At 61.0% G+C, this 230,109-nt stretch carries 204 protein-coding genes, 1 tRNA gene, 1 pseudogene and 1 riboswitch (1 of these 207 cut by a window edge); of the genes and pseudogenes, 112 read left to right on the top strand and 94 right to left on the bottom strand.

The window, feature by feature from the left end:
- Positions 1–76 precede the first annotated feature (76 nt).
- From JWU58_RS03365 to JWU58_RS03355, 3 genes are read right to left on the bottom strand one after another with little or no spacing between them, the layout of a single operon-like run.
- The gene (locus JWU58_RS03365; protein ID WP_073476573.1) at positions 77–844 is read right to left on the bottom strand and encodes a TerB family tellurite resistance protein; all 768 of its coding nucleotides are present in this window, start codon (positions 842–844) and stop codon (positions 77–79) included.
- Position 845: 1 nt separating this feature from the next.
- Entirely contained in the window at positions 846–1,517 is a 672-nt protein-coding gene (gene murU / locus JWU58_RS03360; protein WP_206421482.1) for an N-acetylmuramate alpha-1-phosphate uridylyltransferase MurU, read from the bottom strand.
- Entirely contained in the window at positions 1,514–2,533 is a 1,020-nt protein-coding gene (locus JWU58_RS03355) for an aminoglycoside phosphotransferase family protein (protein ID WP_016772900.1), read from the bottom strand. Before JWU58_RS03355 ends, murU begins: the two co-directional genes overlap by 4 nt.
- 130 nt (positions 2,534–2,663) lie before the next feature.
- Between JWU58_RS03355 and JWU58_RS03350 the strand changes: the two genes are divergently transcribed.
- The 11 genes from JWU58_RS03350 to JWU58_RS03300 all read left to right on the top strand — a co-directional run bounded on the left by JWU58_RS03350 (position 2,664) and on the right by JWU58_RS03300 (position 16,763).
- Positions 2,664–5,465 (top strand): LPS-assembly protein LptD, encoded by a 2,802-nt coding sequence (locus tag JWU58_RS03350; RefSeq protein ID WP_123443842.1) that lies wholly within the window; start codon positions 2,664–2,666, stop codon positions 5,463–5,465.
- Entirely contained in the window at positions 5,440–6,762 is a 1,323-nt protein-coding gene (gene surA, locus JWU58_RS03345) for a peptidylprolyl isomerase SurA (protein WP_177180908.1), read from the top strand. Before JWU58_RS03350 ends, surA begins: the two co-directional genes overlap by 26 nt.
- The gene (pdxA, locus tag JWU58_RS03340) at positions 6,759–7,748 is read left to right on the top strand and encodes a 4-hydroxythreonine-4-phosphate dehydrogenase PdxA (RefSeq protein WP_123443841.1); all 990 of its coding nucleotides are present in this window, start codon (positions 6,759–6,761) and stop codon (positions 7,746–7,748) included. The genes surA and pdxA overlap by 4 nt, the downstream gene beginning before the upstream one ends.
- Positions 7,745–8,563: a 16S rRNA (adenine(1518)-N(6)/adenine(1519)-N(6))-dimethyltransferase RsmA gene (gene rsmA / locus JWU58_RS03335; protein WP_041476699.1), complete on the top strand. Its 819-nt coding sequence runs from the start codon at positions 7,745–7,747 to the stop codon at positions 8,561–8,563. The genes pdxA and rsmA overlap by 4 nt, the downstream gene beginning before the upstream one ends.
- 113 nt (positions 8,564–8,676) lie before the next feature.
- A complete protein-coding gene (gene apaG / locus JWU58_RS03330; RefSeq protein WP_122612442.1) occupies positions 8,677–9,057 on the top strand; it encodes a Co2+/Mg2+ efflux protein ApaG in 381 nt (126 codons plus the stop codon).
- Complete coding sequence (locus tag JWU58_RS03325) at positions 9,057–9,938, top strand: symmetrical bis(5'-nucleosyl)-tetraphosphatase (RefSeq protein ID WP_123443840.1); 882 nt, start codon at positions 9,057–9,059, stop codon at positions 9,936–9,938. Before apaG ends, JWU58_RS03325 begins: the two co-directional genes overlap by 1 nt.
- Positions 9,939–9,971: 33 nt before the next feature.
- On the top strand, positions 9,972–10,301 hold the full coding sequence (gene glpE / locus JWU58_RS03320) for a thiosulfate sulfurtransferase GlpE (RefSeq protein WP_016772893.1): 330 nt from the start codon (positions 9,972–9,974) through the stop codon (positions 10,299–10,301).
- 296 nt (positions 10,302–10,597) lie between these two features.
- Positions 10,598–12,520, top strand: a complete 1,923-nt coding sequence (locus JWU58_RS03315; protein WP_016772892.1) for a PrkA family serine protein kinase — start codon at positions 10,598–10,600, stop codon at positions 12,518–12,520.
- 119 nt (positions 12,521–12,639) lie between these two features.
- On the top strand, positions 12,640–13,911 hold the full coding sequence (locus tag JWU58_RS03310) for a YeaH/YhbH family protein (RefSeq protein ID WP_039757709.1): 1,272 nt from the start codon (positions 12,640–12,642) through the stop codon (positions 13,909–13,911).
- Entirely contained in the window at positions 13,908–15,470 is a 1,563-nt protein-coding gene (locus tag JWU58_RS03305; RefSeq protein WP_024014545.1) for a SpoVR family protein, read from the top strand. The genes JWU58_RS03310 and JWU58_RS03305 overlap by 4 nt, the downstream gene beginning before the upstream one ends.
- 63 nt (positions 15,471–15,533) lie before the next feature.
- Positions 15,534–16,763 (top strand): multifunctional CCA addition/repair protein, encoded by a 1,230-nt coding sequence (locus tag JWU58_RS03300; RefSeq protein WP_024014546.1) that lies wholly within the window; start codon positions 15,534–15,536, stop codon positions 16,761–16,763.
- An 85-nt stretch (positions 16,764–16,848) separates the two neighbouring features.
- Here the strand turns inward: JWU58_RS03300 and folK are convergent, their stop codons facing one another.
- Positions 16,849–17,367, bottom strand: coding sequence for a 2-amino-4-hydroxy-6-hydroxymethyldihydropteridine diphosphokinase (gene folK, locus JWU58_RS03295; protein ID WP_125916532.1), 519 nt, complete (start codon positions 17,365–17,367; stop codon positions 16,849–16,851).
- Positions 17,358–17,714: a dihydroneopterin aldolase gene (gene folB / locus JWU58_RS03290; RefSeq protein WP_016772885.1), complete on the bottom strand. Its 357-nt coding sequence runs from the start codon at positions 17,712–17,714 to the stop codon at positions 17,358–17,360. The genes folK and folB overlap by 10 nt, the downstream gene beginning before the upstream one ends.
- Before the next feature lie 74 nt (positions 17,715–17,788).
- Here folB and plsY point away from each other — a divergent pair, with 74 nt between their 5' ends.
- Complete coding sequence (gene plsY, locus JWU58_RS03285; protein ID WP_123443837.1) at positions 17,789–18,358, top strand: glycerol-3-phosphate 1-O-acyltransferase PlsY; 570 nt, start codon at positions 17,789–17,791, stop codon at positions 18,356–18,358.
- A 23-nt stretch (positions 18,359–18,381) separates the two neighbouring features.
- On the opposite strand, the gene tsaD is transcribed toward plsY, so the two are convergent.
- Positions 18,382–19,407, bottom strand: coding sequence for a tRNA (adenosine(37)-N6)-threonylcarbamoyltransferase complex transferase subunit TsaD (gene tsaD / locus JWU58_RS03280; protein WP_016772883.1), 1,026 nt, complete (start codon positions 19,405–19,407; stop codon positions 18,382–18,384).
- 199 nt (positions 19,408–19,606) lie between these two features.
- On the opposite strand from tsaD, the gene rpsU reads away from it, so the two are divergent.
- From rpsU to JWU58_RS03205, 15 genes are all read left to right on the top strand, one after another.
- Complete coding sequence (gene rpsU / locus JWU58_RS03275) at positions 19,607–19,822, top strand: 30S ribosomal protein S21 (protein ID WP_002551877.1); 216 nt, start codon at positions 19,607–19,609, stop codon at positions 19,820–19,822.
- Positions 19,823–20,308: 486 nt separating this feature from the next.
- A complete protein-coding gene (gene dnaG, locus JWU58_RS03270) occupies positions 20,309–22,273 on the top strand; it encodes a DNA primase (protein ID WP_076564352.1) in 1,965 nt (654 codons plus the stop codon).
- A gap of 67 nt (positions 22,274–22,340) precedes the next feature.
- A complete protein-coding gene (gene rpoD, locus JWU58_RS03265) occupies positions 22,341–24,188 on the top strand; it encodes an RNA polymerase sigma factor RpoD (RefSeq protein WP_024014550.1) in 1,848 nt (615 codons plus the stop codon).
- Between the two features lie 126 nt (positions 24,189–24,314).
- Positions 24,315–28,061, top strand: a complete 3,747-nt coding sequence (locus JWU58_RS03260; RefSeq protein WP_206421481.1) for a bifunctional diguanylate cyclase/phosphodiesterase — start codon at positions 24,315–24,317, stop codon at positions 28,059–28,061.
- A gap of 15 nt (positions 28,062–28,076) precedes the next feature.
- Positions 28,077–28,153: transfer RNA gene (locus JWU58_RS03255), tRNA-Ile, on the top strand.
- Positions 28,154–28,332: 179 nt separating this feature from the next.
- Entirely contained in the window at positions 28,333–28,794 is a 462-nt protein-coding gene (locus JWU58_RS03250) for an Lrp/AsnC family transcriptional regulator (RefSeq protein WP_016772879.1), read from the top strand.
- Between the two features lie 213 nt (positions 28,795–29,007).
- A complete protein-coding gene (locus tag JWU58_RS03245) occupies positions 29,008–30,690 on the top strand; it encodes a flavin monoamine oxidase family protein (protein ID WP_206421480.1) in 1,683 nt (560 codons plus the stop codon).
- Between the two features lie 12 nt (positions 30,691–30,702).
- A complete protein-coding gene (locus JWU58_RS03240) occupies positions 30,703–31,497 on the top strand; it encodes a carbon-nitrogen hydrolase family protein (protein WP_123443834.1) in 795 nt (264 codons plus the stop codon).
- A 38-nt stretch (positions 31,498–31,535) separates the two neighbouring features.
- The gene (gene pqqF, locus JWU58_RS03235) at positions 31,536–33,947 is read left to right on the top strand and encodes a pyrroloquinoline quinone biosynthesis protein PqqF (protein ID WP_206421479.1); all 2,412 of its coding nucleotides are present in this window, start codon (positions 31,536–31,538) and stop codon (positions 33,945–33,947) included.
- A gap of 156 nt (positions 33,948–34,103) precedes the next feature.
- Complete coding sequence (gene pqqA, locus JWU58_RS03230; protein ID WP_003444522.1) at positions 34,104–34,178, top strand: pyrroloquinoline quinone precursor peptide PqqA; 75 nt, start codon at positions 34,104–34,106, stop codon at positions 34,176–34,178.
- 81 nt (positions 34,179–34,259) lie between these two features.
- Positions 34,260–35,171, top strand: a complete 912-nt coding sequence (pqqB, locus tag JWU58_RS03225; protein WP_122612431.1) for a pyrroloquinoline quinone biosynthesis protein PqqB — start codon at positions 34,260–34,262, stop codon at positions 35,169–35,171.
- 139 nt (positions 35,172–35,310) lie between these two features.
- Positions 35,311–36,063, top strand: coding sequence for a pyrroloquinoline-quinone synthase PqqC (gene pqqC, locus JWU58_RS03220; protein ID WP_024014556.1), 753 nt, complete (start codon positions 35,311–35,313; stop codon positions 36,061–36,063).
- A complete protein-coding gene (gene pqqD / locus JWU58_RS03215; protein WP_136493063.1) occupies positions 36,060–36,335 on the top strand; it encodes a pyrroloquinoline quinone biosynthesis peptide chaperone PqqD in 276 nt (91 codons plus the stop codon). Before pqqC ends, pqqD begins: the two co-directional genes overlap by 4 nt.
- Positions 36,307–37,467: a pyrroloquinoline quinone biosynthesis protein PqqE gene (gene pqqE, locus JWU58_RS03210; protein ID WP_241196146.1), complete on the top strand. Its 1,161-nt coding sequence runs from the start codon at positions 36,307–36,309 to the stop codon at positions 37,465–37,467. The genes pqqD and pqqE overlap by 29 nt, the downstream gene beginning before the upstream one ends.
- Positions 37,433–39,232, top strand: coding sequence for a S9 family peptidase (locus tag JWU58_RS03205; RefSeq protein ID WP_206421478.1), 1,800 nt, complete (start codon positions 37,433–37,435; stop codon positions 39,230–39,232). The genes pqqE and JWU58_RS03205 overlap by 35 nt, the downstream gene beginning before the upstream one ends.
- Positions 39,233–39,345: 113 nt before the next feature.
- On the opposite strand, the gene JWU58_RS03200 is transcribed toward JWU58_RS03205, so the two are convergent.
- From JWU58_RS03200 to JWU58_RS03185, 4 genes are all read right to left on the bottom strand, one after another.
- Positions 39,346–39,504 (bottom strand): YqaE/Pmp3 family membrane protein, encoded by a 159-nt coding sequence (locus JWU58_RS03200; RefSeq protein ID WP_003228885.1) that lies wholly within the window; start codon positions 39,502–39,504, stop codon positions 39,346–39,348.
- Between the two features lie 95 nt (positions 39,505–39,599).
- Positions 39,600–39,920, bottom strand: coding sequence for a helix-turn-helix domain-containing protein (locus JWU58_RS03195; RefSeq protein WP_039757682.1), 321 nt, complete (start codon positions 39,918–39,920; stop codon positions 39,600–39,602).
- Positions 39,913–40,269, bottom strand: coding sequence for a type II toxin-antitoxin system RelE/ParE family toxin (locus JWU58_RS03190; RefSeq protein WP_123443830.1), 357 nt, complete (start codon positions 40,267–40,269; stop codon positions 39,913–39,915). Before JWU58_RS03190 ends, JWU58_RS03195 begins: the two co-directional genes overlap by 8 nt.
- A 250-nt stretch (positions 40,270–40,519) precedes the next feature.
- A complete protein-coding gene (locus tag JWU58_RS03185; RefSeq protein ID WP_206421477.1) occupies positions 40,520–41,746 on the bottom strand; it encodes an aspartate aminotransferase family protein in 1,227 nt (408 codons plus the stop codon).
- Positions 41,747–41,915: 169 nt separating this feature from the next.
- Between JWU58_RS03185 and JWU58_RS03180 the strand changes: the two genes are divergently transcribed.
- The gene (locus JWU58_RS03180) at positions 41,916–42,830 is read left to right on the top strand and encodes a LysR family transcriptional regulator (RefSeq protein ID WP_206421476.1); all 915 of its coding nucleotides are present in this window, start codon (positions 41,916–41,918) and stop codon (positions 42,828–42,830) included.
- A 228-nt stretch (positions 42,831–43,058) separates the two neighbouring features.
- On the opposite strand, the gene JWU58_RS03175 is transcribed toward JWU58_RS03180, so the two are convergent.
- From JWU58_RS03175 to bioB, 10 genes are all read right to left on the bottom strand, one after another.
- Positions 43,059–44,837 carry an acyl-CoA dehydrogenase C-terminal domain-containing protein gene (locus JWU58_RS03175; RefSeq protein WP_123443827.1) on the bottom strand — a complete coding sequence of 593 codons (1,779 nt, stop codon included), beginning with the start codon at positions 44,835–44,837 and terminating at the stop codon, positions 43,059–43,061.
- Positions 44,838–44,992: 155 nt separating this feature from the next.
- Entirely contained in the window at positions 44,993–46,789 is a 1,797-nt protein-coding gene (locus tag JWU58_RS03170; protein ID WP_123443826.1) for an acyl-CoA dehydrogenase C-terminal domain-containing protein, read from the bottom strand.
- 90 nt (positions 46,790–46,879) lie between these two features.
- On the bottom strand, positions 46,880–48,169 hold the full coding sequence (locus JWU58_RS03165; protein ID WP_039757672.1) for a GGDEF domain-containing protein: 1,290 nt from the start codon (positions 48,167–48,169) through the stop codon (positions 46,880–46,882).
- Between the two features lie 191 nt (positions 48,170–48,360).
- Positions 48,361–50,166, bottom strand: a complete 1,806-nt coding sequence (locus tag JWU58_RS03160) for a phenylacyl-CoA dehydrogenase (RefSeq protein WP_024014564.1) — start codon at positions 50,164–50,166, stop codon at positions 48,361–48,363.
- A 274-nt stretch (positions 50,167–50,440) separates the two neighbouring features.
- Complete coding sequence (locus JWU58_RS03155) at positions 50,441–50,737, bottom strand: hypothetical protein (RefSeq protein ID WP_016772865.1); 297 nt, start codon at positions 50,735–50,737, stop codon at positions 50,441–50,443.
- A gap of 108 nt (positions 50,738–50,845) precedes the next feature.
- Entirely contained in the window at positions 50,846–51,526 is a 681-nt protein-coding gene (gene bioD, locus JWU58_RS03150) for a dethiobiotin synthase (RefSeq protein ID WP_016772864.1), read from the bottom strand.
- Positions 51,523–52,332 (bottom strand): malonyl-ACP O-methyltransferase BioC, encoded by an 810-nt coding sequence (bioC, locus tag JWU58_RS03145; RefSeq protein ID WP_206421475.1) that lies wholly within the window; start codon positions 52,330–52,332, stop codon positions 51,523–51,525. The genes bioD and bioC overlap by 4 nt, the downstream gene beginning before the upstream one ends.
- Positions 52,325–53,056 (bottom strand): alpha/beta fold hydrolase, encoded by a 732-nt coding sequence (locus tag JWU58_RS03140; RefSeq protein WP_206421474.1) that lies wholly within the window; start codon positions 53,054–53,056, stop codon positions 52,325–52,327. The genes bioC and JWU58_RS03140 overlap by 8 nt, the downstream gene beginning before the upstream one ends.
- A complete protein-coding gene (gene bioF / locus JWU58_RS03135; protein ID WP_206421473.1) occupies positions 53,049–54,227 on the bottom strand; it encodes an 8-amino-7-oxononanoate synthase in 1,179 nt (392 codons plus the stop codon). Before bioF ends, JWU58_RS03140 begins: the two co-directional genes overlap by 8 nt.
- A gap of 160 nt (positions 54,228–54,387) precedes the next feature.
- A complete protein-coding gene (gene bioB, locus JWU58_RS03130) occupies positions 54,388–55,443 on the bottom strand; it encodes a biotin synthase BioB (RefSeq protein WP_016772860.1) in 1,056 nt (351 codons plus the stop codon).
- 91 nt (positions 55,444–55,534) lie between these two features.
- On the opposite strand from bioB, the gene JWU58_RS03125 reads away from it, so the two are divergent.
- The 5 genes from JWU58_RS03125 (at position 55,535) to rarD (ending at position 61,423) form a co-directional block, all read left to right on the top strand.
- Positions 55,535–56,269: a ComF family protein gene (locus JWU58_RS03125; protein WP_206421472.1), complete on the top strand. Its 735-nt coding sequence runs from the start codon at positions 55,535–55,537 to the stop codon at positions 56,267–56,269.
- Positions 56,270–56,455: 186 nt separating this feature from the next.
- Positions 56,456–57,220 (top strand): TOBE domain-containing protein, encoded by a 765-nt coding sequence (locus JWU58_RS03120; protein WP_016772858.1) that lies wholly within the window; start codon positions 56,456–56,458, stop codon positions 57,218–57,220.
- 70 nt (positions 57,221–57,290) lie between these two features.
- On the top strand, positions 57,291–59,192 hold the full coding sequence (locus JWU58_RS03115) for a PhoX family protein (protein ID WP_122612419.1): 1,902 nt from the start codon (positions 57,291–57,293) through the stop codon (positions 59,190–59,192).
- Between the two features lie 164 nt (positions 59,193–59,356).
- Complete coding sequence (locus tag JWU58_RS03110; protein ID WP_039757662.1) at positions 59,357–60,331, top strand: serine/threonine protein kinase; 975 nt, start codon at positions 59,357–59,359, stop codon at positions 60,329–60,331.
- 204 nt (positions 60,332–60,535) lie between these two features.
- Positions 60,536–61,423 (top strand): EamA family transporter RarD, encoded by an 888-nt coding sequence (gene rarD / locus JWU58_RS03105; RefSeq protein WP_041476730.1) that lies wholly within the window; start codon positions 60,536–60,538, stop codon positions 61,421–61,423.
- A gap of 222 nt (positions 61,424–61,645) precedes the next feature.
- Here the strand turns inward: rarD and JWU58_RS03100 are convergent, their stop codons facing one another.
- On the bottom strand, positions 61,646–62,164 hold the full coding sequence (locus JWU58_RS03100; RefSeq protein ID WP_206421471.1) for a glycine cleavage system transcriptional repressor: 519 nt from the start codon (positions 62,162–62,164) through the stop codon (positions 61,646–61,648).
- A 623-nt stretch (positions 62,165–62,787) separates the two neighbouring features.
- On the opposite strand from JWU58_RS03100, the gene JWU58_RS03095 reads away from it, so the two are divergent.
- On the top strand, positions 62,788–64,965 hold the full coding sequence (locus tag JWU58_RS03095; protein WP_125916566.1) for a malate synthase G: 2,178 nt from the start codon (positions 62,788–62,790) through the stop codon (positions 64,963–64,965).
- Positions 64,966–65,169: 204 nt separating this feature from the next.
- On the opposite strand, the gene JWU58_RS03090 is transcribed toward JWU58_RS03095, so the two are convergent.
- Positions 65,170–65,616 carry a response regulator gene (locus JWU58_RS03090; protein WP_016772851.1) on the bottom strand — a complete coding sequence of 149 codons (447 nt, stop codon included), beginning with the start codon at positions 65,614–65,616 and terminating at the stop codon, positions 65,170–65,172.
- 255 nt (positions 65,617–65,871) lie between these two features.
- Between JWU58_RS03090 and JWU58_RS03085 the strand changes: the two genes are divergently transcribed.
- The 8 genes from JWU58_RS03085 (at position 65,872) to JWU58_RS03050 (ending at position 75,163) form a co-directional block, all read left to right on the top strand.
- Positions 65,872–67,806, top strand: a complete 1,935-nt coding sequence (locus JWU58_RS03085) for a putative nucleotidyltransferase substrate binding domain-containing protein (RefSeq protein ID WP_336342533.1) — start codon at positions 65,872–65,874, stop codon at positions 67,804–67,806.
- Positions 67,803–68,510: a 3'-5' exonuclease gene (locus JWU58_RS03080; protein ID WP_197891300.1), complete on the top strand. Its 708-nt coding sequence runs from the start codon at positions 67,803–67,805 to the stop codon at positions 68,508–68,510. Before JWU58_RS03085 ends, JWU58_RS03080 begins: the two co-directional genes overlap by 4 nt.
- Positions 68,511–68,856: 346 nt before the next feature.
- Entirely contained in the window at positions 68,857–69,333 is a 477-nt protein-coding gene (locus JWU58_RS03075) for an RNA polymerase sigma factor (RefSeq protein ID WP_189691481.1), read from the top strand.
- Entirely contained in the window at positions 69,330–70,304 is a 975-nt protein-coding gene (locus tag JWU58_RS03070; protein WP_016772847.1) for a FecR domain-containing protein, read from the top strand. Before JWU58_RS03075 ends, JWU58_RS03070 begins: the two co-directional genes overlap by 4 nt.
- 258 nt (positions 70,305–70,562) lie before the next feature.
- Complete coding sequence (locus tag JWU58_RS03065; protein WP_016772846.1) at positions 70,563–72,989, top strand: TonB-dependent siderophore receptor; 2,427 nt, start codon at positions 70,563–70,565, stop codon at positions 72,987–72,989.
- Positions 72,990–73,063: 74 nt separating this feature from the next.
- Positions 73,064–74,194: a PepSY-associated TM helix domain-containing protein gene (locus JWU58_RS03060; RefSeq protein WP_206421470.1), complete on the top strand. Its 1,131-nt coding sequence runs from the start codon at positions 73,064–73,066 to the stop codon at positions 74,192–74,194.
- Positions 74,191–74,370, top strand: coding sequence for a hypothetical protein (locus tag JWU58_RS03055; protein ID WP_016772844.1), 180 nt, complete (start codon positions 74,191–74,193; stop codon positions 74,368–74,370). Before JWU58_RS03060 ends, JWU58_RS03055 begins: the two co-directional genes overlap by 4 nt.
- 163 nt (positions 74,371–74,533) lie before the next feature.
- Positions 74,534–75,163: a glutathione S-transferase gene (locus JWU58_RS03050; protein ID WP_016772843.1), complete on the top strand. Its 630-nt coding sequence runs from the start codon at positions 74,534–74,536 to the stop codon at positions 75,161–75,163.
- A gap of 199 nt (positions 75,164–75,362) precedes the next feature.
- Here the strand turns inward: JWU58_RS03050 and creD are convergent, their stop codons facing one another.
- The 4 genes from creD to rloA2 form a co-directional block, all read right to left on the bottom strand.
- Entirely contained in the window at positions 75,363–76,730 is a 1,368-nt protein-coding gene (gene creD, locus JWU58_RS03045; protein WP_206421469.1) for a cell envelope integrity protein CreD, read from the bottom strand.
- Between the two features lie 131 nt (positions 76,731–76,861).
- Positions 76,862–78,280, bottom strand: a complete 1,419-nt coding sequence (gene creC / locus JWU58_RS03040; RefSeq protein WP_206421468.1) for a two-component system sensor histidine kinase CreC — start codon at positions 78,278–78,280, stop codon at positions 76,862–76,864.
- Positions 78,280–78,960 carry a two-component system response regulator CreB gene (creB, locus tag JWU58_RS03035; RefSeq protein WP_024014583.1) on the bottom strand — a complete coding sequence of 227 codons (681 nt, stop codon included), beginning with the start codon at positions 78,958–78,960 and terminating at the stop codon, positions 78,280–78,282. Before creB ends, creC begins: the two co-directional genes overlap by 1 nt.
- Positions 78,961–79,029: 69 nt before the next feature.
- Complete coding sequence (rloA2, locus tag JWU58_RS03030; protein ID WP_016772839.1) at positions 79,030–79,536, bottom strand: retropepsin-like aspartic peptidase RloA2; 507 nt, start codon at positions 79,534–79,536, stop codon at positions 79,030–79,032.
- A gap of 258 nt (positions 79,537–79,794) precedes the next feature.
- Between rloA2 and JWU58_RS03025 the strand changes: the two genes are divergently transcribed.
- Positions 79,795–80,682, top strand: coding sequence for an acyltransferase (locus JWU58_RS03025; RefSeq protein ID WP_123443809.1), 888 nt, complete (start codon positions 79,795–79,797; stop codon positions 80,680–80,682).
- Position 80,683: 1 nt separating this feature from the next.
- Here JWU58_RS03025 and JWU58_RS03020 read toward each other — a convergent pair whose 3' ends face one another.
- Positions 80,684–81,241, bottom strand: a complete 558-nt coding sequence (locus JWU58_RS03020) for a DUF2780 domain-containing protein (protein WP_123443808.1) — start codon at positions 81,239–81,241, stop codon at positions 80,684–80,686.
- Positions 81,242–81,616: 375 nt separating this feature from the next.
- Between JWU58_RS03020 and JWU58_RS03015 the strand changes: the two genes are divergently transcribed.
- A complete protein-coding gene (locus tag JWU58_RS03015) occupies positions 81,617–81,958 on the top strand; it encodes a hypothetical protein (RefSeq protein WP_123443807.1) in 342 nt (113 codons plus the stop codon).
- A gap of 302 nt (positions 81,959–82,260) precedes the next feature.
- Positions 82,261–82,473, top strand: coding sequence for a cold-shock protein (locus JWU58_RS03010; protein ID WP_206421467.1), 213 nt, complete (start codon positions 82,261–82,263; stop codon positions 82,471–82,473).
- 58 nt (positions 82,474–82,531) lie between these two features.
- On the opposite strand, the gene fdhA is transcribed toward JWU58_RS03010, so the two are convergent.
- The 8 genes from fdhA to JWU58_RS02970 all read right to left on the bottom strand — a co-directional run bounded on the left by fdhA (position 82,532) and on the right by JWU58_RS02970 (position 92,551).
- A complete protein-coding gene (gene fdhA / locus JWU58_RS03005; protein WP_016772834.1) occupies positions 82,532–83,731 on the bottom strand; it encodes a formaldehyde dehydrogenase, glutathione-independent in 1,200 nt (399 codons plus the stop codon).
- A gap of 125 nt (positions 83,732–83,856) precedes the next feature.
- On the bottom strand, positions 83,857–84,714 hold the full coding sequence (gene purU / locus JWU58_RS03000) for a formyltetrahydrofolate deformylase (protein ID WP_016772833.1): 858 nt from the start codon (positions 84,712–84,714) through the stop codon (positions 83,857–83,859).
- A 189-nt stretch (positions 84,715–84,903) separates the two neighbouring features.
- Complete coding sequence (locus JWU58_RS02995) at positions 84,904–85,536, bottom strand: sarcosine oxidase subunit gamma (protein ID WP_122692407.1); 633 nt, start codon at positions 85,534–85,536, stop codon at positions 84,904–84,906.
- 133 nt (positions 85,537–85,669) lie between these two features.
- Positions 85,670–88,687 carry a sarcosine oxidase subunit alpha gene (locus JWU58_RS02990; RefSeq protein ID WP_123443805.1) on the bottom strand — a complete coding sequence of 1,006 codons (3,018 nt, stop codon included), beginning with the start codon at positions 88,685–88,687 and terminating at the stop codon, positions 85,670–85,672.
- Positions 88,684–89,013 (bottom strand): sarcosine oxidase subunit delta, encoded by a 330-nt coding sequence (locus JWU58_RS02985; protein ID WP_016772830.1) that lies wholly within the window; start codon positions 89,011–89,013, stop codon positions 88,684–88,686. Before JWU58_RS02985 ends, JWU58_RS02990 begins: the two co-directional genes overlap by 4 nt.
- Positions 89,014–89,027: 14 nt before the next feature.
- Positions 89,028–90,278 (bottom strand): sarcosine oxidase subunit beta, encoded by a 1,251-nt coding sequence (locus JWU58_RS02980; protein ID WP_016772829.1) that lies wholly within the window; start codon positions 90,276–90,278, stop codon positions 89,028–89,030.
- Positions 90,279–90,299: 21 nt separating this feature from the next.
- Positions 90,300–91,553: a serine hydroxymethyltransferase gene (glyA, locus tag JWU58_RS02975; protein WP_123443804.1), complete on the bottom strand. Its 1,254-nt coding sequence runs from the start codon at positions 91,551–91,553 to the stop codon at positions 90,300–90,302.
- A gap of 287 nt (positions 91,554–91,840) precedes the next feature.
- Positions 91,841–92,551, bottom strand: coding sequence for a TraX family protein (locus tag JWU58_RS02970; protein ID WP_123443803.1), 711 nt, complete (start codon positions 92,549–92,551; stop codon positions 91,841–91,843).
- A gap of 126 nt (positions 92,552–92,677) precedes the next feature.
- On the opposite strand from JWU58_RS02970, the gene JWU58_RS02965 reads away from it, so the two are divergent.
- Positions 92,678–93,718, top strand: a complete 1,041-nt coding sequence (locus JWU58_RS02965; RefSeq protein ID WP_206421466.1) for a threonine aldolase family protein — start codon at positions 92,678–92,680, stop codon at positions 93,716–93,718.
- A 790-nt stretch (positions 93,719–94,508) separates the two neighbouring features.
- Entirely contained in the window at positions 94,509–95,042 is a 534-nt protein-coding gene (locus JWU58_RS02960; RefSeq protein ID WP_206421465.1) for an REP-associated tyrosine transposase, read from the top strand.
- Positions 95,043–95,105: 63 nt separating this feature from the next.
- On the opposite strand, the gene gbcB is transcribed toward JWU58_RS02960, so the two are convergent.
- On the bottom strand, positions 95,106–96,206 hold the full coding sequence (gene gbcB, locus JWU58_RS02955; protein ID WP_016772824.1) for a glycine-betaine demethylase subunit GbcB: 1,101 nt from the start codon (positions 96,204–96,206) through the stop codon (positions 95,106–95,108).
- A 296-nt stretch (positions 96,207–96,502) separates the two neighbouring features.
- Between gbcB and gbcA the strand changes: the two genes are divergently transcribed.
- On the top strand, positions 96,503–97,798 hold the full coding sequence (gene gbcA, locus JWU58_RS02950; RefSeq protein ID WP_016772823.1) for a glycine-betaine demethylase subunit GbcA: 1,296 nt from the start codon (positions 96,503–96,505) through the stop codon (positions 97,796–97,798).
- Positions 97,799–98,673: 875 nt separating this feature from the next.
- Here the strand turns inward: gbcA and etfB are convergent.
- The 6 genes from etfB to JWU58_RS02920 form a co-directional block, all read right to left on the bottom strand.
- Positions 98,674–99,444: an electron transfer flavoprotein subunit beta gene (gene etfB, locus JWU58_RS02945; protein WP_016772821.1), complete on the bottom strand. Its 771-nt coding sequence runs from the start codon at positions 99,442–99,444 to the stop codon at positions 98,674–98,676.
- Between the two features lie 9 nt (positions 99,445–99,453).
- Positions 99,454–100,674 carry an electron transfer flavoprotein subunit alpha gene (etfA, locus tag JWU58_RS02940; RefSeq protein WP_123443801.1) on the bottom strand — a complete coding sequence of 407 codons (1,221 nt, stop codon included), beginning with the start codon at positions 100,672–100,674 and terminating at the stop codon, positions 99,454–99,456.
- Positions 100,674–102,623 carry a dimethylglycine demethylation protein DgcB gene (dgcB, locus tag JWU58_RS02935; RefSeq protein ID WP_123443800.1) on the bottom strand — a complete coding sequence of 650 codons (1,950 nt, stop codon included), beginning with the start codon at positions 102,621–102,623 and terminating at the stop codon, positions 100,674–100,676. The genes etfA and dgcB overlap by 1 nt, the downstream gene beginning before the upstream one ends.
- A gap of 113 nt (positions 102,624–102,736) precedes the next feature.
- Positions 102,737–104,797, bottom strand: coding sequence for a dimethylglycine demethylation protein DgcA (dgcA, locus tag JWU58_RS02930; protein ID WP_123443799.1), 2,061 nt, complete (start codon positions 104,795–104,797; stop codon positions 102,737–102,739).
- A 15-nt stretch (positions 104,798–104,812) separates the two neighbouring features.
- Positions 104,813–105,343, bottom strand: a complete 531-nt coding sequence (locus JWU58_RS02925; protein ID WP_039757633.1) for a 4-vinyl reductase — start codon at positions 105,341–105,343, stop codon at positions 104,813–104,815.
- A gap of 78 nt (positions 105,344–105,421) precedes the next feature.
- The gene (locus JWU58_RS02920; RefSeq protein ID WP_016772817.1) at positions 105,422–106,399 is read right to left on the bottom strand and encodes a dipeptidase; all 978 of its coding nucleotides are present in this window, start codon (positions 106,397–106,399) and stop codon (positions 105,422–105,424) included.
- A gap of 231 nt (positions 106,400–106,630) precedes the next feature.
- Here JWU58_RS02920 and JWU58_RS02915 point away from each other — a divergent pair, with 231 nt between their 5' ends.
- Together JWU58_RS02915 and JWU58_RS02910 are read left to right on the top strand one after the other, a co-directional pair.
- Positions 106,631–107,032 carry a lysozyme inhibitor LprI family protein gene (locus JWU58_RS02915; protein WP_073476459.1) on the top strand — a complete coding sequence of 134 codons (402 nt, stop codon included), beginning with the start codon at positions 106,631–106,633 and terminating at the stop codon, positions 107,030–107,032.
- A 47-nt stretch (positions 107,033–107,079) separates the two neighbouring features.
- Positions 107,080–107,496 (top strand): DUF3010 family protein, encoded by a 417-nt coding sequence (locus tag JWU58_RS02910; RefSeq protein WP_016772815.1) that lies wholly within the window; start codon positions 107,080–107,082, stop codon positions 107,494–107,496.
- A 43-nt stretch (positions 107,497–107,539) separates the two neighbouring features.
- Here the strand turns inward: JWU58_RS02910 and JWU58_RS02905 are convergent.
- Positions 107,540–108,537: pseudogene (locus JWU58_RS02905) on the bottom strand (GlxA family transcriptional regulator); the annotation flags it as partial.
- 191 nt (positions 108,538–108,728) lie between these two features.
- On the opposite strand from JWU58_RS02905, the gene JWU58_RS02900 reads away from it, so the two are divergent.
- From JWU58_RS02900 to JWU58_RS02875, 6 genes are all read left to right on the top strand, one after another.
- Positions 108,729–109,673, top strand: coding sequence for a choline ABC transporter substrate-binding protein (locus JWU58_RS02900; RefSeq protein ID WP_206421463.1), 945 nt, complete (start codon positions 108,729–108,731; stop codon positions 109,671–109,673).
- Positions 109,674–109,779: 106 nt separating this feature from the next.
- Positions 109,780–110,667 (top strand): 3-dehydrocarnitine:acetyl-CoA trimethylamine transferase CdhC, encoded by an 888-nt coding sequence (cdhC, locus tag JWU58_RS02895; RefSeq protein WP_136493085.1) that lies wholly within the window; start codon positions 109,780–109,782, stop codon positions 110,665–110,667.
- A 212-nt stretch (positions 110,668–110,879) separates the two neighbouring features.
- Positions 110,880–111,845 (top strand): L-carnitine dehydrogenase, encoded by a 966-nt coding sequence (locus tag JWU58_RS02890; RefSeq protein ID WP_206421462.1) that lies wholly within the window; start codon positions 110,880–110,882, stop codon positions 111,843–111,845.
- 135 nt (positions 111,846–111,980) lie between these two features.
- Positions 111,981–112,457 carry a thioesterase family protein gene (locus tag JWU58_RS02885; protein ID WP_016772810.1) on the top strand — a complete coding sequence of 159 codons (477 nt, stop codon included), beginning with the start codon at positions 111,981–111,983 and terminating at the stop codon, positions 112,455–112,457.
- Between the two features lie 24 nt (positions 112,458–112,481).
- Positions 112,482–113,645, top strand: a complete 1,164-nt coding sequence (locus JWU58_RS02880) for a gamma-butyrobetaine dioxygenase (RefSeq protein WP_206421461.1) — start codon at positions 112,482–112,484, stop codon at positions 113,643–113,645.
- Positions 113,646–114,014: 369 nt separating this feature from the next.
- A complete protein-coding gene (locus tag JWU58_RS02875; protein WP_016772808.1) occupies positions 114,015–114,278 on the top strand; it encodes a hypothetical protein in 264 nt (87 codons plus the stop codon).
- A 151-nt stretch (positions 114,279–114,429) separates the two neighbouring features.
- On the opposite strand, the gene gbdR is transcribed toward JWU58_RS02875, so the two are convergent.
- Positions 114,430–115,533 carry a choline metabolism transcriptional regulator GbdR gene (gene gbdR / locus JWU58_RS02870; protein WP_007949927.1) on the bottom strand — a complete coding sequence of 368 codons (1,104 nt, stop codon included), beginning with the start codon at positions 115,531–115,533 and terminating at the stop codon, positions 114,430–114,432.
- A 593-nt stretch (positions 115,534–116,126) separates the two neighbouring features.
- Entirely contained in the window at positions 116,127–117,503 is a 1,377-nt protein-coding gene (locus JWU58_RS02865; protein WP_024014604.1) for an L-serine ammonia-lyase, read from the bottom strand.
- 435 nt (positions 117,504–117,938) lie between these two features.
- Here JWU58_RS02865 and JWU58_RS02860 point away from each other — a divergent pair, with 435 nt between their 5' ends.
- From JWU58_RS02860 to choV, 3 genes are all read left to right on the top strand, one after another.
- A complete protein-coding gene (locus JWU58_RS02860) occupies positions 117,939–118,886 on the top strand; it encodes a choline ABC transporter substrate-binding protein (protein WP_016772806.1) in 948 nt (315 codons plus the stop codon).
- A 77-nt stretch (positions 118,887–118,963) separates the two neighbouring features.
- Positions 118,964–119,809, top strand: coding sequence for a choline ABC transporter permease subunit (gene choW, locus JWU58_RS02855; RefSeq protein ID WP_016772805.1), 846 nt, complete (start codon positions 118,964–118,966; stop codon positions 119,807–119,809).
- On the top strand, positions 119,806–120,984 hold the full coding sequence (gene choV / locus JWU58_RS02850) for a choline ABC transporter ATP-binding protein (protein ID WP_016772804.1): 1,179 nt from the start codon (positions 119,806–119,808) through the stop codon (positions 120,982–120,984). The genes choW and choV overlap by 4 nt, the downstream gene beginning before the upstream one ends.
- A 189-nt stretch (positions 120,985–121,173) precedes the next feature.
- Here choV and JWU58_RS02845 read toward each other — a convergent pair whose 3' ends face one another.
- Positions 121,174–123,114: a BCCT family transporter gene (locus JWU58_RS02845; protein ID WP_241196168.1), complete on the bottom strand. Its 1,941-nt coding sequence runs from the start codon at positions 123,112–123,114 to the stop codon at positions 121,174–121,176.
- A gap of 486 nt (positions 123,115–123,600) precedes the next feature.
- On the opposite strand from JWU58_RS02845, the gene betI reads away from it, so the two are divergent.
- The 9 genes from betI (at position 123,601) to yccS (ending at position 137,612) form a co-directional block, all read left to right on the top strand.
- Positions 123,601–124,194 carry a transcriptional regulator BetI gene (gene betI / locus JWU58_RS02840; RefSeq protein WP_008085771.1) on the top strand — a complete coding sequence of 198 codons (594 nt, stop codon included), beginning with the start codon at positions 123,601–123,603 and terminating at the stop codon, positions 124,192–124,194.
- An 88-nt stretch (positions 124,195–124,282) separates the two neighbouring features.
- On the top strand, positions 124,283–125,755 hold the full coding sequence (gene betB, locus JWU58_RS02835) for a betaine-aldehyde dehydrogenase (protein WP_024014608.1): 1,473 nt from the start codon (positions 124,283–124,285) through the stop codon (positions 125,753–125,755).
- 148 nt (positions 125,756–125,903) lie between these two features.
- The gene (betA, locus tag JWU58_RS02830; RefSeq protein ID WP_071173865.1) at positions 125,904–127,607 is read left to right on the top strand and encodes a choline dehydrogenase; all 1,704 of its coding nucleotides are present in this window, start codon (positions 125,904–125,906) and stop codon (positions 127,605–127,607) included.
- A 264-nt stretch (positions 127,608–127,871) separates the two neighbouring features.
- The gene (locus tag JWU58_RS02825; protein WP_206421459.1) at positions 127,872–129,314 is read left to right on the top strand and encodes a TldD/PmbA family protein; all 1,443 of its coding nucleotides are present in this window, start codon (positions 127,872–127,874) and stop codon (positions 129,312–129,314) included.
- Entirely contained in the window at positions 129,314–130,651 is a 1,338-nt protein-coding gene (locus tag JWU58_RS02820) for a TldD/PmbA family protein (protein WP_024014611.1), read from the top strand. Before JWU58_RS02825 ends, JWU58_RS02820 begins: the two co-directional genes overlap by 1 nt.
- Positions 130,652–130,790: 139 nt before the next feature.
- Entirely contained in the window at positions 130,791–132,218 is a 1,428-nt protein-coding gene (mdtD, locus tag JWU58_RS02815) for a multidrug transporter subunit MdtD (RefSeq protein ID WP_123443790.1), read from the top strand.
- Positions 132,219–132,511: 293 nt separating this feature from the next.
- On the top strand, positions 132,512–133,897 hold the full coding sequence (gene dbpA, locus JWU58_RS02810; protein ID WP_024014613.1) for an ATP-dependent RNA helicase DbpA: 1,386 nt from the start codon (positions 132,512–132,514) through the stop codon (positions 133,895–133,897).
- A gap of 131 nt (positions 133,898–134,028) precedes the next feature.
- Positions 134,029–135,207: a BaiN/RdsA family NAD(P)/FAD-dependent oxidoreductase gene (locus JWU58_RS02805; protein WP_206421458.1), complete on the top strand. Its 1,179-nt coding sequence runs from the start codon at positions 134,029–134,031 to the stop codon at positions 135,205–135,207.
- 230 nt (positions 135,208–135,437) lie between these two features.
- Positions 135,438–137,612: a YccS family putative transporter gene (gene yccS, locus JWU58_RS02800; protein ID WP_151553060.1), complete on the top strand. Its 2,175-nt coding sequence runs from the start codon at positions 135,438–135,440 to the stop codon at positions 137,610–137,612.
- A 107-nt stretch (positions 137,613–137,719) separates the two neighbouring features.
- On the opposite strand, the gene JWU58_RS02795 is transcribed toward yccS, so the two are convergent.
- Positions 137,720–138,457 (bottom strand): substrate-binding periplasmic protein, encoded by a 738-nt coding sequence (locus JWU58_RS02795; protein ID WP_122699705.1) that lies wholly within the window; start codon positions 138,455–138,457, stop codon positions 137,720–137,722.
- A gap of 255 nt (positions 138,458–138,712) precedes the next feature.
- Here JWU58_RS02795 and JWU58_RS02790 point away from each other — a divergent pair, with 255 nt between their 5' ends.
- Entirely contained in the window at positions 138,713–139,165 is a 453-nt protein-coding gene (locus tag JWU58_RS02790) for a GNAT family N-acetyltransferase (protein ID WP_056786498.1), read from the top strand.
- 96 nt (positions 139,166–139,261) lie between these two features.
- Here the strand turns inward: JWU58_RS02790 and JWU58_RS02785 are convergent, their stop codons facing one another.
- Genes JWU58_RS02785 through JWU58_RS02775 form a run of 3 tightly spaced genes read right to left on the bottom strand, consistent with a single transcriptional unit; the run spans position 139,262 to position 142,239 of the window.
- Positions 139,262–139,558 (bottom strand): winged helix-turn-helix domain-containing protein, encoded by a 297-nt coding sequence (locus JWU58_RS02785; RefSeq protein WP_016772794.1) that lies wholly within the window; start codon positions 139,556–139,558, stop codon positions 139,262–139,264.
- Positions 139,559–139,576: 18 nt separating this feature from the next.
- Positions 139,577–140,071 (bottom strand): YgjP-like metallopeptidase domain-containing protein, encoded by a 495-nt coding sequence (locus tag JWU58_RS02780; protein WP_038861199.1) that lies wholly within the window; start codon positions 140,069–140,071, stop codon positions 139,577–139,579.
- Between the two features lie 44 nt (positions 140,072–140,115).
- A complete protein-coding gene (locus tag JWU58_RS02775) occupies positions 140,116–142,239 on the bottom strand; it encodes a putative bifunctional diguanylate cyclase/phosphodiesterase (protein ID WP_024014617.1) in 2,124 nt (707 codons plus the stop codon).
- 312 nt (positions 142,240–142,551) lie between these two features.
- Here JWU58_RS02775 and JWU58_RS02770 point away from each other — a divergent pair, with 312 nt between their 5' ends.
- Positions 142,552–143,220, top strand: coding sequence for a polysaccharide lyase family 7 protein (locus JWU58_RS02770; RefSeq protein ID WP_016772792.1), 669 nt, complete (start codon positions 142,552–142,554; stop codon positions 143,218–143,220).
- Positions 143,221–143,411: 191 nt separating this feature from the next.
- Here JWU58_RS02770 and JWU58_RS02765 read toward each other — a convergent pair whose 3' ends face one another.
- The 8 genes from JWU58_RS02765 to tkt all read right to left on the bottom strand — a co-directional run bounded on the left by JWU58_RS02765 (position 143,412) and on the right by tkt (position 151,467).
- Positions 143,412–144,698 (bottom strand): type II toxin-antitoxin system HipA family toxin, encoded by a 1,287-nt coding sequence (locus tag JWU58_RS02765; protein WP_206421457.1) that lies wholly within the window; start codon positions 144,696–144,698, stop codon positions 143,412–143,414.
- Positions 144,691–144,954 (bottom strand): helix-turn-helix transcriptional regulator, encoded by a 264-nt coding sequence (locus JWU58_RS02760; protein WP_016772790.1) that lies wholly within the window; start codon positions 144,952–144,954, stop codon positions 144,691–144,693. The genes JWU58_RS02765 and JWU58_RS02760 overlap by 8 nt, the downstream gene beginning before the upstream one ends.
- A 146-nt stretch (positions 144,955–145,100) precedes the next feature.
- On the bottom strand, positions 145,101–146,165 hold the full coding sequence (gene fba, locus JWU58_RS02755; protein ID WP_008081027.1) for a class II fructose-bisphosphate aldolase: 1,065 nt from the start codon (positions 146,163–146,165) through the stop codon (positions 145,101–145,103).
- A gap of 263 nt (positions 146,166–146,428) precedes the next feature.
- Positions 146,429–146,761 carry an MliC family protein gene (locus JWU58_RS02750; protein WP_123443784.1) on the bottom strand — a complete coding sequence of 111 codons (333 nt, stop codon included), beginning with the start codon at positions 146,759–146,761 and terminating at the stop codon, positions 146,429–146,431.
- Between the two features lie 57 nt (positions 146,762–146,818).
- Positions 146,819–147,040, bottom strand: coding sequence for a hypothetical protein (locus JWU58_RS02745; RefSeq protein ID WP_016772786.1), 222 nt, complete (start codon positions 147,038–147,040; stop codon positions 146,819–146,821).
- A 34-nt stretch (positions 147,041–147,074) separates the two neighbouring features.
- Complete coding sequence (locus tag JWU58_RS02740) at positions 147,075–148,238, bottom strand: phosphoglycerate kinase (protein WP_016772785.1); 1,164 nt, start codon at positions 148,236–148,238, stop codon at positions 147,075–147,077.
- 12 nt (positions 148,239–148,250) lie between these two features.
- Positions 148,251–149,303: an erythrose-4-phosphate dehydrogenase gene (gene epd / locus JWU58_RS02735; RefSeq protein WP_071173875.1), complete on the bottom strand. Its 1,053-nt coding sequence runs from the start codon at positions 149,301–149,303 to the stop codon at positions 148,251–148,253.
- Positions 149,304–149,469: 166 nt separating this feature from the next.
- Complete coding sequence (gene tkt, locus JWU58_RS02730; RefSeq protein ID WP_056786473.1) at positions 149,470–151,467, bottom strand: transketolase; 1,998 nt, start codon at positions 151,465–151,467, stop codon at positions 149,470–149,472.
- Positions 151,468–151,726: 259 nt separating this feature from the next.
- Between tkt and JWU58_RS02725 the strand changes: the two genes are divergently transcribed.
- The 4 genes from JWU58_RS02725 to JWU58_RS02710 all read left to right on the top strand — a co-directional run bounded on the left by JWU58_RS02725 (position 151,727) and on the right by JWU58_RS02710 (position 156,322).
- Positions 151,727–152,722, top strand: a complete 996-nt coding sequence (locus JWU58_RS02725; RefSeq protein ID WP_123443783.1) for an ArsR/SmtB family transcription factor — start codon at positions 151,727–151,729, stop codon at positions 152,720–152,722.
- 18 nt (positions 152,723–152,740) lie between these two features.
- Positions 152,741–153,931 (top strand): methionine adenosyltransferase, encoded by a 1,191-nt coding sequence (metK, locus tag JWU58_RS02720; RefSeq protein WP_024014624.1) that lies wholly within the window; start codon positions 152,741–152,743, stop codon positions 153,929–153,931.
- A 221-nt stretch (positions 153,932–154,152) separates the two neighbouring features.
- The gene (gene ligB / locus JWU58_RS02715) at positions 154,153–155,829 is read left to right on the top strand and encodes an NAD-dependent DNA ligase LigB (protein ID WP_123443782.1); all 1,677 of its coding nucleotides are present in this window, start codon (positions 154,153–154,155) and stop codon (positions 155,827–155,829) included.
- Positions 155,830–155,926: 97 nt separating this feature from the next.
- Positions 155,927–156,322, top strand: coding sequence for a DUF1090 domain-containing protein (locus tag JWU58_RS02710; protein WP_016772779.1), 396 nt, complete (start codon positions 155,927–155,929; stop codon positions 156,320–156,322).
- 165 nt (positions 156,323–156,487) lie between these two features.
- Here the strand turns inward: JWU58_RS02710 and JWU58_RS02705 are convergent, their stop codons facing one another.
- Positions 156,488–156,937, bottom strand: a complete 450-nt coding sequence (locus tag JWU58_RS02705) for a c-type cytochrome (RefSeq protein WP_206421456.1) — start codon at positions 156,935–156,937, stop codon at positions 156,488–156,490.
- Between the two features lie 128 nt (positions 156,938–157,065).
- Here JWU58_RS02705 and mltA point away from each other — a divergent pair, with 128 nt between their 5' ends.
- Positions 157,066–158,238: a murein transglycosylase A gene (mltA, locus tag JWU58_RS02700; protein WP_206421455.1), complete on the top strand. Its 1,173-nt coding sequence runs from the start codon at positions 157,066–157,068 to the stop codon at positions 158,236–158,238.
- A 90-nt stretch (positions 158,239–158,328) separates the two neighbouring features.
- On the opposite strand, the gene JWU58_RS02695 is transcribed toward mltA, so the two are convergent.
- On the bottom strand, positions 158,329–158,712 hold the full coding sequence (locus JWU58_RS02695; protein ID WP_039757593.1) for an MAPEG family protein: 384 nt from the start codon (positions 158,710–158,712) through the stop codon (positions 158,329–158,331).
- A 346-nt stretch (positions 158,713–159,058) separates the two neighbouring features.
- Between JWU58_RS02695 and JWU58_RS02690 the strand changes: the two genes are divergently transcribed.
- Both JWU58_RS02690 and JWU58_RS02685 read left to right on the top strand, forming a co-directional pair.
- Positions 159,059–160,228, top strand: a complete 1,170-nt coding sequence (locus JWU58_RS02690; protein WP_206421454.1) for an MFS transporter — start codon at positions 159,059–159,061, stop codon at positions 160,226–160,228.
- 224 nt (positions 160,229–160,452) lie between these two features.
- Entirely contained in the window at positions 160,453–161,718 is a 1,266-nt protein-coding gene (locus JWU58_RS02685; protein WP_024014630.1) for a cation:proton antiporter, read from the top strand.
- Here JWU58_RS02685 and JWU58_RS02680 read toward each other — a convergent pair whose 3' ends face one another.
- Entirely contained in the window at positions 161,719–162,606 is an 888-nt protein-coding gene (locus tag JWU58_RS02680) for a formate/nitrite transporter family protein (protein WP_016772773.1), read from the bottom strand.
- Between the two features lie 174 nt (positions 162,607–162,780).
- Positions 162,781–163,185, bottom strand: coding sequence for an acyl-CoA thioesterase (locus tag JWU58_RS02675; protein WP_016772772.1), 405 nt, complete (start codon positions 163,183–163,185; stop codon positions 162,781–162,783).
- A gap of 190 nt (positions 163,186–163,375) precedes the next feature.
- Positions 163,376–163,474, top strand: a riboswitch (S-adenosyl-L-homocysteine riboswitch).
- A gap of 23 nt (positions 163,475–163,497) precedes the next feature.
- Here JWU58_RS02675 and ahcY point away from each other — a divergent pair.
- From ahcY to JWU58_RS02655, 4 genes are all read left to right on the top strand, one after another.
- Positions 163,498–164,907 (top strand): adenosylhomocysteinase, encoded by a 1,410-nt coding sequence (gene ahcY, locus JWU58_RS02670; RefSeq protein WP_016772771.1) that lies wholly within the window; start codon positions 163,498–163,500, stop codon positions 164,905–164,907.
- A 186-nt stretch (positions 164,908–165,093) separates the two neighbouring features.
- On the top strand, positions 165,094–165,939 hold the full coding sequence (metF, locus tag JWU58_RS02665) for a methylenetetrahydrofolate reductase [NAD(P)H] (protein WP_206421453.1): 846 nt from the start codon (positions 165,094–165,096) through the stop codon (positions 165,937–165,939).
- A gap of 171 nt (positions 165,940–166,110) precedes the next feature.
- Positions 166,111–166,923, top strand: a complete 813-nt coding sequence (locus JWU58_RS02660; RefSeq protein WP_206421452.1) for a substrate-binding periplasmic protein — start codon at positions 166,111–166,113, stop codon at positions 166,921–166,923.
- Positions 166,924–167,144: 221 nt separating this feature from the next.
- The gene (locus JWU58_RS02655) at positions 167,145–169,007 is read left to right on the top strand and encodes an RNA helicase RhlE2 (RefSeq protein ID WP_016772767.1); all 1,863 of its coding nucleotides are present in this window, start codon (positions 167,145–167,147) and stop codon (positions 169,005–169,007) included.
- 250 nt (positions 169,008–169,257) lie between these two features.
- Here JWU58_RS02655 and JWU58_RS02650 read toward each other — a convergent pair whose 3' ends face one another.
- Complete coding sequence (locus JWU58_RS02650; RefSeq protein ID WP_024014635.1) at positions 169,258–169,836, bottom strand: YceI family protein; 579 nt, start codon at positions 169,834–169,836, stop codon at positions 169,258–169,260.
- A 31-nt stretch (positions 169,837–169,867) separates the two neighbouring features.
- Positions 169,868–170,419 (bottom strand): cytochrome b, encoded by a 552-nt coding sequence (locus JWU58_RS02645; RefSeq protein ID WP_073471054.1) that lies wholly within the window; start codon positions 170,417–170,419, stop codon positions 169,868–169,870.
- A 299-nt stretch (positions 170,420–170,718) separates the two neighbouring features.
- Between JWU58_RS02645 and JWU58_RS02640 the strand changes: the two genes are divergently transcribed.
- A complete protein-coding gene (locus JWU58_RS02640; RefSeq protein WP_206421451.1) occupies positions 170,719–171,216 on the top strand; it encodes a hypothetical protein in 498 nt (165 codons plus the stop codon).
- Between the two features lie 362 nt (positions 171,217–171,578).
- On the opposite strand, the gene JWU58_RS02635 is transcribed toward JWU58_RS02640, so the two are convergent.
- Complete coding sequence (locus JWU58_RS02635) at positions 171,579–173,348, bottom strand: flavin monoamine oxidase family protein (RefSeq protein WP_206421450.1); 1,770 nt, start codon at positions 173,346–173,348, stop codon at positions 171,579–171,581.
- 223 nt (positions 173,349–173,571) lie between these two features.
- Here JWU58_RS02635 and JWU58_RS02630 point away from each other — a divergent pair, with 223 nt between their 5' ends.
- Both JWU58_RS02630 and JWU58_RS02625 read left to right on the top strand, forming a co-directional pair.
- Positions 173,572–174,978: an adenosylmethionine--8-amino-7-oxononanoate transaminase gene (locus JWU58_RS02630; RefSeq protein ID WP_206421449.1), complete on the top strand. Its 1,407-nt coding sequence runs from the start codon at positions 173,572–173,574 to the stop codon at positions 174,976–174,978.
- A gap of 133 nt (positions 174,979–175,111) precedes the next feature.
- Positions 175,112–175,831 (top strand): 16S rRNA (uracil(1498)-N(3))-methyltransferase, encoded by a 720-nt coding sequence (locus JWU58_RS02625; protein WP_041476795.1) that lies wholly within the window; start codon positions 175,112–175,114, stop codon positions 175,829–175,831.
- Between the two features lie 136 nt (positions 175,832–175,967).
- On the opposite strand, the gene trhA is transcribed toward JWU58_RS02625, so the two are convergent.
- The gene (trhA, locus tag JWU58_RS02620) at positions 175,968–176,585 is read right to left on the bottom strand and encodes a PAQR family membrane homeostasis protein TrhA (RefSeq protein WP_024014640.1); all 618 of its coding nucleotides are present in this window, start codon (positions 176,583–176,585) and stop codon (positions 175,968–175,970) included.
- A gap of 142 nt (positions 176,586–176,727) precedes the next feature.
- Between trhA and JWU58_RS02615 the strand changes: the two genes are divergently transcribed.
- Complete coding sequence (locus JWU58_RS02615; RefSeq protein ID WP_024014641.1) at positions 176,728–177,648, top strand: LysR family transcriptional regulator; 921 nt, start codon at positions 176,728–176,730, stop codon at positions 177,646–177,648.
- Between the two features lie 117 nt (positions 177,649–177,765).
- On the opposite strand, the gene madM is transcribed toward JWU58_RS02615, so the two are convergent.
- From madM to pilG, 16 genes are all read right to left on the bottom strand, one after another.
- Positions 177,766–178,530 carry a malonate transporter subunit MadM gene (madM, locus tag JWU58_RS02610; RefSeq protein ID WP_024014642.1) on the bottom strand — a complete coding sequence of 255 codons (765 nt, stop codon included), beginning with the start codon at positions 178,528–178,530 and terminating at the stop codon, positions 177,766–177,768.
- Between the two features lie 5 nt (positions 178,531–178,535).
- On the bottom strand, positions 178,536–178,928 hold the full coding sequence (gene madL / locus JWU58_RS02605; RefSeq protein ID WP_016772756.1) for a malonate transporter subunit MadL: 393 nt from the start codon (positions 178,926–178,928) through the stop codon (positions 178,536–178,538).
- A 67-nt stretch (positions 178,929–178,995) separates the two neighbouring features.
- Complete coding sequence (mdcH, locus tag JWU58_RS02600) at positions 178,996–179,916, bottom strand: malonate decarboxylase subunit epsilon (RefSeq protein WP_071172236.1); 921 nt, start codon at positions 179,914–179,916, stop codon at positions 178,996–178,998.
- Positions 179,913–180,533 carry a malonate decarboxylase holo-ACP synthase gene (locus JWU58_RS02595; protein ID WP_123443772.1) on the bottom strand — a complete coding sequence of 207 codons (621 nt, stop codon included), beginning with the start codon at positions 180,531–180,533 and terminating at the stop codon, positions 179,913–179,915. The genes mdcH and JWU58_RS02595 overlap by 4 nt, the downstream gene beginning before the upstream one ends.
- A complete protein-coding gene (gene mdcE, locus JWU58_RS02590; protein ID WP_206421448.1) occupies positions 180,527–181,312 on the bottom strand; it encodes a biotin-independent malonate decarboxylase subunit gamma in 786 nt (261 codons plus the stop codon). Before mdcE ends, JWU58_RS02595 begins: the two co-directional genes overlap by 7 nt.
- Positions 181,309–182,160 carry a biotin-independent malonate decarboxylase subunit beta gene (locus JWU58_RS02585; RefSeq protein ID WP_206421447.1) on the bottom strand — a complete coding sequence of 284 codons (852 nt, stop codon included), beginning with the start codon at positions 182,158–182,160 and terminating at the stop codon, positions 181,309–181,311. Before JWU58_RS02585 ends, mdcE begins: the two co-directional genes overlap by 4 nt.
- Positions 182,153–182,452, bottom strand: a complete 300-nt coding sequence (locus JWU58_RS02580; RefSeq protein WP_125925447.1) for a malonate decarboxylase subunit delta — start codon at positions 182,450–182,452, stop codon at positions 182,153–182,155. Before JWU58_RS02580 ends, JWU58_RS02585 begins: the two co-directional genes overlap by 8 nt.
- A complete protein-coding gene (locus JWU58_RS02575) occupies positions 182,452–183,309 on the bottom strand; it encodes a triphosphoribosyl-dephospho-CoA synthase (RefSeq protein ID WP_206421446.1) in 858 nt (285 codons plus the stop codon). The genes JWU58_RS02580 and JWU58_RS02575 overlap by 1 nt, the downstream gene beginning before the upstream one ends.
- Complete coding sequence (gene mdcA / locus JWU58_RS02570) at positions 183,309–184,979, bottom strand: malonate decarboxylase subunit alpha (RefSeq protein ID WP_206421445.1); 1,671 nt, start codon at positions 184,977–184,979, stop codon at positions 183,309–183,311. The genes JWU58_RS02575 and mdcA overlap by 1 nt, the downstream gene beginning before the upstream one ends.
- Before the next feature lie 201 nt (positions 184,980–185,180).
- On the bottom strand, positions 185,181–185,546 hold the full coding sequence (locus JWU58_RS02565; RefSeq protein WP_206421444.1) for a DUF6124 family protein: 366 nt from the start codon (positions 185,544–185,546) through the stop codon (positions 185,181–185,183).
- A gap of 512 nt (positions 185,547–186,058) precedes the next feature.
- Entirely contained in the window at positions 186,059–186,529 is a 471-nt protein-coding gene (locus JWU58_RS02560) for a chemotaxis protein CheW (RefSeq protein ID WP_206421443.1), read from the bottom strand.
- Positions 186,522–192,437: an Hpt domain-containing protein gene (locus JWU58_RS02555; protein ID WP_206421442.1), complete on the bottom strand. Its 5,916-nt coding sequence runs from the start codon at positions 192,435–192,437 to the stop codon at positions 186,522–186,524. The genes JWU58_RS02560 and JWU58_RS02555 overlap by 8 nt, the downstream gene beginning before the upstream one ends.
- Before the next feature lie 11 nt (positions 192,438–192,448).
- A complete protein-coding gene (locus tag JWU58_RS02550) occupies positions 192,449–194,497 on the bottom strand; it encodes a methyl-accepting chemotaxis protein (RefSeq protein ID WP_016772746.1) in 2,049 nt (682 codons plus the stop codon).
- Between the two features lie 272 nt (positions 194,498–194,769).
- Positions 194,770–195,309 carry a chemotaxis protein CheW gene (locus tag JWU58_RS02545; RefSeq protein WP_016772745.1) on the bottom strand — a complete coding sequence of 180 codons (540 nt, stop codon included), beginning with the start codon at positions 195,307–195,309 and terminating at the stop codon, positions 194,770–194,772.
- Between the two features lie 10 nt (positions 195,310–195,319).
- Entirely contained in the window at positions 195,320–195,685 is a 366-nt protein-coding gene (gene pilH / locus JWU58_RS02540; protein WP_016772744.1) for a twitching motility response regulator PilH, read from the bottom strand.
- A gap of 60 nt (positions 195,686–195,745) precedes the next feature.
- Complete coding sequence (gene pilG / locus JWU58_RS02535) at positions 195,746–196,150, bottom strand: twitching motility response regulator PilG (RefSeq protein ID WP_016772743.1); 405 nt, start codon at positions 196,148–196,150, stop codon at positions 195,746–195,748.
- Positions 196,151–196,375: 225 nt separating this feature from the next.
- Between pilG and gshB the strand changes: the two genes are divergently transcribed.
- From gshB to JWU58_RS02500, 7 genes are all read left to right on the top strand, one after another.
- On the top strand, positions 196,376–197,347 hold the full coding sequence (gshB, locus tag JWU58_RS02530) for a glutathione synthase (protein ID WP_206421441.1): 972 nt from the start codon (positions 196,376–196,378) through the stop codon (positions 197,345–197,347).
- 148 nt (positions 197,348–197,495) lie between these two features.
- Positions 197,496–198,395 carry an energy transducer TonB gene (locus tag JWU58_RS02525; protein WP_024014654.1) on the top strand — a complete coding sequence of 300 codons (900 nt, stop codon included), beginning with the start codon at positions 197,496–197,498 and terminating at the stop codon, positions 198,393–198,395.
- 411 nt (positions 198,396–198,806) lie between these two features.
- Positions 198,807–199,379: a YqgE/AlgH family protein gene (locus tag JWU58_RS02520; protein WP_016772739.1), complete on the top strand. Its 573-nt coding sequence runs from the start codon at positions 198,807–198,809 to the stop codon at positions 199,377–199,379.
- On the top strand, positions 199,379–199,816 hold the full coding sequence (gene ruvX / locus JWU58_RS02515) for a Holliday junction resolvase RuvX (protein ID WP_016772738.1): 438 nt from the start codon (positions 199,379–199,381) through the stop codon (positions 199,814–199,816). The genes JWU58_RS02520 and ruvX overlap by 1 nt, the downstream gene beginning before the upstream one ends.
- Before the next feature lie 81 nt (positions 199,817–199,897).
- Complete coding sequence (gene pyrR / locus JWU58_RS02510; RefSeq protein WP_024014655.1) at positions 199,898–200,404, top strand: bifunctional pyr operon transcriptional regulator/uracil phosphoribosyltransferase PyrR; 507 nt, start codon at positions 199,898–199,900, stop codon at positions 200,402–200,404.
- Positions 200,405–200,431: 27 nt separating this feature from the next.
- The gene (locus JWU58_RS02505) at positions 200,432–201,436 is read left to right on the top strand and encodes an aspartate carbamoyltransferase catalytic subunit (protein WP_123441731.1); all 1,005 of its coding nucleotides are present in this window, start codon (positions 200,432–200,434) and stop codon (positions 201,434–201,436) included.
- Positions 201,433–202,704, top strand: a complete 1,272-nt coding sequence (locus JWU58_RS02500; RefSeq protein WP_042606567.1) for a dihydroorotase — start codon at positions 201,433–201,435, stop codon at positions 202,702–202,704. The genes JWU58_RS02505 and JWU58_RS02500 overlap by 4 nt, the downstream gene beginning before the upstream one ends.
- 152 nt (positions 202,705–202,856) lie before the next feature.
- Here JWU58_RS02500 and JWU58_RS02495 read toward each other — a convergent pair whose 3' ends face one another.
- Positions 202,857–203,291: an NINE protein gene (locus JWU58_RS02495; RefSeq protein ID WP_016772734.1), complete on the bottom strand. Its 435-nt coding sequence runs from the start codon at positions 203,289–203,291 to the stop codon at positions 202,857–202,859.
- Between the two features lie 248 nt (positions 203,292–203,539).
- Between JWU58_RS02495 and JWU58_RS02490 the strand changes: the two genes are divergently transcribed.
- Positions 203,540–204,157: a C40 family peptidase gene (locus tag JWU58_RS02490; protein ID WP_024014657.1), complete on the top strand. Its 618-nt coding sequence runs from the start codon at positions 203,540–203,542 to the stop codon at positions 204,155–204,157.
- Between the two features lie 125 nt (positions 204,158–204,282).
- On the opposite strand, the gene JWU58_RS02485 is transcribed toward JWU58_RS02490, so the two are convergent.
- Positions 204,283–205,317, bottom strand: coding sequence for a type IV pilus twitching motility protein PilT (locus JWU58_RS02485; protein ID WP_016772732.1), 1,035 nt, complete (start codon positions 205,315–205,317; stop codon positions 204,283–204,285).
- Between the two features lie 56 nt (positions 205,318–205,373).
- On the opposite strand from JWU58_RS02485, the gene JWU58_RS02480 reads away from it, so the two are divergent.
- From JWU58_RS02480 to JWU58_RS02435, 10 genes are all read left to right on the top strand, one after another.
- Positions 205,374–206,060, top strand: a complete 687-nt coding sequence (locus JWU58_RS02480) for a YggS family pyridoxal phosphate-dependent enzyme (protein WP_123441733.1) — start codon at positions 205,374–205,376, stop codon at positions 206,058–206,060.
- A 23-nt stretch (positions 206,061–206,083) separates the two neighbouring features.
- Positions 206,084–206,902 carry a pyrroline-5-carboxylate reductase gene (gene proC / locus JWU58_RS02475; protein ID WP_123441734.1) on the top strand — a complete coding sequence of 273 codons (819 nt, stop codon included), beginning with the start codon at positions 206,084–206,086 and terminating at the stop codon, positions 206,900–206,902.
- An 11-nt stretch (positions 206,903–206,913) separates the two neighbouring features.
- Positions 206,914–207,504: a YggT family protein gene (locus JWU58_RS02470; protein WP_016772729.1), complete on the top strand. Its 591-nt coding sequence runs from the start codon at positions 206,914–206,916 to the stop codon at positions 207,502–207,504.
- 205 nt (positions 207,505–207,709) lie between these two features.
- Positions 207,710–208,849, top strand: a complete 1,140-nt coding sequence (gene metX, locus JWU58_RS02465; protein ID WP_130888301.1) for a homoserine O-succinyltransferase MetX — start codon at positions 207,710–207,712, stop codon at positions 208,847–208,849.
- A 7-nt stretch (positions 208,850–208,856) separates the two neighbouring features.
- Positions 208,857–209,477 (top strand): methionine biosynthesis protein MetW, encoded by a 621-nt coding sequence (gene metW, locus JWU58_RS02460; RefSeq protein ID WP_039757544.1) that lies wholly within the window; start codon positions 208,857–208,859, stop codon positions 209,475–209,477.
- Between the two features lie 26 nt (positions 209,478–209,503).
- Positions 209,504–209,938: a DUF4426 domain-containing protein gene (locus JWU58_RS02455; RefSeq protein ID WP_024014660.1), complete on the top strand. Its 435-nt coding sequence runs from the start codon at positions 209,504–209,506 to the stop codon at positions 209,936–209,938.
- The gene (gene rdgB, locus JWU58_RS02450; RefSeq protein WP_130899350.1) at positions 209,935–210,531 is read left to right on the top strand and encodes an RdgB/HAM1 family non-canonical purine NTP pyrophosphatase; all 597 of its coding nucleotides are present in this window, start codon (positions 209,935–209,937) and stop codon (positions 210,529–210,531) included. The genes JWU58_RS02455 and rdgB overlap by 4 nt, the downstream gene beginning before the upstream one ends.
- On the top strand, positions 210,528–211,733 hold the full coding sequence (hemW, locus tag JWU58_RS02445; protein WP_130899349.1) for a radical SAM family heme chaperone HemW: 1,206 nt from the start codon (positions 210,528–210,530) through the stop codon (positions 211,731–211,733). The genes rdgB and hemW overlap by 4 nt, the downstream gene beginning before the upstream one ends.
- Positions 211,734–211,755: 22 nt before the next feature.
- A complete protein-coding gene (locus JWU58_RS02440) occupies positions 211,756–212,079 on the top strand; it encodes a DUF3392 domain-containing protein (protein WP_008083808.1) in 324 nt (107 codons plus the stop codon).
- Positions 212,080–212,218: 139 nt separating this feature from the next.
- Complete coding sequence (locus JWU58_RS02435; protein ID WP_123441738.1) at positions 212,219–212,767, top strand: RNA 2'-phosphotransferase; 549 nt, start codon at positions 212,219–212,221, stop codon at positions 212,765–212,767.
- Positions 212,768–212,896: 129 nt separating this feature from the next.
- On the opposite strand, the gene trmB is transcribed toward JWU58_RS02435, so the two are convergent.
- The 4 genes from trmB to JWU58_RS02415 all read right to left on the bottom strand — a co-directional run bounded on the left by trmB (position 212,897) and on the right by JWU58_RS02415 (position 215,140).
- A complete protein-coding gene (gene trmB / locus JWU58_RS02430) occupies positions 212,897–213,622 on the bottom strand; it encodes a tRNA (guanosine(46)-N7)-methyltransferase TrmB (protein WP_093097446.1) in 726 nt (241 codons plus the stop codon).
- 9 nt (positions 213,623–213,631) lie between these two features.
- On the bottom strand, positions 213,632–214,426 hold the full coding sequence (locus JWU58_RS02425; protein ID WP_007964131.1) for a thiazole synthase: 795 nt from the start codon (positions 214,424–214,426) through the stop codon (positions 213,632–213,634).
- Positions 214,427–214,487: 61 nt separating this feature from the next.
- The gene (gene thiS / locus JWU58_RS02420) at positions 214,488–214,688 is read right to left on the bottom strand and encodes a sulfur carrier protein ThiS (protein WP_038861193.1); all 201 of its coding nucleotides are present in this window, start codon (positions 214,686–214,688) and stop codon (positions 214,488–214,490) included.
- Positions 214,689–214,759: 71 nt separating this feature from the next.
- On the bottom strand, positions 214,760–215,140 hold the full coding sequence (locus tag JWU58_RS02415; RefSeq protein WP_123441739.1) for a DUF423 domain-containing protein: 381 nt from the start codon (positions 215,138–215,140) through the stop codon (positions 214,760–214,762).
- Between the two features lie 74 nt (positions 215,141–215,214).
- On the opposite strand from JWU58_RS02415, the gene mtgA reads away from it, so the two are divergent.
- Positions 215,215–215,937, top strand: coding sequence for a monofunctional biosynthetic peptidoglycan transglycosylase (gene mtgA / locus JWU58_RS02410; protein WP_095181330.1), 723 nt, complete (start codon positions 215,215–215,217; stop codon positions 215,935–215,937).
- 181 nt (positions 215,938–216,118) lie between these two features.
- Here mtgA and rpoH read toward each other — a convergent pair whose 3' ends face one another.
- The 4 genes from rpoH to ftsY all read right to left on the bottom strand — a co-directional run bounded on the left by rpoH (position 216,119) and on the right by ftsY (position 220,257).
- A complete protein-coding gene (gene rpoH, locus JWU58_RS02405; RefSeq protein WP_016772717.1) occupies positions 216,119–216,973 on the bottom strand; it encodes an RNA polymerase sigma factor RpoH in 855 nt (284 codons plus the stop codon).
- Positions 216,974–217,088: 115 nt separating this feature from the next.
- Complete coding sequence (gene ftsX / locus JWU58_RS02400; RefSeq protein WP_016772716.1) at positions 217,089–218,114, bottom strand: permease-like cell division protein FtsX; 1,026 nt, start codon at positions 218,112–218,114, stop codon at positions 217,089–217,091.
- Positions 218,111–218,782, bottom strand: a complete 672-nt coding sequence (gene ftsE / locus JWU58_RS02395; RefSeq protein WP_016772715.1) for a cell division ATP-binding protein FtsE — start codon at positions 218,780–218,782, stop codon at positions 218,111–218,113. The genes ftsX and ftsE overlap by 4 nt, the downstream gene beginning before the upstream one ends.
- A complete protein-coding gene (ftsY, locus tag JWU58_RS02390; RefSeq protein ID WP_123441740.1) occupies positions 218,779–220,257 on the bottom strand; it encodes a signal recognition particle-docking protein FtsY in 1,479 nt (492 codons plus the stop codon). The genes ftsE and ftsY overlap by 4 nt, the downstream gene beginning before the upstream one ends.
- Between ftsY and JWU58_RS02385 the strand changes: the two genes are divergently transcribed.
- From JWU58_RS02385 to JWU58_RS02365, 5 genes are all read left to right on the top strand, one after another.
- The gene (locus JWU58_RS02385; protein ID WP_016772713.1) at positions 220,256–220,450 is read left to right on the top strand and encodes a hypothetical protein; all 195 of its coding nucleotides are present in this window, start codon (positions 220,256–220,258) and stop codon (positions 220,448–220,450) included. The two genes, ftsY and JWU58_RS02385, sit on opposite strands and share 2 nt — an antisense overlap.
- Positions 220,451–220,601: 151 nt before the next feature.
- Positions 220,602–221,957 (top strand): M16 family metallopeptidase, encoded by a 1,356-nt coding sequence (locus tag JWU58_RS02380; protein WP_206421440.1) that lies wholly within the window; start codon positions 220,602–220,604, stop codon positions 221,955–221,957.
- Complete coding sequence (locus tag JWU58_RS02375) at positions 221,950–223,440, top strand: M16 family metallopeptidase (protein WP_206421439.1); 1,491 nt, start codon at positions 221,950–221,952, stop codon at positions 223,438–223,440. Before JWU58_RS02380 ends, JWU58_RS02375 begins: the two co-directional genes overlap by 8 nt.
- The gene (rsmD, locus tag JWU58_RS02370) at positions 223,440–224,054 is read left to right on the top strand and encodes a 16S rRNA (guanine(966)-N(2))-methyltransferase RsmD (protein ID WP_039757533.1); all 615 of its coding nucleotides are present in this window, start codon (positions 223,440–223,442) and stop codon (positions 224,052–224,054) included. The genes JWU58_RS02375 and rsmD overlap by 1 nt, the downstream gene beginning before the upstream one ends.
- Positions 224,055–224,119: 65 nt before the next feature.
- The gene (locus JWU58_RS02365) at positions 224,120–225,115 is read left to right on the top strand and encodes a hydrolase (RefSeq protein ID WP_206421438.1); all 996 of its coding nucleotides are present in this window, start codon (positions 224,120–224,122) and stop codon (positions 225,113–225,115) included.
- A gap of 57 nt (positions 225,116–225,172) precedes the next feature.
- Here the strand turns inward: JWU58_RS02365 and JWU58_RS02360 are convergent, their stop codons facing one another.
- Together JWU58_RS02360 and JWU58_RS02355 are read right to left on the bottom strand one after the other, a co-directional pair.
- Complete coding sequence (locus JWU58_RS02360; protein WP_073471025.1) at positions 225,173–226,027, bottom strand: sulfurtransferase; 855 nt, start codon at positions 226,025–226,027, stop codon at positions 225,173–225,175.
- Positions 226,028–226,058: 31 nt separating this feature from the next.
- Complete coding sequence (locus JWU58_RS02355) at positions 226,059–226,730, bottom strand: TetR/AcrR family transcriptional regulator (RefSeq protein ID WP_016772708.1); 672 nt, start codon at positions 226,728–226,730, stop codon at positions 226,059–226,061.
- A gap of 147 nt (positions 226,731–226,877) precedes the next feature.
- Here JWU58_RS02355 and JWU58_RS02350 point away from each other — a divergent pair, with 147 nt between their 5' ends.
- The 3 genes from JWU58_RS02350 to JWU58_RS02340 all read left to right on the top strand — a co-directional run.
- On the top strand, positions 226,878–228,308 hold the full coding sequence (locus tag JWU58_RS02350) for a coniferyl aldehyde dehydrogenase (protein WP_206421437.1): 1,431 nt from the start codon (positions 226,878–226,880) through the stop codon (positions 228,306–228,308).
- Between the two features lie 29 nt (positions 228,309–228,337).
- Positions 228,338–228,883, top strand: coding sequence for a twin-arginine translocation pathway signal protein (locus JWU58_RS02345; RefSeq protein WP_206421436.1), 546 nt, complete (start codon positions 228,338–228,340; stop codon positions 228,881–228,883).
- 131 nt (positions 228,884–229,014) lie between these two features.
- Positions 229,015–230,109, top strand: the 5' portion of a protein-coding gene (locus JWU58_RS02340; RefSeq protein ID WP_206421435.1) for a GMC family oxidoreductase. The gene runs 501 nt beyond the window's last position; 1,095 of the gene's 1,596 nt are visible here — the first part of the coding sequence; the start codon lies at positions 229,015–229,017; its stop codon lies off the right edge, out of view.

The following is a 230,109-nucleotide window of genomic DNA, read 5'->3' as shown; positions in this document are numbered from 1 at the left end:
ATCTGAAGGACCCGGGTCGAATGTGGGAGCGAGCTTGCTCGCGAAGGGGCCATTGCAGGCGTCACATCTTCAATGCCTAGCGAAAATCCCGCCGCTCCCGAATCAACGTATAGGCGTTATGCAATTCCCGCGTCCGCTCGGTCGCCTCACGCACCTGTGCCGGGGTCGCGCCGCTGCCGGCGATTTTGTCCGGGTGATGGCGACTGAGCAATCGCCGGTAAGCGCGCTTGATCTGTGCCGGCTCGCTGCTCGCCGACACACCAAGCAGCTTCATCGCCTCCTGATAGCTCACTGCGGCACTGACGATCGGCCGCTTGCCCGGCTCGTAATCGCTGGCCAATGCCTGCACCTGCTGCGCCGTCCAGCCGAGCCATTTGCCCCACTGCGCCAGCAACTCGCGTTCGCTGACCCCGGCGCGACCATCAGCCCAGACCATTCGCCAGCAGGCACGCAGCACGCCCTCAGCCGCATGCGGTTGCGCACTCAATCGACGCAGATAGCCGCGCAGATTGTCGCTGCCGGACTTGCCGCGATTGAATGCAGCAATGGCCCGCCGTGTCGCCGGCTCGCTCATTTCCAGCGCGCGCATTTCGTTGCGCGCCTGCTGGATATGCCCGTCAGTGACGCGCCCGTCGCTCTTGGCCAGACGCCCGAGCAAAACGAACAGCAATTCATCGTTGCGCAGCATCGGCCGGCCGCCGAGCTTTTCGCGTAAATGTCCCCAGCTCTGCAAGTGCAAGCGCCGATCCAGCGCCTGCCCCAACAACGCCCCAAGCATGGCCCCCGGAATGCTGGCAATCGCGTACCCCACTCCGGCTCCAATCAGAGTCCCTGGCCACAGCATCTCAGCGACTCGCTTCTATCAAAGCTTCGGCTTCGGCCAGACGCTCGTAGGTACCAACATCTACCCAATGCCCCTTCAGGCGCTCGCCCGTCACTTCACCTTTGGCCATGGCGTTGCGTAGCAGCGGTGCAAGCTTGAAAGCGCCATCGCTGCAACCGTCGAACAACTGCGGATGCAGCACGGCGATACCGCTGTAAGTCAGCGTCTGCGCATCAGGCTCGCCGTCCCGCACTTTGCCGTCGATGAGAGTGAAGTCGCCTTTCGGGTGATGCGGCGGATTGTCCGCCAGCACCAGATGCGCCAGGCCATTGATCGGCTGGTGCAGCACGCTGAAGTCGTAATCGGTCCAGATGTCGCCGTTGACCACCAGAAACGCATCGTCACCCAGTAACGACAGCGCACGGAAAATCCCGCCACCGGTTTCCAGCGGCTCGCCTTCCGGCGAGTACTGGATGCTCAGGCCGAAACGCGAACCGTCGCCCAGATGATCCTCGATCTGCTGACCGAGCCAGGCGTGGTTGATGACGATTTCGGTGAAACCTGCGGCCGCGAGGGCGCGCAGGTGATACTCGATCAGCGGCACGCCAGCGGCACGCACCAGCGGTTTCGGCGTGGTCAGGGTCAGCGGGCGCATGCGCTCGCCTTTGCCCGCCGCCAGAATCATTGCCTTCATGCCGTCGCTCCAGCACGCAAGCTGCTGAACAGCGCTTGCAGTTCCGCCAGTTCAGGACGGCGGGCGATCACTGCTTCTATATAAGAGAAGAAGCGCGGCACATCGGCCAGATAGCGTGGCTTGCCATCGCGATGGCAGATACGCGCGAAGATGCCGATGACTTTCAGGTGACGCTGCACGCCCATCAGGTCGCTGGCGCGCAGGAAGTCTTCGAAATCCGCCTGCACCGGAATGTCCAGTGCCGAGGCCTGCTGCCAGTAACTTTCCAGCCAGCCGCGTACACGTTCTTCCGGCCAGCTGAGGAAAGCATCCTTGAACAGGCAGGTCACGTCGTAGGTCACCGGGCCGTAAACCGCGTCCTGAAAGTCCAGCACGCCGGGGTTGGGCTCGCTGAGCATCAGGTTGCGCGGCATGTAGTCGCGGTGCACCAGCACTTTCGGCTGCGCCAGCGCGCTGTCGATCAGCAACTCGCTGATGTGCTGCCATTGTTGCTGCTGGGCCGCATCGAACTCGACGCCCAGCTCGCGCTTGACGTACCACTCGGGGAACAATTCAAGCTCGCGACGCAACAAGGCGACGTCGTAACTGGGCAACGGCGCAACCATCGGCAACTGTTGAAAAGCCAACAGCGCTTGCAGGGCATCGTGGAATAACGCGTCGGCATTTTCGCCATCGATCACGTCGAGATAGGTCTTGTTGCCCAGGTCATTGAGCAAAAGAAAACCGCGTTCTAGGTCTTCGGCGTAAATTTTCGGCACATTAATTCCGGATTTCGCCAGCAAAAAAGCGATATCCACGAACGGTTTGCAGTTTTCCTGGGGCGGCGGCGCGTCCATCACGACGAAGCTGCGGCCATCGCCCTCCCAGCGGAAGTAGCGGCGAAAACTCGCGTCGCTGCTGGCCGCGGTCAACGTGGCCGGGGGCACGGTGCCCCAGCCCTGCTCGGCAAACAGCTTTGCCAACTGCTCATCGAGCCAAACTTTCAGGTGTTGCAAGCGTACATCTTGGTCAGGCATTGCAAGGGTCTCCGACGGCGCTAGCCGTCAAGCGGGTCATGCTTTATTATCCAGCATCTTTTTCAGACCATCGAGAGGCGTGCGGCCCACACCGCGGGCAGATGGCACGCAGGAAGCCCGGACTAATAAGATGGCATTGAAATCCCCCGCGTTTCGTAAAAAATTTCCGTTGTTGGTAACCGGCAGTCTGCTGGCTATGCAACCTCTGGCCAGTCAATTCGTTGTTGCCGCCGAGCAGTATGACTGCTCCGTCTCGGCTACGGGTGGCTGGGACTGTGCGCCCAAGTCGCCCGCCGCGGCATTGCCGCCGCGCCCGGTACATGACGGCAGTGCCGTCAGCGCTGCCGGCGAGCCTGCGGCTGACAAGGGTTCCGACGCCGACACTGGCGCGAAAACCGCACTGGTCACCGAGTCCAAGGGCCGCGGCCTGAAATCCCGTAGCGAAGACTACAGTCACCTCGACTGGGTTCCGCGCGAGAAGCTCACCGCTGCGCAATTGGCCGAGACCGGTCCTTACTGCTCTGGTTCCTATATCGAACCGATTCGTCCTGGCATGAATGACAAGACGAATAAAAGTGACGCGCCGACCTTCATCGGTGCCAAAGCGTCGCGTTATGAGCAGGACACACAAGTCGCCAGCCTCGCCGGTGACGTGGTCATGCGTCAGGGCAGCATGCAGGTCGAAGCCGACGAGGCCAACCTGTATCAGGCCGAGAGCCGTGGCGAACTGGCCGGCAACGTGCGTATCCGCGACAACGGCGCGCTGATCGTCGGCGACCACGCCGATGTGCAGCTCGACACCGGCGAAGCCAAGGTCGACAACGCCGAATACGTGATGCACAAATCGCGCATCCGCGGTAACGCGCTGTATGCCAAGCGTGCTGAAAACGCGATCATCCGCTTGAAGGACGGTACGTACACCACGTGCGAACCGAACAGCAACGCCTGGCAGCTCAAGGGCAACAACATCACCTTGAACCCGGCGACCGGTTTCGGTACCGCAACCAACGTGACGTTGCGCGTCAAAGACATCCCGATTCTGTACACCCCGTACATCTACTTCCCGATCGACGACCGTCGCCAGTCCGGCTTCCTGCCGCCGACCATCGGTTCGGGCAGCGACACCGGCTTCATGCTGGTTACCCCGTACTACTTCAACCTGGCGCCTAACTACGACGCCACGTTGTACCCGCGTTACATGAGCAAGCGCGGCATGCTGGTGGAGGGTGAGTTCCGTTACCTGACCAAGTCGAGCGAAGGGCAGTTCGGTGCCTCGTATCTCAACGACGAGAACGACGATCGCAAGCGCCAGTCCGACTACAACGAGACTCGCTACATGTACAACTGGCAGCACAAGGGCGGTCTCGATTCCCGCGTGCTGACCCAGGTTGACTACACCAAGATCAGCGATCCGTATTACTTCCAGGACCTGCAAACCGACCAGATCGGCGTCAAGAGCGACGACTTCGTCAACCAGCAGGGCTCGGTCACTTATCGTGGCGACAGCTACACCGCACGCCTCAACGCTCAGCAGTATCAACTGGCGACCGTTTCGAACATCACACCGTATGGCCGTCTGCCGCAGATCACCTTCAATGGTCAGCTGCCGTATCACCCGGAAGGTCTGAATTTCGATTACGAGACCGAGTTGGTTCGCTTTGATCGCGACCTGCGTAGCGGCACGTTTGTACAGGAAGACGGCATCACTACCGAGTCGCGCCTGGACAACAACATCACTGGCCTGGCTCGCGCCAATGGCGATCGTTTGAATCTGAAACCGGGCGTCAGCCTGCCGATGAACTGGACGTATGGCTTCCTCAAGCCATCGCTGAAGTACCAGTACACGCAATATCAGCTGGATCTGGATAACACCGGTAAATCGCAGATCGATGCGATGACCGCAGAACAGAGAAAGCTCAACGGCGAGTTCGACAGCAACCAGAACCGTGGCGTACCGATCGCCAGCATCGATGGTGGCCTGTACTTCGACCGCAACACCTCGTATTTCGGCAAGAACTATCGTCAGACCTTGGAACCACGCCTGTTCTACCTCTATGTACCTGAGGTTGATCAGGAAGACATTCCGGTTTTCGACACCAGCGAATACACCTTCAACTACGCCTCGCTGTTCCGCGACAACCGCTTCTCCGGCGCCGACCGTGTCGGCGACGAGAATAAACTGTCGCTGGGCGTAACCAGTCGCTGGATCGAAGACAACGGCTTCGAGCGTCAGCGCATCAGCGTCGGCCAGGCTCTGTACTTCAAGGATCGCAAGGTTCAACTGCCGGGTATCGCTTTCAACGATCGTGACGACGCGAAATCCGACGTTTCGCCATACGCGCTGGAATACGAATACCGCTGGAACCGTGACTGGCGCACCACTGCCGACTACAACTGGGATCCGGACAGCCGCAGCCCACGCTCGGGCAGTGCGATGTTCCACTATCAGCCGGAAGACAATCCGAACAAAGTCATCAACGTTGGTTATCGCTACCGTAATGACCAGGTCCGTTTTGACCAGAACACCGGTAAATGGTCTGTGGGCGGCGGTGACTATGGCACCCCGGGCCAACCTGGCTACGTGAAGGACTACTACAAGATCCAGCAGCATGACTTCTCGGTCATCTGGCCGATCGTTCCGCAGTGGAACGCCATCAGCCGCTGGCAGTACGACTACAACCGCAACCGCACGCTGGAAGCTTTCGGTGGTTTCGAATACGACAACTGCTGCTGGAAACTGCGCCTGATCAACCGTTACTGGGTTTCCTATGACGAGTTCAGCCAGGAAGCTCCGCAAAACGAAAAAGGCGACCATGGCGTCTTCCTCCAAATTGTTCTGAAGGGACTCGGCGGCCTGACTGGCGCCAAGGTAGAGAGCTTCCTCGACAAAGGCATTCAAGGTTATCGTGAACGTGAAGACCAAGCTTTCTGATTGTCTGCGCCCGGTGCTGCTGGGCGCGCTGTTCCTGGGTACGGCGGCCAACGCCGCCGTACAGTCCATCGACAAAGTGGTGGCGATCGTCGACAACGACGTGGTCATGCAGAGCCAACTGGACCAGCGCGTTCACGAAGTTCAGCAGACCATCGCCAAGCGCGGTGGCGGCCTGCCGCCTCCGGGCGTGCTCGATCAGCAGGTGCTCGAGCGTCTGATCGTCGAAAACCTGCAACTGCAGATCGGCGAACGCTCGGGCATCCGCATCACTGACGAAGAGTTGAACCAGGCTGTCGGCACCATTGCTCAGCGCAACAACATGACTGTTGATCAGTTCCGTGCTGCGCTGGCTCGCGATGGCCTGAACTATGACGACGCCCGTGATCAGATCAAGCGCGAGATGATCATCAGCCGGGTGCGTCAGCGTCGCGTGGCAGAACGCATTCAGGTGTCCGAGCAGGAAGTGAAGAACTTCCTCGCCTCCGATCTCGGCAAGATGCAACTGTCCGAAGAACTGCACCTGGCCAACATCCTGATTCCAACCCCTGAAAGCGCTAACTCTGAAGCGATTCAGAGCGCTTATCGTCAGGCCATGGATGTATACCAGCAGCTCAAGCAAGGCGCTGACTTCGGTCAGATGGCCGTGGCCAGATCCGGCAGCGACAACGCGCTGGAAGGCGGCGAGATGGGCTGGCGTAAAGCCGCGCAACTGCCACCGCCGTTCGATCGTGAATTGAGCAGCATGGCCGTTGGCGACATTACTCAGCCTGCGCGTACACCGGGCGGCTTCATCATTCTGAAGCTGCTGGGCAAACGTGGCGGCGAAGCGCAGATGCGCGACGAAGTGCATGTGCGTCACATCCTGGTCAAGCCGAGCCCGATCCGCGACGAAGCCAAGACCAAGGCACTGGTGCAATCGTTGTATGACCGCATCACCGCCGGCGAAGACTTTGCCGAACTGGCGAAAAACTATTCGGAAGATCCGGGTTCCGCCCTTAACGGCGGCGACCTGAACTGGATCGACCCGAACGTGCTGGTACCGGAATTCCGCGAAGTGATGGCTTCGACCCCACAAGGTCAGCTGTCCAAGCCATTCCAGACCCAATACGGCTGGCACGTGCTGGAAGTCCTTGGCCGTCGCGCCACTGACGGCACCGAACAGGCCCGTGAGCAGCAAGCCATGACCGTACTGCGGAACCGCAAATACGACGAAGAGCTGCAGACCTGGCTGCGTCAGATCCGTGACGAAGCATACGTAGAGATCAAACTTCCTGGTGCAGACCAGGCAGCGCAGTGAAACCCAAGCGTTTCGCGCTGACACCCGGCGAACCAGCCGGCATCGGTCCCGACCTGTGCCTGCTGCTCGCTTCGCAAGCCCAGCCACATCCCCTGATTGCCATCACCAGCCGCGACCTGCTCCTTGAGCGGGCCGCGCAACTGGGGCTGGCCATCAACCTGCTGGATGTCGCGCCGGGGCAGTGGCCAGATGTTCCAGCACCGGCCAACAGCCTGTACGTCTGGGACACGCGGCTCAGCGCACCGGTAATCGCCGGGCAACTGGACAAGGCCAACGCGGCATTCGTCCTCGAAACCCTGACCCGCGCCGGCAACGGCTGCCTGAACGGCGACTTCGCCGGGATGATCACCGCGCCGGTGCACAAAGGTGTGATCAACGAGTCGGGCATCGCGTTCTCTGGACACACTGAGTTTCTCGCCGACCTGACGCACACCGCGCAAGTAGTGATGATGCTTGCCACTCGCGGTTTGCGCGTGGCGCTGGTCACCACACATCTGCCTCTGCGCGAGATTGCCGACGCGATCACCCCGGAGCGGCTGGAGCGCGTGACGCGAATCCTGCACGCCGACCTGCAAGACAAATTCGGCATCGCCCGGCCCCGCATCCTGGTCTGCGGCCTCAACCCGCACGCCGGTGAAGGCGGCCACCTGGGCCATGAAGAAATCGACATCATCGAACCGACATTAGAGCGCCTGCGCGGCGAGGGCATGGACCTTCGTGGCCCGCTGCCTGCCGACACTCTGTTTACCCCCAAATATCTGGAGCACTGCGACGCAGTGCTGGCGATGTACCACGACCAGGGCTTGCCCGTGCTCAAGTACAAAGGCTTCGGCGCTGCCGTCAACGTGACGCTGGGCCTGCCGATCATCCGCACCTCGGTCGACCATGGCACCGCCCTGGATCTGGCCGGCAGCGGCAGGATCGACACCGGCAGCCTGCAAGTCGCCCTGGAAACCGCCTACCAGATGGCCGAGACCCGTTTATGAACGAGCAATACCAACACAAGGCGCGCAAACGCTTTGGTCAGAACTTCCTCCACGATGCCGGCGTTATCGACCGCATTCTGCGCTCCATTCACGCCAAGCCTGACGACCGCCTGCTGGAAATCGGCCCCGGTCAGGGTGCGCTGACCCAAGGTTTGCTGGGCTCCGGCGCGCAACTCGACGTAGTGGAGCTGGACAAGGATCTGATCCCGATCCTCAATCAGCAGTTTGCCGGCATGAGCAATTTCAACCTGCATCAGGGCGATGCGCTGAAGTTCGACTTCAATACGCTGAACGCCGCACCGAACAGCCTGCGGGTGGTTGGCAACCTGCCGTACAACATCTCCACGCCGCTGATTTTTCACCTGCTGAACAACGCCGGCATCATTCGTGACATGCATTTCATGCTGCAGAAAGAAGTGGTCGAGCGTCTGGCCGCAGGCCCGGGTGGCGGTGACTGGGGTCGTTTGTCGATCATGGTTCAGTACCATTGCCGCGTGGAACATTTGTTCAACGTCGGCCCGGGCGCATTCAATCCGCCGCCGAAAGTCGATTCGGCGATCGTTCGTCTCGTGCCCCACGCGGTACTGCCGCACCCGGCCAAAGATCACAAGCTGCTGGAGCGCGTTGTGCGCGAAGCCTTCAACCAGCGCCGCAAAACCTTGCGCAATACCCTCAAGCAATTGCTCAGCAACGCCGAGATCGAAGCCGCTGGCGTTGATGGCAGCCTGCGTCCCGAGCAACTGGATCTGGCCGCATTCGTGCGCCTGGCCGACCAGCTCGCGATACAGGTCCCGGCAGCTCCCGCCGCCGACTGACCCGCGATGAACGCTATCGGGCAGCACACCACTCTGGTTTACTGCCCGATACTTGCCTAGACTGATTCCCCATCAGCTACGCCCCGCGTTCCGCTTCGTTAAGGCCCTCTTGCATGTCCGATTCCCGTTATCAGGTCGATGTCAGCGTCGTCACCCATTATCTGGCAGACCAATCGCAACCCGAACACGACCGTTTCGCCTTCGCCTACACCATCACCGTGCAGAACAACGGCGAGCTTGCGGCCAAGCTTCTGTCCCGGCACTGGGTGATTACCGATGGTGACGGCCATGTCGAACACGTGCGCGGTGAAGGCGTCGTCGGCCAGCAACCGTTGATCGATGCAGGCAAGAGCCACACGTATACCAGCGGCACGGTGATGACCACCAAGGTCGGCACCATGCAAGGCTCCTATCAGATGCTCGCCGACGACGGCAAACGTTTCGATGCGACCATCAAACCGTTTCGCCTCGCCGTACCCGGAGCCCTGCACTGATGACGACTTACGCCGTCGGTGACCTGCAAGGCTGCCTCGAACCGCTCAAGTGCCTGCTCAAGCAAGTTGCCTTCGACCCGGTGCTGGATCGGCTATGGCTGGTCGGCGATCTGGTCAACCGTGGTCCGCAGTCGCTGGAAACCCTGCGCTTTCTCCATGGCATGCGTGAATCGCTGGTCTGCGTGCTCGGCAATCACGACCTGCACCTGCTGGCCGCCGCGAAAAAGATCGAGCGCTTGAAGAAAAGCGACACCTTGCGCGAAATCATCGAGGCCCCCGACGGCCCGCAATTGATGGAATGGCTGCGCCAGCAGAAGCTGATGCATTACGACGAAACACGCGATGTTGCAATGGTCCATGCTGGCATCCCGCCGCAATGGTCGCTGCGCCGTGCGTTGAAGTGCGCCGCCGAAGTCGAGACCGCCCTGCGTGACGACAACGTGTTCCCCGCCTACCTTGACGGCATGTACGGCAACGAACCGGCGAGATGGGACAACGACCTCAAAGGCATTGATCGCCTGCGGGTGATCACTAATTATTTCACACGCATGCGCTTTTGCACCGCCGAGGGCAAGCTCGACCTCAAAAGCAAGGAAGGCCTCGACAGCGCCCCACCCGGCTACAGGCCGTGGTTTCAGCACAAGGAGCGCAAGACCAAAGGCCTGCGCATCATCTTCGGTCACTGGGCCGCGCTTGAGGGCAATATCCACGAGCCGGGCATTTCCGCGCTGGACACCGGATGCGTATGGGGCGGCAGCCTGACGCTGATGAACGTCGACAGCGGCGAACGCCTGTCATGCAAATGCGACGAGCACGGCGGGCTTGCACACACGGTTGCGCCACTTATCCCCGAATCTTCGCCAGTCGACGCGCCGCGTTAGACTGCACTTTCAGTTGAGCTACAGGAACCCGCCATGAGCGAATTCAAACGAATCCCCCCGGAACAGGCGCAGGCCCTGCGTGAACAAGGCGCCGTTGTGGTCGACGTGCGCGACCCGGCGACCTTTGCCGCGCTGCATATCAGCGGTTCGAAGCATCTCGACAACCATTCGCTGCACGCTTTCATTCAAGGCGCCGATCTTGATGCACCGACCGTCGTGGTCTGCTATCACGGCAACTCCAGTCAGGGCGCAGCCGCCTATCTGGTCAGCCAAGGTTTCTCCGATGTTTACAGCATGGACGGCGGCTTTGAGCTGTGGCGTACGACTTATCCGTCGGAAACCGCGCAAGGCACCGCCGAATAATTTTTTTGCGCAGCGCAGGCCCCGGCTGCCGTGGTCCTGCGCGCGGCAGACGAACGGTCTGCCACAACTAATTACGTATCTCGCCTTTACCTCTCGAATTCCCAACTATCCTTAAGCGCAGGCCATCCAAATCAGGGGAGAGCCGGTACACCGGCGCGCGGATCATCGGGAGTAGCTTTCGCGGTTTGTCGACCGTGGGAGAATTCTGGGGGGTAAACAGCAGCTGCCACAGCGACTGCTGCCAGCATCGACTGAGTGATCCGGCGTCGGCTCCACGTATCGAGCGAGGTGACGTCATGAGTATCTTTAGCCACTTCCAACAACGCTTCGAATCCACACGCCAGGAAGAACTCTCTCTGCAGGAGTACCTGGAGCTGTGCAAAAACGATCGCAGCGCTTACGTTTCCGCCGCCGAGCGTCTATTGATGGCGATCGGCGAACCGGAACTGCTCGACACTTCGACCAATTCGAGGCTGTCGCGCATCTTCTCCAACAAGGTGATCCGCCGCTATCCGGCCTTTGAAGACTTCCACGGGATGGAAGAATGCATCGACCAGATCGTCTCGTATTTCCGCCACGCCGCCCAAGGCCTGGAAGAGAAGAAACAGATTCTTTATCTGCTCGGCCCCGTCGGTGGCGGTAAATCGTCCTTGGCCGAGAAGCTGAAACAGCTGATGGAGAAGGTACCTTTCTACGCCATCAAAGGCTCGCCGGTCTTCGAATCACCTCTGGGTCTGTTCAACGCCACTGAAGATGGCGCGATCCTTGAGGAAGATTTCGGCATTCCACGACGCTACCTGAACACCATCATGTCGCCTTGGGCGACCAAACGCCTGGCCGAATTCGGCGGCGACATCAGTCAGTTCCGCGTGGTCAAGCTGTACCCGTCGATCCTCAATCAGATTGCGGTGGCCAAGACCGAACCCGGTGACGAGAACAACCAGGACATCTCGGCGCTGGTCGGCAAGGTCGATATCCGCAAACTCGAAGAATTCCCGCAGAACGACGCTGACGCCTACAGCTACTCCGGTGCGCTGTGCCGAGCCAACCAGGGCTTGATGGAATTCGTCGAAATGTTCAAGGCGCCGATCAAGGTGCTGCACCCATTGCTGACCGCTACTCAGGAGGGCAACTACAACAGTACCGAAGGCCTCGGCGCGATTCCCTTCACCGGCATCCTGCTGGCTCACTCCAACGAGTCGGAGTGGCACACCTTCCGCAACAACAAGAACAACGAGGCGTTCATCGACCGGATCTACATCGTCAAAGTGCCGTACTGCCTGCGCGTCAGCGATGAAGTGAAGATCTACGACAAACTCCTGTTCAACAGTTCCTTGTCCAAGGCGCACTGCGCACCGGACACCTTGAAAATGCTTGCGCAATTCACCGTGCTGTCGCGCCTCAAGGAGCCGGAAAACTCCAACATCTATTCGAAGATGCGCGTCTACGATGGTGAAAACCTCAAGGATACCGATCCGAAGGCCAAGTCGATTCAGGAGTATCGCGATTCGGCCGGTGTCGACGAAGGCATGAACGGCCTGTCGACCCGCTTCGCCTTCAAGATTCTCTCCAAGGTGTTCAACTTTGATCCGCATGAAATCGCCGCCAATCCGGTGCACCTGCTCTATGTGCTGGAGCAGCAGATCGAACAGGAACAGTTCCAGGCAGAAACCCGCGAACGCTACCTGCGCTATCTGAAGGAATACCTGGCGCCGCGCTACATCGAGTTCATCGGCAAGGAAATCCAGACCGCTTATCTGGAGTCCTACAGCGAATACGGCCAGAACATCTTCGACCGCTACGTGCTGTATGCGGATTTCTGGATTCAGGATCAGGAGTATCGCGACCCGGAAACCGGCGAGATTCTCAACCGCGTGGCGCTGAACGAAGAACTGGAGAAAATCGAGAAACCGGCCGGCATCAGCAATCCGAAGGATTTCCGCAACGAAATCGTCAACTTCGTCCTGCGCGCCCGGGCCAACAACAACGGCAAGAACCCGACCTGGCTAAGCTACGAAAAACTGCGGGTGGTCATCGAGAAGAAAATGTTCTCCAACACCGAAGACCTGCTGCCCGTCATCAGCTTCAACGCCAAGGCCAGCAAGGAGGATCAGCAGAAACACAACGACTTCGTTACGCGAATGGTTGAACGTGGCTACACCGATAAACAGGTACGCCTGCTGTCCGAATGGTACCTGCGGGTCCGCAAGTCGCAGTGAGGCAGCTGCAAGCTATAAGCCACAAGCTGCAAGAACAAAGCGCGTGAACCTGAAAACACGGGCATTCGCTTTTACTTGCAGCTTGCAGCTCAAAACTTGAAGCTCCCCGGAGGGGCCTTATGAGCTATGTGATCGACCGACGCCTCAATGGCAAGAACAAGAGCACGGTAAACCGCCAGCGTTTTCTGCGGCGTTACCGTGACCACATCAAGAAGGCTGTCGAAGAGGCAGTCAGTCGCCGCTCCATTACCGATATGGAGCACGGTGAACAGATCAGCATTCCCGGCCGCGATATCGACGAGCCGGTGCTTCATCATGGACGCGGCGGCAAGCAGACCGTGGTGCATCCCGGTAACAAAGAGTTCACGGCCGGTGAACATATCGCTCGTCCACCGGGAGGCGGCGGTGGACGCGGTCCGGGCAAGGCGGGGAATTCCGGCGAAGGCATGGACGAGTTCGTCTTCCAGATCACGCAGGAAGAGTTCCTCGAATTCATGTTCGAAGACCTTGAATTGCCGAATCTGGTCAAACGCAACCTGACCGGCACCGACACGTTCAAAACCGTACGCGCCGGGATCAGCAACGAAGGTAACCCTTCACGCATCAATATCATCCGCACCCTGCGCTCAGCACATGCACGTCGTATTGCCCTGTCCGGCAGCAGCCGCGCAAAGCTTCGTGAAGCCAAGGAAGAGCTGGCACGGCTCAAGCGCGAAGAACCGGACAACTTCGGCGATATCCAGGAACTCGAGGCTGAAATCGAGAAACTCAGCGCGCGCATTCACCGCGTGCCGTTCCTAGACACCTTCGACTTGAAATACAACCTGCTGGTCAAGCAACCCAACCCCAGCTCCAAAGCAGTGATGTTCTGCCTGATGGACGTTTCCGGTTCGATGACGCAGGCGACCAAGGACATCGCCAAGCGCTTTTTCATCCTGCTGTACCTGTTTCTCAAGCGTAACTACGACAAGATCGACGTGGTGTTCATCCGTCACCACACCAGCGCCCGGGAAGTGGACGAGGAGGAGTTTTTCTATTCTCGTGAGACCGGCGGCACCATTGTTTCCAGCGCCCTGAAGCTGATGCAGGAAATCATGGCCGAGCGCTATCCGAGCAACGAGTGGAACATCTACGCCGCTCAGGCCTCCGACGGCGACAACTGGAACGACGATTCGCCGATCTGCCGCGACATCCTGATCAACCAGATCATGCCGTTTGTGCAGTACTACACTTATGTGGAGATCACCCCGCGCGAACATCAGGCCCTGTGGTACGAATACGAACGCATCGCCGAAGCCTTCTCTGACACGTTTGCCCAGCAGCAACTGGTCTCGGCCGGAGATATCTATCCGGTCTTCCGTGAACTCTTCCAGCGCAGGTTAGTGACATGACCGCCAAAGAGCAGAAACGCCAACCGATTTCCACCGGCTCAGAATGGACATTCGAGCTGATCCAGACCTACGACCGTGAAATCGCCCGGATCGCGGCCCGCTATGCACTGGACACCTATCCCAACCAGATCGAAGTGATCACCGCCGAGCAGATGATGGACGCCTATGCCTCGGTGGGCATGCCGCTGGGCTATCACCACTGGTCCTACGGCAAACACTTCCTCAGCACAGAGAAATCCTACAGTCGCGGGCAGATGGGCCTGGCTTACGAGATCGTAATCAACTCCGATCCGTGCATCGCCTATCTGATGGAAGAAAACACCATCTGCATGCAGGCGCTGGTGGTGGCCCATGCCTGCTATGGCCACAACAGCTTCTTCAAGGGCAACTACCTGTTCCGCACCTGGACCGATGCCAGTTCGATCATCGATTACCTGGTGTTCGCCAAGCAGTACATCATGCAGTGCGAGGAACGCCACGGCATCGACGCCGTGGAAGACCTGCTCGATTCCTGCCATGCCTTGATGAATTACGGCGTCGACCGCTACAAGCGTCCGTATCCGATCTCCGCCGAAGAAGAGCGCCGGCGGCAAAAGGACCGTGAAGAGCACATGCAGAAGCAGATCAATGATCTGTGGCGCACCATTCCCAAAGGCGCGGACAAATACAGCGACAAGGACAACGCCCGCTTCCCGGCCGAACCGCAGGAAAACATCCTCTATTTCATCGAGAAACACGCGCCACTGCTGGAACCCTGGCAACGCGAAATCGTGCGCATCGTGCGCAAGATCGCCCAGTATTTCTATCCGCAGCGCCAGACTCAGGTCATGAACGAAGGCTGGGCAACATTCTGGCACTACACGTTGATGAATGATCTGTATGACGAAGGCCTGGTCACCGACGGCTTCATGATGGAATTCCTCACCTCGCACACCAGCGTGGTATTCCAACCGGGTTTCGACAGTCCGTACTACAGCGGCATCAACCCGTATGCGTTGGGTTTCGCCATGTACCGCGACATTCGGCGCATGTGCGAAGAGCCTACCGAAGAGGATCGCCGCTGGTTCCCGGACATCGCCGGTTCCGACTGGCTGTCGACCATCAAGTTCGCCATGAGCAGTTTCAAGGACGAGAGCTTCATCCTGCAGTACCTGTCGCCCAAGGTGATCCGCGATCTGAAGCTGTTCAGCATTCTCGATGACGACCAGAAAGACGACCTGCTGGTGCCGGCCATCCATGATGAGGGCGGCTACCGGATCATCCGGGAAACCCTGGCCGCGCAGTACAACCTCGGCAATCGTGAGCCGAACGTGCAGATCTACAGCATTGATCGGCGCGGCGATCGCTCGCTGACCCTGCGCCATCAGCAGCACGACCGCAAACCCTTGGGCGACTCCACCGAGGAAGTGCTCAAGCACCTGCACCGGCTCTGGGGCTTCGACATTCATCTGGAAACCCTGCAAGGCGACCAGATCATGAAAACCCATCACGTGCCGCCCCGCAGTGAACACAGCGAGGGCGATTACGGCCGGCTCGATCTGGCCGTGATTCATCTTTGATCCGGTTCTGGCCTCCGAAAGTCTGACGCAAGGGTTATCCTGTCGGACTGACGGAGGTTTTTTATGCAGGTTTACAAGGTTGGCGGCGCGGTACGTGATCGCCTGTTGGGGTTGCCGGTCACTGATGTCGACCGGGTCGTGGTCGGTGCGACCACTGAAGAAATGCTCGCCCAGGGATTCCGCCCGGTCGGCGCAGATTTCCCGGTGTTTCTGCACCCGAAAACCGGTGAGGAATATGCCCTCGCCCGCACCGAGCGCAAAAGCGGTCGCGGTTACGGCGGTTTCACTTTCTACGCAAGTCCCGAAGTCACGCTTGAAGAAGACCTGATTCGCCGCGACCTGACGATCAATGCCATGGCCGAGGACGATCAGCTCAACCTGACCGATCCGTACCATGGTCAGCGCGATCTCGAAGCACGAATCCTTCGCCATGTTTCCCCAGCGTTCGCCGAAGATCCCTTGCGAGTACTGCGCGTTGCCCGCTTTGCTGCACGCTACGCAGGATTGGGCTTCACGGTCGCCGACGAGACCATGGGTTTGATGCGCCAGCTCAGTGAGTCCGGCGAATTGCAGGCGCTGACCGCTGAGCGCAGCTGGAAAGAGATTTCCCGCGCACTGATGGAAGACCATCCACAGGTGTTCATCCAGGTCTTGCGCGACTGTGGCGCACTCAAGGAGCTAATGCCGGAAGTCGACGCCTTGTTCGGCGTGCCGCAGCCAGAGACCCATCACCCGGAAATCGACACAGGCCTGCACACCCTGAGCGTGTTGGAGCAATCAGCGCTGCTCAAGCAACCACTGACGGTGCGCTGGGCCTGCCTGCTGCACGACTTGGGCAAAGGCCTGACGCCGGAAGAAGAATGGCCCAGGCATATCGCCCATGAGCACAACGGACTGAAGCTGATCAAAGCGGTCAACGAGCGCTTTAAAGTCCCCAAAGACTGTCAGGAACTGGCGCTGCTGGTCGGGCAATACCACACCCATGGGCACCGGGCGCTGGAGCTGAAAGCCTCGACGCTGCTGGAGTTGCTGCAGAGTTTCGATATCTATCGCCGGCCGCAGCGATTCGAAGAGTTTATCGCCGCGTGCGAGATGGATGCCCGTGGCCGCAAGGGCCTGGAGCAGCGAAGTTATCCACAGGCGGACTATTTGCGCGGAGCGGCGAAAGCTGCACGAGAAGTGGCCGTGCAGCCGTTGCTGGAGCTGGGATTCAAGGGGCCTGAACTGGGCGAAGCGCTGAAGCGGGAACGACTGAAGGCGTTGAAAGCCTACAAAGAGGCGGCGACAGCCTGATAAAAAACTTCGCGAGCAGGCTCGCTCCCACAGGAGACCTCGATCCCATGTCGGAGCGAGCCTGCTCGCGAAAGCGAATTTGATATCACCGCAAATCCGAAGGCGTGAGCTGCTCCCCCCGCCATTCGAACGCAACCGGCGCCAACACCTGATCAATTTGCGCCTCAGCCCACAATGTCGCAAAGCTTTGGCCCACCCCCGGATGTACCCGATCCGGCGCAATCAACGACAGCGGCCACAGCACAAAGGCATTTTTCAGGATTTCCGCACGCGGCAGGATCAATCCATCGAAATTACCCACCAGATTGCCATACAGCAGTACGTCGATATCCAGCGGCAAGCCCTTGCGATCCGGTGCATAGCGACCGTTATCCGCCTCAATGAATTTCAAGCGGCGATCAAGCTCCATCAACGGCAGATCGGTGTAGGCCGAGACCACGAAATTGAAGAACGGCCCGCTCTTGATGCCCACCGGCTGGCTCTCGAACACCGCCGAACATCGGATATCCACCAGGAACGTGGCCAGCGCATCGAGACCTGCGCGCAAATGGGTTTCGCGCTCGATATTGCTACCGAGCCCGAGGTACACCTGAGTCAGCGACATCCGCGCTCGATCTCCACACCCACACCGCCCTTGGCGGCCGGAACGGCGCCCGGCTTGGTCAGTTTCAGTCGCACCCAGGTGATCTTGAATTCGGCCATCAGCACTTCAACCAGACGCTCGGCAAAGGTTTCGACCAACTGGAACTGCGCCTGCTCGGCGAAGGCCTGAATGCGCGTGGAAACACTGGCGTAATCGAGCGCCAGGGTCAGGTCGTCACCGGCGGCGGCCGGGCGATTGTCCCAGGCGAAGCTCAGATCAAGACGCAGGCACTGACGGATGCCGCGCTCCCAGTCGTAGGCACCGATCACGGTGTCGACTTCCAGGCCCTCGATAAACACTCTGTCCAAGCACTTCTCTCCGCTGCACGACAAGGGCGCAATGCGCCGTTAGAATCAGGGCGTCCTCGCCCGGAATAGTTAGCATGTTTTGGTTACTGGCGATTCTCGCCTACCTGCTCGGCTCGCTGTCCTTCGCCATTTTGCTCAGCCGCCTGACCGGAAATCCGGATCCGCGAATGAGTGGCTCGGGTAATGCCGGCGCCACCAACATGCTGCGCTTGGCCGGTCGCAAACTGGCGATCCTGACCCTGCTCGGTGATCTGTGCAAAGGCCTGCTGCCGGTGCTGATCGCCTCGAGCGCGGGCCTCTCACTGCAGGATCAGGCGTGGATTGGCGTGTGCGCCGTGATCGGTCACCTGTTCCCTTTATACTTTCGCTTCCGCGGCGGCAAAGGCGTTGCCACTGCCGCCGGCATGCTGCTCGGCCTGTATCCACCCGCCGCGCTCCTGGCGGTGTGCGCCTGGATGCTGACGTTCTACCTGACCCGCACCAGCTCGCTGGCGGCGCTGATTGCCACGCCACTGACCCTGCCGTTGCTGGCCTGGCAAGAGCCGGAAGCCTTGCTGCCAATGAGCGCGCTGACCTTGCTGATTGTCTGGCGCCATCGCGGCAATCTACGCGACCTGTTTGCCGGGCGCGAACGGCATTTCTGACTGCCGTTAATGAGCGTCGCTCATTACAGCGCCGACAACTGCTCCATTGGCCAGCGTGCCTGCACGGTGATTGCCAGACTTTCCTGCTGACCGGCCTTCAGGCGCTGGCAACCGGCAAACGCGATCATCGCGCCATTGTCGGTGCAGAACTCCGGGCGCGCATAGAACACATCGCCCTTCATATCGCCGAGCATCTTTTCCAGCGAAACCCGCAACGCCTTGTTGGCGCTGACGCCGCCGGCAATCACCAGCCGCTTCATGCCTGCCTGTTTCAGGGCGCGCTTGCACTTAATGGTCAAAGTCTCCACCACGGCCTGCTGGAACGCCAGCGCGATGTCGCAACGGGCTTGCTCGCCGTCGTCCCCGGCGCTGACGCATTGCTGCCAGGTGTTGAGGGCGAAGGTTTTCAAACCGCTGAAGCTGAAGTCCAGACCCGGGCGATCACACATCGGACGCGGAAAAGTGAAACGTCCTGCGACGCCCTTCTCGGCCAGCTTGGCGATTTCCGGCCCGCCGGGGTAATTGAGGCCCATCATTTTTGCGGTTTTGTCGAAGGCTTCACCGGCCGCATCGTCGAGCGTCTCGCCGAGCAGGCTGTACTGGCCAATGCCATCGACCTGAACCAGCTGTGTATGACCACCGGACACCAACAAAGCGACGAACGGGAATTGCGGCGGTTTCGGCTCCAGCATCGGAGCCAGCAAGTGGCCCTCCATATGGTGCACGCCAAGCGCCGGAATGCCCCAGGCAAACGCCAGCGCCTGCGCGCAGGACGCACCGACCAGCAGCGCGCCGACCAAGCCAGGACCTGCGGTGTAGGCGATTGCGTCGATCTCGGTCGGCACACAGTCGGCCTCGGCCAACACCTGACGGATCAAGGGCAGCATGCGTTTGACGTGGTCACGCGAGGCCAGCTCCGGCACCACACCGCCATAGACGCGGTGCAGGTCGATCTGACTGAACAGCGCGTCGGCCAGCAGACCGCGTTCACTGTCATACAATGCGACGCCGGTTTCGTCGCAGGAGGTTTCTAATCCCAGTACTAGCATGGGTTTGCGCCTTGTTTAGGCTGAATTCGAAGGCGCGCATAATAGTCGCCACGTGATGCTCCGACCAGCGGTTTTCGATCAGAGGCTTTGCATTCCGAGCGATGAGGGGTTAACATCCGCAACCCTTAAAAACCGACGTCTTCAAGTGCTCTTTTGCCGCGAGGATGTTGACCCCGGTAATGAATGAAGGTAGCTCTGGATGCCAGCCGTCAAAGTAAAAGAGAACGAACCCTTCGACGTAGCTCTGCGTCGTTTCAAGCGCTCCTGCGAAAAAGCCGGTGTACTGGCTGAAGTTCGTAGCCGCGAATTTTACGAGAAGCCAACTTCTGAGCGTAAGCGCAAAGCAGCAGCCGCTGTTAAGCGTCACGCCAAGAAAGTTCAGCGCGAACAGCGCCGCGCCGTTCGTCTGTACTAATCCACAGACGTTCGTAGCAAGCTTCTTGCCTAAGCCCGGCCCTCAGCCGGGCTAATGGCATTTGCGTAAAACGCTTGATGCTTCACCGTCGACGCCGCCGATGCGACCGAGACAAATCTGCTTCACCGCGTCAGGCCTGGCTCTTTTGCCAGCGGTGCACGTCTTTTCTGACGAGCCTTTCAAGGCTACTGACGAGCACACCCACTGATTCCTCTTACGACGATCAGCCCAAGGCACCTGCATGCGTGCCCGCTTTATTGAGCTATCCGAGGCCGACAACCGGCCGTCAGCGGATTCAGCGCAACACTTTCACATAGTCGAAGACTGATAGGTACTAACGTCAGTGGATTTTCGGCAGATACACTTCCCGACAGCGATCACGCAGACGACATCGGTCGAGCCGCACTTTTTGTGCGTTTCCAGCAATGGCCCGCGTCCGACAGCCTGTCGCAACGGATTTATTGCAGCGCAGACGACGAGAACGCCATGGCCGGGCTGATTCCCCAGAGCTTCATTGACGACCTGCTGAACCGCACCGACATTGTCGACGTGGTCAGCTCGCGCGTGCAATTGAAGAAGGCCGGCAAGAACTACACCGCCTGCTGCCCGTTTCACAAAGAGAAAACCCCGTCGTTCAGCGTCAGCCCCGACAAGCAGTTCTATTACTGTTTCGGCTGCGGCGCTGGCGGCAACGCCCTCGGCTTTCTCATGGATCACGACAACCTGGACTTCCCCCAGGCCGTCGAAGATCTGGCCAAAGCCGCCGGCATGGAAATCCCCCGCGAAGAAAGCGGCCGCGAGCGTAAGCCGCGTCAGCCGACCGATTCGCCGCTGTATCCACTGCTCACCGCCGCCGCTGATTTTTACCGGCAGGCACTCAAGAGTCATCCGTCGCGCAAGGCTGCGGTGGATTACCTCAAGGGCCGCGGCCTGACCGGCGAGATCGCTCGGGATTTCGGCCTCGGCTTTGCGCCGCCAGGCTGGGACAACCTGCTCAAGCATCTGAGCAGTGACACGCTGCAACAGAAGGCCATGATCGAAGCCGGCCTGCTGATCGAGAACGCCGAAACCGGCAAGCGCTATGATCGCTTCCGCGATCGCGTGATGTTTCCGATCCGCGACACCCGTGGACGGATCATCGCCTTCGGCGGCCGCGTACTGGGCGACGACAAGCCCAAGTACCTGAACTCACCGGAAACCCCGGTATTCCATAAAGGCCAGGAACTTTACGGCCTCTATGAAGCGCGCAAGAACAATCGCAACCTCGATGAAATCATCGTTGTCGAGGGTTACATGGACGTCATCGCCCTCGCCCAGCAAGGCTTGCGCAATGCCGTCGCCACGCTGGGTACTGCGACCAGCGAAGAACACCTCAAGCGCCTGTTTCGCGTCGTGCCGAACGTATTGTTCTGCTTCGACGGCGACCAGGCCGGCCGCAACGCCGCGTGGCGCGCACTGGAAGCGACCCTGCCGTGTCTGCAAGACGGTCGTCGCGCGCGGTTCCTGTTTTTGCCCGAAGGCGAAGACCCGGACACCCTGGTTCGCGCCGAAGGCACCGACGCATTCAAGGCGCGCATCAATCAGCACGCGCAGCCGCTGGCCGATTATTTTTTCCAGCAACTGACCGAAGAAGCCGACCCGCGCTCTCTTGAGGGCAAGGCGCACATGGCCACCCTCGCTGCACCATTGATCGACAAGGTGCCAGGAGCGAACCTGCGCATCCTCATGCGTCAGCGCCTGACCGAGATTACCGGCCTGAGCAGCGAGACCGTCAGCCAATTGGTTCAGAGTGCGCCGCAGGAAGCACCGCCTGCCTACGATCCGGGCTTCGATTACGACGCCATGCCGGACTACAGCGACTACCATCAGCCGCAGGCACAGGACATGTACGCGCCGCAGCAGGAATGGACGCCGAAGAAACCCGGCGCCGGCGGCAAGAAGTGGGACAAGAAACCGTGGGACAAGAACGGCAAGCGCGGTGGCGATCGCGAACAGCAGCGCCCGCGCACGCCGATTGGCGTCGAATCGCCAACCCTGACGGCATTGAGAACATTGCTCCATCATCCGCAACTGGCCAAGCGCGTCGAGGACGCCGGGCACATTGCCGATGAAAATCAGACCAACGCCCAGTTGCTTGTGGCGCTGCTCGAAGCCGTACAGAAGAATCCCAAGCTAAACTCATTTCAGTTGATCGCGCGATGGCACGGTACTGAACAGGGTCGCTTGCTCAAGGCGCTGGCAGAAAAGGAATGGCTGATTGACGGAGATAACCTTGAACAACAGTTTTTCGACACCATTACTAGCTTGTCCGCCCGCCAACGCGAGCGAAATCTCGAACAGTTACTCAGGAAAGCGCGGCAAAGCGAACTGAGCGTCGAAGAGAAAAATCAACTGCGCGACCTTTTAAGTCGCAATGTTTCCGCATCAAACCCGACCTCAACTGGCGCGTGAGGTCATAGCTCAGGTATAATCCTCGGCTTGTTTTTTGCCCGCCAAGACCTTCAGTGGATAGGGTGTTATGTCCGGAAAAGCGCAACAGCAGTCTCGTATTATTGAGTTGATCAAACTGGGTCGTGAGCAGAAGTATCTGACTTACGCCGAGGTCAACGACCACCTGCCTGAGGATATTTCAGATCCGGAGCAGGTGGAAGACATCATCCGCATGATTAACGACATGGGGATCCCCGTACACGAGAGTGCTCCGGATGCGGACGCCCTTATGTTGGCCGACGCCGATACCGACGAGGCCGCTGCGGAAGAAGCAGCCGCTGCGTTGGCGGCGGTGGAGACCGATATCGGTCGCACCACTGACCCGGTGCGCATGTACATGCGTGAAATGGGTACGGTCGAGCTTCTGACCCGTGAAGGCGAAATCGAAATCGCCAAGCGGATCGAAGAAGGCATTCGTGAAGTGATGAGCGCAATTGCGCACTTCCCTGGCACGGTTGACCACATTCTCTCCGAGTACACCCGCGTCACCACCGAAGGTGGTCGCCTGTCCGACGTCCTGAGCGGTTATATCGACCCGGACGACGGCATCGCGCCGCCTGCGGCAGAAGTGCCGCCGCCGGTCGATCCGAAAGCCGTCAAGGCCGACGACGATACCGATGACGATGATGCCGAATCTTCCGACGACGAAGAAGAAGCCGAAAGCGGTCCGGATCCGGTCATCGCTGCACAGCGCTTCGGCGCCGTCGCCGACCAGATGGAAATCACCCGCAAGGCCCTGAAAAAGCACGGTCGTCACAACAAGGCAGCGGTTGCCGAGTTGCTGGCTCTGGCCGAGCTGTTCATGCCGATCAAACTGGTGCCGAAGCAATTCGAAGCCCTGGTCGAGCGTGTACGCAGTGCTTTGGATCGTCTGCGTCAGCAAGAGCGCGCGATCATGCAGCTGTGCGTACGTGATGCACGTATGCCACGCGCCGATTTCCTGCGTCAGTTCCCGGGTAACGAAGTCGACGAAAGCTGGTCCGACGCCCTGGCTAAAGGCAAGAGCAAGTACGCCGAAGCCATCGGTCGCGTGCAGCCGGACATCATCCGTTGCCAGCAGAAGCTGATCGCACTGGAAACCGAGACCGGCCTGACCATCGCGGAAATCAAGGACATCAACCGTCGCATGTCGATCGGTGAGGCCAAGGCCCGCCGCGCGAAGAAAGAGATGGTTGAAGCCAACCTGCGTCTGGTGATCTCGATCGCCAAGAAGTACACCAACCGCGGCCTGCAATTCCTCGATCTGATCCAGGAAGGCAACATCGGTCTGATGAAGGCGGTGGACAAGTTCGAATACCGTCGTGGTTACAAGTTCTCGACTTATGCCACCTGGTGGATCCGTCAGGCGATCACTCGCTCGATCGCCGACCAGGCGCGCACCATCCGTATTCCGGTGCACATGATCGAGACGATCAACAAGCTCAACCGTATTTCCCGGCAGATGTTGCAGGAAATGGGTCGCGAACCGACTCCGGAAGAGCTGGGCGAACGCATGGAAATGCCTGAGGACAAGATCCGCAAGGTACTGAAGATCGCCAAAGAGCCGATCTCCATGGAAACCCCGATCGGTGATGACGAAGACTCCCATCTGGGCGACTTCATCGAAGACTCGACCATGCAGTCGCCCATCGATGTCGCCACGGTGGAAAGTCTGAAGGAAGCGACGCGCGAAGTGCTGTCCGGCCTCACTGCCCGTGAAGCCAAGGTACTGCGCATGCGTTTCGGTATCGACATGAACACCGACCATACGCTCGAAGAAGTTGGCAAACAGTTTGACGTAACGCGTGAGCGGATCCGTCAGATCGAAGCCAAGGCGCTGCGCAAGCTGCGCCACCCGACGCGAAGCGAGCATCTGCGCTCCTTCCTCGACGAGTGATACCAGAACCCCCGGCCCAGGCCGGGGGTTTTGTTTTATGGCAGATTAAATTCCCCGCTCCGCCCTCCCCGCCGCGTACCCCGTCTACACTCGAAACAATCATCCCCAAGCCGTGACGAGAGCGTTATGCCCAGACTGGCGCCCGTGCTTTTTCTGCTGTCATTGATGATCTGCACCGCCACGGCTGACGCGCTGACTCTCACCGATGAAGAACGCAGCTGGCTGGCGGCTCACCCTGACTTGCGCCTGGGTGTCGACGCGTCGTGGCCGCCTTTCGAATTTCGTGACGATCAGAACCGCTATCAGGGTCTGGCCGCTGACTATATCGACGTGATTCGCCAGCGCTTGGCGATCAAGCTGACGCCCATCGAACCAGCAAGCTGGACGGTGGTGCTGGAGCAGGTGAAAAAAGGCAAGATCGATTTGCTGCCAGGGATCATGTCCACGCCGGAGCGCCAGAATTACCTGGCATTTACCCGGCCGTACCTCGACTTCCCGATCGTCATCCTTGCCCATGTCGGCGGCGCCCAGCCGCGCAAACTCGACGACCTCTACGGTCTGAAAATCGCCGTGGTGGAAAACTACGCCCCCCACGAACTGCTGCGCACTCACCACCCCGATCTGAATCTGGTCGCCATGCCCAATGTCAGCTCGGCGCTGCAAGCTTTGGCGACCGATGAAGTGGACGCGGTGGTCGGCGATCTCGCTTCCAGCGTGTGGAGCCTGCGCCAGCTCAAGCTCGACGGCCTCTACGTCAGCGGCGAAACCCCATATCGCTATCAATTGGCGATGGCCGTGCCCCGCGACAACAAGGTGCTGGTCGGGATACTTGATAAAGTCCTCGCCGACATGACGCCGGCGGAAATCAGCAGCATCCAGGAACATTGGGTCGGTAATGTGCTCGACCACCGCACGTTCTGGTCGGACCTGCTGATGTACGGTCTGCCCGGTCTGTTGCTGCTGATGACGATCCTCGCCGTGGTGATTCGCATCAACCGCCGACTGAGTTCGGAAATCAGCCGGCGCATCGACCTCGAACAGGAATTGCGCAGTAGCGAATATCACTACCGTGGCCTGGTAGAGAGCTTGTCGGCCATCGCCTGGGAAGCGCGGATGAGCGACTTCACCTACAGCTATGTTTCGCCCCATGCTGAAGACCTGCTCGGGTATCCACAGTCTCACTGGCTGATTCCGGGTTTCTGGCACAACATCATTCATCCGGCCGACTTGACCCGCACGCAGAACTATTGCAGGGAAGCGCTACGCCAGGGCCGCGATCACATCGTCGATTATCGCGTGATCACCGCCGACGGCCGCTGCCTGTGGGTGCGCGACATTGTCAGCCTGATCGAGCATGGCCACGAACCGGTGATGCGCGGGTTGATGATCGATATCAGCGAAATCAAACGCACCGAAGAGGCGCTGCGCCTGTCCGAGCAGAAGTTCGCATCGGTGTTCGAGCAGTGCCCGGACATTCTGGTGATTGCACGCCTGTCCGACGGCTGCCTGCTGGAGGTCAACGAGGCCTTCGAGGAGCAGATCGGCCTCAGGGCCGAGGACGTGATCGGCCAGACCGCCACCAACCTCAATATCTGGGGCATTCCCGGCGTCGGGCCGGGCCTCTTGCAGCGTTTGCAGGCCGGCAGCATCCGTAATCTGGAAATGCCCTTTCGCCGCAACAACGGCCAATTGTTCACCGGGCTGATTTCCGCCGAACCCTTCGACCTCGATACCACGCCGGCGCTGGTAGTCGTGGTGCGCGACATCAGCCAGCTCAAGGAAACCCAACAGCAACTGCAAACCTCTGAAGAGAAGTTCGCCAAGGCTTTCCATGCGTCGCCCGACGGCCTGCTGCTGTCGCGCCAGAGCGACGGCCTGCTGCTGGAGGTCAACGAAGGTTTCAGCCGCATCACCGGTTTCAACAGCGCCATGTCAGTGGATCGTTCGACGCTGGATCTGGGTATCTGGGTCAACCTCAACGAACGCAAACAGATGCTCGACCTGCTGCAACGCGACGGTTTCGTCCGCGACTTCACATGCCACATCCGTCGCAGCGACGGGCAGATTCGCCTGTGCGAAGTGTCCAGTCGACCGCTGCCGATTGGCGACGAGGATTGCATGCTGACCATCGCCCGCGACATCACCGAACGCCATCTCATGCAGGAGAAACTGCAGCAGGCCGCGACCGTTTTCGAGAGCACCGCCGAGGGCGTATTGATCACCGATACTCAACAACACATCAGCGCCGTCAATCGTGCTTTCACCGAAATCACCGGTTACAGCGAAAGTGAAGCACTGGGCCACACGCCACGCTTGCTGGCGTCAGGGCTGCATGACAGCGCTTTCTACGCTGCGATGTGGCATCAATTGACCGACGAGGGACACTGGCAAGGCGAGATTTCCAACCGGCGCAAGAACGGCGAGCTGTACCCGAGCTGGCTGACCATCAGCGCGGTGCGCAATCGCGACAAGTTCATCACTCACTTCGTCGCGGTGTTCGCCGACATCTCCAGCCTCAAGCATGCCCAGGCCAAGCTCGATTACCAGGCTCACCACGATCCGCTCACCGGCCTGCCCAACCGCACCCTGTTCGAAAGCCGTCTGCAAATGGCCCTGACCAGCCAGCAGGAAAATGGCGGCCAGGGCGCGGTGCTGTTTCTCGATCTCGACCGCTTCAAACACATCAACGACAGCCTCGGCCACCCGGTCGGCGACCTGTTGCTCAAGGGCATCGCCGTGCGCTTGAAAGAACAACTGCGCGATATCGACACGGTCGCGCGATTGGGCGGTGATGAATTCATCATCCTGTTGCCAGGCTTGCAGCAAGCCAGCGACGCCGACAACATCGCGACGAAACTGCTCAACTGCTTCGGTGCGCCGTTCCAGGCCGGCGAACACGAGTTCTTTATCAGCGCCAGCATCGGCACCAGCCTCTATCCCCGCGACGGTTGCGACGTGGCCACGCTGGTGAAAAACGCCGACGCGGCGATGTACCGCTCCAAAGCCAAGGGGCGTAACCGCGTCGAAAGCTACACCCGCGACCTCACCGCCCAGGCCAGCGAGCGCATAGCGCTGGAGCACGAACTGCGCCGTGCCATCGAGCGTGATGAGCTGTTTCTTTATTACCAACCGAAAATCAGCCTGGTCGATCACAGTCTGGTCGGTGCAGAGGCGCTGATTCGCTGGCGTCACCCGACCTTCGGCGACGTGCCGCCCGAGCATTTCATTCCGCTCGCGGAAGAAAACGGCATGATCCTGCAGATCGGTGACTGGGTGCTGGAGACCGCTTGCCGGCAGATGTTCGAGTGGAACGAGATCTACCAACCGCTCGGTCCGCTTTCGGTAAACCTCGCCGGTGCGCAATTGCGTCAGCCCAACCTCTTGGTGCGCATCGAACAACTGCTCAAGGACAACCGCCTCAGGCCGGATTTACTGCAACTGGAAATTACCGAGAATTTCATCATGAGTCAGGCCGAAGAGGCGCTGGCAGTGCTACACCAACTCAAACACCTCGGTGTGCAACTGGCGATCGACGACTTCGGCACCGGCTACTCCTCGCTCAGCTACCTCAAACGCCTGCCGCTGGACATCCTCAAGATTGATCAATCCTTCGTCCGCGGACTGCCTGACGACCCCCACGACGCAGCGATCGTACGCGCCATCATCGCGCTCGGTCGCAGCATGCAATTCACCGTGATTGCCGAAGGCGTGGAAACACAGGCGCAACAACAATTCCTCGCCGCAGAAGGTTGTGAACAGATCCAGGGCTACATCGTCAGCCTGCCGCTGCCCCCGGAGGAATTCGCCGCGACGTTTCTGCATGTAACCGTATCGGATTTTTCGGATAGCACAGCCGCGAAACCGTCGCTATAATCCGCGGCCTACTGAGGGCCTATAGCTCAGTTGGTTAGAGCAGAGGACTCATAATCCTTTGGTCCACGGTTCAAGTCCGTGTGGGCCCACCAAATTGAAAAGCCGCGCTTGATGCGCGGCTTTTTTGTGGGCGAGTGGTTGGGTTTCGTCTTGCCGGGCGCAACGTTCTGGAACTGCGCAGGAAAATCCGTTTGAGAGAACGCAGAAAGCCCCAACGCGATTGTCCCTGTACCATCCTTAACCTGATTGTCCCATGCCACCGGAGTCCCCCTTGCCAGACACCCGCCAACCCATCCTCGACGAAATCGACCGCCAACTGATCGCCGCGCTGCAAATCAACGCCCGCGAAAGCGTGGCCATGCTCGCCCGTCAGCTAGGCATTGCTCGCACGACGGTGACGTCGCGTCTGGCCCGCCTGGAAAAAGCCAAGGTGATCACCGGTTACGGTGTGCGCCTCGGTCAGCGTGTGGTCGATGGTGGTTTGCAAGCCTACGTCGGAATCAAGGTGCAGCCGCGTTCCGGCAAGGACGTGCTGCGACGTTTGAGTGCGATGGCGCAGGTGCAGCAGCTGTGTGCGGTGAGTGGCGAGTTTGATTATGTGGCATGGTTGCGCACCGATTCGCCGGAGCAGTTGGATCAGTTGCTGGATCAGATTGGCAGCGTCGATGGGGTGGAGAAAACCACGACTTCGATCATTCTGAGCAGCAAGATTGATCGCGGGCAGCCGGTCTGAGCATGGGCCGGGCATTCTGGCTGAGCCGCTTCGCAAGCAGGCTCGCTCCCACTTTTTTGGTCGGTATGCAGCCCACAATCGTCAGTCTGCACAACAATCAGGCAAAACGACGACACATTGCGTCTTATTAACGCGCTCCACGCTCCCTAGAATGGCTGGCATCTTTTCCTATACTGACGCGAATCCTGCGTCGGGTCGCCAATAAGGTCAGCCATGAACAAGAACAATCGCCATCCTGCAGACGGAAAAAAACCAGTCACCATTTTCGGTCCGGACTTCCCGTTCGCGTTTGACGATTGGATCGAGCATCCCGCCGGTCTGGGGAGCATTCCCGAGCAGCACCATGGCGCTGAGGTGGCGATTGTCGGCGCGGGTATTGCCGGTCTGGTGGCTGCGTATGAACTGATGAAACTCGGTTTGAAGCCGGTGGTGTACGAGGCGTCGAAACTCGGCGGTCGTCTGCGCTCGCAAGCCTTCAACGGCACCGACGCCATCGTCGCCGAGCTTGGCGGCATGCGCTTTCCAGTGTCCTCCACCGCGTTCTATCACTACGTCGACAAGCTCGGCCTGGAAACCAAGCCCTTCCCCAACCCGCTGACCGGCGCGTCTGGCAGTACCGTGATCGATCTGGAAGGCGAAACCTACTACGCCGAAAGCCTGAAGGATCTTCCTGCATTGTTTCAGGAAGTGGCTGACGCCTGGGCGGATGCGCTGGAAGCAGGTTCGCAATTCTCCGACATCCAGCAAGCCATCCGTGATCGCGATGTGCCGCGCCTGAAAGAGTTGTGGAACAAGCTGGTGCCGCTGTGGGACGACCGGACTTTTTACGACTTCGTCGCCACCTCGAAAGCCTTCGCCAAATTGTCGTTCCAGCACCGTGAAGTATTCGGCCAGGTCGGTTTCGGCACCGGCGGCTGGGATTCAGACTTTCCCAATTCGATGCTGGAAATCTTCCGCGTGGTAATGACCAATTGCGACGATCACCAGCACCTGGTGGTCGGTGGCGTCGAGCAGGTGCCGCAGGGCATCTGGCGCCATGTGCCGGAGCGCTGCGTGCACTGGCCGGCCGGCACCAGCCTGAAATCCCTGCACCGTGGCGCGCCGCGTTCCGGTGTGAAGAAAATTGCTCACGCACCGCAAGGCCGTTTCGCCGTAACCGACAACAACGGTGACACCCGCGAATACGCCGCCGTCCTGACAACCTGCCAGAGCTGGCTGCTGACCACTCAGATCGAATGCGACGAAACCCTGTTCTCGCAGAAGATGTGGATGGCCCTAGACCGCACACGCTACATGCAGTCGTCGAAAACCTTCGTGATGGTCGACCGGCCGTTCTGGAAGGACAAGGATCCGCAAACCGGCCGCGATGTAATGAGCATGACCCTCACCGATCGCCTGACCCGTGGCACCTATCTGTTCGACAACGGCGACGACAAACCGGGGGTGATCTGCCTGTCGTACTCGTGGATGAGCGACGCGTTGAAAATGCTCCCGCATCCGGTGGAAAAACGCGTTGAACTCGCCTTGAACGCGCTGAAGAAGATCTACCCGAAAGTCGACATCGCCGCGCGGATCATCGGCGACCCGATCACCGTGTCGTGGGAAGCCGACCCGTACTTTCTCGGTGCCTTCAAGGGCGCCCTGCCCGGCCATTACCGCTACAACCAGCGCATGTATGCGCACTTCATGCAGGACGACATGCCGGCCGAGCAGCGCGGGATCTTCATCGCTGGCGACGATGTGTCATGGACACCCGCGTGGGTTGAAGGCGCGGTGCAGACCTCGCTCAACGCGGTGTGGGGCATCATGAAACATTTCGGAGGTTCGACACATAAAGAGAACCCTGGCCCGGGTGATGTGTTCAAAGACATCGGCCCTATCGCCCTGCCCGAGTAAGAGGATTCCCCGATGCGCGTAGCCGTTTACCAATGTCCACCGCTGCCACTGGACCCCGCCGCCAACCTGCAGCGCCTGCATCAGGTAGCGATGGAGGCCAAGGGCGCCGACCTGCTGGTGCTGCCGGAGATGTTCATGACCGGCTACAACATCGGCGCCGAAGCGGTGAGCACGCTGGCCGAGGTCTACAACGGTGAATGGGCGCAGCAGATCGGCCGGATTGCCAAGGCTGCGGGTCTGGCGATCGTTTACGGTTATCCGGAGCGCACCGCCGACGGGCAGATCTACAACGCCGTGCAACTGATCGACGGCCACGGCGAGCGCCTGTGCAACTATCGAAAGTCGCATCTGTTTGGCGATCTCGACCGGTCGATGTTCAGCCCCGGTGACTCCGACTTGCCGGTGGTTGAATTGAACGGCTGGAAGCTCGGCTTCCTGATCTGCTACGACCTGGAGTTTCCGGAAAACGCGCGGCGCCTGGCCTTGACCGGCGCCGAGCTGATTGTGGTGCCGACGGCCAACATGATTCCGTTCGATTTCGTTGCCGATGTCACCGTGCGTGCCCGCGCCTTCGAAAATCAGTGCTACGTGGCTTACGCCAATTACTGCGGCCATGAAGGCGATATTCAGTACTGTGGGCAAAGCAGCATTGCCGCGCCGGACGGCAGCCGCATCGCCCTGGCAGGTCTGGACGAAGCGTTGATCGTCGGTGAACTGGACCGCCAATTGATGAACGACTCACGCCAGGCCAATCGCTATCTCAGCGATCGCCGCCCGGAGCTTTACGGCGCGCTCAACCGCCGCTAATCCGCTAGCATGGGCACTTCACTGTTCTGGAAGTGCCCATGCCTGCGCCGACTCATCCCCGCCCCCACTCTGAAACCCTGGCCAACGGCCTGCGCGTGACCCTGCGCCACGTGCCCGGTCTCAAGCGCAGCGCTGCGGCGTTGCGCGTGGCGGCCGGCAGTCATGACGTGCCGCTGGCATGGCCGGGGCTGGCGCATTTTCTCGAGCACTTGCTGTTTCTCGGCACCGAGCGTTTTCCCACAGACGAAGGGCTGATGGCCTACGTGCAACGTCACGGCGGGCAGGTGAATGCCAGCACCCGCGAGCGCACCACGGACTTTTTCTTCGAGTTGCCTGTGTCGTCCTTCAGCGCGGGGCTCGAGCGTTTGTCAGACATGCTCGCCCGGCCACGTATGAATCTGGACGATCAACTGCGTGAACGAGAAGTGCTGCAGGCCGAATTCGTCGCCTGGTCGCAGGATCCGACAGCGCAGCAGCAGTTTGCCTTGTATGAAGGTTTGCCAACGGAGCATCCGTTGCGTGGGTTTCATGCGGGCAATCGGGACAGCTTGCAGGTCGAATCGCCTGGGTTTCAGTCGGCGCTGCAAGACTTCCATCAGCGCTTTTATCGAACCGGGCAAATGAGCCTGAGTCTGGTCGGGCCACAAAGTATCGATGAGCTTCGGGAGCTGGCGCAGCAATTCGCAGCGGTGTTGCCGGTTGGGGATAAAGTTGCCCAGGCCGCACCGCCACCGTTGGCAGTGAAAAGTTATCAACAGGTCGGCGCTCACACGAACCTGTTATTTGCTTTCGACGCGTTGCCCGAGTCATCCGCCGAGGCGATGGCTTTTCTCTGTCATTGGTTGAATAGCGCAAAACCTGGTGGATTGCTCGCATACCTGCATCAACAGAATCTGGCTGACAGCCTGAAAGCCACGCCGCTTTACCAGTTCGCCGGCCAAGCGCTGCTGCATCTTCAATTCCATGCCGACGGCGACCGCCTGGATACCATTCGCGAACGGCTGCTGGATTGGCTGAGCTTCTTCGCCCGTCAGGACTGGACGCCGTTGCGCGAGGAATACGCCGCCCTGCTTCAGCGCCAGCAGCAAGTCAGCGGCGCGTTGCAAGTGGCACGGCTCGATCTCGAGCAGCAAGCATTCGGCCTGTCGGAATCCAGCGCTGCCGCACTTGAGCACATCCTTCGCGAAATCGGCGTTGTGGATAACTTCGGCGATCATTGGCATCTGCCCGCCGCCAATCCTTTCTTGCGTGCCAGTGAACCGCTGGCCAACGCCGGGCTGATTCGCGGCCAGACCAGCGCCCACCGTGGCCTGCGCACCTTCGCCCAGGATCGCTCGCGCAGTCGTCGCGAGCGATCGCCGATGCAGTTCAGCCTGGCCCTGCCGGACAACAGCGATGAGGGCGCGATTTACCTGCGCTGGCAGGTCGAGACGGCGGCCGGCGCAGATCTGCTCTCCAGATTGCAGCGCAGTCTGCGCCAGACACGGCAGGATGCGTCCGAAGCCGGAGTGGACTTGTCTTTCAGCGCCGCAGGTAACCAATGCCTGCTGAAAATGACCGGATTACAGGAACCGATGCCCAGCGTCCTCGAGCATGCGCTGAAATGTCTGACGAGGATCGAGGTCGATTCGCCGCGCGACGCGGTGCAGATACCGTCGATGCCGATCCGCCAACTACTGGAAGCATTGCCGGAAAAATGCCTGTCCACGATCGAAACCAGCGATGACGCCAATCAGCTGTGGACAACTTCGCGCTGGGACGGCCTCGCTCTAGGCCTCAACCAACAAACCCAATCAGCCTTGGGCCTGGCGCTGAGCCGCATTCCCGGCACACCGGACAATCAGCTACCGGTCATGCCAACCACACAAGGCCAGTACCACTGGAGCCAGATCAACACGGCCTCCAGCGAACACGTCTTGCTGCTGGTCTGCCCGACTGCCAGCCGCGACATCGCTGATGAAGCTGCATGGCGCCTTCTGGCTCAGGTGTGCCAGACGCCTTTTTACCAGCGCCTGCGCGTCGAATTGCAATTGGGGTACGCCGTGTTCAGCGCGCTGCGTCAATTGCACGGCAGGACCGCGATTGTCTTTGGCGTGCAATCGCCGACGACTTCGGCCGCCAAGTTGCTCGAACACATTCAAGAGTTCCTCAAAAACATCCCCGCGTTGATCGAAACAGTCGATGACGCAAGCCTCAAGCAGCAGCGCCAAAGCCTCGCCGATCAGTTCGACGATGCCACGCTGTCCACCAAGGATGCCGCCGAGCTGCTGTGGCAGGGCAAACTCGCTGGCCATTCGTCGGATTACCGTGAGCAGTTGGTCGCGGCGATCCAGCAGCTGAATCGACAGGCTTTGCTCGATGCTGCGCAACGCCTGATCAATGCCGAGGGCGGCTACCACTGCCTGGCCAATGAACCAATGCCGGGCACACCGTGGCAAGCGACAAACTGATCATTACCGAGGCTGCAAGGAGCTTTCTCAAAGATTCACGGGTCACGGCGTTGAAATTTTGAGTAACATAGCCGCCTAACTAATTGGAACATCACCGCGCTGCCGTGGACTATAACTATGGATAGCGCTATCCCAACCCTCAGAAGGAGACATCTCATGGCCTGGACCAAACCTGCTTACACCGACCTGCGTATCGGCTTCGAAGTCACCATGTACTTCGCCAGCCGCTGAGTTCTGCTTACGCAGATTCGCAGTGCAACGCCTCGGCTCGCCGAGGCGTTTTATTTTCCGCGTTGAAATGATGGAGCGTTCATGTTCGTCCAGATTCTGGGTTCGGCCGCCGGTGGCGGTTTTCCGCAGTGGAACTGCAACTGCGTCAACTGCGCAGGCTTTCGCGACGGCAGCCTGAACGCCAAGGCCCGTACCCAATCGTCCATCGCCATTTCCGATGACGGCGTTAACTGGGTGCTGTGCAATGCCTCGCCGGACATCCGCGCGCAACTGCAAAGCTTCGCCCCGATGCAACCAGGCCGCGCCCTGCGCGACACCGGCATCAGCGCGATCATCCTGATGGACAGCCAGATCGACCACACCACCGGCCTGCTCAGCCTGCGCGAAGGCTGCCCGCATCAGGTCTGGTGCACGGACATGGTTCACGAAGACCTGAGCACTGGTTTTCCCCTGTTCAAGATGCTCACTCACTGGAACGGCGGGCTGGACTGGAACCGTATCGAGCTCGACCAGAGCTTCACCGTAGCGGCCTGCCCGAACCTGCGTTTCACCCCGCTGCCATTGCGCAGCGCCGCGCCGCCGTATTCGCCGCACCGTTTCGATCCGCATCCGGGCGACAACATCGGTTTGATCGTTGAAGACCTCAACACCGGTGGCAAGCTGTTCTACGCGCCAGGGCTGGGCAAGATCGATGCGCCGCTGCTGGAAATCATGGCGGGCAGTGATTGTCTGCTGGTCGACGGCACGCTGTGGGATGACGATGAAATGCAGCGCCGTGGCGTCGGCACCCGCACCGGTCGCGAGATGGGCCACCTGGCACAGAACGGCCCCGGCGGTATGCTCGAAGTGCTGGAGCAGTTGCCCGAGCAGCGCAAGGTACTTATCCACATCAACAACACCAACCCGATCCTCGACGAGGATTCGCCGGAGCGCGCCGAGCTGGTGCGGCGTAATGTTGAAGTGGCGTTTGATGGCATGAGTATCGTGCTTTAAGCAATCGAGACCGCTGCGCGGTCTATCGCGAGCAGGCTCGCTCCCACATTGGAATGCGATCAACTGTGGGAGCGAGCCTGCTCGCGAAGAGGCCAGCACAGACACCAGAGATTTCCAGGGTTGTTCCCGGAGAAAAGACATGACCGACACCCCGCTGTCCCCCACCGAATTCGAAGCGGCCCTGCGCGCCAAAGGCGCCTATTACCACATCTACCACCCGTACCACGTGGCGATGTACGAAGGCCGCGCGACCCGCGAGCAGATTCAGGGCTGGGTCGCCAACCGCTTCTACTATCAGGTGAACATTCCCCTGAAAGACGCGGCGATCCTTGCCAATTGCCCGGATCGGGAAATCCGCCGCGAGTGGATTCAGCGCCTGCTCGATCACGACGGCGCACCCGGTGAAGATGGCGGCATCGAAGCCTGGCTGCGTCTGGGCCAGGCTGTCGGCCTCGATCCGGACCAATTGCGCTCTCAGGAGCTGGTGCTGCCCGGCGTGCGTTTCGCCGTCGATGCCTACGTCAACTTCGCCCGTCGCGCCAGTTGGCAGGAAGCCGCCAGCAGCTCGCTGACCGAATTGTTCGCGCCGCAGATCCACCAGTCGCGCCTCGACAGCTGGCCGCAGCATTACCCGTGGATCGACCCGGCCGGTTACGAATACTTCCGCACCCGTCTCGGTCAGGCGCGGCGTGACGTCGAGCATGGGCTGGCGATCACCCTTGAGCACTACAAGACCCGCGAAGGCCAGGAGCGCATGCTGGAAATTCTCCAGTTCAAACTGGACATTCTTTGGAGCATGCTCGATGCCATGAGCATGGCCTATGAACTGAACCGTCCGCCGTATCACAGCGTGACCGAACAACGGGTCTGGCATAAAGGAATCATCTTATGAGTTTCGACCGCAGCAAAGTGCCGAGCTGGCGCCCGGGCTATCGCTTCCAGTACGAACCGGCGCAAAAGGGCCATGTGTTGCTGTACCCGGAAGGCATGATCAAGCTCAACGAAACGGCCGCGCTGATTGGCGGCCTGATTGATGGCGAACGCGATGTCGCGGCAATCATTGCCGAACTCGACAAGCAGTTCCCCGGCGTGCCCGAGCTCGGTGACGACGTCGAGCAATTCATGGAGGTTGCCCGTGAGCAACACTGGCTCACCCTTGACTGATCTGCCGGCCAAACCGCAAGTCGGCCTGCCGCTGTGGCTGCTCGCCGAGCTGACCTACCGCTGCCCGCTGCAATGCCCGTACTGCTCCAATCCGCTGGATTTCGCCGAGCAGGGCAAAGAGCTGACCACCGAGCAATGGATCAAGGTGTTCCGCGAAGCGCGGGAGATGGGCGCGGCGCAATTGGGCTTTTCCGGCGGCGAACCGCTGGTGCGTCAGGACTTGGCCGAACTTATCCGTGAAGCGCGGCAGTTGGGTTTCTACACCAACCTGATCACCTCCGGCATTGGCCTGACCGAGCAGAAAATCAGCGACTTCAAAAAGGCCGGGCTTGATCACATCCAGATCAGTTTTCAGGCCAGCGACGAGCAAGTGAACAACCTGCTCGCGGGCTCGAAAAAGGCTTTTGCACAGAAGCTGGAAATGGCTCGCGCAGTCAAGGCCCACGGCTATCCGATGGTGCTGAACTTCGTAACCCATCGGCACAACATTGACAAGATCGACCGCATTATCGAACTGTGCATTGCGCTGGAGGCTGACTTCGTCGAACTCGCCACTTGCCAGTTCTACGGCTGGGCGCAGCTCAACCGTGTCGGTCTGTTGCCGACCAGGGAACAACTGGTGCGCGCCGAACGCATCACCAATGAATACCGGGCCAGGCTGGAAGCCGAAGGGCATCCGTGCAAGCTTATCTTTGTCACCCCGGACTACTACGAAGAACGCCCGAAAGCCTGCATGAACGGCTGGGGCAGCATCTTCCTGACCGTCACCCCGGACGGCACCGCCCTGCCCTGCCATGGTGCCCGCCAGATGCCGGTGCAGTTTCCCAACGTGCGCGATCACAGCATGCAACACATCTGGTACGACTCGTTCGGTTTCAACCGTTTTCGCGGTTACGACTGGATGCCCGAGCCGTGCCGCTCTTGCGACGAGAAAGAAAAAGATTTCGGCGGCTGCCGCTGCCAGGCGTTCATGCTCACCGGCGACGCCAGTAATGCCGACCCGGTGTGCAGCAAGTCCGAACATCATGGCGTGATTCTGCAGGCCCGCGAAGAAGCCGAGACCGCCACTCAAACCATCGAACAACTGGCCTTTCGCAATGAACGAAACTCACGCCTCATCGCCAAGGGCTGAGCCTTTCAGCGCCGCCCAGGCCGTCGCTGCCGGAACCGACTTCGCCGAACTGCAGCTCGGCGCCCATGGCGTGTTCTGGAATGAATATCGCCCCGAGGACGCCGCGTGCCGAATCTGGCATTGCCGCGATGGCGTAGCTAAACGTCTGACGCCGGAAGGCTTCAGCGTGCGTAGCCGCGTGTACGAATATGGCGGTGGTGCGTTTTGTCTGACGCCTGACGGGGTGGTTTTCGTCAATGAAGCGGATCAGCAGATGTATCGGCAGGCGCTGGATGGCGAGCCGGTCGCGCTGACGTCGACTGACTGCCGCTACGGCGATCTGCAATTCGCCGCTGGCCGGGTGTTGGCGGTCGAAGAGCAGCAGGATCGACATCGCCTGGTGGCGATTGATCTGGCGACCGGCACGCGCAAGGTGCTGGCCGAAGGTGCGGATTTCTATGCATCGCCAACGCTGAGCTCCGACGGCCGGCGGCTGGCATGGATCGAGTGGAGCCGACCGCATCAGCCGTGGACCTCGACGCGCTTGATGGTCGCGGAAGGTGATTTTTCTGCGCCTCGTTGTGTTGCCGGCGAGCAGATTGAGGAGTCGATCCAGCAGCCGCGTTTCCACGCCGACGGCCGGCTCTACTGCCTGACAGATCGTGGCGGCTACTGGCAGCCGTGGGTCGAAACGACCGATGGCTTGCACGCGCTACCGAGTGCAGAGGCCGATCACGCGCCTGCGCCCTGGCAACTGGGCGGCTGCACTTGGCTGCCTGTCGGTGATCAGTTTTTAGCCAGTTGGAGCGAGGATGGTTTCGGTCGCCTGGCCCTTGGAAGTGAAGATTTCAGCGGTGACTACAGCCGCTTCCGCCACTTGGCGATGGATCAACAGTTCATCTATTGCATTGCCGCAACGCCGGTGAGCCCGTCAGCAGTGATTGCCATTGATCGTGTCTCGCATGCCGTGAAAATCCTCGCTGGCGGCGTGGCTCCATTGCCCGCCGAACGCATCAGCCGTCCGCAGACCTTGCGTTATCCGAGCGGCTCCGGCGAGGCGCACGGTTTCTTTTACCCGGCCATGAGCGGTGAAGCGAAACCGCCGCTGGTGGTGTTCATCCACGGCGGCCCGACGTCGGCGTGCTATCCGATCCTCGATCCGCGCATCCAGTACTGGACGCAGCGCGGCTTTGCCGTCGCCGACCTCAACTATCGCGGCAGCAGTGGCTATGGTCGCGAATATCGGCAAGCGCTGCATCTGCGCTGGGGCGAGGTGGATGTCGAGGATGCCTGCGCGGTGGTGAGTTATCTCGCTGACCAAGGTCTGATCGATGGTGACCGCGCGTTCATTCGCGGTGGCAGTGCAGGTGGTTACACCACATTGTGCGCACTGGCGTTCAGGCAGGTTTTCCGCGCAGGCGCCAGCCTCTATGGCGTCAGCGATCCGGTGGCTTTGGCACGGGCCACGCACAAGTTCGAGGGCGATTATCTGGACTGGCTGATCGGCGATCCCGAGCGAGATGCCGAACGCTATGCCGCCCGCACGCCATTGCTGCACGCAGACAATATTCGCGTGCCGGTGATTTTCTTCCAGGGTGAACTGGACGCGGTGGTCGTGCCTCAACAGACCCGCGACATGGTCGCGGCGCTGGAGCACAACGGCATCCCGGTCGAAGCGCATTACTACCCTGACGAACGCCACGGCTTTCGTCGCGCGGCTAACCAGGCGCATGCACTCGAGCAGGAGTGGACGTTTTATCGGCGGGTGATGGGGCTGGTTGACTGAAAACCGTGTCGCCCCGTTAGCGAGCAGGCTCGCTCCCACAAAGGACTTGTGGCCACAGATCCAATGTGGGAGCGAGCCTGCTCGCGAAAGCTATCCAATAGACGCTACCGGACTCAACGCTTGGCGATGATATACACCGCGTGCACGATCCCCGGAATGTAGCCGCACAACGTCAGCAGAATGTTCAACCAGAACGCCCCGCCAAACCCGACCTGCAGAAACACGCCCAGTGGCGGCAACAGAATAGCGATGATGATACGAATGAAATCCATGGGGCAGCTCCTGAATGGGGGTTGGCTCACTTGAGCCATACAAGCTAATCGACCTGCGCCGTTCGTCAGGGTTCAGTGCAATAGCTGCGTCAGGCTCAAGCGAGAATTTTCAACCCGTGTTTTTGTACGATGCTCAGTAGTTTGAGCGCCATACCGCTGGGATGTTTGTCACCCGATTCCCATTGTTTGACCGTGGATGCACTGGTGTTGAGATAGCGTGCAAACACCGGCTGGCTGACCTTGTTACGCTCGCGTAGCGCCTTGATCTCCTCAGCCGGGATCGCCAAGGGAACCGATGCCAGACAGGAGTCATCGAATTCTCGCATCGTTGCTTTGTTGATTGCTCCGACAGCAAGCAACGCCCCGGCTGATTCGTGTATCGATTCAAAGACTTCACTTTTGAATTTCTTACTCATGACATATCTCCACAAACTCCTTCATCGCCAACAAGTCGCTGATCTGCGCTTCGGTCAGTTGCGCATAAACCTTTGCCAATTTACGTAAATCCTTCAATTCTGTTGGCGTGATATTGCTTTGATCCTGCTTGGCGAAAAGCACTTGGTAGATCCAGTAATGTCCACCTTTTGCCAAAACAATCGAACGGTGGCGGTTCGCCTTCAAGCGCTTCTTCCACACGCCTCCGCCAAGATCGTCCGCCTGTCCCTGAAGCATCTGGTGAAACGCCTCCTGCAACTCTTCATCTGTGATCCACGCCCTGCTGGCCTGAAGGGCGAAGCGCCTGGTCTTGAACAGCCTCAATGGCATAGGTATCCCTTCCAAAAACATACCACCTAGTGGTACAGATCGCAAAACGGCTTTTTCGGTGATACCGATCAGCCCGTAGCCGCATCCCTTGCTGGTATTCTCTAAAAGACCATCCGCGGTACGATTCCTCAAGCTCTAAATCCCGTCTGTAAAACCCGGCCACAAAAAAATGCCCCACGCCAAAAGAATCAGGCGTGGGGCGTGCGTTATACCGCGAGACGGTTCGGGTAATCGGTTGGGGCACCTCAGCTCAGACGGCAATGCCCTTGCGGCATTGCAATTGGGCGGTGCGCACTCGCGAGAAGGCGCGGCCCAGGCGCAGGAGCATTTCGTCGATGTTCGCTTTGCTGACAGTGAGGGCGGGGGTGAAGCGCAGGCAGTCAGGCTGCGCGGCGTTCAATATCAGGCCTTCGTGCAGTGCGGCATGGACGACGGCGTCGGCGCATTCGTTGGACAGCGTCAGCCCATGGAACAGGCCTTGGCCGCGCAACTCGCCGTGGCCGTAGCGGTGGGCCAGTCGCGCCAGGCCTTCGCGCAGGTGCTGGCCGTTGTCGTTGACCTGCTGAAGGAAGCTGCGGTCATGGATGCTGTCGAGCACTACCAGACCGGCCGCCGTGATCAAGGCGTTGCCGTGATGGGTGCCGCTCAGCTCGCCAGTGGCGAAGCAGCAGGCCTTGCCTCGCGCCAGCAAGGCCGCCAGCGGCAAGCCGCCGCCGAGGCCTTTGCCGAGCACAACGATATCGGCGCGAATCCCGTAGGACTGTTCGGCAAGCAAGCTGCCGCAGCGGCCCATACCGGTCTGCACTTCGTCGAGAATCAGCAGAATGCCAAGGTCACGACACAGTCGCTCGACCCCTTTGAGGTAATGCTCGGTCGCGGGAATAACCCCGGCATCGCTCTGGATCGGCTCCAGCATGATTGCCACGGTCTGCGCATCAACCGCCGCATGCAGCGCCGGCAGGTCGTTGAATGGCACTCGATCAATCGTCGCCAGACTGCGGCCATGACAACCCTGCTCAGCCATGATGATCCGCGAGGCGCCGCTGCGATGCAGTTGCCCCCATTTGCCCGCCAGTTTGATCGCCGCCTCACAAGCCTCGCTGCCACTGTTGAGCAGGTACGCCTGATCGCTGGACGTGCTGGCGCACAGACGTTCGGCGAGGCTGAGCATGCCGCGACTATGCAGATTGCAGCCGGGATTGATCAGCGCCTGGGCCTGATTGGCGATGGCTTTGACCAGCGCCGTGGGGCTGTGGCCAAGGCTGTTGGCGCCGCAGGCCTGGGAAAAGTCGAGGTAGGCGCGATCGTTGCTGTCCCACAGCCAGGAACCCTGGCCGCGAACGAACACTTGATGCGGCCGCTCGACACTGGGCATCAGGCGTTGGGCATTGAGATGGTCGGTCATAGCGGATGGCCCCGCCTCGAAGCAGAGGTCATCCAGACTCGGCGTCTGGCGCCGCAAACTGAACAGATTCATGCAGAAAAACCTCGCTTGAGGTTTTTTGAACTGCCTATGTAATCACGAACGAAGCAAATGGAATTCGTCACGCTTTCTGGCCCTGCAAGCCTTGTGAATGCGGTTAGACTAGGCGCGCAAACGGGTTCAGGCCATTTCGATTTCCCAGCCATTTCGATAAGCGCGACTTATGGATTTCAAACAACTGCGTTATTTCGTCGCGGTCTACGAAGAAGGCCATGTCGGCCGTGCGGCTGAGCGCCTCTCGATCTCGCAACCAGCGCTGTCGCAACAGATCCGTCAGCTGGAGCAGAATCTCGACGTCACCGTGTTCGAACGCAGCAGTAAACGCCTGCTGCCGACCCTCGCTGCGCACACGCTGTACAACCACGCGTTGCCGCTGCTCGATGGCTTGCAGCGGGCGCGCGAGGCGTTGGGTAATTTCAAGGGGCAGGCGTTGCGCACCCTGGCGATCGGTGTGCTGCAAACGGTGCACACCAGCCTTGTGCCGCAAATGCTCGAGCGTGTGCGCAAGGCGCAGCCGCATCTGGTGGTGCAGATCTATGAACTTACGGGGCTGGAAATCGAACGGCGTCTGCTCAATGGTTCGCTGGACATCGGCATCAGCTATCTGCCGCCGCGCCAACCCGGTCTGCACGGGGTATTGCTGTATGAAGACGAACTGACGCTGGTGATCCCGGCAGACCATCCCTTGCGCGAGTTCAAGAAAGTCTCGATGCGCCAGGCTGCTGAACTGCCAATGCTGCTGCTCGGCGAAGAGTTCCAGATTCGGCAGATCTGGCAGGCACAACTGACCAGCCTCGGTCGACGCCCGCAGGTGCAGGCCGAGCTGAACAATATGTTGGGAATTCTCGACAGCCTGCCGCATACCAAGCTGGCGACGGTACTGCCGGGACGTTCGCAAAAGGAATACGACGATGAAGATCTGCTGTGGAAACCGCTGAGCGAGCCACGGGTGCCGTTGCAAGTTGGCCTGGTGTGCCGTGATGTGCAACGCCAGCAGGCCTCGTTGGTATTGCTGCGGACATTGCTTGAAGAGGTGATCGATCGCGAAATGAAGCCGGCTCTCGATCCGCTTGCCTGAAACTTTTCTTCAGGCAAAAGAAAACCCCGCCGAAGCGGGGCTTTGCAGACTGTTTCCCTGACATCCATTTCACTCCGCCACCCTGGCAGAATCCTACGTGTCCGTGTTGTTTACTTTGCGCTTCCTGCGCGACGTCCATGAAATGTAGAGTAGCCGTGGATCCAATATACGGATATGGGAGAACAGCAGCACGTCACGTAAGCAAATGCTTACATGACGTCTACAGGATCAGAACTGTGCCGCATCCAGCAGGAACAGCGACTCGCTACCGGCCTTGACCGACGCGCTCAACGAGTGGATACGCGGCAGCAAACGGGCGAAATAGAAGCGTGCGGTGCCCAGCTTGCTCGCATAGAAATCATCTTGCGCTTCCTTGCCCAGCGCGGCTTTGGCCATCAACGCCCACATGTAGGCGTAAGCGGTGTATCCGAACGCTTGCAAATATTCGACCGAGGCCGCGCCGATTTCGTTCGGATTGTTTTTCGCCCGATCCAGCAGCCACGCGGTCAGCTCGTCGAGGGTGTCGACGGCATCGTTCAACGGCTTGGTGAACTCGCCCAGATCGGCGCTGGCGGTTGCGGTGAAATGGCGAATCTCGTCAGCGAACAGCTGGTAGAACGCGCCGCCACTGCCAACGATCTTGCGCCCGACCAGGTCCAGCGCCTGAATGCCGTTGGTGCCTTCGTAGATCTGGGTGATGCGCACGTCACGCACCAGTTGCTCCTGGCCCCACTCGCGGATGTAGCCGTGGCCGCCGAAAATCTGCTGGCCGTGGACGGTGGTTTCAAGACCCAGGTCGGTCAGGAAAGCTTTCGCTACCGGCGTCAGCAGCGCCACCAGATCTTCTGCGCGCTTGCGGGTGGTCGCATCTTCGCTGAACTTGGCGGTGTCCAGTTGCATCGCCACGTACGTGGAGAACGCACGGCCGCCTTCGTTCGAGGCTTTCATGGTCAGCAGCATGCGTCGCACGTCCGGGTGGACGATGATCGGGTCAGCGACTTTGTCCTTGTTCTGCGCGCCGGTCGGCGAACGGCTCTGCAGACGATCGCGCGCATATTCAACAGCGTTCTGATAAGAGCGCTCGCCTGTAGCCAGGCCTTGAATACCAACGCCCAGGCGCTCGTAGTTCATCATGGTGAACATCGCGGCCAGGCCTTTGTTCGGCTCGCCGACCAGATAGCCGACGGCTTCGTCGAAGTTCATCACGCAGGTCGCCGAGGCCTGGATGCCCATCTTGTGCTCGATGGACCCGCAGTTGGCCGGGTTACGCGCACCTAGGCTGCCGTCGGCATTGACCATGAACTTCGGCACCAGGAACAGCGAAATGCCTTTCGGACCGGCCGGGGCATCAGGCAGCTTGGCCAGTACCAGATGAATGATGTTCTCGGTGAGGTCGTGCTCGCCGCCAGTGATGAAGATCTTGGTGCCGCTGACCTTGTAGGAACCGTCGGCCTGAGGTTCGGCTTTGGTGCGAATGATCCCCAGGTCGGTGCCGGCGTGCGGCTCGGTCAGGCACATGGAACCGGCCCAGATGCCGGCGTACATGTTCGGCAGGTACGCAGCTTTCAGTTCTTCACTGGCGTGGGCATTGATCGACAGGCAGGCGCCGGCGGTCAGCATCGGATACAGACCGAACGCCAGGCTGGCGGAGTTGACCATTTCCTCGACCTGCGCCGACACGGCTTTGGGCATGCCCATGCCGCCGTAGGCCGGATCACCGCCGACGCCGACCCAGCCGCCTTCGGCATAAGTCTGATAGGCCTGTGGGAAACCGGCCGGGGTGGTGACGGCACCGTCCGCCCAACGGCAACCTTCCTCGTCAGCGGCACGGCTCAGCGGCGCGATGCTTTTGCTGGTGACCTTGCCGGCCTCTTCGAGAATCGCTTCAACGGTTTCGGCGTCGACGGTCTCGGCCAGCGCTGGCAGCTCGGCCCAGAGTTTGGCGACTTCGAACACTTCATTGAGGACGAAGCGCATATCGCGCAGCGGCGCTTTGTAGTCAGCCATGGCAAACCTCGCAAGATCTAAACAGGTGGTTCGTGGAATGATGTTTTCTGAGCCCGAGTGTACCTCAACAACTTTTGCGACACATAGGGTCAACCGGTGACTGATTTGTTATTTTTAGTCACCAGAAAAAAATCGCCGCGATCTTTCGATCTGCCCTACAAAGCAAACGCCTCCGCCGGCAAATTCATCAAACAATCACTGCCCGCCTCGATCGCTGCCTGATGCGCAGCCGTACGCGGCAACAAACGCTTGAAGTAGAACTCGCACGTCGCCAGTTTGCCCTTGAGGAAATCAGCCTCGCCCTCGCCCGCCTCCAGCTGTGCCTGCGCAACCAACGCCATGCGCAGCCACAGGTAGCCCAGGATGATGTAGCCGCTGTACATCAGGTAATCCACCGATGCGGCGCCGACTTCGTCCGGGTTCTTCATGGCCGCCATGCCGACCTTCATGGTCAGGTCGCCCCACTGTTGGTTGAGCCCGTTGAGTTGCGCGACGAAGCGGCCCAATTGCGCATGGTCGGCGTTCGCTGCGCAGAACTTGTGGACGATTTTGGTAAAACCGCGCAATAGCTTGCCCTGACTGCCCAGCACCTTGCGCCCGAGCAGGTCCAGCGCTTGAATGCCGTTGGTGCCCTCATAGATCGGCGCAATCCGGCAATCGCGCACCAGTTGCTCCATGCCCCACTCGCGAATGAAACCGTGGCCGCCAAACACCTGCATACCGTGGTTGGTCACTTCCAGCCCGGTGTCGGTCATGAACGCCTTGCAGATCGGCGTGAGGAACGCCAACAGGTCTTCGGCCTCCTGACGCGCGTCGGCGTCGCTGCTCAGGTGCGCGACATCGAGCATCTGCGCGGTGAAATAGGTCAGCGCGCGGTTGCCTTCGTTGAAGGCTTTCATGGTCAGCAACATGCGCCGCACATCGGGGTGGACGATGATCGGGTCAGCAGGTTTTTCCGGGGCCTTGGCGCCGGTCAGCGCGCGCATCTGCAGGCGGTCATTGGCGTACTTGATCGCACCCTGAAAACTCGCCTCGCCCAGACACAGCCCCTGCATGCCGGTGCCGAGCCGCGCGTGATTCATCATGGTGAACATGCAGTTGAGGCCTTTGTTCGGCTCGCCGATCAGGTAACCGGTGGCGGCATCGAAGTTCAGCACGCAGGTGGCTGAAGCCTTGATGCCCATCTTGTGCTCGATCGAGCCACAGGAAACGCCATTGCGCTCTCCCGCTTCGCCTGCTGCATCGGGCAGGAACTTGGGCACGATAAACAGGGAAATGCCCTTGGTTCCGGCCGGTGCGTCCGGCAGCTTGGCCAGGACCAGATGGATGATGTTGTCGCTCAGGTCATGCTCGCCGGCGGAAATGAAAATCTTGCTGCCGGTGATCGCGTAGCTGCCGTCGGCCCGGGGCACCGCGCGAGTCTTGATGATGCCCAGATCGGTGCCGCAGTGGGCTTCGGTCAGGCACATGGTGCCGGTCCACTGGCCAGCGGTGAGTTTGCTCAGGTAGGTGTCTTTCTGCTCGGCGGTACCGTGGGCGTGGATCGCCGACATCGCGCCGTGGGTCAGGCCGGGGTACATGCCCCAGGACGTGTTGCTGGAGCCGACCATCTCGCTGATCACCAGTCCCAGCGAACTCGGCAACCCTTGGCCACCGTAAGCCGGATCAGCCGCCAAACCGTGCCAGCCGCCCTCGACATATTGTGCGAAGGCCTGCTTGAAGCCTGTAGGCGTTGTCACCACGCCGTTGTCGAAATGGCAGCCCTCTTCATCGCCGCTGCGATTGAGCGGGGCCAGCACGTTCTCGCAAAACTTCGCGCCTTCTTCGAGGATCGCGCTGATCATGTCCGGGCTGGCGTCATGCGCGCCGAGACTGGCGTAACTGGAGTGGAAGTCGAAGACGTGATCGATCAGAAAGCGCATGTCGCGCAGGGGAGCTTTGTAGTCGGGCATGGTGGCTTCTCCGTCAGCAGATTCCTCCAACCTACTGCTGGCCACCACGCGCGGCAATCATCGTGCAGGCGCTGAATGCGCCGTCATCACTCAACCCGCAGCAGCGTCCATGCGCACCGCGCCACGGCGGTTCTGCCCGAATGCCATGACGCAGTTACGCCCGGCGCCCTTGGCGCTGTACAACGCCTGGTCGGCGGACTTGAGCACTTCTTCAGGAGTGCGCTGCTCGACACGTTCGGCGACGCCGATACTTACCGTCACCGACACCGCCGAAGCCCCGGAACCGCTGCGGCGCTGGCGACCTTGCTGATCATCCTGCGGGCGGTTTTCCTGGTTGCGTAACTGAATGCTGTAAGACGCAATCGATTCACGGATCACTTCCAGGTGCGGCATGCACTCCTCAAGAGTCTTGCCTGCGAACACCAAGGCAAATTCCTCACCGCCGTAGCGATACGCCCTACCGCCACCGCTGATTTTCGACAGTTTGCTGGCGACCAGGCGCAGCACCTGATCACCGACATCGTGGCCGTGGGTGTCGTTGAATTTCTTGAAGTGATCGACGTCGCTCATCGCCAGGACATAGTTGCGCCCCAGTCGCTGCATGCGTTCGTTGAGCGCACGTCGTCCCGGCAGGCCGGTGAGCTCGTCGCGGAAGGCCATTTGATAGGCCTCATGCGCAACGGCGGCGGCGATCATCAGCATCACCTGGCTGCACATGATGTTCAGGGTGAACGGCAGAATGAAGGTCTTCGGCAGCATCCAGAACACACCGAGCAAGCCAACCAGTTGCGCCGCGTGCAACGGGCGCGGGTTGCGCCAGTATTGCCAGGCCAGAAGCAGGAAGGCCGAGATGAACACCGGATAGGACAACTGGATGAGACTCATCCATGCCCCGTGCAGCGCCGGCCAGCGGATCTCCGACAACCACAGCAGCAGCGCCTGTGGGTAACTTTGCTCCAGTCCCAGCGCCACGCTGCCAAATGCCAGCAGCACGGCAAAGCGCGCGACCATGTCCTGAAACAGATGGGTACGTTCCTGCCATGCGGCGAATAATCCGAACAACAACGGCAGCAGCAGGCAGACCAGATGAAACACCACCGCAGCGTCTTCGCGGACCTTGCCGTTGTCGCGGTAGAAATCTGTCTGGGTGTCCAGCAGAAAGTAGGCGATGTACACCGTGAGCATCAGAAACAGTTCGCGCTGACGTCGATACACCGCGCAATACGCGCCACCGAGGAGCAGAACCAATGTCGGCAGGACGTTGAACAGCGACGTGAAGAATACGCTGAGGTCTTTGACGTACGCAGCCGCCAGCCCCGCAAGCAATAACAGCAGTGATGGCAGGAAATGGCTGAAACGTACAGCGGAAGAACGCGGCAAGGGTAAGCTCCGACCCGTCATAGCAAAGAGATGGCATTGTGCCTGCAAAGTGCGGCCAAGCCCATACAATGTGATCCAGATCACACACGGTCTCTGTAACGGCCGGAAGCTCGACTATCTGAGCGATCCGCAAACAAAAAAACCGCTGCCCCCTAACGGGAGCAGCGGTTTTCGTCAGACTGCGTTAAGGCTTAGTAGCCCAGCGCGAAGTCTTCTTCTTTCATGTCCATCAGGTTGCCAGCACCCGACAGCATAGTGGCCACGTGGGTACGGGTACGCGGCAGGATGCGCTGGAAGTAGAAGCGCGCGGTTTGCAGCTTGGCGGTGTAGAACGCCTCGTCGCTGGTGCCGGCAGCCAGTTTTTCCGCAGCCAGACGCGCCATGTCCGCCCAGAAGTAGGCCAGGCAGGCATAACCGGAGTACATCAGGTAGTCCACGGAGGCCGCGCCGACTTCTTCGCGGTCTTTCATGGCGGCCATACCGACCTTCATGGTCAGCTCGCCCCATTCCTTGTTCAGTGCAGCCAGCGGCGCGACGAATTCCTGAACGGCTTCGTTGCCTTCGTTGGTCTGGCAGAACTTGTGGACGATCTTGGTGAAGCCTTTCAGAGCTTCGCCTTGAGTCATCAGCACTTTACGGCCGAGCAGGTCGAGGGCCTGGATGCCGGTGGTGCCTTCGTACAGCATCGAAATGCGGCTGTCGCGAACGTTCTGCTCCATGCCCCACTCGGCGATGAAGCCGTGGCCGCCGTAGATCTGCACGCCGTGGTTGGCGGCTTCGAAACCGACTTCGGTCATGAACGCTTTGGCGATCGGGGTCATGAACGCCAGCAGCGCGTCGGCCTTCTTCTTCTCTTCTTCATCGACGCCGTATTTGACGATGTCGACTTGCTTGGCGGTGAAGTAGACCATCGCGCGGTTGCCTTCGGCGAACGCCTTCATGGTCAACAGCATGCGGCGCACGTCCGGGTGGACGATGATCGGGTCAGCGGCTTTGTCCGGCGCTTTCGGGCCAGTCAGCGAGCGCATTTGCAGGCGATCACGAGCGTATTTCAGACCGCCCTGGAAGCCGATTTCGGCGTGAGCCAGTCCTTGCAGTGCGGTACCGAGGCGAGCGGTGTTCATAAAGGTGAACATGCAGTTCAGACCCTTGTTCGCCGGGCCGATCAGGTAACCAGTGGCGCCGTCGAAGTTCATCACGCAGGTAGCGTTGCCGTGGATGCCCATCTTGTGTTCCAACGAACCGCAGCTCACTGCGTTGCGCGCGCCAATGGTGCCATCGGCGTTTGGCAGGAACTTTGGAACGATGAACAGCGAGATGCCTTTGGTGCCAGCCGGAGCATCCGGCAGACGCGCCAGTACGATGTGGACGATGTTATCGGCCATGTCGTGTTCGCCGGCCGAGATGAAGATCTTGGTGCCGGAAACTTTGTAGGAACCGTCGGCCTGAGGCTCGGCCTTGGTACGCAGCATGCCCAGGTCGGTGCCGCAGTGCGGTTCGGTCAGGCACATGGTGCCGGTCCACTCGCCGGAGACCAGTTTGGTCAGATAGGCTTCCTGCTGCTCAGGGGTGCCGTGCTCGGAGATGGTGTTCATCGCACCGTGCGACAGGCCTGGGTACATGCCCCACGACCAGTTGGCTTCGCCGACCATTTCGCTCACTGCCAGGCCCAGCGACTCAGGCAGACCTTGGCCGCCGTGCTCAACGTCGTGGGCCAGGCTTGGCCAGCCGCCTTCGACGAATTGCTTGTACGCCTCTTTGAAGCCAGTCGGGGTTTTCACGCCGGACTCGCTCCAGGTGCAACCTTCGATGTCGCCCACGCGGTTCAGCGGCGCCAGTACCTGCTCACAAAACTTGGCGCCTTCCTCGAGGATGGCGTCAACCATGTCCGGCGTGGCGTCTGCGCACGCTGGCAGGCTCTGATAGTGCGCTTCGTAGCCGAGCAGTTCGTCACGAACGAAGCGAATATCACGCAAGGGGGCCTTGTAGTCAGGCATAGCGATAAACCTCTGCTGATGTAACCGGGAATGAACGACCGTGTTGAGTTGTTGTGACGGTCAAACAGTTGTTTGAAACATACGTTTACGCCGAAATCTTGTCAAGCATCGTTCTTTTGCCGTTCGTCATCACGTTCTCCAAATGCCGGAAACTGGAAATCACCGCGACTTCACGTAAGCCACGGGCGTTGTAAAAAGATTAGTTGAGCAAGAAGGACTTAAACGAAAAACGCCGCGACAGGGCGCGGCGTTTCGGGATCTAGAACAAACTCATTCAGGCAAAGGTATCGATGATCGTCCCGAGCACTTCGTCGGACGCCTTGGCCACCTTCACACCCAGCTCTGCCTGGATCTTGCCCTGCGACAGCTCGACGATATTGCTCGCCAGATCCGATTCTTGGGCGCGATCCACGCCGCGCAGGCGATTGACCTGCACTTCGGACGACTGGCTGGTCACCGAACGTTCGATAGTGTTGTTGGCGATCTGGCTGGCGGCCTGATCGACGCGGTTCTGCCCGGACTGAATCGAGCTCAGTCCCGCATAGAAAGCTGTGTTGCCGGAGATTTCCATAGTCACTCTCATCCCTGCAAAGGATCAATGCTCGCCATTGAAGCAGACGCGCCAGCAAAACACCCGTCAAAAACACTAATGGCACAGTGCCTGTTCATAGCGAGAAACTTAATCGAGCAAATCCAATTGCAAATGCTCGGCCACCGCTTCGGCGCTCAACGCCTTGAGTTTCGGCACCCGCCCCAGGCACGGTGCGGGGATGCGCTCGGCCAGGGTCGCGAGGTTTTCCTCCAGCCGCGAAGTTTTCGGATCGATGATATTCGCCACCCACCCCGCCAATTGCAGACCATCGCGGGCAATCGCCTCGGCGGTCAGCAACGCATGACTGATGCACCCCAGCCTCACGCCCACCACCAGAATCACCGGCAGCTTCAGCGCAATCGCCAGGTCCGAGAGATTGTCCTGATCCGCCAACGGCACACGCCAGCCGCCCGCGCCTTCGATCAGGGTGAAATCGGCGTTCATCGCCAGAATCCCGCGCATCGGCGCCAGCAGCGATTGCACCGTCAGCGCCACTCCCGCTTCGCGCGCCGCCAGATGCGGAGCGATCGCTGGCTCGAACGCCACCGGGTTGACCTGTTGATAAGTCAGCGGCAACGAACATTCGGCCAGCAGCGCCAAGGCATCGGAATTACGCAAGCCTTTGGGCGTGACGTCGCACCCGGAAGCCACCGGTTTGCCCGCCGCCGTGCTCAAGCCAGCCGAACGCGCCGCATGGAGCAATCCGGCAGCAACCGTGGTCTTGCCGACATCGGTGTCGGTACCGGTGATGAAATAGGCTGCGCTCATAGAGGTTTCTCCAACACGGCGTACACCACCTGATACGTTGCCGGCAGCCCCGACACCTGACGGAACCGCTCATACGCGTCGATCAGCCCGAGAATCCGCGCCCGTCCGGTCAAACCGCCCGGCCGGCCGGGATTCAGATTGTGTGCACCCAGCGCCTTCAGCTCATGAGTAAGGCTGCGCACATCCGGGTAATGCAACACGTGCGGCTGATTCTCCAGCGCCAAAATGCGCATGCCACTGCCGGCACATAACTGTTCATAGCGGGCGAACTCGCGGAAGCGATTGACGTGCACCAACCCGTCGACCTGCTGCCAACTCTCACGCAACTCGAACAGCGTTCCTGTACATAGACTAGCAAAGGCAAAAATCCCGCCCGGTTTCAGCACGCGCAAGGCTTCGCCGAGCACCGCCTCGAAGTCGGCGCACCACTGCACCGCGAGACTGGAGAAAATCAGATCGACGCTCGCATCCTGCAACGGCAGCCGTTCGGCATCGCCAGCAATGAAATGCTCTGCGCCACCCAATGGCCGTGCGTGATTGAGCATGCCCTCGGCGATGTCCAGCGCGACACCGCTGCCCTGGGTGAAACGCGAGGCCAGCGCTCGGGTGAAGTAGCCGGTGCCGCAACCGAGATCAAGCCACCGCGACGGCATGAAACTCCCAGGCAAACGCTCAAGCAGCTGCGTGCCGACGTCACGCTGAAACTCGGCGACGCTGTCGTAACTGGCCGCAGCACGGGAAAAAGACGCCGCCACCTGACGCTTGTCGGGCAAGCCTCCAGGCAGCACAAGGGACAGGTCAGTCATCAGCGCACTCATGAAGAAAAGCCTGGATCGCGCCCGCGACTCCGTGCGGGTCTTCCAGCAGAAAAGCATGGCTGGCCTGTTCGATCAGACCAATTTCGATATCCGGCAACAGCGCGAACAATGCACCGGCCGCTTCCGCCGGGACCAGCGCATCCTGTCCGCCGAACAGATGCAACTGCGGGCCGCGAAACCCCTGCAACGCCTGGCGCGTATCCAGTTGCGCGAGTAGCTCCAGACCTGCCATCAGCACGGCCGGCGCGGTTGCCGGCGCGCCACCGAGCAGCAAGCGCGACAAGCCGCGCGGGTCTGGTGAACCTTGCGCACATAGCAGAGCGAAGCGCTTGAGCGTGGTACGCGGATCGGCCTGGCAACCGGCAAGAAACGCATCGAAAGTTTCGCCAGGCATCGCGCTCGGCCACTGTTCATGGGCGACAAACGCAGGATTGCTCGCCAGCGTGAGCAGCCCGCAGCACGCCTCACCGCGTCGTGCCGCCAACTCAGACGCGAGCATGCCGCCCAGCGACCAGCCACCAAGCCAGACTTCCTGTGGAATGCGCGCATCGAGTTCGTCGAGCCAGTCTTCAAGGTCAGCGGAGTCCAGCTCCGGCAGGGGCTCGATCTCGACTTGCAGATGCTCGTCGAAGCCACGCAATGCTGCGGCCAGCGGTTCCAGCGGCGACACGCCAAGGCCCCAGCCGGGCAGCAGAATCAGACGATTACGCATGGCCTGGCTCCAATGACAATCGGGCGAAACAATCTGCCAATCCTTCCAGCAAGTGTTGCACTTGAGCTTCGCTGTGGGCGGCGGTCAGCGTGACGCGCAGTCGCGCGCTGCCGGCCGGCACGGTCGGAGGGCGAATCGCAGTGACCATCAGCCCGCGCTCGCGCAGCATCTGCGACAACCGCACGGCGCGCCCGGCATCGCCGATCATGATCGGCTGGATCGGCGTGAAGCTGTCCATCAGTTCCAGCCCGATCTGCTCGGCGCCGTGGCGGAACTGGCGAATCAGCGTCTGCAAGTGTTCACGGCGCCAGTGTTCGCTGCGCAACAGCTCGAGGCTTTTCAGCGTCGCGCAGGCCAGCGCCGGTGGTTGGCTGGTGGTGTAGATATACGGGCGGGCGAACTGGATCAGGCTTTCGATCAACTCTTCGCTGCCGGCGACAAAGGCCCCGGCGGTGCCGAAGGCTTTACCGAGAGTGCCGACCAGCACCGGCACATCGTCCTGGCTCAAGCCGAAATGCTCGACGATGCCGCCACCGTTGGCGCCCAACGGGCCGAAGCCGTGGGCATCGTCGACCATCAGCCACGCGCCTTTGGCCTTGGCCGCGCGGGCCAGCGCCGGCAGGTCGGCGATGTCACCGTCCATGCTGAATACGCCATCGGTCACCACCAGTGTGTTGCCAATGGCTTTCTCCAGGCGTTTGCCCAGGCTTTCGGCGTCGTTGTGCAGATAGCGATTGAAACGCGCGCCGGACAACAGGCCCGCGTCCAGCAACGAGGCATGATTGAGCCGGTCTTCGAGCACCGTATCGCCCTGCCCGACCAGCGCGGTGACCGCACCGAGGTTGGCCATGTAGCCGGTGGTGAACAGCAGTGCACGTGGGCGTCCGGTCAGTTCGGCGAGTGCTTCTTCCAGCGCGTGATGCGGGCTGCTGTGGCCGATCACCAGATGGGACGCGCCACCGCCGACACCCCAACGTTCAGCGCCGGCGCGCCAGGCTTCGATCACCTGCGGATGATTGGCCAGGCCCAGATAGTCGTTGTTGCAGAAAGCGAGCAGCGGCTGGCCGTCCACCACCACTTCCGGCCCTTGCGGCGATTCGAGCAGCGGGCGCTGCCGATAGAGGTTGTCGGCACGGCGGGCAGCAAGGCGTGCGGCGAGATCGAATGACATGCAGGCCTCGATTTTCAAATGACACAGATCCCCTGTGGGAGCGAGCCTGCTCGCGAATGGGCGTCACCTCCAACAGGGATGTTGGCGGCCAAACCGCTTTTGCGAGCAGGCCCGCTCCCACAGGGGTTTTGCATTCCTTCAGGGCAATCCGCGCGGTTTATTACACCGCAGCGTTGTAGAACTGCTCGCTACTCTTCTGCTCCACCAGTGCCTGCTCGATCGCAGCCTGATGAACCTCATCGGAATGCTCTTCGCGAGCTTCCGGCTGGATACCGAGGCGCGCGAACAATTGCATGTCCTTGTCCGCCTGCGGGTTGGCGGTGGTGAGCAATTTGTCGCCGTAGAAAATCGAGTTGGCGCCGGCGAAAAATGCCAGGGCCTGCATCTGCTCGTTCATCGCTTCGCGACCGGCGGACAGGCGCACGTGGGATTGCGGCATGAGGATGCGCGCCACGGCGAGCATGCGGATGAAGTCGAACGGGTCAATGTCTTCGGCGTTTTCCAGCGGCGTGCCGGCGACTTTCACCAGCATGTTGATTGGCACCGATTCCGGGTGCTCCGGCAGGTTGGCCAACTGGATCAGCAGATTGGCGCGATCGTCCAGCGATTCGCCCATGCCGAGAATGCCGCCGGAGCAGATTTTCATTCCCGACTCACGCACATAGGCCAGCGTCTGCAAGCGCTCGCTGTAAGTGCGGGTGGTGATGATGCTGCCGTAGAACTCCGGCGAAGTGTCGAGGTTGTGGTTGTAGTAATCGAGACCGGCCTTGGCCAGCGCTTCGGTCTGCTCCTGATCGAGACGGCCGAGGGTCATGCAGGTTTCCAGGCCGAGGGCTTTCACCCCTTCAACCATCTTCAACACATACGGCATGTCTTTGGCCGACGGATGTTTCCACGCCGCGCCCATGCAGAATCGCGTCGAACCGATGGCTTTGGCGCGGGCCGCTTCTTCGAGGACCTTCTGCACTTCCATCAGTTTTTCTTTTTCCAGACCGGTGTTGTAGTGCCCGGACTGCGGGCAGTACTTGCAGTCTTCCGGGCAGGCGCCGGTCTTGATCGACAGCAGTGTCGAGACCTGCACGCGGTTGGCGTTGAAATGTGCGCGGTGCACCGTTTGCGCCTGGAACAGCAAGTCGTTGAATGGCTGTACGAAGAGTGCTTTGACTTCGGCCAGAGACCAATCGTGACGCAGGGTGGCAGTGGTGCTTGCGCTCATGGGCAATTCCTTGGTTATGCTTGGCTGGCGCCGGGGAAAATGGAATATCCACAGGCGCTACACGGATGTTCGGCATATTTAAGGAAGAGCGATGCGCTGTCAACCGCAATACCAAGGACAGGTTTACATCTGTTTAAAAAACGTACAGACCTGTTTGCTGTGCGATGAGCCCGCAGAAGCACAAATGCCAATGTGCGAGGCCTGCGAAACCGAATTGCCCTGGCTCGGCAGCCATTGTCAGAGCTGCGCTTTGCCGCTGGCGGCGGATGGCCTGACTTGCGGCGAGTGCCTGCTAGAGCCTCCGGCCTTCGAACAGGTTGCCGTGCCCTGGGTTTATGGCTTCCCCGTGGACAGTCTGATTACACGCTTTAAACACAACGCGAAATGGCCGTTTGGTCACCTGGTCGCCGACGTTCTCGGCCAATACTTGCAGCATCGCTTCGCCGAAGACTTGCCGCGACCCGATGTGTTGCTACCGGTGCCGTTGGCGAATAAACGACTGCGTCGGCGAGGATTCAATCAAGCGGCGATGCTCGCGCGCTGGCTGAGTGTGTCGCTGGATTTGCCGTGTGAAGAACAGCTGCTGCGGCGAGTCATGGACACCGATGCCCAGCAGGATCTCGACGCCAAGGCGCGCAAACGCAATTTGCGCAATGCCTTTGCGCTAACGCCTGATGCAGAGGCAAGCGGCCGCCATTTCGCGCTGGTGGATGATGTTCTGACCACGGGCGCGACCGCTCAAGCGCTGGCGCGGTTGTTGATGAATGCAGGTGCGGCGCGGGTTGATGTGTATTGCCTGGCCCGGACGCCGAAGCCCGGTACCTGAAGCGAATACAGTTCTCATGTGCGAGCGAGCCTGCTGGCGAATGGGCGCCACATTCAACAAAGATGTTGTTGGTCAGACCGCTTTCGCGAGCAGGCTCGCTCCCACAGGGGGCTTTGCGTCAGGCTTGACTCATGCGTTGCAAGTGGCCAACGTCCCTCTCATCGCCCGAGCCAGAAGCGTTCTGCCATGTCCCTGCCCACCCTGCTCTCCCAGCACATCGTCCGCCGCCCGCAGCGCATCGCCCTGCTGCAACACATCGCCGAGCAGGGCTCGATCACCCGCGCGGCGAAGAGTGCGGGGCTCAGTTACAAGGCAGCGTGGGATGCGATCGATGAGTTGAACAATCTCGCGCAGAAACCCTTGGTCGAGCGCGTGGTGGGCGGCAAGGGCGGCGGCGGCGCCAGACTGTCCAGCGAGGGCGAGCGGGTGCTGCGCCTGTATCAGAAATTGCAGGCATTGCAGGCGCAGGTGCTGGAAGCGGCGGAAGACGCCAGTGATCTCGACCTGCTCGGGCGGCTGATGCTCAGGACCAGCGCGCGCAATCAGCTGCACGGCACGGTCGCGGCCATTCAGGCGCAGGGGCGCAACGATCTGATCCGCCTCGAACTGGCAGAAGGCATTGCTCTGGAGGCACAGATCACCCACGACAGCACTGTGCATCTGGAATTGCAGATCGGTACCGAAGTGATGGCGCTGATCAAGGCTGGCTGGCTTGAACTGCTCGGCACCGATCAGCCGGCCACGCCCGGACACAATGTCCTGCGCGGCACCATCGAAGCCATCCTCGATGCCGAGGACGGTCCCAGCGAGGTGCGCATTTCCCTGCCCAACGGCCAGACACTTTGCGCCTTGGCCGAACCGCTGCACTTGCGCAACCAGCAACTCGCCGTGGGGTCTGCGGTGCAGGTGCAATGCGCGCCGTCCAACGTGCTGATCGGCACGCCGCTCTGATTTGTCCCTGCCACAAAAGCGTCATCGACCCGCATTAAGGTGTTGCCCATAACCAAGCAGGGAGCCTGATGTGAGCCTATTAGAAGAAAACCAATCCACTGATCTGGAAAAAATGGTCGGCCTCAGCCGTCGCGGTTTCATCAGCGCCGGTGCCTTGTGCGGCGCGGCGATGTTCCTCGGCGGCAACCTGCTGAGCCGCAGCGTCATGGCCGCCAGCGTCAGCGCCGGCAACAGCCGCCTGCTCGGTTTCGAGAGCATTCCGGCGGCGACCACCGACGCCATCAGCCTGCCCAAGGGTTACAAGTCTTCGGTGCTGATCAGTTGGGGCCAGCCGCTACATAAGAACGGCCCGGCCTTCGATCCGAGCGGTAACGGCACCGCTGCCGCACAGGAAGTGCAGTTCGGCGACAACAACGACGGCATGAGCCTGTTCGCCTTCCCGGACGACAAGAACCGCGCGCTGATGGCGATCAACAACGAATACACCAACTATCGCTACCTGTATCCGCATGGCGGCATGCCGCAGTCGGCTGAGGATGTGCGCAAGGCATTGGCCTGCGAAGGCGTGTCGGTGATCGAAGTGCAGCGCAAGAACGGCCAGTGGCAATTCGTCCAGGGCTCGCGCTACAACCGCCGCATCCACGGCAACTCGCCGCTGCGCATCAGCGGTCCGGCCCGCGGCCACGACTTGATGAAAACCGCCGCCGACAAGCACGGCAAAAAAGTCCTCGGCACCTTCCAGAACTGCGCCAACGGCAAGACGCCGTGGGGCACCTACCTGACCTGCGAAGAAAACTTCACCGACTGCTTCGGCAGCAGCAACGCCCAGCAGCAGTTCGATGCCGCGCAAAAGCGCTACGGCGTTGTCGCCAGCAGCAAGGACATCAACTGGCACCCGCACGACCCGCGCTTCGACATGGCCAAGAACCCCAACGAGCTCAACCGTCACGGCTGGGTGGTCGAGATCGATCCATTCGATCCGCAATCGACTCCGGTCAAACGCACCGCGCTGGGCCGCTTCAAACATGAAAACGCCGCGCTGGCCGAGACCGACGATGGTCGCGCTGTGGTGTACATGGGTGACGACGAGCGTGGCGAGTTCATTTACAAATTCGTCAGCCGCGACCGCATCAACCATCGCAATCAGAAAGCCAACCGCGACATCCTCGATCACGGCACGTTGTATGTGGCCAAATTCGATGCCGGCGACGGCAACCCTGATCACCCGAAAGGCCAGGGCCAGTGGATCGAACTGACCCACGGCAAGAACGGCATCGACGCCAGCAGCGGGTTTGCCGATCAGGCAGAAGTGCTGATCCACGCGCGCCTTGCCGCCAGCGTGGTTGGCGCAACGCGCATGGACCGCCCGGAGTGGATCGTCGTCAGTCCCAAGGACGGCCAGGTTTATTGCACCCTGACCAACAACGCCAAGCGCGGTGAAGACGGGCAACCGGTGGGCGGGCCGAACCCGCGCGAGAAGAACGTTTACGGGCAGATTCTGCGCTGGCGTACCGACCGCAACGATCACGCCTCGAAGACGTTTGCCTGGGATCTGTTTGTGGTCGCCGGCAATCCGGGCGTGCATGCCGGGACGCCGAAAGGTGGCTCATCCAACATTACCCCGCAGAACATGTTCAACAGCCCCGACGGTCTGGGTTTCGACAAGGCCGGACGCCTGTGGATTCTCACCGACGGCGACTCGAGCAACGCTGGCGACTTCGCCGGGATGGGCAACAACCAGATGCTCTGCGCCGATCCTGCGACGGGTGAAATTCGCCGTTTCATGGTCGGGCCGGTGGGTTGCGAAGTGACCGGGATCAGCTTCTCGCCGGATCAAAAAACCCTGTTTGTCGGGATTCAGCATCCAGGCGAGAACGGCGGTTCGACCTTCCCCGAGCATCTGCCCAATGGCAAGCCAAGGTCTTCGGTGATGGCGATTACTCGCGAAGACGGCGGGGTTGTCGGCGCCTGATAAACCGCTTTCGCGAGCAGGCTCGCTCCCACAGGGAATCGTATTCCAAGGTGGGAGCGAGCCTGCTCGCGAAGAGGCCCGGGCAGACACCAACACCCTTCGCGCCGCCATCTGCGCTACCATGCCGAGCCGGACGCAGCAGCCTGCTGCGCGCAGGAGTCAGCATGGCCCACCCGTTTGAAACCCTCACCCCCGATCTCGTCCTGGATGCCGTTGAAAGCATCGGTTTCCTCAGCGATGCGCGCATTCTGGCGCTCAACAGCTACGAAAACCGTGTGTATCAGGTCGGCATTGAAGACTCCGAGCCGCTGATTGCCAAGTTCTATCGTCCGCAGCGCTGGACCAACGAGGCCATCCTCGAAGAGCACCAGTTCACTTTCGAACTGGCCGACATCGACATCCCGGTGGTAGCGCCGCTGATCCACAACGGCGAAACCCTGCATGAGCACGCCGGTTTTCGCTTCACCCTGTTCCCGCGCCGGGGCGGGCGCGCGCCGGAGCCGGGCAATCTTGATCAACTGTATCGCCTCGGCCAGTTGCTCGGGCGCATGCATGCGGTGGGCGGCACCAAGCCGTTCGAGCACCGCGAAGCCCTCGCCGTGCAGAACTTCGGCCATGCCTCGCTGAACACTTTGCTCGAAGGCAATTTCATTCCCAAGAGTTTGCTGCCGGCGTACGAGTCGGTTGCCCGCGACCTGCTCAAACGCGTCGAAGATGTCTACGCCGCCACGCCGCACCAGAACATCCGCATGCACGGTGACTGCCACCCCGGCAACATGATGTGCCGCGACGAAATGTTCCACATCGTCGACCTCGACGACTGCCGCATGGGCCCGGCGGTGCAGGACATCTGGATGATGCTTGCCGGCGATCGCCAGGAGTGTCTGGGGCAGTTGTCGGAATTGATGGACGGCTACAACGAATTCCATGATTTCGACCCGCGCGAGCTGGCGCTGATCGAACCGTTGCGCGCCTTGCGCCTGATGCACTACAGCGCCTGGCTGGCACGGCGCTGGGACGACCCGGCGTTCCCGCACAGCTTTCCGTGGTTTGGCACGGAGCGGTATTGGGGCGACCAGGTGCTGGCGTTGCGTGAACAGTTGGCGGCACTGAATGAAGAACCGCTGAAACTCTTCTGATTCAAACCTGAACCCTGTGGGAGCGAGCCTGCTCGCGAAGACGTCATTTCAGGCAACATCGATGTTGAATGTCAGACCGCGTTCGCGAGCAGGCTCGCTCCCACAAGATCGCTGTTCACAATTCTATGAACATTGGTCTACGACATTCGCGGACAAATCTCCTTACAATCCCTCCTTTGTCAGCTGCCTGAGCAAGGATTCTGCATGCAAGCCGCCAACCCGCGTCGCGGGTACATTCTGGGCCTGAGCGCCTACATCATCTGGGGCCTGTTCCCGATCTATTTCAAAGCCATCGCCGAAGTCCCGGCCGTCGAGATCATCATCCATCGGGTGCTGTGGTCGGCGCTGTTCGGTGCGTTGCTGCTGATGGTGTGGAAACACCCGGGCTGGCTGCGCGAGTTGCTCGACAATCCCAAGCGCCTGGCGATTCTTGCCTTGAGCGGCACGCTGATCGCGGCCAACTGGCTGACCTACGTGTGGTCGGTGAACAACGGCCGCATGCTCGAGGCGAGTCTGGGTTACTACATCAATCCGCTGGTCAACGTGCTGTTGGGCATGGTGATCCTTGGCGAGCGGCTGCGGCGCATGCAGTGGGTTGCGGTCGGTCTCGCGGCCATCGGCGTAGCGCAGCAGGTGTGGCAGGTCGGCAGTCTGCCGTGGGTGTCGCTGGCGCTGGCGCTGACCTTCGGTTTCTATGGTCTGATCCGCAAGCAGGCGCCGGTCAAGGCGCTGCCGGGGCTGGTGGTGGAAACCTGGATGCTGGTGCCGATCGCGATTGCGTGGTTGCTGTTCAATCAGACTGCGACGAGTGTGCAGCCGGCCTTCTGGACCACCTCCGAAGCCTGGTGGCTGGTGGCCGCCGGCCCGGTGACACTGGTGCCGCTGGTGTGTTTCAACGCCGCCACCCGCCACTTGCCCTACACCACCATCGGCTTCCTGCAATACATCGCGCCGACGCTGGTGTTGCTGCAAGCCGTGCTGCTGTTTGGCGAGCATTTGTCGTCCAGCACGCTGGTTGCGTTCATGTTTATCTGGGCCGGCCTGGCGGTCTATAGCGTTGATGCGTGGATAAGTTTGCGCCGGCGCGCCTGATCAAAAAACGCACAAACCTCTGCAGGCCACGGTTCTCGTGGCCTGCATCGTTCCTTCCCAAGCTTATCCACAGCGTGATCCCCGCCGTTTGTGCGCAAGTCACTGAATGCTGGCGGTTTTTTGATCAACCTGCGCAAAGCCACGGCCGGCGTGGCGTGGCGGTCTGTCTCTACAGGTTATCCACAGGCAGGTGCACGTTAAACCTGAATAACCCTGTCTGCGCTAAACCTCTGTGCGTAACACCAGTTCGACCATCAGATCATCGGCCAGGGTTTCCAGGCGCGCCTGCAGAACGTCGAGCGACAAGGTGAGTGGCACCGCCAGAATCGCCTCGGCGTGAAACAGCGGCTCGCTGCTCATCGGCGCCGGGCGCACCTCAGTTACCAGTCGCTCCAGGTTCACACCGTGCTCGCTCAACAGCCGAGTGATATCGCGGACGATACCCGGTCGGTCATTGCCGACCAGTTCCATAGCGATCGGTTTCCACGTGCAGGACTGCTCCACTCCGCTTTCGGCAATCAGTACCCGAATGCCATGGGCCGACAGCGCTTGCAGGGCATCGACCAGTTCGTCGTAAGCCTCCGCCGGCACACCCACGCGCAGAATCCCGGCGAACTGCCCGGCCATGCGTGACATGCGGCTTTCCAGCCAGTTGCCGCCGTGCTCGGCAATGCATTGGGCGATGCGCTCGACCTGCCCGGGCTTGTCCGGGGCGAAAACGGTGAGTACGAGATGGTCCATGGCGCAGCCCTCTTGTCATGACTTTTGTTATCGAAGGGCAAGTATAGGCAAGCGGATTGATTCAGCCTGACCCAGTGCGGGCAGATGATGACCTGTGGCGAGGGGATTTATCCCCGTCCGGCTGCGCAGCAGTCGTGAGTCCTGCCAATTGGGTCTGCCAGCCGGACCGCAGGGGGCGGCTTCGCCACCCAACGGGGATAAATCCCCTCGCCACAAATCGTTAAACCCAAATTGCTCCTTAGCAGGCCCACAGTAATTATGTGTACAACTTTCGATATTTAGCTGGAACAATCCAATGCTTTTTTGAGAACATCCCGTTCCGCGACGTGACCGCAATGCGTCATGAGGTCGCAGAACGACGTAATTAGTCTGATTTTCACAAGCGCAACTCATCATGTAGTATGCCGCAGCGCGCACTACATAACGCTGGATCGATGTCTGCCCAAGGCCCTTCGCAACCCTGAAAGCCCCGTCAGCAAGGCCTCCAAGCCGTTGATTGGTCCTAGCCCAGCCGCCAGCAATGGCATGTACTGGTCCGCAGGTTTGTGGTTTAAATGGCCGGAAGCTTCATTGTTAAATTGACGAGCTGAAAAGCGAAATAGCTGAGCAGAGTGAGGCAAGCAATGACTGAACACGTTCAAGTCGGTGGCCTGCAGGTCGCCAAAGTCCTGTTCGACTTCGTGAACAACGAAGCCATTCCCGGTACCGGCCTCACCGCCGAACAATTCTGGGAAGGTGCCGACAAGGTCATTCACGACCTGGCGCCGAAGAACAAAGCCCTACTCGCCAAACGCGATGACTTCCAGGCGCGCATCGATGCCTGGCATCAGCAGCATGCCGGCCAGGCGCACGATGCCGTGGCCTACAAAGCTTTCCTGCAAGAGATCGGCTATCTGCTGCCAGAAGCGGCTGATTTCCAGGCCACGACGCAAAACGTCGACGATGAAATCGCCCGCACCGCCGGCCCGCAACTGGTCGTGCCGGTGATGAATGCGCGCTTCGCGCTCAATGCTTCGAACGCCCGCTGGGGTTCGCTGTACGACGCTCTCTACGGCACCGACGCGATCAGCGAGGACGGCGGCGCGGAAAAAGGCAAAGGCTACAACAAAGTGCGTGGCGACAAAGTCATCGCCTTCGCCCGCGCCTTCCTCGACGAAGCGGCGCCTCTGGCCGCAGGCTCCCACGTCGATTCGACCGGCTACAAAATCGCTGACGGCAAACTGGTCGTCACTCTGAAGGGCGGCAGCAACAGCGGCCTGCGCGATGACGCTCAGTTGATCGGTTTCCAGGGCGACGCCAACGCGCCGATCGCGGTGCTGCTCAAGCACAACGGCCTGCACTTCGAAATCCAGATCGACGCCAGCACCCCGGTCGGCCAGACCGACGCCGCCGGCGTCAAAGACATCCTCATGGAAGCGGCGCTGACCACGATCATGGACTGCGAAGACTCCGTGGCCGCCGTTGATGCCGACGACAAAGTGGTGATCTACCGCAACTGGCTCGGCCTGATGAAGGGCGACCTCGCGGAATCCGTGTCCAAGGGCGGCCAGACCTTCACCCGCACCATGAACCCGGATCGCACCTACACCGCGCCCAACGGCGGTGAAGTGACCCTGCACGGTCGTTCGCTGTTGTTCGTGCGCAACGTCGGCCATCTGATGACCATCGATGCGATCCTCGACAGCCAAGGCAACGAAGTACCGGAAGGTATCCTCGATGGTCTGGTGACTTGCCTGGCAGCAATGCACAACCTCAACGGCAACACCTCGCGGCGCAACACCCGCACCGGTTCGGTGTACATCGTCAAACCGAAAATGCACGGCCCGGAAGAAGCGGCGTTCACCAACGAGCTGTTCGGGCGCATCGAAGACGTCCTGCGCCTGCCGCGCAACACCCTGAAAGTCGGGATCATGGACGAGGAGCGCCGCACCACGGTCAACCTCAAGGCTTGCATCAAGGCGGCCAGCGAGCGTGTGGTGTTCATCAACACCGGTTTCCTCGACCGCACAGGCGACGAAATCCACACCTCCATGGAAGCCGGCCCTGTCGTGCGCAAGGCGGACATGAAGACCGAGAAGTGGATCGGCGCCTACGAGAACTGGAACGTCGATATCGGTCTGAGCACTGGCCTGCAAGGTCGTGCGCAAATCGGTAAAGGCATGTGGGCGATGCCGGACCTCATGGCCGCGATGCTCGAGCAGAAAATCGCTCACCCACTCGCCGGCGCCAACACTGCCTGGGTGCCATCGCCGACTGCCGCTGCGCTGCACGCGCTGCACTACCACAAGGTTGACGTGTTTGCGCGTCAGGCCGAACTGGCCAAACGTGCGCGCGCCTCGGTGGACGACATCCTGACCATTCCACTGGCAGTGAACCCAAGCTGGACGCCAGAGCAGATCAAGAACGAACTGGACAACAACGCCCAGGGCATTCTCGGTTACGTGGTGCGCTGGATCGACCAGGGTGTCGGTTGCTCGAAAGTGCCAGACATCAACGATGTCGGTTTGATGGAAGACCGCGCGACGCTGCGTATCTCCAGCCAGCACATCGCCAACTGGCTGCGCCACGGTATCGTCAGCCAAGAGCAAGTGATGGAAAGCCTCAAGCGCATGGCGCCGGTGGTTGACCGCCAGAACGCCAACGACCCGCTGTATCGCCCGCTGGCACCGGACTTCGACAGCAACATCGCCTTCCAGGCGGCAGTCGAACTGGTCATCGAAGGCACCAAGCAACCGAACGGCTACACCGAGCCGGTGCTGCACCGTCGTCGTCGCGAGTTCAAGGCCAAGAATGGTCTGTGACTTGAGTTGATGGTTGGAATGAAAAAGGCCCTGATCGAGAGATCAGGGCCTTTTTGTTTTCGAGGTGGATTGATCGTTCCCACGCTCTGCGTGGGAATGCAGCCCGGGACGCTCCGCGTCCCACAACTGCGGACGCAGAGCGTCCATTGATGCATTCCCACGCAGAGCGTGGGAACGATCATCTGCTGGGCGGCGAAATATGTCTTAGGGTTCTATGCCCAATTCGTGTTTCACCAGCTCAAGCAACTTCCCCGTATCAATCGGCTTGAGCAGAAAATCCACCACGCTCAAGTGCATCGCTTCGATCGCATCTTTCACGTCGGCATCGCCGGAGACGATGATGATCGGCATCGCTGCACGTACCGATTCACGCACCTGGCGAATCAGCTCGAGGCCATCGACATTGCCCATGCGCAGGTCGGTAATCACCAAACCGATCGAAGGCTTTTCATCGAGCATTTTCAGCGCGGTTTCACCGCTGGCTGCGGTCATGCAGCGAATGCCGTCCAGCGCGAGAATCTCCGACAACAGCTCGCGGGCGTCCTTGTCGTCGTCGACGATCAGGACACGCTGCGGCGGCAGATCAGGTTCGAGCATCACTGCGCTGAGCGCTTCCCGCTCGGCGTCGCTCAAAATATCGTGGTCGGACATGGCGCTCTCTAAATGTTCAAACAATCCCTGGCAAGTCGTCAGACATCACCGGACAGCGCTTCAATGTGCACTTCGTCGGAATTTTTTCCAAGTGGCTAGCGCAAGCTTTTCCGAGCTTTTGCGTAGGTTATTTCCGAAAATCGGCCAATGGTGGCAAAACCTAGACTTACGTCCAATGGGCACCCTGCCCGCCGGGGCCGACCATGGTCGCAACGATCCGACAACAACAATTCGAAAAAGACTGCGGTAATGGTTATGAGCAAAGCGGACGCCTTCACCCAGGCAGGGAAAACCGCGGTGTTGCAGAACATTCAGGGCACCCTGCAATTCCTCCAGCGCTTCCCGCCCTTCAATCAGATGGAACACGCCCACCTCGCCTATCTGGTGGAGCAATGTCAGCTGCGTTTTTTCGCCCAGGGCGAGAGCATCATCAAACCGGCCGACGGCCCGGTGGAACACTTTCATATCGTCAAACAGGGTCGGGTGGTCGGCGAACGCCAGCACATCACCAAGCCCGGCACAGAGACCACGTTCGAAATCACCACCGGCGAGTGCTTTCCGCTGGCCGCGCTGCTCGGTGAACGCGCCACGCGCACCGAACATCTGGCGGGCGAAGACACCTTCTGCCTGCAACTGAACAAACTGGCGTTCATCAAACTGTTCGCCCTCTCCAGCGCCTTCCGCGATTTCGCCTTGCGTGGGGTGAGCAGCCTGCTCGATCAGGTCAACCAGCAAGTCCAGCAAAAAGCCGTGGAGACCCTCGGCACCCAATACTCGCTGAACACACGTCTCGGTGAACTTGCGATGCGCCATCCGGTGACTTGCAGCGCCGATACGCCACTGCGTGAAGCGGTGAAGCTGATGCACGAGCAACAGGTCGGCAGCATCGTCGCGGTGGATGAGCACAAGGCGCCGCTGGGGATTTTCACCCTGCGCGATTTGCGCCATGTGGTCGCCGAAGGTGTCGGTGATTTCAGCGACGCCATCGAACAGCACATGACTCGATCACCGTTTTATCTGTCGCCGGATCACAGTGCCTTCGATGCGGCGATCGCCATGACCGAGCGGCACATTGCTCACGTCTGCCTGGTCAAGGATCAGCGCTTGTGCGGCGTGGTGTCCGAGCGTGACCTGTTCTCCCTGCAACGGGTCGATCTGGTGCACCTGGCCCGGACCATCCGCAGCGCGCAACGGGTCGAACAACTGGTGACCTTGCGCGGCGAGATCGGCCAACTGGTCGAGCGCATGCTCGCCCACGGCGCGTCGTCGACGCAGATCACTCACATCATCACCCTGCTCAACGATCACACGGTGTGTCGGGTGATCGAACTGACCCTCGCCGAAAAGGGCGACCCGGGCGTGCCGTTCAGCTGGCTGTGTTTCGGCAGCGAGGGTCGGCGCGAGCAGACGCTGCACACCGACCAGGACAACGGCATCCTGTTCGATGCCCGCGATGCCGCGCACGCAGCAGAGATTCGCGGCAAGCTGCTGCCGATTGCCCAGCAGATCAACCAGAGCCTGGCGCAGTGCGGTTTCACTCTGTGCAAGGGCAACATCATGGCCGGCAATCCCGAGCTGTGTCTGTCGCGGGCCGAATGGGCGCGGCGCTTCGCGGCGTTCATCCGCGAAGCCACGCCGGAGAACCTGCTGGGCTCGAGCATTTATTTCGACCTGCGCGTGGTCTGGGGCGATGAGCAAGGCTGCGAGCAATTGCGCCGGGGCATCCTCGATCAGGTCGCTGACAACCGTCTGTTCCAGCGCATGCTGGCCGAGAACGCGCTGCGCAATCGCCCTCCCGTTGGGCGCTTCCGTGAATTCGTGCTGGCCCGCAAGAACGGTGAGAAGGCCACGCTGGATCTGAAAATCCAGGGCCTGACGCCGTTCGTCGACGGTGCCCGTTTGCTGGCGCTGGCCAACGGCATCGACGCCAACAACACCCTCGAACGCTTTCGCCAACTGGTCGATAAAGAGGTCATCGAGCCGCTCGACGGCGCGGCGTATGAAGAGGCGTATCACTTCATTCAACAAACGCGGATGCAGCAGCATCAGTTGCAGACCCGGGAGAACCAGCCGTACTCCAACCGCGTCGATCCCGACAGCCTCAATCATCTCGACCGGCGCATCCTGCGCGAATCCCTGCGCCAGGCGCAGCGCCTGCAAAGCAGCCTGACCTTGCGGTATCAGCTATGAGCCTGTTCTCCTGGCTACGCCCGGCCAGCCCCGTGGTGTCGGCGGATTTGCAGCAGCGGCTGGCGAAGCTGCCGGCGCTTGCCGGACTGAGCGAATGCAGCCTGCGCGAGCAGCGCTGGGTGGTGCTGGACCTGGAAACCACCGGCCTGAATATGAGCAAGGATCGGGTTCTGTCGATCGGCGCGGTGGTGATCGAAGACGGCGCGATCGATTTCAGCCAGCAGTTCGAGCGCACGCTGCAATGTCGCGAGCTGAAGCTCAGCCCCAGCGTACTGATTCATGGCTTGGGGCCGAATGCGATTGCCGCAGGCAGCGACCCGGCGGAAGCGTTGCTGGAGTTGCTGGAGTTCATCGGCGACAGCCCGGTGCTGGCGTTTCACGCGCCGTTCGATCAGCACATGCTCGGGCGTGCAGTGAAGGAGCACTTGGGGCATAAGCTGCAGCATGTGTTTCTGGATGTGGCGGACATTGCGCCGCTGTTATGTCCGCAGGCGCAGATTCGCGAGGCCGGACTGGATGAGTGGATCGAGTGGTTCCGGCTTGAAGTGTTCGAGCGGCATAACGCGAGTGCCGATGCGCTGGCCACGGCGGAGTTGGCATTGATTCTGTTCAGCCGCGCGCGGGCGCAGCAGATTTACAGTCCGTTGCAGTTGCAGCAGCGGTTGAGCCAGTGGAAGCGGCGGCAGCAGGCGCCGTCCTTTTAGAATCATTCAAATCAAAAACCCCTCACCCCAGCCCTCTCCCAGAGGGAGAGGGAGCCGATCGTGGTGTCTGAAGCCTTATATCGACCTGAAAGACCGAGTCGATTGAGGAATCGCTGAAAATCGTTCAGGTCGGTGTACCTCCAGAATATCCCCCGATCAGTCCCCTCTCCCTACGGGAGAGGGCTAGGGTGAGGGGCTGCCCTTGATTCATCACCTGACCAGTGGCCAATTGCTAACCATTCCCACCTCTGCCAGAATCGCGAACTATTCTCGTTAGTTAACATTTCCCAATCGGTGATGTCCGGTGTCGTCAGTGCCCAACCCCCACAGTGAGCTCGTCGGTGCGATGTATCGCGACCATCGCGGTTGGCTGCTGGCGTGGTTGCGGCGCAATGTGGCGTGTCCGCAGCGTGCCGAAGACCTGAGCCAGGACACGTTCGTGCGCCTGCTCAACCGCGACGAACTGCTGACGCCGCGCGAACCTCGGGCGTTTCTGGTGGCGATCGCCAAAGGCCTGTTGTTCGACTACTTCCGCCGCGCCGCGCTGGAACAGGCCTACCTCACCGAACTGATGCTGATCCCCGAAGACGAACAACCGTCGGTGGAAGAACAGCAAATGATCCTCGACGACCTCAAAGCCATTGATCGCCTGCTCGGCAAGTTGTCGACCAAGGCCCGCGCGGCCTTCCTGTACAACCGCCTCGACGGCCTCAGCCACGCCGAAATCGCAGACAAACTCGGTGTCTCGGTACCGCGCGTGCGGCAGTATCTGGCCCAAGGCCTGCGCCAGTGCTACATCGCCCTGTACGGTGAGCCGACATGACGGCGGCCAGTTCGCGCCCGGTGCCGGCGCATGTGCTGGACGCGGCGATTGCCTGGCAATTGACCCTCGATTCGAGCACCGCACTGGAGCGCGAGGAATTCGCCAAATGGCACGCGGCCCATGAAGAACACGCCCGCGCGTGGCGTCAGTTGGGCATGCTCGATCAGCGCTTCAGCGTCGCCAAGGGCCCGGCCCGAAGTGCGTTGCTGCAATCGCGCGAAGGCATTCGCCGGCGCGTGCGCAAACTCGGCAGCGGGCTGGCCAGTGTCGTGGTGATCATCGGGCTCGGGCTGTTTGTCAGTGAGCGCTACCTGCCGCTGGATTACTGGCTCGCCGATCAGCGCACCGCCACCGGTGAACAGCGCACCGTGCGCCTGTCCGACGGCACTCTGCTCAACCTCAATACCCACAGCGCGGTCGACGTACGCTTCGATGACGAACGCCGCTTGATCGTGTTGCAGGAAGGCGAAATTCTCGTCGAGACCGGGCATGGCGACGCGCGGCCGTTCATCGTCGAAACCCGCGAAGGCAGCATGCGCGCGCTGGGCACGCGGTTTCTGGTCAAGCGCGAGGACGATGGCACACGCCTGAGCGTGTTGCAGTCGGCGGTCGCGGCCCATGCCCAGGCCAACCCGCAAGAACTGGTTCTGCGCGAAGGCCAGCAGGTGCTGTTGCGCAGTGACGGGCTGGGCTCGATTGCCGCCCTCGCCCCCGGCGCCGATGCCTGGACGCGCGGCATGCTGGTGGTGGACAACGCCCGGCTGGGCGATCTGGTGCACGAGTTGGGGCGCTATCGTCGTGGCCATCTGGGTGTGGCGCCGGAAGTGGCCGATCTGCGCATTACCGGCAGTTTTCCGTTGCATGACACCGACAAGGCACTGAGTGCATTGCTGCCGACTCTGCCAGTGCAGATCGAGCGGCATACGCCGTATTGGGTCACCGTGGCGAAGGCGGAGCCCTCCGCCCCTTGACATGATCGTTCCCACGCTCTGCGTGGGAATGCAGCCCGGGACGCTCTGCGTCCCTGCCGAAGCGGACGCAGAGCGTTCATTGAGGCATTCCCACGCGGAGCGTGGGAATGATCAGTGTGGGAGCGAGCCTGCTCGCGAAGGCGCCATCAGCCGCACAACCATTTCCCGCAAAAAAGAATTTCCACCCAGCCCTATCACTTTTCCAATCTCGTCCGGCACACAGGCAATTGAGAAATATTTCCATTCAGGAGCCGCCGTATGTCCCGTTCGCCAGACACCTTGTTGCGCCCCAGTCTGCTGGCTTTTGCCATCGCTTTCGGCACGCCGCTGATCAGCAGCCCGTTGCTCGCCGCTGAGCAAGCGTCCAGCGTGCGCGCCTACAACCTGCCGGCGGCGCCGCTGTCGACCACCCTGAACCAGATCGCCAGCCAGGGCGGCCTCGCCCTGTCGCTCAATCCTGCGCTGGCCGCCGGCAAAACCTCGGCGCCGGTCAACGGCCAGTACGACGCCGCCGGCGCCCTGCGCGCGGCTTTGCGCGGCACCGGTCTGCAACTGGAACAGAGCAGCGCCGGCACTTACACCCTGGTGGCCGTGCCGGAAGGCACGCTGGCCCTGCCGGAAACTTCGGTCATCGGCGTGGAAAACTTCGAAAGCGCGTGGGGCCCGGTCGAAGGCTACACCGCGACCCGCACCGCCGCCGGCACCAAGACCGACACTGCGCTGGTCGAAGCACCGCGTTCGATTTCGGTGGCAACCCGTCAGCAAATGGACGACCGCAGCGTGCACAGCCTCGATGATGCCGTGCGCTACATGCCGGGCATCACCGCCAGCAGCTACGGCAGCGACACCCGCGCCGACTGGCTGCGCGTGCGCGGTTTCGAACCGACCCAGTTCCTCGATGGCCTGCCGCTGCCCAAAGGCGTGTACGCCAACCCGAAACAGGAAACCTGGAACCTCGACCGCCTCGCCCTGCTCCGCGGTCCGGCCTCGTCGGTGTACGGCCAGACCCCGCCGGGCGGTTTGCTCGACATGGTCAGCCGCCGCCCGAGCGCTGAAGCCAGCAGCGAAATCCAGTTGCAATACGGCAGCGACAATCACCGCCAGATCAACTTCGCCAGCACCGGCAAGATCGATGACGCCGGGCAGTTTCTCTATGGCCTCAGCGGCGTGGTGCGCGACAGCGGCACCCAGGTCGATCACGTCGACAACAAGCGCTACAACATCGCGCCGAGCCTGACCTGGAACATCGATGACGACACCAAACTCACTCTGCTGAGCCAGTTCACCCGCGACGACACCGGCATCACCAGCCAGTTTCTGCCGATCCAGGGCACGAAGATCAAATCGCCGCTCGGTGATATTTCCCATCACAAGAATCTCGGCGATCCGGATTGGGAATACTACGACCGCACCTACTACGCGCTGGGTTATGCCTTCGAACATCGGTTGAACGATGTCTGGCAGTTCAAACAGAACCTGCGCTACACCAAGTCGGACCTGTCGTTCCAGTCGCTGACCCCTGGTTCCTATCCGTTCACCACCGTGGATGCAGAGGGCAACGTCGGCCGCACCAGCACCAGCGTCGACGAAGACATCAGCCAGTTTGCCGTGGACAACAACTTCCAGGCCGACTTCGCCACGGGTGAGATTCGCCACACCTTGCTGCTGGGTCTGGATCACCAGCGCAGCAACACCAACTACACCTCGATCTTTGGGGATGGTCTGCAAACCAACGTCATCAACCCGATCTACGGCCAGCCGATCGTACGTCCGGCGCGCTCCACGGCGTTTTACGACTACAACCAGAAGACCTACCAGACCGGTCTCTACGTGCAGGACCAAATGGCTCTCGACCAGTGGCGCCTGACCCTCGGCGGCCGTGAAGACTGGGTGCACACCAGCACCCAATTCATCAACCAGAGCGACGCCACCAACACCCAGCGCGACAAGAAATTCAGCGGCAACGCGGCGCTCAGCTACGTCTTCGACAACGGCTTCGTGCCGTACCTGTCCTACGCCGAATCGTTCCAGCCGACCACGGGCGCCGATGCCACCTCGACCGGCTCGCTCAAGCCAACCGAAGGCAAGCAGTGGGAACTGGGCGTCAAATACCAGCCTCCGGGCAGCAAGACCCTGCTGACCGCCGCCGTGTATGACCTGACCCAGAAGAACGTCGCGGTGAACACCTTCGTCAACAACGTCTCGGTGACCAGCCAGACTGGCGAAGTGAAGGTCAAAGGCCTGGAACTCGAAGCCGTATCGGATGTGACTGACAACCTCAAAGTTATCGCTGCCTACACCCTGGCCAAGTCCGAAGTGCAGAAAGGCGTCGACAAGGGCAACCGCCTGCAACTGATGCCCAACCAACAAGCCTCGCTGTGGACCGACTACACCTGGCACGCCGGCGTGCTCGACGGTTTCGGTATCGGTGCCGGCGTGCGCTACACCGGCAACACCTACGGCGACAAGGCCAACACCTGGCTGGGCAAGGCCGATGCCTATACCGTGTTCGACGCCAGCGTGCATTATGATCTGGGCCGTCTGGACAACAGTCTCAAAGGTGCATCGCTGGCGGTGAACGCGACCAACCTGTTCGACAAGGACTACATTTCCACCTGCGACAGCTTCTATTGCTACTACGGCGACCAGCGCAGTGTCGTCGCCAGCGCCACTTACAAGTGGTAAGCCAGTGAGCTGAAACAGGCCCTGTTCCCAGGCCGTCCGTACCGGACGGCTTTGGTGTTTTTGAAGGTCATGCAATGAAAAGTAAAACCATCCGCCGCTGGTCGTTCATCCACACCTGGACCAGCCTGATCTGCACGGTGTTTCTGCTGATGCTGGCGCTGACCGGTCTGCCGCTGATTTTCAGCCACGAGATTGATCACGCGCTGGGCAACGCCCCGGAGCTGCGCGAGATGCCGGCCGACACGCCGCAACTCGACCTGCAGCAACTGGTCGATGCCGCGCAGAAACATCGCCCGGGCGAAGTCATGCAGTACTTCGGTTATGACGACGAAGAGCCGAACGCGGCGTTCGCGATCATGGCCAAGACGGCCGACACCGAGCCGAACTCTTCGCACACCTTCATGCTCGATGCGCGCACTGGCGAAGCGCTGGAAACCCCTTCGGCCAACGGTGGCCTGATGCTGTTCATCCTGCGCCTGCACGTCGACATGTTTGCCGGGCTGCCGGGCAAGCTGCTGCTGGCGTTCATGGGGCTGCTGTTTGTCGTGGCGATCATCTCCGGCACGGTGCTGTACCTGCCATTCATGCGCCGCTTGAAATTCGGCACCGTGCGTCAGGACAAATCCACGCGGCTGCGCTGGCTCGATCTGCACAATTTGATTGGCGTCGTGACCCTGACCTGGTGCCTGGTGGTGGGCGTGACCGGGGTGATCAGCGCCTGCGCCGACCTGCTCATCGCCGCCTGGCGCAACGACGCGTTGACCACGCTGATCGCGCCGTATCGCGATGCGCCGCCGCTGACCCAACTGGCGCCGGTTACGCGGCTGCTCGACATCGCCGAGGAAGTCGCACCGGGGATGAAGCCGGATTTCATCGCCTTCCCCGGCACGCGCTTTTCCAGCGAGCACCATTACGCGGTGTTCATGAAGGGCGGCACGCACCTGACCTCGCACCTGCTGACACCGGTATTGATCGACGCCACGACGCTGCAAGTCACCGCCGTGGCCGAACGGCCGTGGTACATGGACGCCATGGGCATGTCGCAGCCGCTGCACTTTGGTGACTACGGCGGCATGCCGATGAAGATTCTCTGGGCAACCCTGGATGTGCTGACAATCATTGTGTTGGCCAGTGGCGTTTACCTTTGGGTAGTGCGGCGCAAGGCGGCCAAGCCTGTTCTGGAACCGGCGGAGGCCTCGGCATGAAGCCGCGTCAATCGAGTTTTTGGAAAGTCTTCAGTACACCGATCGTGATCGCCCTGCTCAGTGCGGCGGGGCTGTTTGCGGCGTTGCTGGGGGATGGAATCTGGGATGCCTTGAGCTGGGTCGGGCTTGGCGTCCCGGCATTTCTGGCGATAAGAGGTTTTCTGCCGCGAAGCTGAGAATCCCTTGTGGGAGCGAGCCTGCTCGCGAAAGCGCCCGGACACTCAACATCAAAGTCGACTGTCACGACGCCTTCGCGAGCAGGCTCGCTCCCACATGGGTTCTGCGCCGGACGCGAGCAGGCTATGCTGCCCGATCATTGTCATGATCGAGACCTTGCCCATGTCCGCCCCCAGCATGACCCTGTACCACAACACCCTGTCGCCCTTCGTCCGCAAGGTCATGGTGCTGCTCCACGAAACCGGTCAGCAGGATCGCGTCGCGCTGCAAGACTGCGTGCTCAGCCCGGTCAGCCCGAACCCGGAGCTGATCGCCGACAACCCGTTGAGCAAAATCCCCGCCCTGCGCCTGGCCGATGGCAATGTCATCCATGACAGCCGCGTCATCCTCGAGTACCTCGACCAGCAGCACGTCGGCAATCCGCTGATCCCCCGTGAAGGTGCGGCGCGCTGGCGGCGCCTGACGCTGGCGTCGATGGCTGACGGGATCATGGATGCCTCGGTGATGGTGCGTTATGAAACCGTGCTGCGCCCGGTGGAAAAACACTGGGACGAATGGCTGGACGCTCAGCGCGACAAGATCCGCCGCGCCCTCGCCGTGCTAGAGAGCGAAGCGATTGCCGAGCTGACCAGCCACTTCGATGTCGCGGCGATCAGCGTGGCCTGCGCGCTGGGCTATCTGGATCTGCGCTTCCCGGACATGGACTGGCGTGCAGCCAATCCGCAACTGGCCAACTGGTATTTCGAGGTGAGTCAGCGACCGTCCATGGTGGCGACGATGCCCAAGTCCTGATTTTGCGGCGCCTGATCTGCCCCCATCGCTGGCAAGCCAGCTCCCACATTGAATCGGGACAGACCGCTGACCTGTGTGTCGGCATATATCCTGTGGGAGCTGGCTTGCCAGCGATGGCACCACCTCGGTTCTGGCGGCAGCGCTGCAACAATCAGCGTCAGCAGAACCGCCACTTCCCTGCGCTCAGCCCTCAACCCGCTCATTGCATCGCCTCCACATCAAACTCCAGCGGCTTGGCGGACTTCAAACCAATCCCGTACCAGTCCAGTTTGCGCGTCAGCACCATGAACACGCCGAGCAGACCGAACAGCATCAGCGAGCCCATCAGCAGCGCGTAATCCTCGGCGCTGAGCAATCCGTAGAGCAGGCCATACAGCGCCGCCAGCCCCGCCGAAAAACTCAAGCCATGCCGCGCGCTGCGCAGGACGTGGCTGACATAGAAGCCAATCAACAACACGCAGCCACTCGCCGACAGCAGGTACGCCAGCGCAAAACCGATGTGTTCCGACAGCGACAACAGCAGCAGGTAAAAGAACGCCAGCGCCACACCGACCAAGGCGTATTGCACCGGGTGCACCGCCAGGCTTTTCAGCACTTCGAAGAGGAAGAAACCGGCGAAGGTCAGAACGATGAACAGCAGCGCGTATTTGATCGCCCGGTCGCTCTTCAGGTACTGATCCACCGGATCAATGAAGCTCACGCCGAAGCTGCGCCCGTTGAGTGCATCACAGTCGCCAGCGACGCAGCGCTCCATCGCCTCTTGCAGGTTGGTGGAGAAAAACGAGGTCTGCCAGTCGGCGCTGAAACCCTGATCGTTGATCTCGCGCTTGGCCGGCAGGAAGTTGCCGACGAAGCTGGGGTGCGGCCAATTGGCGGCGAGGCTGACGCTGCTGGTCTTGCCCACCGGCACCACACGCAGCGAGCCGGTGCCTTGCAGACGCAGGTCGAAACCGAAGGTCAGTTGCGTGGCTTTGCTGGCGTCGAGCGCCGGCAGGGTGACGTGCACACCCTCGCCGATCCAGGCCACTTCGCTGCCGGGCACGAAATCCAGTTGCTGGCCGCCGAGCTCGAGTTTCAGCGCGTTTTCGATGCCGCGAATATCGCTGATACCGACGGCAAGGAACGGCGCGTCGAATTGGTAATCGGCAAAATTTTCCTTGATGCCCAACTGCGCCGGCAGGGAAAAATGCCCGTCGATACGGTTATCGGCGTGGAACAGTCGCGCCTCGTAAATGCCGCGTTTGCGCAATTCGGTCTGCACCTGGCCGTCGAGCTCGAAACGCTCCGGCAGAAAGTACAAACGCCCGCGCGCTTCGCTGACCTCTTCGTAGCGCTTGTTGGTTTTCTCGTTGGTCTTCCAGGTGCGCACCACCTTGCGATACGGCACCACCATCACCGGTCCGGTCAGCTGCTGGCTGTAACTGGAGCTGCGCGCGATGTCTTCGAGCACACCGTCGCGCAGTTGCTGACGCTCATCGATGATGCCATCGATCATCAGCAAGGGGATCAGCAACAGCAGGATCAGCAAGGCGATCGCGCCGAGTTTGATGGTCAGATTCTTGTTCATGGGACTCTCCCTGTTTGGATGGGAGGAGTCTGCTGATACGGTGTGGTGGCAGTGTGGGGGGAATATGGAGATTGTGTGGAGAATGCATTCCCTGTGGGAGCGAGCCTGCTCACGAAGGCAGCAACGGGGTCTCACGGCAAGCGCAATACCACCTCAACCCCGCCCTCGACATTGCCAATGCGCACCACCCCGCCATGCAGCTTGACCACTTCCTCAACGAAGTTCAGCCCCAACCCGGTGCTCTTGCGTCCGCTGTCCGGGCGCGGCAACGAGTAGAAGCGTTCGGTCAAACGCGGCAAGGCGTAATCGGGAATCGGCGTGGTCTGGTTGAACAGGCGGAACTCGACCTGCTCGCCAACCCGCTCGGCGCTCAAGCGCAACAAGCCCTGCGCCGGGGTGAAATCGAGTGCGTTTTCCAGCAGATTGCCCAACGCCTGGCGCAGCAGAAACGGCTCGCCAATCAACAGCAGATCCTCGCCGATCACTTGCTCGACGCGCAGTAGTTTGCCCTCGATTCGCGCGGCCTGCGCCTGGAACAGTTCTGCGACCAACAGCGCCAGCGGCACTGCCACCCTTTCTTCCAACCCTTGGCGCTGTTCCACCTGCGCCAGATTAAGCAGGCGCTCGATCAACTGCTGCATCCGCGCGCTTTCGCTGTCGATGTTGCTGACAAAGCGCAAACGCTGGACGGGCGGCATCTCGCTTTGCAACAGCTCCGCTGAGCCCCGGATCGCCGCCAGCGGACTTTTCAATTCATGGGTCAGGGTGTGCACGTAGCGCTCGACGTAGGCCTTGCCTTCGAGCTGCGTGCGCATCTGCTCGACCGCTGTGGCCAGTTGCTCCAGTTCGCCGCCGCGATAGTGCGGCACTTCCACGCGCCGGCCTTCGCTCACCGCCTGGGCATAACCGGTCAAACGGTGCAGCGCGCGGCTGAGCCACCATGAGAGCAAGGCACCGAAGAGCAGGCCGAGGCCGATCAGTCCGGCGCCGTAAAACAGCAAGCGCCGCTCGGTGCGATCGACGTAGGGCTGCAGCGAACTGTTGGGCTTGGCCACGGTGACCACGCCGATGATCTTGCCATTGTCGCGAATCGGCGCGCCGACGTGCATCACTGAAGAGCTCGGATCGTCAGGATCACTGCGGCTGGAGCGCGCGCCGTACTCGCCGCGCAGGGTCAGGTAGACGTCGTTCCAGCGCGAATAATCCTGGCCGATCGCGACGCCGCTGGAGTCGAGCACAACGATGCCCTTGGCGTCGGTGACGTAGATGCGGTGGTTGACCTGGTTTTTCGGCAAGCCCCAGATGGTCGCTTGCGGCTGCCGCTCGCCATAGGCGCGGAGCAATTGCGGCCAGCGGTTCTCGCTGAGGGTGCCGGCCTTGAAATCGTCGCGCAGGATTTCTGCCATCAGGTTGGCGGTGTCCACCAGCGTCTCTTCGGTGGACTGGCGCACGCCGGGGCGAATTTCTTCCATCACCGTGTTGAGGACGAAATAACCGGTCAGGCCGACAAACAGCACATACACCAGAAAGATCCGCAGCCCCAGCGACATCAGCTGTGCCCCGGGCTGTAGCTGTAACCGAGGCCGCGATGGGTCTGGATCGGCTCGGCCTCGGCACGTACCAGGCGCAACTTGGCGCGCAGGCTTTTGATGTGGCTGTCGATGCTGCGCTCGTAACCGGCGTCGGCCGCTACGCCCAGCGCATCGAGCAATTGCTCGCGGCTGAACACCCGCTCAGGTTGTTCGAGCAGGCATTGCAACAAGCGGAATTCATGGCGGGTCAGGCTCAGCGGCTGGCCGCGATAGCTGATCTGTACGCGTTCGGCATCGATGCGAAACAGCGTTGAGCCTGCTTCCAGGGTTGCGCGCGGCGCCATGCGTTTGAGGATGGCTTTGACCCGCGCTGCCACTTCACGCGGGCTGAACGGCTTGACCACGTAATCGTCGGCACCGATCTCCAGACCCACCACGCGGTCGATCTCGGCGTCGCGGGCGCTGAGAAACAGCACCGGCACTTCCGTGAAGCGCCGCAATTGCTTGCAGGTTTCGAAGCCACTGATGTCCGGCAGACCGATATCGAGAATGATCAGGTCGGCCGGGGTTTGCCGCTGATGCTCCAGCGCCGCCGCGCCGAGGTTCAGCCACGTGGTGCTGAACCCCTCGCCCTGCAAGGCAAAAATCAATGTGTCGGCAATCGCCGCTTCGTCTTCGACAATCAGGATGTGCGGCATGGCGTCCGAGCCCGTGGCAGTGAGTGCGCGAACGGTGCCCCAAGCCCGGGGTTACGTCAATCAGACCACTTAGCAGTCAGGCTTGTCGGCGGTGTAACGCCGCGCCGGATTGACCGCCGCGCCGAACTCGCGCAAGGCCTTGGCGCCGATCAGCAGCGGATAGTTGAAGTGGCTGCGGTCGGTCAGGTTGACCTCGACGGTGCGCTTGACGTTGCCCAGGCACAGTTCCAGATCGACCACCGGACGCTTGGCGACATCGCTGCTGTCGCGCTCTTCATCGTCCTCGTCGGAACGGCTTTTGATCTTGCTGATGCGCGCGACCTTATGCTCGAAGACCTTGTTGCTGGCGTCTTTGGTGGCGAGGCGGAAACGCACCCAGTCTTCGCCATCACGGGTGAAGGTCTCGATGTCCTTCGCCGACAGCGAGGCGGTCAGCGCGCCAGTGTCCATCTTGGCCTTGAGCACTTCGCCACCGATTTCCGGCAGCGCGATGTATTCGTAGCGACCGTACAGCGTCGGCTCGGCGGCCATGACCGGCAGCGCGACGAGAGCAAACAGAGCAAGGAGGGATTTCACGTAAGGGGCTTCCTTGGGAGGTTAGGCAACGGCATTTTAGACCGTCGCGCGGTTGATCGTTCCCACGCTCTGCGTGGGAATGCATCCAGTGACGCTCTGCGTCACAGGGGACGCGGAGCGTCCCGGGCGGCGTTACCACGCAGAGCGTGGGAACGATCAGGTTAATGGGACTGAAGTGAAACATTCGTCAGCGCCGATTTGGCCTGTCGCACGAAGCTGCTTATCATGGCCAGCCCCTGCCACTTCTTAGAGTTGCTTATGCGCCGCCTGCTCACCGGCTGTTTCGTCACCCTGCTGCTGTTGCTCAACACCCTGATCCTGATCGGGCCGTTGATGGTGTTCGCCCTGCTCAAGCTGGTTGCACCCGGGCGCTGGCGGGATTACGCATCGGGGGCGGTGATGTGGATTGCCGAGACCTGGGCCGAGATCGACAAGCTGATCTTCCGGCTGTGCATCCCGACGCAGTGGGACATTCGCGGCGGCGACGATCTGCGCCGCGACACGTCCTATCTGGTGGTCAGCAACCATCAATCGTGGGTCGACATTCCGGCACTGATCCAGACCCTCAACCGGCGCACGCCGTTCTTCAAATTCTTTCTGAAAAAAGAGCTGATCTGGGTGCCGTTCCTCGGCTTGGCGTGGTGGGCGCTGGATTACCCGTTCATGAAGCGCTACACCAAAGCCTTTCTGGCAAAGAACCCCGAGCTGGCGGGCAAGGATCTGGAAATCACCAAAGCGGCGTGCGAGCTGTTCAAGCGCCAGCCGGTAACGGTGGTGAATTATCTGGAAGGCACGCGCTACACCCTGGCGAAAAGCACCCAGCAGGAATCACCGTTCAACCACTTGCTCAAACCCAAAGCCGGCGGCGTGGCGTTCGTGCTGGCGGCGATGGGTGAACAACTCGATGCGATGCTCGATGTGACGGTGGTGTATCCGCAGGAAAAAATCCCGGGCTTCTGGGACCTGATCAGCGGCAACGTGCCGCGAGTGATCATCGACATCAGGACCCGCGAACTCGACCCGGCGCTGTGGCAGGGCGATTACGAGAAAGATCCGGCCTTTCGCCAACACGTCCAGAACTGGGTCAACCAGCTCTGGATCGAAAAGGATCAGCGCATCGCCGAACTGCGCAACGAGCGCGGCTGACTCAAGTGCCGGTGCCGGTGCCCCAGATGCTGCCGAGGCTGCTCAGCAGCGAACCGCCGACACCCTGCTGACCGAGGTATTGCAGGAGCACCGGGGCAAACTGGCCGATCATGCCGCTGTCCATGCCCAGCGCGCTGAACGCGTTGTTCAGGTCGTTGCTGTCTTTGACATTACCCAGCGCATTCTCAAGCCCGGCGGACTTGCCGGACGAACCGAGCAAAGCCCCGAGCGCCGCCAGATTGCCGCTGCCACCGGACAACTTGTCGATACCCGGCACTTCCTTGGCCAGTTGCGAGTAGTCGGTGCTGCTCAACTGATTTTTCGCCAGCCCGAGCATCGCGCTGGTACCGCCAACGGCCTGCTCCGGCGTGACGTCCAGCGCACTCAAGGCACTCAACAAACCAGCGGTCTCCGAGGTCGGCGCCGCAGCAGCCGCCTTGTCGCCACCCTGCATCCCCGCTACCGCACCGGCCACGTCGTTCAAACTGAAACCGGCAAACACCGGCCCGGCGGCCAGGGTCAGGAGCGATGCCAAGGCAAAACCGCGTGAAATCTTCATTCAGACATCCTCTTGGGAAAAGCTGCCACCGGACAACGGCGACGAAACTGCCGGTTTGACCGGGGATCGGCTGGCGTGTTCCTCCTCCTGCACTTCCATTGTCATCATTTTCCAGCAGATTAACCGGAGGTCGGGTCCTCGCGATAGAGGGATATTGGCAGCCTTTCCAAACCCAAAGATTCAAAGGAGCGTAGCCTTTGGCAGTTCCTGTGAAAATAGTCTAAGTGATGCAAAAGGCAGGAATCCTTATGCCGTTTATCTGCTATTAATTAGAGAACATATTTCTAACAAGACTAAAAAACTGTCACATCTGACAGTTGGCGATAGGTGCAAACAAGGAGACCATTCTTGCTCTTTTAATGTAACGGAGTACGAATGATGAAGCTGAAAATTGCGGCGGGTATTTTGGTAAGTATTGCAATGATGGGCACCGCCTATGCAGCCACTTGCCCGACAGTTTCAATTACCCACTCTCAAGACAACGAAGATCTCACCTTCACCTCTGCACGCCTTAAAGACAAAGACAGCGCCGATTCCGTTGTCGTTTGTCGCTACGAAGGCAAGGGCGACCTAGGCGCCTCATCCGGTTACAGAAACGGTACTCCGATTAAAGCCACTGGGACCGGTTGGAAGGACAAGGAAGGTAAGCCTTCGGATGATTGCGCAGTCACCGATGGAGATGCCAAAAAATGCTCGTTTGAAGAACAGGAAAAGTAACGCGCAAAAAGGGCAACTCCAAGGGTTGTCCTTTTTACTTTTTACATGGACAAAACCGATCGTCTGCATCAGTACAAACCGGTACCGTCAAGTAATTTAACGAAGATAAAGCTTGGTTTTATTAACTCTACCGGGAGCGGTGTTCTTTTCGTTATTAAAAGACCGATCATACCGGAGGAAATACAAAACTCTAAAAGAAGGACAAAGTAGAAAGCAATGGAGGTTGGACCGGTTCGTGACGAGAGAATAAATAAAGCCTGGTTGCGATGCCCCTTTTTGACAATTAAACGGGAAGCATTGACATGTCAAATAGACAAAGCGGTACCGTAAAGTGGTTTAACGATGAAAAAGGTTTTGGCGGTATTACACCCGCTGACGGAGGCCCCGAAATCCCGGTCCATCACAAGGATATCGAAAGCGATGGGTTCAAAGCTTTCCAAGTCGGGCAAAAAGTTTCATTTGTGGCCGAGAAGGGAAATACAGGAATGAAAGCATGCCAAGTTCGCGCTGAATGAGCGCAAATCCAACCAAAACGGCGACCCTGAGGTCGCCGTTTTGCGTTGCGCTAAAACCTTACGCCGCACTGAACAACTTATGCGGATCAATCACAAACTTCTTCGGCACGCCGGCGTCGAACTCGCCGTAACCTTCCGGCGCCTGATCGAGGCTGATCACTTGCACGCCGACCACTTCAGCAATGTTGATGCGATCCCACATGATCGCCTGCATCAACTGGCGGTTGTACTTCATCACTGGCGTTTGCCCAGTGTGGAAGCTGTGGGATTTGGCCCAGCCCAGGCCGAAGCGGATGCTCAGGCTGCCCATTTTCGCGGCTGCGTCGACGGCGCCCGGATCTTCGGTGACGTACAGGCCCGGGATACCGATCTTGCCGGCAACGCGCACCACGCCCATCAGTGAGTTGAGCACCGTGGCCGGGGCTTCGGCCTTGACGCCGTCGTGGCCGTGGCCGCGTGCTTCGAAACCGACGCAGTCCACCGCGCAATCTACTTCCGGCTCGCCCAGCAGCGCGGCGATCTGTTCGTGCAGCGGGGTGTCTTTGGACAGGTCGACGACCTCAAAACCCTGTGCCTTGGCGTGGGCCAGGCGGATGGTGTTGACGTCGCCGACGATCACCACCGCCGCACCGAGCAAACGTGCGGAAGCGGCAGCGGCCAGACCGACCGGACCGGCGCCGGCGATGTACACGGAGCTCCCCGGGCCAACGCCGGCAGTGACGGCGCCGTGGTAACCGGTCGGGAGGATGTCGGAGAGGCAGGTCAGGTCGCGGATTTTCTCCATGGCCTTGTCGCGATCCGGCAGTTTCAGCAGGTTGAAGTCGGCGTACGGCACCAGCACGTATTCGGCCTGGCCACCGGTCCAGTCGCCCATGTCGACGTAACCGTATGCGCCGCCGGCACGGGCCGGGTTGACGGTCAGGCAGACGCCGGTGTGTTGCTCCTTGCAGGAACGGCAGCGCCCGCAAGCCACGTTGAACGGAACAGAGACCAGATCGCCGATCTTCAGGTTTTCGACGTCCGAGCCCTTTTCGATCACCTCGCCGGTGATTTCGTGACCCAGCACCAGACCGGTCTGCGCCGTGGTCCGACCGCGCACCATGTGTTGGTCGGAGCCGCAGATGTTGGTGGAAACCACTTTAAGAATGACCCCGTGCTCGATCTTGCGACCACGCGGGTCCTGCATTTTCGGATAGTCGATTTTCTGTACTTCGACCTTGCCAGCGCCGAGATACACCACACCACGATTGCCAGACATGCCATCACCTCTATATTTGTTGTTGGGTAGAGAGTTGATTGAGCTTCAAGCGGCAAGCTACAAGCCGCAAGAAGTGTGCTGACCGCTTGTTCTTGCGGCTTGGAGCTTGGAGCTTGGAGCTTGCGCTAAAGAACGACAGTTCTGTTGGCGTTCAGGAACACCCTTCTTTCGATGTGATACCCAACCGCCCGCGCCAAGGTCAGGCCTTCGATATCCCGGCCCTTGGCAATCAAGTCCTCGGGATAATGACTGTGATCCACCGCCTCGACGCCCTGGGCGATGATCGGCCCTTCATCGAGATCGTTGTTGATGTAATGCGCCGTCGCGCCTACCAGTTTCACGCCCTTGTTGTAGGCCTGGTGATACGGCTTGGCGCCCTTGAAGCCCGGCAGCAGGGAGTGATGAATGTTGATCGCCTTGCCGTCGAGCTTGCGGCACAGCTCCGGCGACAGCACCTGCATGTAGCGGGCGAGGATCACCAGTTCGGCACCGGCCTCTTCGATCACCTGCCAGACCTGACGCTCCTGCGCCGGTTTGTCGTTGGGGTCGAGAGGGAAATGGTAGTAGGGAATCTGGTGCCAGTCGGCCAACGGCTTGAGATCCGGATGGTTGGACACCACCGCCGCCACGTCCATCGACAACTGACCGATGCGCTGGCGATAGAGCAAGTCGTTGAGGCAGTGATCGGCCTTGGAGACCATGATCACCACTTTCGGCCGGTAGTTCGGCGCGGTCAGCTCGAAGAGCATGCCGAACGCTTCTCCGCGCTCGGCCAAACCTGCGCGGAAAGATTGTTCGTCGAAACCATCAGGCTGACGGAATTCCACGCGAATGAAGAAGCGCCCCGAGAGGCGGTCATCGAACGAGTGGTGCTCGGTGACATAACAGCCCTGCTCGAACAGAAAACGCGTGACCGCGTCCACCGTGCCGAGGACGCTGGGGCAGTCGGCGGTCAGAATCCATGTGTCTGGGGCGCGGCTCATATTTTTTCCTCTGATCGTTCCTACGCTCTGCGTGGGAATGCCGCCATGGACGCTCTGCGTCCGCTCTTGGGACGCGGAGCGTCCCGGGATGCATTCCCACGCGGAGCGTGGGAACGATCATCTATCTGCTCCCTTTCCCCTCTCCCCCTTGGGGGAGAGGGCTGGGGTGAGGGGGTAGCTTTTGATCTTTCAGGCCTGAACGCTGAGGCCGTACTCGGCCGAAGCATCCTGCAACCACAACCACCAGTAATCCGAGAAGCTGCGGCGGATCAGCAGTTCCCAGGTGTCTTCGGCGGTATGACGAATCATCAGCTGCGATTTGGCGAACACCGTGCCCACCGCTTTGCCGACCGGGAAGTTGTTCGGGTGCACGTCATAGCTGGTGGATTTCATCAGCACCTGACGCACGTTCGGCCCGCTCAGTTCGAGGATCTGCTGGCCGCCGCTGACGTTGACGATGGCAATGTGCAGATCGCCCAGCGCTTCGCGCAGTTTCTGCTCGGCGGCGAATTCTTCGCCGCTTGGCACGATCAGCAGCCACTCGTCCGGGCCCATCCACTGCAGGCTGGTGTCGCCTTTGACGATCACGCTCAGCGCGCCGGGCAATTCAATGCCAAGCGCTTTGTGCACACCGGCCGCGAAGGCTGCATCGTGGCCATCGCCACGAATGGTCAGGTGGCCGAGGAGTTTCTTTTCCCGCACGATCACGCCGGCGTTCTTGCGGCCCTTGCCGACCAGGCTGGCGAGGTCGGCATGGTGCAGCGACGATTCGGCCTTGGCGCCAGTGGTCGGGCGTTGCTGGTAAACATTGGCTGTGGTCATAAAGCACCTTCTGAATTCTGTTGATCGTTCCCACGCTCTGCGTGGGAATGCCGCCATGGACGCTCTGCGTCCGCTCTTGGGACGCGGAGCGTCCCGGGATGCATTCCCACGCGGAGCGTGGGAACGATCAGTGTCAGATGTTCTGGCGATCACCCTTCGGATCAAAGAACACCGAAGACACGATTTCCGCCTCGATCACGCTGCCATCGGCCAGCGGTGCGAACACCCGCTCGCCCATGCGCTTGAGACCGCCCTTGACCACACCCATGGCAAACGAATAACCGAGGGAGTTGTGCGCGTAGCTGGAGGTCACGTGGCCGACCATGGTCATCGGGATCGCCTGCTTGGTGTTGAACACCAGCTGCGCACCTTCCGGCAGCCATTTGGTCGGGTCGATCGGCTTGAGGCCCACCAGTTGTTTGCGCTGGTCTTTCACGCAATCTTCGCGGTTCATGCCGCGCTGGCCGATCCACGAGAACGGTTTGGTGCGACCGACACACCAGCCCATGTTCAGGTCGTCCGGGGTCATCGAGCCGTCGGTGTCCTGGCCGACGATGATGAAGCCCTTCTCGGCCCGCAGCACGTGCATTGTTTCGGTGCCGTACGGCGTCAGGTTGTACTGCTTGCCGGCCTCGACGATTTTCTCCAGCACGCCCATCGCATAATCGGCCTGCACGTTGACTTCGTACGACAGCTCACCGGTGAACGAGATACGGAACACCCGCGCCGGCACATCGCCGACCAGACCTTCTTTCCAGGTCATGAACGGGAACGCTTCGTTGCTCAGATCGATGTCGGTCACGGCGCTGAGCAGCTTGCGGCTGTTCGGCCCGGACAGGGTCATGGTCGCCCAGTGGTCGGTGACGGAAGTGAAGTACACCTTCATGTCCGGCCATTCGGTCTGGTGGTACAGCTCCAGCCACTGCAGTACGCGCGCGGCGCCGCCGGTGGTGGTGGTCATGACGAAATGGTTGTCGGCCAGACACGCCGTCACACCGTCGTCGAAGACCATGCCGTCTTCTTTGCACATCAAACCGTAGCGAGCCTTGCCCACGTCGAGTTTGGTCCAGGCGTTGGTGTACACGCGGTTGAGGAACTCGCGGGCATCCGGGCCTTGAATGTCGATCTTGCCGAGGGTCGAAGCATCGAGCAGGCCAACGCTGTCGCGCACGGCTTTGCATTCGCGCTTGACCGCCGCGTGCAGGTCTTCACCGTTTTTCGGGAAGTACCATGGACGCTTCCACTGACCGACATCTTCAAACTCGGCGCCGTTCTTCACGTGCCAGGCATGCAGCGCGGTGTAGCGCACCGGTTCGAAGATGTGCCCGCAATGCCGGCCGGCCACAGCGCCGAAGGTCACCGGCGTGTAGTTCGGACGGAACATGGTGGTGCCCATCTGCGGGATGGTCACGTTCAGCGAACGGGCGGCAATGGCCAGACCGTTGACGTTGCCGAGCTTGCCCTGATCGGTGCCGAAGCCCAGCGCGGTGTAGCGTTTGACGTGCTCGACCGACTCGAAACCTTCGCGGGTCGCCAGTTCGATGCCACCGGCGGTGACGTCGTTCTGGAAGTCGACGAACTGCTTCGGTGCTCGCGCCGAGTTCTTCTCGTGCGGCACCTGGAACAGCGCCAGGGTCGGCTCTTCGAGACGGCTCAAGGCTTTCGGCAACACGCCTTCGACAGTCTGGAAACCGGCTTCGGCGGCAGCGCGCACGCCACCTTCAAAACCGTCGGCCAGCGAATCGCCGAGCGCGTAGACGCCATTGACGCCACCGACGCACACGCGCTTCTGCGGTGCTTCGCCCGGTACGAAACCGAGAATGTCTTCACGCCAGACCGGTTTGCCACCGAGGTGCGAAGCCAGGTGAACCACCGGGCTGTAACCGCCGGAGCTGGCGACCAGATCGCAATCGAGCCATTCGCCCGGACTGGTCACGGCGTGGGCCTTTACGTCAATCGCGGCGACGCGGGCAGCGGTCACTCGCTTGCTGCCACGCACCTCGATGACGGCGCTGCCGGTGAGGATGCGAATGCCTTTGGCGCGCGCTTCTTCGACCAATGCACCGCGCGGATTGCTGCGGGCGTCAGCGATGGCGACGACTTGCAGACTGGCATCGAGCCAATCCAGAGCAACGCGATAGGCGTGATCGTTGTTGGTCGACAGCACCAGTTTTTTGCCCGGCGCTACGCCATAACGACGCACGTAAGTCGACACCGCACCGGCGAGCATGTTGCCCGGCACGTCGTTGTTGCCGTACACCAGCGGACGCTCGTGGGCACCGGTCGCCAGCACCACGCGCTTGGCGCGGACACGGTGGATGCGCTGACGCACCTGACCGATCGGCGCGCGGTCACCGAGATGATCGGTCAGGCGTTCGTGAATGGTCAGGAAGTTGTGGTCGTGGTAACCGTTGACCGTGGCGCGCGGCAACAGCAGCACGTCCGGGGTGTTCTTCAATTCAGCGATGACGCTGGCGACCCATTCCATCGCCGGTTTGCCGTCGAGGCTTTCGCGGGAATCAAGCAGGCTGCCGCCGAACTCTTCCTGCTCATCGGCCAGAATCACGCGGGCACCGCTGCGCGCAGCCGCCAGGGCAGCGGCGAGACCGGCCGGGCCGGCACCGACGATCAGCACGTCGCAGTGCTGGTTCATGTAGTCGTAGGTGTCCGGATCGTTCTCGGTCGGCGAACGGCCGAGGCCGGCAGCCTTGCGGATGTACTTCTCGTAAGTCATCCAGAACGATTGCGGGTACATGAAGGTTTTGTAGTAGAAACCCGGCGGCATCAGCTTGCCGCCGACCTTGCCGAGAATCCCCATCATGTCGTTGTTGACGCTCGGCCAGCCATTGGTGCTGGTGGCGACCAGGCCCTGATACAACGCCTGTTGCGTGGCGCGCACGTTGGGAATCTGCGTGGCTTCGGTGGCACCGATCTGCAGCACCGCGTTCGGCTCTTCGGAACCGGCGGCGAAGATGCCGCGAGGGCGCGAATACTTGAAGCTGCGGCCGATGATATCGACGCCGTTGGCAATCAGTGCGGCGGCCAGCGAGTCGCCTTCATAGCCTTTGTAGGTCTGGCCGTTGAAGGTGAAGCTCAGCACTTTGTTGCGGTCGATCCGTCCACCGTTGGACAGGCGATTGGTCTGGCTCATACCTTCTCTCCCAGCGCCGTCGTGGCTGTTTTCGCAGTGCCAGCCTTGTCGGTGAATTGCGGCTTCTCGCCGATCTTGTAGCTCTCGAGAATCTCGTAGGTCACGGTATCGCGAGTGACGTTGAAGTACTGGCGGCAACCGGCAACGTGGTCCCACAACTCGTGGTGCAGACCGCGCGGGTTATCGCGAAAGAACATGTAGTCGCCCCACTCTTCATCGGTGCAGGCGTTCGGATCCAGCGGACGCGGGATGTGCGCCTGACCGGATGCGTGGAATTCCTCTTCAGAGCGCAGTTCGCCGCAGTGAGGACAGAAGATATGCAACATGGGGATTTCTCCTGTTAGTGGGCAACCGCAGCAGCGCCGTGTTCATCGATCAACGCACCGTTGTGGAAACGGTCGATGGAGAAAGGTGCAGCCAATGGGTGCATTTCACCCTTGGCCAGACTCGCGGCAAACACGTTGCCCGAGCCGGGTGTGGCCTTGAAGCCACCGGTGCCCCAACCGCAGTTGAAGAACATGTTCGGTACTGGCGTCTTGGAAATGATCGGGCAGGCATCCGGAGTGGTGTCGACGATGCCGCCCCACTGGCGGTTCATACGTACGCGGGACAACACCGGGAACATCTCGACGATGGCCTGGATGGTGTGTTCGATCACCGGGTACGAACCACGCTGGCCGTAGCCGTTGTAGCCGTCGATACCGGCGCCGATCACCAGGTCGCCCTTGTCGGACTGGCTGATGTAACCGTGTACGGCGTTGGACATGATCACGCTGTCGATAATCGGTTTGATCGGCTCGGACACCAGCGCTTGCAGCGGGTGGGATTCGATCGGCAGGCGGAAACCGGCAAGCTTGGCCATGTGCCCGGAGTTACCGGCAGTGACCACGCCGACGCGCTTGGCGCCGATGAAACCCTTGTTGGTTTCGACGCCGATGCACACACCGTTTTCCTTGCGGAAACCGATCACTTCGGTCTGCTGGATCAAGTCCACGCCCAAGGCATCGGCGGCACGCGCGAAGCCCCAGGCCACGGCATCGTGACGGGCGACGCCGCCGCGACGCTGCACGGTGGCGCCCATGATCGGGTAGCGGGTGTTTTTCGAGCAGTCCAGGTACGGAATCTCGTCCGCAACCTGCTTGGCGTCGAGCAATTCGCCGTCGACGCCGTTGAGGCGGTTGGCACTGACCCGACGCTCGGAATCACGGATGTCCTGCAGGGTGTGGCACAGGTTGTAGACGCCACGCTGGGAGAACATCACGTTGTAGTTGAGATCCTGCGACAGGCCTTCCCACAATTTCATCGCGTGTTCGTAGAGGTGCGCCGACTCGTCCCACAGGTAGTTGGAACGCACGATGGTGGTGTTGCGCGCGGTATTACCGCCGCCGAGCCAGCCTTTCTCGACCACGGCGACATTGGTGATGCCGTGCTCCTTGGCCAGATAGTAGGCCGTCGCCAGGCCGTGCCCGCCGCCGCCGACGATGACCACGTCGTAGACTTTTTTCGGGGTGGGCGTGCGCCACATGCGCTGCCAGTTTTCGTGGTGGCTGAGCGAGTGTTTGAACAGGCCGAAGCCGGAATAGCGTTGCATAGTCATTACTCCAAAACCGACTCAGCGATAAACCGGGAAGTCTGCGCACAGGGCCGAGACCTGCTGGGCGACATTGGCCTCGACATCGGCGTCGCCGAGGTTGTCGAGGATGTCGCAGATCCAGCCGGCGAGGGTTTCGCACTGGCTGACCTTGAAGCCGCGCGTGGTCACCGCCGGGGTGCCGATGCGCAGGCCCGAGGTCACGAACGGCGACTGCGGGTCGTTCGGCACGGCGTTCTTGTTCACCGTGATGTGCGCGCGGCCCAGCGCGGCGTCGGCGTCCTTGCCGGTCAGGCCCTGACGGATCAGGCTGACCAGGAACAGATGGTTGTCGGTGCCGCCGGAGATCACATCGTAGCCACGCTTGATGAACACGCTGGCCATCGCCTGGGCGTTGTCGATCACTTGTTGCTGATAGGCCTTGAAGCCAGGCTCCAGCGCTTCCTTGAAGCACACCGCCTTGCCGGCGATGACGTGCATCAGCGGACCGCCCTGGGCGCCGGGGAACACGGCGGCGTTGAGCTTCTTCTCAATCTCTTCGTTGGACTTGGCCAGGATCAGCCCACCACGCGGACCGCGCAGGGTTTTGTGCGTAGTGGTGGTGACCACATCGGCGTACGGCAGCGGGTTCGGATACAGGCCAGCAGCGACCAGACCGGCGACGTGGGCCATGTCGACGAACAGCAGCGCACCGACCTTGTCGGCGATCTGACGGAAGCGCGGGAAGTCCAGAGTTTTCGAGTAAGCAGAGAAACCGGCAACGATCATTTTCGGTTTGCACTCGACGGCCAGACGCTCGACTTCGTCGTAGTCGATCAGCCCGGTGTCGGTGTTGATGCCGTACTGCACAGCGTTGTAGAGCTTGCCCGAGGACGACACTTTCGCGCCGTGGGTCAGGTGACCGCCGTGGGCCAGGCTCATGCCGAGAATGGTGTCGCCCGGCTGGATCAACGCCAGGTACACGGCGCTGTTGGCCGAGGAGCCGGAGTGCGGCTGGACGTTGGCATAGTCGGCACCGAACAGTTGCTTGGCGCGTTCGATGGCCAGCGCTTCGACTTTATCCACATGCTCGCAGCCGCCGTAGTAGCGCTTGCCCGGATAGCCCTCGGCGTATTTGTTGGTCAGGCCGCTGCCTTGCGCCTGCATGACGCGCTTGCTGGTGTAGTTCTCCGACGCGATCAGCTCGATGTGATCTTCCTGACGTTGCTCCTCGGCATTCATCGCCGCCAGCAGTGCATCGTCGTAACCCTGGATCTGGTCTTGCTTGCTGAACATCGCGTCTCTCCCAGCGGCATCTGTGCGCCATTCGTCTCGGTAAGGCACTGGCAATGATGGCAGTGCCCTTTGATGCGATGGTATGACCGGCACAGACAGCTCAAATGCCTGCGGACGCCACGCAAAGGTGCGTTTACGACATGGCTGGAAATGCTCTCTTCGAAACGCCGCAGATCCCCTGTGGGAGCGAGCCTGCTCGCGAAGAGGCCGGCACATCCGACATAGAAGTTGGCTGGCAGACCGCTTTCGTCGGAACGCCGCCCGGAGCCGGCTCGCTCCTACAGGGGTCAGGCGATGATTTGGCGGATGGCAAGCAGCAGGAGGAAATGCGCGGGATACAGCGCATACGCCCAGCGCCGCATCGGTGGAGGCCGGACATGTCGCCCATGTCGCAACAAGAACATTCCGAGCATCGGCGCAAACACACATGTCACCAGCCCGAGAATCGCCACGCTGTTGCCGAAACGCGCCGATTCGAGCAGCACTTGCCATTGGTTCGCCGCCAGACACACCAGCCCCGGCAACAGGCTGAAATACCAGGGTCGGCGGAACACCAGCAGCATCGCCAACGGCAACAATATGCCGAAGAAACCGAACATCAGTCGTTCTGAAAAAACCGCCGCAACCACCAGTGCGGCCAGTGCGAGCGATCGCGCCACCAATGCTGAATCCTGCCAGCCGCGCGCCACCAGCAAGCCCAGCGCCAGCGTCGGCATCACGTTGAACGTGTCAGGGTCGGGGATATAAAAGCGATAAGGGACTTCGCTGATGGCGCTGAAGAGCAACAGCCAGCCCAGATAGCGCCATTCCATTTTGCGCGAACCGTCTCGTGCCAGATTCGCCGCCATCGCCAGGCAAAACCATGGAAACGCTAGGCGACCCGGCACATACAACCAATCGGCGGAGAAGCCGACATATCGCAGGTGATCGAGCAACATGCTCAGCAACGCCAGCCACTTGAGCAGATCCAGAGCACCGTCGCGTTGGCTCAGGTGCATAATCGGCCCATAAACTGGTAATTTTCCCCACCCGACATCGCATGTGCTCCCCGGAAGATCTTCGGTAAAGTGCGCATCCTCATTGACCACGAGCCTTCACAAGAGTCTCGATTACGGAAGCCGGCCATGACCGACAAGAGCCAACAATTCGCCAGCGACAACTATTCCGGTATCTGCCCGGAAGCCTGGGCTGCCATGGAACAGGCCAACCACGGCCACCAGCGCGCTTACGGCGACGATGAATGGACCGCCCGCGCGGCGGATCATTTCCGCAAACTGTTCGAAACCGACTGCGAAGTGTTCTTCGCCTTCAACGGCACCGCCGCCAACTCGCTGGCCCTGTCTTCGCTGTGCCAGAGTTACCACAGCGTGATCTGCTCGGAAACCGCCCACGTCGAAACCGACGAATGCGGCGCTCCGGAATTCTTCTCCAACGGCTCGAAGCTGCTGATCGCCGGCACTGAAAACGGCAAGATCACCCCGCAATCGATCCGCGAAGTCGCACTCAAGCGTCAGGACATCCACTACCCGAAACCGCGCGTGGTGACCCTGACCCAGGCCACCGAAGTCGGCAGCGTCTACACCCCGGAAGAAGTCCGCGCCATCAGCGCAACCTGCAAGGAGCTGGGCCTGCATCTGCACATGGACGGCGCGCGGTTCTCCAACGCCTGCGCATTCCTCGGCTGCTCGCCGGGGGACCTGACCTGGAAGGCCGGCGTTGATGTGCTGTGCTTCGGCGGCACCAAGAACGGCATGGCGGTGGGTGAAGCGATCCTGTTCTTCAACCACAAACTGGCCGAAGACTTCGACTACCGCTGCAAGCAGGCCGGGCAACTGGCGTCGAAAATGCGCTTTTTGTCGGCACCGTGGGTCGGCATTCTGGAAAACGACGCTTGGCTCAAATACGCCCGCCACGCCAACCACTGCGCGCAACTGCTGGCAGAACTGGTCAGCGACATTCCCGGCGTCGAACTGATGTTCCCGGTGCAGGCCAACGGCGTGTTCCTGCAACTGTCCGAGCCGGCCATCGCTGCGTTGACTGCAAAGAACTGGCGCTTCTACACCTTCATCGGCAAGGGCGGCGCACGTTTCATGTGCTCCTGGGACACCGAAGAAGAGCGCGTGCGCGAACTGGCGCGCGATATTCGCGAGGTCATGTCGGCCTGATTCCCACCGCATTGATCGTTCCCACGCGCAGCAAAGGAATGCCTCCCGGGACGCTCCGCGTTCCAGCCTCACCATTATCGACACGGTCAAGACCGCTAAGACGCGGAGCGTCAGTGGCTGCATTCCCACGCAGAGCGTGGGAACGATCTTTAGCTCCACATCTGCCCACCCTGATCGTTCCCACGCTCCGCGTGGTAACGCCTCCCGGGACGCTCCGCGTTCCAGCTTCACCCTTGGCGACAGGCTGAAAACCGCTATGACGCGGAGCGTCAGTGGCTGCATTCCCACGCAGAGCGTGGGAACGATCTTTATCTCCACATCTGCCCCACCCTGATCGTTCCCACGCTCCGCGTGGTAACGCCTCCAGGGACGCTCCGCGTTCCAGCTTCACCCTTGGCGACAGGCTGAAAACCGCTATGACGCAGAGCGTCAGTGGCTGCATTCCCACGCAGAGCGTGGGAACGATCTTTATCTCCACATCTGCCCCACCCTGATCGTTCCCACGCTCCGCGTGGGAATGCCTCCAGGGACGCTCCGCGTTCCAGCTTCACCCTTGGCGACAGGCTGAAAACCGCAATGACGCGGAGCGTCAGTGGCTGCATTCCCACGCAGAGCGTGGGAACGAGCTTCGGTCCGGGCTGACTTTTCCCACCGTGGTACCAGAAGCCTCTTCTAGCGCAATTATGTCGCCCGCCCCATTCTGATCGTTCCCACGCTCCGCGTGGGAATGCATCTCGGGACGCTCCGCGTTCCATCTCATTCGCACCGCAAGATTCAAGGATCGAATCCCATGGGCCGCAACCGCTATACGATTACCGAAGCCGACAAACCGCATTTCCTGACCTGCACCGTAATGGAGTGGTTGCCGTTATTCATTCGCCCGTACATCGTTGAGCACCTGCTCAACTGCTGGCGATATCAACAGGCTCATCATGACTTGAAGCTATACGGCTACGTGATTCTGGAAAACCACCTGCACTTCGTCGCCCAAGCACCCGATCTGAGCAAATGCCTCAGCCAGTTCAAGTCCTTCACCGCGCGACAAATCATCAATGACTTGCAAACAAAAGGCGCCGACAAAGCCTTGCAGCGCCTGCGCTTCAGCAAACGCGCGCATAAGCAGGACCGGGTGTATCAACTGTGGCAAGAAGGCACGCACGCGGAAATGGTCTACAGCGAATCTGTGATGCGTCAGAAACTTGAATACATCCACAACAACCCGGTGAAACGCGGATATGTGGATTTACCGGAGCATTGGCGTTATTCGAGTGCCAGGGACTACGCGGGAATCGAGGGTATGATCGAGATTCAGCGCTGGTATTGAAATGGGACGCGGAGCGTCCCGGGCGGCATTCCCACGCGGAGCGTGGGAACGATCATAAAAGCCTCAGAACTCAATCCGCACATCCCCCTTCGGCACGCTGCAGCACGACAGGATAAACCCTTCAGCCTCGTCATCCTCGGTAATCCCGCCGTTGTGCTCCATCTCCACTTCGCCGCCCAGTTTCATCACCTTGCACGTTCCGCAGATACCCATGCCGCAGGCTTTCGGGATCATCAGGCCGAGTTTGGCGGCGGCTGCGTGGACGGTTTCGCCCGGGCCGACGCGAATGCTTTTGCCGGAGGCGGTGAATTCCACCTGATGCAGATCCGCGGCGTCGATTTCCGGCGCATCGGCGGCTTGTTCGGCCTGTTCCACCGCGTCGGCGCGGGCCTCGGGTGGCGTGGCGCCGAAGGATTCTTCGTGGTAGCGCGACATGTCGTAGCCGGCCGCTTCCAGCAGGCGTTTGACCGCAGTCATGTATGGCGTCGGGCCGCAGCAGAACACTTCGCGTTCGAGGAAGTCCGGAACCATAAGTTCGAGCATCTTGTGGTTCAGGTAACCGCGATAACCGGCCCATGGCTCACCGAGGCCGTGCTTTTCGCAGATCAGGTGCAGGCTGAAGTTATCGATCCGCGAAGCCATGTGCTCGAGTTCGCGGTGGTAAATGATGTCTTTCGGCGACCGCGCGCTGTGCACGAACGTCATGTCGACGTTGGCGTTGGTGTCGTAGAACCAGCGCGCCATCGACATGCACGGGGTGATGCCGACGCCGCCGCTCAAATACAGAACCTTCGGGCTCGGGAAGTCGATCGCGTTGAACAGCCCGACCGGGCCGTGCACCGCCAGTTCTTGCCCCTCATGCAAAGTGTCATGCAACCAGTTGGAGACCTTGCCACCCGGCACGCGCTTGATCGTGACCGAGAAGCTGTACGGCACCGACGGCGAGCTGGAGATGGTGTAGGAGCGCATGATCGGCTGGCCTTCGATTTCCAGCTCCAGCGTGACGAACTGCCCCGGCTTGAAGAAGAACAGGATCGGCTGGTCGGCCATAAAGCAGAAGGTGCGCACATCCCAGGTTTCCTGGATGACTTTGACGCAACGGACAATGTGTCGGCCATTGGCCCAGGTCTGGGTGGTGACCGGATTCAGGAAGCTGTTGGACATGCTGTTCTCCACGGCCGACTGTCGGCCTCTTGTCGGCGATTCTGCGTATAGCGCAGACCGCGCGTTTACCTATCCGCGACATTGACATACTTATCGCGACCAGCCCTTGAACACCGGGGCTTGCGCGTCGGGAACAGATTGCGCCATGTCGCGCATGGATAAGGTTCCCCCCAGCGCCGGCCCCACACTCGCCCCAACACAAGACGACTTCTTTACACCTTGCGTAGCAACCGTATTGCAGCACACCTGATCAGCCACTTTCGCCGGCCACGCAGAGGGCCATGAGGATTACATCGATGGACGTCACCGCAAAAATCAGCCTGGGCGATCCGCTGGAACCCGCACGCAAGGCCACCGCACAAATGCTCCAGGAGCGCGAGCGCACTTTTTCGCTGCCACAGCCGTTCTACAGCGACGAGCGCCTGTTCGATATCGATATGCAGGAGATCTTCCAGAAGGAATGGTTGATCGCCGGCATGACCTGCGAGATCCCGGCCAAGGGCAACTACCTGACCTTGCAGGTCGGCAAGAACCCGATCATCGTCATTCGCGGCGCCGAGGGCGTGGTGCACGCGTTCCACAACGTCTGCCGCCACCGTGGCTCGCGCCTGTGCACCAGTGAAAAAGGCAAGGTCGCCAAACTGGTCTGCCATTACCACCAGTGGACCTACGAACTGGACGGGCGCCTGCTGTTCGCCGGCACCGAGATGGGCGCCGACTTCGACATGAAGCAATACGGCCTGAAACCGGTGAACGTGAAAACCGCTGGCGGTTACATCTTCATCAGCCTGGCGGAGAACCCGCCGGCCATCGATGACTTCCTGTCGACGCTCAACCATTACATGGAACCGTACGACATGGAGAACACCAAGGTGGCGATTACCACCACCTTGATGGAGAAAGCCAACTGGAAACTGGTGCTGGAAAACAACCGCGAGTGCTACCACTGCAACGCGTCGCACCCGGAACTGTTGAAAACCCTGCTGGAGTGGGACGACGTCACCGACCCGCGCGCCGATCAGGCGTTCAAGGATCACGTCGCCGCCTCCGCCGCTGCCTGGGAAGCGGAAAAGATCCCTTACGCCCACGCCAGTTTCGGCTTGCGCAACCGTATCGTGCGCATGCCGCTGCTCAAGGGCACCGTGTCGATGACCCTCGACGGCAAACAGGGCTGCGCCAAACTGATGGGCCGCATCAAGAACCCCGATCTGGGCTCGATGCGCATCCTGCACCTGCCGCACTCGTGGAACCACTGCATGGGCGACCACATCATCGTCTTCACCGTGTGGCCGATCAGCGCCCAGGAAACCATGGTCACCACCAAGTGGCTGGTGCACAAGGATGCGGTGGAAGGTGTCGATTACGACGTCGAGCGCATGCGCCAGGTGTGGGACGCGACCAACGATCAGGACCGCCGTCTGGCTGAGGAAAACCAGCGCGGGATCAACTCCACCGCTTACCAGCCTGGGCCTTACTCCAAAACCTATGAATTCGGCGTGGTCAACTTCGTCGATTGGTACAGCGAGCGCATGTTGAACAACCTCGGGGCCGAGCCTGCGCCTTACCTCAAAGGCGTTCCGGTTCAGGGCTGATCAAGAGCAAAAGATCGCAGCCTGCGGCAGCTCCTACAGGTGGAATGCATTCCCCTGTGGGAGCGAGCCTGCTCGCGAAGGCGTCCTGACCCACGCTACATCTTTCAGTTGGTCAATTTCCGACCAATCACCCCCGCCCCCATACCCATCAAGCCCTCCAGCCTTCCGCAAACAAGTTATCCACATACCCGCCCACAGCAAATGGGGGTAACTGTGGATGAGTCAAAAAATATCTTCCTGATTTGCAAAGAAAAACCGTGACTTATGCTGAATCACAGTTTCTCAAAACGATTGATCGTTTTTTGATCAACACTATGCAGGCCACGGTTTCAAAGGCCTCCAGCGGGTAGCGAACACGTTATCCACAGAAGAGCCAACAGAGATCGGGGACAACTTTCCATCTTCTGTGGAAAACACCTATGACTGGGGAAAACCCGTTCGCCTTAACAGCTCTCGGCGCCCGGGAGTTACATTTGATCAATAATTGATCAAACACCTGTAACCCCTGATCCATATGGCCTACAGCTGAGAGCGAACATCTTATCCACAGAAGCGCCAACAGACATTGGGGGCAACTTGTCGATTTATACCGAAGGAAAAGCCTGAGAAATCCGAGAGTTACGCTGATCGTTTTTTGATCTTAAGGCTGGAAGGCTTGAATGGCGTGGGGTGCGAGCAAGGGCGAACACGTTATCCACAGCTTCGCCAACAGGGTTTGTGGGTAAACAGTAAAGATTGGCTGTGAATGAATACCACTGTGGGAGCGAGCCTGCTCGCGAACGCGTCGGGTCAGTCGATGCATGTGTCGACTGACAGTCTGCCTTCGCGAGCAGGCTCGCTCCCACAGTGGTTATTCCATGCTAGGAAGAGGGTGACTAGCGGACAACGCCCTCTTCAATCAGCAGCTTCAGAATCGCCTCCGCCCCAGCCTGCGCAGTAACGCCCTTGAGCACCTGCCCCCCGCCGCCACTGGCCTTGGCCGTCGCAGCCTTCATCCGGTCGGCGCCGCTCTTCGCCTTGATCACCTTCAAGCGCTTGGGCCGTGGCTTGGCCGGCTGCAGCGTGGCGACGGCCAACAATTGGTCCTCCACCACTTCCACGTCGTCGGCGGCCAATTCGCCCCGTCGTGCCGGGCCGTACGCGCTCTGCCGAGGCTTTGGCGCGGCGTTATCCACAGTGGCCAGAAACGGCAGTTTGACCTTCAAGCGGCGTCGCTGGCCGCGCGGCAACGCTTGCAGGACCAGCGCCGACCCGTCAGCGATCGATTCGACCTGCGCCAGGCCCACCACCAGCGGCCAGCCCAGGCCTTCGGCCAGCAGGAACGGCAACATCCCCGAACCTTCGCCGGTTTCCGCCTGACTGCCGGTCAGCACTACTTGCGCCCCGGCATCGCGCAGGTATGCGGTCAGCGCCGGCAAGGCATCGGCGCCGGCGGGTTGTTCCAGCACATGCAGCTGTTCCAGGCCCATGCCCAGATAGGCACGCAGTGCCGGTTCGGCAACATCACCGGCGTGCAGCACTTGCAGGTTATCCCCAGCCAGTTGCAGGCCCAGTTCCACCGCGCGCGCATCCTGATCGGCGCGCCGTGGCCGACCCGAAGTCGGGTGAGCGCCGATTGAAACCAGACTGATAACGTTCGTGTTCATAGCGTTTCCTTAAGCCGCATCGCGCTTGGCTTCGTTGCGGTAAGCCGCGACCGCTTCGATCAACGCTTGCAGAATCTCTGCGCTTTCGCCGATCACCGAGAGGTCGGCACGCTTGATCATGTCGCAACCCGGATCGAGGTTGATCGCCACCACCTTGTCGCAGGCGCCAATGCCTTGCAGGTGCTGGATCGCGCCAGAGATACCCACAGCCACATAGACCCGCGCAGTGACCCAGGTGCCGGACGCGCCAACCTGGCGATCCCGGGCCATGAAGCCATCGTCCACCGCAACCCGCGAAGCGCCTTCGGTGGCGCCGAGGGCCGCCGCTGTTTCGTGAAACAGCTGCCAATCCTTGACCCCGTTGCCGCCGGAGAAAATGAATTCCGCTTCGGCCATCGGAATCGCTGCCGGATCCACCGCCACGGCACCAAGATCTTCGATTCGCGACAAGCTGCGCGCGACGCTTGTGGATAACTCCACTGACAACGCTTCGTGACGGGTTTCGCTGACCGGCTCCGCGCATTCGGCAGCGGCGAGAATCAACCGCGCCACTGGACGCGCCAGGTCTTGCAATCCGGCCCCGGCGCGGCCGATGCACTCCTGATCCTTGACCTGCCAGACCCGCGTGGCCGGGCGCTCACCCAAGGCTGCAGCAAAGCGCCGGCCGAGTTCGCCGCCACCGCTGCGGCTGTCCGGCAGCAACCAGTGACGCGGGTTGAATTGGTTATCCACAGCGCGCAAACCCTGCACCCGCTGCTCCGGTGCATAACCGCTGAATTCCTCGCCTTCCAGCACCAGCAGGCGATCGACGCCAGCAGTTTCGAAAGCGCTTTCCTTGTGCTCGCCGAACACCACAGCAAGCACCGCACCATCGCTGCCGGCCAGTTGGTGAGCGAGGCCGAGCAGATCGCGGTCGTGGCTGCTCAGGCGACCGCCGACCATATCCGGCACCACGCTGATGTAGAACGCAGGAGCCGGTACCTGATGCAGCGGCAACTGCACTTCAACAGCAGCCGAGCGTTTGACCGTCCCACCCTGCTGCGCGCCGCTGCGGTCAATGCGTTTTATGCCGTTAGGGCCGATAAAACCCATGCCGTGCAGATTCTTGCGAATGACGCCATTGGGCCCCATCCAGCTGTGTTGCGCCGGTTGCATCGCCGCGTGCAGCGGATGCAGGCGATTACGGGCAATCCATTCGGCGCGCGGGTCGCGGCGGATAATGTCGCTCATCAGTGCACCTCCGCAGGTTCACGTTTGGCCGGCGTGGCAGGCTTGCTTGGCGCGGCGTCCTCAAGCAACGCGTCGGCCACCAGTTCGGCGATGTCCTTGATCAGCGGACGCGGTTCGACCACGCCTTCGAGCATCGCCGTGCACTGTGGACAACCCACCGCCACCAGCTCGGCGCCGGTTTCGCGAATGTCTTCCATGCGCATGTCGGGGATGCGCTGCTTGCCCGGAATGTCAGTGATCGGCGCGCCGCCACCGCCGCCGCAGCAGCGTGAGCGGAAGCCGGAACGTTGCATCTCTTTGACTTCGATGCCGAGCGCTCGCAGCACTTCGCGCGGCGCTTCGTACTCGCCGTTGTAGCGGCCCAGGTAGCACGGATCGTGATAGGTCACGCTGTTGCCTTTGTGCTGACCGAGGTTGAGCGCGCCGGCCTGAATGATCTCGGCCATGTAGGTGCTGTGGTGCTGCACCAGATAGTTGCCGTCGAAGGCGCCGTACTCGTTTTTCAGCACATGGAAACTGTGCGGATCGCAGGTGACGATGCGGTTGAAGCTGTATTTGGCCAACGTCTGGATGTTGCGCTTGGCCAGCAACTGGAACGTAGCCTCGTCGCCGAGACGCCGCGCCACATCACCACTGTCGCGCTCTTCGAGGCCGAGCACGGCGAAGTCGATGTTTGCCGCTTTCAGCACTTTGACGAACGCGCGCAGGGTGCGCTGGTTGCGCATGTCGAACGCGCCGTCGCCGACCCAGAACAGCACGTCGGTGGATTTCTTCTCACTGAGCAGATTGAGGTTCAGATCCGCCGCCCAGTTCATCCGACCGCCCGGGGCGAAACCGCCGGGGTTATCGGTGGCGATCAGGTTTTCGAGGACTTCGGCACCCTTGTTCGGCGTCGCACCTTTTTCCAGGGTCAGATGCCGGCGCATGTCGACGATCGCATCGACGTGCTCGATCATCATCGGGCACTCCTCGACGCAGGCACGGCAGGTGGTGCACGACCACAGGGTTTCGGCGTCGACCAGACCGTTGACGATCGGTTGGTGCGGATTGCCGCCATGTTCGCCAATCGGTTTGCCCGGATAAGGACTGCCGGCAAACTTCGCGTCGGTGCCGCCAGCGAGGCCGACGACCATGTCCTGAATCAGTTTTTTCGGGTTCAGCGGCTGGCCGGCGGCGAAGGCCGGGCAAGCCGCTTCGCACTTGCCGCACTGCACGCAGGCGTCGAAACCGAGCAACTGGTTCCAGGTGAAATCCTTGGGTTTTTCCACGCCCAGCGGCGCATCGGGATTGTTCAGATCCAGTGGCTTCAAACCGGTCGAGCGCCCGCCGCCGAAACGTTCCGGGCGACGGTGCCAGGCCAGGTGCAGCGCACCGGCAAAGGCGTGTTTCATTGGCCCGCCCCAGGTCATGCCGAAGAACAGTTCCGACACGCCCCACAGCACGCCAAAACCGAGAATGGCGGCGAGCACCCAACCGCCGAAGTTTTCCGGCAGGATCCCGGCAACCGGCAGGGTCACCAGGAAAAACGACGCGGAGAAGGCCAGCAGGCTTTTCGGCAGGCGCATCCACGGGCCTTTCGACAGACGCGCAGGCGGATTGACTCGGCGCAGGTACATGAAGATCGCGCCGACGAACATCACCGCCGACATCAGCAGCAGGGCGTAGCCGAGGATGCGGTTATGCAGGCCGAAACCGTGCACCAGAATGGCCAGCACAATCGACGCCACCGCACCGCCCGCCGTGGCGACGTGGGTGTTGGCAATGTATTTGTCCCGCGCGACGACGTGGTGCAGGTCGACCATGTAGCGCTTGGGCATGGCCAGCAGACCGCCGAGCAGATCGACCTTCGCCGCCCGCCCCCGGCGCCACATGTTCATCCGCCGCAACGCGCCGAGGACCGCAAGGCCCAGGGCTGCGAACAACAGGATTGGAAGAAGGGTGTTCAACATCAGAGTCACCTCTGGCGAGCGGCAAGCTGCAAGCTACAAGCGGCAAGAAAGAGCAGCATGGATCGGCTGTGCTTTTACTTGCAGCTTGCAGCTTGTGGCTTGCAGCTGAGCCGTCAAAAATCCTTACAGAGCCGAAGTGCGTCGTAAATGGCGGCATGGGTATTACGCTGCGCCACACAGTCGCCAATGCGGAACAGCAAGTAGCCGTCGCCCGCTTCGCTCAGCGAAGGTTGCGGCTGGATCGCGAACAGCGCTTCGACATCGATCTGGCCCTTGTTGCGCGAGCCGTCCTTGAGGGCGTAGTAGATTTCCTCGTCCGGGCGCACGCCGTTTTCGACGACCACCTGATCGACCACCCGCTCCTCTTTGGCACCGGTGTATTCGTTCTCCAACACCGCGATCAGCTTGTCGCCTTCGCGGTAGACCTTCTCCAGCATCATGTCGCCGGTCATGATCACTTCTTTCGGGTACATGCTGCGGTAGTAGGTCGGGAACGACGTACCGCCGATGGCCACGCCCGGCTTGATGTCGTCGGTGACGATCTCGACCTGGCTGCCCTTGTCGGCGAGGAAGTCGGCGACCGACATGCCGGTGAACTCGCAAATGGTGTCGTAGACCAGCACGTTCTTGCCCGGCGCAACCTTGCCGTCGAGCACGTCCCAACTGCTGACCACCAGACCCTCGGCCGCGCCCCAGTGTTCGTTCTGCTCAAGGTACGGATGACCGCCGACCGCCAGCACCACCACGTCCGGACGCAGGTCCATGATGGTGTCGGCATCCGCCGCCGTGCCCAGGCGCAGATCGACTTTCAGCCGCGCCAGTTCCAGTTGGAACCAGCGAGTGATGCCGGCGATCTGGTCACGCTGCGGTGCTTTCGATGCGGTGGTGATCTGCCCGCCGATGAAGTCTTTTTTCTCGAACAGCGTGACATCGTGGCCACGCTCGGCAGCCACGCGCGAGGCTTCCATCCCGGCCGGGCCGGCACCGACGATCACCACCTTGCGTTTCGGCCCGGTGGATTTCTCGATGATGTGCGGCACGCCCATGTATTCACGGGAGGTCGCGGCGTTCTGAATGCACAGCACGTCCAGACCCTGATACTGACGGTCGATGCAATAGTTAGCGCCGACGCACTGCTTGATCTGGTCGATCTGGCCCATCTTGATCTTGGCGATCAGGTGCGGGTCAGCGATGTGCGCGCGGGTCATGCCGACCATGTCGACGTAACCGCCCTCAAGAATCCGCGTGGCCTGGTTCGGGTCCTTGATGTTCTGCGCGTGCAGCACCGGCACCTTGACCACTTCCTTGATCCCGGCAGCCAGGTGCAGGAACGGCTCCGGTGGATAACTCATGTTCGGAATAACGTTGGCCAGGGTGTTGTGGGTGTCGCAACCCGAGCCGACCACGCCGATGAAATCGAGCATGCCGGTGTCGTCGTAATACTTGGCGATCTGCTTCATGTCCTCGTGGGACAAGCCGTCCGGGTGGAACTCGTCACCGCACAGGCGCATGCCCACGCAGAAGTCGTCACCGACCTCGGCGCGCACGGCTTTCAGGACTTCCAGGCCGAACTTCATCCGGCCTTCGAAGGTGCCGCCCCATTCATCGGTACGCTTGTTGACGCGCGGGCTCCAGAACTGGTCGATCATGTGCTGGTGCACGGCCGAAAGTTCGACGCCATCGAGGCCACCAGCCTTGGCCCGGCGCGCAGCCTGGGCGTAGTTGCCGATCACTCGCCAGATCTCTTCCGGCTCGATGGTTTTGCAAGTGGCGCGGTGCACCGGTTCACGGATGCCCGAGGGCGACATCAAGGTCGGCCAGTTGAAACCGTCCCAGCGCGAGCGCCGGCCCATGTGGGTAATCTGAATCATGATCTTGGCGCCATGCTTGTGCATGGCGTCGGCCAGATTCTGGAAGTGCGGAATGATCCGGTCGGTGGACAGATTGACCGAACTCCACCATTCCTGCGGGCTGTCGATCGCCACCACGGACGAACCGCCGCAGATGGCCAGGCCGATCCCGCCCTTGGCCTTCTCTTCGTAGTATTTGACGTAGCGGTCGGTGGTCATGCCACCGTCAGTCGCGTAGACCTCGGCGTGCGCGGTGCTGAGCACGCGGTTGCGGATGGTCAGTTTGCCGATCTGGATCGGCTGGAACATTGCTTCGAAAGCCATGGCACGGTCCTCGGCTTACAACGGCTTGACGATGAACAAGCCGTCATCGTGGCCCTCTTCGGAGCCTCCGTAGACTTGTTCGGCGACAGTACGGATCTTGCTGCCACGGGCTTCGAGAATCTGGTCCATGGCGCCGGCGAACCAGCCGGTGAACATGTAATCGACCTTGCGCCCGACCTTGCCGTAGACATAGACGAATGCGGAGTGCTCGAGCTTGACGCTGGCGGTGCCTTTGTCGAGGTCGATGTCCTGGATCTTGAACAGGCCCCAGCCGCGCTGCGACAGGCGCTTCATGTAGTGTTCGAACACCGCGACGCCTTCCAGGCCGTGGCATTCGGCTTCTTTCTCACACCAGTGCCAGGCAGATTTGTAGCCGGCCTTGTAGAGGATCTCGGCGTAGGCTTCAGCGCCGAGCACTTCCTCGATGCCCATGTGGTTGTTGACGAAAAAGTGACGCGGCACATACAGCATTGGCAGGGCGTCGGAAGTCCAGACACCGGTCTCGCTGTCGACTTCGATAGGCAATTGCGGGGCGATCTTGGCCATGGAAACTTAACTCCAGAAAATTTTGTGTGTTGCCCCCGGCGCGGATGGCCGGGGGAAAGGATTCAGAAGTGCGGCGGCTTATTCGCCCCAGACGTCTTTCAGGACGCTTACCCAGTTCTCGCCCATGATCTTGCGCACCACGCGCTCGGAATGGCCGCGCTTGAGCAGGGTTTCAGTGAGGTTGGGGAATTCGCCGACGGTGCGGATGCCCAGCGGGTTGATGATCTTGCCGAAGCTGGTCAGGCGGCGGGCGTAGCCCTTGTCGTGGGTCAGGTATTCGAAGAAGTCCTGGCCGTGACCCTGAGTGAAATCGGTGCCGATACCGATGGCGTCTTCGCCAACGATGTTCATGGTGTATTCGATAGCTTCGGCGTAATCGTCGATGGTCGAATCGATGCCCTTGGCGAGGAACGGCGCAAACATGGTCACGCCGACAAACCCGCCGTGGTCGGCAATGAACTTCAGCTCTGCATCGGATTTGTTGCGCGGATGCTCTTTGAGACCCGACGGCAGGCAGTGCGAATAGCAGACCGGTTTTTTCGATTCGAGAATGACTTCTTCGGAGGTCTTGGAACCGACGTGGGACAGGTCGCACATGACGCCGACGCGGTTCATCTCGGCGACGATCTCGCGACCGAAACCCGACAGGCCGCCGTCACGCTCGTAGCAACCGGTGCCGACCAGATTCTGGGTGTTGTAGCACATCTGCACGATGCCAACGCCGAGCTGCTTGAACACCTCGACATAGCCGATCTGGTCTTCGAAAGCGTGGGCATTCTGGAAGCCGAAGAGGATACCGGTCTTGCCCTGCTCCTTGGCCCGACGGATGTCGGCGGTGGTGCGCACCGGCATCACCAGATCGCTGTTCTCACGGATCAGTTTCTGGCTGGCAGCAATGTTGTTCACGGTCGCCTGAAAGCCTTCCCACACCGACACAGTGCAGTTGGCCGCCGTCAGACCGCCCTTGCGCATGTCTTCGAACAGCTCGCGGTTCCATTTGGCAATGATCAGACCGTCGATAACGATGCTGTCGGCGTGTAATTCGGCTGGGCTCATCAGGCGTCCCCTTATTGGCGATTCATGCGCCGAATCGTCTGCCGGCGCTTTGGGGCCAGCATATGCCTCGGTGCCGGGGCGACCGGGTGCAAAAACGACAGGGGAATTGCCGAAAGCGTCAATCCGCGACAAAGGGTCGTCAGCCGCCCTCCTCGGCTGGCTGTTCAAGCCCGCGCGCTTGCGCCAGAATCTGCCGCAGCCTGCACCTACCCACGGATTAGAGCGACCCCAATGAAATCGATCTTCCTCGCCCTGGCACTGATTGCGACCGGCGCCCACGCCGCCGAAGAATCCGAGAACAACCCGTGCGACGCGGTGGAAAACGACATCCAGACCCTGGAATGCTCCGCCTACAGCCGCAGCACCGCCGAAGACCTGCTCAAAGACAACTACGCCAGCCTCAACGAACGCATGCAGACCGCGTACGGCAAGAACCCGACGCAACTGGCCGACATCACCGCCAAACTGAAAACCGCCCAGCAGCAGTGGTTGAAGACGCGGGATGCGGATTGCGCGGTGGAAGCGTTCCCGGCCACGGCGGGGAGCAAGGCGTTTACCATTGCGCAGAATGATTGTGTCGCGCGGATGAGTGATGAACGGTCGGAGTTTTTGGAGTCGATCGGGCAGGAGTAAGTGTTTGAGCTGTAAGCTGAACCTCTTAAGCCAGTCTAAGGATTCCCATGAACATCTGCGGCATTGAAATCAAAGGCAGCGAAGCGATCATCGCCGTGGCGGCGCTCGATGGTTCGACGTTGAGCCACGTCCCTCTCGCCACGAAGAAGATTGCTCTGGATGACGATGACGAGGCGGCGAACGTGCGGCGGTTTGCGGCGCAGGTGGCGTCGTTTGTGCGGGAAAACTCGGTGGACCGGATCGCGATCAAAAAGCGCAGCAAAAAGGGCGAGTTTGCCGGTGGGCCGACGACGTTCAAGATCGAGGGCGTGTTTCAGTTGCTTGATGGTTGTGAGGTGACACTGCTGTCGCCCCAGACGATCAATGCCCAGGCCAAGAAGCACAATTTCGAGCTGCCGGGGACGTTGAACAAGTATCAGCATGAGGCGTACAAAGCGGCGTGTTCGGCGTTGGTGAAGAAGTAACCAAGAGCAAGATCAAAAGATCGCAGCCTTCGGCAGCTCCTACTTTTGGAATGCATTTCCCTGTAGGAGCTGCCGAAGGCTGCGATCTTTTGACTTTCAGATCTGTGCGGTACGCCGGTCTTCGCGGGGGCAGCGGGCGAAACGCGCGCGATAACTGCGGGTGAAATACGACGGTGATTCAAACCCGCAGGCAATGCTGACTTCGAGCACGCTCATGTCGGTCTGGCGCAACAGTTGCCGGGCCTTTTCCAGCCTCAACCGCAGATAGAAGTTGCTCGGCGTATCGTTCAGGTGCAGCCGGAACAACCTCTCCAGTTGCCGCCGGGTCACCTTGATCGACTCCGCCAGTTGCAGCGTGGTCAGCGGCGGTTCGCTGTGCTGTTCCATCTCGCCGATCACCTGCACCAGTTTCTTGTTGTTGATCCCGTAACGCGTGGCGACTTCCATGCGCTGGTGATCCTTGCGCGGGCGGATGCGCCCGAGCACAAACTGCTCGCTGACCTGAATCGCCAGTTGCGCGCCGTGGGCCTGGGCGATCAGGTCGAGCATCAGATCAATCGAGGCCGTACCTCCCGCCGAGGTGATCCGCCGCCGGTCGATCTCAAACAGTTCCTGGGTCACGCTGAGCTGTGGATAAGACTCCTTGAACGCATCGATCGCCTCCCAGTGCAGGGTCAGGCGATGGCCATCGAGCAGGCCCGCTTCGGCGAGGACGAAGCTGCCGGTGTCGATGGCGCCGAGGGTTACGCCGTCCTTGTCCAGCCTGCGCAACCAGTGCTCCAGCGTCGGCGTGATGAACTTCAGCGGTTCGAAGCCGGCCACCACCAGCAAGGTCGCGCCTTTCTTCAGCGGCTCCAGCGCCGCATCGGCGTTGACCGACATGCCGTTGCTCGCCAATACCGCGCCGCCATCGGCGCTGAGCACATGCCAGCGGTACAACTCGCCGCGAAAGCGGTTGGCCACGCGCAACGGTTCGATCGCGGAAATAAAGCCGATGGCGGAGAACCCCGGCATCAGCAAAAAGTAGAAATCCTGGGACATGGGCGCACTCGGTTGGCGGGTCGCGTGGCTCGTTGATACGCCGATTATCGGCGGCGTTCAAGCGTGCAGGTCGCTACAGTGCAAATGCCAGTCGCCGCAGTGCGCTTTCACGGGCCTATAGCTGCGTAACTTGGCCTCACCGGCGCGCAGATGCCGGGAACCACAATAATCGAACTGCCGAGGAACCCGACATGAAACGACTGATCAGCAGCTGCGTTCTTGCACTCAGCGCTACCGCTTTCTTCAGCACCGGCGTGATGGCGGCCGAACCGGCCTCCTGCAAGAACGTACGCATGGGCGTGGTCAACTGGACTGACGTGATCGCCACCAGTGCCATGACCCAGGTCCTGCTCGACGGCCTCGGCTACAGCACCAAACAGACCAGCGCCTCGCAGCAGATCATCTTTGCCGGGATTCGCGATCAGCGCCTGGACCTGTTCCTCGGCTACTGGAACCCGCTGATGACGCAGACCATCACGCCATTCGTCGAGGCCAATCAGGTCAAAGTGCTCGAAGCACCGAGCCTGAAAGACGCCCGCGCCACCCTCGCCGTGCCGACCTATCTGGCTGACAAGGGGCTGAAAACCTTCGCCGACATCGCCAAGTTCGAGAAGGAATTGGGCGGCAAGATCTACGGCATCGAACCAGGCTCGGGCGCCAACACGCAGATCAAAGCGATGATCGCCAAGAACCAGTTTGGTCTGGGCAAATTCCAGCTGGTCGAATCGAGCGAGGCCGGCATGCTCGCCGCCGTCGACCGCGCCGTGCGGCGCAAGGAAGCCGTGGTGTTCTTCGGCTGGGCGCCGCACCCGATGAACGTCAACATTCAGATGACCTACCTGACCGGCAGCGAAGACGCCCTCGGCCCGAACGAAGGCATGGCCACGGTGTGGACGGTCACGTCACCGAAGTACGCCGAGCAATGTCCGAACATCGGCCGCCTGCTGACCAACCTGACGTTCACCGCCGAATCCGAGAGCCGGATGATGCAGCCGCTGCTCGATCACAAAGATGCCTTCGAGTCGGCGAAGCAGTGGCTCAAGGATCACCCCGAAGACAAACAGCGCTGGCTTGAAGGTGTGACGACTTTCGATGGCAAACCGGCTGCTGAAAACCTCCAGCTGACCAGCAAATAACCCTTTTTTGAACCCCCCTCTCCCAGATGGGAGAGGCCACTGAACCACGCTTCGCATCCCCGCCACGGGCTGCGGACAGACCCATCACGCCTGAAGGAAACGCACCATGAACCACGACGTCATCATCACCTGCGCACTCACCGGTGCTGGCGACACGACCGCCAAAAGTCCACACGTGCCGGTCACCCCGAAACAGATTGCCGCTGCTGCGGTGGAAGCGGCCAAGGCCGGCGCCACCGTCGTGCACTGCCATGTGCGCGACCCGCAGACCGGCAAGTTCAGCCGTGACGTGGCGCTGTACCGCGAAGTGATGGAGCGCATCCGCGAGGCGGACGTCGACATCATCGTCAACCTCACCGCCGGGATGGGCGGCGACCTGGAAATCGGCCCTGGCGAGAAGCCGATGGAGTTCGGCCCGAACACCGATCTGGTCGGTCCGCTGACCCGTCTCGCCCACGTTGAAGAACTGCTGCCGGAAATCTGCACCCTCGATTGCGGCACGCTGAACTTCGGCGACGGCGACACCATTTACGTCTCGACCCCGGCGCAACTGCGCGCCGGCGCCAAGCGCATCACCGAACTGGGGGTGAAGGCCGAACTGGAGATTTTCGACACCGGGCATCTGTGGTTCGCCAAGCAGATGATCAAGGAAGGCTTGCTCGACAACCCGCTGTTTCAACTGTGCCTGGGCATCCCGTGGGGCGCACCGGCCGACACCACCACGATGAAAGCCATGGTCGACAACCTGCCCGCCGACGCGGTGTGGGCCGGGTTCGGCATCGGCCGCATGCAAATGCCGATGGCGGCGCAAGCGGTGCTGCTCGGCGGCAACGTGCGGGTCGGCCTCGAAGACAACCTGTGGCTGGACAAAGGCGTGCTGGCGACCAATGGCCAACTGGTCGAACGCGCCACGGAAATCCTCAGCCGCCTCGGTGCCCGGGTGCTCACACCGGCAGAAGGTCGCAAAAAAATGGGCCTGATTCAGCGCGGCTGAACCTCACCCTTTCTCCCTGTGAACATAAATTTTGTGGTGAGGGGATTTATCCCCGATGGGTGGCGAAGCCGCCCTAAAACCTGACAACCCGGGGCATCAGATAGACCGAGAGCACTGGTTTTACGACTGCTTCGCAGCCGATCGGGGATAAATCCCCTCGCCACGAGAACAGAGTTTCCACAGGGATCACCGAACTCTCTCAGGAAATCGTCATGCGCTTTATCACCGAAATCAAAACCTTCGCCGCTCTCGGTAGCGGTGTCATCGGCAGTGGCTGGGTCGCCCGCGCCCTCGCCCACGGACTTGATGTAGTAGCCTGGGACCCGGCGCCCGGCGCCGAGGCGGCATTGCGCCAACGCGTGGCCAATGCGTGGGGCGCGCTGGAGAAAAACGGCCTGGCGCCGGGTGCTTCGCAGGATCGTCTGCGCTTTGTCGCAACCATCGAGGAATGTGTGCGTGACGCCGATTTCATCCAGGAAAGCGCCCCGGAGCGGCTGGAACTGAAACTCGATCTGCACAGCAAGATCAGCGCCGCCGCCAAGCCCGATGCGCTGATCGGCTCCAGCACTTCAGGCCTTTTGCCAAGCGAGTTCTATGAGAGTTCGACGCACCCTGAACGCTGCGTGGTCGGGCATCCGTTCAACCCGGTTTATCTGTTGCCGCTGGTCGAAGTCGTCGGCGGCAGAAACACCGCGCCGGAGGCGGTGCAAGCGGCGATGCAAGTCTACCAATCCCTCGGCATGCGCCCGCTGCATGTGCGCAAGGAAGTGCCGGGTTTCATCGCCGATCGCTTGCTCGAAGCGCTGTGGCGCGAGGCGTTGCACCTGGTCAACGACGGTGTGGCGACGACCGGCGAAATCGACGATGCGATTCGCTTTGGCGCCGGTCTGCGCTGGTCGTTCATGGGCACTTTCCTGACTTACACCCTGGCCGGCGGCGATGCCGGCATGCGCCACTTCATGTCGCAGTTCGGCCCGGCGCTGCAGTTGCCGTGGACGTATCTGCCAGCACCGGAGCTGACCGACAAGCTGATCGATGATGTGGTCGATGGCACCACTGATCAGCTCGGCCGGCACAGCATTTCGGGGCTGGAGCGCTATCGTGATGATTGTTTGCTGGCGGTGCTCGAGGCGGTGAAAACCACCAAGGAAAAGCATGGAATGAGTTTCAGCGAGTAATCCGCCACCTGGTCGTTCCCACGCTCTGCGTGGGAATGCAGCCCGGGAACGCTCCGCGTCCCAGAAGCGTGACGCAGAGCGTCACGAGAGGCGTTACCACGCAGAGCGTGGGAACGATCGCCGCCAGGAGAAACCATGCCCCACCTCACCACCTACCAAACCACCATCATCCCCGACTGGGTCGACTACAACGGCCACCTGCGCGACGCCTTCTACCTGCTGATCTTCAGCTACGCCACCGATGCGCTGATGGACCGCCTCGGCATGGACAGCAGCAACCGCGAGGCCAGCGGCCACTCGCTGTTCACCCTCGAACTGCACCTCAATTATCTGCACGAAGTGAAGCTCGACACTGAGGTGGAAGTGCGCACGCAAATCATCGGCCACGACAGCAAGCGCCTGCACCTCTATCACAGCCTGCACAAGGTCGGCGATGAGCAAGCGCTGGCCGGCAACGAACAGATGCTTTTGCACGTCGACCTCGCCGGCCCGCGCTCGGCACCGTTCAGCCCCGATACGTTGCATCGCTTGCAGGCCATCGTCGCGGATCAGACCGACCTGCCCGCTCCCGCTTACATCGGCCGCGTGATCGCGCTGCCACCCGCTCGGTAAATCCCCCACTGCCAAGGAGCCGCCATGAATACCGCCGTCGCTGTTGCCGATTTTCGTACTTATCCGTTGATCAGCGCGCTCGGTGGCGTGCAGGGTCTGGCGGATCGCGTTGTCATCGAATGGGCTGACGGGCGTGTCAGCCCGTTTCACCACGTATGGCTGCGCGACAATTGCCCGTGTGATCAATGTGTCTACAGCGTCACTCGCGAGCAAATCTTTGAAAGCGTCGATGCCGCCGAAGATTTGCAAGCGCTGGCCACGCGCATCGACACCGATGGTTGCCTGCGCATCGACTGGCAGGACGGTCACCTGAGCCGCTTCGACCCGGGCTGGTTGCGCGCACATGCCTATGACGATGAATCCCGCGCCGAACGCCTGGCCGGCAAACCGCAGCCCCATTTGTGGCACAGCGATCTGCAATTGCCGGTGTTCGACTACATCGCGCTGATGAACGACAACGCCGCGCTGCTGCAATGGTTGCTCGCCGTGCGCGACATCGGCCTGACCCAAGTGCGCGGCGTGCCCACCGAGCCGGGCTCGCTGAAACTCATCGCGCAGCGGATTTCCTTCATCCGCGAAAGCAACTTCGGCGTGCTGTTCAATGTGCAATCCAAAGCCGACGCCGACAGCAACGCCTACACCGCCTTCAACCTGCCATTGCACACGGATCTGCCGACTCGCGAGCTGCAACCGGGGCTGCAATTCCTGCATTGCCTGGTGAATGATGCCGAGGGTGGCGAGAGCATTTTTGTCGATGGTTTTGCGATTGCCGAGGCCTTGCGTCAAGAGGAGCCGCAGCTGTTTGAGGCCCTGTGCGAAATCCCTGTGGAATTTCGCAACAAGGACCGGCACAGCGACTATCGCTGCCTGGCGCCGATCATCGCTGTGGATGCGCTGGGCCGGGTGGCGGAGATTCGCATGGCCAACTTTCTGCGCGGGGCGTTCGATACGTCGGTGGCGCAGATGCCGTTGCTGTATCGAGCCTATCGGCGCTTTATTGCGATGACCCGCGAGCCGCGGTTTCGGCTGATGCAGCGGCTCAAGCCGGGCGAGTTGTGGTGCTTTGACAACCGCCGCACGCTGCATGCACGCAATGCCTTTGATCCAGCGACCGGGGCGCGGCATTTTCAGGGCTGCTATGTCGACCGGGATGAGTTGTTGTCGCGGATTCTGGTGTTGCAACGTTGAACCGCGTCATCGTTCTTCGCGAGCAGGCTCGCTCCCACAGGGTACGCATTGCAAAGTGGGAGCGAGCCTGCTCGCGAAAGCGTCAGCGGGAACAACAAATCCCTGGCTGATTCACAAGAAAAAAAACTCCGATCAAGCCGTGACAGGATCGGAGCTGAGGAGGGTACTGTTGAGGAGCTGCCAGGCGAGGGTGACCAAACCTTCGTGAAGCGAGCTGGAGCCAGTGTGCCTAGTCGCCCATCCAGTCGGTTAGCCGAAAACGACCTGTTCATAGTCGTCCCGGCCACCGCGACAAAACGCCCTTGCCGCGTCCGGTCGGGGCCACCAGAATCGAGCCAAGACCTCCGTTGCCACAGAAGGATTTGCGTAATGATGTACGCCGATTTGATTGACCAGGAAGATCTGTTGGGCCAGCTCAAGGCCTTGGGTATTCAGGTGCCGAGCGGTACCACCGCCGAGCAGGCCTGCGAGTGTGCGGTGCGTGGCCTGGACAATGTTCGCGCATTCGAACTGCGCAAGATGGTCAAGGACATGTACACCAGCGGCGCCAGCATTCAGCCGGCGGTGCGTCAGGCGATCGACAAGCAATTGTTGCCGGCCCTCTCGGATTACCAGCAGTCCCATAGCGCCTGAGAAACCCCTTCGCGAGCAGGCTCGCTCCCACCTGATCGTTCCCACGCTCTGCGTGGGAATGCCTCAACGGACGCTCCGCGTTCGGCCTTTTGGGACGCAGAGCGTCCCGGGCTGCATTCCCACGCAGAGCGTGGGAACGATCAGACTCGGTCTACAGCCTTACGCTGGCAAACGTCGACTCATTGCGCGCCTGACTCAGCGCTGACATCGGCCCCGACAGCGGCGACATCACGATGGCCTGCGGCAGCGGCAGCATCGCTACCTGCTGGGTGGTGTTGGAGCCGACGCGCTCGTCACGCGGCGGGATGCCGAAGTATTCGCGGTAGCACTTGGAGAAGTGCGGCGTGGAGACGAAACCACACACCGACGCCACTTCGATGATCGACATCGGCGTCTGCTTGAGCAGTTGCCGGGCGCGGATCAGGCGCAACTTCAGGTAATAGCGTGACGGCGAGCAGTGCAGGTATTTCTGGAACAACCGCTCCAGTTGTCGACGCGACACCGCGACATACACCGCCAGCTCATCCAGATCGATCGGCTCTTCCAGATTGGCTTCCATCAGCGCGACGATTTCCTGCAATTTCGGCTGGTTGGTGCCGAGCATGTGCTTGAGCGGCACGCGCTGGTGATCCTGTTCGTTGCGGATGCGCTCGTAGACGAACATTTCCGAGATCGCTGCCGACAGTTCACGACCGTGATCGCGGCTGATCAGGTGCAGCATCATATCCAGCGGCGCGGTGCCGCCGGAACTGGTGAAGCGGTTACGGTCGAGGGTGAACAGGCGTGTGCTCATGGCCACGCGCGGGAAAGCTTCCTGCATCGCCGCCAGACATTCCCAGTGCACGCTGCAATCGAAGCCGTCGAGCAGACCGGCGCAGGCCAGCGCCCAACTGCCGGTGCACACCGCGCCCAGGCGCTTGGACTGGCGCGCCTGGCTTTGCAGCCACGAGACGTGTTCACGGGTTACGGTACGTTGAATGCCGATGCCGCCGCAGACGATCACCGTGTCCAGGGGCGGGGCTTTGTGCATGGAGGCGTCGGGGGTGATTTGCAGACCGTCACTGGCCCAGACCTGGCCGCCATCGACGGTGAGGGTGCTCCAGCGATACAGCTCGCGACCGGACAACTGGTTGGCCATGCGCAGCGGCTCAACGGCGGACGCCAGGGAAATCAGCGTGAAATTGTCCAGCAGCAGAAAGCCGATGGATTGAGGCGCACGGTTCTGGGGTTGGGCCCCGGAGTTGAACGACGTCATCGCGGTATCTCCTCACACAAAGCGGGTGGCGGCCTCAGGCGGAGGCTCTTGTTATTGCCCGCGTCTCACAGAGAAAGCAGGCTTTGTTATGACAGAGCAATTGCCGTGCCTGAAATTGGACGGCCATTCAATAACTCCTGAAAACGACCTCGCGACGCGTCTATACGAGACCTCGGAACACGCCATTTCGAAGTGCCATCAGGCGCCGCCAGAGCCCTGCCGCGCAGCCTGTGAGCAGATCGGTAGCACTTGTGGGAACTGGCCTGCAGAGGATTTGCACAGAGTGTCACCGCAAGCACGGACGACGGACGGTCAGGTAACGACTGACGAGTCACGACTGATAGTGACGCTTGTCTGATTGCGACGCGCCAAAAGGTAGCGTGGCTGGATCGGGATGTTCGTTTGTTGAGCAGTTTTGACTGGTCTGGCACTCCACTCTGCCAGATCAACCTGTGGCGAGGGGATTTATCCCCGATCGGCTGCGCAGCAGTCGTAAATCCATTCACCAAAGTGTGTCAGGCAAAACTCGATTGCAGGATTTGGGACTGCTTCGCAGCCCAGCGGGGATAAATCCCCTCGCCACGGGTTAACGGTCAGCATTCAACAGCACTGACCGCCAAGCCACCGCGCGAAGTTTCTTTATATTTGTCATGCATATCGGCGCCGGTATCGCGCATGGTGCGGATCACCCGGTCCAGCGAGATAAAGTGCTGACCGTCGCCGCGCAGGGCCATTTGCGCAGCGTTGATGGCTTTTACTGCCGCGATTGCATTGCGCTCGATGCACGGCACCTGCACCAGACCACCGACCGGGTCGCAGGTCAGACCAAGGTTGTGTTCCAGGCCGATTTCCGCCGCATTGCACAGTTGTTCAGGGGTGGCGCCAAGAATCTCCGCCAGCCCCGCCGCTGCCATCGCGCAGGCCGAACCGACCTCGCCCTGACAACCGACCTCGGCCCCAGAGATCGAAGCATTCTTCTTGCACAAAATGCCGACTGCCGCCGCGCCGAGGAAATAGTCGACGACGTTGGCGTCGGTGACCGCTTCGCTGAACTTCATGAAGTAGTGCAGCACCGCCGGGATGATCCCCGCCGCGCCGTTGGTCGGTGCAGTGACCATACGCCCGCCAGCCGCATTCTCTTCATTGACGGCCAGGGCGAACAGGTTGACCCACTCCATCGCGCTCAGGGTCGAGCCGATGACGTTCGGTTTGTTCAGCTCTTGCAGGCTGCGGTGCAACTTCGCCGCACGCCGCCGCACGTTCAGGCCGCCGGGCAGAATGCCTTCGTGCTTGAGGCCTTGCTCGACGCAATCCTGCATCGCTCGCCACAGTTTCATCAGCCCGGCGCGGATTTCTTCTTCACTGCGCCAGACCTTTTCATTGGCCATCATCAGTTCGGCAACACGCAGGTTGTGCGTTTTGCACAACTGCAGCAGCTCGACCGCACTGGAGAAGTCGTAAGGCAATTCGGTGCGATCCAGATCGACCACACCACTGGACGCTTGCGCCTCATCAACGACGAATCCGCCGCCGACCGAATAGTAGGTGTCACGGTGCAGCTCAGCGAACTCGCCTTCGGCCACCAGCGTCATGGCGTTGGGATGGAATGGCAGGTTTTCGTCGATCAGGCGCATGTCCCGCGCCCACACAAACGGCACCGACAGGCGACCATCCAATAACAACGTATGGGTTTCACGCAGCGCCTGAATGCGCGGGCCGATCTGCGCCGGGTCGATTGCGTCCGGCCACTCGCCCATCAGGCCCATGATCACCGCGTTGTCGCTGCCGTGACCGATGCCGGTGGCGGAAAGCGATCCGAACAACTGCACCTCGATGCGCCGCACCTGTTCCAGCTGGTGCTTGCCGCGCAGCGACTCGACGAACAATGCGGCGGCGCGCATCGGCCCGACGGTGTGGGAACTGGAAGGGCCGATGCCGATTTTGAACAGGTCGAAAACGCTGATAGCCATTGCTGCGAAGCTCCTGAGAATACCGGTCCGGGCGGCAAAAGCGCCCGCTGGCGGAGCTGCTACGCTCAAGCTGCGATCCGCCGAATGCCGGCATCATCGGGCTTTTGTCGGCGCGCTCGGCGTCTGACACCGACGCAGTCATGTCCAGCAGCGTCGTTACGTTTTCGCCCCGCAAATACGCCGTTTTTATGCCGTTGAGCAGGTCATCGGGGGCGGAAAAAAGCTGTAAGCGACGTCACCGACACTGGAAGCGACCATCCCTGTACTGGATACGACCCTCCCTGTAGGCGTCAGATTTTCACTGGTACATGATCGGGATGACTCGATTGCAAGGCGCTGCGGTAGAGCTGTCGTCAGAACGCCACCAACCGCAACCCATAAGTGCGGTGGTCCACAGTCGGAACACTGCCAAAAAAAACACCAAGGAGTCCATCCATGAAAGGTTCCCCGTCGTTGTTGTTGGCCGCCCTGCTGAGTCTGCCGTTACTGGCGCAAGCCGCAGAACCGGCACAGTGCAGCCTCGTTAACTTCTCCGATGTCGGCTGGACCGACATCACCGCAACCACCGCCACCACTTCCGTTGTTCTCAACGCCCTCGGCTACAAGACCAAAACCACCATGATCTCCGTGCCCGTGACCTACAAGTCGCTGGCCGACGGCAAGAACATGGACGTGTTTCTCGGTAACTGGATGCCGACCATGGAGAACGACATCAAGCCGTATCGCGATGCCGGCACCGTCGACACCGTGCGCACCAACCTCAAGGGTGCCAAATACACCCTCGCCGTGCCGCAAGCCCTGTACGACAAAGGCCTGCATGACTTCGCCGACATCGCCAAATTCAAGAAAGAGCTCGACGGCAAGATCTACGGCATCGAGCCGGGCAACGACGGCAACCGGCTGATCCAGAGCATGATCGACAAGGATGCCTTCGGCCTGAAAACCGCTGGCTTCAAGATCGTCGAGTCTTCTGAGGCCGGCATGCTCTCGCAAGTCGACCGGGCGCAGAAGCGCGACACCGCCGTGGTCTTCCTCGGCTGGGCACCGCACCCGATGAACAAGCGCTTCAAGATTCAATACCTGACCGGCGGCGACGATTTCTTCGGCCCCGATTTCGGCGCAGCCACCGTGGCGACCAACACCCGCAAGGGTTACGCCGAAGAATGCAGCAACGTCGGTCAGCTGTTGAAAAACCTGGAGTTCACCGTCGACATGGAAAGTGAACTGATGGGCAACATTCTCGACGACAAGATGAAGCCTGACGCGGCCGCCAAGGCCTGGCTGAAAAAGAATCCACAGGTGCTCGATACCTGGCTCGCTGGCGTGACCACCATTGACGGTAAACCAGGCCTGGAGGCCGTGAAAGCCAAGCTCGCGCCTTGATTTGAAAGGCACCGCTTATGCCGGGCAGGCGTGCCTGCCCGGGCTGTTAATTTCCTTGCATGCGGACGTTCACTACCATGCTGATTGATCAGAAAATACCTTTAGGCCAGTACATCGCGGGCTTCGTCGAATGGTTGACGCAACACGGCGCCAACACCTTCGACGCAATCGCCGTGACACTGGAAACGATGATCCACGGCGTGACGTTTGCGCTGACCTGGTTCAACCCGTTGGTGCTGATTGGCCTGATTGCCATCATTGCCCATCTGATTCAACGCAAGTGGGGCCTGACCGCGTTCGTGGTCGCCTCGTTCCTGCTGATCCTCAACCTGGGTTACTGGCAGGAAACCATGGAAACCCTCGCCCAGGTGCTGTTCGCCACCCTGGTCTGCGTGTTGATCGGCGTGCCGCTGGGCATCGTCGCCGCGCACAAACCGATGTTCTATACCATGATGCGGCCGGTGCTCGATCTGATGCAGACCGTACCGACCTTCGTTTACCTCATTCCTACCCTGACCCTCTTCGGGCTGGGTGTGGTTCCGGGCCTGATCTCCACGGTGGTGTTCGCCATCGCGGCGCCGATCCGCCTGACCTACCTGGGCATCCGCGATGTCCCGCAAGAACTGATGGACGCCGGCAAGGCCTTCGGCTGCTCGCGTCGCCAATTGCTTTCAAGGATCGAACTGCCGCACGCCATGCCGAGCATCGCGGCCGGCATCACCCAGTGCATCATGCTGTCGCTGTCGATGGTGGTGATCGCGGCACTGGTCGGCGCCGACGGACTCGGCAAACCGGTGGTCAACGCACTGAACACTGCTGATATTGCGCTGGGCTTCGAAGCAGGCCTGGCAATCGTACTGCTGGCGATCATGCTCGACCGTATCTGCAAACAACCCGACGCCAAAGTAGGGGGTGACGCATGAGCATAATTCGCTTCGAAGACGTCGACGTAATCTTCTCCAAGGACCCGCGCGAGGCACTCAAGCTGCTCGATCAGGGCATGACCCGCAACGAGATCCTGAAGAAGACCGGTCAGATCGTCGGCGTGGAAAAAGCCACGCTGGACATCAACAAAGGCGAGATCTGCGTGCTGATGGGCCTCTCCGGCTCGGGCAAGTCGAGCCTGCTGCGCTGCATCAACGGCCTCAACACCGTGAGCCGCGGCAAGCTGTTCGTCGAGCATGAAAACCGCCAGATCGATATCGCGTCCTGCACGCCCGCCGAGCTGAAGATGATGCGCACCAAGCGTATTGCGATGGTGTTCCAGAAGTTCGCCCTGATGCCCTGGCTGACAGTGCGCGAGAACATCAGTTTCGGTCTGGAAATGCAGGGTCGACCGGAGAAGGAACGCAAGAAACTGGTCGACGAGAAACTCGAACTGGTCGGCCTGACCCAGTGGCGCAACAAAAAGCCGGACGAGCTCTCCGGCGGCATGCAGCAACGCGTCGGCCTCGCCCGCGCGCTGGCCATGGACGCCGATATTCTGCTGATGGACGAACCGTTCTCGGCTCTCGACCCGCTGATCCGCCAAGGCCTGCAGGATGAACTGCTGGAGCTGCAACGCAAGCTGAGTAAGACCATCGTGTTCGTCAGCCACGACCTCGATGAAGCGCTCAAACTGGGTAGCCGCATCGCGATCATGAAGGACGGTCGGATCATCCAGTACAGCGTGCCGGAAGAGATCGTCCTCAACCCGGCGGACGACTATGTGCGCACCTTTGTCGCCCACACCAACCCGCTCAACGTGCTTTGCGGCCGCAGCCTGATGCGCACGCTGGACAAGTGCAAACGCATCAACGGTTCGGTGTGCCTCGATCCGGGCGGCGACTCGTGGCTGGACCTGGCCGAAGGCAACACCATCAAAGGCGCACGCCAGAACGGCTCGGTGCTGAATCTGCAGAACTGGGCACCGGGGCAAGCAGTGGAAGGCCTGGAGCGAAAACCGACGCTGGTGGACTCGAACATCGGCATGCGTGATGCGCTGCAGATCCGTTATCAGACCGGCAACAAGCTGGTGCTGCACGATAACAATCATGTGGTGGGGATTCTCGGCGACAGCGAGTTGTATCACGCGTTGCTGGGCAAGAATCTGGGGTAAACCCCGCAGACACAAAACGCCGCGAGATTATCGCGGCGTGATCGTTCCCACGCTCCGCGTGGGAATGCAGCCCGGGACGCTCCGCGTCCCACAACAGCGGACGCAGAGCGTCCATTGATGCATTCCCACGCGGAGCGTGGGAACGATCATGCAAAAGGGGCTCAATCGAGCCCCTTTTGTTTTAGCTGTTTAGCTGTACACCCGGCCAAGAAGCTGCCGATGGCTTTCAAACTGATCCAGCACATCCCGCGTAATCTGCTCAGGAGTGAAGCCCATCAAGTCGTAATCCTGGCTGCCATTGTGCAGATACACCTCAGCACGGTAGTAACGCTGACGCGCTTCATCCGACTGCGCCGATTCGGTCGGGGTCGCCAGATAACCATCCAGGCTCACTTCGTAAACGAAAGGGTTGCCCTCTTCCATCTCGACCCGCACGCCCATGCAACGCTTGGCCTTGCCCAGCAGCGTCTGCACTTCAATGCCCTGATTGCGCAACTGCGCCGCTGCATCTTCCAGCGCCGGGGTGACGTGCTTGTCCATGAAGCGCTGCACCACCGATTGGCTCGGCTGCAGATCCAGTTGCGTCAGGCGCTCGCTGAAACCACGGCGTCCGCGCTCGGCCAGTTGCGCTTGCTCCTGTTCGATCTGCACGTCCTGGCGCATCGCCTTGTGCAGGCCGAACATGAAGCAGATCAGCACCACCGAAAACGGCAGGCCGGCCAGCACGACCATGGTCTGCATGGCTTCGAAGTTGCCGGCGAACAGCAGGCCGATGGTCACCAGGGTGATCACCACCGACCAGAAGATCCGCAGCCAGTGCGGCGCGTCTTCGTCGACGTTGCCGCCCTTGCAGGAAAGATTCGCCATCATCACCGCGCCGGAGTCGGCCGGGGTCAGGAACAGCACGAAGCCGACAAAGATCGACACCCCGATGACGACTTTCGACGCCGGATAATGCTCAAGCAACTGATAGATCGCCATCGACGGCTGTTCCAGCGCCGTCTTGCCCAGTTCCACCACGCCCTGGTTCATCACCAGATCCAGCGCCGAGTTGCCGAAGATCGACAGCCACGCCAAGGTGAAGCCCAGCGGAATCAGCAGCACGCCAGCGACCAGTTCACGCACGCTGCGGCCACGGGAAATCCGTGCGATGAACATGCCCACGAATGGCGCCCAGGAAATCCACCACGCCCAATAGAACAGCGTCCACAAGCCCAGCCAGCGGTCGGACTTGGCGCTGTCGCCTTCATAGACGTACAGGTCGAAAGTCTTCAGCACCACGCCGTTGAGATAGTCACCGATGTTCTGCACAAAGCCGTTGAGCAGGTGCAAAGTCGGGCCGAACAGCAGGACAAAAATCAGCAGGCCGCTGAACAGCACGATGTTCAGGTTGGACAGACGGCGGATGCCGTTTTCCACACCCGACACGGCAGCGATGGTCGCCACGGTGCTCATGACGATGATGACGATCAGCAGGTTGGTGTTGCTGTGCTCCATGCCGAACAGGTTTTCCAGCCCGGACGACACTTGCAGCGAGCCAATCCCCAGGTTGGTCACCAGACCCAGCAGGGTCACGAACATGCCGAAGCCGTCCACCGCGTGACCGGCCGCGCCTTTGACCCAACGCTCGCCGACCAGCGGATACAGCGCCGAACGCAGCGCCAGCGGCTGGTTATGCCGATAGGCAAAATACGCCACCGCCAGACCGACCAAAGCGTAAATAGCCCAGCCGTGCAGGCCCCAGTGCAGGAAGGTCAGTTGCACCGCCTGACGCGCGGCCATGTTGGTGGCCGAGGTGCCTTCCGGCGGATTGAAGTAGTGATCCAGTGGCTCGGACGCGCCGAAGTACAGCAGCGAAATGCCGATGCCCGACGAGAACAGCATCCCCGCCCAGGCGCCGTAACTGAAATCCGGGGTGTCGTCCTTGCTGCCCAGTTTGAGTTTGCCGTACGAGGAAAACGCCAGACCGACCACGAACACCAGGTAGGCGGCGATCACCACCATGTAGTACCAGCCGAAGCTGCGCGACAACCAGGCCTGGGCCATGCCCAACACTCTGCCGGCCTCTTGCGGGGCGATGATCAGAATGGCGGTCAACAACAGAATCAGCGCGGTCGAGGTGTAGAACACCCAACCGTTGACCGTCACCTTCTCGGGCGGGGTCTTTATTAGCGAGGCAGAACTCATGGCACAAATGCTCCAGGCAGTGCGAGAGAAGAACACAAGGCATCACGGAACCCGACCAATCGGTTAGTTGGCAGCCGACCGGCGGGTGATATAAAGACACTCCGAAAAAAGCCCGAACCTGCCGAAATGGCGTTGCGTATTCGCTTTCGTGGCCAGAGGCGACGGACGTTCATCCGAAACCTGGCCCCGAGCGTCTTGCCCTTTCAACACGTCCATCGAATCGCGAACCGCGCCATGCCCCACGCAGGTTTCGAGCCGTTTCAGGTGTCGGTTTTTATCGTCATTACGCGTAGGAATTTTCTGTAGGCAGCGACGAATTGTCGCAGATCTTATTCTTTGTTGATTGAACGTTCAATCAAAACAAAATAGACTGGCCCTCAATCCGATCGGCGTCATTCGCCCCTCGGAAGGCCTAAGGAGATGTGCAAGATGCCCAAGGTCGGTATGCAACCCATCCGCCGCCAACAACTGATCGAAGCCACTTTGCAAGCGGTCGATCAGGTCGGAATGGGGGACGCCAGCATTGCGCTGATCGCCCGTTTGGCCGGTGTCTCGAATGGCATCATCAGTCATTACTTTCAGGACAAGAACGGCCTGATCGCCGCCACGATGCGGTACCTGATGACCGCCCTCAGCGAGAGCGTCACCGCGCGCCGTCAGGCGCTGGCAGATGACAGCCCACGGGCGCATCTGCAGGTGATCATCGAAGGCAACTTCGACGCCAGCCAGGTCAATGGCCCGGCAATGAAAACCTGGCTGGCCTTCTGGGCCACCAGCATGCACCAGCCGTCTTTGCACAGGTTGCAGCGGATCAACGATCACCGTCTGTATTCCAACCTGTGCTGCCAGTTCCGCCGTGTGCTGCCGCTCGAAGATGCGCGCAGCGCCGCCCGGGGTCTGGCAGCGTTGATTGACGGCTTGTGGTTGCGCGGCGCGCTGTCGGGAGACGCTTTCGACACGGCGCAGGCGCAACAGATCGCTTACGAATATATGGATTTCCAATTGGCCAAGAAGGTGAGCTAGAGCACACAGAAAATGCTCGGCCCCTGAACTCCACCGCAGCGTGATCGCGGTGGTCAACGCCAACCACCAATGCACTTGCGAGGACACTATGGCCCGTTTCGAACTGCAAAAACTCTACATCGATGGCGCGTACACCGACGCCGGCAGCGACGCCACCTTCGAAGCCATCAACCCGGCGAACGGTGAAGTCCTCGCACTGGTGCAACGTGCGACCAAAGACGACGTCGAGCGCGCCGTGGTCAGCGCCGAAAAGGGCCAGAAAATCTGGGCTGCGATGACCGCCATGGAGCGTTCGCGCATCCTGCGTCGCGCCGTTGACATCCTGCGCGAGCGCAACGATGAGCTGGCTGCGCTGGAAACCCTGGACACCGGCAAATCCTTCTCCGAAACCAAGTACGTCGACATCGTCACCGGCGCTGACGTGCTGGAATACTACGCAGGCCTGGTGCCCGCCATCGAAGGCGAGCAGATCCCGCTGCGTGACACCTCGTTCGTTTACACCCGTCGCGAGCCGCTGGGCGTGGTCGCCGGTATCGGCGCGTGGAACTACCCGATCCAGATCGCCCTGTGGAAATCCGCTCCAGCCCTGGCGGCCGGTAACGCGATGATCTTCAAGCCAAGCGAAGTCACCTCGCTGACCACCCTGAAACTGGCCGAAATCTACACCGAAGCCGGCGTGCCGAACGGCGTGTTCAACGTGCTGACCGGCAGCGGCCGTGAAGTCGGCACCTGGCTGACCGAGCACCCGCGCATCGAGAAAATCTCCTTCACTGGCGGCACCGACACCGGCAAGAAAGTCATGGCCAGCGCTTCGGCTTCGTCGCTCAAAGACGTGACCATGGAACTGGGCGGCAAGTCGCCGCTGATCATCTGCGACGACGCCGATCTCGATCGCGCCGCCGACACGGCGATGATGGCCAACTTCTACAGCTCCGGTCAGGTCTGCACCAACGGCACTCGCGTGTTCGTACCGGCGCACCTGAAAGCCGCTTTTGAAGCCAAGATCGTTGAGCGCGTTGCCCGCATCCGCGTTGGGAACCCGGAAGACGAGAACACCAACTTCGGCCCGCTGGTCAGCTTCCCGCACATGGAAAGCGTGTTGGCTTACATCGCCAAGGGTAAAGAAGAAGGCGCACGCGTGCTGTGCGGCGGCGGTCGTCTGACCGACGGCGAATTCGCCAAAGGCGCGTTCGTTGCGCCAACCGTATTCACCGACTGCACCGACGACATGACCATCGTGCGCGAAGAAATCTTCGGCCCGGTGATGGCGATCCTCTCCTACGAAACCGAAGAAGAAGTGATCCGCCGCGCCAACGACACCGACTTCGGCCTGGCCGCCGGTATCGTCACCAAAGACCTGAACCGCGCCCACCGCGTGATCCATCAACTGGAAGCCGGTATCTGCTGGATCAACGCCTGGGGCGAGTCCGACGCAAAAATGCCGGTCGGCGGCTACAAGCAGTCGGGTGTTGGCCGTGAGAACGGGATCAGCTCGCTGAACAACTTCACCCGCATCAAATCGGTACAGGTCGAGCTGGGCGATTACGTCTCGGTGTTCTGATCAGCTAGCTGATCAGCTGCAAGCGGCAAGTTTCAAGCTGCAAGTAAAAGCAGTTTGGGCTTGCCGCCCTCCCCGATTTCGAAGCCACCGCTCGCTGCTTTTCCTTGCAGCTAGAAGCTAGTGGCTTGTAGCTCCCGCAGGAGAATTTATGACTCAAGAATACGACTACATCATCATAGGCGCCGGCTCTGCAGGTAACACACTTGCGACCCGTCTGACTGAAGACGAAGGCGTCACCGTTCTGCTGCTCGAAGCCGGGGGGCCGGACTACCGCCTCGACTTCCGCACGCAGATGCCCGCCGCGCTGGCCTTCCCGCTGCAGGGGCGTCGCTACAACTGGGCCTACGAAACCGATCCAGAGCCGCACATGGACGGTCGCCGGATGGAATGCGGTCGCGGCAAGGGCCTTGGCGGCTCTTCGCTGATCAACGGCATGTGCTACATCCGTGGCAACGCCATGGACTACGACGGCTGGGCGAAACTGCCGGGCCTGGAAGACTGGTCGTACCTCGATTGCCTGCCGTATTTCCGCAAAGCCGAAACCCGTGACATCGGCCCGAACGATTACCACGGTGGCGACGGCCCGGTCAGCGTGACCACGCCGAAAGCCGGCAACAACCCGCTGTTCCACGCCATGGTTGAAGCCGGCGTGCAGGCCGGTTACCCGCGCACCGAAGACCTCAACGGTTACCAGCAGGAAGGCTTCGGCCCGATGGACCGCACCGTGACGCCGAACGGCCGCCGTGCTTCCACCGCCCGTGGCTACCTCGACATCGCCAAGAAGCGTTCGACCCTGACCATCGTCACCCACGCGCTGACCGACAAGATTCTGTTCGAAGGCAAGCGCGCGGTCGGCGTGCGTTACCTGATCGGCGACGCTGAAGAACGTGTTGAAGCCAAGGCGCGCAAGGAAGTTCTGCTGTGCTCCGGCGCCATCGCTTCGCCGCAGATTCTGCAGCGCTCCGGTGTCGGCCCGGCGAAACTGCTGGAAAGTCTCGACATCCCGGTGGTCCACGATCTGCCGGGCGTTGGTGAAAACCTGCAGGATCACCTTGAGCTGTACCTGCAATACGCCTGCACCCAACCGGTTTCGCTGTATCCATCGCTGCTCTGGTACAACCAGCCGGCGATCGGTGCCGAGTGGCTGTTCAACGGCACCGGCATCGGCGCCAGCAACCAGTTCGAGGCCGGCGGTTTCATTCGTTCGCGTCCGGAATTCGAATGGCCGAACATCCAGTACCACTTCCTGCCGGTGGCGATTAACTACAACGGCAGCAACGGCGTGAAAGAACATGGTTTCCAGGCGCACATGGGCTCCATGCGCTCGCCGAGCCGTGGCCGCATCCAGGTCAAATCCAAGGATCCGCGCCAGCACCCGAGCATCCTCTTCAACTACATGGCCACCGAGCAGGACTGGCAGGAATTCCGCGACGGCATCCGCCTGACCCGCGAAATCATGCAGCAGCCGGCCCTCGACGCGTTCCGTGGTCGCGAAATCAGCCCGGGCATCGAAGTGCAAACCGATGAACAGCTCGACAAGTTCATCCGCGAGCACGCCGAAACCGCGTTCCACCCGTCCTGCTCGTGCAAGATGGGCACCGACGAGATGGCCGTGGTCGATGGCGAAGGTCGTGTGCACGGCATGCAGAGCCTGCGCGTGGTCGATGCCTCGATCATGCCGATCATCACCACCGGCAACCTCAACGCGCCGACGATCATGATGGCCGAGAAAATCGCCGACAAGATCCGTGGCCGCAAGCCGCTGCCGCGCAGCAACGCTGCTTATTACGTCGCGAACGGCGCGCCGGTCAAAGGCAAGCCGATGCGGGATATCACACCGGTTACGCAGTAAGTCGTAATACCTCCCCTGATCGTTCCCACGCTCTGCGTGGGAACGCATCCCGGGACGCTCCGCGTCCCGAAGCGGACGCAGAGCGTCCATGGCGGCATTCCCACGCAGAGCGTGGGAATGATCTGCTGTCGGGCATAGTAAAACCTCCTACACCCCCTCTTCACTTGATCCTACCCCCACGCAGGCCTACTCTAGACCTCGCGCAACCGTTTCACCCCTCCCCGCTGTCGCCATGCCGCTACTCCATTACAAGGAGGTTCCCGAATGTTCGATTTCCACCCCCAGCTCAAGCAGCGCTTTGCTGCCTTGCGCACGGGCGCTGAATTTTTTTCCCTGCGGTATGTGCGCGAGTCCGGGCAGTTTCTGTCGGTGCGCAAGAACGTCGCCGAACCGCCGAGCCTGAGCCGCGATGAAGGGGCGATGCTCACCGTGCGCGTGAATGGCGTCGAAGCCTACGCGGCGACCAATGACCTCTCGCAACAAGGCCTGCAAGCCGCCCTCGAGCGCGCCGAGCAACAGGCCCGCCGGCTCAAGCCGCACGCCTTGCTCGATCTGCGCGAGCAGAAGCTGTCCAGTGACCGCGCGGATTATTTTTCACCCAACCTCGAACAGCCCTTCCCGTCCCTGAGCGAATGCTTCGATCTGCTCGGTGCGGAATCCGCCTCGGTGCCCAAGGATGAGCGCCTGGTCAATTGGCAGGTGAGCATCGGCATCACTAACGTCGAGCAGATCTACCTGAGCAGCGCCGGCGCTGAATTACGCCAGGCCCAGCGCTTCGTCTATCCGAGCCTCGACGTCACCGCCTACGACGGCAACGACAGCCAGACCCGCAGCCTCGGCCGCGAGAACTTCGGCCAACAGGGTGGCGCCGACGTCATCAGCCGCTGCGGCCTGGTCGGTGCCGGTCCGCAAGTCGCCGAACAGGCCCTGCAACTGCTGCTCTCACCGAACACCCCGCAAGGCCCGCGCGACCTGCTGCTGATGCCTGATCAGATGATGCTGCAGATCCATGAATCCATCGGTCACCCGCTGGAGCTCGACCGCATCCTCGGCGATGAGCGCAATTACGCCGGCACCAGTTTCGTCAAGACCAGCGATTTCGGCAGCCTGCAATACGGCTCCAACCTGCTCAACGTAACCTTCGACCCGGGCATCCCGGAAGAACTCGCCAGCTACGGCCATGACGACGACGGCACTGCGGCGAGCAAACAATTCCTGATCCGCGACGGCCTGTTGCTGCGGCCATTGGGCGGGGCGCTGTCGCAATATCGCGCCGGCCTCGATGGCGTTGCCAACAGCCGCGCCTGCGGTTGGAACCGGCCGCCGATCGACCGCATGGCCAACCTCAACATCGAGCCGGGCGATCAGACGCTGGAGCAGATGATCGGTGGTATCGAGCACGGCATCCTGATGAGCACCAACCGCTCGTGGTCGATCGACGATGCGCGCAACAAATTCCAGTTCGGCTGCGAATGGGGCCAGTTGATCGAGCATGGTGAACTGAAAGGCGTGGTGAAAAATCCCAACTACCGGGCCATTTCCGCGCACTTCTGGAAGAGCCTGCGCGCCGTCGGCGATGCCAACACCGTCAAGGTGCTGGGCACGCCGAACTGCGGCAAGGGCGAACCGAACCAGGTGATTCGCGTCGGCCACGCTTCGCCGGCCTGCGTATTCAGCAACATTGATGTGTTTGGGGGAGACGCCTGATGAGCATTTCGAAGCGTCAGTCCGACGCCTTCAAGGTCATGGTCAACTGGCTGCGCGACAGCGTGCGCGAGCCGGAACAGTTCACGCTCAGCTACGCCGCCGAAGCCTCGGCGTTCGTGCGCTTCAATCACGCCAAGGTGCGCCAGGCCGGGCAAGTGCAACAGGCCAACGTCGGCCTGAAACTGATCGACGACGGGCGCCACGCCGACCTGCAGATCACCTTGTCCGGGGATCAGGAAGCCGATCTGCAACGCCTCGCCGAGGGCCTGCAGCAATTGCGCGAAACCCTGCCGCTGCTGCCGCAGGATCCGTACCTGCTGCTCAATCACAACAGCTGGCAGAGCACGCACGTACAAGCGCATCCGCTGCCGGACACCGAAGATGTCGTCGGGCAAATCTGCGCTGCCGCTGAAGGTCTCGATCTGGTCGGTTTCTATGCTGCCGGCCCGATCAGCCGCGGTTTCGCCAGCTCCGCCGGTGCGTTCGGCTGGCATGAAGCGAACAGTTTCAACTTCGACTTCAGCCTGTTCCATGAAAACGGCGAAGCGGTGAAGGCCAGCTACGCCGGGCATGACTGGAGCGACGAGGGCTTCGCCCGGCGTTTCGCCCAGGCCCGCGAACAGCTGGAGTTTCTCGGCCGACCGTTACGCACTTTGGCACCGGGACAGTACCGCGCCTATCTTGCGCCGGCGGCACTGGAAGAAATCATGGGCATGCTCAGTTGGGGCGGGTTCTCGGCGCAATCGATCGCCAGCAAGAGCAGTCCGTTGCAGAAACTCTACGTCGGCGATCAGGCGTTCAGTCCGCTGGTGTCGCTGGATGAGAAAGTCAGCGAATCCCTGAGCCCTGCGTTTTCCGCCGAGGGATATCCGCGCAGCGATCTGCGTCTGATCATCGAAGGCCGGGCCGGTGATCAACTGGTCGGCTCGCGCAGCGCCGCCGAATATGGTCTGGCGGCGAACGGTGCGGGCGGCGGCGAAATGCCCAGTGCATTGAACATGGCCGCCGGTGATCTGTCGCAGCAAGAGATCCTCAAGCAGTTGGGCACCGGGCTGTACATCAGCAATCTGTGGTACCTGAACTACTCGGATCAACCGGCGGCGCGCATGACCGGCATGACCCGTTTCGCGACCTTCTGGGTCGAGAACGGCGAAATCCAGGCGCCGGTCAGCACCATGCGTTTCGATGACAGCGCCTACAACCTGCTCGGCTCGCAGTTGGAAGCGTTGACTACCGAGCGTGAATTGCTGCTGTCGGCGAGTACCTACAGTCAGCGCAATACCTCGTCATCGCTGTTGCCGGGGGCGCTGGTCAGCCGGTTGACCCTGACCCTCTGACAGCGATCGTTCCCACGCTCCGCGTGGGAATGCAGCCCGGGACGCTCCGCGTCCCAGCCAAAAGCGGACGCAGAGCGTCCGTTGAGGCATTCCCACGCAGAGCGTGGGAACGATCATCAAACAGACCACAAGAGGTTCCATGCCCAACCGCCCGCCTCTCGACGCCATCACCGCCCGCTGGTTGCCGTGGGTCGTCGCCATTGCGTTCTTCATGCAGTCCCTCGACGGGACCATCCTCAACACCGCGCTGCCGGCCATGGCCAGCGATCTGGCCGAAGACCCGTTGCGCATGCAGGGTGTGATCATCGCCTACATGCTCACCGTGGCTCTGCTGATCCCGGCCTCCGGCTGGATCGCCGACCGCTTCGGCACCAAGAAAATCTTCTTCGGCGCGATTCTGCTGTTCAGTTTCGGCTCGTTGCTGTGCGCTTTGTCCAGCAGTCTGAGCATGCTCATCGGTGCACGGGTGATTCAGGGCCTCGGCGGCGCGCTGATGCTGCCGGTCGGGCGACTGGTGGTGCTGCGTGCCTACCCGCGCTCGGAACTGGTGCGGATCATGGGTTTCATCACCATTCCCGGCCTGCTCGGCCCGCTTATCGGCCCGACCATGGGCGGCTGGATGGTGGAATACGTGACGTGGCACTGGATCTTCCTGATCAATCTGCCGGTCGGGGTGATCGGCTGTTATGCGGTGTGGAAGTTCATTCCCGACCTGCGCGGCACGGAGCGCACCCGCTTCGATAGCCTCGGCTTTCTGCTTTTCGGCGCGGCGATGATCCTCATCACCATCGCCATGGAAGGTCTTGGTGAACTGCACCTACCGCACCTGCGGGTGATGTTGCTGCTGTTCGCCGGCATGGCCTGTCTGGCGGCGTACTGGCTGCGCGCCGGGCACATCGAGAATCCGCTGTTTGCGCCTTCGCTGTTCAAGACCCGCACGTTCGCCGTCGGCATTCTCGGCAACCTGTTCGCGCGACTGGGCAGCGGTGCTCTGCCATTTCTGGTTCCGCTGCTGTTGCAAGTGGCGTTGGGCTATTCGCCGTCGCAAGCCGGGATGAGCATGTTGCCGCTGGCCGCTGCGGCGATGGTCGCCAAGTGGGTCGCGCGGCCGCTGATCGAACGCCTCGGCTATCGCATCGTCCTCACCGGCAACACCCTGGCGTTGGGGATCATGCTGGCGAGCATGGGTCTGGTCAGCGAGCAGACGCCGTACTGGCTGCTGCTGTGCCTGCTGGCCGTGCTCGGTGCGATCAACTCGCTGCAATTCACCGCGATGAACACGGTGACGCTGATCGACCTCGACGATGCCAGCGCCAGCAGCGGCAACAGTCTGCTGTCGGTGGTCGCGCAGTTGTCGCTGAGCCTCGGCGTGGCCTGCGCCGGTGCGCTGCTCGGCGGCTTCACTGCGAAGGTCGGCAACGATGGCGTGGAAACCGTGCTCGGCGCATTCCAACTGACCTTCGTCACGGTCGGCGTGATGGCGATGCTGGCGGCGACGATTTTCTCGCAGCTGTCCAAGGAAGACGGCCGCCGCGCCAAGCGCCCGGAAGAGCACATCGAGCACTGATTGTGCTGGAGGACATCTGTGGCTGCTGAAGGACTTCCGTGGCGAGGGGATTTATCCCCGCTGGGTTGCGCAGCAGCCCCAAAACGGTTGGATGCGGTCAGCCGGATGAATTGAGGTGGCAGGTATTGGGGGGTGCTGCGCACCCCATCGGGGATAAATCCCCTCGCCACAGATAAATCCCCTCGCCACAGGTAATCCCTGCCTCGGGTTCAATCGCTGTTCGTCCAGAACTGTCGAGGAAACTGGCACGGGGCTGCTACACTGCGCGACATTTTGTTTTGCAGGCCAGTCCCGTGACCACCATCGCCACCGCTTTTAATACGCTGCCGCTGTCCGCCGCCATGCTGGCTAACCTCGAATCACTCGGTTATGCCCAGATGACGCCGATCCAGGCGCAGAGCTTGCCGGTGATCCTCAAGGGGATGGACCTGATCGCCCAGGCCAAGACCGGCAGCGGCAAGACCGCCGCGTTCGGCATCGGCCTGCTCAACCCGATCAACCCGCGCTACTTCGGTTGCCAGGCGCTGGTGATCTGCCCGACCCGCGAGCTGGCCGACCAGGTGGCCAAGGAAGTCCGCCGTCTGGCCCGCGCCGAAGACAACATCAAGGTCCTGACCCTGTGCGGCGGCGTGTCGTTCGGCCCGCAGATCGCTTCGCTGGAACACGGCGCGCACATCATCGTCGGCACCCCGGGGCGCATTCAGCAGCACTTGCGCAAGGGTTCGCTGGTGCTGGATGGCCTGAACACCCTGATCCTCGATGAAGCCGACCGCATGCTCGACATGGGTTTCTACGACGCCATCGAAGACATCATCATCAAGACCCCGGAGCGCCGGCAGACTCTGCTGTTCTCCGCGACCTACCCGGTGGGCATCAAGCAACTGGCCTCGAAATTCATGCGCGATCCGCAGACCGTCAAGGCTGAAGCCTTCCACGACGACACGCAGATCGAGCAGCGCTTCTACGAGATTTCCCCGGAAGAGCGCATGAGCGCGGTGACCAAAGTCCTGCACCACTTCCGTCCGGCGTCCTGCGTGGCGTTCTGCTTCACCAAGCAGCAGGTTCAGGAAACCGTCGATCACCTGACCGCCAAAGGCATTTCCGCCGTCGGCCTGCACGGCGATCTGGAACAGCGTGACCGCGATCAGGTGCTGGCGATGTTTGCCAACCGCAGCACCTCGGTGCTGGTTGCCACCGACGTCGCGGCCCGTGGTCTGGATATCGATGCGCTGGACATGGTGATCAACGTCGAGCTGGCGCGCGATTCGGAAATCCACATCCACCGCGTCGGCCGCACCGGTCGCGCGGGCGAGAAAGGCATCGCCATCAGCCTGGTCGCGCCGTCCGAAGCTCATCGTGCGCAAGCCATCGAACAACTGCAGAAAGCGCCGCTGAACTGGGATCAGATCGACAACCTCAAGTCCCAGGGCCTGGCACCGCTGCAGCCGCCGATGACCACCCTGTGCATCGGCGCTGGCCGTAAAGACAAAGTGCGCCCGGGCGACATTCTTGGCGCACTGACCGGCGAAGCGGGCATTCCCGGCGCGCAGGTTGGCAAGATTGCGATCTTCGATTTCCAGGCCTACGTCGCCGTTGAACGCACCGTGGCCATGCAGGCCTTGCAGCGCCTGAACGACGGTAAGATCAAGGGCCGCTCGTTGCGCGTGCGTATTCTCTGACCTGATCGTTCCCACGCTCTGCGTGGGAATGCATCCCGTGACGCTCCGCGTCACATAACAACGGACGCAGAGCGTCCATGGCGGCATTCCCACGCAGAGCGTGGGAACGATCATTGTGTGAGGACACCGTTTTGCGCTCTACCGAAGTCGTGATCATTGGCGCTGGCGCGGCCGGCTTGATGTGTGCCCTGACCGCCGCCGGGCGCGGGCGTCAGGTGTTGCTGCTCGACCACGCGAACAAGGCCGGCAAGAAAATCCTCATGTCCGGCGGTGGCCGCTGCAATTTCACCAACATGTACACCGAACCGAGCAATTTCCTTTCGCAGAACCCGCATTTCTGCAAGTCGGCGCTGGCGCGTTACACCCAGTGGGATTTCATCGGTCTGGTCGGCAAACATGGCGTGCCGTACCACGAGAAGAAACTCGGCCAGCTGTTCTGCGATAACAAATCCAGCGACATCCTCGGCATGCTCCTTGATGAATGCGATCAGGCCGGCGTCGAGCTGCACCTGGACACCTCAATCCAGACCATCGAAAAAACCGACAGCGGCTACCTGCTCGACACCACCCTCGGTCAGGTCCAGTGCCAATCGTTGGTGATCGCCACCGGCGGCTTGTCGATTCCGACCCTGGGCGCTACCGGTTTCGGTTACCAGGTCGCCAAACAGTTCGGCCATGAACTGCTGCCGACCCGCGCCGGCCTGGTGCCGTTCACCATTACCGACCAGCTCAAGGAGTTGTGCACAGAGCTGTCCGGGACCTCGGTGGATTGTCTGGTCAGCTGCAACGAGCAGAGCTTTCGCGAGAACATCCTCTTCACCCATCGTGGCCTCAGCGGCCCGGCGATCTTGCAGATCTCTTCGTTCTGGGAACCCGGCGACACGGTGGAAATCAACCTGCTGCCGGATCACGACGCGGCGAGCTGGCTGCAAGAGCAAGTCGCCGAGCGTCCGAACAGCGAGCTGAAGACTTTGCTTGGCGAGATCTTCACCAAGAAGATGGCCAATCTGCTGGCGGACAACTGGTTTGTCTCCAAACCGATGAAGCAGTACACCCACGCTGAACTGGCGGAGATTGCCGAGAAGCTCGGCAGCTGGAAGGTTGTGCCGGCGGGGACCGAAGGCTATCGCACGGCTGAGGTGACCCTGGGCGGCGTCGACACCCGCGAGGTGTCGTCGAAGACCATGGAGTCGCTGAAAAGCCCCGGCCTGTACTTCATTGGGGAAGTGCTCGACGTCACCGGGCACTTGGGCGGCTTCAATTTCCAGTGGGCCTGGGCCTCTGGTTACGCCGCCGCGCAGTACGTTTAACTCAAGGCCAAATACAAAACCCTGTGGGAGCGAGCCTGCTCGCGAATGCGGTGTACCAGTCGACATCAATGTTGAATGACACTCCGCTTTCGCGAGCAGGCTCGCTCCCACAGTGGTTTGTGGTGTAAGTAAAAGGAACACTTTTTGCGGTCAGATGTGCTCGACGCCATTGCGTCGGCGTCATTACTGGCTCAATTTAGCGGCATCGCCTCGGAAGGCCTTCGCACTTCATGTCCTCGACCTCGTTTCGTCAGTCTTTGCGGCGCCTGTGGGCGCTGGATAAATTCAGCTACAGCGTGCGGGTATTCATCGCCCTGACCGGCAGCATGGCGCTGTGCTGGTATCAGGATGAAATGGGCCTGCTGATCCCGTTGTTCCTCGGCATCATCGCCAGCGCCCTGGCCGAAACCGACGACAGTTGGCAGGGTCGCCTGAACGCTCTGGCGGTGACGCTGGTGTGTTTCAGCATCGCCGCGCTGTCGGTGGAATTGCTCTTTCCCTACCCGATCATTTTCGCCGTGGCCCTGGCACTGGCCAGTTTCAGCCTGACCATGCTCGGTGCGCTGGGCGAGCGTTACGGCGCGATCGCCTCGGCGACGCTGATTCTGTCGGTGTACACGATGATCGGCGTCGATCAGCGCGGCGGCGCGGTCACTGACTTCTGGCATGAGCCGATGCTGCTGGTCGCTGGCGCGGCGTGGTACGGCCTGCTCTCGGTGCTGTGGCAGGCACTGTTTTCCAATCAACCGGTGCAGCAAAGTCTGGCGCGCCTGTTCCGCGAGCTGGGCCTGTACCTGAAGCTGAAATCCTCGCTGTTCGAGCCGATCCGGCAGATGGACGTCGAAGCCCGCCGCCTCGAACTGGCGCAGCAGAATGGCCGCGTGGTCGCCGCACTGAACACGGCCAAGGAAATCATCCTGCACCGGGTCGGCAACGGTCGACCCGGCTCGAAAGTCAGCCGTTATCTCAAGCTGTATTTCCTCGCGCAGGACATTCACGAACGCGCCAGCTCTTCGCACTACCCTTACAACGCGCTGGCCGAGGCGTTCTTCCACAGCGACGTGCTGTTCCGCTGCCAGCGCCTGCTGCGCCAGCAAGGCAAGGCCTGCCGGGCCTTGGCCGAATCCATCCAGATGCGCCAGCCGTTCATCTACGACGCCAGTTTCGCCGAAGCCCTGAACGACCTGCATGCCTCCCTCGAACACTTGCGCATCCAGAGCAACCCGGCATGGCGCGGCCTGCTGCGCTCGCTGCGCGCACTGGCGGCCAACCTCGGCACCCTCGACCGCCTGCTCAGCGATGCCAGCAACCCCGATGCCCTGGCGGACGCCACCGACAGCAGCCTGCTCGACCGCTCACCGCGCAATCTCAAGGACGTGTGGATTCGCCTGCGTACACAACTGACACCGACTTCGCTGCTGTTCCGCCATGCCCTGCGCCTGCCGCTGGCACTGAGCATCGGCTACGGCATGGTGCACCTGATCCACCCGTCCCAAGGCTACTGGATCATTCTCACCACGCTGTTCGTCTGCCAGCCGAATTACGGCGCCACCCGACGCAAACTCGGCCAGCGGATCATCGGCACGGCCATTGGCCTGACGGTGGCGTGGGCGCTGTTCGATCTGTTCCCCAACCCGGTGGTGCAATCGTGCTTCGCCATCGCTGCCGGTGTGGTGTTCTTTACCAACCGCACCACCCGCTACACCCTGGCGACGGCGGCGATCACCATCATGGTGCTGTTCTGCTTCAATCAGGTCGGCGATGGCTACGGGCTGTTCCTGCCAAGGCTGTTCGATACCTTGCTCGGCAGTTTGATTGCGGGTCTGGCGGTGTTCCTGTTCCTGCCGGACTGGCAGGGCCGGCGCCTGAACAAAGTGCTGGCCAACACCCTGACCTGCAACAGCATCTACCTGCGCCAGATCATGCAGCAATACGCCGCCGGCAAGAGCGACGACCTCGCTTATCGCCTGGCCCGACGCAACGCCCATAATGCTGACGCGGCGCTGTCGACGACACTGGCGAACATGCTCATGGAGCCGGGACACTTCCGTAAGGAGGCGGATGTCGGCTTCCGCTTCCTGGTGCTGTCGCACACCCTTCTCAGCTATTTGTCGGGGCTCGGCGCGCACCGCGAAACACAGTTGCCTGCGGAGGTACGTGAGCATCTGATCGAAGGCGCCGGGGTGAAACTGGCGACCAGCATCGACGAAATCGCTCAAGGCCTTGCGAGCAAGCAGCCGATTGCAATTCAGAGTGATGAAGAAGAAGCGCTGGCCAATGAGCTGGAACAGATGCCGGATGAAATCGATGAAGGGCAACGGTTGGTGCAAACGCAGTTGGCGCTGATTTGCCGGCAGTTGGGGCCGCTTCGGACATTGGCGGCGCATTTGATCAAAGAGGTCTAGCTACAAGCTGCAAGCTTCAAGCTTCAAGCTTCAAGCTTCAAGTTAGAAGCCGGGTTGCGTTCGGCTTGTAGCTTGTAGCTTGTAGCTCGTAGCTTGCAGCTCCCCCACTACATTCCATGCCGCCGCAATAACTTCTCATAAGTCCCGTCAGCCTTCATCGCTGCAATCGCCCGGTCAAACCCGGCGACGATCTGCTCATGCTGCGGATTCTTCAGGCTGACCAGAATATGCAGGCTGTTCTCACTCAACGGCTTGGATAGGAACTCCACCGAATTGCGCACCTTGGCCGATTCCCGCGCCAGGTAATACTTCGCTACGTACTCATCTTCAAGCGTCAGCTTGACCCGATCCGCCGCGAGCATGCGCACGCCCATGGCGAAGTTGTGCACGGGCACTTTCTGCATCGCCGTGTCGGCATCGAAAGGGGCGGAATAGGCATAGCCGCGCACCACCGCAATCGGATAGGTGTGCAGTTGCTCGAGGCTGTTGTATTCAATAGGTGCGTCTTTACGCTTGAGGAAGCGGATGCGGTTGATCAGGTACTCCCCTGAAAACTGGCCGATCTGCGTGCGTTCGTCGTTGTACCAGGCATTGACCAGCACGTCGTAACGCCCTTCGCCAATCCCCAGCAATGCTCGCGCCCACGGCACTTGTTCGTAACCGCTGGCATAACCGGCGCGAGCCAGTGCGGTGCTGACAATGTCAGTGGCCAGGCCACCATTGACCAGTGCATCGTCGGTAAACGGCGGCCAGTTATCGAACGCCAGCCGCAGCTTCTGCGCCGCAGCATCCTGGCCCAGCACCAGCAGTCCGATCAAAGCAACGGCTTGAAGCAATCGCAGCATGCTTGAACATCCTCAGCGGGCAACCGCCCGACGTGGTTTCACGTCAAAACCCAAGGCCCCTTACCGGCAAAACCCAAGCATTGAACATTAGCTCATGGGAGCCCGTGGACAGTGCTCTTGAGCAGATTACACAAAGTCGCAGCCAGCGCGAGAAAGGAATAGTGGCATTTTGACCTTTATCACAGACTGTTGCGCCATACAGACATACGGCGCTGCTGCGCTTAGTATCGGGCGACATGGTCAAGGAATCGAAAAATGACAATCGAGTGGATCTGCAAACATCATCGTGATCTGGGCAAAGAGCAGTTGTACGCCTTGTTGAAGCTGCGCTCTGATGTATTCGTGGTCGAACAGAAATGTGCCTATCCGGATCTCGACGGCCAGGATCTGGAGGGCGATACCCATCACTTGATGGGCTGGGAGGATGATCAGCTGATGGCTTATTTGCGCCTGCTCGACCCGGAATCCCAAGGCGGCGACGTGGTGATTGGCCGCGTGGTGACCGCGCCCGCTGGCCGTGGCAAAGGGTTGGGCCACGCGATGATGGAACAGGCGCTGAAGCAGGCCGAAAAGCACTGGCCGCAGGTGCCGATCTATCTGTCGGCGCAGGCGCATCTGCAGGGCTATTACGGCAAGTACGGGTTTGTCGCAGTCGGCGAGGAATATCTGGAGGATGACATTCCGCACATCGGCATGCGTCGGTCCTGAAGACCCTTTCGCGAGCAGGCTCGCTCCCACAGGGAATGCATATCCATTGTGGGAGCGAGCCTGCTCGCGAAGGCGTAAGAACCGTCGGCGCAGGAATCAGGGGTATTCCAGCACCGCTTTTATCTGCCGCAAATTGCGCTCGATCCAGCCGCGATCAATCGCTCCCCACTCGCGAATCCGATAGCGCCCGGCATGATTGCGCGCGCCCTCTTCCTGTTCGAACTCACAGATGATGTCCAGATCGGCCAGCGCGGCAATCGTGTCCTGCGCCGTGCGTCGCGGCATGCCGGTGACTTCGGTCAGCGTCGGCACACTCGGCGCCAGGCCGCTATCGATCAGATAAGCCACGTACAAACGGCGATAGAAACTGCTCTTGGTCTTGCTGACGTCCATCCACACCTTCCTGATTGGTCAAGCCTGCATATCCCGCCACGTCAGGTACACGCGCAGATCGAACTCGATCTGGTGATACCCCGGCAGCATGTGCTCGCACAGTTTATAGAACGCCTTGTTGTGATCCGATTCCTTGAAGTGCGCCAGCTCGTGCACTACGATCATCTTCAGAAAATCCGGCGCGGCGTCCTTGAACAGCGCGGCGATGCGGATTTCCTTGTTGGCCTTGAGCTTGCCGCCCTGCACTCGTGACACCGTGGTGTGCAGACCGAGCGCGCGATGGGTCAGGTCGAGGCGGTTGTCGAACAGCACTTTGTCGATGGCCGGCGCATTGCGCATGTACTGCTGCTTGAGATCCAGCGCGTAGCTGTACAAGGCCTTGTCACTCTGCACGTCGTGTCGCCCTGAATAGCGCTGATTCAGGTATTCACCCAGGCGCCCTTCGGCTATCAGTTGGCGCACCTGATCCTGCAATTGTGCGGGGTAGGCCTGGAGGTATTTCAACACAGTCATGGACGAGCGACGCGGTTCGAAAAAGGTCCGCCAGTGTAGCGAATTCAACCGGGCAACGCGCTCCAGTCAAACGGTTCAACGAAGCTGACCGCGTCTTCGGCGATCAACGGCCGCGCGACGAGGAAGCCCTGCACGTATTCGCAACCATGGGTTTGCAGCCACTGATATTGCTCGAGGGTTTCCACTCCTTCGGCAATCACCAGCAGGCCGTATTGCTTGCACAGATCGATGACCATGCGCACCAGCGCCGCATCACGTGGCGAGTCCGGCAGGCGCGCGATCAAGTGGCGGTCGAGTTTCAGCGTATCCAGTTCGAGATCGCGCAGATGCGCCAGCGAGCACGGCCCCGAACCAAAATCATCCAGCGCCACGCGCACCCCGAGATGACGCAGCAGCCGCAGTTGCTTGCGGGTTTCGTCCGGGTTTTGCATCAACGCTTCTTCGGTGACCTCGACTTCCAGTTGCCGCGGTTGCAGCGCATGGCGTTCCATGACTTGACGCAATTCAGTGACCAGATTCGGCAGGCCGAACTGGGTGTTGCTCAGGCTCACGCCGAGCACCAGGTCTTCGGCGAACAAGGTTTCCCAAGCTTTGCGCTGACCGGCGCCACGGTGATAGATCCAGCTGCCGAGGCGACTGATCAAGCGCGCCTCTTCCAGCAACGGCAGAAACAACCCCGGCGGCACATCGCCGACGCTCGGATGCTGCCAGCGCAGCAACGCTTCGAACCCACGGATCTGTCCGCTGCCGATCGCCACCTGCGGCTGATAGACCAGATTGAAATCACGATTCTCGATGGCCTCGCGCACGCTGTCTTCAAGCATCAGACGCGAACGCGCGCGGCCGTTCATTTCATGATCATAGAAACGATATTGCTGGCGCCCGGCACGCTTGGCTTCGTACATGGCAATGTCCGAAGCGCGCAGCAAACCGTCGAGGTTACGGCCACAGTCGGGATAAGTAGCGATGCCGATACTGGCGCCAAGGACGATATCCAGGCCTTCGATCTGCTGACAGACCGATACCCGTTCGATGAGTTTTTCGGCAATCTTCGCCGCTTGCTCGGGAAACTCCAGATCCAGCAGCGCGGTGAATTCATCGCCGCCCATGCGCGCGAGAATATCGAACGGCCGCAGGCACGCCTTCAGTTGCTCGGAAACCCAGCGCAACACGCGGTCGCCGGCGTCATGGCCGAGGGAATCATTGACCCGTTTGAAGCCATCGAGATCGAGGTAGAGCAGCACCCAGCTGCTGTCGCTGCGTTCCCCGCGCAACAACAGGTTTTCCACGGTCTGGTAGAACCCGCGCCGGTTGAGCAGCCCGGTCAGCGGATCGGTTACCGCCTGGAATTCCAGTTGCTGGTGCAAGTGACGCACCACCGACATGTCCAGCACCGTCACCACCATCGCGTGCTGCTCCGAGGGCAGCGGCGCGCAGGACAAGGCCACCGGCACTTGCTGCCCGGGCGCCGTGCGCAGCAACGCATCATGCAGGCGCAGGGTTTCACCGCGCTGGTAACCGGCGTAGAACTCGGAATCGGCCCACAGGGGAATATGTGGCTTCTGCAGGAAATCGAGAAACTCCTTGCCTTCCAGATCCTTCACCGGCGCATTGAGCAGTCGCGAAATCGCCGGGTTGGCAAAGCGGATCACGCCGTCCTCGCTCAACACCAGAATGCCTTCGGCGGCGTTGTCCAGCACCGAGGCATTGAAGGCGCGCGCCACTTCCAGGTCATGACTGAGGCGTTGCAGGGCACGGCGATTGCGCTGGTGCTCGAGCAGCGCCTGGACCTTGGGCTTGAGGATTTGCGGATCGAACGGCTTGAACAGGTAATCCACCGCGCCACTGGCGTAGCCCTTGATCACGGCATCCTGGGATTGCTCGTTGGCGGTGAGGAAAATGATCGGTGTCAGCCGCGTACGCTGGCTGCCGCGCATCAACCGTGCGACCTCGAAACCGTCCATGCCGGGCATCTGCACATCGAGCAGGACCAGGTCGATGTCGTGTTCGAGCAAAAGGTTCAGCGCCTCGAAACCCGAGGCGGCGGTCATCACGTGCCAATCCTGACGCTGCAGCAACGCGCGCATGCTGATCAGATTTTCGGGGTAATCATCGACGATCAAAAGGACCGAGCTGCCTTCACCTGGCTGGGGTTGCGCGCATTCCATGCTGCTTCTCTTATCGGGACCGGTTGCCGGCAAAACCATAGACGTACTGAGCCTTCACTCTAGACGCGGATCAGTGAAAGCAGAAGCTGTCATCCCGCCATCATTTAAACAATGCTCAACCCAGCCGACTAACGGTCACCGCTACAGCCCCCGAAAACCGGGAGGGATGGCATTTCGACAGGACTTTGACGTCAAGTAATCGCCGGGCGGGCATTAACAAAAATTGCCGCTACGCTTATAAAGACGCCCGAAAACGCGCGGGCTAGAGCTTCTGGCACCGGCGTTCCGGATGAATTGATTGGAAGAACCGTCATGATCGACCTCGCAACCTGGAACCTCAGCGTTCCTGTTGGCAGCCCGCCGTACACCGTCGAAACCTCAAAACTGGTGGATGGCTTCAAGGATCAGTACTTCCATTCCGACACCGGCACCCTGTTCTTCTGGTCCCCGGTGACTGGCTCGAAAACCGAAAACGCCATCTACCCGCGTACCGAACTGCGCGAAACCTACAGCAACGGCACCCTGCGCAACTGGTACTACCCGGACGCCGACAACCTGCTGCGCGCCACCCTCGCGGTGAACAAGGTGCCGAGCTCGGGCAAGATCGTCATTGGCCAGATCCACGCGTACGAAAGCCAGCGGCCGATGGTCAAGCTCGAATACCAGTACAAGGAAAAAACCCAGACCGGCAATCTGGTGATTAAAGTGCGCATGCGCCCGGACGACGCCGAAAGCCGCGTCATCACCCTCGCCACCGGCGTCAAGCTTGATCGTGAATTCAACTACCTGATCCACCTGAGTCCCGGCGGCGCACTGGGCGTAAGTGCGGCGGGGTATCAATGGGACTCACAGATCAGCGCGACCTGGCGCGACAAGCCGCTGTATTTCAAGGCTGGGGTGTATGTGCAGGACAACACCGGGTATACCAGCGAAGGTGGGCAGGTGACGTTTACCAAACTGGATATTGATCACGACAAGTAACTAGCCGCCAAAAATGACAAACAACCCATAACTTGCAGACCACATTCGCTCCAATTGTAGGAGTGAGCCTGCAAGGGCTTCAGGGGTGGGCTGCGGACTGCGCCACCTCCACATGCGGGCCGCTGCCTTGGCGAAATGTCGCGTATACGCGACTTTGAGAAGCAAATGTCACGGTAGCGGTACACCGCTTATCATTTATCAGCCTTTTCCTTTCTACCGCTTGATAAAGGATGACGCTTCAAACCAGAACCGACCGAGTCATTCAACGCGACCATGCGCCCGGTGTCCCATTCGCGTTGCATCCTTGCAAACAATTCAACGTCTATCCGTGGTCGGTGAATCAAAAGCGCCTGACTCATTGCCTCGGCTATCCGGTCGACGATCAGTGTTGGCTTATCCACAGCGCAGTGTTTACGACCAAACTCAATCAATTGCTGACGATCCGGATAAGCTTTGGCCTTGTTCATCTTGATGGCGAGAGTACGGTCAACCAGCGATCGCCCGGTCCTGGGGTTGTAGTTCTCGTATACGGTTGTGGTCGTGACATCGTATACCGGCGCCAACTGCACCGTTTCAGTGGCCGCAGGGTGCGTGTAGGTCACCCCGAAGTTTTTCAAATGCGCATCGCCGTTACGCACCATGACCGAAAGACAGACGGATGAAAAAAATCGTTCCAGTTCTCGTATCGGGTCGGCATGTCTGCATACCTGACGGATCACTGCAGCAAGGGTTTCGTAGCTCTGCGAATATTTATAGTTATCGTGGGGATCCTTGTTTAACCCCAGCAGCACCGCCATGTCTTCAAAGCCAAGGCGATCAGATGCCGTCAGATCAAAACGCTCCATGACAAACAGCTCACCGTTATCGGAAAGCCAGAAAGGCGGCGTGTACAGTCCAGCCAGCCGCGCTGCTTCCAGACACAGAAACTCGTTTTGAGCCAGGTGCTCATTCTCTTCCGCTCCTGATTTGACGATTAGGTCGGAGCTGATCACTGTTTTTCGGCTACCAGTCAGTTTGTCCAGATCGGGCACCAGAACCTTGGGCTGCACACCTGAAATCCCTGACTCGAAGTAGGTTTCGACCAAAAAACCGAAAACATGCTGAGAGGTGTCCGCCGACAGGATCTCCTGCAGGCCGACCTGCGCACGAACAGGGCCTGAAGGTTCTACCGGATTCTCATACGTGAGGCGACCGATCTGATTACCGCCAATGACGGACAACAGGCGCATTTCATCCACTTGCATATGCTTGGCCATGCGCCGCTTGATTTGGTCGGCCAGATATCCCTCAGGCACATTCATATCGAAGATGGGCTGCAATACGCTGCTCACCGACGGTGTCGGGTCATAGGGCATGACCAGAGAAACTTCTCTGAGTGGCGACGCTGACTGGTAAGCGAATGAAAACTGCGAACCTTTGGACAACTCGCCGGAATGGCCCTGAGGCGTCATGACATTCAGTCGTTTCACCTTACTCATCATGCTCCACCAATTCGGCGAGTGATTTGAGATCGATTCGGTTATCGACAATCTCCAACGCCATGCCTAACGCGGCAATGACTCTAAACACGGTATAAAAAGCGACGTTTTCGCCTGCTTCGAGATCGATGATGGTTTTGCGGCTGCAATGAGCCCTATGCGCAAGCAGCGCCTGACTGTAGCCCTTGGCTTTGCGCAATTGGCGAATACGCTGGGCAAACGTTGCTGGATTATCGAGAAACAAAATGTCACCCATATCGGACTTTAAATAGATTATCGCTAGTAAAGTCCACTTTAGGTGACATATCAAGCAAAAGGGTCCCGATGTCTCGTCACAGCGTTTGCACCACAAAAAAACCCGCCTCTCGGCGGGTTTCTTTTTAATCAGCTCAACACTCAGGCTCAGTTGACCTTGGCGTTCAACTCACCCTTCAGATAACGCTGGTACATCGCTTCCAGCGAGATCGGTTTGATCTTCGAAGCATTGCCGGCAGTACCGAACGCTTCATAACGAGCGATACATACATCGCGCATTGCGGTCACGGTGGCGCCGAAGAATTTACGTGGGTCGAATTCGCTCGGGTTGGTAGCCATCAGGCGGCGCATGGCGCCGGTGGAGGCCAGGCGCAGGTCGGTGTCGATGTTGACCTTGCGCACGCCGTGCTTGATGCCTTCGACGATTTCTTCAACCGGGACGCCGTAGGTCTCTTTGATGTCGCCGCCGTACTGGTTGATGATCGCCAGCCACTCTTGTGGCACGGAGGACGAACCGTGCATCACCAGGTGGGTGTTGGGGATGCGCTTGTGGATTTCCTTGATGCGGTCGATCGCCAGCACGTCGCCGGTTGGTGGCTTGGTGAACTTGTAGGCGCCGTGGCTGGTGCCGATGGCGATGGCCAGGGCATCGACCTGGGTGCGTTTGACGAAGTCAGCGGCTTCTTCCGGGTCGGTCAGCATCTGGCTGTGATCCAGAACGCCTTCGGCGCCGATGCCGTCTTCTTCACCGGCCATACCGGTTTCCAGCGAACCCAGGCAGCCCAGCTCGCCTTCTACCGAAACGCCGCAGGCGTGGGCCATGGCGACGGTTTGTTGGGTAACGCGGACGTTGTAGTCGTAGTCGGTCGGGGTCTTGCCGTCTTCGCCCAGCGAGCCGTCCATCATCACCGAGCTGAAGCCCAGTTGAATCGAACGCTGGCAGACGTCAGGGCTGGTGCCGTGGTCCTGATGCATGCACACCGGGATGTGCGGGAATTCTTCGATCGCCGCCAGGATCAGGTGACGCAGGAATGGTGCGCCGGCGTATTTGCGGGCGCCGGCCGAAGCCTGGACGATCACCGGGGAGTCAGTCTTGTCAGCGGCTTCCATGATGGCGCGCATCTGCTCAAGGTTGTTGACGTTGAAGGCTGGAACGCCGTAGCCGAACTCGGCTGCGTGGTCCAGCATCTGGCGCATGCTGATAAGTGCCATTGTGTGTGTCTCTCCCGGTTGAGGGTCGTTGATCGTGCCAGCCTGCCGGAGCGGCGGCGGCTATTCAAGTTAATGCAGATCGGGGGTTGAGGCCCGGTCTGGTGATTCGGCGTTACCAAAACTGTGTGAACAACAGAGAATCCCTGTGGGAGCGAGCCTGCTCGCGAAAGCGGTCTGACAGACACTGCATCATCGACGGCAAGATTGCTTTCGCGAGCAGGCTCGCTCCCACATTTGGATCTCTGTACACCAATTCAATCGTGTTACTCGGCCTTGCAACCACGGCCAATGAGGTCATTGGTGGCGACCCAGTACACCAGGCCTTCGTCACCCTTGACGTGAAACGCCAGCATGCCATCGCTGTACAGCGTGCCCGAGGCGCCCGGCTCTTCTTTCAGGCGATAGACCTGATCACCGCCGCCGAGGCGAACGTCGACTTCCTTCTGTCCGGCATCGGCGTAACGCCACAACACCTTGGCCTGACTGTCGCAGGTCCAGGTCGTCCAGTCGTCTGCCGGGGCCGACGACTGAAACAGGCTCAACTGCGCGCAACCACCCAACAATGCCAACGCCGCAATGGCGATCAAGCCTTTCATCCGTGTTCCTCGACTGACGACGCATGCCGCCAGCCCTGAGTTAAAGAGTCAGACCCGTCAAGGACAACCATGTTCCTTGACCGGGGTTTGCGTCTCGTATTTGTCCAGGCCGTCCGGACCCGAGCGCTTGTTCAGCACCGGGTTGGTTTCGGCCTGCCAGTCGGCCTGATAACAGCCCTTCTGCGGTTCGCTCGGTGCTGGCGTCGCGTCAGCCTTCGGGGTGCTCCCGCAGGCCGCCAGCGTACCGGTCAGCAACAACAGCGCTAACGACTTGACCATGTGAACACTCCTTTGCCTGGCCAAACGGGCGGCCTCAGGCCTTGGCCCGGCTTTCCAGGACTTCAACGGCAGGCAGCACCTTGCCTTCGACGAATTCGAGGAACGCGCCACCACCGGTGGAAATGTAGGAGATTTGCTCAGCCACGCCATATTTATCGATCGCCGCCAGGGTGTCGCCACCGCCGGCAATGGAGAATGCCGAGCTTTCGGCAATGGCCTGGGCCAGCACTTTGGTGCCGTTGCCGAACTGATCGAACTCGAACACGCCGACCGGGCCGTTCCACAGAATGGTTTTCGACGATTTCAGCAGCTCGGCGAAGTTGGCCGCGGTTTGCGGGCCGATGTCGAGAATCATGTCGTCAGCCGCAACATCAGCGATCAGCTTCACAGTCGCTTCAGCGCTTTCGGCAAATTCCTTGGCGACCACGACGTCAACCGGCAACGGCACGCTGACTTTCGCCGCGATTTCACGGGCGGTGTCGAGCAGGTCCGGTTCATACAGCGACTTGCCGACCGGGTGGCCGGCGGCAGCGAGAAAGGTGTTGGCGATGCCGCCGCCGACGATCAGTTGATCGCAGATCTGGCTCAGGCTGTTGAGCACGTCGAGTTTGGTCGAGACCTTGGAGCCGGCAACAATGGCCGCCATTGGCTTGGCCGGCGCGCCCAGGGCTTTGCCCAGTGCGTCCAGTTCAGCGGCCAGCAACGGGCCGGCAGCGGCGACTTTGGCGAACTTGGCGACACCATGGGTCGAACCTTCGGCGCGGTGAGCGGTACCGAAAGCATCCATCACGAACACGTCGCACAGGGCCGCGTATTGCTGAGCCAGATCGTCGGCGTTCTTTTTCTCGCCCTTGTTGAAGCGCACGTTTTCGAACAGCACGATGTCGCCGGCCTTGACCTCGACACCGCCGAGGTAATCAGCCACCAGCGGCACTTCACGGCCCAGCGCTTTGCTCAGGTAATCGGCGACAGGTTTCAGGCTGTTTTCGGCGGAGAATTCGCCTTCGGTCGGGCGGCCCAGGTGCGAGCAGACCATCACTGCCGCACCTTTTTCCAGGGCCAGCTTGATGGTCGGCAGCGAAGCCAGGATGCGCGCGTCGCTGGTGACAACACCGTCCTTGACGGGGACGTTGAGGTCTTCGCGGATCAATACGCGCTTACCTTGCAGATCGAGGTCGGACATCTTCAACACGGTCATGGGTCGCACTTCCTACGGTTTTTTTGAAGTTGCTGTTTGCAGATAGTGGTCTGCTACGTCCAGCATTCGGTTGGCAAAACCCCATTCGTTGTCGAACCAGGCCAGGATGTTCACCAGTTTGGGGCCGGAAACACGGGTCTGACTGGCATCGACGATGGCCGAATGTGGGTCATGGTTGAAATCACAGCTGGCGTGCGGCAACTCGGTGTAGGCCAAAAGGCCTTTGAGCGGGCCGCTGGTGGCGGCTTCGCGCAGGATCCGGTTGACCTCGTTGGCGTCAGTCGCGGTGGCGGTCTGCATCGTGATGTCGAGGCAGGACACGTTGACTGTCGGCACGCGCACGGCTTTGGCCTGAATTCGCCCGGCAAGTTCCGGCAGCAGGCGCTCGATACCACGCGCCAGACCAGTGGACACCGGGATCACCGACTGGAACGCCGAACGCGTGCGGCGCAGGTCTTCGTCATGATAGGCGTCGATCACCGGCTGATCGTTCATTGCCGAGTGAATGGTGGTGATCGACACGTAATCCAGACCGATCGCCTGATCGAGCAGACGCAGCAGCGGCACGCCGCAGTTGGTGGTGCAGGAGGCGTTGGACACCAGCAGTTCATCGCCGGTCAGGCAGTCCTGATTGACGCCGTAGACGATGGTGGCGTCGACATCCGCTTCGCTGGCCATCGGCTGCGAGAACAGCACGCGGGGCGCGCCGGCATCGAGAAATCGTTGGCCATCGGCACGGGTGTGGTAAGCGCCGGAGCATTCCAGCACCAGATCGACGCCCAGCGACGCCCAATCGATACCTTCAGGGGTGGCACTGCGCAGGACCTTCACGCAGTCGCCATTGATATGCAGACAATCGCCCTCAACCCGCACTTCGCCGGGAAAGCGGCCGTGGGTGGAGTCGAAGCGTGTCAGGTATTCGATGCTGGCCATGTCGGCCAGATCGTTGATCGCGACAATTTCAAACCCGGCCTGCGCGCCGCGCTCGAACAACGCCCGCAAGACGCAACGACCAATGCGGCCGTAGCCGTTGAGTGCAACTTTGTAGGGACGCGGTTGAGGCATGGGGTTCTCGATTACCGTGGTGAATCAGGCAGTGCGATGTTGCCTGAACCAACGCTTTCGCGAGCAGGCTCGCTCCCACATTGGAATGCATTTCCCTGTGGGAGCGACGGTGCGACGACTCGACCTGCTCGCGAAGGCGTCAGCCCGGACAACATAACTGTCAGATTTAGTCTTCCAGCAGCTCTTCAGCCTGACCGAGGATGTTTTCCAGGGTAAAGCCGAACTCTTCGAACAATGCCGAAGCCGGCGCCGACTCACCGTAGGTGGTCATGCCGATAACGCGACCTTCCAGACCCACGTACTTGAACCAGAAATCGGCGTGGGCCGCTTCGATGGCGATACGTGCGCTGACCTGCAACGGCAGAACCGACTGCTTGTACTCCGCATCCTGAGCATCAAACGCGCTGGTGCAAGGCATCGAAACCACGCGAACCTTGCGGCCCTGCTCGGTCAGTTTATCGAAGGCCTGTACGGCCAGACCGACTTCCGAACCGGTGGCGATCAGGATCAGCTCAGGCTCGCCTGCGCAATCCTTGAGCACATAACCGCCACGGCTGATGTTGGCAATCTGGCCAGCGTCGCGTTCCTGATGTTGCAGATTCTGCCGCGAGAAGATCAGCGCCGAAGGGCCGTCCTTGCGCTCCAGCGCGTTTTTCCAGGCCACTGCCGATTCCACGGCATCGGCTGGGCGCCAGGTGTCGAGGTTCGGCGTGCTGCGCAGGCTGGTCAATTGCTCGATCGGCTGGTGCGTCGGGCCGTCTTCGCCCAGACCGATGGAGTCGTGGGTGTAGACGTGGATCACGCGCTTCTTCATCAAAGCCGACATACGTACGGCGTTGCGTGCGTATTCCATGAACATCAGGAAGGTCGCGCCGTAAGGCACCAGACCGCCGTGCAGGGCGACGCCGTTCATGATCGCGGTCATGCCGAACTCGCGCACGCCGTAGTACATGTAGTTGCCGCTGGCGTCTTCAGCGCTGACGCCTTTGCAGCCTTTCCACAGGGTCAGGTTGGAGCCGGCGAGGTCAGCCGAACCGCCGAGCATTTCCGGCAGCAGCGGGCCGAAAGCATTGAGGGTGTTCTGGCTGGCTTTGCGGCTGGCGATGGTCTCGCCCTTGGCCGCGACTTCGGCGATGTAGGCCGAGGCTTTTTCCGAGAAGTCGGCCGGCAGTTCGCCGCTCAGACGACGGATCAGCTCGTTGGCTTCAGTCGGGAATGCAGCGGAGTAAGCGGCGAAACGCTGATCCCACTCGGCTTCGACCGCGCGGCCAGCTTCTTTGGCGTCCCACTCGGCATAGATGTCGGCCGGGATTTCGAACGGGCCGTGGTTCCAGTTCAGCGCCTGACGGGTCAGGGCGATTTCCGCGTCACCCAGTGGGGCGCCGTGGCAATCTTCCTTGCCCTGCTTGTTCGGCGAACCGAAACCGATGGTGGTCTTGCAGCAGATCAGCGTCGGTTGAGCGCTCTTGCGCGCAGTTTCGATGGCGGTCTTGATCTCTTCCGGATCGTGGCCGTCGACGTTGCGGATCACCTGCCAGTTGTAGGCTTCGAAACGCTTCGGCGTGTCATCGGTGAACCAGCCTTCGACTTCACCGTCGATGGAAATGCCGTTGTCATCGTAGAAGGCAATCAGCTTGCCCAGGCCCAGCGTGCCGGCCAGGGAGGCGACTTCGTGGGAAATGCCTTCCATCATGCAGCCATCACCGAGGAACACGTAGGTGTGGTGGTCAACGATGTTGTGGCCGGGACGGTTGAACTGCGCGCCCATGACTTTTTCAGCCAGAGCGAAACCGACGGCGTTGGCCAGACCCTGACCCAGCGGGCCGGTGGTGGTTTCGACGCCCGGGGTGTAACCGAATTCCGGGTGGCCTGGAGTGCGGCTGTGCAGTTGACGGAACTGCTTGAGGTCGTCGATGGACAGGTCGTAGCCGGTCAGGTGCAGCAGCGAGTAGATCAACATCGAGCCGTGGCCGTTGGACAGCACGAAGCGGTCACGGTCGGCGAACGACGGGTTGCTCGGGTTGTGCTTGAGGTAGTCGCGCCACAGCACTTCGGCAATATCTGCCATACCCATAGGGGCACCGGGATGGCCGCTGTTGGCTTTTTGCACGGCATCCATGCTGAGGGCACGAATGGCGTTGGCACGCTCACGACGGCTAGGCATCGCTGATCTCCTGGGTGTGAATAGACTGAAACGGAAAAAAGGAGGGCATTTTCCCTCACCCATGCGCCTCGGGGCAATGACAGATAGTCATCGGCAGGCGTTTTTCCAATCGATAGCACAGGTTTCGCTTGGTGAAACCTTTCCGCTATTCGTTTGTAGAGACTGCCGTCCGCCGAGAAGTGCCATTTATCGAGCAATATCAAAACTTTTTGATATTGACCTTGCGGTGCCTTGCCCCCGTCTCTAGACTGCCAGCCCTATGAACTTACGCGTGCCTTCCATTCGCCATGACGATTGCGACGAGCTGGCGGCCCTGTGCAAGGCCGGCGGCGATCCGCTGCGGCTGAATGTATTGCGCGCGCTGGCCAACGATTCGTTTGGCGTGCTGGAGCTGGCGCAGATTTTCGGCATCGGCCAGTCGGGCATGAGCCATCACCTCAAGGTGCTGGCGCAAGCCGACCTGGTGGCGACACGCCGTGAGGGCAACGCAATTTTTTATCGTCGTGCCCTGCCCCACAGCGAATTGCTCGGCGGCAAGCTGCACGCGGCATTGCTGGAAGAAGTCGACAATCTGGATCTGCCTGATGAAGTGCAAGCACGCATCGAGCAGGTTCACGGCCAGCGTGCCGCCGCCAGCCGGGACTTTTTCGCCCGGGTCGCGGAAAAATTCCGTGCCCAGCAGGATTTGATCGCAGGCCTGCCGCAGTACCGTGACAGCGTGCTGGCCCTGCTCGACAAACTGAACTTCGATGGTGGAGCCACGGCCATTGAAGTCGGCCCCGGCGATGGTGCTTTTCTGCCGGAACTGGCCCGTCGCTTCGGCACCGTAACCGCGCTGGACAACAGCCCGGCGATGCTCGAACTGGCGCGTCAGGTGTGTGAACGTGAACAGCTGGCTAACGTCAGCCTGCAATTGGCCGATGCATTGAACGGCACAAGCCTTCAAGCCGATTGCGTGGTGTTGAACATGGTCCTGCACCATTTCGCCGCTCCGGCCGATGCGCTCAGGCACATGGCCGACTTGCTGCAACCGGGCGGTAGCCTGCTCGTGACAGAGTTATGTAGCCACAACCAGAGTTGGGCCAGGGAGGCCTGCGGTGATCTCTGGTTGGGGTTTGAACAGGACGATCTGGCCCGTTGGGCCACCGCTGCGGGACTCGTTCCCGGGGAAAGCCTCTATGTAGGCTTACGTAATGGTTTCCAGATCCAGGTTCGCCACTTTCAGCGACCGGCTGGCGACACTCACCATCGGTAAATTCAGGAAAACATCGAGATGAGCGAATACTCCCTCTTCACCTCCGAGTCCGTGTCTGAAGGACATCCGGACAAAATCGCCGACCAGATTTCCGATGCGGTGCTGGACGCCATTATTGCCCAGGACAAACACGCTCGCGTGGCCGTGGAAACCCTGGTCAAGACCGGCGTGGCCATCGTTGCCGGTGAAGTGACCACCAGCGCCTGGGTCGACCTGGAGCAGATCGTTCGTGACGTGATTTGCGACATCGGCTACACCAGCTCCGAAGTCGGCTTCGACGGCGCGACCTGCGGCGTGATGAACATCATCGGCAAGCAGTCCCCTGACATCAACCAGGGCGTTGACCGCGCCAAGCCTGAAGATCAGGGCGCCGGCGACCAGGGCCTGATGTTCGGCTACGCCAGCAACGAAACCGACGTGCTGATGCCAGCTCCGATCACCTTCTCGCACCAGCTGGTGCAGCGTCAGGCTGAAGCACGCAAGTCGGGCCTGCTGCCTTGGCTGCGTCCGGACGCCAAGTCGCAAGTGACCTGCCGTTACGAAGGCGGCAAGGTTGTCGGCATCGACGCTGTTGTCCTGTCGACCCAGCACAACCCGGAAGTGTCGTACAAAGACCTGCGCGAAGGCGTGATGGAGCTGATCGTCAAGCACGTACTGCCTGCCGAACTGCTGAGCAAGGACACCCAGTTCCACATCAACCCGACCGGCCAGTTCATCATTGGCGGCCCGGTAGGTGACTGCGGTCTGACCGGCCGCAAGATCATCGTCGACAGCTACGGCGGCATGGCCCGTCACGGCGGCGGCGCATTCTCCGGCAAGGATCCATCGAAGGTTGACCGTTCGGCTGCCTACGCTGGCCGTTACGTGGCCAAGAACATCGTTGCGGCCGGCCTGGCCGAGCGTTGCGAGATCCAGGTTTCCTACGCGATCGGTGTGGCTCAGCCTACGTCGATCTCGCTGAACACCTTCGGCACCGGCAAGATCAGCGATGACAAGATCATCAAACTGGTGCGTGAAGTGTTCGACCTGCGTCCCTACGCAATCACCACCATGCTCGACCTGCTGCACCCGATGTACCAGGAAACCGCAGCCTATGGCCACTTCGGTCGTGCGCCGCAGACCAAGACCGTTGGCGAAGACAGCTTCACCACGTTCACCTGGGAAAAAACCGACCGCGCCGACGCCCTGCGTTCTGCCGCTGGCCTGTAATACCCTGGCTGCATGAAAGCCCCGCACGGTTCGCGCCGTGCGGGGCTTTTTCATGCCTGACAGATTTTTGAGATCCCTGCGGGAGCGAGCCTGCTCGCGAAGGCGCCCGCCCCGGCAACACCAATTCCCCTGCCCCGAAACAGTTCGCAAAAAAGCCGCGCAACGTTCTTAAGATCCTCACCTACCCTTCAAGCATCACCCCCCGAGCAAGGACGCTCACAATGCTCTTCACACTGCGCCTGTTGCTGGCCTTCCTGCTGGCACTCATCACCCTCGTCAGCCAAGCCAACTGCCCGAACTGGGATCTTTCCCAAGCCCAACGCGAAATCACCGCCCTGCAAAACCGGATCGACCAATGGGACGACGCCTATCACCGCGAAGGCCGTTCATTGATCAGCGACGAACTCTACGACCAGTCCCAGCTGCGGCTGAAAGAATGGCAAGCCTGTTTCAACCAACCCTCATCCCCGCAGCCGTTGCGCACAGCTTCCGGCACGGTCATCCACCCCATCGCCCATACCGGTCTGGACAAGCTGCACAAAGCCGAAGACGTCGCCCACTGGTTGCGCAATCGCCAGAACGTCTGGGTGCAGCCCAAGGTCGACGGCGTGGCTGTCACGCTGATCTACCGCCAGGGAATATTGCAGCAGGCGATTAGTCGCGGTGACGGGGTCAACGGCCAGGACTGGACCGCCTCCGCGCGCAGGATCGCAGCCATTCCGCAACGTTTGAGGCAGCCACAGGATCTGCTGGTACAGGGCGAACTCTATTGGCGCCTGAACGCCCATGTTCAATCACAGTCCGGCAGCGTCAATGCCCGCGCCACCATCGCCGGGCTGATGGGACGTAAAACACTCGATGTTGAACAGGCCGCCGGGATCGGCCTGTTTGTCTGGGACTGGCCGCAAGGTCCTGTGCGGCTGCCGGAGAGATTGTCCGAACTCCAGGCATTGGGGTTCGCTGCAACCGAGCCCTTTACACAGCCCGTCAGCCGATTCGAAGACGCGCAAAAATGGCGCGAGCACTGGTATCGCTCGCCCCTGCCCTTTGCCAGCGACGGCGTGGTGCTGCGTCAGAGCCAACGGCCACCTGCCGAACGCTGGCAGGCCAAGGCACCTTATTGGGCGATCGCCTGGAAATACCCGTTCGCCCAGGCATTGGCCGAGGTGCGCAAGGTCAATTTCAAGATCGGCCGCACCGGGCGGATCACGCCGGTGCTGGAACTGCTGCCGGTCAGACTCGATGACCGCGAAATCAAACGGGTCAGCGTCAGCTCGCTCAAGCGCTGGCAAACCCTCGACATCCGCCCCGGCGATCAGGTGGCAATCAGTCTGGCCGGGCTGACCATTCCGCGCCTCGACAGTGTTGTGCTGCGCACCAGCGAACGGGTAGACATCAGCATTCCCGATGCCGGCGATTACCACGTACTGAGCTGCTGGCAACCGACGCCGGGGTGTGAAAGCCAGTTTCTCGCGCGTCTGACCTGGCTCAGTGGCAAGCAGGGCCTGGCCATGCAGCATGTCGGTCGCGGCACTTGGGAGAAACTTTTGGAAACAGGCCGTCTGAAACACCTGCTGGATTGGCTGACCCTCGATGCGTCAGAGCTTGCTAACATTGCCGGCCTCGGCGAGCGCAGCAGCGCACGTCTGATCCAGAGTTTTCACGGCGCGCGGCAACAGCCGTTCGCTCGATGGTTGAAAGCGCTGGGCATGCCGCCGGCCGGACAGGCACAACTGGACGATTCGTGGCAGGCCCTGGCACAACGCGACACTGAACAATGGCAGGCAGAAGCCGGCATCGGCCCGGGACGCGCGGCGCAACTGAGCGCATTCTTTCGCGACCCGCAGGTACTGGCTTTGAGCGAAACCCTGAAAGCCGCCGGAATCGACGGCTTCTGAACCTGCAATCCCCGCCCGGCGGGAACCCAACGGCCGGCCAGACGCTCCAACAGCGCAGTGCCCTCCCACCCCGATTGCCTTTGCACATGGAGCTTTTATGAAATTTCTCGCACCGCTCGCCCTGCTTACTCTTTGCGGCGTCATGGCCGCTCCGGTCATGGCCGAAGAAGACGGCCCGGGCCTGACCGGTTGCGCTGCCAAGAAGCAGGGCATCATCAATCAGATCGAACAGGCCAAGTCGCGCGGCAACATGGAGCAGCAGGCAGGCCTGGAAACCGCACTGCGTGAAGTCAATGAACACTGCACCGACGCCGGGCTGAAAAAAGAACGTGAGAACAAAGTGCTTGAGGCCAAGCATGAGGTGAGCCAGCGTCAGGCGGACCTCGACAAGGCCATGAAGAAGGGCGATCCGGAGAAGATCAACAAGCGCAAGGAAAAGCTCGCCGAGTCGCGCAAGGAACTGCAGGAAGCGCTGGACGAGATCGATAAGTAACCGAAGCCCTTTGGGGAGGGGATTTATCCCCTTCCGGCGGCGAGGCCGTCGCAAATTTGGCTAGTCGGGTCCGTCTGAAAAAACCCGGTTGTATGGTTTTGGGGCTGCTTCGCAGCCCATCGGGGATAAATCCCCTCGCCACAAGGTACTCAGCAGCTTCAGGAATCAATGATCGCGAAACTCTTTATGGCAAGCACTGCAGGCATCTTCAACTTTCTGCACTGCCGGCCCAAGATTGCTGGCCTTGTACGGCTGAACCTGACTGGCGACCACCAATTCACCGGTGGCTGTCTCGAGGGCGCGGGCCAGTTCCTGAAAACGCGCCTGTTTCTGCCAGACATCATCTTTGGCGCTGGTGTGATCGTCCTCGCGCACCTGCGGAAAATGCTTCCACGGCTCATGGGCCAACGCATCAAGTCTGACTGCGCCCTCGGCAAATTTCGGCCCGTCGAAGGCAATGCGCCCGCGCAACATGCCGCCGAGGTCTTCGCTGGTCTTGAGCATCTGCTTGAAGATCGCCTTGCGCTGGCCCAGCGGCGAATTCGGGTCGACACCGCCACAGGCGGACAAGGTCAGGCAGGCCAGCAATACAACAGCAATGGGTTTCAGAGTCATGGTGGCTTCAGGTGGCGGAAATCGGCGGCCAGTATCCTCGGCTCACCGCCAAACACCAATAGCCCTATTAAAAATACGGGTTGGTCGAGCGCATGGAGCACTCGGCCAACCGGCACAGGAATCACTCCATGAACAGCCGCTTCACGGCCTGGCGTCACCCGCTTATCGTCACCCTTCCACTGCTCGCCATCCTCGCCGGTTGCACAGGCGGCGACAGCGCCAAACCAAAAACCCACGCACTGGCTACGTATTCCAGCGCAACCTGGGAAGCCTTGCCCGCGGTCTCCGACAGCGATCTGGTCGCCGGTTTCGGTTCATGGCGCAGCGCGTGCACACGACTCAAAGCCGACGCGGTGTGGGGCCCGACCTGCGCTGCGGCGGCGAATGTGCCGCAAAGCGCCGCCGAGATTCGCGCGTTCCTCAAGCAGAACCTCGATGTCTACGGCCTGCGCGCCGAGAACGACAACCCCAACGGTCTGATCACCGGCTACTACGAACCGGTGTACCCCGGCAGCCTGACGCCCACCGCAACAGCAAACGTGCCGGTGTATGGCGTGCCGGAAGACATGATCATCGTCTCGCTCGACAGCATCTACCCGGAATTGAAAGGCAAGCGCCTGCGCGGCCGCCTCGAAGGCCGCGTGCTCAAGCCTTACGACGACGCGGCGACCATTGAATCCAAAGGCGTGAAAGCGCCAGTGGTCGCGTATCTGACTGATCCGATGAATCTGCAATTTCTGCAGATCCAGGGCTCGGGCCGGATCCAGACCGAGGACGGCAAACAGTTGCGCATCGCCTACGCCGATCAGAATGGCCACCCGTACCGACCGATCGGTCGCTGGCTCGTCGAGCAAGGCGAGCTGAAGAAAGAAGACGTGACCATGACCGCGATCAGCAACTGGGCCAAGGCCAACCCGATGCGCATTCCGGAACTGCTGGCCAGCAACCCGAGCTACGTGTTCTTCACCCGCAACCCGGACAGCAACGAAGGCCCGCGTGGCTCGCTGAACGTGCCGCTGACCGCCGGCTACAGCGCGGCGGTGGATCGCAAGGTGATTCCGTTGGGCAGTCTGTTATGGCTGTCAACCACCAAACCGGATGGCACCCCACTGGTGCGCCCGGTCGCGGCGCAGGATACCGGCGGCGCGATTGCCGGTGAGGTGCGCGCGGATCTGTTCTGGGGCACGGGTGATGCGGCCGGGCAACTGGCCGGGGACATGAAACAGCAGGGGCAGATCTGGATGCTCTGGCCTAAAGGACAAGAGTTGCCGCAAGTGCCACAGGTGGCTGACAAATCCTAAAGGCAAAAGATCGCAGCCTTCGGCAGCTCCTACAGGAGTATGCATTCCTCTGTAGGAGCTGCCGCAGGCTGCGATCTTTTGAGCCTGCTTTCAGATTGACACAAAGAAAAACGAAGCAATCAGCCCCATCCCGATAAACCACACCACCGAACGCAGTGCAGCCCAGTCAGCCAGGTAGCAGATGATGTACAGCAGGCGACTGGTGATAAACAGCACGGCCAGCACATTGACCGTCACCAGCTGCGCAGTGCCGACCAGGTGCGCAACGATCACCGCAGCGGCAAACGCAGGCGTTACTTCAAAGCTGTTCAGTTGCGCGGCATGGGCGCGACGGGCGACGCCATCGACGCTGTCGAGAAAGTCCCGTGGATCGTAATTGTCCTTGAGGCGGAAACCGCCGGTGGCCTTCGCCACGATCGTGCACACGTACGGCAGGAAAATCGCGATCAACACACACCACAGAGCCACTGTCATAACGTCGTCCTTTTTTCGATTGGAGAAATTGGCGAGCGGTCAGAACTTCATCACCAGCATGCCGATCAGCACCTGCCCACAGGCTAAGAGCAGCGCCCGGCCGAAAGGTTCTTTCAGGCGGATATTTCACGACAGCGTCTACGGTGAACATCCGAATCCGGAACCGATTAGTCAGATTATTGATTCGCCATGTGTCAGCAGCTGTTTATACTGCAACCACCGCGCCGTACTCAGCTGCACACCAAAAAATTCCAATAAAAGCTGCCTGCTCCGCTTTCTTCGAAAACGGTCGCTGGCACGCGTATGCCTGATCAAAGCGTCAAGACTACCGACAGAGACCTTGCGCATGCCCCTCGCTTTGCTTGCACTCGCCGTTGCCGCGTTCGGCATCGGCACTACCGAATTCGTCATCATGGGCCTGCTGCCCGACGTCGCCCGCGATCTGGCGGTGAGCATTCCTCACGCCGGACTGCTGATCACCGGTTACGCCCTGGGCGTGGTGTTCGGCGCACCGATCCTGGCGATCGGCACCGCCAATATGCCGCGCAAAGCGACATTGCTGGGCATGACGCTGATGTTCATCCTCGGCAACGTGCTCTGCGCGCTGGCACCCAACTACGCGACGCTGATGGCGGCGCGGGTGGTTACGGCGCTGTGTCACGGGGCGTTTTTCGGCATTGGCTCGGTGGTTGCTGCCGGGCTGGTTGCGCCGAACAAACGTGCGCAGGCGATTGCCATGATGTTCACCGGCCTGACACTGGCCAACGTGCTTGGCGTGCCACTCGGCACAGCGCTGGGCCAATACGCTGGCTGGCGCTCGACCTTCTGGGCGGTATCGGTAATTGGCGTTGTTGCCGCGCTGGCGCAGTGGTTGTGGTTGCCGAAACACATCGCGATGGACAAGGCCAATCTCGCCAGCGAATTCAAAGTGCTGGGCAAGGCCAACGTGCTGCTGGCGCTGGGCATGAGCGTGCTGGCCTCGACCAGCCTGTTCAGCGTGTTCACGTATATCGCACCGATCCTGCAAGACATCACTGGCGTCAGCCCCCACGGCGTGACGGTGATGCTGCTGTTGTTCGGCGTCGGCCTGACAGCGGGCAGCATGCTCGGCGGGCGCCTGGCCGACAGCCGCTTGCTGCCGTCACTGGTCGGCGTGGCACTGGCAGTTGTGGTGATTCTGGCGGCGTTCAGCCAGACCAGCCGTACGGTGATTCCGGCGGCGATTACCTTGGTGCTGTGGGGAATTTTCGCTTTTGCGCTGTGCCCGATTCTGCAGTTGCTGATCATCGATCAGGCGCACGAAGCGCCGAATCTGGGTTCGACGCTGAACCAGAGCGCGTTCAATCTGGGCAACGCAGCAGGCGCCTGGATTGGTGGACTGGTGGTTGCCAGCGGCGCGGATCTGGCGGACCTGCCGTGGACCGGGGCGCTGGTCGGCGTGCTGACGGTGCTGACGGCGCTGTTGTTCATTTACCTGCAACGTCGGCGGGCGAGTGCGGTCAATGTGACTGGCTGAGACCTCTATTTATCCCCCTTGGGCTGCGCAGCAGCCCCAAAACCTTCAATCGGGTTTTGTCAGGAATAATCGATAAACCGGATTGCGACGGCTTCGCCGCCGAGCGGGGATAAATCCCCTCGCCACAATGAACTGTGGTGTGTCCCATGTCGCTGTTTGCCCATCAAACCCCTGCGTCCAACCTCCGGCCGCGCTCCATTCACCCTTCATCCAAAGGACCCCGGATGCTTGAACTTGTCGCCGCTTTTATCTGCCTCACTACCCTCCTGACCTTCGTCAATTTCCGCTTTATCGGCCTGCCGCCGACCATCGGCGTGATGGTTACCGCCCTGCTGTTCTCATTGCTCCTGCAAGGCCTCAGCGTCCTCGGCTTTCCCGGCCTCGAAGACCGCGTGCAGCAACTGATCGGCCAGATCGATTTCGGCGATCTGCTGATGAACTGGATGCTCTCGTTCCTGCTGTTCGCCGGCGCCCTGCACGTCAACCTGAATGACTTGCGCAGCTACCGCTGGCCGATCGGCCTGCTGGCCACCTTCGGCGTGTTGATCGCCACCGTGGTGATCGGCAGCCTGGCCTTCTACATTTTTGCTCTGTTCGGCTGGCACGTGAGTTTCCTCTACTGCCTGTTGTTCGGCGCGCTGATCTCACCGACCGACCCGATTGCCGTGCTCGGCGTGTTGCGTACCGCCAACGCTTCGAAGCCACTGAAAACCACCATCGTCGGCGAATCACTGTTCAACGACGGCACGGCGGTGGTGGTCTTCACCGTGCTGCTGGGCATCGCGCAACTGGGCGAAACCCCGACCGTCAGCGCCACGGCCATGCTCTTCGTCCATGAGGCCATTGGCGGTGTGTTGTTCGGCGGGCTGATCGGTTATCTGGTCTATCGCATGATCAAAAGCGTCGAGCAGCACCAGATCACCGTGATGCTGACCCTGGCCCTGGTGATCGGCGGTTCGGCGATGTCCACCGAACTGCACGTCTCGGCGCCGATTGCGATGGTGGTGGCCGGTCTGATCATCGGCAACCTCGGGCGCAATCTGGCGATGAACGACATGACCCGGCGTTATCTGGACGGTTTCTGGGAATTGCTAGATGACATGCTCAACGCGCTGCTGTTTGCGCTGATCGGCATGGAGCTGTTGCTGCTGCCGTTCAACTGGCTGCACATGGCCGCCGCAGGCCTGTTGGCGGTGGCGATTCTGCTGTCGCGCCTGCTCACCGTGGCGCCGGCGATCCTGCTGCTGCGGCGCTGGCGCTCAGTGCCGGCCGGCACCATCCGCATCCTGACCTGGGGCGGTTTGCGCGGCGGTGTTTCGGTGGCACTGGCGCTGGCCCTGCCGCTGGGCCCGGAGCGCGATCTGCTGCTGAGCATCACCTACATCGTCGTGCTGTCGTCGATCCTGCTGCAGGGCCTGACCATCGGCAAACTGGTCAAGCACGCGACGCGTAATGAGCCGGCCAGCGTGGCTGAGCCCGCCCACCACTGATCATTTCTTGATCGACTGCGGATCGGGCTTAACAGCCTGATCCGCAGATTCCTTCGGCGCACCGCTTTCACTGCGAATCTGCGCATGGCTGATCAGCGCGAAGATGAAGCTGCCGCCAATGATGTTCCCCGCCAGCGTCGGCCCGGCGAACACCGCCCAGAAATCACTCCACGGCAACTCGCCGGCAAACACCAGATACGACACTTCCGCCGATCCGACGACGATATGGGTGAAGTCGCCCAGCGCCATGAAGTAGGTGATGAGGATGATGATCCACATCTTCGCGCTCTCCATGGAGGGGATCATCCAGACCATGGTAGCGATCATCCAGCCGGAGACGATGCCCTTGGCGAACATCTGACTGGCGCTGTGCTCCATGACCTTGCGGCCGATTTCGAGGAAGGCGACGTCGGTCTTGCTGTCGAAAATCGGCAGTTCCAGCATCACGTACGCCACCAGAATCGTCCCGCAGAGGTTGCCGACCAATACCACTGTCCATAGACGGATCAGGCGCAGGAAATTCTTCAGCGTCGGCCTGGTCATCACCGGCAGCACGGCGGTCAGGGTGTTTTCGGTAAACAGTTGCTGGCGCGCGAGGATGACCGCGAGGAAACCGGCGCAGTAGCCGAAACTGGCGATCACCTTGAATTCGTCGCCGTCGGGCAGGCGCGAATTGAGCAATCCCATGCCCATCAGCGACAGGCCCATGGTCAACCCTGCCGCCAGCGCCGACCACCACAGCGCGGCAATGCTGCGCTCCAGTTCCTGATCGCCCTGGGTGCGGATGATTTCATGCAGAACGGCCGCGCGCGGCGGCTGGCTCTTTTCGACCTCGTGCTGCTCCTTGGCCGAGAGGTCGGGGGTCTTGTCGCTGGTGGGGGTGGTCATGGCGTGGCAACCGGTGGGGGGGGATGTAGCTACGACCGTTGCGCTTCATGGCTGTTCAGTGGCCAGGCGAATCTCCGCTGAATTGGCAACCGCTTTCGCGAGCAGGCTCGCTCCCACAAGGATCACGCTGTACCTGTGGGAGCGAGCCTGCTCGCGAAGAATGCGCCGCCGATCTTATTGAACAGCTTCGTCATCCTTGAACTGGTCTTTCACATATTTGATCTCGGTCCGCCCGTGCGGCGCCGGCAGGCCGTCTTCGCCGAGGTTGACGAACACCATCTTCTCGACGGTCAGGATGCTCTTGCGGGTGATCTTGTTGCGCACTTCGCAGGTCAGGGTGATCGAGGTGCGGCCGAATTCGGTGGCGGTGATGCCCAGTTCGATGATGTCGCCCTGGCGCGAGGCGCTGACGAAGTTGATTTCCGAGATGTACTTGGTCACCACACGCTGGTTGCCCAGTTGCACGATGGCGTAGATCGCCGCTTCTTCATCGATCCAGCGCAGCAGGCTGCCGCCGAACAGGGTGCCGTTGGGGTTGAGGTCTTCGGGTTTAACCCATTTGCGGGTGTGGAAATTCATGGGGGGCTCCTGGGTCGAGGCGTTTGAGCGTTAGGGGTATTGGCCCCCAGCTTCAAGTTTTCAGCTACAAGCTGCAAGTAAAAGCGGATTGGCTTTTACTTGCCGCTTGTAGCTTGCCGCTTGCCACTAGCCGGGCGAAGACCGCTATAATCGCCACCGATTCAGAACGGCTATGCCGTTTTCCCGCCACCTGTCCGAGGGGCGCTGCAGCAGGTTCGACCTGTCAGGCTCGGATGGGGCGTTGACCGGCCTGCGCCGGACACTAAACGCACAACGGCGCCCATTCGCATACATTACGAATGGAGGCTCTTCATGAGCGCTGTCAACACGCCTGCCGATTTTACCGATTACAAAGTTGCCGACATGTCCCTGGCTGCCTGGGGCCGTCGCGAAACCATCATCGCCGAATCGGAAATGCCTGCCCTGATGGGTCTGCGCCGCAAATACGCTGCCGAGCAGCCGCTCAAGGGCGCGAAAATCCTCGGCTGCATCCACATGACCATTCAGACTGCCGTGCTGATCGAAACCCTGGTTGCCCTGGGTGCCGAAGTGCGCTGGTCGTCCTGCAACATTTTCTCTACTCAGGATCAGGCCGCTGCCGCTATCGCTGCCGCCGGTATCCCGGTGTTCGCCTGGAAAGGCGAGACTGAAGAAGAGTACGAGTGGTGCCTGGAGCAGACCATCCTCAAGGATGGCCAGCCATGGGACGCCAACATGATCCTCGACGACGGCGGCGACCTGACCGAGCTGCTGCACAAGAAATACCCGCAAGTGCTCGATCGCGTTCACGGCGTGACCGAAGAAACCACCACTGGCGTACACCGTCTGCTGGACATGCTGGCCAAGGGCGAGCTGAAGATCCCGGCGATCAACGTCAACGACTCGGTGACCAAGTCCAAGAACGACAACAAGTACGGCTGCCGTCACAGCCTGAACGATGCGATCAAGCGCGGCACCGACCACCTGCTGTCCGGCAAGCAAGCGCTGGTCATCGGTTACGGTGACGTGGGCAAGGGCTCGGCCCAGTCCCTGCGTCAGGAAGGCATGATCGTTAAAGTCTCCGAAGTTGACCCGATCTGCGCCATGCAAGCGTGCATGGACGGTTTCGAACTGGTGTCGCCATTCATCGACGGTATCAACGACGGTTCCGAAGCGAGCATCGACAAAGCGCTGCTGGGCAAGATCGACCTGATCGTGACCACCACCGGTAACGTCAATGTTTGCGACGCGAACATGCTCAAAGCCCTGAAGAAGCGCGCCGTTGTCTGCAACATCGGTCACTTCGACAACGAAATCGACACCGCTTTCATGCGCAAGAACTGGGCATGGGAAGAAGTGAAGCCACAGGTGCACAAGGTTCACCGCACCGGTGCCGGCAGCTTCGACCCACAGAATGACGACTACCTGATCCTGCTGGCCGAAGGCCGTCTGGTGAACCTGGGCAACGCCACCGGTCACCCGAGCCGCATCATGGACGGTTCGTTCGCCAACCAGGTACTGGCACAGATCTTCCTGTTCGGCCAGAAGTACGCCGACCTGTCGCCAGCGCAGAAAGCCGAGCGTCTGACCGTTGAAGTGCTGCCGAAGAAACTCGACGAAGAAGTGGCCCTGGAAATGGTTCGCGGCTTCGGCGGCGTGGTCACCCAACTGACCAAGCAACAGGCTGACTACATCGGCGTCACCGTCGAAGGCCCGTTCAAGCCGCACGCCTATCGCTATTAAGAGCAGCTGCGAGCTTCAAGCTGCAAGCGGCAAGTAAAAGCGGTTGGTTTACTTGAGGCTTGTAGCTGTCGCTGGCTTCTTCATCGTTATTACGCAGCCGCTGGCTGCAAGCTTCAGGCACAGGATCCCGGCGCTCCGCCCTCTTGCAGCTTGAAGCTTGCAGCTCGTAGCTGGAGGCCCCCTCCAATGTCCCAAGACCGTCGCTACAGCTTCGAGTTTTTCCCGACCAAGACCGATGCCGGGCAAGAAAAGCTGCTCGCCACTGCCCGTCAGTTGGCCACCTACAACCCTGATTTCTTTTCCTGCACCTACGGCGCTGGCGGTTCGACCCGTGATCGCACGCTCAACACCGTGTTGCAGCTGGAAAACGAAGTCAAAGTACCCGCCGCTCCGCACCTGTCGTGCGTCGGTGACAGCAAGGACGACCTGCGCGGCCTGCTCAACGAATACAAGACTGCCGGCATCAAGCGCATCGTTGCCCTGCGTGGCGACCTGCCGTCCGGCATGGGCATGACCAGCGGTGAGCTGCGTCACGCCAATGAACTGGTGGAATTCATTCGTGAAGAAACCGCCGATCATTTCCACATCGAAGTCGCCGCTTACCCGGAGATGCATCCGCAAGCGCGCAACTACGAAGACGATCTCGCCAACTTCGTGCGCAAGGCAAAGGCCGGTGCCGACAGCGCGATCACCCAGTACTTCTTCAACGCCGACAGCTACTTCTACTTCGTCGACCGTTTGCAGGCGCTGGGCGTGGATCTGCCGATCGTGCCGGGGATCATGCCGATCACCAACTACAGCAAACTCGCGCGCTTCTCCGATGCCTGCGGTGCGGAAATTCCGCGCTGGATCCGCAAGCAACTGGAAGCCTACGGCGACGACACGCGAAGCATTCAAAGCTTTGGCGAACAAGTCGTCAGCGAAATGTGCGAACGCCTGCTGCAGGGCGGCGCACCGGGGCTGCACTTCTACTCGATGAACCAGGCCGAACCTAGCCTGGCCATCTGGAATAACCTGAAGTTGCCGCGCTGAAGCAGCTGCAAGTTTCGAGCTGAAAGCTACAAGCTGGATCAAGAGATCGCAGTCCTTGGCAACATCTTTGTTGGGTTGTCAGGGCTGCGATTTTTTTTGTTTGAAGCCGCGAAACAGAGCTTGTGCAGCGGCTTTCTGGCTCTTTCGCGATTCTCGTCGTAATCTCCAGCCATGCCTTTGATCACGCAGTTATTCGCCGTGCTGGTTTTTGCTTGCCTGAGCTTCGCCGCTCGGGGGGAGAAGTTGCGTATTGTCACCGAGCCGTGGGCGCCGTACGTCTACGAACAGCGCGGAAAGAACCTCGGTCTTGACTACGAAACCACCGCCATCGTGTTCCAGCGTCTGGGCATTGAAGTGGAATGGCAGTTCCTGCCGTGGAAGCGCTGCCTGTCGATGCTCGAGACCGGCCAGGCCGACGGTGCCCTGGACATCTTTCACAGCGCCGAACGCGACGCCACCCTGCTCTATCCCAGCGAACCTTTGTCCGACGTCGAATTCGTGATGTTCTACGCCAATCAGCGGCCGCATCCTTTCAACACCCTCGAACAACTCAAAGGCCTGACCATCGGCACCTCGCCGGGTTATCTGTACAGCCCTGACTTCAGCCAGTCGGACCTGTTTACCCGTGAGCCGGCACCAACTCATGAAGCCAATTTCGGCAAACTGGTGCGCGGGCGGATTGACCTGCTGATTACCGATCGCCGCGTCGGTCAGCATTTGCTCGATGAGCTGAATATTCGCGATCTGATCACGGAAAACCCGACGGTTATCAGCCGCCAGAGCCAGTTTCTTGCGGTTCGGCGCAATGCCGGTATGGACTTGCTGGTGCAGCGTTTCGGCGCCGAGCTCAAGCGATTCAAGCGCGAACCAGCCTACGCCGAGCTCAGCGCGCGCTACGGTGCCGCGCCCGTTGATAGCGCGTCACTGCGCTCGGCCACGGCCAGCGGCAAAACCGTTGAGCAGCAGGAAAGCAGCGCGCAGTGATTGCTCTGTTATACTCCGGCGTTCCCGCCAGGCTCACGCCCGGACGCCCGGAACCGTAACAGGCCTCTCGACCCGCTACAGCGCAGCTTCCAGCCCGCGCGAGCGCTCCTGACGTGCCTTCGGAACCGCCGCTGGACCGGACGGGATTGCGTCCTCTTAAACGTGATTCGCGCCAGGCAAGACTCCCATTGGGCCAAGCCCTAACTAAAACAGGATTACTCATGTCCTTTGCTTCCCTCGGTCTCTCCGAGGCTTTAGTCCGTGCCATCGAAGATGCGGGCTATACCGAGCCTACTCCGGTGCAACAGCGGGCCATTCCCGCCGTGTTGCAAGGTCGCGACCTGATGGTGGCGGCTCAGACAGGTACCGGTAAAACCGGCGGTTTCGCCCTCCCGATTCTGGAGCGGTTGTTCCCCAACGGTCACCCGGACAAATCCCAGCGTCACGGCCCGCGCCAACCGCGCGTGCTGGTCCTGACCCCGACCCGCGAACTCGCGGCCCAGGTGCACGAGAGCTTCAAGATCTACGCCCGTGACCTGAAATTCGTCAGCGCCTGCATCTTCGGCGGCGTCGGCATGAACCCGCAGGTCCAGGCCATGTCCCGTGGCGTCGACGTTCTCGTCGCCTGCCCGGGTCGCTTGCTCGACCTCGCCGGCCAGGGCAGCGTCGATCTGTCCCACGTGGAAATTCTCGTTCTCGACGAAGCCGACCGCATGCTCGACATGGGTTTTGTGCACGACGTGAAGAAAGTCCTCGCGCGTCTGCCGGCCAAGCGTCAGAACCTGCTGTTCTCGGCGACCTTCTCCAAAGACATCACCGACCTCGCCGGCAAACTGCTGCACAACCCGGAACGCATCGAAGTGACGCCGCCGAACACCACGGTCGAGCGCATCGAACAACGCGTGTTCCGCCTGCCGGCCAGCCACAAACGTGCGCTGCTGGCGCACCTGATCACCGCCGGCGCGTGGGAACAGGTGCTGGTCTTCACCCGCACCAAGCACGGCGCCAACCGTCTCGCTGAATACCTGGACAAACACGGCCTGCCGGCGGTGGCGATCCACGGTAACAAGAGCCAGAACGCCCGCACCAAGGCCCTGGCCGACTTCAAGGCCGGCGAAGTGCGCATTCTGGTTGCGACCGACATCGCCGCCCGTGGTCTGGACATCGACCAGTTGCCGCATGTGGTCAACTTCGAGCTGCCGAACGTCGATGAAGACTATGTGCACCGTATCGGTCGTACCGGCCGCGCCGGTCGTTCCGGCGAGGCGATCTCCTTGGTCGCGCCAGACGAAGAGAAGCTGCTGAAAAGCATCGAGCGCATGACCAAGCAGAAGATTGCCGACGGCGATCTGATGGGCTTCGACTCCAGCACCATCGAAGCCGAGAAGCCGGAAGCCCGCGAGCGTCCTGACATCCGCAACCCGCGCAATTCTCGTGGCCCACGTGGCGACGGCCCGAATGGCGGCGGCGGTGGCGGCGGTCGCAAGGACAAAGGCAAAGACAAGGGCAAGGAAAAGCCGGCCGGTGAACGTGGCGAGCGCCCTGCCCGTCAGCAGAAACCGCGCGAAGGCACGCCGAGCCGCGAACAGCGCCCGAGCCAGCCACCGCGTGCAGCGGCTGACCGTGCCCCGGACGAGTTCCTCGACGACGATATCGATAACTTCGGTAACCGCGTTGACTACGTGCCGAAGGCCGCTCCTGCCGGCGGCCGTGGCCGTCGTCCGGGCGCACCGGCGCAAGGCGCAGGCGCACCACGCGGTGGTCAGCCTCAGGGACGCCAGAACGGTCCGCGCAACAGCAACGGTTCGAGCACCGGCACGCCACCGGCCAAACGCAGCGGCCCGCGCAATGGCGCACCGCGTGACGGTCAGGGTCGTCGTGACGAATCCGCGCCGCGCAACCGCCGTCCGGCCCGTGACGATCAGCCACGCAGCGAACCGGCCGTGCAGAATCCGCGCAGCAACGGTCCGAAGATCATGCACAAGGAATCGAAAGCCGACCGCTTCCCGACGCCTGAGCAGCTCGATCAACTGCCAAGCCGCCCACGTGGCGAGAAACCAGCCTTGCTGACCCGCAATCGCTGAGTTTCAACCCGCCATGAAAAATGCCCCGACTCGAAAGAGCCGGGGCTTTTTTTTACCTCGATTATCTCTGCCACACCGCAATACCCCTGTGGGGGCGAGCCTGCTCGCGAAGGCGGCGGGTCAGTCAGCAATGATGTTGCCGGAATGACCGCTTTCGCGAGCAGGCTCGCTCCCACAGGGAATGTGTCGCAGGCAATAAAAAACGCCCCGGGCCTTTCGACCAAGGGCGTTTTATTGTGGCGAGCGAAAGTTATTTGACTTTCACACCTTCCAGCGAGATATCCAGATCTGCCGTTTGCGAGGTTGGGCCTGGGCCCTTGATCCCGAACTCGTTCAGATTGAGAGTGGTCTTGGCGTTGAAGCCAGCGCGCTCGCCGCCCCATGGATCCTTGCCTTCGCCGTTGAATGTGGCCTTGAAGGTCACAGGCTTGGTCACGCCGTGCAAGGTCAGGTCGCCGGTCACGTCAGCAGTCTTTTCACCGGTCGATTTAACGGCGGTGGAGACGAACTTGGCATCAGCAAACTTGCTCACGTCGAGGAAGTCTTTGCTGGCGATGTGCTTGTCACGTTCAGCATGGTTCGACCACAGGCTGGCAGTTTTCACATCCACAGAGATCTTGCTGGCTTCAGGCTTGGCCGAATCCCAAGAGAAAGTACCGTCGAAATCTTTGAAGGTACCGTGGATGAAGCTGTAACCCAGGTGGCTGATTTTCCAGTCAACGAAGGCGTGCTGGCCTTCCTTGTCGATTTTGTAGTCCGCAGCCATGGCCTGACCAGCCGAGAGCAGTGCAGAACCGATTGCCAGAGCGGCCAGAGTCTTTTTCAACATGCTTTCTTTTCCTTTGAGTCGAGGTTGAATTTCAGGCTTTGCGACCGAGCATTCGAGTGAGGGTCGCATCACGATCGATAAAGTGGTGCTTCAATGCTGCCAACGCATGGAGACCGGAAAAAATTACCAGTGCCCACGCCAGCCAGAGATGAATCACCCCAGCGGTATCTGCCTGATCCGGTAGTCCGGAGAGCAGAGCAGGGACTTCAAACAGGCCAAACACCGGGATCCCGACACCGTCTGCGGTGGAAATCAGGTAACCGGCAATCATCACAGCGAACAGCGCCAGATACAGAAATCCGTGGCCGAACTTGGCGCCGATACGGGTCATGCGGCTGTAGCTTTGCAGCGTTGGCGGCGGCGGGCTGATGAAACGCCACACCACCCGCAACACCATCACCGCGAGCAGCACCAGACCGATGCTCTTGTGCAGATCCGGCGCGTCTTTGCGCCAGGTGCTGTAGTAATCCAGCCCGACCATCCATAGACCCAACGCAAACAGCCCGAAGACCGCCAGCGCCACGCCCCAGTGCATGAAGATGCTGACCCAACCATAGCGCGAAGAAGAGTTACGTAGCTGCATTGCCCAAATCCTGTGAGAACTGCGAACCAAGACTAGCGAGTTATCTATCGAATTAAAGCGGAAAATTTTGCTTTGAAATATCGAGAAATACGATCAAGAGTATGCGAGCGGGGTGTTAAGGAAGGATTAAAGGCGATTCCTGCGTGGAGCGCTTGTACAAATGACGGGGGCTGCATTGACCATCGTCATCTCTGCACACGCAGACGGCGAAACTCGCCCCTGATAACTATGTACCGCTGATGCGCAATTCAAACCTGCTCGAATGATGCTTCTTTTCATTATTCAAACAGGCACGAAACATGGCTCTGCGATATACGCCCTTTCAAGCAAGTGGTTCTTCTGTACTGCCGCCCAATCAAACGATGTCTGCGGGCCAATTCCTGCAATCCGAGAACGGTCGATTTCGTCTGATGCTGCAAAGCGATGGAAATCTGGTCCTCAAAGACGGTGAGGGGGTTATCTGGATCGCCGACGCCAATCAACCTTACAGTGCAACTTTGCACCCGAAGAAGATGCGCGAGCCGCTGCAGTTCGTGATCAGCAATAGTGGCTTCCTGTACGACCCTTCCAGGCGGCGACTGTGGATCGCGGAAAGCACGCATACCGGCGATAAATCGCTGTGGTACCACACGTACATGACCGTGCAGGACGACGGCAATCTGGTGATTTACGACCAGCGCACAGGCGATCTGCGCTGGGCGCGCTTTGGTTTTATCCCCGCGCGTATGCGCAAACCCAAGCAGAAGTGGCTGAGGAAGCTGCCGAACGGGACCGAGTTTTTCAAGTGGGAGTTTTAATCACTCCCGAACGTGTAGCGGCTAGTTGTGAAGGACCGCTGGCGGTTGCAGGCACTCGGCACTGTAGGGATCTATCTGGCATTTATGGGCAAGTTCGGAACCATAACCGCCGGGAAAGAACTGCCCGTTGCTACAGCCGGAAAGTGTCATCAGCGCGAGTAAGACCATGAGCGTTTTCATCAAGTGCCTCCAGTTTTTTCCAGCATAGAACTGGCGCTCAGGCAGCGGCTATCACCTCGTTCCGAGCGTGCTGTGGGAAGCATCCGGTACAACGGTAAGCCTCGTGACCGCTGCGCGAAGGACGAAAATGCAGGGCAAAAAAAACGCGACCCGAGGGCCGCGTTTTTTCATGGAGCAGAGCCTTACTGCGCTTTGCTCTCGGTGGTCGCCGCCGGCTTGGCCGCTGGCTTCTTCGCCGGCTCAGCTTTTTTCGCCGCCGGTTTGGCCGCCGGCTTTTTCGTTTCGGTTTTGGCCGCAGGCTTCTTCGCCGCTGGCTTGGCCGCTGCTTTTTTCGCCGGCTCGGCTTTCACCGGGGCCGCTGGTTTCGGTGCTTCCACCGGCGCTGGCGCAGGTGCCGGGGTCGGTGCAGGCGCTGGAGCGGCCGGAGCAGGTGCTGGCTCTGGCGCTTTCACAGGCTCTGGCTTCTTCTCGTCATCCGAACCGCCGAACAGGTTGCTGAAGAAGTTGCCCTTCTTCGCCGCCACTGCACCCGCCGCGCCTGCCGCAGCTGCAGCCGGAACCACTTTGGCCGGTTCGAACGACTTGCCTGCCGCCAGATCTTCAACCTGGCTGGCCGCGCGCTGGCCGGTGCGCAGTGCGCCTTCCAAGGTGCCCGGGTACAAGGTGTCGGTGTGTTCGCCGGCGAACGCTACGCGTTGCAGCGGACGTTCCCACAGGCGCCAGAACTTGCTGATCTGCCCCGGGCCGTAAGCCAGGTAGGCGCCGCCCATCGACGGGTCGGTGCTGTAGCGACGGATTTCATAACCGGTGAACGAGCCACGGGCCTGTGGATAAAACGCGTGCAGACGGATCAGCACCTGATCGACCATCTGCTTGTCGCCGAACGCCTGCATCACACGGGCATTGTCGCCGGACAGGTTGATCACCACGTTGGCGCCGCCCTTCAGTGCCGGTTCGATCCAGAGCATGCCTAAACCTGCGTTGCTGTAGATCTCGCCGGACATGCGCGATTTGCTTTCCCACACTGGCGTCTTGAACTTCAGCATGATCTGGTCGCGCCAACCGTAGTTGGTGCCCTTGATCGCCGCCAGATGCTGGGCATCCAGCGCCGGGGTCAGGGCGATCTTGTTCAGCGCGCGCAACGGCACCGCCAGCACCACGTAGTCAGCCTGATAGCCGACGCTGCCGACTTTGACGGTCACGCCGTCCTTGTCCTGGATGATCGCCGAGACCGGCGAGCTGGTCTTGATGGTCTTGATCTGTTTGACGAAGGCCTGGGCCAGGACCTGGCTGCCGCCGACCAGACGCGAGGCGCGCAGGTCGCGGTCGGAGACGCCGCGATAAACGCGGTTCTGCTGAGCGAAATACAGCAGCGACAGACGCGAAGGTTCGTCGTAGTGGGTGCGGATGTCCTGGTTGATCAACTGACGCGCGGTGGCCGGCAGGTTCTGCTTGTCGAGCCAGCTCGATACGGTGATCTGGTCCAGCGCATGCAAAGTGGCGGTCGCCGCCGGGTTCTGCGGGTCGTCGATCGAGCGCGCCAGATCGTCGAGGGTTTTCTGGTAGCGCTTGAGCGCATCGGCGGTGGCTGGCTGCTTGGTGGCCAGATCAGCGGCGGAGAAATAATCGCCGTCGATCAGATAACCCGGCGTACGCACGAATTCCGGCGCCGGCGTGGTGCCGAGCTTGAAGGTCGACACGTACTTGTTCAGCTCCGGCTGGGTCTTGTCGTTGCCGATCCATTCGCTGGTGGCCATGCCCGAGCGGCCGCCCAGGCTCGGTTTGGCTTCCAGCAGAGTGACCTGCCAGCCTTTGTTCTGCAGTTCGTAAGCGGCGGTCAGACCCGACAGGCCGCCGCCGATCACGATTGCGGTTTTATCCTTGGCCAGCGCCGTAACGCTGAACAGCCCCAACATCACCAGCGCACAGGCGCGCAGCCAACCGACAGACATTCAGCGAACTCCGGAAAAACATGTGGGAAAAAGCAGTTTTGCGAGTCAGACGACTCAAATAACCGCGAAGAATACGTTAGCCATCAAAACGCCGCCAGCGACGTCTATCGGCTCAGACAAAGTAGCTCAATCGACACAATGGGTTGTTCCCGCGCGATGCATTGCATAGGCTTGCGCGATTGTTCGCCCGCGCCTGACGCGAGCCGCCTCGAGGAGACTGTAAATGGGCCTGAATAACCAGTGGATGCAACGCGATCTTGCGGTGTTGTGGCATCCCTGCACCCAGATGAAAGACCACGAACAGCTGCCGCTGATCCCGATCAAGCGCGGCGAAGGCGTCTGGCTCGAAGACTTCGAAGGCAAGCGCTACCTCGACGCGGTCAGTTCCTGGTGGGTCAACGTGTTCGGCCACGCCAACCCGCGTATCAACCAGCGCATCAAGGATCAGGTCGATCAACTCGAACACGTGATTCTTGCCGGTTTCAGCCATCAACCGGTGATCGAGCTGTCCGAGCGCCTGGTGAGAATGACTCCGGAAGGCTTGAACCGGGTGTTCTACGCCGATAACGGTTCGTCGTGCATCGAAGTCGCGCTGAAGATGAGTTTTCACTACTGGCTCAATCGCGGCCAGCCGAACAAGAAGCGCTTCGTCACCCTGACCAACAGCTACCACGGCGAAACCATGGCAGCGATGGCGGTCGGCGACGTGCCGCTGTTCACCGAGACCTACAAAGCCCTGTTGATGGACACCATCAAAGTGCCGAGCCCGGATTGCTATCTGCGCCCGCAAGGCATGGGCTGGGAAGAACACTCGCGCAACATGTTCGCCGCCATGGAACAGACGCTGGCGGAAAATCATGACAGCGTCGCGGCAGTGATCGTCGAGCCGTTGATTCAGGGCGCCGGCGGCATGCGCATGTATCACCCGGTGTACCTCAAGCTGTTGCGCGAGGCCTGCGACCGCTATGGCGTGCACCTGATCCACGATGAAATCGCCGTCGGCTTCGGCCGTACCGGGACGATGTTCGCCTGCGAACAGGCCGGCATCCGCCCGGACTTTCTCTGCCTGTCGAAAGCCCTCACCGGCGGCTATCTGCCGCTGGCGGCGTGCCTGACCACCGACGAGGTCTACAGCGCCTTCTACGACGACTACCCGACCCTGCGCGCCTTCCTTCATTCGCACAGCTACACCGGCAACCCGCTGGCCTGCGCTGCGGCACTGGCGACCCTGGACATCTTCGAGCAGGACAACGTCATCGCGAACAACCAGGCGCTGGCTCAGCGCATGGCCTCGGCGACCGCGCATCTGGTCGATCACCCTAACGTGTCGGAAGTGCGCCAGACCGGCATGGTCCTGGCCATCGAGATGGTCAAGGATAAAGCCACAAAAGAGGCCTACCCTTGGCAGGAGCGTCGTGGCTTGAAGGTATTCCAGCATGCGCTGGAACGTGGTGCGTTGTTGCGCCCGCTGGGCAGCGTGGTGTATTTCCTGCCGCCGTATGTGATCACCCCGGAGCAGATCGACTTCCTGGCCGAAGTGGCTAGCGAAGGTATCGACATTGCTACGCGTGACAGCGTCAGCGTGGCGGTGCCGAAAGACTTCCATCCGGGATTCCGCGACCCGGGCTAACCGTAATTTCTCGTTCCCACGCTCCGCGTGGGAATGCAGCCCGGGACGCTCCGCGTCCCAAAAGCGGACGCAGAGCGTCCGATGAGGCATTCCCACGCAGAGCGTGGGAACGATCTAATCTGAGAGACCCGAAATGAGACTGTCCCGCTTCTTTATCGACGCTCCGCTGAGCACTGGCGAACACGAACTGCCAGAGGCCCAGGCGCATTACATCAGCCGCGTGTTGCGCATGGCCGAAGGCGATGCGGTGCAGTTGTTCGACGGTTCCGGCCATGAGTTTCGCGGGTCCTTGGTGGATGTCGGCAAGAAACGCGTGGTCGTGCAGATCGACGAGCAATTCGCCGGGCAAATCGAATCGCCACTGCAGATCCACCTCGGCCAGGGCCTGTCCCGGGGCGAGCGCATGGACTGGGCGATTCAGAAAGCCACTGAACTGGGCGTGACGCAAATCACCCCGATCTTCAGCGAACGCTGCGAAGTGCGGCTCAAGGACGAACGCGCCGACAAGCGCTTGCTGCACTGGCGCCAGGTGGCGATCAGTGCCTGCGAACAGTGCGGGCGGTCACGGGTGCCGGTGATTCATCCACCAGTGTTGCTGGCGGACTGGCTCAAGCAGACCGAAGCCGAATTGAAACTGGTGCTGCACCCGGTCGCAGAACCGCTGGTCAGCCATGCCAAACCGGCGACGCTGGCGTTTCTGATCGGACCGGAAGGTGGCCTGACGGATGGCGAAGTCGAGCAGGCCAAAGGCAATGGCTTCCACGCCGCCCGCCTCGGCCCGCGCGTGCTGCGCACCGAGACCGCGCCGGTGGTGGCGCTGGCGGTAGCCCAGCAACTTTGGGGTGATTTCTAAACCTTTTTGCCGGACTGATCGTTCCCACGCTCTGCGTGGGAATGCAGCCCGGGACGCTCCGCGTCCCAAACAGCGTGACGCAGAGCGTCACAGGAGGCGTTACCACGCAGAGCGTGGGAACGATCAGTCAGCCGGGCTACAGCACGTAAAACAGAATCGCCACAAAATGCAGCAAGCTCCCGGCAATCACGAACAGATGCCAGATGCCATGGGCATGCCGCAGCCGGTGATCGAGGGCAAAAAAGATAATCCCCACCGTATACAACACCCCGCCCGATGCCAGCCAGGCAAACCCGGCCGTGCCCAGCGCGGCGATCAGCGGCTTGACCGCGACCAGCACGATCCAGCCCATCACCGCGTAAATCACGATCGACAGAACCCGTGCCTCGGAGCGCGGTTTGATCTCTTGCAGGATGCCGATCAGCGCCAGCCCCCAGACAATCCCGAACAGCGTCCAGCCCCACGGCCCGCGTAACGTCACCAGGCAGAACGGCGTGTAGCTGCCGGCGATCAACAGGTAGATCGAGAAATGATCGACCTTCTTCATGATCGCTTTCTTGCGCCCGCGCACGCTGTGATACACGGTCGAGGCGCTGTAGAGCACCAGCAAAGTGAAGGCGTAGATCGCCACGCTGACGATCTTCCACGGACTGCCGTCGAGGCTGGCAATCACCAGCATCCATACGCCGCCGATAAACGCGGCGATGGCTCCGACCAGATGGGTCCAGGCGTTGAGTTTTTCCCCGTGATACATGTGTCGCATACCTCGTAGTCACTACCGCAAGCGCGCAAGGCTCGGGCCTTGAGCGTAAAAGCGCAATGTTTCTGTTCAACCTCGCCTGCGCGGCACGCGGGAATTGGGCACAATCGGCGCATTAAAAAAAAGAGTCCGCGCCATGCTGATCGACGAAGAATTGACCCTGAAAAAACTCGAGGTGTTCCTCGCCTTCATGCGCACCGGCAACCTCGCCCGCGCCGCCGCCGAATTGCAGACCAGCAACGTCAGCGTGCACCGCGCCATTCACTCTTTGGAAAACGCCCTGCGCTGCCCGCTGTTCAAACACGAAGGGCGCAATCTGACGCCACTGGAAAGTGCATATGTGCTGGAAGAGCGTGCGCAAAAACTGATCAACGACGTCGTCGACAGCGTGCGCCTGACCCGCGAAGCCGCCGGATTTTCCGCCGAGCGTTTCAAGCTCGGCTCGCTGTATTCGCTGACGGTGAAGACCGTGCCGCAGCTGATCATGGGCCTGAAGATCCGCCGCAGCGAACTCAACATCGACCTGATCCTCGGCTCGAACATCGACCTGCTCTACAAGCTGAAAAACATGGAAGTCGACGCGATTCTGGTGTCGCTGGACGACAGCATCAACGATCCGGATTGCGAGCAGATTGCGCTGTTTTCCGACGACATCTTCCTCGCCACCCCGGCCGATTCAAAATTTGCTCAGCGCAGTGAAGTCGATCTGGCGGAAGTGCGTGATGAAACCTTCATCACCCTGACCCAGGGCTTCGCCACGCATCAGGACGGTGTGCGGGTGTTCAAGCAAGCGGGATTCGAGCCGAAGGTGGCGATGCAGGTCAATGACATCTTCACCCTGCTGAGCATGGTCAGCTCAGGGGTGGGGTACGCCTTGTTGCCGGGGCGGATTGCGGCGGTGTACGAGAACCGGGTGAAGCTCATCCCGTTGCAGGAGAAGTACCGCCTGCAGCAGCACATTGGCGTGGTGTTTCTCAAGGCCAAGGAGCGTGATCCGAATCTGCTGGCGTTGCTGGCGGAGTGTCGGATGTATGCCAACCGCCAGGCCAGCTCATGATCGTTCCCACGCTCTGCGTGGGAATGCCTCAATGGACGCTCTGCGTCCGCTTTGGGACGCGGAGCGTCCCGGGCTGCATTCCCACGCAGAGCGTGGGAACGATCAATGTCAGGTCGGTCAGCCCATCAACCCGCGCATCGCCAGAAACAGCAGCGAAGGCCCCAGCAGACACCCAAGCGCGGTGTAGAACGCCGCCGTCAGGCAACCATATGGCACCAGCTTCGGATCGGTGGCCGCCAAGCCGCCGGCAACGCCGCTGGAGGTGCCCATCAAGCCACCGAAAATCACCGCGCTGCGCGGATTGTTCAGGCCGATCATCGGCGCCACGAACGGTGTCATCACCATCACCAGAATCGCCTTGATCAGCCCCGCCGCAATCGACAGCGCCATCACCTCGGAGCTGGCGCCGATCGCCGCGCCGGTCACCGGGCCGACAATGTAGGTCACCGCACCGGCGCCAATGGTGGTCAGGCTCACCGCATCGGTGTAGCCGAACGCCATCGCCACGCCGACCCCGGCGACGAACGAGGTGCCAACGCCGACAAACAGCGCCAGCACACCGACGAGTCCGGCGCGTTTGAGTTCATCGACACTCACCCCAAACGCCGTCGCCACAATCGCGAAATCCCGCAGCATCGCACCGCCGAGCAGGCCGATGCCGGACAGCAGCGGAATATCCACCACGCCTTTTTGCCCACCGGTGAGTGCGCCGCCGATATACGACAGCACCAGCCCGAGCAGAATGGCGATCGCCGAACCGTGCAGGCGGCCCTTGGTGAAGGTGTTGGACATCCAGTAGGACACCCACATGGTCAGGCCGACAATCAAAAAGCCGCTGATCAGACCGTAGCCGGTGATCACTTTCATCATTGATTCGTACATGGCGATTACCCCGCAGTCTTGGCAGGAGCAATCGGTGTCTCTTGCTTGTTGCCCATGCGCGTCAGCACCGGCACCAGGGCAAAAGCGATCACTACGGCGAGGGTGCCGGCAAGAATTGCCATCGGCCCGCCCTTCAGCGCACCGTAGACATTCTGCTGCGCGGCCATGGCGACCACGATGGGAATGTAGATCGCGCTCCAGAACTCCACGCCCTGCTCGGTCTTGCCCTTGAGCCAGCCGCTCTTGTAGAGATAGCTGCCCAGGCCGATCAGCAGCAGCATCGCAATACCGACGCCGCCGACGTTGGCCGGCACGCCGATCAGCTTGCCGAGCAATTCACCGACCCAGATCCCGACCAGCGTGCAAAAGGCGAGAAACGCCACACCGTAAATAATCATTGTTGTAGTCCTCAAAGTGCATCGTCGAATGTTGTTTTTGTTGTTCGAAGCTTGAGTCGCGGCGGTTTTAGAGTTGGCGGCCACCCTCCTCGCGCAACAGCGCTTGCAGGGTATCGAGGCGGGCACTGTCGAAGGCAGTGACGGTGCCCTGCTCGAACACCCGGCGCGCCAGCCCGGTCAGCACCGCACCGGGCGGCAGTTCGATTTGTAGACGCACGCCGCGCTCATAGGCGCTTTGCACGGTGCCGCGCCAGTCCACCACGCGGCACATGTTGAAAGCGAGGTCATCGCGCAGCGCTTCGACTTTGCTCACAGGCCGCGCGCGACTGCCGCTCAGATAAGCGATCTTCGGGTTCTTCAGTTCAACCCTGGCGAACGCCTCGGCAAGCGCCTGCGCCGGTTTTTCCAGCAATGGGCAATGCGACGGCACGCTCACCGCCAGCCGCTTCGCCACTCCGGCGCCGCGACTGCGCGCCAGTTCGGCCACCGCGTGCATGGCCTTGTCGCAGCCAGCGATGACCACTTGGTTATCGGCGTTGATGTTGGCCAGATACACCGGCGCATCTTCGCTGTGCACTTGCGCCAGCAGGGTTTCGACGGTGGACAACTGCAAGCCGATGATCGCGGTCATGCCGTAGCCCTGTGGATAAGCCTGCTGCATCAGCTCACCGCGCAGGCTGACCAGATGCAGCGCATCGCTGAAACTCAAGGCTCCCGCCACCACTGCTGCCGGGTAGGCGCCGATGGACAGGCCGGCGACGTAATCCGCGCTCAGTTCATCCTGCAATAACTGCCGCGAAGCAGCGACACCGGCGATCAGCAGGCACAGCTGCACCGCTCGTGTCGTGCGCAATGCCTCGGCTGAATCCAGCAGCGCAACATCTTCGCCCAGCACATCACTGGCCTCGACCAGTGTTTCCCGAGGCAAACGCTGGAGCATGCCCGCTTGCTGCGCGCCCTGGCCGGGGAACACCAACAGGCTGCTCACGCTGCCTGCTCCTGCGGATTCCACGGATCGATCACCAATGCAGCCTGATGCGCATTTTTCAGCAGCACCCGGGCCGAACCGCTGGCCCATTCACGCAGCGCCACAGCGCCGAATGGGGTCTGCAATTGCATGTCGACCCGGCACGCAGTTTGATCAAAAAGCGCGACCAGTTCGCGCGCCTGATCACGGCCGATCATCTGCGGCGCACGCAGAATCAGATCGAGATCACTGGCCGCATGCATTGCTCTGAAACCACTGGCCAATTCAAACCCGACACTGCCGCTGACACCCCAGACCCAACCGCAGCCATCGAGCATCGGCCGCAGTTGTTTGAGCGCCTGCATCACCGGCAGATCTCGCTCGCACTCAACCTGACAAAGGGCTTCGGGACTGACCCGACAGGCAATCGAATCCAGCGGCATAAACGCCGCCAGCCGCTGCTCACGCAACACACCACGAACGCCGACCGCGACCAGACCTTCCTCGCTCAAGGCCCGCCGCACCACCACCGGCTGCCCGGCCGCCAGCGCCGCGATCGCCCACTGCGGCGCATCCGCCGGCAACTGCGCTGGGGTCATGCCCCAGAGCAGATCGTGGGCCAGGGGCAGGTTCACCACTGCGCCCTCAGCAATTCGCGGACTTTGCTGGAAGCGGCACGATTACTCGCACCAAGGCGCCCTTTCAAATCAGTGCTGGTCACATCGCTGATCGCTTGCTTCAGGCACTCAGTCACGCGCGTCAGATCTTCCTCTGTCGGCTGTTCAATCTGCTGCACCGAGAGAGTTTCCCAGAGCAGGCCGAGGCTGGCGTAGCTGTCGATGTCATAGGCCATCGGCGGCACGCTGGAGGCCAGCGCTTCCAGTTCCTCGACACTGCGCAAGGTGACCCGCGCCGCCGAGGCTTTGCCCATTGCGTGTACCATCACGCCGGGATCGCGCAGCGCGATCAGGCGATTGGCCTGATAACCGTGGGCGAGAAATGCACCCGACATGGCCTTGCCCACCAGCAGCGCAATCACCGGATGCCCGGCCAGACGCGCACGGGCATAACTGTCCGCCGCGCCGGCCAGGGCCTGATGAATGCCGAGGGCTTCTTCGCGGCGGCCATACGCCTGGCTCGGCACATCGACGATGGCGATGATCGGGCGCTTCTGTGCGTTGTCGCGGTCGGCGCTGATCGCGTCATCCACAGCCTTGGCCAGACCCCAGCCTTCGAGCAGACCGACTTCGCCATTGCGGGCGCGGGGAAAACGATTGTCCGGGTCGGCGACCACGGCGATAAAGCGGCCGAGCTCAGCGTCGGCGACTTTCAACGACGGCGGCAAACCTTCGACGACACTGGCGCCAGCGCTGAGCGCATTGAACCAGTGCAAACCGCACAATGAATAACCGCTCATGAGCGCTCTCCTTGATACAGATCGCGAACCACCGACGGTTCGATTTGCTTGCCCGTGTCCAGCTTGCCGAGGCGTTGCAGGAACCACTCGGCGCGTTGACTGCGCGGCTGTGCCGGCAGGCCTTGCTGGAGCAGTTGGCCGACCTGCTGACGAATCTGCGCTACATCATCGGCGACATAACGATCCACCAGACCACTGTGGAAACGCTGTTCGCCGCCGGTCAGGCTCCAGATGAAGGGCCGGTCGCGGGAGTCGTATTCCTCGATCCCGGCTTCCTGCTCGATCACTTGCGGGCCGTTCAGACCGAGGCGTGCTTCCTGGGTCACCAGCAAATAACTGCACAGCGCTGCGGCGATCGACATGCCGCCGAAGCAACCGACACTGCCGGCGACCACGCCGACCACCGGTTGGTATTGCTGCAAATCGACAATCGCCGCGTGAATATCGGCAATCGCCGCCAGCCCTAGATTGGCTTCCTGCAAGCGCACGCCGCCGGTTTCCAGCAGCAACACGGCGCGGGTGGGGATACCGTTGCGGTTGTCTTCGGCAGCCAGTTCCAGCGCGCCGGCAATCTTCGCCCCGCCGACTTCGCCAAGGCTGCCGCCCTGAAACGCACCTTCAATCGCTGCGATGACCACCGGCAAACCGTCGAGGCTGCCCTTGGCGATCACCACCCCGTCATCGGCCTGCGGCACCACGCCCTGGCGCTCGAGCCACGGCGACATGACCCGTTGAAACGGATCGAGCAGTTCGCGAAAGGTCCCGGCGTCGAGCAAGGCTTGCGCCCGCTGCCGCGCGCCGAGTTCGACGAAGCTGTGTTTGTTGAGCAACGCTGCGCTGTCAGTCATGGTCGATCTCCTCGAAACCCTGTTCCAGACGCAAGCGCACCACCCCCGGCGTCGCGCCGAAATCATGGATATCGATGGCCATCGCCGGTGGCGTGGTGCCGTCGAACATCCGCGCAAACAGGTGCTGCCAGCGCTGCTGCGCGCCGTTGACCGAGGTCTGCACGTTGATCGTCAGTTTGCCGGCCAGCCCCGGTTCGATCAGCACTTCCAGATCACCCGAGCCGACACAGCCGACCAGCGCACGCCCGCGTGGCGGCTGCCCGGCGGGGAATTCAAACGATAGGTTTTCCATCAAAACGCTCCCTGAGAGATGCCGTCGCGCTCGATACGATCGAGCAGCAGCGTGGCGGCGAGCAGGTCGGCGGCGCCACCGGGCGAGGCATTCAATGCGATGAGTTGTTGATCCAGTTCGTGCAGGCGCCGACGACCGCTGAGGCTGGCGCTGCCGCCGGCATCGAGCACCGCTTGCGCGCCGGCCTGCATGGCCTGCAGACCGGGCTCGCCGGCGCGGTAGAGCACGCAGGTGTCGGCCAGCTCGGTCATGATCGCCAGCAACGCATCGAGCCGGGCGTTCTGTTCGCCGTGACCGTTGGCGCGACTTTTGTGCAGTTGCGGCAAGCCGCGTTGCAGCACGGACGGGAAGCCCAGTTGCGCTTCCTCGCGAGCACCGCGTGCGCCGTAACGCTGGGCAACTTGTGCGCCGTGGCTGAGTGGTGTCGGTGCGTAGCGGTCGTCGAGCAGTGCCAGGCGGGCGGCGCACAGGGCGATGGATTTCGGTTTCAGCGCGGCGGCCGTCACCAACAGTCCCAACGCCCAGATCGCACCGCGATGGGTGTTGACGCCGTTGGTGGTCACGAGCATGGCTTGTTCGCCCTCGCGACCGATGCGGCCAATCGCTTCGCGTAACGGCACACCGACTTCGCCCAGCTCCAGCGCGGCCTCGGCCATTTCCTTGAACGCTGGCCACAAGGCCAACGCCGACGCGTGCATCAGGCCCAGGTGCAGATCGGTGTGCGCGCCGTTGCCACGACGGTCGACCAGCGCCGGTTTCGGCGACAGATCCGCTTCGTCGATCAACGCGTCCACCGCCAGATCGGCCAAGCGGTCAGCCAGAGAAAGCGGTTTCGCTTGCAGGTTGAATGCGTGCATTACCAGCTCCTGAATTTGGCGGGCGGGTTGTACAGGCCGCCGGACCACTCGACCAGATCGGCCACGCTTTTCGCCGCGAGCAATTCGCGCGTGGCGTCAGTGCGGCGGATGCCGAGGTCTTCGGGCAGGGCGATCAGGCCCTCGCGGCGCATGCGTTCGGTGTCTTTCGGGTTGTGCCGCAGGCCGATGGCGGTAACCCCGGCGACCGCTGCGATCATCGCCTGGCGCTCTTCCAGCGAGCGCGCCTTGTACAGGTAGGCGATGCCTTCTTCGGTAAGCAGGTGGGTAACGTCGTCGCCGTAGATCATGATCGGCGCCAGCGGCATGCCGCTTTTCTTCGCCACTTCCACGGCGTCGAGGGTTTCGACGAAGGTCGGTTTGCCGCCCTCCTGGAACGTCTCGACCATTTGCACCACGAGTTTCTTGCCGCGTTCGAGCATCGGTTGCGGCCCATCGGCGTGGCGCATGTCCAGCCACGCCGGAGTGCCGTGACGGCGGCCGCGCGGATCGTGACCCATGTTCGGCGCACCACCGAAACCGGCCAGACGGCCTCGGGTCACGGTCGAGGAATGGCCGTCGCCATCAACTTGCAGCGTCGCGCCGATAAACAGATCCACCGCGTACTGCCCGGCCAGTTGGCAGACCATGCGGTTGGAGCGCAGCGAGCCGTCGCGGCCGGTGAAGAACACATCCGGCCGAGCGGCGATGTAGTTTTCCATGCCCAGTTCGGTACCGAAGCAATGCACGCTCTCGACCCAGCCGCTTTCGATCGCCGGGATCAGCGTCGGGTGCGGGTTGAGCGTCCAGTTGCGGCAGATCTTGCCTTTCAGGCCGAGGGATTCGCCGTAGGTCGGCAGGATCAGTTCGATGGCGGCGGTGTTGAAACCAATGCCGTGGTTGAGCGACTGCACGTTGTGTTTTTCATAGATTCCACGAATTGCCATCATCGCCATCAACACGTGCACAGGCTTGATGTGCCGTGGGTCGCGGGTGAACAGCGGCTCGATGTAGAACGGCTTGTCGGCGACCACGACGAAATCGACCCACGACGCCGGGATGTCTACGCGAGGTAGCTCGCTGACGTCGTCGACCAACTGGTTGACCTGGACGATGACGATGCCATCGCTGAACGCCGCCGGTTCGATCAGTGCGGGAGTGTCTTCGGTGCTCGGGCCGGTGTAGATGTTGCCGGCGCGGTCGGCCATGAAACCGGCCGAGAGCACAACGTTGGGGATCAGGTCCACGACGAGGCGGGCGTAGAGTTCGATGTACGTGTGAATGGCGCCGACTTCGAGCAAGCCATCTTCGAGCAACTGGCTGATGCGCAGGCTCTGGGTGCCGGCGAAGGAGAAATCGAGCTTGCGGGCGATGCCGCGTTCGAACAGATCAAGGTGCTCGGAGCGGCCGACGCTGGGCATGATCATGTGCAGATCGTGGAGCTTGGACGGGTCTGCCTTGGCCAGCGAACGCGAGAGGAAATCCGCCTGCTTCTGGTTGTTGCCCTCCAGCACCACACGATCGCCGGGATGGATCAGCGCTTCGAGCGCGGCGACGATTTTGTCGCTGGGCAGCACCGCACCATCGGCGAGCCCGCGCACCTTGTCGAGCCGGCGCTGCTTCTCGTCACGCCGCCGCGTCCAGCGCGAGTCGGGGGAAATTGTTGTTGTCATGCTCACTCCACGGGTTCGCTGTCGTGGAGCCAAGTTAGGCGTGTGTGATGAGGGCATCAATCAAGCTGGGTGGTGAATCATTACGCTGAGCGTAATGGTCACGATCGCTTTCGCGAGCAGGCTCGCTCCCACAGTCTGGACGCATTCCAATTGTGGGAGCGAGCCTGCTCGCGAAGAGGCCAGTCGCCTCAGCGCATTCGCTCAGTCGGTTGGCACCATTTTGTCCAGCACCCGATTCACCGCCATCTCCGCCACCATGACAATCTGCGCGATGCCCTGCAGGGTCTTGCGCTGCGAACCTTCCACGGAAGCGGCGTGGTTGTGCAACATGACTGTCGCCGAACCAAGGGTTTCACAGGCGTCGGCCAGCAAGGACTCGGTGTCGGCTTCGGGGTTGGCCATGTACAGCGTGTTGGGGGTGTACGGCGGGGCCATGGAGTCAGCGCTGGGCGGGCCGAGGTAATGGTCGAGGGCGCGCTCGGCGGCTTCGTGGAATTTCTTTGAGTCGGGGGATTGGTAGGGCGATGCCGGGTCTTTGGTCGGCGGGTTTGGCATTACTTTGAACATGAGCTGTGTTCCCGTTGTTGAGCGCCAACCCCTTGGCTACTAAACGAAAGGGAGGCGACTGTACGCAGGTTAGTAGACCGGGGAACTCAGCTTAAGCCGGCGCGCCGAAGCGCCCTACGTACAGCCACCATCAAGCTCAGATGCGGAACACCTGTGATGAATGCACGACCAGCTGAATTACCGCGGGCTACTAAACCCGATCACTGGGAATCAGTGACCCGATCCAAGTTACGCAGCAAGCCCTGGGCGCACAAGCCGGCGGATTCTGGCGCAGGCGTAGGCAGCGGCGCAAGGATTTGTAGGCTGGTGCGGCGTAACACTGGGTGTCTTTAAACACAGGTACGGCTTGGTGTTTATTGAGCTACAGGAATTGAGGATCTACCTGTGGGATTGAGGTGATGCGACTGGCGCTTTCGCGAGCAGGCTCGCTCCCACAGAGGTTGCCCGGTGTACACACCTGTGGGAGCGAGCCTGCTCGCGAAGAGGCCATCCAAAACAGCGAAAGCCTTGGATCAGCGGGCCAATCCCGCCTCCACCAACAACTTCTCCAGCCCCAACAAATCCGGCACCTTCGCCACCTGCTCGCCCACCTGCACCGCCGCCTGTTCCAGCGCACACAACGGCACATCCACGTAACTCAACTGACTGTCCAGCTTGTACGACCGAGGAATCCCTTGCACCAACAGGGCGATGAATCTCAGCTCGGGCAAGCCGCCCAGCGCATTCAGAATGACGATCCGCGCCCGTTCGCCGATGACGATTTTCTGCTCGCAGGCCGATTCGAAACTGATCAGCGGAATCTGCCGCTCGCGCCACGTTACCCGGCCCAGGTACCACGGCGGCGTGTCGAGGTCGAAGGCGCTGGCCTGGTAGTCGATCAGCTCGGCGATGGCGACATTGGGCAGGATCAGGTTGCGATCGGCCAGCGGCAGCAGCAGCCCGGTGAGCTGGCTGGTGCGCGGGTTGTGCCGGTGCTCATGCATGTTTCTTGCTCCACTGGGCGATGCTCTCCAGCAACACCGATTCCTGATACGGCTTGCCGAGGTAGTCGTTGACACCGATGGCCATGGCGCGGTCGCGGTGTTTCTGGCCGGTGCGCGAGGTGATCATGATGATCGGCAAGTGGCGCAGGCGTTCGTCGGCGCGCACCTGGGTGGCGACTTCGAAGCCGTCCATGCGCGGCATTTCGATGTCGAGCAGCATCAGATCGGGCATGTGCTCTTCGAGCAGCAGCATCGCATCGACACCGTCCTTGGCGGTCAGCACGTTCATGCCGTGACGTTCGAGCAAACGGCTGGTGACCTTGCGCACCGTCACCGAGTCATCGACGACCATGATCAGCAGCGGCTTGTGCGGCTCGCTGTCGATCTCCGTGCGCGCCGGCTCTTGCGCCAGCCGCGCCTGCATCGCCCGGATCGGTGCGAGCAGATCCAGAATCAGCACCACCCGGCCGTCGCCGAGAATCGTCGCCCCCGACACGCCCTGCACCGCCGCGAATTGCGGGCCGAGGCTCTTGACCACGATCTCGCGAGTGCCGGCCATGGCGTCGACCAGCACCGCAACATGGCGGTCGTTGCAATGCACCAGCAGCACCGGCAACGGCAGGTTCTGCCCGAGCAGTTTTGGCCGTGGCGCAGTCTTCAACAGCTCGCCCAGGTAGCACAGTTCATAACGCTGGCCGGCGTATTGATAACTCGGCGGATCCTGACGGAAGTGCCCTTCCAGATCATTCGGCAACACGCGCACGATGCCTTCGATGGTGTTCAGCGGGATCGCGTACTGATCCTCGCCGCACTGCACCATCAGCGCGCGGTTGACCGACACGGTGAACGGCAGGCGAATGCGGAAATGCACGCCCTGCCCCGGCACCGAATCGATGCTCATGCTGCCGCCCAGCTGACGCACTTCTTCGTGGACCACGTCCATGCCGACGCCACGCCCGGAAATCTGGGTGATCTTTTCCGCCGTGGAGAAACCCGGCTGGAGAATGAACTGCAACACGTCGCGGTCGCTGATCTCGGCGTCGGGCGCCAGCAGACCGCGCTTGATCGCCTTACGCCGCACGGCTTCCAGCGGCACCCCGGCGCCGTCATCGCGGATGTCGAAAACCATGTCGCCGCCCTCGCGGGACAGATCGAGGGTGATCTGCCCTTGCGCCGGCTTGCCCGCCGCCAGCCGCACCTCGGTGGATTCCAGGCCATGGTCGACGGCATTGCGCAGCATGTGTTCCAGCGGCGCGGCCATGCGCTCCAGCACGTTGCGATCCATCTCGCCATCAGCGTTGCCGACGACGAACGCGACATCCTTGCCCAGCTCTTCGGCGACCTGACGCACGATGCGTTTCAGACGCGGCACCATGCGCTCGAACGGCACCATGCGCGTACGCATCAGGCCTTCCTGCAACTCGGTGTTGATCCGCCCCTGTTGCTGCAACAGGTTTTCCGCGTCGTGATTGCGGCGGTCGAGGGTTTCCTTGAGGTCGAGCAGGTCCGAGGCGGATTCGAACAGCGCCCGCGACAGTTGCTGAAGCTGCGAATGGCGGTCCATTTCCAGCGGATCGAAGTCTTCATAACCGAGGCGTTCGCCATCGACTTGCTGGCGGCTGAGGATGCGCCCCTGGGTTTCGGTGTCGAGGCGGCGCAACTGATCGCGCATGCGCTCGATGGTGGTTTCCATCTCGTTGAGAGCAATCTGCGCATCGTTGACTTGCTGCTCGATCCGTCCACGAAAGATCGAGGTTTCCCCGGCCAGATTGACCAGTTCATCAAGCAGCTCGGACGAAACCTTGACCATGTCCGCGCCAACATCGGCGGCCGGTGGCGCAGCCTCGGGCTTAGCCACCGGTGCCGCGACCGGCGCCGGCGGCGCTTCAACCTGCACCGGGTGACTGAAATTCTGGATCGCGCTGATCAGCCGATCGGCCGGCGGGCACGGTTGCCCGGCGCGCACGCCATCGAGCATTTGCGCCAGTCGGTCATGGCCACGCTGCACCAGCGCGAACAGTTCGGCGGACGGTTGCAGCGCACCGGTAGAGAGGCTTTCGTAGAGAAATTCCAGCTCGTGGGCGAGGTCGCCGATCGGGCCGATTTCGACCATCCGCGCGCCACCCTTGAGGGTGTGCAGATCGCGCAGCAGGGTTTCAATTTCCTGACGATTGCCCGGCTCGGCCTGCCAGCGCAACAGCGCGGCGCCGGAGCTTTCGATGATGTCGAAACCTTCTTCGAGGAAGATTTCCAACAGTTCCGGATCATGCCCGGCGTTGTCGTGTTCGACCGCTGCGGGGGCAGATTCGCTGGCGGCCTGGCCCTGACGCAACTGACGGATCGCGTCGATCAAATCCTGCGCCGGAGTCAGCGCTTGATGCGCTTGCAGTTGCTCCAGCATCAGCGCTAACCGCTCATGACTGCGCTGCAACAAACTTTCGAGCGCGGCGCTGTGGTTGTAGCGTCGATCGACCAGCCCTTCGTAGAGATTTTCCAGTTCCTGGGCGAGGTCGCCGACGGCCTCGACCTCGGCCATGCGCGCGCCTCCCTTCAACGTGTGCAAGTCGCGCTGCAATGACGACAGCGGCGCGGCGTTGTCCGGGTCCTTGCGCCAGCGCTGCAAGGCTTGCCCGGCGCTGTCGAGAATGTCCACCGCCTCTTCGAGGAAGATTTCGACGATCTCGTCGTCAGGCTCAAGGGCGGCAACCGATTGCTGCAATTGCGCGGTGGCGCTGCCCAGCTCGCGAATATCCAGGGTGCGACTGCCGTCGCTGCGGATCAGGCCCATCGCCGCCGGGTCGAGGCCTTCGTCGAGCAGACCCTGCAAGGCACGAATCCGCTCCGGTTGCGGGGTGATTTCCTGGCCGGCAGCGAGTTCGTCGAGCATATTGATCAGCGCTTCGTGGGCCAGGTGCGCTTCGTGGAAAAACCGCTCGCTGACCGCCAGGCTGCTTTCTTCCACCGCGCCATACAGGTCGAGCAAGGCTTCGCAGAGGCCATCGACCGCCTGCAGATCGGCCAGATGCGCGCCTTCGCCCAGAGTGGTCAGTTCATCGAGCAAGGCGCTGAGTTCCTGGCGCTCGCCGGGGTGCTGCTGCCAGCGCTGCAAAAGATTTTCGGCGTCGAGGAGGATGTCCATGCCCTGGGCGAGGAAGTTGTTGATCAGCTGCGGATCGCGCTTGAGGCGCAGGCCGCTGTCAGCGCCATCGGAGCTGGCTTGCAGGCGCTCGGCGAGCAGCGCTTCGGTGCGTTTGATCAGCGACTGCGCACCGACAATCGGCGCCAGCGGATCGTGTTTGAGCTGGCGCAGGCCGACGCGGAACAAGCCCTCGGCTTCGAGCAGCAATTCAACCTCGTCCAGATCCAGCGGCAACTGATGCGCCTTGAACTCGCGGGCCAATTGATCCAGCGAAGCCGCCAGTTCGGCCATCGGCAATACGCCGGCCATCGAGGCACTGCCCTTGAGCGTGTGCAGCGCCCGTTGCAGTTCGTCGCTGGCCGGCAACGGCACCTGTTCGGCGGCCTGATCGAGGAAACGGTTGAGGCTGGCGAGGTGGGTCTCGGCTTCTTTGCGGAAGATTTCCAGCAGCAGCGGATCAAGCGCGGCGACGTCGTCGGTATCTTCGGCAGCCAGCGGCTCATCGCCTTTGGCCAACGCGTGGGCGCGGGCGGCGAGTTGATCGACATCGCTGCGCTGGCGCTGACGCTGGGTGGCGAATTCGTTGATCAGCTCGGGCAGCAGCAACAGCGTGTCGCCGAGCAACTGGCGCAGCACTGCGCCGGGTTCGACGCTTTGTTCGAGCACGCGGTTGAGCAGGTTTTCCACCGCCCAGGCCAGTTCGCCGAGAACCAACGCGCGGACCATGCGCCCGCTGCCCTTCAAGGTGTGAAAGGCCCGGCGCAGCTCGGTCAGCGCGGCGCGGTCCTGGGGATTGGCGGTCCAGCGCGGCAGGTATTCGTGGAGAACTGCGAGGACTTCGTCGGTCTCTTCGAGGAACACTTCGCGCAGTTCATCGTCGACCGGTTCTTCATCGGCCGGCGGCGGCATCAGGCTGTCGGGGCTGTTGCGCGCCGGCGGGTTGAGCGCCGACAGCGGGCTGGCGAGCACTTCGGCCAGCGACTGCACGACGTCAGGGTCGTCGAGCGCTCGCAGATCCTGCATGAGCTGCGCTTCGCTGGGGCTGAGCACCTCATCGAGCACCGGCACCTGCGGTTCACCGGGCTGTTCGTTGGCGAAGAAGCCGAGGCTGGCGAGGCTGTTCTGCGCTACATCCAGCAAATGCTCGGCCGGTGCCTGCGGATCATCGCTCAGGCGTTCGAGGTAATACTCCAGGCTGCTGATCACGTCGGCCAGATGATCGAGTTGCTCCCAGCCCGGTTCGTGGGCATCGAGCATCAAATGCTCGCGAATGAAACCGTTGCAGGCCTCGACCAGACTCGCTGCGCGGGCCAGCGGAATCATCGCCAGCGCGCCGCGCACCTGTGTCAGCAGCTCGGGCAGCGATTGCAGATGCTGGCGGTCCCAATCGGCGTCGATGTAATCGACGATCATGTCCTTGGCCTGTTGCAGGCAGATGCGCGCTTCCTTGATCACGATCTGATGGATCTGCGTCAGGTCGGTGGTCGGCAGGCGCGTGTCGTCGGCGCTTTGCGTCTCCACCGTGCCGACCATGCCGGCCAGCGTCGCTTCGACGTAGAGCAAGGCCCCGGCGACGTCCATGAGAATGGCGTCGTTCGGTTCGCGCTGGCCCTGAGCGAGGCTGAGCACCACCGCCAGTTGGTCGATGATGACCTTGCGCGGCTGGCCGAAACCCAGCACCGCGAGGGTGTCGGCAATCTGTCGCAGCGGCGCGAGCAGGCTGTCCAGATCCGAGGCGTGCTGGCGGTCGCTGCGCACGAACAGATCGAGGCGCTCCTTGACCCGCACCAGCTCTTCGCACAGCGCTGCCAGCACCGAGCGCATGGCATCGCGGTCGGGGCCGGCGAGGCGCGCGCGTTCTTCATCGACCATCGCGCTGTCGGGCAACGCGTCGTCCAGGGAGTAGCGATCTTTCATGGTCAGCATCTGCCCGGTGGGATGTTCGGCTTTGGCAATATAGAACAACAGGCTTTTCAGCAGCTCGGCCGGCGCCGGCTGGTTGAGCCCGACGATGCCCTGCTCGAGCAGGCGCTTGAGCTCTTGGTCGGCGTCCTTGAACAGGCTGCGCAGCGCCGGACTGTTGGCGATGACGCCCTCGCGCATGCCCTCGACCAATGCCGAGGCGATTTGCCACAAAGGGCTCAACGGCGCATCGCCGCTCAGTGCTTCGAGACGGCTGAAGACTTTGGCCAGATAGCCAAGGTGCGTCTGGTCGTCCTGTTCGCGCAGCAGACCGACCAGAGCCATTTGCAGCATCTGCCGCAGTTTGCGCAGCACGTTCGGCAGATCGGGCGGTTCCAGCGCGGCGAGTGCCTCGTCGCCGAGCGGCGCCAGCTCGGGCAGTGGCGGGCTGAACAGGCGGGTTTCCGCCAGCAGGCTTTCACCGCGAGCGCTACGCAGATCGTTGATCAGCGGCAACACCACCAGCGGCAGGTCGCGGCGGGCGCTCTGCACGCGGTCAAGGTAAAGCGGCAGTTGCCCCAGGGCTTGCAGCAGCAGGTGCAAGGCCTCGTCGCGGTGTGGCACGCGTTGATGTTGCAGGGCTTCGACCAGATGCTCCATTTCTTCGGCGAGCAACGCTGCGCCGTAGAACTCGACCATTTGCAGACTGCCGTGGACCTGATGAATGTACGCCAGGCACTCGTCCAGCCCGGGGAAGGCCTGCGGATCGTCGAGCACGGCCTCGATCGCCTGATGCGCCAGCTTCAGCGTTTCGGCAATTTCGCCCTTGACCCATTCCAGGGCCACGTAGTCGTGCCGATCACCCATAACCACTCCACTCACGCTTTATCTGTCGCCGCCGGCAAGGTGAAACCGGACACCGAACGGCGCAACTGACTGGCCATTTTCGCCAGGTTGCCGATGCTCTCGGCGGTGGCCGTGGACCCCGACGAAGTCTGCGAGGTGATCTGCTGGATCACGTTCATCGTCAGCGAGATCTGCCCGGCCGAAGACGTCTGCTGTTGCGCCGCGTTGGAAATGCTCTGGATCAGCGCCGCGAGGGTCTTGGACACGCCTTCGATTTCTTCCAGGGCCACACCGGCATCCTGCGCCAGTCGCGCGCCGCGCACCACTTCGGTGGTGGTCTGCTCCATGGAAATCACCGCTTCGTTGGTGTCGGCCTGAATCGCCCGCACCAGGGTTTCGATCTGCCGGGTCGCGGCGGACGAACGCTCAGCCAGGCGCTGCACTTCGTCGGCGACCACGGCAAACCCGCGCCCGGCGTCGCCCGCCATCGATGCCTGGATCGCCGCGTTGAGGGCGAGGATGTTGGTCTGGTCGGCGATGTCATCGATCAGGCTGACGATGTCGCCGATTTCCTGAGAGGACTCGCCGAGGCGCTTGATGCGCTTGGCGGTGTCCTGAATCTGTTCGCGGATGTTGTCCATGCCGTGGATGGTGTTGTGCACCACCTCGTTGCCTTTGTTGGCGATTTCCACGGAACGCTCGGCCACCGCCGACGATTCGGCAGCGTTGGCCGAGACCTGATCGATGGACTCGGCCATGTCGCTGATCGCTGTCGAGGCTTCGGAAATCTGCTGGGCCTGTTGCTCCGAGGCCTGGGCCAGATGCATGGCGGTGGCCTGGGTTTCCTGCACGGCGGCGGCAACCTGGCCGGCGGTGAGGTTGATGGTGGCGACCAGATCGCGCAATTGGTCGACGGAATAGTTGATCGAGTCGGCGATGGTGCCGGTGAAGTCTTCGGTCACCGAAGCGGTCACGGTGAGGTCGCCATCGGCGAGGTCTTCGATTTCGTCGAGCAGGCGCATGATCGCGTTCTGGTTGCGCTCGTTCTTCTCGGCGGTTTCACGCAATTGGCGATTGGTTTCGCGGACCATGACCAGACCGATGAGGATGATCGAGGCCAGCGCCAGCAAGCCCAGCACATAGCCGCCAATGGTGTCGGTGTTGCGCCCGCCGGCCAGATGCTCGAATCCGGTGGCCAAGTGCGAGGCTTCGTCGAGCAGGGTTTGCGACAGGGTGAAGATGTTGCTCGCCGATTCGCGGACCTTGAACAGCTCTGGCGAGGTTTCGAGGATTTCGTCCACCGAGCCGGAAACGAACTGGAACAGCTCGGAGATTTCGCTCAAGCGCGCACGGGCGTCGCGGTCTTCGACCTGGCTGATTTTCAGCGCCGGGTTGCCCTGCAACATGCCGTTGAGCACCAGACCGAAACGCGCGGCATCACGACCAAACGCGTCGGCGGCCTGTTGCGAGTTTTCGTCACCGGCGAGCACGGTGTTGACTGCGCCAAGAATGCGTTCAGCCAGTAGCGATTGCCGTTGCGCCATTGCCACCTGCGCCGCCGGAGCGCCGCGCTGGAGGAGGATTTCCACGACTTTTTCGTATTCGATCTGCAACTGCGGCACGGTTTCGGCCAGCGTAGCGGCGACTTGATGCAGCGACAGCACGGTCTGTTCGCTGGTGAGGATCGCGTCGGTGTTTTTCAGCAGGCGTTCCCAGTCCATCTGCACCGCGCGCATTTCCGGGCGCACGGCGACGGGTGCCGGGGGCAGGCCGGTGTTCGGGTCACCCTTTTTCAGGTAACCCCAGCGCTGGGCAAAATCGTTGCGCGCATCGCTGAGCAGTTTGAAGGCGGCCGCCTTGCCCGCCGCCGCTTCGGTGGCGTTCTTGGCGATGCGTTGCGAGAGCACGCGCAGTTCGCCGGCATGGCCGATGTACTGCTTGTCGTAGTTCGCCTGGGTGTTGAGGTACGCGAAGTTGGCGAACAGCAGCATGATGAACACGATCAGTGCGATAAACAGCACGATGATCTGCGCGCGACTGCGCGATGCTTCTGCCGACTTGCCTGTTTTTGCTTTTGTCATCGGTCCTCGCCTTAACCCGCACCTTTGAGGCCTGCTGCAATCCCTGTGGGAGGCAACCTCATGATGAAGAAATTTTGTGGCGAGGGGATTTATCCCCGATGGGTCGCGCAGCGGCCCCAAAAACCTGAGTCGTATCGGCTACATCTCAAATACAGGTCTTGGGTCGGCTTCGCCAACCATCGGGGATAAATCCCCTCGCCACAGGTCTGTCTGACCCACAATTTTCCTGATCACATAGCCCATTCCACCCAATGGGTTCTGTGTTGTTCCTGCTATAGAGCCACACCCATAAACACCGGAGACCTGGCCAGTGCGAACAGGCTGAACACCCGCCAGTTCTGTTCGCGGCGGAAATAGCCTTTGACGAATTCGGCCTTGGAGCCCTGGCGCTTGCTGATCGACAGCGGCTCGAAACTGCCTTGCTCGAAATGCTGCAAGCCGATGACTTCGTCGACCATTACCCCGGCGAACACGTCTTCATGCTCCACCACCAATACCCGCCGCTGTTTGCGCAGCGGCGACAGTTCATGGCCGAAGAAGCCGCACAGGTCCATGATCGGCAGCAGCCGCCCGCGCAGGTTAGCCACACCCTTGACCCACGGCTTGACCCCGGGCAACTGGGTGAAGCGCGGTTCATGCAGAACTTCGCTGACTTCGCCCATCGGCGCCACATACCAATGCTCGCCGAGGCGAAAGCCGATGCCGCTCCAGCGATCCGGGCGCGCCGCTTGCGACGGCAGGTCGGCTGCCAGCAGGCGGCAGCGCTGGTCGATCTGCCAGAGCAGTTCGAACGCGGTCAGCGATTCGTTCATGATCGCGCGATCAGCCGTTGAGTACGTTGTTCAGGGTCTTGATCAGGGTGTCTTCGTCGACCGGTTTGGTCAGGTAATCCTTGGCGCCCTGGCGGGTGCCCCAGACCTTGTCGGTCTCCTGATCCTTGGTGGTGATGATGATCACCGGGATGTGCGCCGTGTCGGCATCCTTGGTCAGCTGACGGGTCGCCTGAAAACCGTTGAGGCCGGGCATGACGATGTCCATCAGCACCGCGTCGGGTTTTTCCTGACGGGCCAGGGCCACGCCGTCGGCGCCGTTCTCGGCCTTGAGCACTTCATGGCCGTGCTTTTCGAGCATGCCGGTGAGTTTGTACATTTCAGTCGGCGAATCATCGACGATCAGGATACGTGCCATGGTCTTCCCCATTTTTCTGGTCGACTGCCGGCCCGCTGGCCGAGCGTCACTGTGCGTGTCTTACTGCGGCAAAACGGCGGCGAAGCCCGGAACATGGGCCTGGATCGCGTTGAGCAGTTCTTCTTTGCTGAACGGCTTGGTCAGAAATTGATCAGAGCCGACAATCCGCCCCTTGGCCTTGTCGAACAGACCGTCCCTGGACGACAGCATGATCACCGGCGTCGCCTTGAAGGCGCTGTTGTTCTTGATCAGGGCGCAGGTCTGATAACCGTCCAGACGCGGCATCATGATGTCGACAAAGATGATCCCGGGATGGTGGTCGGCAATCTTCGCCAGCGCATCGAAACCGTCGATGGCGGTGATCACTTCGCAACCGACATTCTTCAACAATGTTTCGGCGGTGCGGCGAATCGTTTTCGAGTCGTCGATCACCATGACCTTCAAGGCGCTGGACTGCTGTTCCATAAGAGGGTTCTACCGTCGCCTTTGCGAATCAAATTGTCCGTTTTGCTGTGAATAATGGCCTGAAACCCTTGAAACCCATGGGGCGGCGCGATCTGCCAGCCTTTTTAGCACAGTCTCCAGATGCAATCTATCGACGGGTTTTTCCTTGACCCGAAACCCGCCCGGCGCCACTCTGGCGGCACTTTTTCAATACCGATCCGGTAGCCAAATTTCGAGGAAAACCCAATGAGCGTTCGCGTCGGGATTGTCATGGACCCTATCGCCAGCATCTCCTATAAAAAGGATAGCTCGCTGGCCATGCTGCTGGCCGCGCAGAAGCGTGGCTGGGAACTGTTCTACATGGAACAGAAAGACCTGTATCAGGCCCAAGGCCAGGCGCGGGCGCGGATGAGCCCGCTGAAAGTCTTCGCCAACCCGGACAAATGGTTCGAACTGGACGCCGAACAGGACAAGCTGCTGAGCGACCTGGACGTGATCCTGATGCGCAAGGATCCGCCGTTCGACATGGAATTCGTCTATTCCACTTATCTGCTGGAACAGGCCGAAGCCGCTGGCGTGCTGGTGGTGAACAAGCCGCAGAGCCTGCGCGACTGCAATGAAAAGCTGTTCGCTACGCTGTTTCCGCAGTGCACGCCGCCGACCATCGTCAGCCGCCGCCCGGACGTATTGCGTCAGTTCGCCGACCATCACGGTGACGTGATCCTCAAGCCGCTGGACGGCATGGGCGGTTCGTCGATCTTCCGCCACACCGCCGGCCACCCGAACCTCTCGGTGATCCTCGAAACCCTGACCCTGCACGGCAAGCAGCAGATCATGATTCAGGGCTACCTGCCGGCGATCGTCGATGGCGACAAGCGCATCCTGATGATCGATGGCGAGCCGGTGGATTATTGCCTGGCGCGGATCCCGGCCATGGGCGAAACCCGTGGCAACCTCGCCGCCGGTGGCCGTGGCGAAGCACGTCCGCTGACCGAAAAGGATCGCTGGATCGCCGCCCAGGTCGGACCGACCCTGCGCGAGAAAGGCCTGCTGTTCGTCGGCCTCGACGTGATCGGCGAGCACCTGACCGAAATCAACGTCACCAGCCCGACCTGCATCCGCGAAATCGACAATGCGTTCGGCACTGATATCGGCGGGATGCTGATGGATGCTATCGAAAAGCAGCTGCAAGCTTCGAGCCGCAAGCCACAAGCTTGAAGCCGGCCCGCGTCAGCTTGAAGCTTGAAGCTTGAAGCTTAAAGCTGCCCCTATGCAGCTTGTCGCTTGAAGCTCGTCGCTTGCAGCTAAAAACCAACATTGCGTTATCATGCCGGGCCCATGAAAACGCGATGTTGGTTTTTCTGTCATGACCCTCCCGTCCGATCTGCCCGCTGAACTCGCCCATCGTGGCGTGCGCCCGGCCGATCGCCTCGGTTTTACCCTGTTTCTCGCGGCGCTGATTCACCTGGCGCTGCTGCTCGGCGTCGGTTTCACCATGGTCGAGCCGCAGCAGATCAGCAAAACCCTGGAAATCACCCTGGCCACCTTCAAGGCCGAGAAGAAGCCGGAAAAGGCAGATTTTCTCGCTCAGGAAAACCAGGAAGGCAGCGGCACGCTGGACAAGAAAGCCCTGCCCAAGACCACCGAAGTCGCTCCGTTCCAGGACAATCAGGTCAAAAAGGTCACCCCGCCGCCCGCCGCCAAGCCAGTGGTGCAGGAAGCCGCCCCGAAGGCAGCGGTGACCACCGTTGCGCCGAAACCGAAAAAGGCGCCGACCAAGAAAGAAGAAAGCAAAACCGAAGTCAAACCGACCGTCGACGCGCCGGCGTTCGACAGCTCGCAGCTGTCCAGCGACATCGCCAGCCTCGAGGCGGAGCTGGCCAAGGAACAACAGCTGTACGCCAAGCGCCCGCGCATCCACCGCTTGAGCGCGGCCTCGACCATGCGCGACAAGGGCGCCTGGTACAAGGACGACTGGCGCAAGAAGGTCGAGCGCATCGGCAACCTCAACTACCCCGAAGAAGCACGACGCAAGCAGATCTACGGCAATTTGCGCCTGATGGTCTCGATCAATCGCGACGGCTCGCTGTATGAAGTGCTGGTGCTCGAATCCTCCGGCCAGCCGCTGCTCGATCAGGCGGCGCAGCGCATCGTCCGCCTGGCCGCGCCGTTTGCACCGTTTACCGGCGATCTGTCGGATATCGACCGCCTGGAAATCATCCGCACCTGGAAATTTGCCCGGGGCGACAAGCTCTCCAGCAACTGAATATTTATGTGGCGAGGGGATTTATCTGTGGCGAGGGGATTTATCCCCGCTCGGCTGCGCAGCAGCCGCAAAACCATTCCATATGGAGTGTCAGGCAGAATCCATCAAGCGATTCAGGGGCGCTTCGCGCCCCAACGGGGATAAATCCCCTCGCCACAGATAAATCCCTTCACCACAGATAAATCCCCTAACCACAGATAAATCCCCTAACCACAGATAAATTCCCTAAGCACAGATAAATTCCCTAAGCACAGATAAATCCCCTAACCACGCATAAATCCCCTGAGCACAGATAAAGCTCTCACCACAGCAAATCCCTTCGCAACAAAAGCTCTGTTCCAATAATGGATCTGTGTTGTTGTCAGCATCTCCAGCTTGTCAGTTCGCCCCTCGAACGCCACACTAGCGCTCATGAAAAACGTCAGCCCCAGCTACCTCAAGCATCACTTCCTGATCGCCATGCCACACATGGCCGACCCGAACTTTGCCCACACCTTGACCTACATCGTCGAGCACACGGCCAATGGCGCGATGGGGCTGGTGGTCAACAGGCCGCAAGACTTGAACCTGGCCGACATCCTTGAACAGCTGCGCCCGGACATCGAGCCGCCGGCGCGTTGCCAGGATGTGCCGATCTTCATCGGCGGGCCGGTGCAGACCGATCGCGGTTTCGTCCTGCACCCGGCGGGCCAAACGTTCCAGGCCACGGCGCAGCTGGACGGCGACCTGGCCCTGTCGACTTCGCAGGACGTGCTGTTCGCCATCGCTGACGGCGTCGGCCCCGCGCAAAGCCTGATCACCCTTGGTTACGCCGGTTGGGAAGCCGGGCAGCTGGAGGCCGAACTGGCCGACAACGCCTGGCTGACCTGCCCGTTCAACGCCGACATCCTCTTCAACACCCGCAGCGAATTGCGCCTGGAAGCGGCAGCGCGGCACTTGGGCATCGACCTCAATCTGCTCACCAGCCAGGCGGGTCACGCCTGATGGCCCTGCGCCTGATTCTCGGCTTCGACTACGGCACCAAACAGATCGGCGTCGCGGTCGGCCAGGTCATCACCGGCCAGGCCCGCGAGCTGTGCACCCTGAAAGCGCAGAACGGCGTGCCGAACTGGGATCAGGTCGAAGCGCTGATAAAAGAATGGAAACCCGACGCCGTGGTGGTCGGCCTGCCGCTGAACATGGACGGCACGCCCAGCGAGATGTGCGTGCGCGCGGAGAAATTCGCCCGCCGCCTCAACGGCCGCTACAACCTGCCCTTCTATACCCACGACGAACGCCTGACCACTTTCGAAGCCAAGGGCGAGCGACTGGTGCGTGGCGGGCAGAAAGGCAGTTACCGCGACAACCCGGTGGACGCCATCGCCGCCGCCCTGTTGCTGCAGGGCTGGCTCGATGAAAACACTGCATTGTTTGAATCCTGACAAGCGCTTCGGCGCTTTTCTTTTGGTTATAAACCGAGCTTCGTCCGGCAGGACGCAGCGCGGAATCACGAAGGAGCAACCATGAGCCTGCCCAATCCCGCCGATCTGATCAGCCAGATGGCGACCCGCCTCAAGGCGCACCTTGCCCAGCGTGACATCAGCGAACCGCGTTACATCGGCATCCGCACCGGCGGCATCTGGGTCGCGCAGGCGCTGCTCAAGGAACTGGCCAGCGATGCGCCACTGGGCACGCTGGATGTGTCCTTCTACCGCGACGACTTCAGCCAGAACGGCCTGCACCCGCAAGTGCGCCCGTCCGCCCTGCCCTTCGAGATCGAAGGCCAGCATCTGGTGCTGATCGACGACGTGCTGATGAGCGGTCGGACCATCCGCGCCGCCATGAATGAACTGTTCGATTATGGCCGCCCGGCCAGCGTTACCCTGGTCTGCCTGCTGGACCTGGACGCCGGTGAGCTGCCGATCCGCCCGAACGTGGTCGGCGCCACCCTGACCCTGGCCGGCAACCAGCGGGTCAAGCTGTCCGGCCCCGAGCCGCTGACGCTCGAACTGCAAGACGTCACCCTTTAATCCGCCCTATTGAGAGTCCCCCTCGCGATGACGCCTCTAGATACCAAGCGCCCGCTGCAGCTCAATGATCAGGGCCAGCTGCGCCACTTCCTCTCGCTCGACGGTTTGCACCGCGAGTTGCTGACGGAAATCCTCGACACTGCCGACTCGTTCCTTGAAGTCGGCGCCCGGGCGGTGAAGAAGGTCCCGTTGCTGCGCGGCAAGACCGTGTGCAACGTGTTCTTCGAAAACTCCACGCGCACCCGCACCACGTTTGAACTGGCGGCCCAGCGGCTGTCGGCGGACGTGATCACCCTGAACGTGTCGACATCGTCGGCGAGCAAGGGTGAAACGCTGCTCGATACCCTGCGCAACCTTGAAGCGATGGCCGCCGACATGTTCGTCGTGCGCCACGGCGACTCGGGCGCGGCGCACTTCATCGCCGAGCATGTCTGCCCGCAGGTGGCGATCATCAACGGCGGCGACGGCCGGCATGCGCACCCGACCCAAGGCATGCTCGACATGCTCACCATCCGTCGGCACAAGGGCGGTTTCGAAAACCTCTCGGTGGCGATCGTCGGCGACATCCTGCATTCGCGGGTGGCGCGCTCGAACATGCTCGCGCTGAAGACCCTCGGCTGCCCGGACATCCGCGTGATCGCGCCGAAAACCCTGCTGCCGATCGGCATCGAGCAATACGGCGTCAAGGTCTACACCGACATGGCCGAAGGCCTGAAAGACGTCGACGTGGTGATCATGCTGCGTCTGCAACGAGAGCGCATGACCGGCGGCCTGCTGCCCAGCGAAGGCGAGTTCTACCGCCTGTTCGGCCTGACCACCGCACGTCTGGCCGGGGCCAAACCCGATTGCATCGTCATGCACCCGGGGCCGATCAACCGTGGCGTGGAGATCGAGTCGGCGGTGGCCGACGGCCCGCACTCGGTGATCCTCAATCAAGTGACCTACGGCATCGCGATTCGTATGGCCGTGCTGTCCATGGCCATGAGCGGGCAGACTGCGCAACGTCAATTCGAGCAGGAGAACGCCCAGTGAAGCTCAGCATTCTCGGCGCACGCGTCATCGATCCCAGCAGCGGCCTGGATCAAATCACCGACATCCACGTTGAAGCCTGCAAGATCGTCGCCCTCGGCGCCGCACCGGCCGGTTTCAGCGCAGTGGAAACCATCGATGCCCAAGGTCTGGTCGCCGCGCCTGGCCTGGTCGACCTCAACGTTGCCCTGCGCGAGCCGGGCTACAGCCGCAAAGGCTCGATCGTCAGCGAAACCCGCGCCGCCGCTGCCGGTGGCGTGACCAGCCTGTGCTGCCCGCCGAAGACCAGACCGGTGCTCGACACATCCGCCGTGGCCGAACTGATCCTCGACCGCGCCCGCGAGGCTGGCAACACCAAAGTGTTCCCGATTGGCGCGCTGAGCAAAGGCCTCGACGGCGAACAACTGGCCGAACTGGTCGCGCTGCGCGACGCCGGTTGCGTGGCGTTCGGCAACGGTCTGGAGAGCTTCCGCAACAGCCGCACCCTGTGCCGGGCGCTGGAATACGCGGCGACTTTCGACCTGACGGTGATCTTCAACTCGCAGGACCACGATCTGGCCGAGGGCGGTCTCGCTCACGAAGGCGCGGTCGCCAGTTTCCTAGGCCTGCCGGGCATCCCGGAAACCGCCGAAACCGTGGCGCTGGCTCGCGATCTGCTATTGGTCGAGCAGACCGGCGTGCGTGCGCACTTCAGCCAGTTGACCAGTGCTCGCGGTGTGGCGCTGATTGCTCAGGCGCAGGCCCGTGGCTTGAAGGTAACGGCGGATGTTGCGTTGTATCAGCTGATCCTGACTGACGAAGCGCTGATCGACTTCAACAGCCTTTATCACGTGCAACCGCCGCTGCGCACCCGCGCCGACCGCGATGGCCTGCGTGAGGCAGTGAAGTCCGGGGTGGTTTCGGCGATCTCCAGCCATCACCAGCCCCACGAGCGCGACGCCAAACTGGCACCGTTCGGCGCGACCGAGCCGGGCATTAGCAGTGTTGAGTTGCTGCTGCCGCTGGCGATGACCCTGGTTGAGGATGGTTTGCTCGACTTGCCCACGCTGCTGGCACGTCTCAGCGCAGGCCCGGCCGAAGCCCTGCGCCTGCCGGCAGGCAAACTGGCGGTAGGCGGCGCGGCGGATATCGTCCTGTTCGACCCCAAGGCTTCGACGGTGGCCGGTGAGCACTGGCTGTCGAAGGGCGAGAACTGCCCGTTCATCGGCCACAGTCTGCCGGGCGTGGTGCGCTATACGCTGGTGGATGGGCGGATTACTCACCAGGCATGACTTGCTGCTGAGGGAGATTGTGGCGAGGGGATTTATCCCCGTTCGGCTGCGTAGCAGTCGCGAAGCCATTGCACGCGGTGGAACAAATCCACCGCGTTCTCGGATTCAGGACCGCTTCGCGGCCCAACGGCTATAAATCCCCTCGCCACTACTTACTGGAAGGCGCCGCGATTCTGCGCGTTGCGCACCGACACCTGATCGTTCAGCGTCCAGAAGTCATACAGCACGCCAATAAAGAACAACCCGCCGGTCAGCAGATACAGCAAGCCGCTGATCCATTTGCCCTGATACATCCGGTGCACGCCGAACACACCGAGGAAAGTCAGCAGAATCCAGGCGACGTTGTACTCGATCGGCCCGGCGGCAAAGCGCAGATCCGCTTCGCGATCCATCGCCGGGATCAGAAACAGGTCGATCAGCCAGCCAATCCCCAGCAAACCGAAGGTGAAGAACCAGATCGTCCCGGTCACCGGCTTGCCGTAATAAAAGCGGTGCGCGCCGGTGAATCCGAAAATCCACAGCAGGTAGCCGATGACTTTGCTGTGTGTGTCTTTTTCTTTCACGCGGGGGAGCTGATAGCTGTTCATTAAGACCTCATTGCACTCGATAGATAAATATTCTTCATTTCTTTGTGACTTTTTTACAGGTGGCCGACGTATGGCAAATGTTACCGTTGCTAGCGCGAAACCCTTGTAAAACCTGACTTCTGTCGGACAACTGCGTACTTTTTGAGCGTTTTTGGTTCCGTAGCCGGCGGAATGAATCGATGAACGGCCTCGGAACGGCAAAAAAAGCTGTTATAAAGTTGCGCGCTATCACTTATGAGCCACGCCTAATGCGACCATTTTTCAAGACATGGCTGACTATTTGCCTATTAATGCCACTGGCCGCCCACGCCACCAATCGTGAGCAACGTCTTCCCAACGTCAACGGCTTCACCCCTAAATCCCATGCTTCGGCTCCATCGAGCAAAAGCAGCAAGAGCAAGACCACCACGCTGAGCAGCAAGAGCCGCAGCAAGCTGGTGCCACCGATGGCGAGCAAGGAAAGCAGCAATGTGCTGAGCCGTGCGGTAAACGTCCTCGGTACACCTTATCGTTGGGGCGGCAGCAGCCCAAGTAAAGGCTTCGATTGCAGCGGCCTGGTGAAATATGCGTTCAACGACGCTACGTTCGACCTGCCACGCACCTCCAATGCCATGGCCAGCGGTCACGGCGAGAAAGTCGAGCGCAAGGATCTGAAGCCGGGCGATCTGATTTTCTTCAACATCAAGAGCCGTCGGGTCAATCATGTTGCCATCTACCTGGGCAACGACCGCTTCATCCACGCCCCGCGCCGGGGCAAAGCGGTGAGCATCGACACGCTGAACAAGCCGTACTGGGAAAAGCATTACGTCGTCGCCAAGCGCGTGTTGCCGAAAGAGCAACAGCAGCTGCGCGTAGTCCAGCGCTAACACCATACCGATCGTTCCCACGCTCCGCGTGGGAATGACTCAATGGACGCTCCGCGTCCGCTTCGGCAGGGACGCAGAGCGTCCCGGGCTGCATTCCCAGGCAGAGCGTGGGAACGATCACTCCCTCAAAAATTATCCGGCGTACGCGCTTTCTCGCGTGCATGCTCGCGGCTGATCAAGCCCTTGGTCACCAGATCCTTCAGGCACATATCGAGTGTCTGCATGCCCAACGACCCACCGGTCTGAATCGCTGAATACATCTGCGCCACCTTGTCCTCGCGAATGAGGTTACGGATCGCCGATGTCCCGAGCATGATTTCATGCGCCGCCACCCGCCCGCCGCCGATCTTCTTGATCAATGTCTGCGACACCACCGCCAGCAACGACTCCGACAGCATCGAACGGACCATCGACTTCTCGTCGCCGGGGAACACGTCGACCACGCGGTCGATGGTCTTCGCCGCCGAGGTTGTGTGCAGGGTGCCGAATACCAGATGCCCGGTCTCGGCGGCGGTCAGCGCCAGGCGAATGGTTTCCAGATCACGCATCTCGCCGACCAGAATCACGTCCGGGTCTTCACGCAGGGCCGAGCGCAGCGCGGTGGCGAAGCTGCGGGTATCGCGATGAACTTCGCGCTGATTGATCAGGCATTTGCGCGATTCATGGACGAACTCGATGGGGTCTTCGATGGTGAGAATGTGGTGATGGCGATGGGTGTTGAGGTAATCGATCATCGCCGCCAGCGTTGTTGATTTGCCGGAGCCGGTCGGCCCGGTGACCAGCACCAAACCGCGCGGCGCATCGGTGATCTTGCGGAAAACATCGCCCATGGCGAGGTCTTCCATGCTCAGCACTTTCGACGGAATGGTGCGGAACACAGCGCCGGCGCCACGGTTCTGGTTGAAGGCGTTGACGCGAAAGCGCGCCACGCCGGGTACATCGAAGGAAAAATCCGTTTCCAGATTTTTCTCGAATTCGATGCGCTGGGTGTCGTTCATGATGTCGTAGATCAGATCGTGCACTTGCTTGTGGTCCAGCGCCGGCAGATTGATCCGTCGCACGTCGCCATCGACGCGAATCATCGGCGGCAGGCCGGCCGACAGGTGCAGGTCGGAAGCGCCCTGTTTGGCGCTGAAGGCCAGCAGTTCAGTGATATCCATAGCGTCCCTCAATTCCAGTAGAATGCCGCGAACCTACAGACCGCCGGCGCCTCTTGATGTCCACGATAGCAGACAACATCCTTCAGGTTAGTTCGCGCATCCAGGCAGCGGCCAAAGCTGCGCACCGCGACGAAAACAGCATCCATTTGCTCGCCGTGAGCAAGACCAAACCCGCCGAGGCCCTGCGGGAAGCCTATGCGGCGGGCCTGCGCGACTTCGGCGAGAACTACTTGCAGGAAGCCTTGGGCAAACAGCTGGAGCTGGCCGACCTGCCCTTGATCTGGCACTTCATCGGCCCCATTCAATCGAACAAGACTCGCGCGATTGCCGAGCATTTCGACTGGGTGCACTCCGTGGATCGTCTGAAAATTGCCCAACGCCTGTCCGAACAACGCCCGGCCGAACTGCCCCCACTGAACATCTGCATTCAGGTCAATGTCAGCGGCGAGGCGAGCAAATCCGGTTGCACCCCGGCCGATCTGCCAGCGCTGGCCGAGGCCATCAGCGCGCTGCCACGCTTGAAACTGCGCGGACTGATGGCGATTCCCGAGCCGACCGAGGAGCGCGCCGAACAGGACGCTGCCTTCGCCGCCGTGCAGGTACTGCAGGCGAGCCTCGCTCTGCCGCTCGACACACTGTCCATGGGCATGAGCCACGACCTTGAGTCGGCCATCGCCCAAGGCGCCACTTGGGTGCGGATCGGTACAGCGCTGTTTGGCGCCAGAGATTATTCCCAGTCTTGAACGTTTCCAGATAAGGACCACACATGAGCAACACACGTATTGCGTTTATCGGTGCGGGCAACATGGCGGCCAGTCTGATTGGCGGCTTGCGCGCCAAAGGTCTGGAAGCGGCGCAGATCCGCGCCAGCGATCCGGGCGAAGACACCCGCGCCAAAGTCAACGCCGAGCACGGCATCGAAACCTTCGCTGATAACGCCCAGGCCATCGACGGCGTCGATGTCATCGTGCTGGCGGTCAAGCCACAGGCGATGAAAACCGTGTGCGAGGCGATTCGCCCGAGCCTCAAGCCCAATCAACTGGTGGTGTCGATCGCCGCCGGCATCACCTGCGCGAGCATGACCGCGTGGCTCGGCGAACAGCCGATCGTGCGCTGCATGCCGAACACTCCGGCGCTGCTGCGTCAGGGTGTCAGCGGTCTGTACGCGACCAGCGAGGTGAGCGCCGAGCAGCGCCAGCAAGCCGAAGAGCTGCTGTCCGCCGTCGGCATTGCGCTGTGGCTGGAAGAAGAACAGCAACTGGACGCAGTCACCGCAGTGTCCGGCTCCGGCCCGGCGTACTTCTTCCTGCTGATCGAAGCGATGACCGCCGCCGGCGTCAAACTTGGCCTGCCAAAAGAGATCGCTGAGCAACTGACCGTGCAGACTGCTCTGGGCGCCGCGCACATGGCGGTGTCCAGCGATGTCGACGCCGCCGAACTGCGTCGCCGCGTGACCTCGCCAAACGGCACCACGGAAGCAGCGATCAAATCATTCCAGGCTGGCGGCTTCGAAGCGCTGGTTGAAACCGCACTCGGCGCCGCCGCGCACCGCTCGGCCGAAATGGCCGAACAACTGGGCAAATAAAGGAGCCTTACATGATCGGATTGAACACCGCAGCGGTTTACGTGCTGCAAACCCTCGGCAGCCTGTACCTGCTGATCGTGCTGCTGCGCTTCGTCCTGCAACTGGTGCGGGCGAACTTCTACAACCCGCTGTGCCAGTTCGTGGTCAAGGCCACTCAGCCGCTGCTCAAGCCTTTGCGCCGGATCATCCCGAGCCTGTTCGGCCTCGACATGTCGTCGCTGGTGCTGGCGATTCTGGTGCAACTGCTGCTGATGGCGCTGACCCTGCTGCTGACCTACGGCACCACTGGCAACCCGCTGCAACTGGTGATCTGGTCGCTGATCGGCGTCACCGCGCTGTTCCTGAAGATCTTCTTCTTCGCCCTGATCATCAGCGTGATCCTGTCGTGGGTCGCACCGGGCAGCCACAATCCGGGCGCTGAACTGGTCAACCAGATCTGTGAACCGGCGCTGGCACCGTTCCGTCGTTTCCTGCCGAACCTCGGCGGCCTGGACCTGTCGCCGATCTTCGCCTTCCTTGCGCTGAAATTGATCGACATGCTGGTGATCAACAATCTGGCGGCGATGACGATGATGCCAGAGATTCTGCGTTTGCTGATGTAAGCCAGTGCGTTCGGTCTGACTGACCGAGTCGCCTTTTTCGCGAGCAGGCTCGCTCCCACATTGGGATGCATTTCAACTGTGGGAGCGAGCCTGCTCGCGAATGGCTGCACCTCGGTCCGAAGCGAAAACGCCGGACCTGATCGTTGCTTGCCGCTAACCCCCCCGGTCTTTAGACTTACGCCTCATTTCAACGAGAGCAGGGTCGATGCCAACTGCCTTTCCCGCCGATTCTGTTGGTCTGGTAACGCCGCAAACCGCGCATTTCAGCGAACCGCTGACGCTGGCCTGTGGCCGTTCGCTGGCCGCTTATGACCTGATTTATGAAACCTACGGCACGCTGAACGCCCAGGCGAGCAACGCCGTGCTGATCTGCCACGCGCTGTCCGGTCATCATCACGCCGCTGGTTATCACAGCGTCGACGACCGCAAGCCCGGTTGGTGGGACAGCTGCATCGGCCCCGGCAAGCCGATCGACACCAACAAGTTCTTTGTGGTCAGCCTGAACAACCTCGGTGGCTGCAACGGCTCCACCGGCCCGAGCAGTATCAACCCGGAAACCGGCAAGCCGTTCGGCGCCGATTTCCCGGTGCTCACCGTGGAAGACTGGGTGCACAGCCAAGCGCGTCTGGCTGACCTGCTCGGCATCCGCCAGTGGGCAGCGGTGATCGGCGGCAGCCTCGGCGGCATGCAGGCCCTGCAATGGACCATCACCTACCCGGATCGCGTGCGGCACTGCCTGGCGATCGCCTCGGCACCAAAACTGTCGGCGCAGAACATCGCCTTCAACGAAGTCGCGCGCCAGGCGATCCTCACCGATCCGGAATTCCACGGCGGTTCGTTCCAGGAAGCCGGCGTGATCCCCAAGCGCGGGCTGATGCTGGCGCGCATGGTCGGGCACATTACCTATCTGTCCGACGACTCCATGGGTGAGAAATTCGGCCGTGGCCTGAAGAGCGAAAAGCTCAACTACGACTTCCACAGCGTCGAGTTCCAGGTCGAAAGCTACTTGCGTTACCAGGGCGAAGAGTTCTCCGGGCGCTTCGATGCCAATACTTATCTGTTGATGACCAAAGCGCTGGATTACTTCGATCCGGCGGCGAACTTCGACGATGATCTGGCGAAAACCTTTGAAAACGCTACGGCCAAGTTCTGCGTGATGTCGTTCACCACCGACTGGCGCTTCTCCCCGGCTCGCTCGCGAGAACTGGTGGATGCGCTGATGGCCGCGCGCAAGGACGTCAGTTATCTGGAAATTGACGCACCGCAGGGCCACGACGCCTTTCTGATTCCGATCCCGCGTTACTTGCAGGCGTTCGGCAATTACATGAACCGCATTTCGTTGTGAGAAAGCCATGAGAGCTGATCTGGAAATCATCCAGGAATGGATCCCCGCCGGCAGCCGCGTCCTCGACCTGGGTTGCGGTGACGGCGAGCTGCTGACTTGGCTGCGCGACAACAAGAACGTCACCGGTTATGGCCTGGAAAACGACGCCGACAACATCGCCGAGTGCGTGGCCAAGGGCATCAACGTCATCGAGCAGGATCTGGACAAAGGCCTGGGCAATTTTGCCAGCAACAGTTTCGACATCGTCGTCATGACCCAGGCCCTGCAGGCGGTGCATTACCCGGACAGGATCCTCGACGAAATGCTCCGGGTCGGCCGTCAGTGCATCATCACCTTCCCCAACTTCGGCCACTGGCGCTGCCGCTGGTATCTGGCGAGCAAGGGCCGCATGCCGGTGTCCGAGTTTCTGCCGTACACCTGGTACAACACGCCGAACATCCACTTCTGCACCTTCGAGGATTTCGAAGAACTGTGCCGCGAACGTGATGCGAAGGTCATTGATCGGCTTGCCGTGGATCAACAGCACCGCCACGGGTGGGCCAGTAAGCTATGGCCTAATCTGTTAGGTGAAATCGGTATCTACCGCGTCAGCAGTCCGCAGTTGGCGGACCACCGAGTCGCGGTCTGAGCCTGGGCATTTGAAGGAGCACGAACATGAGTCGTCTAGCGTTGCTGTTACTCACCGCCTGCCTGAGCGCCAGTGCCATGGCGGCGGACGTCATCAAAGGTGAACGCAAGGAAACCTTCGGCGACATCACGGTGCACTACAACACGTTCAACTCGACGTTCCTGCAACCGGACATCGCCAAGGCTGCCGAGCTGATCCGCAGCAAGAACCAGGGAGTGATCAACGTCTCGGTGGTCAAGGACGGCAAACCGGTGATCGCCAGCGTCACCGGCACGGTCAAGGACCTGACCAGCAACAGCGTGGCGCTGAAATTCCGCCAGGTCACCGAACAGGGCGCGATCTACTACATCGCCCAGTACCCGGTGCCGCAACAGGAAACCCGCACCTTTGAAATCAAGGTGCAGAACGGCGACAAGATCAACACCATCAATTTCAACCAAGAACTCTTTCCCGGCGAATGATGAACATCAAGCAGCTCGTACTGGCCAGCCATAACGCCGGCAAACTCAAAGAACTCCAGGCCATGCTCGGCGACTCGGTGCAACTGCGCTCGATTGGCGAGTGGAGCAAGGTCGAGCCGGAAGAAACCGGCCTGTCGTTTGTCGAAAACGCGATCCTCAAGGCCCGCAATGCCGCACGCATTTCCGGGCTGCCGGCACTGGCCGACGATTCCGGGCTGGCAGTGGACTTCCTCGGCGGCGCACCGGGCATCTATTCGGCGCGTTACGCCGACGGCCAGGGCGACGCGGCGAACAACGCCAAACTGCTCGATGCGCTGAAGGACGTGCCGCAAGCCGAGCGCGGCGCGCAGTTCGTCTGCGTGCTGGCACTGGTGCGCCACGCCGATGATCCGCTGCCGATCCTCTGCGAAGGCCTGTGGCACGGACGCATCCTCAACGCAGCCAGCGGCGAGCATGGCTTCGGTTATGACCCGCTGTTCTGGGTGCCGGAGCGTGATGTGTCCAGCGCCGAACTGAGTCCGGCCGACAAGAACCAGATCAGCCACCGCGCCCGTGCAATGGATCTGCTGCGCCAGCGTCTGGGCTTGAAATGACCACTGATTCTTGCGCGTCGTCGCTGATCATCGGCGGCGCCGCGTCCTCGCCTCGGGCACCGCTGCCAACCCTGCCGCCCCTGGCGCTGTACATCCACATCCCGTGGTGTGTGCGCAAATGCCCGTATTGCGATTTCAACTCGCACACCGCCAGCCCGGTGCTGCCGGAGCAGGAATACGTCGACGCGCTGCTGGCCGATCTCGATCAGGATCTGCATGCGGTGTATGGCCGTGAGCTGACTTCGATTTTCTTCGGTGGCGGGACGCCGAGCCTGTTCAGCGCCGGAGCCCTCGGACGCTTGTTGAAGGGTGTCGAGCAACGCATCCCGTTCGCCGCCGACATCGAAATCACCCTTGAGGCCAATCCGGGCACCTTCGAGCAAGAGAAGTTTGTTGCTTATCGCAAGCTGGGGATCAATCGCCTGTCGATCGGCATCCAGAGCTTTCAGCAGGAAAAGCTGGAGGCCCTCGGCCGCATTCACAACGGTGACGAAGCTGTGCGTGCGGCGGGCATGGCCCGGCAGGCCGGGTTCGATAACTTCAACCTCGACCTGATGCATGGTTTGCCCGATCAGTCGCTGGACGATGCCTTGAGCGATCTGCGCCAGGCCATCGCGCTGAAGCCGACGCACATTTCCTGGTATCAGCTGACGCTGGAGCCCAATACGGTGTTCTGGAACCAGCCGCCAGTGCTGCCGGAAGACGACACCCTGTGGGACATTCAGGAAGCCGGTCAGGCGCTGCTGGCCGAGCACGGTTACGCGCAGTACGAAGTTTCGGCGTATGCCCAGGCCGGTCGCCCGGCGCGGCATAACCTCAATTACTGGAGTTTTGGCGATTTCATCGGCATCGGCGCCGGCGCCCATGGCAAGCTGAGTCATCCGGACGGGCGCATCGTGCGCACGTGGAAAACCCGCCTGCCGAAGGATTATCTGAACCCGGCGAAAAGCTTTCAGGCCGGCGAGAAATCGCTGAGCAATGACGAGATGCCGTTCGAGTTCCTGATGAACGCCCTGCGCCTGACTGCCGGGGTCGAATCGCGCCTGTATCCGGAGCGCACCGGCCTGTCGCTGGAGACTCTCGCCGAAGGCCGGCGCGAAGCCGAACAAAGCGGCCTGTTGCAGGTCGAACCGTCACGCCTGGCGGCGACCGAACGCGGCCAGCTGTTTCTCAACGATTTGCTGCAACAATTTCTGAACTGACTTCAGCTCAAAGGGAAAACGCATGGATTTGATACTCGACCTGCTGGCCACCGTCTCCCGCTGGAGCCGCAGCAATCTCTCGGAAATCGCTCTGGCGCTGGTCGGTTGCCTGCTGGTGCTGTTCGGCGCTGACTTCAAAGGCTGGGTCGAGCAACGCCTGGGCAGCATCGCCGGCGCCCTGCGCGTGCCGCTGATGGCCCTGCTCTGCCTGATCGGCAGCGGCGCCGCGCTGATCTACGCCACGCCGTGGGTGATCAAAGGCCTGAGCCAGTTCAACAACTACAGCCTGGCGCCGGTGCTGCTGGTGGTGTTGGTGCTGATCGGCGTCGTAGCCGACCGCCGCTGACCCCGCAAACACCCCAAAACGAAATGTGGGAGCGAGCCTGCTCGCGAAGGCGTCATGACATCCAACATCATCGTTGATTGTCAGACCGCTTTCGCGAGCAGGCTCGCTCCCACAGTTGATTGCAATGAAAGGGAAGTTCATGAGTAAAAAACTACTGGATGAGACGAGCAAATTTCTCAGCTTCGTGTTGCGTCACCAGCCTCAAGCGATTGGTCTTACGCTGGATTCGGATGGCTGGGCAAATATCGACGCACTGATCAGCGGCGCGGCGCGTGATGGCAGACATTTAAGTCGTGAGCTGATTGAAAACGTCGTGACCAGCAGTGACAAGAAGCGTTTTACGATTTCCGCTGATGGCCACTGTATACGCGCTGTTCAAGGCCACTCGACGAAAAGCGTTGATCTGCAATTCGAGCAGAAACAGCCACCGCAAACGCTCTACCACGGAACAGCGACGCGTTTTCTCGACTCGATCCACGAACAAGGCTTGATTCCAGGACAACGCCATCAGGTGCATCTGTCCGATGAGATCGCCACCGCGTCGGCCGTGGGTCAACGCTACGGAACGCCAGTCGTTCTGAAGGTTGCCGCGAAGCAGATGGAAGAACAGGGCTTCAAGTTCTATCAGGCCGAAAATGGCGTCTGGTTGACAGAGCAGGTGCCCGCTCGATTTCTTGCCCCCCTGTAATCTCCTCATACACAAAATAATTGTGGGAGCGAGCCTGCTCGCGAAGGCGTCTTAACATCCAACATCATCGTTGATTGTCAGACCGCTTTCGCGAGCAGGCTCGCTCCCACAGTTTTTATTGCGTGATGCTTAAGCGATCTTTTCGAACTTCAGATCCCACACGCCATGGCCAAGGCGTTCGCCGCGGCGTTCGAACTTGGTGATCGGGCGTTCGGCCGGGCGCGGGACGCATTTGCCGTCTTCGGCGAGGTTGCGGTAGCCCGGGGCGACGCTCATCACTTCCAGCATGTACTCGGCGTACGGTTCCCAGTCGGTGGCCATGTGCAGAATGCCGCCGACCTTGAGCTTGCTGCGCACCAGTTCGGCGAACGAGGCCTGGACGATGCGGCGCTTGTGGTGGCGGCTCTTGTGCCACGGATCCGGGAAAAACAGCATCAGACGATCGAGGCTGTTGTCGGCGATGCAGCGGTTGAGCACTTCGATCGCGTCGCAATCGTAGACCCGCAGGTTGGTCAGCCCTTGGGTCAGCACGCCATTGAGCAGCGCGCCGACACCCGGGCGGTGCACTTCCACACCGATGAAATCCTGCTCTGGGGCAGCTGCGGCCATTTCCAGCAGCGAGTGGCCCATGCCGAAACCGATTTCCAGCGAGCGCGGCGCCGAGCGGCCGAACACCTGGTCGTAATCGACCGGCGCATCGGCCAGCGGCAGCACGTACAGCGGCGCGCCCTGGTCCAGGCCGCGTTGCTGGCCTTCGGTCATGCGCCCGGCGCGCATCACGAAGCTCTTGATGCGGCGGTGTTGGCGCTCGTCGCCTTCGTCCGGCTGGACAGGCGTGTCGTTCGATTCAGTCATCAATGGCTCTTACTTGATCAGACCATCCAGCGGCGAAGAGGCGCTGGCATAGAGTTTTTTCGGCATGCGGCCGGCGAGGTACGCCAGGCGACCGGCGACGATGGCGTGCTGCATGGCTTGGGCCATCATCACCGGTTGCTGGGCGTGGGCGATGGCCGAGTTCATCAGTACGGCGTCGCAACCCAGCTCCATGGCGATGGTCGCGTCGGAAGCGGTCCCGACACCGGCATCCACCAGCACCGGGATCTTGGCTTCTTCGAGGATGATCTGCAGGTTGTACGGATTGCAGATGCCCAGACCGGAGCCGATCAGACCGGCCAGCGGCATCACGGCGATGCAGCCGATTTCCGCCAACTGGCGAGCGATGATCGGGTCATCGCTGGTGTAGACCATCACGTCGAAGCCTTCCTTGACCAGGGTTTCGGCGGCCTTGAGGGTTTCGATCACGTTGGGGAACAGGGTTTTCTGGTCGGCCAGCACTTCCAGCTTCACCAGATTGTGGCCATCGAGCAGCTCACGCGCCAAGCGGCAGGTGCGCACGGCTTCGATAGCGTCGTAGCAACCGGCGGTGTTCGGCAGGAAGGTGTAGCGATCTGGCGACAGCACTTCGAGCAGGTTCGGCTCGCCTTCGATCTGGCCCAGGTTGGTGCGGCGCACGGCGAAGGTGACGATTTCGGCACCCGAGGCTTCGATGGCCTGGCGGGTTTCTTCCATGTCACGGTACTTGCCGGTACCGACCAGCAAACGCGACTGGTAAGTACGACCGGCCAGCACAAAAGGCTTGTCGCTACGAACGATGCTCATGGGGAATCCTCTTTAAGGGTGAGGGTCTTGCAGAATTCTGTGCCCTTGCGGGTCGGGACAATCAGCCGCCGCCGATGGCGTGGACCACTTCGACGTTGTCGCCGTCGTTCAACGTGGTGTCGGCATGCTGGCTGCGCGGGACGATGTCCAGATTGAGCTCGACCGCCACGCGACGTCCGGCCAGATCCAGACGGGTGATCAGGCCCGCAACGGTTTCACCGTCGGGCAATTCAAAGGACTCGCCGTTCAACTGAATGCGCATGCACAACGCCGCCATCATTTTTAGGGGCTGGCATTCTAGCCCGATCATGACCTAAAGGTCAGTACCAAGCGTCAAGCGGTTGGCTGCAAGCGCCAGGCGGCGAGGCCGAGGCAAACCCAACCGATGAGAAACGCCAGGCCTCCGAACGGCGTGATGATGCCGAGTTTGCTGATGCCGGTCATGGTCAGCAGATACAGGCTGCCGGAGAACAACACAATGCCGACGGTGAAGGACAGGCCGGCCCAAGTAATCAGGCGCCCTTGAATCTGCGTGGCCAGCAGCGCAACGCCGAACAGCGCGAGTGTGTGCACCAGTTGGTAGGTGACGCCGGTGTGGAAAATCGTCAGGTATTCCGGCGTCAGACGGTTTTTCAGGCCGTGGGCGGCAAACGCACCGAGCGCAACACCGGTGAATCCGAAAAAAGCGGCCAGCATCAAAAAGCCACGCAGCATGGGGAACTCCAGTCAGACGCCATCGGCAGGGTCTGTATAATGGCCCGCTCCGCGGGTTCGGCCAAGCCATCTCTATGCTGCGTTCAATTTTCCGTCGTCTCACGAAGGCTCTGCTCTGGTTCGCCGGCGGCAGCGTCTTGCTGGTGCTGGTGTTCCGCTTCGTGCCACCGCCGGGTACGGCGTTGATGGTCGAGCGCAAGGTCGAATCCTGGGTCGACGGCGAGCCGATTGACCTGCAGCGCACCTGGAAACCGTGGAACGAGATCTCCGATGACCTGAAAGTGGCGGTAATTGCTGGCGAAGACCAGAAATTCCCCGAGCACTGGGGCTTCGATCTGCGCGCGATTCAGGCCGCTCTGGCCCACAACGAACTGGGCGGTTCGATTCGCGGTGCCAGCACCTTGAGCCAGCAGGTGTCGAAAAATCTCTTTCTCTGGTCCGGCCGCAGCTATCTGCGCAAAGGCCTGGAGGCGTGGTTTACCGCGCTGATCGAGGTGTTCTGGCCCAAGCAGCGGATTCTTGAGGTGTACCTGAACAGCGTCGAGTGGGATGACGGCGTATTTGGCGCTGAAGCGGCGGCCCGCCACCACTTTGGCGTGAGCGCGAAGTCATTGTCGCGCCAGCAGGCGAGTTATCTGGCTGCCGTACTGCCCAATCCACGGGTGTGGAGCGCGAGTCATCCGACCGGTTATGTATCGCGACGTGCCGGGTGGATTCGGCAGCAGATGAGTCAGTTGGGCGGGGACAGTTATTTGCTCGGGCTGAATGATTCGCGACGGGCGCCTTGGGCTGAATAACACCGAAATACCAATGCGGGAGCGAGCTTGCTCACGAATGCGGTGGATCATTCAGCAGTGGCGGTGACTGACACTCCGCTTTCGCGAGCAAGCTCGCTCCCACATGGGTTTTGCGTGAAGCCAGAAATGAAAACGCCCCGATCATCGCTGATCGGGGCGTTTTTTATTGCTGATGCGCCGCTTACGCGGCGATCGACAACTTGAGCTTGTTCATCGCGCTCTTTTCGAGCTGACGGATTCGCTCGGCCGACACGTTGTACTTCTGCGCCAGGTCGTGCAGCGTGGCTTTCTCTTCTGCCAGCCAGCGCTGGTAGAGGATGTCACGGCTGCGCTCGTCCAGCACTTCCAGTGCTTCGTGCAGGTTGGTGTTGGAGTTGTCGCTCCAGTCGGCATCTTCCAGTTGACGCGCCGGGTCGTACCGGTGGTCTTCCAGATAGTTGGCCGGCGACTGGAAAGCACTGTCGTCGTCGGCTTCGGCAGCCGGGTCGAAGGCCATGTCGTGGCCGGTCAGGCGGCTTTCCATCTCGCGCACTTCACGTGGTTCGACGCCGAGGCTTTCCGCCACACGGTGGACTTCCTCGTTGTTCAGCCACGCCAGACGCTTCTTCTGGCTGCGCAGGTTGAAGAACAGCTTGCGCTGGGCCTTGGTGGTCGCGACTTTCACAATGCGCCAGTTGCGCAGGATGAACTCGTGAATTTCCGCCTTGATCCAGTGCACGGCGAACGACACCAGACGCACACCCATTTCCGGGTTGAAGCGCTTGACGGCCTTCATCAGTCCGACGTTACCTTCCTGGATCAGGTCAGCCTGAGCCAGACCGTAGCCGGAATAGCTACGGGCAATGTGTACGACGAAACGCAGGTGGGCGAGCACCATCTGCCGAGCCGCCCCCAAATCCTGCTCATAGTAGAGACTCTCGGCCAGTTCACGCTCCTGCTCCGGCGTCAGCAATGGAATGCTGTTGACGGTGTGCACATAGGCTTCCAGGTTCGCACCCGGAACCAGCGCATACGCAGGTTGCAAAGAATTGGTCATACGAAAAAACCTCCCACTCACATACTCGTGCCTCTCGGCACTGCGAAAAATTGACCGGGAACTCAGGTACAAGTTCCCATAAAAACCGCAAGGTCAATCACGCGCAAAAAAGATTCTACTTCGGCGCCAGCTCCCTGAGATGACGTGCGACTGCAATCCATGCACCGATATAACCCAACAGCACCGCGCCAAGCAAGAGCGACAGACCGTCGGCCACTGGCACGCCGGCCAGGGCGAAATCACTGCCGTACAAACCGGCCAGTCCGACCACCGCATCGTTCAGCCAATTGAGGCCGAACGCCAATACGCCCCAGGACAACAGCCCTGCACCGAAGCCATACAACGCGCCCATATACAGGAAAGGGCGGCGCACATAACTGTCAGTGCCGCCGACGAGTTTAATCACTTCTATCTCGGTGCGGCGGTTTTCAATATGAAGACGAATGGTATTGCCTATCACCAAAAGTAATGCAGACACCAACAATACCGTCAGACCGAAGACAAAGCGGTCGCCAAGCTTGAGGATGGCGGCCAGACGCTCGACCCAGACTAGATCAAGTTGCGCCTGTTGTACCTTCGGCAGCTCGGAAAGTTTTTGTCTTAATGCTTCGAGTGTCGGCTTGTCGACTTCGTTCGGTGTCACCAGCACCACACCCGGCAACGGGTTGTCAGGCAGCTCACGCAGGGCTTCGCCCAGGCCGGACTGCTGCTGGAATTCTTCCAGCGCCTGATCGCGGCCGACATATTCGGCATCAGCGACGCCGGGCATGCCTTTGATCTGCTCACGCAGCGCTTCACCCTGCTCCGGGCTGGCGTCGAGTTGCAGGTACAGGGAAATCTGCGCCGCGCGCTGCCAGGAACCGCCAAGACGCTCAACGTTGTTGAGCAACAGCGACAGCCCCATCGGCAGACTCAACGCCACGGCCATCACCATGCAGGTGAAGAAGCTGCCGATCGGCTGCTTGCCGAGGCGGCGCAGGCTGTCGAGCAGGCTGGCGCGATGGCTTTCGATCCAGGCGCGAAACAGCGTGGCGAAGTCCGGGCCGTCGTCATCGTCGTGCTTTTTCTTTTTCTGCGGTTGCGGATCGGCGGCCTTCGGGGCCACGCGCTCGGAAACCTTCGGACTGCGTGTCGCACTCATACCCCGGCCTCCCCGTCGCCGATCAGGCGGCCGCGTTGCAGGGTCAGCATGCGATGACGCATGCGCGCGATCAGTGCCAGGTCGTGACTGGCGATCAGCACGCTGGTGCCCAAACGGTTGATGTCTTCGAACACGCCCATGATCTCCGCCGCCAGACGCGGGTCGAGGTTACCGGTCGGTTCGTCTGCCAGCAGCAAGGCCGGGCGATGGACGATGGCGCGGGCAATGCCGACGCGCTGTTGCTGACCGGTGGACAGATCGCCCGGGTACAGATCGGATTTGTCCGACAGTGCCACGCGTTCCAGCGCCGAATCGACGCGCTTGGCGATCTCGACCTTGGACAGGCCGAGGATCTGCAGCGGCAAGGCGACGTTGTTGAACACTGTACGATCGAACAGCAACTGGTGATTCTGGAACACCACGCCGATCTGTCGGCGCAGGAACGGAATCTGCGCGTTGCTGATGGTGCTCAGGTCCTGCCCGGCGAGCAGCAGTTTGCCGCTGGTCGGCCGTTCCATTGCCAGCAACAGGCGCAACAGCGTGGATTTACCGGCACCGGAGTGACCGGTGACAAACAAGAACTCGCCACGACGGACTCGAAAGCTCAGCTCATGCAAGCCGACGTGACCGTTCGGGTAGCGTTTACCGACCTGTTCGAAACGAATCATGAACGCTCCCGCTCGGCAAACAGTGCCTGGACAAAGGGTTCGGCTTCAAAGGTGCGCAAATCGTCGATGCCTTCACCGACGCCGATGTAGCGGATCGGCAGGCCGAATTGCTTGGCCAGGGCGAAAATCACCCCGCCCTTGGCGGTGCCGTCGAGCTTGGTCAGGGCCAGACCGGTCAGTTCGACGGTCTGGTTGAACTGCTTGGCCTGGTTGATGGCGTTCTGGCCGGTGCCGGCGTCGAGCACCAGCAGCACTTCGTGCGGGGCGTCGGCGTCGAGCTTGCCGATCACCCGGCGAACCTTTTTCAGCTCTTCCATCAGGTTGTCTTTGGTGTGCAGACGACCGGCGGTGTCAGCGATCAGCACGTCGATGCCACGGGCCTTGGCCGCTTGCACCGCGTCGAAGATCACCGAAGCGGAATCAGCGCCGGTGTGCTGGGCGATCACCGGAATCTTGTTGCGCTCGCCCCAGACCTGCAATTGCTCCACGGCCGCTGCACGGAAGGTGTCACCGGCCGCCAGCATGACTTTCTTGCCTTCCAGCTGCAGCTTCTTCGCCAGTTTGCCGATGGTGGTAGTTTTGCCGGCGCCGTTGACGCCAACCACCAGAATCACGAACGGCTTGTTCTGCGAGGCGATTTTCAGCGGCTGTTCAACCGGCTTGAGCATCGCGGCCAATTCGGCCTGCAAGGATTTGTACAAGGCGTCGGCGTCGGCCAGCTCCTTGCGTGCAACCTTCTGGGTCAGGCGCTGGATGATCTGCGTGGTGGCTTCGACGCCGACGTCGGCGGTGAGCAGACGGGTTTCGAGGTCGTCGAGCAGGTCATCGTCGATGGTCTTGCGCCCGAGGAACAGGCTGGCCATGCCCTCGCCGATGCTGGCACTGGTCTTCGACAGGCCTTGCTTGAGACGGGCGAAGAAGCCGGCTTTGGTTTCTTCGGTGCGCGGGGTTTCGACTGGCGCTTCTACAGGGACTTCGACCGGCACGACCGGAGCGACAACCGGCGCAGCGGCAATCGGTGCAGGCTCCGACGGCGGAACAACCGGGGCGGCGGGTTCAGAAATGATCGGCGCTGGCTCGGCAACCGGCTCAGGCACAGGCTGCGCAGCCACTTCGGCAACCGGCGCAGGAATCACTGGCGTCACATGCGGCGCTGCTTCTTCAACCAGCGCGACCGGTTCTTCTGCCACTGGCAAGGTCAGCCACGGCTCGGCGGCGGGCGTCAGCGGCAACTCGGCAGCGGCCGGCGTTTCGGGCTCGGCCTCAACCTCCGGTTGCAGCACCGGCTCGGCGATCGGCAGCACAATCGGCGCCGGCTCTTCTTCTATTACAGGTGCTGGCGCGGGGGCCGGCTCAGGAATCGCGGGCGGCTGTTCGACGACGGGTTCCTGCGGTTTCTTCCGCAGCCATCCGAACAGGCTTTTCTTCTCGCCAGCCGCAGCTGGGCTCTTCTTGTCGTCGTTGGAACCAAACATGGAGGACGGCTATCTCACGGTAGCGACGCGCCAACAGGGCGCCCCGGCAAATAAATATTCGATGCAGAACAGACTGTGTTTCACCCAGCTTGTTCACGCGCAACATTTTGTCGAGGCACCAAAGGCACCTCAAACTTCAATTAACACGAAGGACTGGAGCGGCATCGTCGGCGAAAACGCGCAGTACAGATGAAAAACTGCTGCTATCCGCGACAAACCCATACAGCCTGACCGGGTATCGAAACCTGATAGGCGTGGCCGCCAGTAAAACGGATCAGTATCCTAGCACCCTCTCGCCCGCCGACGCTAAGACCAAGCGGGCAGCCCAACAGGTTGAAAAACGAATGAATGCTCTAGCCCGCCGCGCTGCTGGCCTGCTGCTCAGCGCAGTCTGCCTGCCCCTTTCGGCCCTGGCGGCCGACCCGCAACCGACCCATGAATTCACCCTCGACAACGGCCTCAAGGTCGTCGTGCGCGAAGACCATCGCGCACCGGTGGTCGTTTCGCAGATCTGGTACAAGGTCGGCTCCAGCTACGAGACTCCGGGCCAGACCGGTCTGTCCCACGCGCTCGAGCACATGATGTTCAAGGGCAGCGAAAAAGTCGGCCCCGGCGAAGCCTCGCTAATCCTGCGCGACCTCGGCGCCGAAGAGAACGCGTTCACCAGCGACGACTTCACCGCTTATTACCAGGTGCTGGCCCGTGATCGCCTCGGCGTGGCCTTTGAACTGGAAGCCGACCGCATGGCCAATCTGCGCCTGCCGGCCGACGAGTTCGCCAAGGAAATCGAAGTCATCAAGGAAGAGCGCCGCCTGCGCACCGATGACAAGCCGATGTCCAAGGCCTATGAGCGCTACAAGGCCATGGCCTACCCGGCCAGCGGTTATCACACGCCGACCATCGGCTGGATGGCTGACCTCGACCGTATGAAAGTCGAGGAACTGCGCCACTGGTACCAATCCTGGTACGCGCCGAACAACGCCACGCTGGTGGTGGTCGGTGACGTCACTCCGGACGAAGTGAAAACCCTCGCCCAGCGTTATTTCGGCCCGATCGCCAAACGCGACGTGCCACCGGCGAAAAAACCGCTGGAATTGGCCGAGCCCGGCGAACGCCAGATCACCCTGCGCGTGCAGACCCAACTGCCGAGCCTGATGCTTGGCTTCAACGTGCCGAGCATTGCAACCGCTGAAGACAAACGCTCGGTCAACGCCTTGCGCCTGATCTCGGCGCTGCTCGACGGCGGCTACAGCGGACGCATCCCGGCGCAACTGGAACGCGGCGAAGAGCTGGTCTCCGGCGGCTCGTCGGACTATGACGCCTATACCCGTGGCGACAGCCTGTTCACCCTGTCGGCCACGCCAAATACGCAGAAGAAAAAGACCATCGCCCAGGCCGAAGCCGGCTTGTGGAAACTGCTTGAGCAACTGAAAACCACCGCGCCGTCTGCCGAAGAGCTGGAACGCGTCCGCGCTCAAGTCATCGCCGGCCTGGTCTACGAGCGTGACTCGATCACCAGCCAGGCCACCGCGATCGGTCAACTGGAAACGGTCGGCCTGTCGTGGAAGCTGATGGACACCGAACTGGCCGATCTGGAAAGCGTGACCCCGCAAGACATCCAGAACGCCGCGAAAAAGTATTTCACCCGCGAACGTCTCAGCGTCGCCCACGTCCTGCCTTTGGAGACGACTCATGAGTGAGCGCAAAACCCCACGCCTGATGCTGCTTGGCCTGATTGCTGTCGCGGTGATCGGCTCCGCAGCGGTTTATTTGTCGCCAAGCGCTGACAGCAAGGCCAGCGAAGCACTGGATAACGCCAAGTCCAGCCAGAAACTGCAATCGCTGGCCGAACTCGACGGCAAGGCCCCTGCCAGCCGCAAGCTTGATGTGCAGACCTGGAACACTGCTGAAGGCGCGAAAGTGCTGTTCGTCGAAGCCCATGAGTTGCCGATGTTCGACATGCGCCTGATCTTCGCCGCAGGCAGCAGCCAGGATGGCAACGTCCCCGGCCTCGCGGTGCTGACCAACGCCATGCTCAACGAAGGCATTGCTGGCAAAGACGTCGGCGCGATCGCTCAAGGGTTTGAAGGCCTCGGCGCCGACTTCGGCAACGGTGCGTTCAAGGACATGGCGCTGGCTTCGCTGCGCAGCCTGAGCGCACCTGAGCAGCGTGAACCGGCGTTGAAGCTGTTCGCCGATGTGGTCGGCAAACCGACCTTCCCCGCCGACTCCTTCGCGCGCATCAAGAACCAGTTGCTCGCCGGTTTCGAATACCAGAAACAGAACCCCGGCAAACTCGCAAGCCTCGAGCTGATGAAGCGTCTGTACGGCGATCACCCATACGCGCATTCCAGCGATGGCAATGCCCAAAGCGTGCCGAAGATCACGGTCGAGCAATTGCGCGAGTTCCACGCCAAGGCCTACGCCGCCGGCAACGCTGTGATTGCACTGGTCGGCGACCTGTCGCGAGCCGAAGCCCAGGCGATCGCCAATCAGGTCTCCTCTGCCCTGCCGAAAGGCCCGGCACTGGCGAAAATCGCCGCACCGCAGGAACCGAAGGCCAGCGTCAACCACATCGAGTTTCCGTCGAAACAGACCAACCTGATGCTCGCGCAACTGGGCATCGATCGCGACGATCCGGATTACGCCGCGCTGTCGCTGGGCAACCAGATCCTCGGCGGCGGTGGTTTCGGAACGCGTCTGATGAGCGAAGTGCGCGAGAAGCGCGGCCTGACTTACGGCGTGTATTCGGCGTTCAGCCCGATGCAGGCGCGTGGGCCGTTCATGATCAATCTGCAGACCCGCGCCGAGATGAGCGAAGGCACCCTGAAACTGGTGCAGGACGTGCTCGCCGACTACCTGAAAACCGGGCCGACACAGAAAGAACTCGACGATGCCAAGCGCGAGCTGGCCGGCAGCTTCCCGCTGTCCACCGCGAGCAACGCCGACATCGTTGGCCAGCTCGGCGCGATGGGCTTCTATAATCTGCCGCTGAGCTATCTCGACGATTTCATGCGGCAGTCGCAGAGCCTGACTGTGGAGCAAGTCCGCGACGCCCTGAACAAACACCTGAGCACGGAGAAAATGGTCATCGTCACCGCTGGCCCGACCGTGCCGCAAATGCCGTTACCGGCCCCATCTGATAAACCTGCCGAGCAACCGCTCGGGGTTCCGGAGCATTAATGGCCACTCGAGCACCGAAAAAACCTGTGCAAAACGTGCACAACGGCGTGAACCAGCTGCGCATCATTGGCGGCCAGTGGCGCAGCCGCAAGCTGAGCTTTCCCGACGCACCGGGCCTGCGCCCGACCCCGGATCGCGTGCGTGAAACCCTGTTCAACTGGCTCGCGCCGTATGTCGAAGGGGCGAAAGTGCTCGACCCGTTCGCCGGCAGCGGCGCGCTGTTTCTCGAAGCCCTGTCCCGTGGCGCGGCCACGGCCCAGGCGCTGGACGCCAGCAACGTTGCGGTTTCCAGCCTGAAAGAACACCTCGGCACCCTGCGCTGCACCAACGGTCAGGTACAGACCGCCGACGCGCTGCGCTACCTGGAAACCCAGACCGCGACGCCGTTCGATCTGGTGTTCCTCGACCCGCCGTTCAACCAGAACCTGTTGCCAGCGGTTTGTACCTTGCTGGAAGAGCGCCAATGGCTGGCGGCCGATTCGTGGATCTACACTGAAAGCGAAACAGCGCCATCGACGCTGGGCCTGCCGGGCAACTGGCGCCTGCATCGTGAACAGAAATCCGGTCGGGTTTTTTACGCGCTGTGGCAGCGCACGGCGGACATCGCCGGCTGACAAGGTCGCAAGCAACCTGCGGCGAGGGGGCAAGCTTCCTCGCCACAAGCCCATCGAGAATCATCGTGCCCCCTTCGCCAGAACGCTTCATCCCCGCCTTCGGCCTCGGCAATCCACATCTGCAAACCCTGTGGGGGCCGCTGTGGCGCAAGACTGTGCACATCGAGCGCGAACGCGAACGCCTGTGGCTCGAGGACGGCGACTTCCTCGACCTCGACTGGCACGGCCCGCACAGCGCCGAGGCGCCGTTGGTACTGGTGCTGCACGGCCTGACCGGCTCTTCCAATTCGCCCTATGTGGCGGGCATTCAAAAGGCCTTGGCCGACCAGGGCTGGGCCAGCGTCGCGCTGAACTGGCGCGGTTGTTCCGGCGAGCCGAATCTGTTGCCGCGCAGCTACCACTCCGGCGCCAGCGAAGACCTTGCCGAAGCCATCCAGCACCTGCGCGCCAAACGACCGTTGGCGCCGTTGTACGCGGTCGGCTATTCACTGGGCGGCAACGTGCTGCTCAAGCATCTTGGCGAAACCGGCAGCAACAGCGGCGTGCTCGGCGCGGTGGCCGTGTCGGTGCCGTTCAGGCTCGACCAGTGCGCAGACCGGATTGGCCAGGGGTTTTCGCGGGTTTATCAGGCGCATTTCATGCGCGAAATGGTCGCCTACATCAAGAACAAGCAGCGCCAGTTCCAGCATGACGGGCGTGAAGACGGCCTGGCGAAACTGGCCGCGCTCGGCTCGCTGGAAAACATGCGTACGTTCTGGGATTTCGACGGCCGGATCACCGCGCCGCTGCATGGATTCACCGATGCCGAGGATTACTACCGCCGCGCCTCAAGCCGCTACTACCTCGGCGAGATCCGCACGCCGACGCTGATCATTCAGGCGGCGGACGATCCGTTCGTATTTCCCCACAGCCTGCCGCAAGCCGACGAGTTGTCAGCCTGCACCCGGTTCGAATTGCAGGCGCGTGGCGGTCATGTCGGTTTTGTCGACGGCTCGGTGCGCAGGCCCGGGTATTACCTGGAACGGCGTATCCCGCAATGGCTGGCCGCACTCGGTCAATGAGCGCCGCATATCCCTTGCAGGAGTGAGCCTGCTCGCTCCCACATGGGATCAGCGATGTTATTCGCCCGTGGCAATGCCGCGCGATGGCTCGTTGATCCATTCGCTCCACGATCCGGCATACAGCGCACCCAGCGGGTAGCCGGCCAGGCACAGTGCAAACAGGTTGTGACACGCCGTCACTCCGGAGCCGCAGTAGGCGACCAGTTCCGACGGTGAGCGATCACCCAGTTTCGCGGCAAAGCGCTGCTTGAGCTGCTCGGCCGGCAAAAACCGTCCATCACTGCCGAGGTTGTCGGTGAACGCCGCGCACTGCGCGCCGGGAATGTGTCCGGCGACCGGATCGATCGGTTCCACTTCGCCCTTGAAGCGCGGCAAGGCGCGGGCGTCGAGCAGGGTCAGGGTTGGCTGGCCGAGGCGCTGCTGCAATTGTTCGGCGCTGAGCAACAGGCTCATGTCCGGCTGACCACTGAAGTTACCCGGCGTCACGCTCGGCGGATCCAGGCTCAGCGGCAGGCCGGCGGCGTGCCAGGCTTTGAGCCCGCCATCGAGAATGAACACGCCGTCGCGCTTGCCCAGCCATGCCAGCAACCACCATGCCCGCGCCGCATACGCACCCGGGCCGTCGTCGTACAAAACCACATCGCTGTCGTTGCTGATGCCCCAGGCTTGCAGGCGTTCGATCAGCGCCGCCGGCTCGGGCAACGGATGACGCCCGGTCACGCCCTTCTCGACTTTACCGCTCAGATCCCGCTCCAGATCGGCGAAACTCGCCCCGGCAATGTGCCCTTCGGCGTAGCTGCGCTGGCCGTAATCCGGATCTTCGAGGGCAAAACGACAATCAAGAATCACCAGCCCCGGCTGCTCTTTGCGAGCGTCCAGTGCTTGTGGGCTGATCAACTGCGCAATCGACATAACGGGCTCCTGTGGAATTCGGCTGAACGGTTTATTTCACGTCTTCGAGAGCCTGCGCCAGCGGCACATAGAACTCGTCGAACAATGCGTTGACTTCATCCCGCGCCTGATCGGTAACAAACCCTGCTTCCAGCACCAGCACCTGATACACGCCACGCTTCACGGCCTGTTCGCTGAGGTGGTTGGAGTTTTCCCGGGTGGTGCACAGAAAACGCACCCACGAGGTCAGAATGATCCACGCATTGAGGGTCAGCGATTCGATCTGCACGCGATCCATTTTCAGAATGCCGGCGGCGACAAAACCTTCGTAGATTGCGGCCCCCTGGATCACGCAGCGCTGGGAGAAACGCCGATAACGCGCGGCCAGTTCCGCATCGCTGTCGAGCAGATGCTCAAGGTCACGATGCAGGAAACGGTAGCGCCACATGGCCGAGAGCAGTTCCTTGAGATAGAAACGCTTGTCCTCGACGGTCGCCGGGCGACCCTGGGGCGGGCGCAAAAAGCTGTCCACCAGGGCTTCGTACTCACTGAACAGCACGGCGATGATCGCCTGCTTGTTGGGGAAGTGGTAGTACAGGTTGCCTGGAGAAATCTCCATGTGCGCGGCGATGTGGTTGGTGCTGACGCTGCGCTCGCCCTGCTGATTGAACAGCTCCAGGCTGTTCTGAACGATGCGCTCGCTGGTTTTTATTCGTGGGGCCATGGCTTGAGCTTTAATTCAGAGTGCGTAGACGGCGCATCTTACGACCTAACCGGAAATGGATAAAACCTTGCCGTGCACGGAAGTCGTTTGACTTTCTAGAGCATAGACTCTAAAAAGTGCCCACTACAATAAAATCCGGAGCCCGCGATGACTGCCGACATTGCCTACCTGCAAACGCTGCAACAGCCTCTTGAAACCCTTGATCGGCAGTTTCAGGCACAACGGGCCGCGTACGCCGCCAACCCGATGCCACCGGCCGCACAGCGGCAACAATGGCTCAAGGCTTTGCGCGATCTGCTCAGCGCTGAGCGGCAGGCATTGATCGACGCGATCAGCGCCGATTTCAGTCACCGCAGCGCCGACGAAACCCTGCTCGCCGAGCTGATGCCGAGCCTGCACTGCATTCACTACGCCAGTCGTCACCTGAAAAACTGGATGAAGCCCTCGCGGCGCAAGGTCGGCATGGCGTTCCAGCCTGCTTCGGCGAAGGTGGTTTATCAGCCGTTGGGCGTGGTCGGCGTGATCGTGCCGTGGAACTACCCGCTGTATCTGGCCGTGGGGCCGATGGTCGGCGCCCTGGCTGCCGGCAATCGGGTGATGCTCAAGCTCAGCGAGTCCACCCCGGCCACCGGGCTGCTGCTCAAAGAGCTGCTGGCGCGGATCTTTCCCGAAGACCTGGTTAGCGTGGTGCTGGGCGAAGCGGATGTCGGCGTCGCGTTCTCGCGTCTGCCGTTCGATCATCTGCTGTTCACCGGCTCCACCAGCGTCGGCAAGCACGTCATGCGCGCTGCCGCGGAAAACCTCACGCCGGTCACCCTGGAACTGGGCGGCAAGTCGCCGGCCATCGTCTCCAGAGACGTACCGCTCAAGGACGCCGCCGAACGCATCGCCTTCGGCAAGACCCTCAACGCCGGGCAGACCTGCGTCGCGCCTGACTATGTGCTGGCGCCGGAAGACCGCGTCGGCGCTTTCGTTGAGGCCTATCGCCAGGCTGTGAAAGGCTTCTACCCGACCCTGGCCGACAACACCGACTACACCGCGATCATCAACGAACGCCAGTTGGCCCGACTGAACGGTTACGTCAGCGACGCGACCAGCAAGGGCGCGCTGCTGATCCCGCTGTTCGAACAAGGCCAGGGCCGACGCATGCCGCACAGCGTGCTGCTCAATGTCAGCGATGAAATGACCGTGATGCAGGACGAAATCTTCGGCCCGTTGCTGCCAATCGTGCCTTATCGCGATCTGGAGCAGGCATTCGCTTACATCAATAAGCGGCCTCGTCCTCTGGCTCTTTACTACTTTGGCTACGACAAACGCGAGCAGCATCGCGTACTGCACGAGACCCATTCCGGCGGTGTGTGCCTGAACGACACCTTGTTGCATGTGGCTCAGGACGACATGCCCTTCGGTGGCATCGGCCCCTCGGGCATGGGCCATTACCACGGCCACGAAGGTTTCCTGACCTTCAGCAAGGCCAAGGGCGTGCTGATCAAACAGCGCTTCAACGCGGCCCGGCTGATCTACCCGCCCTACGGCAGATCGATTCAGAAACTGATTCAGAAACTGTTCATTCGCTAAACGTTCGTCGACGCCGGGTAATAACAACAATGCACCCAAGCCTGACCGAAACACCCGCCCTGTCGCGCCGTGGCCTGCTGAAATTCAGCCTCGGCGCCAGCGCGTTTCTCGCCACAGCCGGCCTTGGCGCCAGCCTCACTGGCTGCTCGTCGAGCGTCAGCGCCAACGGCTTTGTGGTTTTGCGCGACGGCGATCTGCTGTTCCTGCGCGCGCTGATCCCGGTGATGCTCGACGGCGCCGTTGCCACCGGGGAAATGCCCGCGGCGGTTGACGGCACGCTGAAGTCGCTGGACTACAGCCTCGATCACGTGTCGCCGGAAATGCTCAAGCTCACTCGGCAACTGTTCGACGTGCTGGGCATGGCCGTGACCCGTGGCCCGCTCACCGGCATCTGGGGCAGTTGGGAAAACGCCAGCGCTGAAGCGATGCGGCATTTCCTCGAACGCTGGGAGAACAGTTCATTGAGCTTGCTGCGCATGGGCCATAGCTCATTGCAGCAGATGGTGATGATGGCCTGGTACACCCGCGCCGAATCCTGGGCGCATTGCGGTTATCCCGGGCCGCCGAAGGTCTGAAACCGGGGCGCGGTCTTCGCGAGCAGGCTCGCTCCCACATTTGAAATGCATGTCCCTGTGGGAGCGAGCCTGCTCGCGAAGGGGCCAATTGCATCACCTCAGCATCCAGAATAATAAAGAGAACCTGACCGATGCCCGTACCCGATCCCTTCCGCGAAGGCCTCGCCCGAGGCTGGAAAACCTACAACGGCGCGCAACTGAGCGACGACCTCACCCTCGAAGCCGACGTGGCGATCATCGGCAGTGGCGCCGGCGGCGGCACCACGGCGGAGATCCTCAGCGCGGCCGGCTACAAAGTCCTGCTGATCGAAGAAGGCCCGCTGAAGACCAGTTCGGATTTCAAACTGCTCGAAGACGAGGCCTACAGCAGCCTCTACCAGGAAGGCATCGGGCGCATGAGCAAGGACGGCGCGATCACTATCCTGCAGGGCCGCGCGGTCGGCGGTACGACGCTGATCAACTGGACCTCGAGTTTCCGCACGCCCGAACCGACCCTCGAACACTGGGCCAGCGAGCACCACGTCAAAGGCCATAGTCCGGCAGAGATGGCGCCGTGGTTCGAAAAAATGGAGCAGCGCCTCGGCGTTGCCCCGTGGATGGTGCCGCCCAATGCCAACAACGATGTGATCCGCAGAGGCTGCGAGCAACTCGGCTACAGCTGGCACGTGATCCCGCGCAACGTTCGCGGTTGCTGGAATCTCGGCTATTGCGGCATGGGCTGCCCGAGCAACGCCAAGCAATCGATGATGGTCACGACCATCCCGGCGACGCTGGAAAAGGGCGGCGAGCTGCTGTATCTGGCGCGGGTGGAGAAGCTGCTGATCAGCGGCGACAAGGTCACCGGCCTGCATTGCGTGGCGATGGACCAACGCTGCGTCGAGCCGACCGGGCGCAGCATCAACGTCAAGGCGCGGCATTACGTGCTGGCCGGCGGCGGCATCAACAGCCCGGCGCTGTTGCTGCGCTCCGACGTGCCGGATCCGCATGAGCGCGTGGGCAAGCGCACCTTTCTGCACCCGGTGAACATGTCCGCCGCGCGATTCGCCGAGGTGGTCAATCCGTTTTACGGCGCGCCGCAGTCGATCTATTCCGACCATTTTCAGTGGAAGGACGGCACCACCGGGCCGATGGCATTCAAACTTGAAGTGCCACCGCTGCATCCGGCGCTGGCCGCCACACTGCTCGGTGGTTTCGGCAAGGAAAACGCCCAGCATATGGCCGACCTG

The sequence above is a fragment of the Pseudomonas atacamensis genome, from assembly GCF_017167965.1.
GTDB lineage: Bacteria > Pseudomonadota > Gammaproteobacteria > Pseudomonadales > Pseudomonadaceae > Aquipseudomonas > Aquipseudomonas atacamensis.
This window is presented reverse-complemented; position numbering and strand designations above follow the sequence as displayed.

Bases quoted from the DNA above. Each gene is read 5' to 3' on its own strand.
- JWU58_RS03185 (WP_206421477.1), bottom strand. From the start codon at position 41,746: ATGAATCTGTTCAGTTTGCGGCGCCAGACGCCGAGTCTGGATGACCTC.
- pilH (WP_016772744.1), bottom strand. From the start codon at position 195,685: ATGGCACGTATCCTGATCGTCGATGATTCGCCGACTGAAATGTACAAA.
- JWU58_RS02415 (WP_123441739.1), bottom strand. From the start codon at position 215,140: ATGCTGCGTGGCTTTTTGATGCTGGCCGCTTTTTTCGGATTCACCGGT.
- betB (WP_024014608.1), top strand. From the start codon at position 124,283: ATGGCCCGTTTCGAACTGCAAAAACTCTACATCGATGGCGCGTACACC.
- JWU58_RS02890 (WP_206421462.1), top strand. From the start codon at position 110,880: ATGCGCTTTATCACCGAAATCAAAACCTTCGCCGCTCTCGGTAGCGGT.
- JWU58_RS02440 (WP_008083808.1), top strand. From the start codon at position 211,756: ATGGATTTGATACTCGACCTGCTGGCCACCGTCTCCCGCTGGAGCCGC.
- plsY (WP_123443837.1), top strand. From the start codon at position 17,789: ATGTTTTGGTTACTGGCGATTCTCGCCTACCTGCTCGGCTCGCTGTCC.
- JWU58_RS02455 (WP_024014660.1), top strand. From the start codon at position 209,504: ATGAGTCGTCTAGCGTTGCTGTTACTCACCGCCTGCCTGAGCGCCAGT.
- JWU58_RS02640 (WP_206421451.1), top strand. From the start codon at position 170,719: ATGGCTCTGCGATATACGCCCTTTCAAGCAAGTGGTTCTTCTGTACTG.
- JWU58_RS02470 (WP_016772729.1), top strand. From the start codon at position 206,914: ATGATCGGATTGAACACCGCAGCGGTTTACGTGCTGCAAACCCTCGGC.
- bioF (WP_206421473.1), bottom strand. From the start codon at position 54,227: ATGTCATTCGATCTCGCCGCACGCCTTGCTGCCCGCCGTGCCGACAAC.
- JWU58_RS02910 (WP_016772815.1), top strand. From the start codon at position 107,080: ATGAACATCTGCGGCATTGAAATCAAAGGCAGCGAAGCGATCATCGCC.
- trhA (WP_024014640.1), bottom strand. From the start codon at position 176,585: ATGTATCACGGGGAAAAACTCAACGCCTGGACCCATCTGGTCGGAGCC.
- proC (WP_123441734.1), top strand. From the start codon at position 206,084: ATGAGCAACACACGTATTGCGTTTATCGGTGCGGGCAACATGGCGGCC.
- JWU58_RS03175 (WP_123443827.1), bottom strand. From the start codon at position 44,837: ATGGCTGACTACAAAGCGCCGCTGCGCGATATGCGCTTCGTCCTCAAT.
- JWU58_RS02635 (WP_206421450.1), bottom strand. From the start codon at position 173,348: ATGTCTGTCGGTTGGCTGCGCGCCTGTGCGCTGGTGATGTTGGGGCTG.
- etfA (WP_123443801.1), bottom strand. From the start codon at position 100,674: ATGAGCGACATTATCCGCCGCGACCCGCGCGCCGAATGGATTGCCCGT.
- JWU58_RS02525 (WP_024014654.1), top strand. From the start codon at position 197,496: ATGACCCTCCCGTCCGATCTGCCCGCTGAACTCGCCCATCGTGGCGTG.
- ftsX (WP_016772716.1), bottom strand. From the start codon at position 218,114: ATGAGTGCGACACGCAGTCCGAAGGTTTCCGAGCGCGTGGCCCCGAAG.
- fdhA (WP_016772834.1), bottom strand. From the start codon at position 83,731: ATGTCTGGCAATCGTGGTGTGGTGTATCTCGGCGCTGGCAAGGTCGAA.
- JWU58_RS03190 (WP_123443830.1), bottom strand. From the start codon at position 40,269: ATGCCATTGAGGCTGTTCAAGACCAGGCGCTTCGCCCTTCAGGCCAGC.
- JWU58_RS02375 (WP_206421439.1), top strand. From the start codon at position 221,950: ATGAGTGAGCGCAAAACCCCACGCCTGATGCTGCTTGGCCTGATTGCT.
- JWU58_RS02360 (WP_073471025.1), bottom strand. From the start codon at position 226,027: ATGTCGATTGCGCAGTTGATCAGCCCACAAGCACTGGACGCTCGCAAA.
- JWU58_RS02795 (WP_122699705.1), bottom strand. From the start codon at position 138,457: ATGCTGCGATTGCTTCAAGCCGTTGCTTTGATCGGACTGCTGGTGCTG.
- JWU58_RS02695 (WP_039757593.1), bottom strand. From the start codon at position 158,712: ATGACAGTGGCTCTGTGGTGTGTGTTGATCGCGATTTTCCTGCCGTAC.
- JWU58_RS02565 (WP_206421444.1), bottom strand. From the start codon at position 185,546: ATGTTCAAAGTAATGCCAAACCCGCCGACCAAAGACCCGGCATCGCCC.
- JWU58_RS03010 (WP_206421467.1), top strand. From the start codon at position 82,261: ATGTCAAATAGACAAAGCGGTACCGTAAAGTGGTTTAACGATGAAAAA.
- JWU58_RS03160 (WP_024014564.1), bottom strand. From the start codon at position 50,166: ATGCCTGACTACAAGGCCCCCTTGCGTGATATTCGCTTCGTTCGTGAC.
- JWU58_RS02480 (WP_123441733.1), top strand. From the start codon at position 205,374: ATGTCCACGATAGCAGACAACATCCTTCAGGTTAGTTCGCGCATCCAG.
- JWU58_RS03180 (WP_206421476.1), top strand. From the start codon at position 41,916: ATGGATTTCAAACAACTGCGTTATTTCGTCGCGGTCTACGAAGAAGGC.
- JWU58_RS02780 (WP_038861199.1), bottom strand. From the start codon at position 140,071: ATGACTGTGTTGAAATACCTCCAGGCCTACCCCGCACAATTGCAGGAT.
- ruvX (WP_016772738.1), top strand. From the start codon at position 199,379: ATGGCCCTGCGCCTGATTCTCGGCTTCGACTACGGCACCAAACAGATC.
- cdhC (WP_136493085.1), top strand. From the start codon at position 109,780: ATGAACCACGACGTCATCATCACCTGCGCACTCACCGGTGCTGGCGAC.
- JWU58_RS02575 (WP_206421446.1), bottom strand. From the start codon at position 183,309: ATGCACGCATTCAACCTGCAAGCGAAACCGCTTTCTCTGGCTGACCGC.
- JWU58_RS03170 (WP_123443826.1), bottom strand. From the start codon at position 46,789: ATGCCCGACTACAAAGCTCCCCTGCGCGACATGCGCTTTCTGATCGAT.
- JWU58_RS03100 (WP_206421471.1), bottom strand. From the start codon at position 62,164: ATGGACCATCTCGTACTCACCGTTTTCGCCCCGGACAAGCCCGGGCAG.
- JWU58_RS02680 (WP_016772773.1), bottom strand. From the start codon at position 162,606: ATGACCACCCCCACCAGCGACAAGACCCCCGACCTCTCGGCCAAGGAG.
- JWU58_RS03305 (WP_024014545.1), top strand. From the start codon at position 13,908: ATGACCGCCAAAGAGCAGAAACGCCAACCGATTTCCACCGGCTCAGAA.
- JWU58_RS03055 (WP_016772844.1), top strand. From the start codon at position 74,191: ATGAAGCCGCGTCAATCGAGTTTTTGGAAAGTCTTCAGTACACCGATC.
- JWU58_RS02660 (WP_206421452.1), top strand. From the start codon at position 166,111: ATGCCTTTGATCACGCAGTTATTCGCCGTGCTGGTTTTTGCTTGCCTG.
- JWU58_RS03075 (WP_189691481.1), top strand. From the start codon at position 68,857: ATGTATCGCGACCATCGCGGTTGGCTGCTGGCGTGGTTGCGGCGCAAT.
- rdgB (WP_130899350.1), top strand. From the start codon at position 209,935: ATGATGAACATCAAGCAGCTCGTACTGGCCAGCCATAACGCCGGCAAA.
- JWU58_RS02965 (WP_206421466.1), top strand. From the start codon at position 92,678: ATGACCGACAAGAGCCAACAATTCGCCAGCGACAACTATTCCGGTATC.
- bioC (WP_206421475.1), bottom strand. From the start codon at position 52,332: ATGACTGACCTGTCCCTTGTGCTGCCTGGAGGCTTGCCCGACAAGCGT.
- JWU58_RS02725 (WP_123443783.1), top strand. From the start codon at position 151,727: ATGAACTTACGCGTGCCTTCCATTCGCCATGACGATTGCGACGAGCTG.
- JWU58_RS03350 (WP_123443842.1), top strand. From the start codon at position 2,664: ATGGCATTGAAATCCCCCGCGTTTCGTAAAAAATTTCCGTTGTTGGTA.
- JWU58_RS02490 (WP_024014657.1), top strand. From the start codon at position 203,540: ATGCGACCATTTTTCAAGACATGGCTGACTATTTGCCTATTAATGCCA.
- murU (WP_206421482.1), bottom strand. From the start codon at position 1,517: ATGAAGGCAATGATTCTGGCGGCGGGCAAAGGCGAGCGCATGCGCCCG.
- trmB (WP_093097446.1), bottom strand. From the start codon at position 213,622: ATGACTGAATCGAACGACACGCCTGTCCAGCCGGACGAAGGCGACGAG.
- mtgA (WP_095181330.1), top strand. From the start codon at position 215,215: ATGCTGCGTTCAATTTTCCGTCGTCTCACGAAGGCTCTGCTCTGGTTC.
- JWU58_RS02625 (WP_041476795.1), top strand. From the start codon at position 175,112: ATGAGACTGTCCCGCTTCTTTATCGACGCTCCGCTGAGCACTGGCGAA.
- JWU58_RS02690 (WP_206421454.1), top strand. From the start codon at position 159,059: ATGCCCCTCGCTTTGCTTGCACTCGCCGTTGCCGCGTTCGGCATCGGC.
- rpoD (WP_024014550.1), top strand. From the start codon at position 22,341: ATGTCCGGAAAAGCGCAACAGCAGTCTCGTATTATTGAGTTGATCAAA.
- JWU58_RS02865 (WP_024014604.1), bottom strand. From the start codon at position 117,503: ATGGCTATCAGCGTTTTCGACCTGTTCAAAATCGGCATCGGCCCTTCC.
- JWU58_RS02555 (WP_206421442.1), bottom strand. From the start codon at position 192,437: ATGGGTGATCGGCACGACTACGTGGCCCTGGAATGGGTCAAGGGCGAA.
- JWU58_RS02985 (WP_016772830.1), bottom strand. From the start codon at position 89,013: ATGTTGCATATCTTCTGTCCTCACTGCGGCGAACTGCGCTCTGAAGAG.
- betI (WP_008085771.1), top strand. From the start codon at position 123,601: ATGCCCAAGGTCGGTATGCAACCCATCCGCCGCCAACAACTGATCGAA.
- JWU58_RS03355 (WP_016772900.1), bottom strand. From the start codon at position 2,533: ATGCCTGACCAAGATGTACGCTTGCAACACCTGAAAGTTTGGCTCGAT.
- JWU58_RS03245 (WP_206421480.1), top strand. From the start codon at position 29,008: ATGAACAAGAACAATCGCCATCCTGCAGACGGAAAAAAACCAGTCACC.
- yccS (WP_151553060.1), top strand. From the start codon at position 135,438: ATGTCCTCGACCTCGTTTCGTCAGTCTTTGCGGCGCCTGTGGGCGCTG.
- JWU58_RS02705 (WP_206421456.1), bottom strand. From the start codon at position 156,937: ATGACTCTGAAACCCATTGCTGTTGTATTGCTGGCCTGCCTGACCTTG.
- JWU58_RS02825 (WP_206421459.1), top strand. From the start codon at position 127,872: ATGTTCGATTTCCACCCCCAGCTCAAGCAGCGCTTTGCTGCCTTGCGC.
- metW (WP_039757544.1), top strand. From the start codon at position 208,857: ATGAGAGCTGATCTGGAAATCATCCAGGAATGGATCCCCGCCGGCAGC.
- JWU58_RS02520 (WP_016772739.1), top strand. From the start codon at position 198,807: ATGAAAAACGTCAGCCCCAGCTACCTCAAGCATCACTTCCTGATCGCC.
- JWU58_RS03125 (WP_206421472.1), top strand. From the start codon at position 55,535: ATGCGCTGTCAACCGCAATACCAAGGACAGGTTTACATCTGTTTAAAA.
- mdcA (WP_206421445.1), bottom strand. From the start codon at position 184,979: ATGACAACAACAATTTCCCCCGACTCGCGCTGGACGCGGCGGCGTGAC.
- JWU58_RS02675 (WP_016772772.1), bottom strand. From the start codon at position 163,185: ATGAATTTCCACACCCGCAAATGGGTTAAACCCGAAGACCTCAACCCC.
- glpE (WP_016772893.1), top strand. From the start codon at position 9,972: ATGAGCGAATTCAAACGAATCCCCCCGGAACAGGCGCAGGCCCTGCGT.
- JWU58_RS03205 (WP_206421478.1), top strand. From the start codon at position 37,433: ATGAACGAAACTCACGCCTCATCGCCAAGGGCTGAGCCTTTCAGCGCC.
- epd (WP_071173875.1), bottom strand. From the start codon at position 149,303: ATGCCTCAACCGCGTCCCTACAAAGTTGCACTCAACGGCTACGGCCGC.
- bioB (WP_016772860.1), bottom strand. From the start codon at position 55,443: ATGAGCGCAAGCACCACTGCCACCCTGCGTCACGATTGGTCTCTGGCC.
- purU (WP_016772833.1), bottom strand. From the start codon at position 84,714: ATGAGCCGCGCCCCAGACACATGGATTCTGACCGCCGACTGCCCCAGC.
- JWU58_RS02760 (WP_016772790.1), bottom strand. From the start codon at position 144,954: ATGGGTGACATTTTGTTTCTCGATAATCCAGCAACGTTTGCCCAGCGT.
- JWU58_RS02550 (WP_016772746.1), bottom strand. From the start codon at position 194,497: ATGACAAAAGCAAAAACAGGCAAGTCGGCAGAAGCATCGCGCAGTCGC.
- JWU58_RS02775 (WP_024014617.1), bottom strand. From the start codon at position 142,239: ATGGAATGCGCGCAACCCCAGCCAGGTGAAGGCAGCTCGGTCCTTTTG.
- JWU58_RS02710 (WP_016772779.1), top strand. From the start codon at position 155,927: ATGAAATTTCTCGCACCGCTCGCCCTGCTTACTCTTTGCGGCGTCATG.
- JWU58_RS02615 (WP_024014641.1), top strand. From the start codon at position 176,728: ATGCTGATCGACGAAGAATTGACCCTGAAAAAACTCGAGGTGTTCCTC.
- metK (WP_024014624.1), top strand. From the start codon at position 152,741: ATGAGCGAATACTCCCTCTTCACCTCCGAGTCCGTGTCTGAAGGACAT.
- JWU58_RS03200 (WP_003228885.1), bottom strand. From the start codon at position 39,504: ATGGATTTCATTCGTATCATCATCGCTATTCTGTTGCCGCCACTGGGC.
- JWU58_RS03155 (WP_016772865.1), bottom strand. From the start codon at position 50,737: ATGGAAATCTCCGGCAACACAGCTTTCTATGCGGGACTGAGCTCGATT.
- ligB (WP_123443782.1), top strand. From the start codon at position 154,153: ATGCTCTTCACACTGCGCCTGTTGCTGGCCTTCCTGCTGGCACTCATC.
- JWU58_RS02900 (WP_206421463.1), top strand. From the start codon at position 108,729: ATGAAACGACTGATCAGCAGCTGCGTTCTTGCACTCAGCGCTACCGCT.
- JWU58_RS03325 (WP_123443840.1), top strand. From the start codon at position 9,057: ATGACGACTTACGCCGTCGGTGACCTGCAAGGCTGCCTCGAACCGCTC.
- rpoH (WP_016772717.1), bottom strand. From the start codon at position 216,973: ATGACCAATTCTTTGCAACCTGCGTATGCGCTGGTTCCGGGTGCGAAC.
- JWU58_RS02750 (WP_123443784.1), bottom strand. From the start codon at position 146,761: ATGAAAGGCTTGATCGCCATTGCGGCGTTGGCATTGTTGGGTGGTTGC.
- JWU58_RS02785 (WP_016772794.1), bottom strand. From the start codon at position 139,558: ATGGACGTCAGCAAGACCAAGAGCAGTTTCTATCGCCGTTTGTACGTG.
- JWU58_RS03195 (WP_039757682.1), bottom strand. From the start codon at position 39,920: ATGAGTAAGAAATTCAAAAGTGAAGTCTTTGAATCGATACACGAATCA.
- ahcY (WP_016772771.1), top strand. From the start codon at position 163,498: ATGAGCGCTGTCAACACGCCTGCCGATTTTACCGATTACAAAGTTGCC.
- choV (WP_016772804.1), top strand. From the start codon at position 119,806: ATGAGCATAATTCGCTTCGAAGACGTCGACGTAATCTTCTCCAAGGAC.
- rsmD (WP_039757533.1), top strand. From the start codon at position 223,440: ATGGCCACTCGAGCACCGAAAAAACCTGTGCAAAACGTGCACAACGGC.
- hemW (WP_130899349.1), top strand. From the start codon at position 210,528: ATGACCACTGATTCTTGCGCGTCGTCGCTGATCATCGGCGGCGCCGCG.
- JWU58_RS02770 (WP_016772792.1), top strand. From the start codon at position 142,552: ATGATCGACCTCGCAACCTGGAACCTCAGCGTTCCTGTTGGCAGCCCG.
- JWU58_RS03240 (WP_123443834.1), top strand. From the start codon at position 30,703: ATGCGCGTAGCCGTTTACCAATGTCCACCGCTGCCACTGGACCCCGCC.
- JWU58_RS03065 (WP_016772846.1), top strand. From the start codon at position 70,563: ATGTCCCGTTCGCCAGACACCTTGTTGCGCCCCAGTCTGCTGGCTTTT.
- JWU58_RS02435 (WP_123441738.1), top strand. From the start codon at position 212,219: ATGAGTAAAAAACTACTGGATGAGACGAGCAAATTTCTCAGCTTCGTG.
- JWU58_RS02580 (WP_125925447.1), bottom strand. From the start codon at position 182,452: ATGGAAAACCTATCGTTTGAATTCCCCGCCGGGCAGCCGCCACGCGGG.
- JWU58_RS03085 (WP_336342533.1), top strand. From the start codon at position 65,872: ATGAGCAAAGCGGACGCCTTCACCCAGGCAGGGAAAACCGCGGTGTTG.
- JWU58_RS03260 (WP_206421481.1), top strand. From the start codon at position 24,315: ATGCCCAGACTGGCGCCCGTGCTTTTTCTGCTGTCATTGATGATCTGC.
- metX (WP_130888301.1), top strand. From the start codon at position 207,710: ATGCCAACTGCCTTTCCCGCCGATTCTGTTGGTCTGGTAACGCCGCAA.
- ftsY (WP_123441740.1), bottom strand. From the start codon at position 220,257: ATGTTTGGTTCCAACGACGACAAGAAGAGCCCAGCTGCGGCTGGCGAG.
- pqqD (WP_136493063.1), top strand. From the start codon at position 36,060: ATGAGTTTCGACCGCAGCAAAGTGCCGAGCTGGCGCCCGGGCTATCGC.
- JWU58_RS02380 (WP_206421440.1), top strand. From the start codon at position 220,602: ATGAATGCTCTAGCCCGCCGCGCTGCTGGCCTGCTGCTCAGCGCAGTC.
- thiS (WP_038861193.1), bottom strand. From the start codon at position 214,688: ATGCGCATTCAGTTGAACGGCGAGTCCTTTGAATTGCCCGACGGTGAA.
- JWU58_RS02820 (WP_024014611.1), top strand. From the start codon at position 129,314: ATGAGCATTTCGAAGCGTCAGTCCGACGCCTTCAAGGTCATGGTCAAC.
- JWU58_RS02345 (WP_206421436.1), top strand. From the start codon at position 228,338: ATGCACCCAAGCCTGACCGAAACACCCGCCCTGTCGCGCCGTGGCCTG.
- JWU58_RS02495 (WP_016772734.1), bottom strand. From the start codon at position 203,291: ATGAACAGCTATCAGCTCCCCCGCGTGAAAGAAAAAGACACACACAGC.
- JWU58_RS03095 (WP_125916566.1), top strand. From the start codon at position 62,788: ATGACTGAACACGTTCAAGTCGGTGGCCTGCAGGTCGCCAAAGTCCTG.
- JWU58_RS02790 (WP_056786498.1), top strand. From the start codon at position 138,713: ATGACAATCGAGTGGATCTGCAAACATCATCGTGATCTGGGCAAAGAG.
- etfB (WP_016772821.1), bottom strand. From the start codon at position 99,444: ATGAACACGAACGTTATCAGTCTGGTTTCAATCGGCGCTCACCCGACT.
- pqqB (WP_122612431.1), top strand. From the start codon at position 34,260: ATGTTCGTCCAGATTCTGGGTTCGGCCGCCGGTGGCGGTTTTCCGCAG.
- gbdR (WP_007949927.1), bottom strand. From the start codon at position 115,533: ATGACGTCGTTCAACTCCGGGGCCCAACCCCAGAACCGTGCGCCTCAA.
- gbcA (WP_016772823.1), top strand. From the start codon at position 96,503: ATGGACGTCACCGCAAAAATCAGCCTGGGCGATCCGCTGGAACCCGCA.
- JWU58_RS03080 (WP_197891300.1), top strand. From the start codon at position 67,803: ATGAGCCTGTTCTCCTGGCTACGCCCGGCCAGCCCCGTGGTGTCGGCG.
- JWU58_RS02740 (WP_016772785.1), bottom strand. From the start codon at position 148,238: ATGACCGTGTTGAAGATGTCCGACCTCGATCTGCAAGGTAAGCGCGTA.
- dnaG (WP_076564352.1), top strand. From the start codon at position 20,309: ATGGCCGGGCTGATTCCCCAGAGCTTCATTGACGACCTGCTGAACCGC.
- mdcE (WP_206421448.1), bottom strand. From the start codon at position 181,312: ATGAGCGGTTATTCATTGTGCGGTTTGCACTGGTTCAATGCGCTCAGC.
- JWU58_RS02920 (WP_016772817.1), bottom strand. From the start codon at position 106,399: ATGAGCCCAGCCGAATTACACGCCGACAGCATCGTTATCGACGGTCTG.
- dgcA (WP_123443799.1), bottom strand. From the start codon at position 104,797: ATGGCTTTCGAAGCAATGTTCCAGCCGATCCAGATCGGCAAACTGACC.
- tsaD (WP_016772883.1), bottom strand. From the start codon at position 19,407: ATGCTAGTACTGGGATTAGAAACCTCCTGCGACGAAACCGGCGTCGCA.
- JWU58_RS02745 (WP_016772786.1), bottom strand. From the start codon at position 147,040: ATGGTCAAGTCGTTAGCGCTGTTGTTGCTGACCGGTACGCTGGCGGCC.
- apaG (WP_122612442.1), top strand. From the start codon at position 8,677: ATGTCCGATTCCCGTTATCAGGTCGATGTCAGCGTCGTCACCCATTAT.
- ftsE (WP_016772715.1), bottom strand. From the start codon at position 218,782: ATGATTCGTTTCGAACAGGTCGGTAAACGCTACCCGAACGGTCACGTC.
- creC (WP_206421468.1), bottom strand. From the start codon at position 78,280: ATGTCGCTGGGGCTGCGGATCTTTCTGGTGTATGTGCTGTTTGTCGGC.
- JWU58_RS02880 (WP_206421461.1), top strand. From the start codon at position 112,482: ATGAATACCGCCGTCGCTGTTGCCGATTTTCGTACTTATCCGTTGATC.
- fba (WP_008081027.1), bottom strand. From the start codon at position 146,165: ATGGCACTTATCAGCATGCGCCAGATGCTGGACCACGCAGCCGAGTTC.
- creD (WP_206421469.1), bottom strand. From the start codon at position 76,730: ATGAACAAGAATCTGACCATCAAACTCGGCGCGATCGCCTTGCTGATC.
- JWU58_RS02385 (WP_016772713.1), top strand. From the start codon at position 220,256: ATGGAGGACGGCTATCTCACGGTAGCGACGCGCCAACAGGGCGCCCCG.
- pyrR (WP_024014655.1), top strand. From the start codon at position 199,898: ATGAGCCTGCCCAATCCCGCCGATCTGATCAGCCAGATGGCGACCCGC.
- JWU58_RS02545 (WP_016772745.1), bottom strand. From the start codon at position 195,309: ATGAACGAATCGCTGACCGCGTTCGAACTGCTCTGGCAGATCGACCAG.
- gshB (WP_206421441.1), top strand. From the start codon at position 196,376: ATGAGCGTTCGCGTCGGGATTGTCATGGACCCTATCGCCAGCATCTCC.
- creB (WP_024014583.1), bottom strand. From the start codon at position 78,960: ATGCCGCACATCCTGATTGTCGAAGACGAAGCGGCGATTGCCGACACA.
- JWU58_RS03090 (WP_016772851.1), bottom strand. From the start codon at position 65,616: ATGTCCGACCACGATATTTTGAGCGACGCCGAGCGGGAAGCGCTCAGC.
- JWU58_RS03070 (WP_016772847.1), top strand. From the start codon at position 69,330: ATGACGGCGGCCAGTTCGCGCCCGGTGCCGGCGCATGTGCTGGACGCG.
- bioD (WP_016772864.1), bottom strand. From the start codon at position 51,526: ATGAGCGCAGCCTATTTCATCACCGGTACCGACACCGATGTCGGCAAG.
- JWU58_RS02655 (WP_016772767.1), top strand. From the start codon at position 167,145: ATGTCCTTTGCTTCCCTCGGTCTCTCCGAGGCTTTAGTCCGTGCCATC.
- JWU58_RS02960 (WP_206421465.1), top strand. From the start codon at position 94,509: ATGGGCCGCAACCGCTATACGATTACCGAAGCCGACAAACCGCATTTC.
- mdtD (WP_123443790.1), top strand. From the start codon at position 130,791: ATGCCCAACCGCCCGCCTCTCGACGCCATCACCGCCCGCTGGTTGCCG.
- madM (WP_024014642.1), bottom strand. From the start codon at position 178,530: ATGTACGAATCAATGATGAAAGTGATCACCGGCTACGGTCTGATCAGC.
- JWU58_RS02585 (WP_206421447.1), bottom strand. From the start codon at position 182,160: ATGACTGACAGCGCAGCGTTGCTCAACAAACACAGCTTCGTCGAACTC.
- rpsU (WP_002551877.1), top strand. From the start codon at position 19,607: ATGCCAGCCGTCAAAGTAAAAGAGAACGAACCCTTCGACGTAGCTCTG.
- JWU58_RS02425 (WP_007964131.1), bottom strand. From the start codon at position 214,426: ATGAGCATCGTTCGTAGCGACAAGCCTTTTGTGCTGGCCGGTCGTACT.
- JWU58_RS03025 (WP_123443809.1), top strand. From the start codon at position 79,795: ATGCGCCGCCTGCTCACCGGCTGTTTCGTCACCCTGCTGCTGTTGCTC.
- pqqC (WP_024014556.1), top strand. From the start codon at position 35,311: ATGACCGACACCCCGCTGTCCCCCACCGAATTCGAAGCGGCCCTGCGC.
- JWU58_RS03300 (WP_024014546.1), top strand. From the start codon at position 15,534: ATGCAGGTTTACAAGGTTGGCGGCGCGGTACGTGATCGCCTGTTGGGG.
- JWU58_RS03020 (WP_123443808.1), bottom strand. From the start codon at position 81,241: ATGAAGATTTCACGCGGTTTTGCCTTGGCATCGCTCCTGACCCTGGCC.
- glyA (WP_123443804.1), bottom strand. From the start codon at position 91,553: ATGTTCAGCAAGCAAGACCAGATCCAGGGTTACGACGATGCACTGCTG.
- metF (WP_206421453.1), top strand. From the start codon at position 165,094: ATGTCCCAAGACCGTCGCTACAGCTTCGAGTTTTTCCCGACCAAGACC.
- JWU58_RS02630 (WP_206421449.1), top strand. From the start codon at position 173,572: ATGGGCCTGAATAACCAGTGGATGCAACGCGATCTTGCGGTGTTGTGG.
- JWU58_RS02875 (WP_016772808.1), top strand. From the start codon at position 114,015: ATGATGTACGCCGATTTGATTGACCAGGAAGATCTGTTGGGCCAGCTC.
- JWU58_RS03060 (WP_206421470.1), top strand. From the start codon at position 73,064: ATGAAAAGTAAAACCATCCGCCGCTGGTCGTTCATCCACACCTGGACC.
- dgcB (WP_123443800.1), bottom strand. From the start codon at position 102,623: ATGTTGAACACCCTTCTTCCAATCCTGTTGTTCGCAGCCCTGGGCCTT.
- JWU58_RS02560 (WP_206421443.1), bottom strand. From the start codon at position 186,529: ATGCATGAGCACCGGCACAACCCGCGCACCAGCCAGCTCACCGGGCTG.
- gbcB (WP_016772824.1), bottom strand. From the start codon at position 96,206: ATGTCCAACAGCTTCCTGAATCCGGTCACCACCCAGACCTGGGCCAAT.
- JWU58_RS02980 (WP_016772829.1), bottom strand. From the start codon at position 90,278: ATGCAACGCTATTCCGGCTTCGGCCTGTTCAAACACTCGCTCAGCCAC.
- JWU58_RS02990 (WP_123443805.1), bottom strand. From the start codon at position 88,687: ATGAGCCAGACCAATCGCCTGTCCAACGGTGGACGGATCGACCGCAAC.
- JWU58_RS03310 (WP_039757709.1), top strand. From the start codon at position 12,640: ATGAGCTATGTGATCGACCGACGCCTCAATGGCAAGAACAAGAGCACG.
- JWU58_RS02970 (WP_123443803.1), bottom strand. From the start codon at position 92,551: ATGCACCTGAGCCAACGCGACGGTGCTCTGGATCTGCTCAAGTGGCTG.
- JWU58_RS02765 (WP_206421457.1), bottom strand. From the start codon at position 144,698: ATGAGTAAGGTGAAACGACTGAATGTCATGACGCCTCAGGGCCATTCC.
- betA (WP_071173865.1), top strand. From the start codon at position 125,904: ATGACTCAAGAATACGACTACATCATCATAGGCGCCGGCTCTGCAGGT.
- JWU58_RS02685 (WP_024014630.1), top strand. From the start codon at position 160,453: ATGCTTGAACTTGTCGCCGCTTTTATCTGCCTCACTACCCTCCTGACC.
- JWU58_RS02485 (WP_016772732.1), bottom strand. From the start codon at position 205,317: ATGGATATCACTGAACTGCTGGCCTTCAGCGCCAAACAGGGCGCTTCC.
- madL (WP_016772756.1), bottom strand. From the start codon at position 178,928: ATGATTATTTACGGTGTGGCGTTTCTCGCCTTTTGCACGCTGGTCGGG.
- JWU58_RS02355 (WP_016772708.1), bottom strand. From the start codon at position 226,730: ATGGCCCCACGAATAAAAACCAGCGAGCGCATCGTTCAGAACAGCCTG.
- JWU58_RS03015 (WP_123443807.1), top strand. From the start codon at position 81,617: ATGATGAAGCTGAAAATTGCGGCGGGTATTTTGGTAAGTATTGCAATG.
- JWU58_RS02350 (WP_206421437.1), top strand. From the start codon at position 226,878: ATGACTGCCGACATTGCCTACCTGCAAACGCTGCAACAGCCTCTTGAA.
- JWU58_RS02925 (WP_039757633.1), bottom strand. From the start codon at position 105,343: ATGGCCAAGATCGCCCCGCAATTGCCTATCGAAGTCGACAGCGAGACC.
- JWU58_RS02650 (WP_024014635.1), bottom strand. From the start codon at position 169,836: ATGTTGAAAAAGACTCTGGCCGCTCTGGCAATCGGTTCTGCACTGCTC.
- pqqF (WP_206421479.1), top strand. From the start codon at position 31,536: ATGCCTGCGCCGACTCATCCCCGCCCCCACTCTGAAACCCTGGCCAAC.
- JWU58_RS02995 (WP_122692407.1), bottom strand. From the start codon at position 85,536: ATGACCACAGCCAATGTTTACCAGCAACGCCCGACCACTGGCGCCAAG.
- rarD (WP_041476730.1), top strand. From the start codon at position 60,536: ATGCAAGCCGCCAACCCGCGTCGCGGGTACATTCTGGGCCTGAGCGCC.
- JWU58_RS02885 (WP_016772810.1), top strand. From the start codon at position 111,981: ATGCCCCACCTCACCACCTACCAAACCACCATCATCCCCGACTGGGTC.
- JWU58_RS03120 (WP_016772858.1), top strand. From the start codon at position 56,456: ATGTCCCTGCCCACCCTGCTCTCCCAGCACATCGTCCGCCGCCCGCAG.
- JWU58_RS03050 (WP_016772843.1), top strand. From the start codon at position 74,534: ATGTCCGCCCCCAGCATGACCCTGTACCACAACACCCTGTCGCCCTTC.
- tkt (WP_056786473.1), bottom strand. From the start codon at position 151,467: ATGCCTAGCCGTCGTGAGCGTGCCAACGCCATTCGTGCCCTCAGCATG.
- rsmA (WP_041476699.1), top strand. From the start codon at position 7,745: ATGAACGAGCAATACCAACACAAGGCGCGCAAACGCTTTGGTCAGAAC.
- JWU58_RS02860 (WP_016772806.1), top strand. From the start codon at position 117,939: ATGAAAGGTTCCCCGTCGTTGTTGTTGGCCGCCCTGCTGAGTCTGCCG.
- JWU58_RS03365 (WP_073476573.1), bottom strand. From the start codon at position 844: ATGCTGTGGCCAGGGACTCTGATTGGAGCCGGAGTGGGGTACGCGATT.
- JWU58_RS02505 (WP_123441731.1), top strand. From the start codon at position 200,432: ATGACGCCTCTAGATACCAAGCGCCCGCTGCAGCTCAATGATCAGGGC.
- JWU58_RS03315 (WP_016772892.1), top strand. From the start codon at position 10,598: ATGAGTATCTTTAGCCACTTCCAACAACGCTTCGAATCCACACGCCAG.
- choW (WP_016772805.1), top strand. From the start codon at position 118,964: ATGCTGATTGATCAGAAAATACCTTTAGGCCAGTACATCGCGGGCTTC.
- JWU58_RS02915 (WP_073476459.1), top strand. From the start codon at position 106,631: ATGAAATCGATCTTCCTCGCCCTGGCACTGATTGCGACCGGCGCCCAC.
- mltA (WP_206421455.1), top strand. From the start codon at position 157,066: ATGAACAGCCGCTTCACGGCCTGGCGTCACCCGCTTATCGTCACCCTT.
- folK (WP_125916532.1), bottom strand. From the start codon at position 17,367: ATGTCGCTGACTCAGGTGTACCTCGGGCTCGGTAGCAATATCGAGCGC.
- JWU58_RS02645 (WP_073471054.1), bottom strand. From the start codon at position 170,419: ATGCAGCTACGTAACTCTTCTTCGCGCTATGGTTGGGTCAGCATCTTC.
- JWU58_RS03110 (WP_039757662.1), top strand. From the start codon at position 59,357: ATGGCCCACCCGTTTGAAACCCTCACCCCCGATCTCGTCCTGGATGCC.
- pilG (WP_016772743.1), bottom strand. From the start codon at position 196,150: ATGGAACAGCAGTCCAGCGCCTTGAAGGTCATGGTGATCGACGACTCG.
- JWU58_RS03140 (WP_206421474.1), bottom strand. From the start codon at position 53,056: ATGCGTAATCGTCTGATTCTGCTGCCCGGCTGGGGCCTTGGCGTGTCG.